At 73.4% G+C, this 228395-nt stretch carries 193 protein-coding genes, 3 tRNA genes, 1 other RNA gene and 2 pseudogenes (2 of these 199 running past the window's edge); 114 read left to right on the top strand and 85 right to left on the bottom strand.

From position 1 onward, the window contains the following. Nucleotides 1–377 carry the 3' portion of a hypothetical protein gene (locus KF840_16740; GenBank protein ID MBX3026554.1) on the top strand. Its footprint begins 2236 nt before the window's first position, so only the last 377 of its 2613 coding nucleotides appear in the window; the start codon falls outside the window, past its left edge; it ends in the stop codon at nucleotides 375–377. Here KF840_16740 and KF840_16735 read toward each other — a convergent pair. From KF840_16735 to larA, 4 genes are all read right to left on the bottom strand, one after another. After that, nucleotides 338–583, bottom strand: coding sequence for a hypothetical protein (locus KF840_16735; GenBank protein MBX3026553.1), 246 nt, complete (start codon nucleotides 581–583; stop codon nucleotides 338–340). The genes KF840_16740 and KF840_16735 overlap by 40 nt on opposite strands. Nucleotides 584–986: 403 nt before the next feature. After that, on the bottom strand, nucleotides 987–1391 hold the full coding sequence (locus KF840_16730; protein ID MBX3026552.1) for a type II toxin-antitoxin system VapC family toxin: 405 nt from the start codon (nucleotides 1389–1391) through the stop codon (nucleotides 987–989). Next, nucleotides 1388–1648, bottom strand: coding sequence for a type II toxin-antitoxin system prevent-host-death family antitoxin (locus KF840_16725; protein ID MBX3026551.1), 261 nt, complete (start codon nucleotides 1646–1648; stop codon nucleotides 1388–1390). The genes KF840_16730 and KF840_16725 overlap by 4 nt, the downstream gene beginning before the upstream one ends. An 80-nt stretch (nucleotides 1649–1728) precedes the next feature. After that, on the bottom strand, nucleotides 1729–3042 hold the full coding sequence (larA, locus tag KF840_16720) for a nickel-dependent lactate racemase (GenBank protein MBX3026550.1): 1314 nt from the start codon (nucleotides 3040–3042) through the stop codon (nucleotides 1729–1731). Between the two features lie 106 nt (nucleotides 3043–3148). On the opposite strand from larA, the gene KF840_16715 reads away from it, so the two are divergent. From KF840_16715 to KF840_16695, 5 genes are all read left to right on the top strand, one after another. Further along, on the top strand, nucleotides 3149–5149 hold the full coding sequence (locus KF840_16715) for a molybdopterin-dependent oxidoreductase (GenBank protein ID MBX3026549.1): 2001 nt from the start codon (nucleotides 3149–3151) through the stop codon (nucleotides 5147–5149). Nucleotides 5150–5277: 128 nt separating this feature from the next. Continuing rightward, nucleotides 5278–6441 carry an amidohydrolase family protein gene (locus KF840_16710; GenBank protein MBX3026548.1) on the top strand — a complete coding sequence of 388 codons (1164 nt, stop codon included), beginning with the start codon at nucleotides 5278–5280 and terminating at the stop codon, nucleotides 6439–6441. A 153-nt stretch (nucleotides 6442–6594) separates the two neighbouring features. Next, entirely contained in the window at nucleotides 6595–7146 is a 552-nt protein-coding gene (locus tag KF840_16705; GenBank protein ID MBX3026547.1) for a YIP1 family protein, read from the top strand. Next, the gene (locus KF840_16700) at nucleotides 7143–8231 is read left to right on the top strand and encodes a hypothetical protein (GenBank protein ID MBX3026546.1); all 1089 of its coding nucleotides are present in this window, start codon (nucleotides 7143–7145) and stop codon (nucleotides 8229–8231) included. Before KF840_16705 ends, KF840_16700 begins: the two co-directional genes overlap by 4 nt. Before the next feature lie 60 nt (nucleotides 8232–8291). Beyond that, entirely contained in the window at nucleotides 8292–9212 is a 921-nt protein-coding gene (locus KF840_16695; protein ID MBX3026545.1) for a hypothetical protein, read from the top strand. A gap of 21 nt (nucleotides 9213–9233) precedes the next feature. Here the strand turns inward: KF840_16695 and KF840_16690 are convergent, their stop codons facing one another. After that, entirely contained in the window at nucleotides 9234–10106 is an 873-nt protein-coding gene (locus tag KF840_16690) for a ferritin-like domain-containing protein (GenBank protein ID MBX3026544.1), read from the bottom strand. 163 nt (nucleotides 10107–10269) lie between these two features. On the opposite strand from KF840_16690, the gene KF840_16685 reads away from it, so the two are divergent. Next, nucleotides 10270–11541 carry an acetyl-CoA hydrolase/transferase family protein gene (locus KF840_16685; GenBank protein MBX3026543.1) on the top strand — a complete coding sequence of 424 codons (1272 nt, stop codon included), beginning with the start codon at nucleotides 10270–10272 and terminating at the stop codon, nucleotides 11539–11541. A gap of 29 nt (nucleotides 11542–11570) precedes the next feature. On the opposite strand, the gene KF840_16680 is transcribed toward KF840_16685, so the two are convergent. Genes KF840_16680 through KF840_16670 form a run of 3 tightly spaced genes read right to left on the bottom strand, consistent with a single transcriptional unit; the run spans nucleotide 11571 to nucleotide 14014 of the window. Then, nucleotides 11571–12467, bottom strand: a complete 897-nt coding sequence (locus KF840_16680) for an alpha/beta hydrolase (GenBank protein ID MBX3026542.1) — start codon at nucleotides 12465–12467, stop codon at nucleotides 11571–11573. Between the two features lie 31 nt (nucleotides 12468–12498). Then, nucleotides 12499–12825, bottom strand: a complete 327-nt coding sequence (locus KF840_16675) for a DUF3303 family protein (protein MBX3026541.1) — start codon at nucleotides 12823–12825, stop codon at nucleotides 12499–12501. 10 nt (nucleotides 12826–12835) lie between these two features. Continuing rightward, a complete protein-coding gene (locus KF840_16670) occupies nucleotides 12836–14014 on the bottom strand; it encodes an alpha/beta fold hydrolase (GenBank protein ID MBX3026540.1) in 1179 nt (392 codons plus the stop codon). Nucleotides 14015–14041: 27 nt separating this feature from the next. Here KF840_16670 and KF840_16665 point away from each other — a divergent pair, with 27 nt between their 5' ends. Further along, nucleotides 14042–14938, top strand: a complete 897-nt coding sequence (locus KF840_16665) for an inositol monophosphatase (protein ID MBX3026539.1) — start codon at nucleotides 14042–14044, stop codon at nucleotides 14936–14938. A gap of 29 nt (nucleotides 14939–14967) precedes the next feature. On the opposite strand, the gene KF840_16660 is transcribed toward KF840_16665, so the two are convergent. From KF840_16660 to KF840_16650, 3 genes are all read right to left on the bottom strand, one after another. Then, nucleotides 14968–15570: a lysoplasmalogenase gene (locus KF840_16660; protein ID MBX3026538.1), complete on the bottom strand. Its 603-nt coding sequence runs from the start codon at nucleotides 15568–15570 to the stop codon at nucleotides 14968–14970. A 69-nt stretch (nucleotides 15571–15639) separates the two neighbouring features. Then, nucleotides 15640–16521 carry a DUF2236 domain-containing protein gene (locus KF840_16655; protein ID MBX3026537.1) on the bottom strand — a complete coding sequence of 294 codons (882 nt, stop codon included), beginning with the start codon at nucleotides 16519–16521 and terminating at the stop codon, nucleotides 15640–15642. After that, nucleotides 16518–16790, bottom strand: coding sequence for a hypothetical protein (locus KF840_16650; GenBank protein MBX3026536.1), 273 nt, complete (start codon nucleotides 16788–16790; stop codon nucleotides 16518–16520). Before KF840_16650 ends, KF840_16655 begins: the two co-directional genes overlap by 4 nt. A 238-nt stretch (nucleotides 16791–17028) precedes the next feature. Here KF840_16650 and KF840_16645 point away from each other — a divergent pair, with 238 nt between their 5' ends. From KF840_16645 to mprF, 4 genes are all read left to right on the top strand, one after another. Further along, nucleotides 17029–18342, top strand: coding sequence for a hypothetical protein (locus KF840_16645; GenBank protein ID MBX3026535.1), 1314 nt, complete (start codon nucleotides 17029–17031; stop codon nucleotides 18340–18342). 172 nt (nucleotides 18343–18514) lie between these two features. Beyond that, complete coding sequence (locus KF840_16640) at nucleotides 18515–19681, top strand: hypothetical protein (GenBank protein ID MBX3026534.1); 1167 nt, start codon at nucleotides 18515–18517, stop codon at nucleotides 19679–19681. A gap of 68 nt (nucleotides 19682–19749) precedes the next feature. Further along, complete coding sequence (locus KF840_16635; protein ID MBX3026533.1) at nucleotides 19750–20052, top strand: helix-turn-helix transcriptional regulator; 303 nt, start codon at nucleotides 19750–19752, stop codon at nucleotides 20050–20052. Nucleotides 20053–20128: 76 nt separating this feature from the next. Further along, a complete protein-coding gene (gene mprF / locus KF840_16630; protein ID MBX3026532.1) occupies nucleotides 20129–22684 on the top strand; it encodes a bifunctional lysylphosphatidylglycerol flippase/synthetase MprF in 2556 nt (851 codons plus the stop codon). Nucleotides 22685–22691: 7 nt separating this feature from the next. On the opposite strand, the gene KF840_16625 is transcribed toward mprF, so the two are convergent. Further along, the gene (locus KF840_16625) at nucleotides 22692–24044 is read right to left on the bottom strand and encodes a virulence factor family protein (GenBank protein MBX3026531.1); all 1353 of its coding nucleotides are present in this window, start codon (nucleotides 24042–24044) and stop codon (nucleotides 22692–22694) included. 203 nt (nucleotides 24045–24247) lie between these two features. Here KF840_16625 and KF840_16620 point away from each other — a divergent pair, with 203 nt between their 5' ends. Then, nucleotides 24248–24475, top strand: a complete 228-nt coding sequence (locus KF840_16620) for an AbrB/MazE/SpoVT family DNA-binding domain-containing protein (protein ID MBX3026530.1) — start codon at nucleotides 24248–24250, stop codon at nucleotides 24473–24475. Further along, nucleotides 24468–24881, top strand: a complete 414-nt coding sequence (locus tag KF840_16615; GenBank protein MBX3026529.1) for a PIN domain-containing protein — start codon at nucleotides 24468–24470, stop codon at nucleotides 24879–24881. The genes KF840_16620 and KF840_16615 overlap by 8 nt, the downstream gene beginning before the upstream one ends. A 325-nt stretch (nucleotides 24882–25206) precedes the next feature. Here the strand turns inward: KF840_16615 and KF840_16610 are convergent, their stop codons facing one another. Together KF840_16610 and KF840_16605 are read right to left on the bottom strand one after the other, a co-directional pair. Continuing rightward, the gene (locus KF840_16610; GenBank protein ID MBX3026528.1) at nucleotides 25207–25791 is read right to left on the bottom strand and encodes a hypothetical protein; all 585 of its coding nucleotides are present in this window, start codon (nucleotides 25789–25791) and stop codon (nucleotides 25207–25209) included. A gap of 174 nt (nucleotides 25792–25965) precedes the next feature. Next, complete coding sequence (locus KF840_16605; protein ID MBX3026527.1) at nucleotides 25966–26874, bottom strand: restriction endonuclease; 909 nt, start codon at nucleotides 26872–26874, stop codon at nucleotides 25966–25968. Here KF840_16605 and KF840_16600 point away from each other — a divergent pair. Next, nucleotides 26873–27319, top strand: a pseudogene (locus KF840_16600) (tyrosine-type recombinase/integrase). The gene KF840_16605 and the pseudogene KF840_16600 sit on opposite strands and share 2 nt — an antisense overlap. Before the next feature lie 115 nt (nucleotides 27320–27434). Here KF840_16600 and KF840_16595 read toward each other — a convergent pair. The 6 genes from KF840_16595 to KF840_16570 form a co-directional block, all read right to left on the bottom strand. Beyond that, nucleotides 27435–27507 (bottom strand) — tRNA-Phe (locus KF840_16595). 100 nt (nucleotides 27508–27607) lie between these two features. After that, complete coding sequence (locus KF840_16590) at nucleotides 27608–29719, bottom strand: hypothetical protein (protein ID MBX3026526.1); 2112 nt, start codon at nucleotides 29717–29719, stop codon at nucleotides 27608–27610. Nucleotides 29720–29734: 15 nt separating this feature from the next. Further along, complete coding sequence (locus KF840_16585; protein MBX3026525.1) at nucleotides 29735–30478, bottom strand: glycosyltransferase; 744 nt, start codon at nucleotides 30476–30478, stop codon at nucleotides 29735–29737. Nucleotides 30479–30767: 289 nt separating this feature from the next. After that, the gene (gene gshB, locus KF840_16580; protein MBX3026524.1) at nucleotides 30768–31733 is read right to left on the bottom strand and encodes a glutathione synthase; all 966 of its coding nucleotides are present in this window, start codon (nucleotides 31731–31733) and stop codon (nucleotides 30768–30770) included. Nucleotides 31734–31777: 44 nt separating this feature from the next. After that, nucleotides 31778–32494, bottom strand: a complete 717-nt coding sequence (locus tag KF840_16575; protein MBX3026523.1) for a 16S rRNA (uracil(1498)-N(3))-methyltransferase — start codon at nucleotides 32492–32494, stop codon at nucleotides 31778–31780. Beyond that, the gene (locus tag KF840_16570) at nucleotides 32491–33348 is read right to left on the bottom strand and encodes a 50S ribosomal protein L11 methyltransferase (GenBank protein ID MBX3026522.1); all 858 of its coding nucleotides are present in this window, start codon (nucleotides 33346–33348) and stop codon (nucleotides 32491–32493) included. The genes KF840_16575 and KF840_16570 overlap by 4 nt, the downstream gene beginning before the upstream one ends. A 217-nt stretch (nucleotides 33349–33565) precedes the next feature. On the opposite strand from KF840_16570, the gene KF840_16565 reads away from it, so the two are divergent. The 7 genes from KF840_16565 (at nucleotide 33566) to rnpB (ending at nucleotide 39704) form a co-directional block, all read left to right on the top strand. Continuing rightward, complete coding sequence (locus KF840_16565; GenBank protein MBX3026521.1) at nucleotides 33566–34282, top strand: glycerophosphodiester phosphodiesterase; 717 nt, start codon at nucleotides 33566–33568, stop codon at nucleotides 34280–34282. 155 nt (nucleotides 34283–34437) lie between these two features. Continuing rightward, entirely contained in the window at nucleotides 34438–34635 is a 198-nt protein-coding gene (gene rpsU / locus KF840_16560; protein ID MBX3026520.1) for a 30S ribosomal protein S21, read from the top strand. 42 nt (nucleotides 34636–34677) lie between these two features. Then, on the top strand, nucleotides 34678–35193 hold the full coding sequence (locus tag KF840_16555) for a CvpA family protein (GenBank protein ID MBX3026519.1): 516 nt from the start codon (nucleotides 34678–34680) through the stop codon (nucleotides 35191–35193). Nucleotides 35194–36761: 1568 nt separating this feature from the next. Beyond that, entirely contained in the window at nucleotides 36762–38477 is a 1716-nt protein-coding gene (rpoD, locus tag KF840_16550) for an RNA polymerase sigma factor RpoD (GenBank protein MBX3026518.1), read from the top strand. Next, nucleotides 38468–38542, top strand: a tRNA-Ile gene (locus tag KF840_16545). Before rpoD ends, KF840_16545 begins: the two co-directional genes overlap by 10 nt. Before the next feature lie 26 nt (nucleotides 38543–38568). Beyond that, entirely contained in the window at nucleotides 38569–39303 is a 735-nt protein-coding gene (locus KF840_16540) for a hypothetical protein (protein MBX3026517.1), read from the top strand. A 56-nt stretch (nucleotides 39304–39359) separates the two neighbouring features. Beyond that, nucleotides 39360–39704: RNase P RNA component class A (gene rnpB / locus KF840_16535), an RNA gene on the top strand. Nucleotides 39705–39752: 48 nt separating this feature from the next. On the opposite strand, the gene KF840_16530 is transcribed toward rnpB, so the two are convergent. Both KF840_16530 and KF840_16525 read right to left on the bottom strand, forming a co-directional pair. After that, the gene (locus KF840_16530) at nucleotides 39753–41489 is read right to left on the bottom strand and encodes a sulfatase (GenBank protein ID MBX3026516.1); all 1737 of its coding nucleotides are present in this window, start codon (nucleotides 41487–41489) and stop codon (nucleotides 39753–39755) included. Between the two features lie 247 nt (nucleotides 41490–41736). Further along, nucleotides 41737–42711, bottom strand: coding sequence for a hypothetical protein (locus KF840_16525; GenBank protein ID MBX3026515.1), 975 nt, complete (start codon nucleotides 42709–42711; stop codon nucleotides 41737–41739). Nucleotides 42712–43221: 510 nt separating this feature from the next. On the opposite strand from KF840_16525, the gene KF840_16520 reads away from it, so the two are divergent. The 21 genes from KF840_16520 (at nucleotide 43222) to KF840_16420 (ending at nucleotide 65487) form a co-directional block, all read left to right on the top strand. Then, complete coding sequence (locus KF840_16520) at nucleotides 43222–43677, top strand: division/cell wall cluster transcriptional repressor MraZ (protein ID MBX3026514.1); 456 nt, start codon at nucleotides 43222–43224, stop codon at nucleotides 43675–43677. 7 nt (nucleotides 43678–43684) lie between these two features. Continuing rightward, nucleotides 43685–44050 (top strand): cell division protein FtsL, encoded by a 366-nt coding sequence (locus KF840_16515; GenBank protein ID MBX3026513.1) that lies wholly within the window; start codon nucleotides 43685–43687, stop codon nucleotides 44048–44050. Continuing rightward, a complete protein-coding gene (locus KF840_16510; GenBank protein ID MBX3026512.1) occupies nucleotides 44047–46014 on the top strand; it encodes a PASTA domain-containing protein in 1968 nt (655 codons plus the stop codon). The genes KF840_16515 and KF840_16510 overlap by 4 nt, the downstream gene beginning before the upstream one ends. A 40-nt stretch (nucleotides 46015–46054) precedes the next feature. After that, entirely contained in the window at nucleotides 46055–47479 is a 1425-nt protein-coding gene (gene murF / locus KF840_16505) for a UDP-N-acetylmuramoyl-tripeptide--D-alanyl-D-alanine ligase (protein ID MBX3026511.1), read from the top strand. Further along, the gene (mraY, locus tag KF840_16500; protein ID MBX3026510.1) at nucleotides 47479–48555 is read left to right on the top strand and encodes a phospho-N-acetylmuramoyl-pentapeptide-transferase; all 1077 of its coding nucleotides are present in this window, start codon (nucleotides 47479–47481) and stop codon (nucleotides 48553–48555) included. The genes murF and mraY overlap by 1 nt, the downstream gene beginning before the upstream one ends. Then, nucleotides 48552–49883: a UDP-N-acetylmuramoyl-L-alanine--D-glutamate ligase gene (gene murD, locus KF840_16495; GenBank protein ID MBX3026509.1), complete on the top strand. Its 1332-nt coding sequence runs from the start codon at nucleotides 48552–48554 to the stop codon at nucleotides 49881–49883. Before mraY ends, murD begins: the two co-directional genes overlap by 4 nt. Continuing rightward, nucleotides 49880–51019, top strand: coding sequence for a putative lipid II flippase FtsW (ftsW, locus tag KF840_16490; protein MBX3026508.1), 1140 nt, complete (start codon nucleotides 49880–49882; stop codon nucleotides 51017–51019). Before murD ends, ftsW begins: the two co-directional genes overlap by 4 nt. Nucleotides 51020–51027: 8 nt before the next feature. After that, on the top strand, nucleotides 51028–52101 hold the full coding sequence (murG, locus tag KF840_16485) for an undecaprenyldiphospho-muramoylpentapeptide beta-N-acetylglucosaminyltransferase (protein MBX3026507.1): 1074 nt from the start codon (nucleotides 51028–51030) through the stop codon (nucleotides 52099–52101). 5 nt (nucleotides 52102–52106) lie between these two features. Then, entirely contained in the window at nucleotides 52107–53507 is a 1401-nt protein-coding gene (locus tag KF840_16480) for a UDP-N-acetylmuramate--L-alanine ligase (GenBank protein ID MBX3026506.1), read from the top strand. 8 nt (nucleotides 53508–53515) lie between these two features. Beyond that, the gene (murB, locus tag KF840_16475; GenBank protein MBX3026505.1) at nucleotides 53516–54433 is read left to right on the top strand and encodes a UDP-N-acetylmuramate dehydrogenase; all 918 of its coding nucleotides are present in this window, start codon (nucleotides 53516–53518) and stop codon (nucleotides 54431–54433) included. Continuing rightward, a complete protein-coding gene (locus KF840_16470; protein MBX3026504.1) occupies nucleotides 54430–55284 on the top strand; it encodes an FtsQ-type POTRA domain-containing protein in 855 nt (284 codons plus the stop codon). The genes murB and KF840_16470 overlap by 4 nt, the downstream gene beginning before the upstream one ends. Nucleotides 55285–55288: 4 nt before the next feature. Next, a complete protein-coding gene (ftsA, locus tag KF840_16465) occupies nucleotides 55289–56518 on the top strand; it encodes a cell division protein FtsA (GenBank protein ID MBX3026503.1) in 1230 nt (409 codons plus the stop codon). A 61-nt stretch (nucleotides 56519–56579) separates the two neighbouring features. Continuing rightward, complete coding sequence (gene ftsZ, locus KF840_16460; GenBank protein ID MBX3026502.1) at nucleotides 56580–57845, top strand: cell division protein FtsZ; 1266 nt, start codon at nucleotides 56580–56582, stop codon at nucleotides 57843–57845. Nucleotides 57846–58099: 254 nt separating this feature from the next. Continuing rightward, nucleotides 58100–58306: a hypothetical protein gene (locus KF840_16455; GenBank protein MBX3026501.1), complete on the top strand. Its 207-nt coding sequence runs from the start codon at nucleotides 58100–58102 to the stop codon at nucleotides 58304–58306. After that, nucleotides 58307–58846, top strand: coding sequence for a MerR family transcriptional regulator (locus KF840_16450; GenBank protein MBX3026500.1), 540 nt, complete (start codon nucleotides 58307–58309; stop codon nucleotides 58844–58846). It abuts the gene before it with no gap. Between the two features lie 60 nt (nucleotides 58847–58906). Next, entirely contained in the window at nucleotides 58907–59311 is a 405-nt protein-coding gene (locus KF840_16445; protein ID MBX3026499.1) for a VOC family protein, read from the top strand. A gap of 265 nt (nucleotides 59312–59576) precedes the next feature. Next, on the top strand, nucleotides 59577–60395 hold the full coding sequence (locus KF840_16440) for a hypothetical protein (protein MBX3026498.1): 819 nt from the start codon (nucleotides 59577–59579) through the stop codon (nucleotides 60393–60395). Nucleotides 60396–60442: 47 nt separating this feature from the next. Further along, nucleotides 60443–61261 (top strand): TIGR03619 family F420-dependent LLM class oxidoreductase, encoded by an 819-nt coding sequence (locus KF840_16435; GenBank protein MBX3026497.1) that lies wholly within the window; start codon nucleotides 60443–60445, stop codon nucleotides 61259–61261. Between the two features lie 94 nt (nucleotides 61262–61355). Beyond that, a complete protein-coding gene (locus KF840_16430; protein MBX3026496.1) occupies nucleotides 61356–63098 on the top strand; it encodes a radical SAM protein in 1743 nt (580 codons plus the stop codon). A 181-nt stretch (nucleotides 63099–63279) separates the two neighbouring features. Continuing rightward, entirely contained in the window at nucleotides 63280–64557 is a 1278-nt protein-coding gene (locus KF840_16425) for an IS1380 family transposase (protein ID MBX3026495.1), read from the top strand. A gap of 546 nt (nucleotides 64558–65103) precedes the next feature. Then, nucleotides 65104–65487 (top strand): holo-ACP synthase, encoded by a 384-nt coding sequence (locus KF840_16420; protein MBX3026494.1) that lies wholly within the window; start codon nucleotides 65104–65106, stop codon nucleotides 65485–65487. A gap of 33 nt (nucleotides 65488–65520) precedes the next feature. Here the strand turns inward: KF840_16420 and KF840_16415 are convergent, their stop codons facing one another. Then, nucleotides 65521–65766, bottom strand: coding sequence for a hypothetical protein (locus KF840_16415; GenBank protein MBX3026493.1), 246 nt, complete (start codon nucleotides 65764–65766; stop codon nucleotides 65521–65523). 40 nt (nucleotides 65767–65806) lie between these two features. On the opposite strand from KF840_16415, the gene KF840_16410 reads away from it, so the two are divergent. Continuing rightward, complete coding sequence (locus KF840_16410) at nucleotides 65807–66196, top strand: hypothetical protein (GenBank protein ID MBX3026492.1); 390 nt, start codon at nucleotides 65807–65809, stop codon at nucleotides 66194–66196. Between the two features lie 24 nt (nucleotides 66197–66220). On the opposite strand, the gene KF840_16405 is transcribed toward KF840_16410, so the two are convergent. Both KF840_16405 and KF840_16400 read right to left on the bottom strand, forming a co-directional pair. Then, nucleotides 66221–67324 carry an AAA family ATPase gene (locus KF840_16405; protein MBX3026491.1) on the bottom strand — a complete coding sequence of 368 codons (1104 nt, stop codon included), beginning with the start codon at nucleotides 67322–67324 and terminating at the stop codon, nucleotides 66221–66223. Next, a complete protein-coding gene (locus KF840_16400; GenBank protein MBX3026490.1) occupies nucleotides 67314–68231 on the bottom strand; it encodes an AAA family ATPase in 918 nt (305 codons plus the stop codon). The genes KF840_16405 and KF840_16400 overlap by 11 nt, the downstream gene beginning before the upstream one ends. A gap of 127 nt (nucleotides 68232–68358) precedes the next feature. Here KF840_16400 and glpK point away from each other — a divergent pair, with 127 nt between their 5' ends. The 3 genes from glpK to KF840_16385 all read left to right on the top strand — a co-directional run bounded on the left by glpK (nucleotide 68359) and on the right by KF840_16385 (nucleotide 72368). Next, a complete protein-coding gene (gene glpK / locus KF840_16395; GenBank protein MBX3026489.1) occupies nucleotides 68359–69840 on the top strand; it encodes a glycerol kinase GlpK in 1482 nt (493 codons plus the stop codon). Nucleotides 69841–69933: 93 nt separating this feature from the next. Further along, nucleotides 69934–71373 carry a sugar ABC transporter ATP-binding protein gene (locus KF840_16390; protein MBX3026488.1) on the top strand — a complete coding sequence of 480 codons (1440 nt, stop codon included), beginning with the start codon at nucleotides 69934–69936 and terminating at the stop codon, nucleotides 71371–71373. A gap of 26 nt (nucleotides 71374–71399) precedes the next feature. Further along, nucleotides 71400–72368 (top strand): ABC transporter permease, encoded by a 969-nt coding sequence (locus KF840_16385; protein ID MBX3026487.1) that lies wholly within the window; start codon nucleotides 71400–71402, stop codon nucleotides 72366–72368. Nucleotides 72369–72407: 39 nt separating this feature from the next. Here KF840_16385 and KF840_16380 read toward each other — a convergent pair whose 3' ends face one another. Together KF840_16380 and KF840_16375 are read right to left on the bottom strand one after the other, a co-directional pair. Next, the gene (locus KF840_16380) at nucleotides 72408–72947 is read right to left on the bottom strand and encodes a transposase (GenBank protein MBX3026486.1); all 540 of its coding nucleotides are present in this window, start codon (nucleotides 72945–72947) and stop codon (nucleotides 72408–72410) included. A 222-nt stretch (nucleotides 72948–73169) separates the two neighbouring features. Further along, nucleotides 73170–74696, bottom strand: coding sequence for a wax ester/triacylglycerol synthase family O-acyltransferase (locus KF840_16375; protein ID MBX3026485.1), 1527 nt, complete (start codon nucleotides 74694–74696; stop codon nucleotides 73170–73172). A 263-nt stretch (nucleotides 74697–74959) separates the two neighbouring features. Here KF840_16375 and KF840_16370 point away from each other — a divergent pair, with 263 nt between their 5' ends. Next, entirely contained in the window at nucleotides 74960–75706 is a 747-nt protein-coding gene (locus tag KF840_16370; protein MBX3026484.1) for a hypothetical protein, read from the top strand. Here the strand turns inward: KF840_16370 and KF840_16365 are convergent. Together KF840_16365 and KF840_16360 are read right to left on the bottom strand one after the other, a co-directional pair. Next, complete coding sequence (locus KF840_16365) at nucleotides 75693–78017, bottom strand: PAS domain-containing protein (protein MBX3026483.1); 2325 nt, start codon at nucleotides 78015–78017, stop codon at nucleotides 75693–75695. The two genes, KF840_16370 and KF840_16365, sit on opposite strands and share 14 nt — an antisense overlap. Nucleotides 78018–78369: 352 nt before the next feature. Next, nucleotides 78370–78732, bottom strand: coding sequence for a GxxExxY protein (locus KF840_16360; GenBank protein ID MBX3026482.1), 363 nt, complete (start codon nucleotides 78730–78732; stop codon nucleotides 78370–78372). Nucleotides 78733–78769: 37 nt separating this feature from the next. Here KF840_16360 and KF840_16355 point away from each other — a divergent pair, with 37 nt between their 5' ends. After that, the gene (locus tag KF840_16355; protein MBX3026481.1) at nucleotides 78770–79738 is read left to right on the top strand and encodes a substrate-binding domain-containing protein; all 969 of its coding nucleotides are present in this window, start codon (nucleotides 78770–78772) and stop codon (nucleotides 79736–79738) included. A 51-nt stretch (nucleotides 79739–79789) separates the two neighbouring features. Here KF840_16355 and KF840_16350 read toward each other — a convergent pair whose 3' ends face one another. Continuing rightward, nucleotides 79790–80794: a hypothetical protein gene (locus KF840_16350; GenBank protein MBX3026480.1), complete on the bottom strand. Its 1005-nt coding sequence runs from the start codon at nucleotides 80792–80794 to the stop codon at nucleotides 79790–79792. Between the two features lie 101 nt (nucleotides 80795–80895). On the opposite strand from KF840_16350, the gene KF840_16345 reads away from it, so the two are divergent. From KF840_16345 to hisD, 7 genes are all read left to right on the top strand, one after another. Beyond that, a complete protein-coding gene (locus KF840_16345; protein ID MBX3026479.1) occupies nucleotides 80896–81606 on the top strand; it encodes a response regulator transcription factor in 711 nt (236 codons plus the stop codon). After that, entirely contained in the window at nucleotides 81603–83105 is a 1503-nt protein-coding gene (locus KF840_16340) for a M20 family peptidase (protein ID MBX3026478.1), read from the top strand. The genes KF840_16345 and KF840_16340 overlap by 4 nt, the downstream gene beginning before the upstream one ends. Nucleotides 83106–83210: 105 nt before the next feature. Next, a complete protein-coding gene (gene rpmE / locus KF840_16335) occupies nucleotides 83211–83420 on the top strand; it encodes a 50S ribosomal protein L31 (protein ID MBX3026477.1) in 210 nt (69 codons plus the stop codon). Between the two features lie 91 nt (nucleotides 83421–83511). Continuing rightward, a complete protein-coding gene (gene prfA, locus KF840_16330; GenBank protein MBX3026476.1) occupies nucleotides 83512–84582 on the top strand; it encodes a peptide chain release factor 1 in 1071 nt (356 codons plus the stop codon). After that, nucleotides 84579–85460 carry a peptide chain release factor N(5)-glutamine methyltransferase gene (prmC, locus tag KF840_16325; GenBank protein ID MBX3026475.1) on the top strand — a complete coding sequence of 294 codons (882 nt, stop codon included), beginning with the start codon at nucleotides 84579–84581 and terminating at the stop codon, nucleotides 85458–85460. The genes prfA and prmC overlap by 4 nt, the downstream gene beginning before the upstream one ends. Beyond that, a complete protein-coding gene (gene murA, locus KF840_16320; protein MBX3026474.1) occupies nucleotides 85460–86722 on the top strand; it encodes a UDP-N-acetylglucosamine 1-carboxyvinyltransferase in 1263 nt (420 codons plus the stop codon). The genes prmC and murA overlap by 1 nt, the downstream gene beginning before the upstream one ends. Before the next feature lie 28 nt (nucleotides 86723–86750). After that, nucleotides 86751–88058, top strand: coding sequence for a histidinol dehydrogenase (gene hisD / locus KF840_16315; protein MBX3026473.1), 1308 nt, complete (start codon nucleotides 86751–86753; stop codon nucleotides 88056–88058). A gap of 54 nt (nucleotides 88059–88112) precedes the next feature. On the opposite strand, the gene KF840_16310 is transcribed toward hisD, so the two are convergent. Further along, on the bottom strand, nucleotides 88113–88943 hold the full coding sequence (locus tag KF840_16310) for an SDR family oxidoreductase (GenBank protein MBX3026472.1): 831 nt from the start codon (nucleotides 88941–88943) through the stop codon (nucleotides 88113–88115). A 139-nt stretch (nucleotides 88944–89082) separates the two neighbouring features. Between KF840_16310 and hisB the strand changes: the two genes are divergently transcribed. From hisB to hisF, 4 genes are all read left to right on the top strand, one after another. After that, nucleotides 89083–89676: an imidazoleglycerol-phosphate dehydratase HisB gene (gene hisB / locus KF840_16305; GenBank protein MBX3026471.1), complete on the top strand. Its 594-nt coding sequence runs from the start codon at nucleotides 89083–89085 to the stop codon at nucleotides 89674–89676. 94 nt (nucleotides 89677–89770) lie between these two features. Beyond that, nucleotides 89771–90394, top strand: a complete 624-nt coding sequence (gene hisH, locus KF840_16300; GenBank protein ID MBX3026470.1) for an imidazole glycerol phosphate synthase subunit HisH — start codon at nucleotides 89771–89773, stop codon at nucleotides 90392–90394. Beyond that, on the top strand, nucleotides 90388–91113 hold the full coding sequence (gene hisA / locus KF840_16295; GenBank protein MBX3026469.1) for a 1-(5-phosphoribosyl)-5-[(5-phosphoribosylamino)methylideneamino]imidazole-4-carboxamide isomerase: 726 nt from the start codon (nucleotides 90388–90390) through the stop codon (nucleotides 91111–91113). Before hisH ends, hisA begins: the two co-directional genes overlap by 7 nt. An 81-nt stretch (nucleotides 91114–91194) precedes the next feature. Continuing rightward, entirely contained in the window at nucleotides 91195–91959 is a 765-nt protein-coding gene (gene hisF / locus KF840_16290) for an imidazole glycerol phosphate synthase subunit HisF (protein MBX3026468.1), read from the top strand. Nucleotides 91960–92014: 55 nt separating this feature from the next. Here the strand turns inward: hisF and KF840_16285 are convergent, their stop codons facing one another. Together KF840_16285 and KF840_16280 are read right to left on the bottom strand one after the other, a co-directional pair. Continuing rightward, nucleotides 92015–93079, bottom strand: a complete 1065-nt coding sequence (locus tag KF840_16285; protein ID MBX3026467.1) for a hypothetical protein — start codon at nucleotides 93077–93079, stop codon at nucleotides 92015–92017. 2 nt (nucleotides 93080–93081) lie between these two features. Beyond that, on the bottom strand, nucleotides 93082–93732 hold the full coding sequence (locus tag KF840_16280; protein ID MBX3026466.1) for a TetR/AcrR family transcriptional regulator: 651 nt from the start codon (nucleotides 93730–93732) through the stop codon (nucleotides 93082–93084). 235 nt (nucleotides 93733–93967) lie between these two features. Between KF840_16280 and KF840_16275 the strand changes: the two genes are divergently transcribed. Both KF840_16275 and KF840_16270 read left to right on the top strand, forming a co-directional pair. After that, nucleotides 93968–94603, top strand: a complete 636-nt coding sequence (locus KF840_16275) for a hypothetical protein (protein ID MBX3026465.1) — start codon at nucleotides 93968–93970, stop codon at nucleotides 94601–94603. A 133-nt stretch (nucleotides 94604–94736) separates the two neighbouring features. Continuing rightward, on the top strand, nucleotides 94737–96425 hold the full coding sequence (locus KF840_16270) for a hypothetical protein (GenBank protein MBX3026464.1): 1689 nt from the start codon (nucleotides 94737–94739) through the stop codon (nucleotides 96423–96425). Nucleotides 96426–96438: 13 nt separating this feature from the next. Here KF840_16270 and trxB read toward each other — a convergent pair whose 3' ends face one another. Then, nucleotides 96439–97380, bottom strand: coding sequence for a thioredoxin-disulfide reductase (gene trxB / locus KF840_16265; protein ID MBX3026463.1), 942 nt, complete (start codon nucleotides 97378–97380; stop codon nucleotides 96439–96441). Between the two features lie 14 nt (nucleotides 97381–97394). On the opposite strand from trxB, the gene moaC reads away from it, so the two are divergent. From moaC to KF840_16235, 6 genes are all read left to right on the top strand, one after another. Beyond that, on the top strand, nucleotides 97395–97952 hold the full coding sequence (moaC, locus tag KF840_16260; protein MBX3026462.1) for a cyclic pyranopterin monophosphate synthase MoaC: 558 nt from the start codon (nucleotides 97395–97397) through the stop codon (nucleotides 97950–97952). 27 nt (nucleotides 97953–97979) lie between these two features. Continuing rightward, on the top strand, nucleotides 97980–99158 hold the full coding sequence (locus KF840_16255; GenBank protein ID MBX3026461.1) for a class I SAM-dependent rRNA methyltransferase: 1179 nt from the start codon (nucleotides 97980–97982) through the stop codon (nucleotides 99156–99158). A gap of 97 nt (nucleotides 99159–99255) precedes the next feature. Beyond that, complete coding sequence (locus tag KF840_16250; protein ID MBX3026460.1) at nucleotides 99256–99561, top strand: DUF2845 domain-containing protein; 306 nt, start codon at nucleotides 99256–99258, stop codon at nucleotides 99559–99561. Between the two features lie 103 nt (nucleotides 99562–99664). Beyond that, a complete protein-coding gene (gene radC / locus KF840_16245; protein ID MBX3026459.1) occupies nucleotides 99665–100354 on the top strand; it encodes a DNA repair protein RadC in 690 nt (229 codons plus the stop codon). 84 nt (nucleotides 100355–100438) lie between these two features. Next, entirely contained in the window at nucleotides 100439–100951 is a 513-nt protein-coding gene (locus KF840_16240; GenBank protein MBX3026458.1) for an N-acetyltransferase, read from the top strand. Nucleotides 100952–100992: 41 nt separating this feature from the next. Further along, entirely contained in the window at nucleotides 100993–101562 is a 570-nt protein-coding gene (locus tag KF840_16235; GenBank protein MBX3026457.1) for a DedA family protein, read from the top strand. 20 nt (nucleotides 101563–101582) lie between these two features. Here KF840_16235 and KF840_16230 read toward each other — a convergent pair whose 3' ends face one another. Beyond that, complete coding sequence (locus tag KF840_16230) at nucleotides 101583–103643, bottom strand: transglycosylase SLT domain-containing protein (protein ID MBX3026456.1); 2061 nt, start codon at nucleotides 103641–103643, stop codon at nucleotides 101583–101585. 73 nt (nucleotides 103644–103716) lie between these two features. Between KF840_16230 and maf the strand changes: the two genes are divergently transcribed. The 8 genes from maf (at nucleotide 103717) to KF840_16190 (ending at nucleotide 110642) form a co-directional block, all read left to right on the top strand. Then, nucleotides 103717–104325 carry a septum formation protein Maf gene (gene maf, locus KF840_16225; GenBank protein MBX3026455.1) on the top strand — a complete coding sequence of 203 codons (609 nt, stop codon included), beginning with the start codon at nucleotides 103717–103719 and terminating at the stop codon, nucleotides 104323–104325. Next, nucleotides 104322–104981, top strand: coding sequence for a YggS family pyridoxal phosphate-dependent enzyme (locus KF840_16220; protein ID MBX3026454.1), 660 nt, complete (start codon nucleotides 104322–104324; stop codon nucleotides 104979–104981). The genes maf and KF840_16220 overlap by 4 nt, the downstream gene beginning before the upstream one ends. Before the next feature lie 32 nt (nucleotides 104982–105013). Next, the gene (locus tag KF840_16215; GenBank protein ID MBX3026453.1) at nucleotides 105014–105862 is read left to right on the top strand and encodes a pyrroline-5-carboxylate reductase; all 849 of its coding nucleotides are present in this window, start codon (nucleotides 105014–105016) and stop codon (nucleotides 105860–105862) included. Between the two features lie 73 nt (nucleotides 105863–105935). Then, nucleotides 105936–106232 (top strand): YggT family protein, encoded by a 297-nt coding sequence (locus KF840_16210; protein MBX3026452.1) that lies wholly within the window; start codon nucleotides 105936–105938, stop codon nucleotides 106230–106232. After that, nucleotides 106229–106558: a DUF167 domain-containing protein gene (locus KF840_16205; protein MBX3026451.1), complete on the top strand. Its 330-nt coding sequence runs from the start codon at nucleotides 106229–106231 to the stop codon at nucleotides 106556–106558. Before KF840_16210 ends, KF840_16205 begins: the two co-directional genes overlap by 4 nt. Before the next feature lie 26 nt (nucleotides 106559–106584). After that, nucleotides 106585–106911: a zinc ribbon domain-containing protein gene (locus tag KF840_16200; GenBank protein ID MBX3026450.1), complete on the top strand. Its 327-nt coding sequence runs from the start codon at nucleotides 106585–106587 to the stop codon at nucleotides 106909–106911. Nucleotides 106912–107022: 111 nt separating this feature from the next. Next, nucleotides 107023–109038, top strand: coding sequence for a hydantoinase/oxoprolinase family protein (locus KF840_16195; GenBank protein MBX3026449.1), 2016 nt, complete (start codon nucleotides 107023–107025; stop codon nucleotides 109036–109038). Nucleotides 109039–109043: 5 nt separating this feature from the next. Then, nucleotides 109044–110642, top strand: a complete 1599-nt coding sequence (locus KF840_16190; GenBank protein ID MBX3026448.1) for a hydantoinase B/oxoprolinase family protein — start codon at nucleotides 109044–109046, stop codon at nucleotides 110640–110642. 160 nt (nucleotides 110643–110802) lie between these two features. On the opposite strand, the gene KF840_16185 is transcribed toward KF840_16190, so the two are convergent. Next, nucleotides 110803–112557: a hypothetical protein gene (locus KF840_16185; protein MBX3026447.1), complete on the bottom strand. Its 1755-nt coding sequence runs from the start codon at nucleotides 112555–112557 to the stop codon at nucleotides 110803–110805. 270 nt (nucleotides 112558–112827) lie between these two features. Next, a complete protein-coding gene (locus KF840_16180) occupies nucleotides 112828–113307 on the bottom strand; it encodes a hypothetical protein (protein MBX3026446.1) in 480 nt (159 codons plus the stop codon). A gap of 114 nt (nucleotides 113308–113421) precedes the next feature. Between KF840_16180 and KF840_16175 the strand changes: the two genes are divergently transcribed. Continuing rightward, nucleotides 113422–116730: a heparinase II/III family protein gene (locus tag KF840_16175; protein MBX3026445.1), complete on the top strand. Its 3309-nt coding sequence runs from the start codon at nucleotides 113422–113424 to the stop codon at nucleotides 116728–116730. A gap of 88 nt (nucleotides 116731–116818) precedes the next feature. Beyond that, a tRNA-Val gene (locus KF840_16170) sits at nucleotides 116819–116892 on the top strand. 319 nt (nucleotides 116893–117211) lie between these two features. Here KF840_16170 and KF840_16165 read toward each other — a convergent pair. Together KF840_16165 and KF840_16160 are read right to left on the bottom strand one after the other, a co-directional pair. Further along, nucleotides 117212–117601, bottom strand: a complete 390-nt coding sequence (locus tag KF840_16165; protein MBX3026444.1) for a type II toxin-antitoxin system VapC family toxin — start codon at nucleotides 117599–117601, stop codon at nucleotides 117212–117214. A gap of 27 nt (nucleotides 117602–117628) precedes the next feature. Beyond that, on the bottom strand, nucleotides 117629–117901 hold the full coding sequence (locus KF840_16160) for a type II toxin-antitoxin system prevent-host-death family antitoxin (protein MBX3026443.1): 273 nt from the start codon (nucleotides 117899–117901) through the stop codon (nucleotides 117629–117631). 148 nt (nucleotides 117902–118049) lie between these two features. On the opposite strand from KF840_16160, the pseudogene KF840_16155 reads away from it, so the two are divergent. Then, a pseudogene (locus KF840_16155) lies at nucleotides 118050–119059 on the top strand (IS630 family transposase). Between the two features lie 450 nt (nucleotides 119060–119509). On the opposite strand, the gene KF840_16150 reads toward KF840_16155, so the two are convergent. From KF840_16150 to rfbF, 6 genes are all read right to left on the bottom strand, one after another. Continuing rightward, nucleotides 119510–119980 carry a hypothetical protein gene (locus KF840_16150; GenBank protein MBX3026442.1) on the bottom strand — a complete coding sequence of 157 codons (471 nt, stop codon included), beginning with the start codon at nucleotides 119978–119980 and terminating at the stop codon, nucleotides 119510–119512. Between the two features lie 187 nt (nucleotides 119981–120167). Further along, the gene (locus KF840_16145; GenBank protein ID MBX3026441.1) at nucleotides 120168–121361 is read right to left on the bottom strand and encodes a hypothetical protein; all 1194 of its coding nucleotides are present in this window, start codon (nucleotides 121359–121361) and stop codon (nucleotides 120168–120170) included. Then, the gene (locus KF840_16140) at nucleotides 121358–123103 is read right to left on the bottom strand and encodes a tryptophan 7-halogenase (protein MBX3026440.1); all 1746 of its coding nucleotides are present in this window, start codon (nucleotides 123101–123103) and stop codon (nucleotides 121358–121360) included. Before KF840_16140 ends, KF840_16145 begins: the two co-directional genes overlap by 4 nt. An 11-nt stretch (nucleotides 123104–123114) precedes the next feature. Continuing rightward, on the bottom strand, nucleotides 123115–124569 hold the full coding sequence (locus KF840_16135; GenBank protein ID MBX3026439.1) for a hypothetical protein: 1455 nt from the start codon (nucleotides 124567–124569) through the stop codon (nucleotides 123115–123117). Next, nucleotides 124566–125945, bottom strand: coding sequence for an FAD-binding oxidoreductase (locus tag KF840_16130; GenBank protein MBX3026438.1), 1380 nt, complete (start codon nucleotides 125943–125945; stop codon nucleotides 124566–124568). The genes KF840_16135 and KF840_16130 overlap by 4 nt, the downstream gene beginning before the upstream one ends. A gap of 67 nt (nucleotides 125946–126012) precedes the next feature. Next, entirely contained in the window at nucleotides 126013–126792 is a 780-nt protein-coding gene (rfbF, locus tag KF840_16125) for a glucose-1-phosphate cytidylyltransferase (protein ID MBX3026437.1), read from the bottom strand. 164 nt (nucleotides 126793–126956) lie between these two features. On the opposite strand from rfbF, the gene KF840_16120 reads away from it, so the two are divergent. The 6 genes from KF840_16120 to KF840_16095 all read left to right on the top strand — a co-directional run bounded on the left by KF840_16120 (nucleotide 126957) and on the right by KF840_16095 (nucleotide 134229). Next, nucleotides 126957–128090, top strand: coding sequence for a phytanoyl-CoA dioxygenase family protein (locus KF840_16120; GenBank protein MBX3026436.1), 1134 nt, complete (start codon nucleotides 126957–126959; stop codon nucleotides 128088–128090). Then, entirely contained in the window at nucleotides 128087–128848 is a 762-nt protein-coding gene (locus tag KF840_16115) for a phytanoyl-CoA dioxygenase family protein (GenBank protein ID MBX3026435.1), read from the top strand. Before KF840_16120 ends, KF840_16115 begins: the two co-directional genes overlap by 4 nt. Before the next feature lie 91 nt (nucleotides 128849–128939). Next, nucleotides 128940–130580, top strand: a complete 1641-nt coding sequence (locus KF840_16110; GenBank protein ID MBX3026434.1) for an SUMF1/EgtB/PvdO family nonheme iron enzyme — start codon at nucleotides 128940–128942, stop codon at nucleotides 130578–130580. Then, the gene (locus KF840_16105) at nucleotides 130577–132541 is read left to right on the top strand and encodes a radical SAM protein (protein MBX3026433.1); all 1965 of its coding nucleotides are present in this window, start codon (nucleotides 130577–130579) and stop codon (nucleotides 132539–132541) included. The genes KF840_16110 and KF840_16105 overlap by 4 nt, the downstream gene beginning before the upstream one ends. 18 nt (nucleotides 132542–132559) lie before the next feature. After that, nucleotides 132560–133447, top strand: a complete 888-nt coding sequence (locus KF840_16100; GenBank protein MBX3026432.1) for a glycosyltransferase — start codon at nucleotides 132560–132562, stop codon at nucleotides 133445–133447. After that, nucleotides 133444–134229: a phytanoyl-CoA dioxygenase family protein gene (locus KF840_16095; protein ID MBX3026431.1), complete on the top strand. Its 786-nt coding sequence runs from the start codon at nucleotides 133444–133446 to the stop codon at nucleotides 134227–134229. The genes KF840_16100 and KF840_16095 overlap by 4 nt, the downstream gene beginning before the upstream one ends. 16 nt (nucleotides 134230–134245) lie before the next feature. Here KF840_16095 and KF840_16090 read toward each other — a convergent pair whose 3' ends face one another. The 6 genes from KF840_16090 to KF840_16065 are packed head-to-tail and all read right to left on the bottom strand — an operon-like array spanning nucleotide 134246 to nucleotide 141442. After that, complete coding sequence (locus KF840_16090) at nucleotides 134246–135460, bottom strand: methyltransferase domain-containing protein (GenBank protein MBX3026430.1); 1215 nt, start codon at nucleotides 135458–135460, stop codon at nucleotides 134246–134248. A gap of 9 nt (nucleotides 135461–135469) precedes the next feature. Beyond that, complete coding sequence (gene rfbH / locus KF840_16085; protein ID MBX3026429.1) at nucleotides 135470–136801, bottom strand: lipopolysaccharide biosynthesis protein RfbH; 1332 nt, start codon at nucleotides 136799–136801, stop codon at nucleotides 135470–135472. A gap of 3 nt (nucleotides 136802–136804) precedes the next feature. Further along, nucleotides 136805–138142, bottom strand: a complete 1338-nt coding sequence (locus KF840_16080) for a nucleotide sugar dehydrogenase (protein MBX3026428.1) — start codon at nucleotides 138140–138142, stop codon at nucleotides 136805–136807. Then, nucleotides 138139–139224, bottom strand: a complete 1086-nt coding sequence (locus tag KF840_16075) for an NAD-dependent epimerase/dehydratase family protein (protein ID MBX3026427.1) — start codon at nucleotides 139222–139224, stop codon at nucleotides 138139–138141. The genes KF840_16080 and KF840_16075 overlap by 4 nt, the downstream gene beginning before the upstream one ends. After that, nucleotides 139221–140495, bottom strand: a complete 1275-nt coding sequence (locus KF840_16070; GenBank protein ID MBX3026426.1) for a class I SAM-dependent methyltransferase — start codon at nucleotides 140493–140495, stop codon at nucleotides 139221–139223. The genes KF840_16075 and KF840_16070 overlap by 4 nt, the downstream gene beginning before the upstream one ends. Next, the gene (locus KF840_16065) at nucleotides 140492–141442 is read right to left on the bottom strand and encodes an NAD(P)-dependent oxidoreductase (protein MBX3026425.1); all 951 of its coding nucleotides are present in this window, start codon (nucleotides 141440–141442) and stop codon (nucleotides 140492–140494) included. The genes KF840_16070 and KF840_16065 overlap by 4 nt, the downstream gene beginning before the upstream one ends. A 44-nt stretch (nucleotides 141443–141486) precedes the next feature. On the opposite strand from KF840_16065, the gene KF840_16060 reads away from it, so the two are divergent. Together KF840_16060 and KF840_16055 are read left to right on the top strand one after the other, a co-directional pair. Further along, the gene (locus tag KF840_16060; GenBank protein MBX3026424.1) at nucleotides 141487–142203 is read left to right on the top strand and encodes a hypothetical protein; all 717 of its coding nucleotides are present in this window, start codon (nucleotides 141487–141489) and stop codon (nucleotides 142201–142203) included. A 217-nt stretch (nucleotides 142204–142420) separates the two neighbouring features. After that, nucleotides 142421–144346, top strand: coding sequence for a hypothetical protein (locus tag KF840_16055; protein ID MBX3026423.1), 1926 nt, complete (start codon nucleotides 142421–142423; stop codon nucleotides 144344–144346). A 21-nt stretch (nucleotides 144347–144367) separates the two neighbouring features. Here the strand turns inward: KF840_16055 and KF840_16050 are convergent, their stop codons facing one another. Beyond that, a complete protein-coding gene (locus KF840_16050) occupies nucleotides 144368–146179 on the bottom strand; it encodes a radical SAM protein (GenBank protein MBX3026422.1) in 1812 nt (603 codons plus the stop codon). Between the two features lie 244 nt (nucleotides 146180–146423). Here KF840_16050 and KF840_16045 point away from each other — a divergent pair, with 244 nt between their 5' ends. From KF840_16045 to KF840_16020, 6 genes are all read left to right on the top strand, one after another. After that, nucleotides 146424–148082 (top strand): hypothetical protein, encoded by a 1659-nt coding sequence (locus KF840_16045; GenBank protein ID MBX3026421.1) that lies wholly within the window; start codon nucleotides 146424–146426, stop codon nucleotides 148080–148082. Nucleotides 148083–148209: 127 nt separating this feature from the next. After that, entirely contained in the window at nucleotides 148210–150552 is a 2343-nt protein-coding gene (locus KF840_16040; protein MBX3026420.1) for a radical SAM protein, read from the top strand. 7 nt (nucleotides 150553–150559) lie between these two features. Then, nucleotides 150560–151339 carry a cupin-like domain-containing protein gene (locus KF840_16035; protein ID MBX3026419.1) on the top strand — a complete coding sequence of 260 codons (780 nt, stop codon included), beginning with the start codon at nucleotides 150560–150562 and terminating at the stop codon, nucleotides 151337–151339. Nucleotides 151340–151372: 33 nt separating this feature from the next. Continuing rightward, nucleotides 151373–152137, top strand: coding sequence for a cupin-like domain-containing protein (locus tag KF840_16030; protein ID MBX3026418.1), 765 nt, complete (start codon nucleotides 151373–151375; stop codon nucleotides 152135–152137). 115 nt (nucleotides 152138–152252) lie between these two features. Then, nucleotides 152253–153002: a phytanoyl-CoA dioxygenase family protein gene (locus tag KF840_16025; protein MBX3026417.1), complete on the top strand. Its 750-nt coding sequence runs from the start codon at nucleotides 152253–152255 to the stop codon at nucleotides 153000–153002. A 23-nt stretch (nucleotides 153003–153025) separates the two neighbouring features. Continuing rightward, nucleotides 153026–154297 carry an aromatic ring-hydroxylating dioxygenase subunit alpha gene (locus KF840_16020; protein MBX3026416.1) on the top strand — a complete coding sequence of 424 codons (1272 nt, stop codon included), beginning with the start codon at nucleotides 153026–153028 and terminating at the stop codon, nucleotides 154295–154297. A 7-nt stretch (nucleotides 154298–154304) separates the two neighbouring features. Here KF840_16020 and KF840_16015 read toward each other — a convergent pair whose 3' ends face one another. After that, nucleotides 154305–155429 carry a phytanoyl-CoA dioxygenase family protein gene (locus tag KF840_16015; GenBank protein MBX3026415.1) on the bottom strand — a complete coding sequence of 375 codons (1125 nt, stop codon included), beginning with the start codon at nucleotides 155427–155429 and terminating at the stop codon, nucleotides 154305–154307. Between the two features lie 33 nt (nucleotides 155430–155462). Continuing rightward, nucleotides 155463–156338, bottom strand: a complete 876-nt coding sequence (locus KF840_16010) for a hypothetical protein (protein MBX3026414.1) — start codon at nucleotides 156336–156338, stop codon at nucleotides 155463–155465. Nucleotides 156339–156516: 178 nt separating this feature from the next. Between KF840_16010 and KF840_16005 the strand changes: the two genes are divergently transcribed. After that, entirely contained in the window at nucleotides 156517–157386 is an 870-nt protein-coding gene (locus tag KF840_16005; protein ID MBX3026413.1) for a phytanoyl-CoA dioxygenase family protein, read from the top strand. A gap of 68 nt (nucleotides 157387–157454) precedes the next feature. Here the strand turns inward: KF840_16005 and KF840_16000 are convergent, their stop codons facing one another. The 4 genes from KF840_16000 to KF840_15985 form a co-directional block, all read right to left on the bottom strand. After that, the gene (locus tag KF840_16000; protein ID MBX3026412.1) at nucleotides 157455–158729 is read right to left on the bottom strand and encodes a glycosyltransferase family 9 protein; all 1275 of its coding nucleotides are present in this window, start codon (nucleotides 158727–158729) and stop codon (nucleotides 157455–157457) included. 79 nt (nucleotides 158730–158808) lie between these two features. Continuing rightward, complete coding sequence (locus KF840_15995; GenBank protein MBX3026411.1) at nucleotides 158809–160389, bottom strand: B12-binding domain-containing radical SAM protein; 1581 nt, start codon at nucleotides 160387–160389, stop codon at nucleotides 158809–158811. A 396-nt stretch (nucleotides 160390–160785) separates the two neighbouring features. After that, a complete protein-coding gene (locus KF840_15990) occupies nucleotides 160786–161343 on the bottom strand; it encodes an SgcJ/EcaC family oxidoreductase (protein ID MBX3026410.1) in 558 nt (185 codons plus the stop codon). Between the two features lie 107 nt (nucleotides 161344–161450). Continuing rightward, a complete protein-coding gene (locus KF840_15985) occupies nucleotides 161451–162626 on the bottom strand; it encodes a hypothetical protein (protein MBX3026409.1) in 1176 nt (391 codons plus the stop codon). Nucleotides 162627–162812: 186 nt separating this feature from the next. Between KF840_15985 and KF840_15980 the strand changes: the two genes are divergently transcribed. The 4 genes from KF840_15980 to idi all read left to right on the top strand — a co-directional run bounded on the left by KF840_15980 (nucleotide 162813) and on the right by idi (nucleotide 166252). Further along, nucleotides 162813–163574, top strand: coding sequence for a polyprenol monophosphomannose synthase (locus tag KF840_15980; GenBank protein MBX3026408.1), 762 nt, complete (start codon nucleotides 162813–162815; stop codon nucleotides 163572–163574). 233 nt (nucleotides 163575–163807) lie between these two features. After that, nucleotides 163808–164653 carry a UbiA family prenyltransferase gene (locus KF840_15975; GenBank protein MBX3026407.1) on the top strand — a complete coding sequence of 282 codons (846 nt, stop codon included), beginning with the start codon at nucleotides 163808–163810 and terminating at the stop codon, nucleotides 164651–164653. Then, on the top strand, nucleotides 164650–165672 hold the full coding sequence (locus KF840_15970; protein MBX3026406.1) for a radical SAM protein: 1023 nt from the start codon (nucleotides 164650–164652) through the stop codon (nucleotides 165670–165672). The genes KF840_15975 and KF840_15970 overlap by 4 nt, the downstream gene beginning before the upstream one ends. A gap of 22 nt (nucleotides 165673–165694) precedes the next feature. Beyond that, nucleotides 165695–166252 (top strand): isopentenyl-diphosphate Delta-isomerase, encoded by a 558-nt coding sequence (gene idi, locus KF840_15965; GenBank protein ID MBX3026405.1) that lies wholly within the window; start codon nucleotides 165695–165697, stop codon nucleotides 166250–166252. A 31-nt stretch (nucleotides 166253–166283) separates the two neighbouring features. Here idi and KF840_15960 read toward each other — a convergent pair whose 3' ends face one another. The 4 genes from KF840_15960 to ilvC all read right to left on the bottom strand — a co-directional run bounded on the left by KF840_15960 (nucleotide 166284) and on the right by ilvC (nucleotide 170494). After that, nucleotides 166284–167006, bottom strand: a complete 723-nt coding sequence (locus KF840_15960) for a YebC/PmpR family DNA-binding transcriptional regulator (GenBank protein ID MBX3026404.1) — start codon at nucleotides 167004–167006, stop codon at nucleotides 166284–166286. 67 nt (nucleotides 167007–167073) lie between these two features. After that, nucleotides 167074–167838, bottom strand: a complete 765-nt coding sequence (locus tag KF840_15955; protein MBX3026403.1) for a 1-acyl-sn-glycerol-3-phosphate acyltransferase — start codon at nucleotides 167836–167838, stop codon at nucleotides 167074–167076. A gap of 655 nt (nucleotides 167839–168493) precedes the next feature. Next, complete coding sequence (locus KF840_15950; protein ID MBX3026402.1) at nucleotides 168494–169441, bottom strand: hypothetical protein; 948 nt, start codon at nucleotides 169439–169441, stop codon at nucleotides 168494–168496. 42 nt (nucleotides 169442–169483) lie between these two features. Continuing rightward, nucleotides 169484–170494 carry a ketol-acid reductoisomerase gene (ilvC, locus tag KF840_15945; GenBank protein ID MBX3026401.1) on the bottom strand — a complete coding sequence of 337 codons (1011 nt, stop codon included), beginning with the start codon at nucleotides 170492–170494 and terminating at the stop codon, nucleotides 169484–169486. Between the two features lie 135 nt (nucleotides 170495–170629). Here ilvC and KF840_15940 point away from each other — a divergent pair, with 135 nt between their 5' ends. Continuing rightward, complete coding sequence (locus KF840_15940) at nucleotides 170630–171445, top strand: SDR family oxidoreductase (protein MBX3026400.1); 816 nt, start codon at nucleotides 170630–170632, stop codon at nucleotides 171443–171445. A gap of 18 nt (nucleotides 171446–171463) precedes the next feature. On the opposite strand, the gene KF840_15935 is transcribed toward KF840_15940, so the two are convergent. Genes KF840_15935 through KF840_15925 form a run of 3 tightly spaced genes read right to left on the bottom strand, consistent with a single transcriptional unit; the run spans nucleotide 171464 to nucleotide 178480 of the window. Continuing rightward, nucleotides 171464–173326: a hypothetical protein gene (locus tag KF840_15935; GenBank protein ID MBX3026399.1), complete on the bottom strand. Its 1863-nt coding sequence runs from the start codon at nucleotides 173324–173326 to the stop codon at nucleotides 171464–171466. Continuing rightward, the gene (locus tag KF840_15930; GenBank protein ID MBX3026398.1) at nucleotides 173323–176001 is read right to left on the bottom strand and encodes a glycosyltransferase family 39 protein; all 2679 of its coding nucleotides are present in this window, start codon (nucleotides 175999–176001) and stop codon (nucleotides 173323–173325) included. The genes KF840_15935 and KF840_15930 overlap by 4 nt, the downstream gene beginning before the upstream one ends. Beyond that, nucleotides 175994–178480: a glycosyltransferase family 39 protein gene (locus KF840_15925; GenBank protein ID MBX3026397.1), complete on the bottom strand. Its 2487-nt coding sequence runs from the start codon at nucleotides 178478–178480 to the stop codon at nucleotides 175994–175996. The genes KF840_15930 and KF840_15925 overlap by 8 nt, the downstream gene beginning before the upstream one ends. 188 nt (nucleotides 178481–178668) lie before the next feature. On the opposite strand from KF840_15925, the gene KF840_15920 reads away from it, so the two are divergent. The 4 genes from KF840_15920 to KF840_15905 all read left to right on the top strand — a co-directional run bounded on the left by KF840_15920 (nucleotide 178669) and on the right by KF840_15905 (nucleotide 186160). Beyond that, entirely contained in the window at nucleotides 178669–179634 is a 966-nt protein-coding gene (locus KF840_15920; protein MBX3026396.1) for a glycosyltransferase family 2 protein, read from the top strand. Nucleotides 179635–179896: 262 nt separating this feature from the next. Further along, complete coding sequence (locus KF840_15915) at nucleotides 179897–184174, top strand: glycosyltransferase family 39 protein (protein ID MBX3026395.1); 4278 nt, start codon at nucleotides 179897–179899, stop codon at nucleotides 184172–184174. Between the two features lie 112 nt (nucleotides 184175–184286). Continuing rightward, nucleotides 184287–185171, top strand: coding sequence for an LLM class flavin-dependent oxidoreductase (locus tag KF840_15910; protein ID MBX3026394.1), 885 nt, complete (start codon nucleotides 184287–184289; stop codon nucleotides 185169–185171). A 62-nt stretch (nucleotides 185172–185233) separates the two neighbouring features. Next, on the top strand, nucleotides 185234–186160 hold the full coding sequence (locus tag KF840_15905) for an LLM class flavin-dependent oxidoreductase (GenBank protein ID MBX3026393.1): 927 nt from the start codon (nucleotides 185234–185236) through the stop codon (nucleotides 186158–186160). Between the two features lie 20 nt (nucleotides 186161–186180). Here KF840_15905 and KF840_15900 read toward each other — a convergent pair whose 3' ends face one another. After that, the gene (locus KF840_15900; protein MBX3026392.1) at nucleotides 186181–187047 is read right to left on the bottom strand and encodes a lytic murein transglycosylase; all 867 of its coding nucleotides are present in this window, start codon (nucleotides 187045–187047) and stop codon (nucleotides 186181–186183) included. A gap of 116 nt (nucleotides 187048–187163) precedes the next feature. Here KF840_15900 and KF840_15895 point away from each other — a divergent pair, with 116 nt between their 5' ends. From KF840_15895 to KF840_15885, 3 genes are all read left to right on the top strand, one after another. Further along, a complete protein-coding gene (locus KF840_15895; protein MBX3026391.1) occupies nucleotides 187164–187976 on the top strand; it encodes a thioesterase family protein in 813 nt (270 codons plus the stop codon). Between the two features lie 111 nt (nucleotides 187977–188087). After that, complete coding sequence (locus KF840_15890; protein ID MBX3026390.1) at nucleotides 188088–188354, top strand: acyl carrier protein; 267 nt, start codon at nucleotides 188088–188090, stop codon at nucleotides 188352–188354. Continuing rightward, nucleotides 188351–189493, top strand: a complete 1143-nt coding sequence (locus KF840_15885; protein MBX3026389.1) for an acyl-CoA dehydrogenase family protein — start codon at nucleotides 188351–188353, stop codon at nucleotides 189491–189493. The genes KF840_15890 and KF840_15885 overlap by 4 nt, the downstream gene beginning before the upstream one ends. Nucleotides 189494–189526: 33 nt before the next feature. Here the strand turns inward: KF840_15885 and KF840_15880 are convergent, their stop codons facing one another. Further along, on the bottom strand, nucleotides 189527–192280 hold the full coding sequence (locus KF840_15880; GenBank protein ID MBX3026388.1) for a glycosyltransferase family 39 protein: 2754 nt from the start codon (nucleotides 192278–192280) through the stop codon (nucleotides 189527–189529). Between the two features lie 156 nt (nucleotides 192281–192436). Here KF840_15880 and KF840_15875 point away from each other — a divergent pair, with 156 nt between their 5' ends. Then, nucleotides 192437–195619, top strand: coding sequence for an NHL repeat-containing protein (locus KF840_15875; protein MBX3026387.1), 3183 nt, complete (start codon nucleotides 192437–192439; stop codon nucleotides 195617–195619). A 20-nt stretch (nucleotides 195620–195639) separates the two neighbouring features. On the opposite strand, the gene KF840_15870 is transcribed toward KF840_15875, so the two are convergent. Next, complete coding sequence (locus KF840_15870; GenBank protein MBX3026386.1) at nucleotides 195640–196857, bottom strand: hypothetical protein; 1218 nt, start codon at nucleotides 196855–196857, stop codon at nucleotides 195640–195642. Nucleotides 196858–197078: 221 nt separating this feature from the next. On the opposite strand from KF840_15870, the gene KF840_15865 reads away from it, so the two are divergent. Continuing rightward, on the top strand, nucleotides 197079–198149 hold the full coding sequence (locus KF840_15865) for a LamG domain-containing protein (GenBank protein ID MBX3026385.1): 1071 nt from the start codon (nucleotides 197079–197081) through the stop codon (nucleotides 198147–198149). Nucleotides 198150–198203: 54 nt separating this feature from the next. Here KF840_15865 and KF840_15860 read toward each other — a convergent pair whose 3' ends face one another. The 3 genes from KF840_15860 to KF840_15850 are packed head-to-tail and all read right to left on the bottom strand — an operon-like array spanning nucleotide 198204 to nucleotide 203771. Beyond that, complete coding sequence (locus KF840_15860) at nucleotides 198204–199193, bottom strand: glycosyltransferase family 2 protein (protein ID MBX3026384.1); 990 nt, start codon at nucleotides 199191–199193, stop codon at nucleotides 198204–198206. Continuing rightward, nucleotides 199190–202579, bottom strand: a complete 3390-nt coding sequence (locus KF840_15855) for a glycosyltransferase family 39 protein (protein ID MBX3026383.1) — start codon at nucleotides 202577–202579, stop codon at nucleotides 199190–199192. Before KF840_15855 ends, KF840_15860 begins: the two co-directional genes overlap by 4 nt. Before the next feature lie 16 nt (nucleotides 202580–202595). Beyond that, complete coding sequence (locus tag KF840_15850) at nucleotides 202596–203771, bottom strand: glycosyltransferase (GenBank protein ID MBX3026382.1); 1176 nt, start codon at nucleotides 203769–203771, stop codon at nucleotides 202596–202598. Nucleotides 203772–203929: 158 nt separating this feature from the next. Here KF840_15850 and KF840_15845 point away from each other — a divergent pair, with 158 nt between their 5' ends. Next, nucleotides 203930–204418 (top strand): peroxiredoxin, encoded by a 489-nt coding sequence (locus KF840_15845; protein MBX3026381.1) that lies wholly within the window; start codon nucleotides 203930–203932, stop codon nucleotides 204416–204418. Between the two features lie 12 nt (nucleotides 204419–204430). On the opposite strand, the gene KF840_15840 is transcribed toward KF840_15845, so the two are convergent. Continuing rightward, nucleotides 204431–204976: a peroxiredoxin gene (locus KF840_15840; protein MBX3026380.1), complete on the bottom strand. Its 546-nt coding sequence runs from the start codon at nucleotides 204974–204976 to the stop codon at nucleotides 204431–204433. A gap of 85 nt (nucleotides 204977–205061) precedes the next feature. Here KF840_15840 and KF840_15835 point away from each other — a divergent pair, with 85 nt between their 5' ends. Next, on the top strand, nucleotides 205062–206198 hold the full coding sequence (locus tag KF840_15835; protein MBX3026379.1) for a glycosyltransferase family 4 protein: 1137 nt from the start codon (nucleotides 205062–205064) through the stop codon (nucleotides 206196–206198). 364 nt (nucleotides 206199–206562) lie between these two features. Then, on the top strand, nucleotides 206563–208875 hold the full coding sequence (locus KF840_15830; GenBank protein MBX3026378.1) for a hypothetical protein: 2313 nt from the start codon (nucleotides 206563–206565) through the stop codon (nucleotides 208873–208875). A 6-nt stretch (nucleotides 208876–208881) separates the two neighbouring features. On the opposite strand, the gene KF840_15825 is transcribed toward KF840_15830, so the two are convergent. Continuing rightward, on the bottom strand, nucleotides 208882–210390 hold the full coding sequence (locus KF840_15825; protein MBX3026377.1) for a hypothetical protein: 1509 nt from the start codon (nucleotides 210388–210390) through the stop codon (nucleotides 208882–208884). Continuing rightward, entirely contained in the window at nucleotides 210387–211184 is a 798-nt protein-coding gene (locus KF840_15820; protein ID MBX3026376.1) for a crotonase/enoyl-CoA hydratase family protein, read from the bottom strand. Before KF840_15820 ends, KF840_15825 begins: the two co-directional genes overlap by 4 nt. Nucleotides 211185–211429: 245 nt before the next feature. On the opposite strand from KF840_15820, the gene KF840_15815 reads away from it, so the two are divergent. Continuing rightward, complete coding sequence (locus KF840_15815; GenBank protein MBX3026375.1) at nucleotides 211430–211588, top strand: hypothetical protein; 159 nt, start codon at nucleotides 211430–211432, stop codon at nucleotides 211586–211588. A 53-nt stretch (nucleotides 211589–211641) separates the two neighbouring features. Here the strand turns inward: KF840_15815 and KF840_15810 are convergent, their stop codons facing one another. The 4 genes from KF840_15810 to KF840_15795 form a co-directional block, all read right to left on the bottom strand. Beyond that, on the bottom strand, nucleotides 211642–216561 hold the full coding sequence (locus KF840_15810; protein MBX3026374.1) for a glycosyltransferase family 39 protein: 4920 nt from the start codon (nucleotides 216559–216561) through the stop codon (nucleotides 211642–211644). Between the two features lie 275 nt (nucleotides 216562–216836). Continuing rightward, on the bottom strand, nucleotides 216837–217730 hold the full coding sequence (locus KF840_15805; protein ID MBX3026373.1) for a pyridoxamine 5'-phosphate oxidase family protein: 894 nt from the start codon (nucleotides 217728–217730) through the stop codon (nucleotides 216837–216839). 68 nt (nucleotides 217731–217798) lie between these two features. Further along, on the bottom strand, nucleotides 217799–219034 hold the full coding sequence (locus KF840_15800; GenBank protein ID MBX3026372.1) for an adenylate/guanylate cyclase domain-containing protein: 1236 nt from the start codon (nucleotides 219032–219034) through the stop codon (nucleotides 217799–217801). 96 nt (nucleotides 219035–219130) lie between these two features. Next, a complete protein-coding gene (locus KF840_15795) occupies nucleotides 219131–219982 on the bottom strand; it encodes an LLM class F420-dependent oxidoreductase (protein ID MBX3026371.1) in 852 nt (283 codons plus the stop codon). Nucleotides 219983–220176: 194 nt separating this feature from the next. Here KF840_15795 and KF840_15790 point away from each other — a divergent pair, with 194 nt between their 5' ends. Further along, on the top strand, nucleotides 220177–220614 hold the full coding sequence (locus KF840_15790; protein ID MBX3026370.1) for a hypothetical protein: 438 nt from the start codon (nucleotides 220177–220179) through the stop codon (nucleotides 220612–220614). Nucleotides 220615–220694: 80 nt separating this feature from the next. After that, complete coding sequence (locus KF840_15785) at nucleotides 220695–221084, top strand: hypothetical protein (GenBank protein MBX3026369.1); 390 nt, start codon at nucleotides 220695–220697, stop codon at nucleotides 221082–221084. On the opposite strand, the gene KF840_15780 is transcribed toward KF840_15785, so the two are convergent. The 7 genes from KF840_15780 to KF840_15750 all read right to left on the bottom strand — a co-directional run. Further along, the gene (locus KF840_15780) at nucleotides 221030–224431 is read right to left on the bottom strand and encodes an AAA family ATPase (protein ID MBX3026368.1); all 3402 of its coding nucleotides are present in this window, start codon (nucleotides 224429–224431) and stop codon (nucleotides 221030–221032) included. The genes KF840_15785 and KF840_15780 overlap by 55 nt on opposite strands. 113 nt (nucleotides 224432–224544) lie before the next feature. Beyond that, nucleotides 224545–225252: a hypothetical protein gene (locus KF840_15775; protein ID MBX3026367.1), complete on the bottom strand. Its 708-nt coding sequence runs from the start codon at nucleotides 225250–225252 to the stop codon at nucleotides 224545–224547. A 169-nt stretch (nucleotides 225253–225421) separates the two neighbouring features. After that, the gene (locus KF840_15770; protein MBX3026366.1) at nucleotides 225422–225847 is read right to left on the bottom strand and encodes a type II toxin-antitoxin system VapC family toxin; all 426 of its coding nucleotides are present in this window, start codon (nucleotides 225845–225847) and stop codon (nucleotides 225422–225424) included. Further along, nucleotides 225844–226134 (bottom strand): type II toxin-antitoxin system prevent-host-death family antitoxin, encoded by a 291-nt coding sequence (locus KF840_15765; GenBank protein ID MBX3026365.1) that lies wholly within the window; start codon nucleotides 226132–226134, stop codon nucleotides 225844–225846. The genes KF840_15770 and KF840_15765 overlap by 4 nt, the downstream gene beginning before the upstream one ends. A gap of 91 nt (nucleotides 226135–226225) precedes the next feature. Further along, entirely contained in the window at nucleotides 226226–226966 is a 741-nt protein-coding gene (locus tag KF840_15760) for a class I SAM-dependent methyltransferase (GenBank protein ID MBX3026364.1), read from the bottom strand. Beyond that, nucleotides 226963–228108: a glycosyltransferase family 4 protein gene (locus tag KF840_15755; GenBank protein MBX3026363.1), complete on the bottom strand. Its 1146-nt coding sequence runs from the start codon at nucleotides 228106–228108 to the stop codon at nucleotides 226963–226965. The genes KF840_15760 and KF840_15755 overlap by 4 nt, the downstream gene beginning before the upstream one ends. Before the next feature lie 76 nt (nucleotides 228109–228184). Then, a protein-coding gene (locus KF840_15750) for a hypothetical protein (protein ID MBX3026362.1) crosses the window boundary here: on the bottom strand, nucleotides 228185–228395 show its final stretch. The gene runs 1928 nt beyond the window's last position; the window shows 211 of its 2139 coding nt (coding positions 1929–2139); its start codon lies beyond the right edge, outside the window — the gene reads right to left on this strand; it ends in the stop codon at nucleotides 228185–228187.

The raw sequence follows: 228395 nt of genomic DNA, 5'->3' as shown, positions 1-228395 counted from the left end.
GCGTCTGGTCGGACGACTTCAACCGCGTGACCCTCGAGTCCGACTGCGCCACCTACGCGGCGCCCGGCATCGTCGAGCTGCGCTTCACCGTCACCGAGACGCAGCGCCCGGGCGGCATCTTCGACCCCTGCCTCGACCTCTACGCCTACCAGGGCGACCGCTTGGTGCGCACCATCCGCGAGGAGGGCTGCGGCGACCCGTTCCTCGCGCCCAACGCGCCGCAGCGCGACGAGGCGGCGCTGCGCTACCAGCTCAAAGCCTTCTGGGACCTGAAGGACAGCGCCGGCGCCACCGTGCCGGCCGGCGAGTACGAGATCCGCGGGAGGTTCTACCTGTACTACGATCCGGTGGTGTCGATCCGCGTCACCGTCGAGTGACGAATCAACCGCCGAGGCGCCACGCGGGGCGCCTTGGCGGTTGCCGCCTCAAGGTACGGCTCTGTCCTGGCAAGTCTGGCGCTCGCCGGCGACGCCGCGGCGCTGACGCCGGCGGACACGTGCGAGTCGTCGAAGCTGAAGGAGGCCGGCAAGTACGGGTTCTGCCGGCTGAAGGCGGAATCGAAGGCGGTCACGACCGCGAGCACGCCGGACTATTCGAAGTGCGACGCGAAGTACGGCCGCAAGTGGCCGGCGATCGAGAGCGGCGGCGGCGGCATGTGCCCGTCGAACGGCGACCAGGCGTGCATCGCCCAGTGGCGGGCTGAGGAGTTCCGGGCGACATTCCCTCGGTGGCGGGGCGGTGCACGCCTACGCGCACACGCCAGTACGATTCCGTACCCGTACTCGTACACGTACACGTACACGTACACGTACTCGTCCGTCGTGTACGTGTACGGGTACGAGTACGGGTACGTGTACGAGTACGTGTACGAGTACGAGTACGAGTACGAGGGTGCGCGCCGTATTGCCACGTGCGCGCGGCGAGCTGACGGCAGGCGACGAACCGCGTTGGGGGCGCCGCTTCCGCGGCGCCTGCCAGGATCGCCCTCAGCGGCCGAGGACGGTCCAGCCGAGCGACCGCGCCGCCTGCGCCTGGCGGAGGTCGTAGGTCAGGAACGGCAGCGCGGCGCCTCCGGCGCGCTCGGCGGCGGCCAGGTGCAACGCATCGAGCGTGCGCACCTGCAGCGTCTCGGCCAGCTCGCCGGCTCGATGGCAGGTCGTGTCGTCGAGCTCGACGACGTGGCAACGCGACCAGTCGGCGGCGAAGACCTTCTTCATGCGCGCCCGCTCGCCACCCGAGAGCAACTTCGCCAGATTGCGCACCACCTCCACCCAGGTGTGCCGCGCCGTCACCCACGAGGGGTCGGCGAGCAACATGCGCTCGCAGGCGTCGCTCTCCTCTTCGCTGACGTAGCGCTTGAGCCAGGCGCTGGTGTCGACGTACAGGCTCACTCCCCGCGGTCCTCGGCCAGCACGTCGTCCGTTCGCACGGCCGCCTTGGCGCGGCGGACGTGACCCGCGCGGGTGCGCGACGCGGGCGCGGCAATCCAGCCCTGAGCGAGGCCCTCGTCGAGCCGGACGGCGCCCGGGACAGGCCCGAGGATCGCCTTGGGCAGGCCGCGATCGGTGACCCGAATCGTCTCGCCACGCGCGGCGCGTTCGAGATAGGCGGAGAGGTTCTGCTTGAGCTCGCGCACGCCGACGTCCATGTGGACACATTATTACCGCGTGGTGGACACTGCAATCACGGCCAGCACCTCCCGGCGCGCGCGAGCCGGGCGGGCCCCGGTCAGGCCGCGTCGTCCAGCCACGCCGTGCCGAGCGCGAGCTTGCGGCCGCGCACAGTCGGCAGCACGTAGGGGCCCTCGGGCAGCACGGCGACGTGCGGGCGCGGGCCGTAGCGGGCGCGGCAGTGGGCGAGGGCGTCCTCAACCGTCGGCGCCAGCTCGGCGAGCAGGTTGGTGCGCGGCAGGCGGGCGAGGCCGTGGCTGACGACGATCACCTCCGCCTTGCGGCGCACCTGGCAGAGGTGCTGCAGCATCCACTGATCGATGGTGAAGAAGCCGGGGCTGGTGATGCGCGCCATGTAGTGGTCCGGCGACGGGGTCTCCGCCAGCAGGCGCTGGAACTCGGCGCTGCCGATGCCCTCGTCGATGGCCGCCGCGAGGATGATGGTGCCGCCGCGGCGGACGACGTTGAGCGCCGCCACCATGCCCTTGATCGACTGGTAGTACGTGTCGTCGAGCGGGAAGCCGGCGGCCGAGGTGATGACCACGTCGGCGGGGCGGTCGAGCTCGGCGCGCACGTGCGCCTCGACGGCGGCGACGCCGGCGGCGTGCGCCTGCTCGAGGTCGCCGGCGTAGACGCCGGTGAGGCGGCGGGCGCGGTCGATGGTCACGTCGCACATGAAGTCGACCCCGACCCGGCGGGCGATGCCGACCAGCTCGGCGTGAAAGGGATTGTCCTCGATCAGCCCCGGGCCGATGTGCTCCTCGAGCATCGCCGCGCCGTGCAGGCGGCGCATGGTGTCGACGCCGGCGCAGCCGGGCGCCACCGCCTTGCGGCCGCCGGAGTAGCCGGCCATCAGGTGCGGCTCGATCAGGCCGGTGATGACCTTCAGCTCGGCGTCGACGTAGCCGCGGTCGATCCACAGATCGGTGCCGCGCCCCGTGCGGCCGAGATGCACGTGCTGGGCGGCGTCGCGCGCCGCGTGGTTGCGGATGCGGTAGCGGGCGACGATCTCGGGGCTGGTCATCGCCGCCAGCTCGTCCGGCGTGTTGGCGCGGTGCAGGCCGGTGGCGACGAGGATCTCGATGCGCTCCGGCGCCAGCCCGCCGGCTGCCAGCGCCGCCAGGATCGGCGGCAGGACGACGCCGTACGGGATCGGTCGCGTCTTGTCGGAGATGACGACCACCGCGTCGCGCTTGCCCCGCGCCAGCGCGCGCAGCGGCGCGCTGCCGATCGGCGCCGCGATGGCGGCCGCCACCGCCGCCGCCGGGTCGGGCAGCGGCGCCCCCTTCTGCGGCTCGAGGACGCTGACGTCTACGTCGTCGGGCAGATCAACCAGAAGGCCCGTTCGTCCGTAATCCAGGCGAATCTGCATGGTCGGCATCTACCACGGAGGCGCACGGAGGTCTCGCCGGCCTGCCGCGGTCACACGTTCATCGACGGCGCTTGCGGGCGCGCGCCGACCGCACTAGCAGTCGCGCATGGCGGTGCTCGACTCGGTCTGTCCGCTCGACTGTCCCGACACCTGCAGCCTGAGCGTCACGGTCGAGGACGGTCGGCTGACCCGCGTCGACGGGTCGCATCGCAATCCGCTCACCGACGGCTTCATCTGCGCCAAGGTGCGGCGCTACGACGAGCGGGTCTACTCGCCGCTGCGCGTGCTCCATCCGCAGCGCCGGATCGGCGCCAAGGGCGAGGGGCGCTTCGCGCGCATCGGCTGGGACGAGGCGATCGCGCTCGTCGCCGAGCGCCTGCGCGCCGTCGCGGCGGCGCACGGGGCCGAGGCGATCCTGCCCTACCACTATGGCGGCTCCAACGGCCTGCTCGGCGACAACGGCGCCGACGCCCGCTTCTTCGCCCGCCTCGGCGCCTCGCACCTGCTGACCAGTCTGTGCGCGATGCCGACCGGCGCCGCGCACCGCGCCATGTACGGCGCCATGCCCGGCGTCCCGCCGGCCGACTACGCGCTGGCGCGCTGCATCATCCTGTGGGGCGTCAACCCGTCCGCCACCTCGATCCACCTCGTCCCGCACGTGCGCGCCGCCCAGGCGGCGGGCGCCTTCGTCGCGGTGATCGACCCGCGGCGCACGCCGCTGGCCCGCACCGCCAGCCTGCACCTGGCGCCGCGGCCGGGGACTGACGTGGTGCTGGCGCTGGCGATGATCGACGCGCTGGCGCGGCGCGGCCTCGCCGATCCCGCGCAGGTGACGGGGCTCGACGAGCTGGCGCGGGCCGCCGCGGAGTGGCCGCTGGCGCGCGCCGCCGCGGAGTGCGACGTCCCGGCCGCCGACATCGCGCGCCTGATCGACGCCTACGCCGCCGCCTCGCCGGCCGTGGTGCGCTGCGGCTGGGGCCTGGAGCGCAACCACAACGGCGGCCAGGCGGCGCGCGCCGTCCTCGCGCTGCCGGCGGTGGCGGGCAAGTTCGGCGTCCGCGGCGGCGGCATGACGATGAGCCTCAGCCGCGCGCACCCGATCGACCACGCGCGCCTGCAGCGTCTCGACCTGGCGCCGGCGCCGCGGCGCGAGATCAACATGGTGCAGCTCGGCCGGGTGCTCACCGAGCCGCTCGCGCCGCCGATCAAGGCGCTGTTCGTCTACAACGCCAACCCGGTGGCGATGACGCCGGACCAGAACCGCGTCATCGCCGGCCTGCGGCGCGAGGACCTGTTCACGGTCGTGCACGAGCAGGTGATGACCGATACGGCGCGCTATGCGGACGTGCTGCTGCCGGCGACGACCATCTTCGAGCAGACCGAGCTGCACCGCGCCTACGGCCACTACGTGACCCAGTATTCGGAGCCGGTGATCGCGCCGCTCGGCGAGTCGCTCACCAACCCGCAGCTCTTCGCCCGCCTCGGCCGCGCCCTCGGCTTCGAGGCGGCGGCGGCCGCCGAGGAGGAGGCGCTGCTCGCCGATGCGCTGTCGCCCGCCGCGCTGGCGGCGCTGCGCCGCGATCGCGCGCTGCCGGTGCGCTTCGGCGACAGCGGCGACGTGGTGCAGTTCGGCACGGTGTTCCCGGCCACGCCGAGCGGCCGGGTGGAGCTCTGCCCGCCGGCGCTCGGTCCCGTCGCCTATCGACCGGTGCGCGACGACGGCCGGCTGGTGCTGCTGAGCCCGGCCTCCGACCGCACCATCAACTCGATCTTCGGCGAGCAGGCGGCGCGGCCGGCGGTGCTGTCGATGCACCCCGAGGATGCGCGCGCCCGCGGCCTGCGCGACGGCCAGCCGGTGCGCGTCGTCAACGAGCTCGGCGAGGTGCACGTGCCGCTGCGCCTCAGCGCCGACCTGCGCCGCGGCATCGTCACCCTCGCCAAGGGCCTGTGGCGCGCGAGCACGCTCAACGGCGCCACCGCGACGGCGCTCGTTCCGGATGCCCTGACCGACATCGGCGGCGGCGCCTGTTTCAACGACGCGCGGGTCGAGGTCGAGGCTCTGGAGGCCGCCGCTGCCGCGCGGCCCTCGCAGCCCGGCTCGAGATAGCCTCGGGCCAGGCGCCGCCGGTCGCGCCCTGGACGTCGCCGGTCGGGCGCCGGCGCGGGCGGCGGGTGCGATTCCGTTTGGCGTCCGCCCCGCGGTGGCGCTAGCGTCGCCGGCGGGAGGCGCCCGCCATGACCTATGCCGGAGATCGCGTCATCCACGATGCCGACGCGCACGTGATGGAGACGCCCGACTGGTTCGAACCCTACGCCGATCCGGCGATCCGCTCGCGCATGAGCCGCGTCTACGTCGGCACCGTCAAGCCCGGCGAGGACAGCTTCATCGAGCGCTGGCGCGCCCGCCATCGCGATCCGGCCGATCGCGCCGCCGCCGAGGCCGAGGTGATGCTGCGCAAGAACTGGAGCGCCATCGGCTCCTTCCTGCGCGAGGATCGCAGCCGCGCCCTCGACCTGCTCGGCTTCCGCAGCCAACTGGTGTTCAACACCTTCTTCAACAAGTACCTGGTCGACGTCGAGCACGGCGGCGATCTCGATCTGTGCTACGGCGTCGCCCGCGCCCACAACCGCGCCATGGCCGACTTCTGCGCCGTCGACCGCCGCCTGCTGGCGGTCGGCTACGTGCCGCTCGCCGACTTCGCGCGCGCCCGCGCCATGGCCGAGGAAGCGGTGCGCCTGGGCTGCCGGGCGTTGATGATCCCCTCCGCCTGCCCGCCCGGGCACTCGCCGAGCCACACCGGCCTCTTCCCGGTGTGGGCGGTGGCGCAGGAGGCCGGCGTGCCGATCGTCTTCCACGTCGGCGGCGGCGGCCGGCTGCTCGACCCCAACTACTTCGCCAACGGCCTGCCGCCGGTGAGTGACTTCCACGGCGGCGCCGAGAACTTCCGCTCCGTCGACTACATGGCGATTCCGTATCCGCCCATGCAGACGCTGGCGACGATGATCTTCGATCGCGTCCTCGACCACTTCCCGCGCCTGCGCATCGGCGTCATCGAGCAGGGCGCGGTATGGCTGCCGAGCTGGATGCGGCAGATGGAATCGGCGGTCGAGGCGTTCGCGAAGTCGGAGGAACGGCTGCGCCTGCTGGCGCTGCGGCCGAGCGAGTACGTGCGGCGCCAGATCCGGGTCACCCCCTATCCGAGCGAACCCGTCGGCTGGATCGTCGAGCAGGCCGGCGAAGAGGTCTGCATGTTCTCCTCCGACTACCCGCACGTCGAGGGCGGTCGCCATCCCATCCGCCGCTTCGACGCCTCGCTCGGCGCCTGTGGCGAGCGGGTGCGCCAGCGCTTCTACTGCGACAACTTCCTCGACCTCATGGGCGCCGCCGCGGCGGTTTGAGCAGCGACCGGCGCCGCCGCCGCAGCCCCGGCAGCGGCGGCGCGGCGATGCAGCAAAACGCGTCGTCACGACGTTTGCATGAGACCGGAATCCCAGTCTTTCTAAAGCCTGGCGGCCTCTGCTAGGCCGTGACAGCGGGGGCGGGGACAAACTGTGGCATCGATGCTCGAGCGAGTGAGTCGCGCGGCCAGGCTCGACCCGAGTCTCTACGAGGAGGTCGAGGCCGATCCGTCGAGCATGGGGCAGGCGACGGCGGTGGTGGTGCTGGCCAGCATCGCCGGCGGCATCGGCACCGCCGGCATCGAAGGCCAGCCCGGATTCGTGCTCGGCCTGATCGTCAACCTCGTCGGCTGGTACATCTGGGCCTTCCTCACCTACATCATCGGCACCCGCCTGCTGCCGCAGCCCGCCACCGAGGCCGACATGGGGCAGTTGCTGCGCACCCTCGGCTTCGCCGCCGCGCCCGGCCTGCTGCGCGGGCTGGGATTCCTCCCCGGGATCGGCGCCCCGATCATGATCGCGGCGGCGGCGTGGGGGCTGGCGGCGATGATCGTCGCCGTGCGCCAGGCGCTCGACTACGACAGCACCTGGCGGGCGGTGCTGGTGTGCCTCATCGGCTGGTTCGTCCAGATCCTCATCATCATGATCCCCTTCTTCGTGATCGGCTCGTTCAGCGCCTCGGCCGGCCAGGCGCCCGCGGCATGACGGTGCGCACCGGTCGCCGATCGCCGTCGCGCCGCGCGCTGCTCATCCTGTTGGCGACCATCGCGGCCGGGCGGGCGGTCGCCGACGACAACCTCGGCGAGCGCATCGTCCGCGGCCGCGTCTACAACCTCGACCGCGGCGACGCGGTGCCGATCCCTTCGGCGACCGTCGCGTTCCGCAACCTGCAGGGCAGCGGTCCGGACGCCAGCGGGTTGGCGGTCACCGACGTGAACGGCAGCTTCGCCTTCGCCGTCCAGCTCCGCAGCCGCGACATGGTCCGCCTCACCGCCAGCGCGCCGGGCTTCGAGAGCTTCACCACCAGCCAGCGCGCCGACCAACTGGTGGGCCGCAACCCGGCGATCGAGATCGGCCTCGGCGCGCCGTCGCCGGGGCGGCATCGCGTCCGCGGCCACCTGGTGATGGGCGACGGCTGCGCGCTGCCGGCCACCAACGTTCAGGTGCGCCTGCGCCGCTCCGGGCAGACGGCGCGCAGCAACGCCAACGGCGACTTCCATTTCGACGGCATCGCCGACGGCGACTACATCCTGCGCGTCGGCCGCCTCGATCTCGAGCTGCCGGTGACGGTCGCCGGCGAGGACCAGGAAGTGCGCTTCTGCCTCGACTGCCCGGACCTGCCGACCCTGTCCCCGGAGTCGGGGCCTCCGGGGAGCACGCTGCGCGTGCAGACGCCGCAGTGTGGCGCCCTGCGGCCACCGCAACTGCTCACGGTGTACTTCGACGACACCCTGGTCGGTTCCGCCAATTCCGGCGCGCTCGGCACCTTCGCCGTCGACGTCACCGTGCCGCTGCTCGCCACCGAGGGACCGCACCGCATTCGCGTCTTCACCGAACCATCGGCGGAGATCGCCTCGACCCAGTTCGTGGTCACCGAATCGTGCCCCGGCGACTGCGATCGCGACGGCGAGGTGACCATCGACGAGCTGCTGCGCGGCGTCGGCCTGGCGCTGGGCACGAGCGTGCTGCCGTGCCCCGCCTACGGCAACGGGCCGGTCACCATCGACCAGTTGGTCGCCGCCGTCGCGCGGGCGCTCACCGGCTGCGAGCGGGAAGGCAGCGAGAGCTGAACGCCGCGCGCCGGACCGCTCCGGCGCATCAAATCGACGCCGAGCCGCATCCTCGACAGCATGTTCCGCCCGCTCGTCCTAGTCCTCGTCGCCGCGCTCGCGATGCCGGCACACGCGGCGTGCGTCGGCGACTGCGACGGCGACGACCGCGTCGCCATCAACGAGCTGATCCTCGGCGTCGGCGTCGCGCTCGGCAGCGAATCCGTCGCCGCCTGTCCGGCGCTGGACGCCAACGGAGACGGGGTGGTGGCGATCAGCGAGCTGGTCACCGGCGTCAACAACGCCCTCGACGGCTGCCGCGCCGCGGCCTCGCCGACGCCGCGGCCAGCGACTCGCACCGTCACCGCGTCGCGCACCGCGACCGCGACGCCGACCGTGACCGCGACCCCGGCCAGCGGGCCGGCCATCCTCTTCTTCGGCCTCACCAACGCCGACGATTCGTATCAGCCGCCGACCGACACCGATCCGGACGGCGTGCCGATCTATCGGCGGTCGTACGGGTTCGGCTTCTCGCTGGTGGTCGAGGCGAAGCCCGGCCCCAGCGGGCAGGCGCTGGGGGTCGACACCTTCGTCGACGGCGGCGTGCCCGACCTGCAGGTGCAGGCGACGCGACCGCTGGGCAATGGCAGCGCCGCGGTGTGCGACGGGGCGGCGCCGACGTTCGGCGGCGTGCCGGGCATCGATCCGCCGCGTCTCGACGATCCGCAGGCGATCGCCGACCCGCTCAACGACCTGGGCTGCCGTTTCATCGACGGCCTGGGCAAACCGGGCGCCCGCACCTGCGATCTCGGCTGCATACGCTTCGAGAGCGGCGACTACGGCTGCCGATTCAACGAAGCCGGCGAGCGGCAGTTCTGCGCCCCGGTGTCGGCGCCGCTGACCTTCCCGAGCGGCGACACCCTGGTCACCGCCCGGGTGCGTGACCGGGCCGGCAACCTGGGCGCGCCGGCGCGGCTGATCGTGCGCATCACGCCGCCGTGAGGCGGCGCGCCGTCGCCCGCATCACGGCACGACGCGCGCCAGGGCGCGCGCCAGCTTGGGGACGAACGTCGGCCGCAGCAGGCGCGGATCGTACGCCGCCAGACGCCGGTCGTTCTCGCTCAGGCAGACGGTGAGGAACTGGCGCGGCGAGCTGACGACGTCGAGCGAGTCCTTGACGCCCATCATGAAGTCGTCCTCGGGCTCGGCGCCGCCGCTGCCGCCGCGCGCCGTGCCGATGGCCGTCTTCACCCGTCCCCAGACCTGCGCCGTCATCGCCGCCGCGCAGCGCGCCATGTGCGTCAGCTTGCCGGCGCCGCCCTCGCGCGCCCGGCAGTAGGCGATCCAGTTGGCGAAGAAGAGGATGTGCCGCGCCTCCTCCTGGACGATCGGCGCCACCGCGGTGAGCAGCGCCGGCGGGAAGATGCCGGAATCGCCGGCGAGCTTGTAGAGGCCGAAGGCGAAGAAGGAGTCGAAGCACTCGCCGTAGCCGACGCGCATGAAGTCCCACAGCGGGTCGTCGGACAGGCGCTCCTCGCGCGTCGCCGGGCGCGGGATCTCGTAGTGGCGCAGCATGTGGTCGAGCAGCGCGGAGTGGCGGCCCTCCTCGTACCCGTTGAGCGCGATCGCCTCGCGCAGGTGCGGATCGGGCTCGTGCGGCACCAGCGCCTGCACCTTGCGGGCGACGTCGTGCTCGGTCGACACCGCCTCGTTCCAGAACGGCATCGAGCGCAGGCGTTTGAGGGTGACCTCGTCGACGTCCGGCCACGCCACCTGCGCCGGGTCGTACGGATCGTGCGTCTCGATGAACACCCGGCAGAACAGCGCCTTGTGCTCGTCGGAACCGACGGTGACGGTGGGCAGCGGCGTGCTGAGATCCTCGACAGCGGCGGTCATGGATCGCCAGTTAGCGGAAATGAACCAGCCCGAAAAGTGCGGTCGCGGATTGGGCGTGATCTCCGGGCCTGCATCGCGGTGCCGGGCGGCTGGCGAGAAGACCCTGGAGCTGGCCGGCGTTTGCGGCTGGTGCGGCGCGCGCCGCCTGCTAGGCTCTCGGCCCATGCGCATCGTTCCCGTCGCCGACGCCGTCTCGCACATCCGCTCCGGCGATCACGTCTTCGTCCACGGCGCCGCGGCGGTGCCGAACGCGCTCCTCGCCGGCCTGGTGGCGCGCGCCGCCGAGTTGCGCGACGTCACCATGACCCACCTGCATCTCGAGGGCGCGGCGCCGCACCTCGCCGCCGACATGGCCGGGCACTTCCGTCACCGGGCGCTGTTCATCGGCGCCAACGCCCGTGGCGCCGTCGCCGAGGGGCGGGCGGAGTACGTGCCGGTGTTCCTCTCCGACATCCCCTACCTGATGCAGCGCGGCGCGGTGCAGGTCGACGTCGCGCTGCTCAACGTCTCGCCGCCGGACCGGCACGGCTTCTGCTCGCTCGGCACCTCGGTGGACGTCGCCCAGGCGGCGGTGCGCGCCGCCCGCCTGGTGATCGCGCAGCTCAATCCGGCGGTGCCGCGCACGCTCGGCGACAGTTTCATCCCGGTGGCGCGCATCGACTACGGCGTCGAGGTGCACGCGCCGCCGGCGGCGGTGCCGCTGCCGAAGATCGGCGAAGTGGAACGGGCGATCGCGGCCCGCATCGCGGCGCTGGTGCCCGATCGGGCGACGATCCAGATGGGCATCGGCGCCATCCCGACCGCCGTCGCCCTGGCGCTCACCAACCACCGCGACCTCGGCATCCACAGCGAGATGATCACCGACGTGGTGGTCGAGCTGGTCGAGCGCGGCGTCGTCACCGGCGCCTACAAGGAGGTGGACCGCGGCAAGATCGTCTCCGCCTTCCTCACCGGCACGCAGCGGCTGTACGACTTCGTCGACGACAACGCGTCGGTCGAGATGCGGCCGGCGGACTACACCAACGACAGCGCCGTCATCCGTCGCTTCCGCCGCATGACCGCGATCAACTCGGCGGTCGAGGTCGACCTCACCGGTCAGGTGTGCGCCGATTCGATCGGCCACCAGCTCCTGAGCGGCGTCGGTGGCCAGATGGACTTCATCCGCGGCGCCGCGCTGGCCGAGGAGGGGCGGGCGATCATCGCCCTGCCGTCCACCGCCGCCGGCGGCGCGTGCTCGCGCATCGTCTCCACCCTGCGCCCCGGCGCCGGCGTCGTCACGACGCGCGCCCACGTCGAGACCATCGTCACCGAGCACGGCGTCGCCCACCTGGTCGGGCGCAGCATCCCCGAACGGGCCCGCGCCCTCATCGGCCTCGCCGACCCGCGCTTCCGCGAGTCATTGGCGCGCGAAGCGGCGGAGCTCCGGCTGGTGTGAGCGGGCTGGCGCGGGTCCGGCGTTCGGCCTCACGCCAGGCGTTGGCGCAGGAACTCCCGCACCGCTTCGATCAGCGCGATGGCGCGGGCGTCGGGGGCGATGCGGTCGAACCCGTGCACCCCGCCGTCGACGATCTCCAGACGGTGCGGGGCGCCGGCGGCGGCGAGGCGTTCGGCGAAGCGGGTCGCCTGCGAGGCCGGCACCAGGAGATCGCGCGTGCCCTGGAGGACGAAGATCGGCGGCAGGGCGGGATGCACGTGCTCGATCGGCGAGGCCTCGCGCCAGCGCTCGGGCGCGGCGTCGGGTTCGCTGCCGACGAAGTCGCGGACGATGCGGGCGACGCCGGCGCGCTGCTCGGCGCGATCGAGGGCGATGAGGTCGGTCGGCGGGTAGAGCGAGGTCACGGCGCGCAGGCGGGCGCCGTCGGTGCGCATGCGCGGGCCGGCGTAGGCCGGGTGGGTCTGCGACGTCGCCAGCAGCAGCGCCAGGTGGCCGCCGGCGGAATCGCCCCACAGGCCGATGCGGGTCGGATCGGCGCCGAGTTGGTCGGCGTGCGCCACCGCCCAGTCGACCGCATCGAGGCAGTCCTGGAACGAATCGGGAAAGGTGGTCTGGGGCGCCAGCCGGTAGTCGATCGAGACCACCGCCAGCCCGGCGCTGGCGAGGTAGGCCGCCCACTTGGTGAGGCCCATCTCGAAGCGGCCGCCGCGCGCCCAGCCGCCGCCGTGGATCATCACCACCAGCGGGTGGCGGGCGCCGCCGGCGGGACGGTAGGCGTCGAGCAGCAGCGGTCCGCTCGCCGTCGTCTTGTAGGGGATGCCGGGCGTCTTCTCGTAGGCGGCGCGATCGACCGGCAGCGGAAAGCCGATCCGGCTGGGGTCGGCGCCGCCCATCCATTCCGGCAGCATCATCGGGGATTCAGCCATGGCGATTCTCCGGCGGTCGGCGGCGCGCTGCTCAGGCGCCGCGCTTGGCGCGCGGGCGGCGGCTGACCAGCCGCACCTTCGGCTGCACGCCGATCTGGGTCAGCGCCGACATGACGTCGCTCACCGGGTGGAAGGTCATGGTCAGCGACGTGCCGTAGTGCAGCGCGAAGGCATTGAGCGCCTCGACGTCCTCGGCGTCGATCACGGCGACGCCGCGGAAGGCCGGCTCGCGCTCCTTCCACACCCACTCGCCGACGAAGCGGAAGCCGTCGGGTTGGGCGCCGTCCCATTCCAGGCGTTTGGCGGCGACGGTGGCCAGCGCGTCCCAGGCGAAGGCGTATTCGGCGACGAAGAGCATGGACGGATCCTCAGTGACGGGCGGCGCGCCGGCTGCGGCGCGGTCCGCGGGTGGCGCGGCGGGCGCCCTGGGGCGCCGCCGGTTGGCGGGCGCGGCGCGGTCGCGCGGTCGAGCGCGCCGCCAGCCACAGGGCGGTCGGCCGCCAGACGTGGCGCGGGGCACCGTGGCCGGCGAGGACGCCCATGTGGCCGCCGGGCACCAGGCGGTAGGTGACGTCGCGGCTGCCGACGGCGTCGACCTGGGCGCGCACCGCCGCGGCGGGCGCGATCTGATCCGTCTTGCCGGCGAATGCCAGCAGGTTGGCGTCGATGCGGCGCAGGTCGGCGACGCGGTCGCCGAAGCGCATGGTGCCGCGCGCCAGCCGGTTGTGCTGCATGAAGTCGCGCACGAACTGCCGGAACGCGCCCTGCGGGTAGTCGATGAACTGGCCCACCCACTGGTTCATGGCGTCGAACCCGTTCATGTACTCGCGGTCCCAGAGGTTCATGAACAGGTCGGCGTAGCGGGTCATGTTCTTGGCCGGCGTCAGCAGCCGAAAGACGGTGCTCGAGAGGCTGCCGGGGACGTTGCCGATGCGCCGCGCCAGGAAGTCGACCTGGCCGCCGGCCATCTTGGTCGCCCAGGCGAAGAGGCCCATCTTGCCGGCGTCGAGCGGCGCGCCGATGGTCACCACGTTGCGCACGCCGCGGTCGGCGGTGGTGGCGAGATACATCAGCGCGAAGAGGCCGCCCATGCAGTAGCCGAGCAGCGACAGCTCGCTGCTGCCGGCGACCTCGCGGGTGCGGGCGACGGCGGTCGGGATCCAGTCGAGCACGTAGTCGTCGAGCGTCACCAGCGCGTCGGCGCGATCCGGCTCGCCGAAGTCGACCAGGAAGACGTCGAATCCCTGGTCGAGCAGGAACTTGATCAGGCTGCGCTCCGGCATCAGGTCGAAGATGAACGGCTTCACCATCAGCGGCGGAATGCAGAGCACCGGCAGGTCGTGCCTCGGGCGGATGCTGCGGTCGGCATGGTGGTAGCGGCGGAGCTGCAGCTTGTCGCGCTGGTAGACGACGTCGTAGGGGGTCCGCCCGACGATGTCCGACGGGTCGCGGATCAGCCAGTCGATGCCGTTGAGGAAGCGCAGCAGGGCGCGCCGCGCCTCCACTTCCGCGAGGTGCTCGCCGCGCGCCAGCAGGGTGTCGAACATCGCCGGCGCAGCCTAGTCGAGCCGGGGGTGCAGGGGCAACGGAACGCCGGGATCGACGGCGCGCTCGGCCGCGCCCGCGGCGTCGGCTTCCGCTGCCGGGCGTTCGCCGCTACCGTGCGCCGCATGTCCGAGCTCGTCGAGTACCTGTCGCTCGCCGAGGACCTGGTCGCCGCCGGCGCCGCGCATCTGCGCCAGGCGGTGGGGCGGCCGCAGCGGATCGAGCACAAGGGCGCGGTCGATCTCGTGACCGAGACCGACCGCGCGGTGGAGGCGCTGATCGTCGAGCGCCTGCGCCGCGAGCTGCCCGATCACCTGGTCGTCGGCGAGGAGGCCTCGGCGGCGCGGACGCCGGCGCCGCCGCCGGCCGACCGCTGGGTCTGGTATCTCGACCCGCTCGACGGCACCACCAACTTCGCGCACCGTCATCCGCACTTCGCGCTGTCGCTGGGCCTGCTGCGCGGCGGCGAGGGGCAGGTGGCGGTGGTCGCCGATCCCTTGCGCGGCGAGACCTTCACCGCGGTGCGCGGCGGCGGCGCGCGCTGCAACGGCCAGCCGATCCGGGTCTCCGCCACCGCCGCGCTCGACCAGGCGCTGCTCGCCACCGGCACGCCCTACGACCGCCGCGAACGCGCCGATCTGTATCTCGCCGCCATCCGCGACTTCATGCTGCGCTGCCAGGGCATCCGCCGCGCCGGATCGGCGGCGCTCGACCTGTGCTGGGTGGCCTGCGGCCGGCTCGACGGCTACTGGGAGTGGCGCCTCGGGCCGTGGGACGTGGCGGCCGGCGCCCTCGTCGTGCGCGAGGCGGGTGGGGCGGTCAGCGACTTCGGCGGCGCCGCGCACCGCGTCGTCGGCAGCGAGACGCTGGCCAGCAACGGCGCCCTGCACGAGGCGATGCTCGCGGTGCTCGCCCCGCACCGCTGAGCCGCCGCGGCGCCGCCTCCCGCGGCGGCTCAGGAACGCAGGGCGTGGACCAGCAGCGCCTGGCCGACGTGGTAGGTGACGATGATCGCCAGCCGGGCGCCGGCGAACGGCGCGACGAAGCGGTTCCAGGCGATCATCGAATCGGAGAGCATGAACAGCAGGGCGCCGACCACGGCGAGCGGCAGACCGGCGGCGATCGCCGAGCCGGTCATGACGGCGATGACGATCATGTAGGCGGCGACCGCGATGCGCAGCGGCGCCGAGGGCACGGCGCCGACGATGCGCAGGCCGAGCGGCGCGCTCGCCCCGAGCACCAGCGCGCTCCAGATCACCCGCCAACCGAGCGGCGCATGGAAGGCGTCGATGTACGCGAGGTGGCCGACCAGGAAGGCGGCCAGCCCGGCGACGAACAGGTTGGCCGGCAACATCAGATAGACGTCGCCGAGCAGCGAGAAGGCGAGCGCCGCCAGCAACGCCCAGCTCGGCGCGTCGCCCATCGCCGCCCACAGCAGCAGCAGCGCCAGCGCCGCCGGCTTGGCGATCCACTCCAGCGCCTGGTGCTGCTGCGCGACGGCGATCCAGTCGACCACCGCCGCGGCGACGAAGGCGAGGAAGATCAGGTCGGCGAGCATGGCGGGCGACCCTGGCACACCGACCAGTGGAAGCAAAGCGCGGCGCCGCCGGCGCGGCCGCCGCGCCGTTCAGGCGACCGCGGCGGAGCGCCGCGCCTGCGGGAAGTGGCGCAGCAGCGACGGCAGCCACGGCACGCCGGCGCGCAGGGCGAGGGCGGTGGCGTCGAGGGCGCGCTCGCGCAGCGGACCCCAGGAATAGCCGTAGCGCTCGCGGATCACCTCCGGCAGGAGTCCGACGGTGAACAGGCGGGTGGTGGCGGCGAGCTGGCGCAGCCCGGGCGGCAGCGGCGGGCTCAGCAGCGAGGCGGCGATGGCGCGGCTGTCGCGGCTGACGGCGAGGGTCGGGCCGCGCAGCATGCCGCGCAGGTAGGCGCGGAAGGCGGCGTAGGTCGGCGGCACCGCCGCGTCGGGGATGCCGAACAGACGCGCCGTCAGCCGCGACTCGTCGTAGAACCGCCGCCGCTCGGCGGGGCTGAGCGGGCCGAGGAAGCGGTCGTGGGCGGCGAGGGCGCTGTCCACCAGGGTCGCGTGCACCCACAACAGCAACGCCGGATCGTTGGCATCGTAGGGCGTGCCGGCGCGGAACGGCCCGCAGGCGCGCTCGAGCCGTCCGTGGACGCGGGCGTGCGCCCGCTCGATGCCGCGCACCGCGCTCAGCGCCTCGGCGGCGCTGCCGAAGACGATGGTCAGGGTCAGTTGCAGGGTGCGCACCAGGCGCTGCAGCGGCTCGCGCTCGAAGCGGCTGTGGGCGGCGACGCCGGCGGCGACCAGCGGATGGGCGACCTGGAGGAGCAGCGCCCGGCCGCCGCCGAGCAGCAGGACGGCCTCGCGATTGACGCGCCGGGTGATGCTGTCGGGCGCGAACAGCCCGGCGCTCGGATCGATGCGCCGTCGGCCGGTGGCGGCGCGCAGGCGCGCCAGGCCGGCGCGGTCGATCGCGGGCGGGCTCACTGGCCGTCGAACGAGGTCGGGTTGCGGCCGTAGCAGGGGTTGCGGCGACGGCGCTTGTGGTCGTCGACGAACAGCCACTCGTTGATGACGTTGAAGTTGCCGCACAGCTCGTCGAGGCAGCGCGCCGTCGACCCGTACCAGTCGATGCCGATCGGCAGGTCGCAGTCGAACGGACTGCGGGGCCGGTTCACGTCGACCTCGCGCTCCCCACCCAACGCCGGTGTCGCGGCGAGCAGCGCCAGCATCGCCATCACCTGCCACGAGCGCATGCGGCATTGTGCAAATCCCGCGCGTCGCAATGCAAGGGAGTGACGCCCGCTCCCGCCCCGCGGCGTCGCCGCGGCAAGGCGTGCGCCCCGGGACCCGCGGGGAGCGGCCCCGCGTCGGCATCGCGCAGCGCTTTGACCCTTCGCGGCGATTCGACTAGACAAAACTGCCTTTGTTGGGGATGGTTTTCGTACGGCAACCATCCTCATTCTCTAACTGGGCGAAAAAAGGAGGGAAGAAATGATGCAACGCTACCTGGGGTGGCGGGCGGCGACGCTCGCCATGGGCTGTACACTGGCCGCGCTGCTGGCGACCGCGCCGGCGCGGGCGCAGGAGTGCGTCGGTGACTGCAACGGCGACGGCATGGTCGCCATCAACGAGCTGATCATCGGCGTCAACATCGCGCTCGGCAGCCAGCCGATCACCGCCTGCGAATCGTACGACGTCAACGGTGACGGCATGGTCACCATCAACGAGCTGATCACCGCCGTGAACAACGCGCTCAATGGCTGTCCAGCGGTCAACACGCCGACCAACACGGTCCCGGTGGACACGCCGACCAACACCGTGCCGCCGATCGACACGCCGACCCACACGCCGACTCTGCCGGCGGGCACGGCCACGGCGACCATCACCAACACGCCGGAACAGGAAAGCACCCCGACGCCGACGGCGACCGAGGCCCCGAACAACAATCTCGGCGCCCACGTGTGCGACCTGGGTCAGGGCAGCCAGCTCTTCCTGCAGACCGCGGCGCTGCCGCTGGCGCTGCCGGCCACCGGCACCTTCGAGATCGACTGCGGCGCGCCCGGCGCCGACGGCACGGCCGAGTGCTTCTGCACGCTGCAGCAGTTCGATCCGGTCATCATCCCGTCGATCGGCGACGTCTGCGTCAACCCGGCCAGCGGTTGCGAGGCGGGGAGCATCGACTGCGACGGCGGCACCGCGCTCGACGTCGACCTGAACGCCAACCACAACATCGGCACCTGCACCAGCAACGCCGACTGCGCCGAGAGCTGCGACGCGCACTGCGCCTCGCTGGGCGCCGGCTTCGCGCGCCAGAACTACGGCTGCGAGGGCTACTGCCAGGGCGGCAGCGCCGACGAGATGGAGTGCAACCGCGACAGCGAGTGCCCGGGCGGTCAGTGCCCGGGCGGCGAGCCGGTGGCGCACTTCGACACCTGCAACTGCGTCTGCTCCGGCACCCGGATCGGCGATGCCAGCGCCGCCGGCGGCCTGTCGTGCAACCTCGGCACCCAGATCAACGTCGAGTTGCCGACCAACGGCGTCTGCGGCGATCCGGCGACCATCCAACTGGCGCCGGTGTGCGGCGCGGTGAGCAGCGAGACCTCGACGGGCGTCATCATCAGGGCCAACAACAGCCCCACCGCCACGCTTCCGGCCACCGGGCCGGAGTCCGTCAACGGCGCGCCGGTGAGCTGCGAGAGCTTCAAGGCCGGCAACATCACCGGCTTGAAGCTGGTCGGCCAGCTCGGGTTCTTCGACTCGACGCTGGGCGACATCCGCAGCCGCAACACCTTCGTCTGTCAGTGACCTGAAGCGGAGGGGCCGTGCCGCCCAGCGCGGTCCCTCCGTTGCGTTCGCCGCGAATGGATCCGGGGGCTCGGGCGGTCGCCCGAGCCCCCACTTTTTTTCCTCCCAGGCCGGCGCCTGCTTGCTAGGGTAGGCACAGGCGACTCGCCAACCCATCAGCGGAGGGGATCCCATGGACACTCGAAGCGGCTTCACCGCGGCCCTGTTCCTCGCAACCATCCTGCTCGCCACGTCCGGCGGGCGCGCCGGCGCGCAGTGCGTCGGCGACTGCAACGGCGACGGCCAGGTGGCGATCAACGAGCTCATCATCGGCGTGAACATCGCGCTCGGCGAGCAGCCGGTGAGCGCCTGTCCGGCGTTCGCCAACGGTCAGGGCGAGGTGACGATCGCGCAGCTCATCCTCGGCGTGAACAACGCCCTCAACGGCTGTCCCGAGCTTCCGACGCCCACCGCCACGCCCTCGGCGACGCCGACCGAGACCCCCGAGGCCGGCAACTGCACCCTGGGCGGCGACAGCAGCCTCCAGCTCTACTTCGGGGCCGCGGACAACCCCATCGCGCTGACCCTGACGGGATCGATCAACGTCGATTGCGACGTGCCGGAGAATGCCGCCAGCGGCGAGTGCGCCTGCACGGTCGGCACGATCGAGCCCATCTCGATTCCGGCCATCGGTTTCGTCTGCGTCGCGCCGCGGAGCGAGCCGTGCCCGAGCGCCGTCGTCGAGTGCGACGGCGGCGCTCCGCTCGGGCTCGAGCTGCGCTCGTCCGGCAACATCGGCTCCTGCGGCGGCAACGATGCGTGCGCGGCGGAGTGCGCGACCGCGTGCGCGCCCCGCGTCGCCTCGCTCTCCGGCTGCACCGGCTACTGTTCGCTGACCGACGACGTCTCCTGCTCGAACGACGCCGACTGCCTGCCCGACAAGGGGGCCTGCAACGGGCCCGATCCGGTCGGCGCCAACTTCGACATCTGCCAGTGCAGTTGCCTGGATCCCGCCGCCGGCGCCGCGGGCCGCCCGGGCGAGATGCAGTGCAACCTGGGCGCCGCCCTGACCGTCGAGCGCGCCGCGCCGTGCGACGGCACCGACATCACGATCAATCTCGGCAGCGCCTGCGTGCCGCTGACCACCGCCACGGCATCGACCCTGATCACCACGGCCAACTTCAACGCCTCGGCCACGGTGCCGAAGAACGGCACGCCGGCGAGCAGCAGCGGGGCGCCGGTGACGTGCTCGGCGCTGAGCAGCAGGGACCTGGCGGGGCTCAAGGCGCGCGGCGCGATCAACCTGTTCGGCTCGGCGCTCGGCGACCTCGCCGTCCTGCTGGGCGCCGACTGCCAGTAGACACTCCGCTGCCGGGCACGGAGAGGCCGCCCGTGCTTCTCCGTGCCCGGTGGTGTAACCGGACGGCCATGGGTCGCGGTCAGCGCTGGAACCCGGTCAATCTGCGCAATCTGCGCCTCGCCTTCGGGCTGAGCCCGGAGGGCTTCGCCGCGCGCGTCGGCGCGGTCTCGGCGAGCACGGTCCGCCGCTGGGAGAGCGGCCGCCACGTGCCGACGATCCACCACCTGGAGGCGATCGCCGACGCCTTCGACATCGACCTGGCGGTCTTCTTCGAGCCCGCCAACCCCGGCCGGGCGCCGCGCGCGAAGGCCAAGCGCGACCGCCCGTTGCCCGGCCAGATCGAGCTGCTGCCCTCCGCCGAGCGGCGCTGAGCGCGGGACGATCGGCGCCGCGCGCTGGCGGCGGCGCACGCCCGCGGCTATGAGTAGGCGTTACCTCCGAGCCGCCATGCGCACCGCCCGGCTGCGGCGATTGACGCCGCTCCTCGTCCTCGCCCTCTTCGCCGGCGCCATCTGGCTGCTGCACCGCGAGCTGGCCGCCTACCACTACGAGGACGTGCGGCGGGCCCTGCGCGCCCTGACCCGGCGGCAGATCGAGATCGCCCTCGGGCTGACCGCGATCAGTTACCTCCTGCTCACCGGCTACGACGCGCTCGCCCTGCGCTACCTGGGGCGTCCGCTGTCCTACCGGCGAACCGCGCTGGCGTCGTTTCTCGGCTACGCGTTCGCCCACAACATCGGCTTCTCGGTGCTCGGTGGCGCCGCGCCGCGCTACCGCCTCTATGCCTCATGGGGGCTGCCGCCGGGCGAGATCAGCCTGCTCATCGGCTTCACCGCCGCCACCTTCTGGGTCGGCGTCTGCGCCGTTACCGGCACCGCGCTGCTGGTCGATCCCGTCACCTTCGCCGCCCACCTGCACCTGCCGGCGTCGATCGGCCACAGCGTCGGCGCGGCGCTGCTCGGGGTCGTCGCCGTCGCGTTGGTCGTGCCGTGGTTCTGGCGCCGGCCGCTCACCATCCGCGGCTGGACGGTGCCGCCGCCGCGGCCGGGCATCGCCGCGGCGCAGGTGGTGGTCGGCGCCGTCGATTGGCTGGTCGCCGCGGCGGTGCTCTGGGTGCTGCTGCCGCACGGCATGCCGATCAGCTTTTCCCACTTCGCGGCGCTCTTCGTGGTCGCCCAGGTGGCGGGCGTCAGCAGCCACGTTCCGGGCGGGCTCGGCGTCTTCGAAACCGTGATCCTGCTGGCGTTGACGCCGCACGGCCATTCGCCGGCGCTGGTCGGGGCGCTGCTCGTCTATCGCGTCGTCTACTACGTGCTGCCGCTGGCGCTCGCGACCCTGTTGCTGGTCGCCTTCGAGATCCGCCAGCGCGGCGCCCGTCTCGCCGCCGCCGGCGCCGTCGCCGGGCGCTGGGTATCGGAGATGGCGCCGCGGGTGATGGCGCTGGCGGTCTTCGCCGCCGGCGCCGTGCTGCTCTTCTCCGGCGCCGGCCGGCGGCACGCGAACCGGCTCGACCTGCTGCGCGAGGTGTTGCCGCTGTCGGTGCTCGAGGCCTCGCACTTCCTCGCCAGCCTCATCGGCCTCGGCCTGATCCTGCTCGCCAGCGGGCTGCAACGGCGGCTCGACGCCGCCTACCACCTCGCCGTCGTGCTGCTGACCGCCGGTGCGGTGCTCGCCCTGCTCAAGGGGCTCGATTACGAGGAGTCGCTGCTGCTGCTGGCGATGCTCGGCGTGCTGGTGCCGTGCCGCGGCGAGTTCGATCGTCACGCCTCGCTCATCGGCGAGCGCTTCACCGTCGGCTGGGGCGTCGCGGTGACGGTGGTGCTGGTGGCCGCGGCGTGGTTCGGCTTCTTCGTCCACAAGCACACCGAGTACTCGCGCGAGCTGTGGTGGGAGTTCAGTTTCTTCGGCGATGCGCCGCGCTTCCTGCGCGCCGGCGTCGGGGTCGGCGTCGTCGCCGCCGCCCTTGCCGTGTGGCATCTCCTGAGCCCGTCGCGGCTGCGGCCGGCGCCGCCCGACGCCGACAGCCTGGCGGCGGCGCGCGCCGTCGTCGCCCGCTCGCCGGTGGCGGCGAGCCACCTGGCGCTGCTCGGCGACAAGTCGTTCCTGTTCAACGCCGATCGCAGCGCCTTCCTCATGTACGCGGTCTCGGGCCGGAGTTGCGTCGCCATGGGCGATCCGGTCGGCACGACGGACAACCGCCGCGAGCTGATCTGGGATTTCCTCGAGCTCTGCGACCGTCACGACACCTGGCCGGTGTTCTACGAGGCGAGCGCGGCGGCGCTGCCGCACTACCTCGAGGCGGGACTGTCGCCGCTCAAGTTCGGCGAGGAAGCCCTGGTCTCGCTGCCCGCGTTCTCGCTCGAGGGCAGCGCCCGCAAGCAGCAGCGCTACGTCCTGCGCTCCAGCGAGCGCGAGGGCGCGGAGTTCGAGGTGCGGCCGCCGGACGGGGTGCCGGAGCTGATCCCGCAGCTCCGCGCGGTCTCCGACACCTGGCTGCGCGAGAAGCGGACGCGCGAGAAGGGCTTCTCGCTCGGCAATTTCGACCCCGGCTACCTGGCGCAGTGCCCGCTCGCGGTGGTGCGCTGGCGCGGCGAGATCGTCGCCTTCGCCAACCTCTGGTGCGCCGCCGAGCGCGCCGAAGTGTCGCCCGATCTCATGCGCTACCTGCGGGCCGCGCCGCCCAGCGTCATGGAGTATCTCTTCCTCAAGATCCTGCTGTGGGCGAAGGACGAGGGGTACGCCTGGATGAACCTCGGCATGGCGCCGCTCGCCGGCCTCGAGGCGCGCAGCGCCGCGCCGCTGTGGAACCGGGTCGGCGCCCTCGCCTTCCGCTACGGCGAGCAGTTCTACAACTTCCAGGGCCTGCGCCAGTTCAAGAGCAAGTTCGACCCCGAGTGGCGGCCCAAGTACCTGGTCTACTCCGGCGGCCTGGTGCTGCCGCGCGTGCTCGCCAACGTCGCCAGCCTGGTGTCGAGCGGCCTGCGCGGGGTGGTGGCGAAGTAGGCGTCGCCTACTCGGCGCGGCGCCTCGCGCCGTCGAGGATGCGGCGCGCCAGCGCCTGGTAGTCGCCGTCGAAGTGGTGGCCGCCCTCGGTCTTGATGATCTCCACCGACGCCAGGGCGGGATCGCGGCAGAGGGTGTCCTCCTCCTCGTCGCCGTAGAAGCACTGCACCTTCGCCGCGGCGATGCGCCGCACCTCGGGCAGCACGGCGGGGGCGTCGGCCGGCGGCGCGCCGCCGAACCAGCCGGTGACGGAGAATTCGAAGGCGGCGCGCGGCTCGACGCCGAGCAGCGACACCTGCACGACCCGCGCCCGCGCCGCCTCGGGCAGGCGGTTGTAGGCGAAGGGCAGGATGTCGGCGCCGAAGGAGTAGCCGATCAGCGCGACGCGCGGCGTCTGCCAGCGCGTGGCGTAGGCGTCGATGATGCGGCCGAGATCGCGCCCGACCTCGTCCGGCGTGCGGGCGCGCCAGAAGTAGCGCAGGCTGTCGATGCCGACCACCGGCACGCCGGCCGCGGCGAGCGTCTCGCCCAGTTGCTTGTCGATGTCGCGCCAGCCGCCGTCGCCGGAATAGATGATCGCCATCAACCCTTTGGGCTTCGCCACCGGGATCTCGACCAGCGGCAGCTCGGCGAGCGCCGACGGCGCGACGGCGCTGGCGGTGGCGAGGCCGGCGCGCACGCCGGCGAGCAGCCGCTCGGCGGGGCTGCCGTCGCCGCTGCCGGGCGTCGCCAGCGGCTGCAGCGCCGCCGGCAGGGCGTCGCGGCGGGAGACCAGCCACCAACCCGGGAGACTGGGCGCGACGCCGTAGGTGAACCCGCCGCCCGGCGCGGGCGAGGTCGGCGCGCCTTCGCACAGCGGCACCGTGGTGCGGAGCGCGGGCGTCGGATCGATGCTCACCGCGCCGGCCACCGTCGCCGCCGGCGTCTGCGCCAGCGCGGCATAGGCGAGGGCGCCGCCGGCGCCGATGCCGGCCAGGATCGGCGTGCGGTAGACCGGGAACTCGAGGTCGCGCTGGTAGCGCTTGCTCAGGTCCTCGACCTCGGAGATCAGGTAGTGGCAGCCGTCGTCGCTCGCCGCCAGGCCGCGCTGGTACTGCGGCAGGTCGACGCCGATGACCGCCACCCCCTCGGCGGCGAGGGCGCGCGCGTCGGCATCGAGCGCCGCGTTCCAGCCGTCGGCGTCGGAGAACAGGAACACCAGGCCGGCGGCGCCGCCATTGGTGGGAGCGTATGCCTGCACGTGGCCGAAGCGTCCCTCGTCGCGCTGCGACACCGGCGCCGCGCCGCGCTGGCAGGCGGCGAGGACGAGCAGCCCGAGCAGCGAGCCGACCCCCAGCGTTGGTGACCGGTGGAGACGCACGCCAGCACACAGACCAAGCGGCGGCTCAGAAGGCAAAGGGGCAGCGCGAGCACGCCAAGCGGTGAACGCGCCGGCATGGGCCGCGTGTTCGGGCGCGCCGGCGGGAATCCGGACGGTGGTCGCGGAACGATCAGCGTGTCTCACGTCGTGCATCACCATAGCGCATCTTGTGAGCGTGCCGTTTACATGATACTTGGACTCGTGTGCGTACCAAGGTTACGACGCGCGGACAGGTATCCATTCCCGCGCCCATTCGAAGGCAACTGAACATCAAGGCGGAGACCACGTTGGAGTGGATCGTCGAGGGCGCCACGGCGCGCGTGATCCCGCTCCCGGACGATCCGCTGGCCGCCTTTCGCGGCTCGGGACGAGGAGGGACGGTCAAGCAGCTCCTCGGCGACCGGCGCCGCGATCGGGCCCGCGATGCCTAGTCGAGGTCCGAGCTACGTGCTCGACACCTCGGCGATCCTGGCGCTGCGCGACGACGAGGCGGGCGCCGAGCGGGTGCATCGGATCGTCGATGCGGTGCGCAAACGGCGAGCCAGCGCGTACGTGTCGTTCATGACGCGCATGGAGCTGCTCTACCGCATTGCGGCGAGTGAAGGGGACGAGGCTGCCGCGTCGGCATTGCGGCTGCTCGATGCCCTACCCCTCCACTGGGTGAGCTGCGAGCCGGCGATCCTCGTCGAAGCGGCCCGCATCAAGCAGCGGGGCGGCCTGTCGGTCGCCGACGCCTGGATCGCCGCCACCGCCGTCCTGCGCCAGGCCGTCCTGGTTCACAAGGACCCGGAGTTCGCGGCGGTCGCCGGCCTGACACAGGAACACATCGGGCTGTAGGGTTCGACATCGCCCCGCCGGCGCGGGGATCTTCAGGATTGGCGCTCCCGCCGGGGCCGACGCGCCGCCGCCTCGCGCGCCCGAAGTTCAACCTCCGGATTTCGCCGGGAGAGAAGGTGGGCAGGGGCAGAATCGAACTGCCGACACAGGGATTTTCAGTGTGTGAGCTGGGTGTTCCCAAGAATTCCTCGAAACCCTGAACAGTTCTTCTTTCAAGGGCTTCGGCCGGACGACACCCGAGGTGCGTTCCCGCCGTTTCCTCATGCGCCCCGGTTTTTCCGGGCGAGATTTCACCGGAATTACACCGGGTGCCGGCCACTCCGCACTACTCCGGTTTGGAGCTGGGTGTCTCTTGTGCCGACGGACTCTTCACAAACCCGTTGGCGATGTCGCGCTCCAACTGGTCGCGGGCCGACTCCCCCCACAGGTGCCGATCCTTGTCGCGCAGCTTGGTCAGTCCCTCGGCCTCTACGGACCGGACGGCACCAACGAACCGCCGATAGTCCGCGGCCAGGGTCGGTGAGTACGTGCGACTTGCCAGCTTCGAGAAGTCCTCCTTCCCCAAGCCCCTCAGGGCTTCACAGGCGCGGACATCAAAGACGGTGAATTCGTCCGGCCAGAGCACCGTGAGAATCGCGGACGCGAGCGGCAACCAAAACCCCCACGTCTCCATGATGCAGGCCAACTTGTCCGATGCGTCGGCGAGGTCGCGTGTCAGCTTGCGGACGATCGCCTCCAAGTCCCCGTGCTCCTTGTGCTTGTCGAGCAGTCGGCGCGCGACCTTGGACTTGGAGCGGTTCGACTTCCAGATGATGATTGAGAAGAAGTCGAAGGCGCTGAGCTGCCTGTCGGCCTGAAAGCGCCGGCGCACGTCGACGAACAGGTACTCTTCCAGCCAATAGAACTTCAGGCCGCTCGGGGAGGTTGGGCCTTCAGTGCTCACGGCTACGGCCTTGGTCCGGCTGGAGTGGGTCCCTTATCTGCCATCACTCACTGCACTCCCTTGCCCGTCGATTCAGGCTGTCATCTCGTCACAGAGCGGATCGGCATGAACCAGAAGGCCCGGAGGATTATCGCAGAATCGCTATTCCTCGCTGAAGAAGTCCGAGTCGATGCGCTTCAGGTCGAATGACCGGACGGGGGAGACGCCGACATTGTGGTCGACCATTAGGGAGGCCAGCGTTGGCCCGTCGACGAGGACAACGCGGCTGTCGATTCTGAGCGCAAATTCCTGAGCCTCGCGGGTGAATGTCGACGTGGTCAGCAGAATACCCTTCCGCGCCCGCTGCCCTTGCAGTGCCCCGGCGAACTTCTGGACCTCCGGTCGACCAACCGGATTCTCCCACCGCTTCGCCTGGACGTAGATCACGTCGAGGCCGAGGCGATCCTCCTTGATGATCCCATCGATGCCTTCGTCGCCGCTTCCACCGATGACCTTCCCCGCTTCCGAGAGGGTCCCTCCGTAGCCCATTGCGACCAGCACTCGGATCACTAGGCGCTCGAAGAAGGCCGGCGTGGCCTTCTTCACTTGATCCAGCACCTCGGTTTCGAGTTCGGCGCGGAGCCGCTGATAGGCCCCTTCAAGTGCTTCCTCCGGGGTCGCCGTCGTCGTGTCCTCGTCATCGTCTGTGGCTTCGGGCTTTTCGCGGCGAATCGCACGGAACGCGACATACTCGGGGAACTGCTGCAGGAACTTCATGTCGATCCGAGATGGCTTCTGGGCTAGCACGTCGATCCCACGTTGAGAGATGCGTGCAACCCCGCGACGGACTGGCTCAACGAGGCCAGCCTTCTGCAAGAACGTCTTCGCCCACGCAACCCGATTGGTGATGATCGGTTGCGTTCCGCTCGGTAAGGGTTGGGCGCGTTCTTCGGGCGTGAGCCGAAACTCGTCCGAGATGGCAGCCACAAGTTCACGAAGGGCGTGCTCCTGACCGTCGCCGAGACGGCGAAGTACCGGAAGCATTAGCGCCTGAAAGTCAGGGATCGCCATGGATCGCACGCACCGCTCTAGAGAGTCACCAACCAACCCCGGATGCTCGGCCGCGGTGACGCTTACAGAAGCACGTCAGGGGGAGCAAGGTGACGCTGGGCTACGGCCGCGACGCCGATTGACAGTGGAGTTCCTGCGGCCTCTTCTGGGTTCGCTCGATAGCGAGACGCCCTGGCTGTTTCCGTCGGCGGCGGCGAAGGCGGGCCGCACCGTGACGATTCGGAAGGCGTTCCGGCGGGTAGTGGAAGCGGCCGGACTCGATCCCGAACAGGTCACACCCCACTGCCTGCGCCACACGGCAATCACCCACTTGGTGCAAGCCGGCGTGGACCTGCCGACGGTGGCGCGCATCTCTGGGCACCGGACGCTGCGGATGGTCGCCCAGTACGCGCACGCCAACGGCGATCACATTCAAGCTGCGATGGACAAGCTCCAGCGGCGAATCGCGTACCGTTTGCCGGCAGAGCCAACGCTGTCGGTCAGGACGCGATTACACCAGAACTACACCAGCCCCGTGGTAGAGGCCGACGCCGCGCAGCGCAAGTTGCTGAAGAAGAAGGTGGGCAGGGGCAGAATCGAACTGCCGACACAGGGATTTTCAGTCCCTTGCTCTACCAACTGAGCTACCTGCCCGCGCGGCGGGGTGAGTCCGCGTAGTTACCCGGGGGGCTCGGGTCGGTCAAGACACGGTGCAGGGGGCTGGGCGCCGGCGAATGGTTGGCGGCGGCGGCGATCACTCGCGGCGCAGCGCCGCGCCGCGGCAGTCGAAGGCGGTCCAGTTGGGCGTCGCGATGAAGCGGTCGCAGCCCTGTAGCGCCTCCGTCATCGCCAGGTGCGCGGTGTCGAACAACCAGAGGCTGCGCGGATACCCGGCCACCGCGTCCACCAGCTCGGCGCTCGGCTGATCCACCGCGACGCTGCGCAGGTTGGCGGCGTGGCGGCAGTATTTCTCGGTGCCGAGCGGGCAGATCGGGGGCATGCGGAAGGTGTCGCTGCCCTCGGCGGCGCGGCCGGTCAGCATGGCGTGGACGGTGCCCTCAGCCCAGGTGGGGACGATGACGACCACGTCCGCGTCGCGGGCGTGCCGCGCCAGCTCCGGCGGCCAATCGGCGGTGAGCTGGAGGACGGTCGTGGTGCCGGACCAACTGAGGGCAGCCAACGCGGCCAGCGCCGTCGCGCCCCAGGCGCGCAGCGAGCGCGCGGCGGCGGTGAGCATCAGCGCCAGCGCGCCGGCCAGGACCCAGGCCAAGACGATCTGCAGCCCCAGGGCGTGGCGGTCGCGAATGCCGTGCCCGCCGCTCAGCAGCGCCGCCAGCGGCAGGAACGCCAGGCCGACGACGATCGCCTGCTGGAGCAGGGCGCGCGGTCGGCGCTGCCACCAGAGCCAGCCGCCCATCCCCAACAGCGCCAGCCCGACGCAGAGGGCGCTCCACCACTGCCCCGCCGGAGGCGTTGCCATCACCAGCGGCGTCGCCTGGGCGGCGCTGGCCAGAGCGTGCGCCAGCGTGTCGAGCGCGCCGGCGAGCTCGAACGTGCCGCTCTTGGCGCGCGCTTCGCCGACGCCGGCGAGGATGCGCGGCACCAGGGCGGCGGCGACGACGGCGAGGGCGCCGCCGACGCGGAGGCGATCGCGGCGCGCCAGTCCGGCGAGCCAGGGCGCGGCCGCGGCGAGCGGCCACAGGAGGTAGCTGGTCCACAGCGCGGCGATGGCGGCGAGCGCCACGGCGACGCCGCGCGACGGACGCGTCCGCGGCCCGCGCACCGCCGCCAGCAGCAGACACAGCACGAGGGCGATCAGGGCATAGGCGCGCGCGATCGCCGCCAGGCGCAGATACGCCGGGGCGCTCACCACCAGGGCGGCGAAGCACAGACCGGCCACCCGGCCGGCGAGGCCGACGCCCGCCCGGTAGGCGGCGACGGCGGTCAGCGGGATGAGGGCGATGGACAGCAGCCGCGCCGCCAGGAAGCCGTCGAAGAGCCGCAGCCAGGCGGCGAAGAGCGTCGCCGCGCCCGGTGGATTGAAGGGCTCGCCGCCCGGCGCCCACGAGACCAGGAAGCTGAAATCCTCGCCGCGGGCGGCGAGGGTGACGACCTCGTCGATCTCGGCGGCCATCTGGCTCGCGATGCGCAGCGCGACGGCGACCCCGGCGGCGGCGATCGCGACCAGCAGCGCGGCATCGAGCGCCGGCGGTACCAGCGCTCGCAGGTCCGCGCCGCCGGCGCGCCACGGCCAGGCGGCGATGACGATGCCGCACAGCAGGGCGCCGACGACGACGGCCGCCTCGGCGGCTGACGCCCGCGGCGTCCGATCGGCGCCGCGATCCTGCATCGCCAACGCCGCCTCGATCGCCGCCCGCATCGCGCGGTCGCGGTCCTCCGGGCGCGCGAAGGCCGCCTCCGCGCCGCAGGCGAGGAGCAGGCCGCGCAGCGCGGTGTCGTCGAAGAGCGCGCCGACCTGGGCGTTGGCGAGGCCGCGGTCGGCGTCGCTCAGGCGCACGGCCATCTGCGACGTGTAGAGCTGGCCGCCGGTCGCGTGCAGCGCCAGGGCGAAGGTGCCGATCTCGGCTCGGCTGGTGAGCAGCAGGGTGACGACGCCGCCCTGCGCTCGCACGTCGGCGACGGTGAAGGTCGGGAACGCGGCGACCGCGGCGGCGCGCACGGCGTCGACGTCGCACGGCGTCGCGGCGGCCGCCGGCACGGGGGTGGAGAGGACTCCGGCGGCGAACAGGAGGGAGAGGAGCGCGCGCCGCAACGGCGCCAGGGGCGCATCAGCGATGCGCTCGGCGCGTGGGGCGTCGATGAGGCGATGCCGACGCCGCGTCCGGTGCGATTCCCGGTCCCGCATCGATTCAGGCGCGCGTCACCGCCGCCGCCCCCGGGCGAGCCGGATCGTCTCGCGGACGGTCGCCCAGATCGGCATCTTGCTGGTGCTCCGCTTGCGATCGTAGCGCAGCTCGATCGGGACCTCGCTGACGCGCGCGCCGACCGCGTCGAGGGCGAGCAGCACGTCGACCATGCAGCCGAAGCCGTCGACCGCGACCAGCGTGCCGCCGCGCGCCGCCGCCGCCCGGCGCAGGGCCGACGCCCGGTAGGCGCGGAAGCCGCCGGTCGCGTCGCGCACGCCACGCACCGGCGCCAGGAGCGCCAGCAACAGCGAGGCGCCGCGCGACAGGATGCGGCGGCGCCAGGGAATGCCGACCAGGCGGGCGCCGCGCCGGAAGCGCGAGGCGATGACCACGTCGGCGCCGGCGTCGATGCCGTCCAGCAGGCGCGGGATGAGCGCCGGCGGGTGGCTGTCGTCGGCGTCCATCACCACCACCACCGCGTCATCGGGCGCGTCCGCGAGCACGTAGCGCAGGCCGTCGCGCAGCGCGCTGCCGAGCCCCTGGTTCTGCGGGTGGCGCACGAGCTGCAGGTCCAGGCCCGTGCCGTGGCGCCGCGCCACCTCGGCGGTGCCGTCGCTGCTGCCGTCGTCGACCACGACGACGCGCGCGCGGCGCGGCAGCGCCGCCAGCACGCGCGCCAGCTCCGGCAGCAGCGCCGGCAGGCTCTCCGCCTCGTTGAACGCCGGCAGGAGGACGTGCAGAGACCCCGAAGCAGTCACCGCCGCCCGCTATCCCAGGCGCGATGCGTAGGGCAAGCCGATGCGGGGCGCCGATGCGGCGGCTCGGTACTGTCCTAACCTCGATACGACAAAAGACCTTCACCACGGAGGCACGGAGACACGGAGGGTGCAGCGTCGGAATGGCGGGTGGGTGCGATCCTTATGGCCATTGCTGATGGCGTTGCGGATCTCGACCGAACCCCCTCTTGTCCAGGTGACTCCGTGTCTCCGTGCCTCCGTGGTGAAATGTTTTCGTCACGTGGGCTCAGATCAGCACACTACCGGCGCCTCAGCGCAGCGCGGCGACGCGCTGCTCGACGAAGTCGATGACCGGCCGTTCCAGGGCGACGCCGTCGAGGGCGTTGATCTCCTGGATGCCGGTCGGGCTGGTGACGTTCACCTCGGTGAGCCAGTCGCCGATGACGTCGAGGCCGACGAACCACAGGCCGTCCTCGCGCAGGCGCGGCGCCAGGCGGGCGCAGATGGCGCGATCGCGCGCGCTGAGCGGCGCCCGCACGGTGGCGCCGCCGACGTGGATGTTGCCGCGCGTCTCGTCTTCGCGCGGCACCCGCAGCACGGCGCCGAGCGGCTCGCCGTCGAGCACGATGATGCGTTTGTCGCCCTGGCGGATCTCCGGCAGGTAGCGCTGGGCCATGATCTGCCGCCGGCCGTCGAGCGTCGCCGCCTCGAGGATGGCATTGAGGTTGCGATCGCCGGCGCGCAGGTGGAAGACGCCGGCGCCGCCGGCGCCGTCGAGCGGCTTGACGATCATCTCGCCGCCGAGCTCGGCCATGAACGCCTTCAGGCGCTGGTGGTCGCTGCTGACCAGGCTGTCGGGGATGACGTCGGGGAAGTGCAGGGCGTAGAGCTTCTCGTTGGCGTCGCGCAGGCCGCGCGGCGCGTTGATCACCAGCGTCCGGCGCGGGTCGACCAGCGACAGCGCGTGGGTGGCGAAGAAGAAGGCGAGGTCGAACGGCGGATCCTTGCGCATGAACACGGCGTCGAAGGCGTCCAACCGCTGCACCCGCTCTTCGTACAGATGGTGGTGCGCCGGGTCGTCGACGGTCGGCCGCCGCACCTCGAGGCGGCGCGCGCGCGCGTGCGGCACGGTGCGCTCGATGAAGAGGTCGTCGAGCTGCAGGTACCAGACCTCGTGTCCGCGCCGACCGGACTCGAGCATGAACATGAACGTGGTGTCCTTGTCGGGCAGGATCCGCTCGATCGGATCCATGACGAAGGCGAAGCGCAACGGCATGGGCGAGTCCTACCACAGTGGCGCGCGGCGGCGCACCGCGGCGGTCACAGGTCGCCCCACCGCGCCTGGCAGAGGGCGACGGCGGCGATGGCGGCGGTTTCGGCGCGCAGAATGCGCCGGCCGAGGCCGATCAGGAGGGCTCCGGACGCGCGCGCCGTCGCCAGCTCCGGCTCGGAGAAGCCGCCCTCGGCGCCGACGATGAGCGTGATCGGTGGCGCGGCCTCGACGGCGGCGAGCGCGACGGTGGCGCCGTGTTCGGCGAGCAGGAGGCGCGTCGCGTCGCCTGTCAGCACGGTCGCGAGCGGACACGGCGCGGCCACCGCCGGCACGCGCGAGCGGCCGCACTGCTTGGCGGCGCTGCGCGCCACCTGCTGCCAGCGCGTCCGCCGCGCCGCGGAGGGCTGCGCCAGGGTGTGGGTGCTGGCGAAGGGCTGGATCCGGGTGACCCCGAGCTCGGTCGCCTTCTCGATCACCCAGTCGAGCTTGTCGGCCTTGAGCAGGCCGATCGCCAGGGTGAGGTCGAGCGCCGACTCGCCGTCGTCGAGCGGGTTCACGGCGGTGACGCGCACCGCGACCTGGTCGCGCCGGACGGCCTGCACCTCGCCGATGCAACTGTGGCCGCGTTCGTCGGAGAGCGCCACCGCCTCGCCCACGGCCAGGCGGCGGACGCGGGCATGGCGAGCCTCGTCGCCGGCCAGGGTGACGACGTCGCCGACCGCGGCCGGCGCGGCGATGGCGAAGCGCGGCAGGTGCGCGGTCACGCCGGCTTCCGGTAGGCGAGCGCCACCCAGCCCTCGTCGCTCCACTCGCCGTCGGCGACCAGCCCGGCGGCGCCCCAGGCGTCGCGCACCGCCCCGGCCTCCGCCGCGAGGATGCCGGCGCCGATGGCGACGCCGCCGGGCGCCAGCCGGCCGGCGATGGCCGGCGCCAGCTCCACCAGCAGGCCGGCGAGGAGATTGGCGAGGACGACGTCGAAGGGGCCGGGCGCGGCCGCGAGCGCGCCGCCGAGGCGCAGGTCGTGGACGCCGTTCACCGCCGCGTTCTCGGCGGCGATCGCGCAGGCGTCGGGGTCGGTGTCGATCGCCCAGATCGGGCCGGCGCCGAGCTTGCGCGCCGCGATGGCGAGGATGCCGGAACCGGTGCCGAGATCGAGCACGCGCGCCGCCGGGCGGTCGCGCAGCGCCGGCTCCAGCAGCACCAGGCAGCCGCGGGTGCTGGCGTGCTGGCCGGTGCCGAAGGCCATGCCGGGGTCGAGCACGATCGGAACGCGTCCCGCCGGCACCTGGTCGATCCACGGCGGATGCACGAACAGCCGCTCGCCGATCGCCAACGGCGGGAAGTGGCCCTTCCAGTTCTCCGCCCAGCCGCAGTCGGTGACCGTGGCGGTCTCGACCCGCGGCCGCGGCAGCGCCGGCTCGCTCTCGACGAGCCCGTCGAGAAAGCGGTCGAGCTCCGCCAGCGGCGGCGCATCGGCGAAGTGCGCGGTGATGCGCGTCGCCTCTCCGCGCTCCTCGGTCTCCAACCCCGGCGCACCGAGGTCGAGGAGCACGCTCTCGATGGCGTCGGCGAACGGCCGGGCGGCGGTGACCGTGATCGCGGTCCAGGTGCCGGACATGGACGCTTGGTAACACAGATGACCGCGGATCCCCGCCACCCCGCCCGCCGACGGACACGGATCCCGCCGCCCCCCAGGGAACCTCCGCCCCGCTCGCCTTGCAGGCCGATCTGGACCGGGATCGCCATCGGGATCCGGAGAAGCGGCGCTGCGCGTCTGTGTTCATCGGCGGGCGGGGTGGCGGGGATCCGTGGTCATCTGTGTTATCAGGGCGGGCGTGTCCTACCTGCGCATCGCCCACCGCGGCGCCGCCGGGACGCGGCCGGAGCTGACCCGGCCGGCGTTCGAGCGGGCGCTGGAGATCGGCGTCGACATGATCGAGCTCGACGTCCAGCTCACCCGGGACGGGCGGTTGGTGGTGTTGCACGACCGCCAGCTCGGGCGCACGCTGGCGGGCGAGGGGCCGGTGCGCGAGCGCACGCTCGCCGAGCTGCAGGCGCTGGATGCCGGGTCGTGGTTCGATGCCCGCTGGGCGGGGGCGAGCGTGCCGTCGCTCGACGAGGTGCTCGCGTGGACCGCCGGGCGCGCCGAGCTCAACGTCGAGATCAAGAGCCCGCCCGCCGATTGGACGGCGACCGCCGAGGCGCTGCTCGTCCTGCTCAGCGCCGCCGGCCGCCTCGAGCGCACGATCATCTCCTCCTTCCAGATGGGCGCCCTGGCGGAGGTGCGGGCGCGCTCGCGCGCCGCCCGCATCGGCGTGCTGTGGCAGACGACGGACTTCGACCCCATGTGGATCGAGGCGCAGTCGCTGGAAGCGATCGCGGTGCACCCGCTGTGGAGCCTGGTCGACGAGGCGCTGATCGCCGAGGCGCGACGCCAGAACCGCCAGGTCATGGTCTGGACCGTCAACGATCCGGACGCCATGGCGGAGCTGATCCGGATCGGGGTGTCGGGAATCATCAGCGACTTCCCGGAGCGCCTGCCGCGCCGGTGACGCGTTGCGGCGCTCCCGCTCCACTGCGGCGCGATGGGCCGGGGCGGCTTGACACCATCCGCCCATCGAATAAGTAACCTGGGTTAGGCTGCGTTCCGGCGCAGGGCGCGTCGGCGCGGCCCGGCAGCGCGAATCGAGGAGGAGCTCTTCACTACATGGCAGGCGTCCGAGTCAAAGAGAACGAACCCATCGAGGTCGCGATCCGCCGCTTCAAGAAGCAGTGCGAGAAGGCCGGCATTCTCTCCGAGCTGCGCAAGCGCGAGCACTTCGAGAAACCGAGCGTGCGCAAGAAGAAGAAGATGCTGGCGGCGAAGAAGCGCTACCTGCGCCGCCTGGCACGGGCCGGAGGCTAAGGCCCCGGGGATGCGACGAGCAGGAGCCGAGAGGCGGTCGCCGTGAACGCCATCGACATCGGACTGGTCGTCGTGCTCCTGCTCTGCGCGCTGCGCGGCTCCTGGCGCGGGCTCTTCCGCGAGAGCTTCGGCTTCGCGGCGCTGATCGGTGGTCTGCTGGCCGCGCTGCGCTGCGCCGAGCCGGCCGCCGCCTGGCTGGGCACCGTGGCGCCGGTGGCCGACGTGAACCCGACCGCGGTGCTGGGCGCCGCGTTCGTCGGCGTGTTCCTGGTCGCCAGCACGATCATCAACCTCGTCGGCGTCGCCACCGACCAGGTGCTCGGGCGCGGCGCGCTGCGCATTCCGAGCCGGATCGTGGGCGCGCTCTTCGCCGCCGCCAAGGGCGCGGCGGTCATCGCCTGCGGGCTGCTGTTCCTGCAGCTCTTCCCGGTCGTGAAGGGGCTCGATCGCCTGATCCTCGATTCCCGCCTGGCGCGGCCGCTGGTCTCGGCGGCGGAGAAGGCGCTCCGTTCGGAGTGGCACGGCGGAGCCGCCCCCGGGGCGGACCGCCCGGCCTGAGCGACGATGGCGCGCCGGATCCCTGACGAGACACTCCAGGCCATCCGGGACGGGATCAGCATCGTCGAGGTCATCTCCGCCTACGTCAATCTGAAGCGGCAGGGGCGCAACCACATCGGGTTGTGCCCGTTCCACGGCGAGAAGACGCCGTCGTTCACGGTCAGCGACGAGCGCGGCCTCTACCACTGCTTCGGCTGCGGCGAGAGCGGCACCGTCTTCACCTTCGTCATGAAGATGGAGCGCCTCGAGTTCCTCGACGCGGTGACGCAACTCGCGGCGCGCGCCGGCGTGACGCTGCCGGCGGCCGACGCCGACGATCCGGCGGCGCGCCGGCGCGAGGCGCTCTACGCCGCCAATGCGCACGCCGAGCGGTTCTTCCGCGAGGCGCTGGCGGCCGGCGCCGGCGCCGGCGCGCGCCGCTACCTGGCGCAGCGCGGGCTGCAGGCGGCGATCATCGAGCGCTACGGCATCGGCTTCGCGCCGGCGACGAGCAGCGCCCTGCTCGGCTATCTCGAGCGCCGCGGCGTGTCGCGCGCGCACGGCCTGGAGGCGGGCCTGCTCGGGCGCAGCGACGACGGCCGCTTCTACGATCGCTTCCGCGGCCGGGTGATGTTCCCGATCCGCGACCGCCGCGGCCGCACCATCGCCTTCGGCGGCCGCGCCCTCGGTGACGAGCAACCGAAGTACCTCAACTCCCCGGAGACGCCGCTCTTCCACAAGGGCGAGGGGCTCTACGGCATTGCCGAGGCGCGCGACGCGATCCGCGGCCAGGCGCGCGCCGTGGTCGTCGAGGGCTACATGGACGCGCTGCTGCTGGCGCAGGAGGGCGTGCCGTACGCGGTCGCCACCCTCGGCACGGCGCTGACCGCCAAGCAGCTCACGATGCTGCGGCCGCTCGGTGGCGAGGAGATGGCGGTGTTCTTCTTCTTCGACGGCGATCGCGCCGGACGGCAGGCGGCGGTGCGCGCCTTCGCCATCTGCGCCGAGGCCGGCGTCTGGGGACGCGCCGCGTTCCTTCCCGAGGGCTTCGATCCCGACAGCTACATCCGCCAGCATGGCCTCGAGGCGACGCTGGCGCTGCTCGACCAGGCGCCGTCGCTGGTCGACTTCTACTTCGATACGCTGCTGCCGCCGGGCGCCACGCTGCCGCAACGCAGCAAGGTGGCCGACGCGGTGCAGGGCATCCTGGCGCGGGTGACCGACGACGTGCAGCTCGCGGTGCTGGCGCGCCAGGCGGCGGCGCGGCTCGGACTGAGCGAGGACGTGTTCCGTGGCGCTCGCCGCGCGGCCGCGGCGGCGTCGACCGCCGCGGCCGCGCCGCCCGCATCGCCGCCGCGCTGGCCGGCCGAGGAGCGGTTGCTGATCGAGCTGATGGCGACCGATCGGGTCGCCGCCGAGCTGGTGGCGGACCGCGGCACGTTGGCGCACGTCCGCACGCCGGAGCTGGCGGCGGCGGGCGACCTGCTGGTGCAGGCGTGGGCCCGTGGCCGCCGCCTGGGCGAAGTGATCGAGGATCTGCCGCCGGCGCTGGCCCAGCAATTGGCGGCGGTGGCCCTGGAGCAGGGACGATTGGGGGACGCGGCGGAGCGCCTGCGCGCCGCCGAGGATTGCGCGCGGCGCATCGAGGAGCGCGCGGCGCGCGCCGAGCGCCAGGCGCTGGCGTCGGCGCTGCGTTCGGCCGAGTCGCGCGGCGACGAGACGTGGCGCAGCGCGCTGGCCGACCTGAACAGCGTCGTGCGGCGGCGGGAAGGAGGAGCGGGGTGAGCAAACGGGCGACGCGCGATGTGGGGGGTCGCGATCGGGGGGCGGGGGCCGCGCCGGCGCCGCCGCTGGACGATCGGCCGCCGGCCGTCGATCTGACGCCGGGCACCACCACGGAGGACGTGGCGGAGATCTTCGGCCGCTCGCTGTGGCACGGGCCGGCGGCGGTCAAGATCGCGGAGGTCGAGCCGAGCGCCGATCCGGTGCGGCTCTACCTGCGCGAGATGGGCAAGGTGGCGCTGCTGACGCGCGAGGGCGAGGTGGACATCGCCCGGCGCATCGAGGAGGCGCAGCGCGCGCTGCTCGCCGAGGTGCTGCGCGATCCGATCGCCCGCGGCTATCTCGTCGGACTGGGCGACCGGCTGGAGAGCGAGGAGATCCGGCTGCGCGACGTCCTGCGCGACATCGACGAGGAGAGCGACACCGTCGAGCAGGACGAGGAGCGGCTGCGCGCCGAGGCGCTGGCGCACTTCGCGGTCGTGCGCAAGCTGGTGCGCGAGTACGAGCGCGCCGAGCGCGGCGGCAGCGAGAAGGCGCGGGTCGCGAAGCTCGAGCACCTGCGCGCCGCCGTCGAGCGGCTGTCCCTGCACGACCGGCAGATCGACAAGGCGATCGGCGAGATGAAGCGCGCGCTCGTCGAGGTGGACGGCGACGGCGGCCGGCGGGCGCCGCGCCTGGCGCGGCTGCCGCGCGCGGCGTCCGGCGACGCGCCGGCGGTCGACGCGGCGGCGCTGCGCGCCGCGGTCGAGCGCGTCGTCGCCGCCGAGCGCGTCGTGCGCGCCGGCAAGAAGGAGCTGATCGAGGCCAACCTCCGCCTCGTCGTCAGCATCGCCAAGAAGTACACCAATCGCGGCCTGCCGCTGCTCGACCTCGTCCAGGAGGGCAACATCGGCCTGATGCGCGCCGTCGACAAGTTCGAGTACCAGCGCGGCTACAAGTTCTCGACCTACGCGACGTGGTGGATCCGCCAGGCGATGGCGCGCGCCATCGCCGACCAGTCGCGCACCATTCGCATCCCGGTGCACATGATCGAGACCATCAACAAACTGCTGCGCACCTCGCGCCTGCTGGTGCAGGAGCTCGGGCGCGAGCCGACCACCGAGGAGCTGGCGACGCACCTCGAGATGGCGCCCGACAAGGTGCGCAGCGTGCTCAAGGTGGTGCGGCAGCCGGTGTCGCTGGAGACGCCGGTGGGGGAGGAGGAGGACTCGACGCTCGGCGATTTCATCGAGGACACGCAGGCAGTGCGGCCGGTCGACGCCGTGATGGGGATCCGCCTGCGCGAGCAGACGCGGCAGGCGCTGGCGGCGCTGACGCCGCGCGAGGAGCAGGTGCTGCGCCTGCGCTTCGGCCTGGGCGAGAAGACCGATTACACGCTGGAGGAGGTCGGACAGCGCTTCGAGGTGACGCGCGAGCGCATCCGGCAGATCGAAGCCAAGGCGCTGCGCAAGTTGCGGCGCCCGACACGGCCGTTGGCGGGCCTGCGACGGCCGGCGCAACCCGAGGAACCCGCGGGCCCATAGCTCAGTCTGGTCAGAGCCGCCGGCTCATAACCGGTAGGTCCCAGGTTCGAATCCTGGTGGGCCCACTTCAATGCAAGGAGATGATGGCAACGTGAACGACTCGACACAGGTATCCGACATCGACCGCCTGGCGCAGTTGCAGGATCTCGACCGCAAGCTCAAGGAGCGCCGCGACCGCATGACGATGCTCGCCGGCGAGGCCGACGGCTTCGAGCTCGAGCTGCAGCGCAAGCGCCAGGCCGTGGCGACGCTGACCGCCGAACGCGACAGCCTCGAACAGCGGCGCGCCGAGATGGACCGCCAGCTCGAGCTGAGCGGCGCCAAGATCCGCGACAACCGCATGCGCATGAACCGCATCCGCAATTCCACCGAGCTGCTGGCGCTGCAGCGCGAGATCGACCTCAGCAAGGAGGCGAACGCGCAGACCGAGGACGAGCTGCTGCGCGTGATGGAGACGCTCGAGAGCCTCGCCGCGCAGCTCGCGGCGGCGCAGGAGGCGCTGCAGGCGATCGAGGCGCAGGCCGCCGACGCGGTCGCCGAGCGGCGCGCCGAGGCCGACGCGCTGCGTCAGGAAGTGGAAGCGGAGATCGGCGCCCGCGACGTGCTCGCCAGCGGCATGGATCCGCAGCTCCGCAGCAAGTACGAGCAGATCTTCGACCGCCGCGGCGGCAACGCCGTGGTGGCGGCGGTGGACGGCATCTGCACCGGCTGCCGGATGCGCGTGCCGCCGCAGTTCTACAACGAGCTGCTGAAGTTCCGCGACATCCGTCAGTGCCCGAACTGTCACCGCATCCTGTTCTGGCGCGCGCCGGCCGAGGAGGCGTAGCGCGCGCCGGCGGGGCTTGTCAGCGCCCCCGTGGCTTTCTAGTCTCCATCGCGGCTGGAGAGGATCGGGCAGTCGCTCGTCCCGGATCGGGGCGGGAGGAAAGTCCGGACTCCGTAGGGCAGGGTGGCCGCTAACGGCGGCCCTGAGCGATCAGGGGAAAGTGCCACAGAGAGGAGACGGCCCCGTCCGCGGGGAGTCGGTGAAACGATCGGCGACGATCCGCGACGTCGGTGACGGCGTCGCGCGGCAAACCCCACCCGGAGCAAGACCAACGAGAGGTTGCGTGGCCCGCGCTCGACCTCAGGTGCGTCGCTAGAGCCGGCGGGCAACCGCCGGCCCAGAGGAATGACTGCCGCCCCGGCGACGGGGAACAGAATCCGGCTTACAGATCCTCTCCAGCCCCTTCGCCACGCTGTCGGGAGGCGCCGGTGGGCGCCGTCCGCAGCGGACTACTCCACATAGCCGAGCGCGCGCAGGCGTTCCCGGGTCGCGTCGCTCAGGTCCGCGGTGTCGGCGCCCTGGGCGCTGTTCTCGCTCGCCCCGCGCCGCCAGTATTCGACGGCGTACTGCTGCAGCACCGCCCCGGCGCCCGACTCCTCGGCCAGGACATCGGTGGCTTCCGCGGCGTCGCGTTCGAGATTGTAGAGCACCGCGGAGGCCGGTGATTGCCGGTCGGTGATCAACTTGTGGTCGCCGAAGCGGACGGCGAGCTTGTCGCCGCATTGCACGTACACCGGACGCGACCCCCGGCGGCTCTCGAGCCCCAGCCCGGGCAGCAGGTCGCCCTCCATGTCCGCCGGGCGGTGCAGCCCGGCGAGCGCCAGCAGGGTGGGCGCGACATCGACGGCCGAGACCACCTGGTCGACCCGGCCCTTCTGCGCGACTCCCGGGGCGCGCACGATGAGCGGCACGCGGCTCACGCCGTCGTACGGGGTGAGCGCGCACCCGTGTCCGAACGCGCCGTGTCCCCACAGCGCCTCGCCGTGATCGGCGGTGACGACGACGATGGTGTCATCGGCCAGACCCAGGGTCGCGAGCTCCTCGAGCAGGCCGTTGACCAGCCCGTCGACCTTCGCGATCAGACGGTCGTAGTGCGCGATGACGCGACCCCGACCGGCGGGACCGGGATCGGGAAACGGCTCGTACCAGGGGAGGTCCTTGGGCCACACCGGACAGCGGTCGTGGGCGTCGTAGGTGTGAACGAAGAGGAAGAACGGGTTGTTCCCCTGCCGGCGCAACCACTCGCGCGCCTTGCCGAAGGTCAGCGAGCCGTCGAAACGCTTCGGGTCGCAGCCCTGGGTGGAGGCGGCCGGCTGCTGGAACATGAAGTAGGTGTTGAAGCCGACCGGGAAGGCCCATTTGTCGGAGAGGAAACCGCCCCCGGTGAAGGCGGCGGTGACGTATCCCGCGTCGCGGAAGAGCTCCGGGAGCGGCTTGGGGCGCGGGCGGGAGGGATCGGCCTCGTAGCCGGCGGCGACCGCAGGGGAGGGGAGCGACGCGGGGTAGAGGCCGTAGAGCAGCGAGGCGTGCGAGGGATAGGTCCAGAGCGAGGCGCTGTACGACCGCGCATACCAGACATTGTCGCGCGCCAGCGCGTCGAGCGTCGGGGTGCGCGCCGCCGCATAGCCGTAGACGCCGAGGTGGTCGGCGCGCAGCGTGTCGATCGAGATCAGCAGCACCGACATCGCCCGACGCGGCGGCCGCGGCAGCAGGGTCGGATTCCCCCACGCCGCGTTCGCGAGCTGCTCCGGCCGCCCGGTGACCACTTCCTTTTCGAAGAGCAGCGAGGCGCCGCCGAGATCGAGGTCGGCGAGGTCGACGTCGCCGTTGACCCAGCCGGCGCTGGAGAGCTCGCGCGCGTACACGACCCGCCCCGACTCCTCGCCGCGGCGCAGGGAAATGGTGAACCGTATCCGCGTCGGCTCGTCGGTCGGCAGCAGCCCGATGGAAAAACGCAGCAGGGGCTTCGCCGGCACGGTCTCGAGCGGAACGGCGATGCGGGGCCGCCACGGTGGCATGACGCGCTTCGACTCGCCGTCGATCACGCGCACGCCGCCGTTGAACGGCTTTCCCTGATCGACGAGAAAGACCGGCCGCTCGGCGGGGGGCGTGTTGCGGCCGACGAGCAGCGCCGCAGCCACCAGCAGGGCGGCCGCCCCCGCCCAGACGCAGTGGATGGCTCGCATGAGAACACTCTTCACCTGCGATGGATTGCGCCGCCAAGTCAACTCGTCTGCGCGCGCTCGGGCCCCGGCGCCGGGACTCCGTCGCCCGCGCGGCGACGGCGACCGCCGACACGGGCGGTCGCGGACTGAATGAGGGAAGGAGAGGCCGCGGCTGGCGCGCGGGCACCCGGCAACCGCCAGCGGTCATCCGGCGCGCGACCCGCGAAGGCGACCGCGGACGGATGACCGCTGACCGGCGGCGGGCCGTTCACGCCAGCCAGAAGATCAGATCGGTGGTGAGGCGCCAGTCGAAGAGGCCCTTCTGCGACGTGACCGGCTGTTCGTACGCGATGCCCCAGTCGATGCCGCCGCGGCGCCCCCACAACTCGAGGTTGTCGGTGAAGCGCCAGCGGCCGCCGAAGCCCATGGTCACGATGTTCTCGCCCCCCGCCTCGCTCGATCCGAGGTTGAAGAAGTCGAAGCCCTCCTGGGTGAGCGGGATGCGGTCGCCGCCCTTCATCACGTTCTTCCAGTTGAGCTCGATGGTCGGGTACGGATGGCCGAGCCCGTAGCCGGCGAAGGTGATCTCCGGGCAGCGATAGTCGAAGTGCAGCGACCAGTCGAAGAACATCGAGTCGACGTCCGACAGCGGGAAACGGAATCCGGTGTAGCCGAGGAAGTGAAAATCGTCCTTCGACCATCCGTATGACACGAACGGGTTCATTAACCCGTTGCCGCGATCGGCGAGCGCGCCGGCTTTGAACACGGAACCCTGCAGGGCCTGCGGCTCGCCCGACGGCGCCTCGTAGCGCAGGCCCAGCGACGCCAGGCCGCCGAGGTCGCTGTCGCGCCAGAAGTTCCACTTGGCGCCGAAGGCCAGGTTGGCGAATCCGCTGTCTCTGGTGACGATGCCGCCGCCGGTCGCGGTGCTCACGTCGTGGGTCGGCCGCACCCACACATAGCCGTCCTTGGTGGCGATGATCGACCAGCGATCGTTGATGGCGATGCGCAACTGCAGCGCCGCCACGTTGACGTAGCCGCCGTCGAGGCCGGTGCCCTTGGCGAAGCTGCCCGGGATCACGTGGTAGGCGTAGATCGGCCGCACGTCCGACTGCGAACGCGGGTCCTCGAAGTTGGTGGGGTCCGTGATCGGACTGATGAAGTTCAGGAACGGGTCGTCCGCGGCGCGCGCCATGCGCGCCGCGCCCAGGAGCGCCGCGCTGGCCGTGAGCAGGCCAACCATCATCCATCGCTTGCCATTCGAACCCATGAGCGATCCTCCCCTCGCGTCTGGTGCGCGCGCCAACGTGGCGCGCGCCGCTTGCACGGAGTCCCTGGCTGAGCAGACGCCGTGCCGCTGAAGCGAGGTTCAGCTCAACGGTGGGGCACGAGAGGAATGGCGTGGATCCGGGTGGACGACGCGATCCGCCCTTTCGATCAATGATTTGCGGCCGTCGCGCTCGGATTGCTCGGAGACCGGGCCGACGGCCGTACATCATGAGCGGAGGTGATCGAAGTCACCTGCGGCCCGATTCGGAGCGGACGGGGGGTGAGCATCCTTCCGACGCGTCGGAGGCCGCGGGCAGGGGATCCTTCTCAGCGGTGCGAAGCCGCACGCTCCCCGGGGATGCACCCAGCGCGGCGATGGAAGTTTTGTATTGACGGCGGACAGATGCCGCTGTATAGCCCGCTCGCGGTGGTTGAAAGTGGCGGACTGTGGTGGGGATGTGAATAAATTGGTGGGAGTCGTCGCGTGTTTCGCGGCACATTCGAACAGACGATCGATGGCAAAGGGCGGGTGAACATCCCAGCGCGGTTCCGCGACGTGCTGCGCGAGCTCGGCGATGACCGCATCTTCATCACCAATTTCCGCGTCGGCGAGAGCCGCTGCCTGGAGGCGCGGCCGTACGGTGAGTGGATGAAGCTCGAGGCGCGCATCGCCGGACGGAGCGATCTCTCTCCCGCCGCCATGGCCTACTTCGACGACTTCTACCTCCCCGGCGCCCACGAATGTCAGATCGACGGTCAGGGGCGGCTTCTGGTGCCGCCGGTGCTGCGCGCCTACGCCGGGCTGGTGAAGGACGTCGTCTTCGCCGGCGCGCGCGGCAAATTCCGCGTCTGGGATCAGGCGAAGTGGCAGCCGGTGCACCAGTCCGGCGAGCTCATCGCCGTGGCCAATCCCGGCGTGCTCAGCGAGTTGGGGTTGTGAGACGATGATGCCCACGGCCGCCGCGCGCCCGGCTGGCGTGCTCGTCTCGCCGCTGTCGCAGAGCCCGAACCGTCCCGCCAACGTGCGCGCGTCGGTGAGCGCGGAGGCGCGGCGGCTGATCGTCTGGTGCGTGGCGTTGGGCGCATGCGCGGTGTGTCTCTTACTCGGCTACGTGCGGGTGCGGTTGATGGTGGTGGAGGCCGGGTACCGACTGTCGGTGACGCGGCAGCTCGTGGTGGCGTTGGAGCGTGAGGGGCGGGACCTCGAGGTCAGGGCTGCCGCGGCCGACAGTGTGGCGCGTCTGGAGGCGTTGGCGACCACCCGGTTGCACATGCGCCGGCCGGAGCGCGCGGAGGAGGGGATACTGCCGTGACCGGCCGCTCGATGCGCCAGCGCATCGCGGCGGTCGCGGTGCTGTTCGCGGTGCTGTTCAGCGCGCTCGCCATGCGCGTCGTGCAGCTCACGACGGTGCAGGCCGATGCGCTCAAACAGCGCGCCGATCGCCAGCACCACAAGAGCGTGCGGACGACGGCGTCCCGCGGCTCGATCGTCGATCGCTTCGGCGAGCCGCTGGCCCTGAGCCGCGATTCGGCCTCGGTGTACCTGCGGCCGCGCGAGTTCCAGCCAGAGGACGTGAACACCGTGGCGCGCCTCCTCGACATCCCGCGCGACGCGGTGCTGCAGCGCGCCAATGCCTCGGCGCCGTTCGTCTGGCTGCGCCGCCAGGTGCCGATCGAGCAGTGGAGCAAGGTGGACGATCTCAAGCTGCGCGGGATCGGCAGCGAGCCGACCCGGCAGCGGGTGTACCCGCACGGGCCGCTGGCCGCGCACGTGCTCGGGTTCACGAACGTCGACGGCCAGGGCCTGGAGGGCATCGAGCGTGCCTTCGATGCGGAGTTGCGGGGTGGGGTGCAGGCCCTGGTCGTCGGTCACGACGCGTGGGGGCGACAGTTCGAGTTGGGTGATGGGGTGGGGTCGTCGCTCCCGCGCGCCGGCGCTCACGTCGAGCTGACCATCGACGTCGCCCTGCAGCGCGTCGCCGAGGAGGCGCTCGAGCGCGCCGTGCAGCAGTTCCAGGCGCGCGCCGGCACGCTGGTGGCGCTCGATCCCAACACCGGCGAGATCCTGGCGATGGCGAACGTGCCGCGCTTCGATCCCAATCACGTGCGCGGCGTCGGGCCCGACGTCTACCGCAACCGCGCCGTCACCGACGTCTACGAGCCCGGCTCGACCTTCAAGGCCTTCCTCGCCGCCGCCGCGATCGAGGAGCAGGTGGTGCGCCCCGAGGAGCGCATCAACTGCGAGGGCGGCCGCTACACGGTCGGCAACCGCACCATCCGCGACGCGCACCCGCACGGCGTGCTCAACTTCGCCGACGTCATCGCCCAGTCGAGCAACATCGGCTGCGCCAAGGTCGCCGAGCGGCTCGGCAGCGAGCGCTTCGGCAAGGTGGTGCGCGGCCTCGGCTTCGGCCTGCCGACCGGCGTCGACCTGCCCGGGGAGACCAGCGGCCTGCTCCGCCCGGTGGAGAAGTGGGGCCGCATCCATCTCGTCACCACCGCCTTCGGCCAGGGCATCGCCGTGACGCCGCTGCAGATGGCGCGCGGCTTCGCCGCCATCGCCAACGGCGGCGACGTGCTGCGGCCGTACATCGTGAAACGCATCACCGACGATGCCGGCACCGTGCGCTACGCCGCGACGCCGCATCTCGAACGCCGCATCATGTCGCGTCGCACCGCCCAGGTGGTCACCGACCTGCTGGTCGGCGTCACCGAGCGCGGCACCGGCAAGCAGGCGCGGATCGACGGGTTCCGCGTCGCCGGCAAGACCGGCACGGCGCAGAAGGTCGATCCGGGCACCGGCCGCTACCACCCGCGCGACCGCATGTCTTCGTTCGTCGGCTTCGTCCCGGCCGAGAACCCCGCCCTGGTGATCCTCGCCGTCATCGACACGCCGCGCACCGCCACCTACGGCGGGGTCGTCGCCGCGCCGGTCTTCCGCGCCGTCGCCGAGTACGGCCTGGCGCGCCGGCGCATCCTGCCGACGCTCGAGCCGCAGGAGCAGCCGGTGCCGCTGCCGCCGCCGCTGCGCCGCGCCGCCGCCACCGAGCCGGTGCCCGAGGCCGAGACCGAGGAGGTGGTGGCGGAGATCGCCGCGCCCGGCGGCGTGCCGAGCTTCCTCGGCCTGCCGATGCGCGACGCCCTGGTGCGCGCCCAGGCCGACGGCTGGACGGTGCGCGTCGAGGGCTCGGGCTACGTCGCCAGACAGACGCCGCTTCCCGGCGCGGTCGCCGCCGACCGCACGCTGACGCTGTATTTCTCCTCCAGCGCCTCGTGACGCCATGGCCATGGCGGCGCGCGCGGGCGAGGCATCCCTCATGACCTGGACGGGCGAGGAGATCGCGCGCGCCGTCGGCGCCGCCGCGCCGGCGCCCGCCTGCACGGCGCGCGCGGTGTGCACCGACACGCGCGCGCTCGCCGCCGACTGCCTGTACGTGGCGCTGCGCGGCCCGACGCACGACGGCCACGCCTTCGCCGCCGCGGCGCTCGCCGGCGGCGCGGTCGCGGTGCTGGTGGATCACGTGCCCGAGGGCGTCGAGCCGGCGCGCGCCATCGTCGTCGCCGACACGCTGCGCGCCCTCGGCGATCTCGCCGCCTGGACGCGCCGCCGCTGGGGCGGCCGCGTCGTCGCGATCACCGGCAGCAACGGCAAGACGACCACCAAGGAGATGCTGGCCGCGGTCTTCGAGCAGGCCTGGCCGGGCCGGGTGCTCAAGACCCACGGCAACGAGAACAACCTGATCGGCGTGCCGCTGACGCTCGTCCGCCTGACCGGCGACGAGGCCGCGGCGGTGATCGAGATGGGCATGAACGCCTTCGGCGAGATCGCCCGCCTGACCGAGATCGCCGTCCCCGACGTCGGCGTGATCACCAACGTCGGCCCGGCGCACCTCGAGGGGGTGGGCAGTGTCGACGGCGTCGCCCGCGCCAAGGGCGAGCTCTTCGCCGGCATGCCGGCGGCGGGCGCCATCGCCGTCAACATGGACGACGCGCGCGTCGCCGCCGCGGCGGCGCGCTTCGCCGGCCGCCGCCGCATCGAGTTCGGCAGCGGCCGCCTCGTCCGCGCCGAGGCGATCGACGACGCCGACCTTGCCGGCTGCGCCTTCACCCTCTGCATCGGCGACGCGCGCGCCCCCGTGCGCCTGCGCGCCGCCGGTCGCCACAACGTCCAGAACGCCCTCGCCGCCGCGGCGGCGGCGCACGCCCTGGGCCTCGACGCCGCCGTCATCGCCGCCGGGCTCGCCGCCGCCGAGCCGCCGCGCATGCGCATGCAGGTGGTGCCGCTGGCGAACGGGGTGACGGTCATCAACGACGCCTACAACGCCAATCCCGGCAGCACCGCGGCGGCGCTCGACGCCGTCGGCCGCCTGCCCGGACGCGCCATCGCCGCGCTCGGCGAGATGCGCGAGCTCGGGCCGCGCAGCGCCGAGCTGCACGCCGCGGTCGGCGCCCATGCGGTGGCCGCGGGCGTCGCCTGGGTGCTCGCCGTCGGGCCCGGCGCCGAGCCGATCGCCGAGGGCGCCCGCCGCGCCGGCGGGGCCCTGGTCGACGTGTGCGCCGACGCCGCCGCCGCCGCGGCGCTGATCGGCGCCCGCTGGCAGCCCGGCGACACCGTGCTGGTCAAGGGGTCCCGGGGCGGCGACGCCGAGCCGGGCGTGCGCCGCTACGGCGCCCGCATGGCGGAGGTGGTGGCCCTGCTCGAAGCCGCCGCTGGCGGGCGCGGCGCCGCCGGAGCGAGCTGATGCTCTACGCCCTGCTGTACCCGCTGCACACCACGTTCTCCGGCCTGAACGTGCTGCGCTACATCACCTTCCGCGCCGTGGTGGCGGCGCTGACGGCGTTCGTCGTCTCGTTTCTCTTCGGGCCCTGGCTGATCCGCACGCTGACCGCCGCCAAGATCGGCCAGCAGATCCGCCCCGAGGGCCCCGAGCGCCACCAGACCAAGGCCGGCACCCCGACGATGGGCGGCGTGCTCATCCTGTCGTCGCTCATCCTCGCCACGCTGCTGCTGGCCGATCTCACCAACCAGTACGTGTGGCTGGTCCTCCTGGTCACCGTCAGCTTCGCCGCCATCGGCTTCGTCGACGACTGGCGCAAGCTCACCGGCCGCAACTCCAAGGGCCTGCCGGGCGCGACCCGCCTGCGCTGGGAGCTCGCGATCGGGCTGGCGGCCGGCGCCTTCCTCTACTTCGTGCCGCACTTCGACACCGCGCTCTACTTCCCGTTCGTCAAGAACGTCCACGTCGATCTCGGGATCCTCTACATCCCGTTCGCCGCCGTGCTGCTGGTCGGCGCCTCGAACGCGGTCAACCTCACCGACGGGCTCGACGGCCTGGCCATCGGCCCGGTGATGACCACCGCGTTCACGTACGGCATCTTCGCCTACGCGACCGGCAACGCGAAGCTCGCCGAGTACCTGCAGGTGCCGTACATCACCGGCACCGGCGAGCTGGCGATCTTCTGCTCGGCGCTGGTGTGCGCCGGCCTCGGGTTCCTGTGGTTCAACGCCTATCCGGCGATGATGTTCATGGGCGACGTCGGCGCGCTGCCGCTCGGCGCCGCGCTCGGCATCCTGGCGCTGCTCACCAAGCAGGAGCTGGTGCTGGTCATCGCCGGCGGCGTCTTCGTCGTCGAGGCGCTGTCGGTCATCCTGCAGGTCGCGTCGTTCAAGCTGCGGCGCAAGCGCATCTTCCGCATGGCGCCGATCCACCATCATTTCGAGCTGCTGGGCTGGCCGGAGCCGCAGATCATCGTCCGCGCCTGGATCCTCTCGATCCTCTGCGCGGTGGTGGCGCTCAGCACCCTGAAGCTGCGATGAGCGAGCTGGCGGGCACGCACGCGTTGGTGATCGGCGCCGGCCGCGCCGGCCGCAGTTGCGCCCGCCTGCTGGCGGCGCGCGGGGCCCGCGTCCGCGTCGTCGAGCGCGCGGCGACGGCGGCGCGCGACCCGGCGTGGCCCGACGCGGTGGAGCTGGTCGTCGGTCCGGAGGACCTCGCCGCGCTCGCCGGCATCACGCTGGTGGTGCCGAGCCCCGGCGTGGCGCGCGATCACCTGCTCCTCGCCGCCGCGGCGGCGCGCGGCCTGCCGGTGTGGAGCGAGATCGAGCTCGCCGCCCGCTTCCTGTCCTGTCCGGTGCTGGCGATCACCGGCACCAACGGCAAGAGCACGACGACGACCCTGCTCGGCGCCATGCTGCAGGCGGCCGGGCAGCGCGTGTTCATCGGCGGCAATCTCGGCACGCCGCTCGCCGACGCGGCACTCGATCCGCGTCCGTGGGACGCCGCGGTCGCCGAGGTGTCGAGCTTCCAGCTCGAGTGGGTGCCGAGCTTCGCGCCGCGCGTCGGCGTGCTGCTGAACCTGACCCCGGATCACCAGGACCGCTATCCGAACCCCGCCGACTACGGCGCCGCCAAGGCCAACCTGCTGCGCCACCAGAGCGGGGCCGACGTCGCGGTGCTCAATCGCGACGATCCCTGGGTCTGGGAGCAGCGCCACCACACCCGCGCCACCGTCCTCTCGTTCGGCCGCGAGCCGGTGGAGTTCGGCACCTACCTCGACGGCGACGCGGCGGTGGCGCGCAACGCCGGTCCGCCGCAGCGCTACGACCTCAGAAGCAGTCCGCTCGCCGGCGCCCACAACCGCGAGAACCTGCTGGCGGCGATTACCGCCGCCACCGCCTGGGGCACGCCGCCCGAGGCCATCCGCGCCGCGATCCGCGCCACCACGGCGCTGCCGCACCGCCTCGAGCTGGTCGCCGAGCGCGGCGGCGTGCGCTGGTACGACGACTCCAAGGCGACCAACGTCGGCGCGGTCGAGAAGTCGCTCGACAGCTTCCCCGGCGGCATCGTCCTGCTGCTCGGCGGCTACGACAAGGGCGGCGACTTCGCGGCGCTGCGGCCGCGCATCGCGGCCCGGGTCGCGCGCACCATCTGCTTCGGCCAGGCCGGGCCGGCCATCGCCGCGCAACTGGGCGGCGACCTGTCGCCGCTGGTCGTGCCCGATCTCGCGGCGGCCGTGCGCCACGCCGCCGCGGCGCGCCCCGGGCAGGTGGTGGTCCTGGCGCCGGGCTGCGCCAGCTTCGACGAATTCCGCGACTACGCGGAGCGCGGCGCGCGCTTCCGCGCCCTGGTGGAGGAACTGCCGTGAATCGTCTGCGACCGATCAGCCGTCTGCAGGAGCGCGTCGTCATGCCGCGCCTGACCCGCCCCGACGTGTGGCTGCTCGCCGCGGTTGCCGGCCTGCTCGGGCTCGGCGTCGTCATGGTGCTCAACGTCAGCTACTTCCAGGCCGGCAACCGCTACGGCGATCCCTACCTCTTCTTCCGCAAGCACCTGGTCTCGGTCGGCGGCGGCGTGCTGGTGATGCTGCTGGTCTCGCGCCTCCGCCTCGAGCTGCTCGAGCGCTGGGCGGCGGTGATGCTGCCGCTCTGCATGCTGGCGCTGCTGCTGGTGCTGACGCCGGGCATCGGCGTCGAACGCGGCGGCGCGCGGCGCTGGATCGCGCTCGGCGGCTTCAGCCTGCAGCCGTCGGAGTTCGTCAAGCTCGGCGTGGTGCTCTTCCTGGCGCGCTGGATCAGCCAGCACCGCGAGCGCATGGGCAGCTTCGTCAACGGCATCGTGCCGGCGCTGCTGTGCGTCGGCATCTGCTGCGCCCTCATCATGGGACAGCCGGACTTCGGCACCACCGTCATCCTCGGCGCCCTGGCGCTGCTCATGCTGTACGTCGGCGGGGCGCGGCCGCTGCACATCGGCGGCCTGGTCGGCCTCGGGGCGATCGGCATGATCGCGGCGGTGCAGGTGGCCCCGTACCGCATGCGCCGCCTGCTCGCCTTCATGGACCCCTTCGAGCACGCCCAGGACAGCGCCTTCCAACTGGTGCAGTCGCTGATCGCCGTCGGCTCCGGCGGCGTCGCCGGCGTCGGCCTCGGCCAGAGCAAGCAGAAGATGGCGTTCCTGCCCGAGGCGCACACCGATTTCATCTTCGCCCTGGTCGGCGAGGAGCTCGGCCTGATCGGCGCGCTGGTGGTGCTGGCGCTGTTCGCGGTGGTCGCCGTGCGCGGCTTCCGGGTCGCCGCGCGCCACCCCGATTCCTTCGCCAGTCTGCTCGCTTTTGGCCTGACCGCGGTGCTAATTCTCAGCGCGGTGGTCAACATAGGGGTGGTGTTGGGCTTGCTGCCGACCAAGGGCTTGCCGCTGCCGTTCCTCAGCTACGGCGGCTCGGCGATCCTGGTGACGATGATCGAGGTCGGCATGCTCGCGTCGCTGTCGCGCATGACGGGTTGAGGATGCGGATGATCGTGGCGGGGGGTGGCACAGGCGGGCATCTGTTCCCGGGGCTCGCGGTGGCCGAGCAGTGGGCGGGCGGCGAGCCCGAGTCCGTGCTGTTCGTCGGCAGCGCGCACGGCATCGAGGCGCGCGTCATCCCGCGCACCCGCTTCGCCTTCCAGGCCCTGAACATCCGCGGCCTGCGCGGCCGCGGCTGGCGCGGCGCGCTCGGCCTCGCCGTGCACCTGCCGGCGGCCGTGGCGGCGGGCACCCGCATCCTCCATCGCTTCCGCGCCGACGTCGTCCTCGGCGTCGGTGGCTACGCCTCGTTCCCGCTCGTCGCCGCCGCCTGGCTGCGGCGCGTGCCGTCGGTGCTGCTGGAGCAGAACGCGCGTCCGGGGCTCGCCAACCGCGCCCTCGGCCGCATCGCCAGCCGCGTCTGCACCACCTTCGCCGCCGCCAACGCCTACTTCCCGGCCGGCAAGGTGGTGGTCACCGGCAACCCGGTGCGCGCCTTTCCGGCGGCCGCGCCGGCGCCGCGCCAGGGCTTCACGCTGCTGGCCTTCGGCGGCAGCCAGGGGGCGCACCGGCTCAACCGCGCCCTGGCCGACGCGGCGGCGGCGCTGTTCGCGGCGATTCCCGACCTGCGCATCCTGCACCAGACCGGCGCCGCCGATCGCGAGGCCATCGCCGCCCGCTACGCGGCGCTCGGCGTCGCCGCCGAGGCGGTGGCGTTCATCGACGACATGGGCGCCGCGTACCAGGGCGCCGACCTGGTGGTCTGCCGCGCCGGCGCGACCACCGTCGCCGAGCTCACGGTGCTCGGCAAGCCGGCGATCCTGGTGCCCTACCCGTTCGCCGCCGACGACCATCAGCGCGCCAACGCCGCGGTGGTCGCCGACGCCGGCGCGGGCGTCCTGCTGCTCGACGCCGACTGCACCGGCGAGCGGCTGGGCGCGGCGGTGATCGAGCTGGCGCGCGATCGGGCGCGCCTGCGGGCGATGGCGGAGGCGGCGCGGCGGCTCGGGGTGCCCGATGCCGCGGCGCGCGTCGTGGCGACCTGCCGCGAGGTGGTGGCGGGAGGAGGCGGAGGCGGATGACCAAGTTGTTCAGGGAACCGCGGCGGATCCATTTCGTCGGCATCGGCGGCGTCGGCATGAGCGGCATCGCCGAGGTGCTGCTCACCCTCGGCCATCGGGTGAGCGGCTCCGACATGACGGAGAGCGACGCGACCCGTCGCCTGACGGCGCGCGGCGCCGCCGTCACCCTCGGCCACCGCGCCGAGGCGGTGACCCCCGACGTCGACGTCGTCGTCATCTCCTCGGCGGTGAAGTACGCGAACCCCGAGGTGATCCAGGCGCGGGCGCTGAAGATCCCGGTCATCCCGCGCGCCGAGATGCTGGCCGAGCTGATGCGCCTCAAGTACGGCATCGCCGTCGCCGGCACGCACGGCAAGACCACCACGACGTCGCTGATCGCCGCCATCCTCGCCCGCGGCGGCCTCGACCCGACGACGGTGATCGGCGGCAAGGTGCACGGCATGGGCACCAATGCCCGCCTCGGCCAGGGCGAGCTGCTGGTCGCCGAGGCGGACGAGAGCGACGGCACCTTCCTCATGCTGTCGCCGGTGGTCGCGGTGGTGACCAACATCGACCCCGAGCACCTCGACTACTACGGCGACATGGATCGCGCCCGCGCCGCCTACCTGGAGTTCATGAACCGGGTGCCGTTCTACGGCGTCAGCGTGCTCTGCCTGGACAGCGTCAACGTCCGTTCGCTGCTGCCGCAGGTGCGCAAGCGGGTCATCACCTACGGCACCACCGACGACTGCGAGTACGTCGCCCGCGATCTCTGCGTCATCGGCATGGAGACCATGTGCGAGGTGGCGCGCAACGGCCAGGTGCTCGGCACCCTGCGCCTGCGGCTGCCCGGGCGTCACCATGCGCTCAACGCGGTGGCGGCGATCGCCGTCGCCGAGCAGCTCGGCGTGCCGTTCGAGACCGCCGTCGAGGCGCTCGGCGAGTTCGGCGGCATCCACCGCCGCTTCGAGCTCTGCGGCGAGTCCGGCGGCGTCATGGTGATCAGCGACTACGGCCACCACCCGGCCGAGATCCGCGCCACCCTGGCGGCGGCGCGCGAGGGCTTCGGCCGGCGCCTGGTGGTGGTCTTCCAGCCGCACCGCTTCACCCGCACCCGCGATCTCTTCGGCGAGTTCCTCGACGCCTTCGACGACGCCGATCACCTCGTCCTCACCGACATCTACGGCGCCGGCGAGGAGCCGGTGGACGGGCTGAACGGCGAGGTGCTGTTCTGGGCGCTCAAGCGCCGCGGCCACCTCGAGGTGTCGTACGTGCCGAAGCGCGAGGACCTGGTGGCCGAGCTGCGGCCGCTGCTGCAGGTCGGCGACATGGTGGTGGTGCTCGGCGCCGGCAACATCCACGGCATCGCCGAGGAGCTGGTGCACAGCCTGGTCGGCGCCCAGGCGACGACATGGACGGTGCAATAGGAGCGGCCGTGCGCGAGTGGCTGCAGCAGCGCTTCGGCCCGCGGGTTCGCTACGCGGAGCCGCTGAGCCGGCACACCTCGTTCCGCATCGGCGGGCCGGCCGATGCGTGGGTCGAGGTGGGCAGCGCCGAGGAGATCCTGGCGCTGCAGCGCCGCGGCCGCGCCGAGGGCATTCCGGTATCGGTGCTCGGCATCGGCACCAACGTCCTAGTCGCCGACCGCGGCGTGCGCGGCATCGTCCTCAAGCTCGGCCGCGCCCTCGGCGTCTTCGACTGGCGCCAGACCGGCGACCGCTGGCAGGTGCGCGCCGGCGCCGCGGCGCCGTTCAAGAAGCTGGTGATGGAGGCCGCGGCGCGCGGCCTCACCGGCCTCGAGTTCGCGGAAGGCATCCCGGGCTCGCTCGGCGGCGGCCTGCTGATGAACGCCGGCGCCTTCGGCGGCGAGATCAGCCAGTGCGTGAGCGCCATCGAGGTGGTCGATCCCGCGCACGGCGTGCGCGAGCTGCCGCGCGCCGCGCTGCGCTTCGGCTATCGCCGCTTCGACCTGCCGCCGGACCACATCGTCACCCGCATCGACTTCGCGCTCACCGCCGGCGATCCCGAGGCGATCCGCGCCGCCATGGCGTCGGCCAAGCGCAAGCGGGACAGCAAGCAGCCGCTCGGCTTTCCCAACGCCGGCTCGGTGTTCAAGAACCCGCCGGGCGAATTCGCCGGGCGCCTGATCGAGGCCGCCGGCCTGAAGGGCCGGCGGGTCGGCGGCGCCATGATCTCGGAGCGGCACGCCAACTTCATCGTCAACGTCGGCGACGCCACCGCCGCCGACGTCAAGGCGCTGATCGACGAGGTGACGGACACGGTGTGGCGGGCGCGCGCCATCCGCCTGGTGCCGGAGATCAAGCTGATCGGCGACTGGGAGGGGCGCGAATGACGGCCTGGCTGGCGCGCTGGCGGTGGGTCGGTCTGGGCGTCTGCGCCGCGCTCGGGCTGGCGGCGCTGGGGTGGATGGCGCGCCGGCCGCTGGTCGAGCGCCTGCGGCATCACCCGTACTTCGTCGTCAACCAGGTCGCCATCCACGGCGTCGGCCCGGCGCTGACCCCGGCCGACGTGACCGCCTGGCTCGGCCTCGGCGACACCACGACGGTGTGGGAGGCGACGCCGGCGGCGGTGCGCGAGCGCCTCGAGGCGCACCCCTTCATCGCCGCCGCGGCGGTGAAGCGGATCTTCCCCGGCCGCCTCGAGATCGTCGTCCACGAGCGCCGCCCGAAGGCGATCGCGGTGCTCGGCGACCTGTTCTACGTCGACCGCGGCGGCGCCACCTTCGGGCCGCTGCGTCCCACGGATCCGCGCAACCTGCCGGTGATCACCGGGCTCGACGCCGACGCGCCCGCCGGCACGCGCAACTGGATGCTGCGCCGGGCCCTGCGTCTGCTGCGCCGCTGCGAGCCCACGGCCGATGCCGTGGCGACCGACGCGGCGCGCCGCCGCGACGGCCGGGCGGCGTGCGTCGGCTCGATCTCGGAGGTGCACGTCGATCCCGAGGACGGCATCATCGTCTTCCCGGCGCGGCCGCGCGTGTCGCTGGTGCTCGGGTGGGGGAGCTGGCACACCAAGCTCGAGCGCGCCGACCGCGCCTTGCGCGGCTGGCAGGGCCCGAGCGAGCAACTGGCGCGGCTCGACCTGCGCTTCCGCAACCAGGTGGTCGCCACCCTGCGCCAGGCCGAGGCGGCGCCGCCGCCGGCGCCGCGCGTCCCCAAGCGCGGCCGCCGGCTGAAAGCGTGATCCCATGGCGAAGAAGCCGGAGCTACTGGTCGGACTGGACGTCGGGACGTCGCGCGTCGCGGCGGTGGTCGCCGAGCTGGCGCCGGGCGGCGGCCTGAGCGTCCTCGGCTGCGGCACCGCGCCCTGCGAAGGCCTGCGCCGCGGCGTGGTGGTCAACATGGAGGCGACCGTGCAGGCGATCGCCAGCGCGGTGAAGGAAGCCGAGCTGCGCGCCGGCTGCGAGATCCACAGCGTCTACGCCACGGTCGGCGGCAGTCACATCAAGGGCTTCAACAGCCACGGCGTGGTGGCGATCAAGAGCGGCGAAGTGGCGCCCGGCGACGTCGAGCGGGTGCTCGACGCGGCGCGCGCCGTCGCCCTGCCCACCGACCAGGACATCCTGCACGTGCTGCCGCAGGAGTTCGTGGTCGACGGCCAGGACGGCATCAAGGAGCCGGTCGGCATGTCCGGCGTCCGCCTCGAGGCCCGGGTGCACATCATCAGCACGCCGATCGCCGCGGCGCAGAACGTCATCAAGTGCTGCCAGCGCGCCGGCCTGCACGTCGTCGACCTGGTCTTCGCGCCGCTCGCCGCCGCCGAGTCGGTGCTGTCGCCCGAGGAGAAGGAGCTCGGCGTCGCCGTGGTCGAGATCGGCGCCGGCACCACCGGGCTCCTCGCCTTCGCCGGCGGCGCGGCCAAGCACACCGCGGTGCTCGCGGTGGGCGGCAACCACGTGTCGAGCGACATCGCCGCCGGGCTGCGCACGCCGTTCCGCGACGCCGAGCTGCTCAAGCGCCGCTTCGGCGCCGCGCTGGCGTCGGCGGTGCCCGCCGAGGACATGGTGGAGGTGCCGACGGTCGGCGGGCGGGCGCCGCGCGAGCTGTCGCGCCGCATCCTCGCCGAGATCGTCGAGCCGCGGCTGGACGAGATCTTCGCCCTGGTGCAGCGCCAGCTCATCCGCTGCGGGCTCGACACCGCGTTGGCCTCGGGCATCGTCCTCACCGGCGGCAGCGTGATGATGGACGGCGTGGTGGCGCTCGCCGAGCGCGTCTTCCAGTTGCCGGTGCGGGTCGGCGCGCCGTACGTCGGCGAAGGCGTCGACGACACGCTCGCCAGCCCCGACTACGCCGCCGTGGTCGGCCTCGCGTGCTACGGCGCCCAACCGCGCAGCCACCTCCCGGGGCTCGTCGACGACGGCCGCGTCTTCAATCGCGTGCGCCGTCGCGTGGTTGAGTGGTTCCGAGAGTTGATGTGATTCTAAAAATTCGTTATGGAGCCCGTGCTACACGAGCATGGGTGGATGAGGGAGGTTGAGGATGATCGAGCTCGTCGGCAGTGAAGGCCCCGGCGCCTGCATCAAGGTCATCGGCATGGGCGGCGGCGGCGGCAACGCGGTCAACACCATGATCGCGTCCGGTCTGCGCGGGGTCGAGTTCATCGTCGGCAACACCGACGCCCAGGCGCTCACCAACAACCTCGCGCCGGTGAAGATCCAGCTCGGCAAGGGGCTCGGCGCCGGCGCCCGGCCCGACGTCGGACGCGCCGCCGCGGAGGAGCACGCCGACGCGATCCGCGAGCAGCTCGCCGGCGCCGACATGGTGTTCATCACCGCCGGCATGGGCGGCGGCACCGGCACCGGCGGCGCGCCGGTGGTCGGGCGCATCGCCCGCGAGCTCGGCGCGCTCTCGGTGGGCGTCGTCACCAAGCCGTTCGGCTTCGAGGGCAAGCGCCGCGCCGCGCAGGCCGAGGACGGCATCAAGCTGCTGCAGGAGTCGGTCGACACCCTGATCGTCATCCCCAACGAGCGCCTGCTGGCGACCGTGGCGCGGCAGACCTCGCTGCTCGACGCCTTCCGCAGCGCCGACGACGTGCTGCTGCAGGCGGTGCGCGGCATCTCCGACCTGGTCACCGTGCACGGCCTGATCAACCTCGACTTCGCCGACGTGCGCACGATCATGTCGGAGATGGGCATGGCGATCATGGGCTGCGGCGTCGCCCGCGGCGAGGGCCGCGCGGTCGAGGCGGCGCAGCGCGCCATCTCCAGCCCGCTGCTCGAGGACATGAGCATCCGCGGCGCCCGCGGCGTGCTGATCAACATCACCGGCAGCGCCGACCTCGCGCTGCACGAGATCAACGACGCCTCCTCGCTCATCCAGGAAGAGGCGCACGAGGACGCCAACATCATCTTCGGCGCGGTGATCGACGAGAGCATGGGCGACGAGCTGCGCATCACCGTCATCGCCACCGGCTTCGGCCTCGAGGCGGCGGTGGCCGCGCCGCTCCCCGAACCGGCCGCGGCGACGACGCCGGCGCCGGTGGTCAGCATCGCCGGCAGCCGTCCGGTGGCGCAGGTCGCGGGCCGCGCCTTCGGGCCGGAGTCGATCCGCCGCGTCGGCGCGCTGGACCGCCCGGTGCGCCGCGTCGGCCGCGTCGTCGACGAGGGCGGCGAGCCGCACATCCAGGCCTGCGAGGACGACGCCACCGTTCCCGACGCGCCGTCCGAGTTCACCATCGATCCCCTCGGCGACGAGGACACCGAGCACGATTACGAATCGCCGGCGTTCCTGCGCCGCGCCAAGTGAGCGCCGCTCCGGCGCTCGACGATTTCAGACAAGCCCTCCAAACGAAGGGAGACGCCCGCTCACACGGGGGCGTCTCCTCCCTCCTGCGCTTCGGGAGTCGGGCGCGCCGCTGATGCCCGGCCGCGCTGTTGACGCCGGCCGTCGGTCTCCACTCGGCTGCCGCACGTCGCGGGAGCCTGCGCTTGACCCGTCTACTGGTGCACAGTCTACGGTCGGCGCCGTGCCCAATGGCGGGCACCCAGACGGAGGAGATCATGGAACAGCACAACGCGGTCGGGGTCGATGACTGGTGCGCGATGTTGCGCGAGGTCGGTCTTTCCGAAGCCGACATGAAGCGCTGGCACGCCATCTTCGAGGCCCGACATCCGGACGGCCATCAGCACTTTCTGGAGTGGCTCGGACTCGCCCCCGAGAACATCCAGCGCGTGCGTCGCGACAGTCGCGGCGGCGCGGGCGCCTGAGTGGGCGCATATCGCATCTCGCAGTTGGCGCGGTCGTTCGGACTGTCGCGCAGCACCCTGCTGTACTACGACCGTATCGGGTTGTTGTCGCCGGCGGCGCGCACGCCCTCCGGATACCGCGCCTACGGCGAGCGCGATCGGGACCGCCTGGAACGCATCCGCCGCTACCGCGAGGCGGGATTCTCGGTCAGCGACATCCGCCTGCTGTTGCGGCCGGCGCGAACGCCTCCGGCGCGCATCCTGGAGCGCCGCCTGCAGGAGATCGACGAGGAGATCGTGCGCCTCCGCGCACAGCAGCGCCTGTTGGCCGGCATGGTGCACCGCCTGTCGAGCCGCCGCCGCGCGACCTCGGTCGATCGCGCCGGCTGGGTCGCCATGCTGCGCGGCGCCGGGCTCGACGAGGCGGGTATGCGGCGCTGGCACGCGGAGTTCGAGCTGCGGGCGCCGAGAGCGCATCACCAATTCCTGCGCGAGCTGGGCATCGAGGATCGCGAGCTTCGGGCCATACGCGCCTGGGCGAGGAGCGGGGGCCGCCGCTGACGCTCGTCGAGGGCGCGGCCGCGTCGACCAGCGCCCGGCTGCGTGGTAGGCAACGCCGCCATGGCGAGCATCGATCTGCTGGCGGTCCATCACGTCGCGTTGCGCGTCGCGGATCTCGCCGCCGCGCTGGCGTTCTATCGCCAGCTCGGGTTCGAACCGACGGCGTGCGACGAGGCGCGCCGCGTCGCGCTGCTGCGCAACGCCGCGGGTATCGAGCTGGCGCTGATCGCCGACGCCGACGACAGCAACGACGGCAAGAACATCCTCATGGATGCCGCGGCGCGGTATCCGGGCTACACGCGCTTGGCGTTTCGCGTCGCATCGGTCGGCGACGCGGTGAAGCGGCTGCGCGAGCACCGCATCCCGATCGCCGAGGGGCCGCTGAAGGTCGGCGCGCGCACCACCGTCGCCATCCGCGACCCGGATCGCAACGTCGTCGAATTGGTGGAGATCGACGCCGCGTGAGCCGCGAGCGTATCGGGCTCCGACGCCGCGGGCTTCTCCGTCGCCGCGCCCGCACCGCGGGGTTTCCCCAATTGCGCCAGCGCTGCCGCCTTTGCCAATAACGGGCGGCAGCGCCGTGCGATGGGAAGATCCCGTGCCTTCGCCTGATCCGCGGACATCGCGTGCCGCGCCACCGGTCACGACCGGCGCGGCGGACGGCGCCTCGCGTCCAACAGGCGCCGCCGGAGCCTCGACGCGGTCGCTTGTCGCGATGCTGGTGGCGGTGATGACCGCGTCCGCGCCGGCGGGCGCGCTGACGGCGACGCCGACGGCGACGCGCACGCCGTGCGACAGCAGCGGCGCGCGGCTCGATCTGCGCCTCGCGGCCGATCCGCCGGCGCCGGCGGTCGGCGACGTGGTCGATCTCGATCTCGAGGTCGGCCGCCCCAACGGCGGTCTGGCCGGGCTGCCGATGTATTCGCTCTCCGGCGCGGCGCCCGTCTTCGCGGCCGAGCTGCTCGAGCACGCCTATCCCTACGCGGGGCACGCCCGCTACCGCCTGACGGCACTGCAGGCCGGACGCGCCACCCTGCAGGCGTCGATCCACTACGAGACCTCCCACTTCTGCTTCGGCGGTCCCACCTTCTTCTTTCGCTCCAGCAGCTCGGAGCCGCTGGTGATCGAGGTCAGCGCCGCCAGTGGTGCGACGCCGACGCCGACGGCAACGCCGAGCGCGATGTCGACCGGGCACGCGACGCCGTCCTCCACCGCGACCGTCACGGCGACGCCGACCGCCACCACCACCGGTTCGCCGCCGCCGACCGCCGCGGCCGCGCCGACCGACACTCCCGCGCCGACCCCAGGCGACACCGCGAGCGCTGCGCCGTCCGCCACTCCAGGCACGTGCGTCGGCGATTGCAGCGGCGACGGGGTGGTCAGCATCGACGAGCTGATTCACGGCATCGCGATCGCCCTCGGCTCCTCGCCGCTGGCGACCTGCCCCGCGCTCGACCGCGGTGGCGACGGCGCGGTGACCATCGAGGACCTGGTAGCCGCGCTGCGCAGCGCCCTCGACGGCTGTCCGGCGTCGCGTCCCGCGTTCTGACGTCGACGACGACAACAGGCGCCCGTCGGCGCCACAGGAGCAATCGCATGCAGCTCGACATCACCGTGCGCAACATGGGGCCGGAATCCACGGCCGAGATGATCCGCCACTGCGCTCGGCTGGCGGAGGATGCCGGCGTGGACGCGCTGTGGGTCGCCGATCACATCGCCATTCCGCCGGACGACGCCGAGGGCTCGAACGGCCGCTATCTCGATCCGCTGGCGACCCTGGCCTTCCTCGCGGCGGCGACGACGCGCATCGGACTCGGCGTCGGCGTGCTGGTGCTGCCGTATCGCCCTCCGCTCCCGACCGCGAAGTGGCTGGCGACGATCCAGGAGCTCTCCGATGGCCGCCTGCTGTTCGGGGCCGGCGTCGGCTGGATGGCGCCGGAGTTCCGCGCCGTCGGCGTCGATCGGCGCCGCCGCGGCGCCATCGCGGACGAGACGCTGGCGATCCTCGCTCGCTGCTTCGCCGCCGACGAGGTCGAGCTCAACGGCCAACGCTTCCTCTTCCGGCCGCGGCCGGCGCGGCCGCCGATCCTCGTCGGTGGCGCGCCGCCGCACGCGCTGCGCCGCGCCGCCCGCTACGGCGATGGCTGGATGCCCATGGGGATGCCGCCGGACGAGCTGGGCCCGCACGTCGCCGCGCTCCGCCGCCTGATGGCCGAGGCCGGCAAGCCCGAGCCGCAGGTCGCGGTGCTGACGCGGCTCCCCGTCGACGATCCGCCGGCGGCCCGCGCCGTGCTCGAGGCCTACGCCGCCGCCGGCGCGACCCGCCTGATCCATGGCGCGCGGTACCGCGATACAACGGAGTACCACCGCCACGTGAACGCCCTCGCCACGTTGCGCGCCGGACTGGGCACATGAGCGCCGCCGGTGGAGCGCCGCACCCCGCGCGCCCCGCTGCGCGCCGGCCGCACCCCCTTGTGACGGTCGCCGGGCCCCGGTAGCCTCGCTCCGCGTGTCGCAGCTCGCCCTCTCCGACGCGCGTGCCCGGCAGCGCCGCGCCGCCGAGGAGACGCGCTTCGCCAAGAAACAGGACGCGCCCCGGCGCGTCTGCCTCGCCTATGCCAACCGCTATCCGGTGGCGATGGGCAACCTCGGCTTCCAGGTGGTCTACGAGCTGTTCGATCGCGCCGCGGGTGTCGTCTGCGAGCGCGCCTTCCTCCCCGACGAGGACGAAGTGGTCGGGCGCGGCGCACTGCGCACCCTGGAGAGCGGGCGGCGCGTCGCCGACTGCGACCTCCTGGCCTTCTCGATCGCGTTCGAGACCGACTATCTCAATCTGATCCGCATGCTCGAGCTCGCCGGCCTGCCGCCGCGGCGCGACGCGCGCGGCCCCGAGCATCCGCTGGTGATCGCCGGCGGACCGGCGATCTTCCTCAACCCCGAGCCGATCGCCGACTTCGTCGACTGCTTCCTGGTCGGCGAGGGCGAGGAGATGGTGCCCGAGTTCGTCGCCACCTGGAGCGGCAGCGACGCCGCCGACCGCGGCGCCCTGCTGGCCGCGATCGCGGAGCGCGTGGCCGGCGCCTACGTCCCGGCGCACTTCGCGCCGCGCCACGACGGCGAGGCCCTCGTCGCGCTCGAGCACGACGGCCCCGGGCCGGGGCGCGTGCAGCGGCGCCTGATCTGGGATCTCAACCGCTTCGCCACGACCACGCGGGTGCTCAGTGACGAGGCGGTGTTCGGCGACATGGTGCTGGTCGAAGCCAGCCGCGGCTGCCAGTGGGGCTGCCGTTTCTGCGCCGCCGGCTACATGTACCGGCCGATCCGCAGCCGCGATCCGGAACACCTGGCCGCCGAGGTCGCCGCCGGGCTCGACGCGCGCCGCACCGTCGGGCTGGTCGGCGCCGAGATGGCGAGCGTGCCCGGCGTCGACCGCCTCGCCGAGCTCGCGGCGGCGCGCGACGGGCGCCTGTCGCCGTCGTCGCTCAAGGCGGACTGCGTGACGCCGCGCCTCGCCGCCGCCCTCGCCGCCGGCGGCGCCCGCAGCGTCACGGTCGCGCCCGAGGCCGGATCGGAGCGCATGCGCCGGGTGATCAACAAGAATCTCAGCGAAGCGGACATCCTGCGCGCCGCCGACCTGATGGCGGGCGAGGGCGTCCAGCAGCTCAAGCTCTACTTCATGATCGGCCTGCCCACCGAGAGCGAGGACGACGTGCTCGCCATCGCCGGGCTCGCCGAACGCATCCGCGCCCGGCTCACCGACGGCGCCCGCCGGCGCCGCGTCGGCAGCGTCACCATCTCACTCAACGCCTTCGTCCCCAAGCCGTGGACGCCGTTCCAGTGGGATCCGATGGAGTCGATCGCCAGCCTGCGCGGCAAGGGGCAACGCCTGCGTCAGGCGGCGCGGCGCATTCCCAACCTGACGCTCGACATCGAATCGCCGCGCGCCGCCTATCTGCAGACCATCCTGTCGCGCGGCGATCGCCGCGTCGCCCGCTTCCTCGAGGCGACGCACGCCGCCGACGGCGACTGGTGGCGGGTCATCCGCGCCTGGCAGCGCGACGGCCTCGACGGCGCCCCGCACCCCGATGCCTACGTGCACCGCGCCTACGGCGAGGACGAGCTGTTGCCGTGGGACTTCATCGACCACCGCATCGCCAAGTCCTACCTCTGGGTCGAGCGCCGCAAGGCGTTCGCGGCGCGGCAGACCGCGCCGTGCGATACGAGCACGTGTCGGAGTTGCGCGGCGTGCTGAGGGCAGGTTGTTAGCCCGGATTATTCACGGTTACTAAAGTAGAAAGCCACCGTGCACCTCTGAAATCTGCTACAGACAAGGGCTGCGAGACTCTTGATCGAAGCAGAGAGGAGGAGCGGCGGTGGCTACAGAGTGTCGTAGCGGATCGGGATTCCAATTCCAATTCGCACCGAAGCTGGCGGTGGCATTCGATGGGGGTGAGATCACCAGTGATGCGGGCTTGGTGCTGCTGCGGGAATTCGATGAGCGGGTCGGGGTGACGGCAGCATTGCCGACGTTGATCGCCGACCCGCGCGACACGCGGTTCACCGAGCACGAATTGCTGACGCTGCTGCGTCAGCGGCTGTATCAAATTGCCGCCGGCTACGAGGACGCCAACGACGCGACGGCGCTGCGGCGCGATCCGACGCTGTGCACGGTGGCGGCGCGCGGCCTGACCGCGTTGGCGTCGCAGCCGACGCTGTCGCGCTTGGAGAACGGGGTCGCGTGGGAGTCGATCCGGCTGCTGGAGACGCAGGGCACCGAATGGCTGTGTCGCTATGAACCGCGCGGTCCGCGCGACGAGATCATCCTGGATGTAGATTCCACCGAGGATCCGACCCACGGCCAGCAGCCCTTCACGTTCTTCAATCAGCACTACGGCGGCTACATGTATCACCCCGTGCTGATTTTCGACGGGCGCAGCGGGCTGCTGCTGGGCTCGCGGCTGCGGCCCGGCAACGCCATGGGGAGCCGCCAGGTGATCCCGCTGCTGCGCCCGTTGCTGGCGCGGCTGCGCGGCCACTTCGGTCCCGCCCAGCCGCTGGCGCTGCGCGCCGATGGGGAGTTCGCCAAGCCCGATCTGCTCGCGTATGCCGAGCGCCACGGGCTGCGTTACGCGATCGGCTTTGCCCGCAACTCCAGACTGCAGACCCTGGTGCAGCCGCTGTGCGAGAAGGCCGAAGCGCTCTGGGAACGGCGCGGGGCGCGCGTGCGGCTGTATGCCAGCTTTTCCTACCAAGCCCACAGTTGGCACCGCCCGCGCCGCGTGGTGGCCAAGATCGAACGCACCGCCGAGGGACGGAATCTGCGCTTCGTGGTGACCAACCGCCGCGGCCGGGCTCAGCAAATCTTCCACTGGTACGAGCAACGCGGGCAGGCCGAGAACTACATCAAGGAACTCAAGAACGATCTGGCCGCCGATCGGCTGTCGTGTGCGGCCTATCGCGCCAATGCCTTCCGGCTCCAACTGCATGCGTACGCGTACAACCTGGCAGTGCTCTTCCGCCGCCGCGTGCTCGTCGGGACCGAGCTGGCCCGCAGCACGATGGCCACGCTGCGCGGGCGTCTGTTCAAAGTGGGCGCCCGCGTTCACCGCTCGGTGCGCCGGGTGTGGTTCCACCTCGCCAGCGGGTGGCCGGGGCAGGCGCTGTTTGAGCGCGTCCTCACCCACATGGCCCCCCTCGGCGCGCCGGGATAGCCGCACGCCCCCGCCTCCCCCTCGCTGCAACCTCGCTCGCCGCGGCGCCCCGATCGGGGCGCACGGCGGTGCTATGTCCGTGCGCGGGTCGTCCGCGCGCTTCTTTGATCTCATCGCGTCTCTCGGGATCATCCGCGGTCTACCTACGACCCGCACTTGCCGCTCACTGACCCGCTACACCCCGCTCGCCGCTCTGCCGCACCTCATCTGGCGCCCTTTACGCCTCGAACACTGGCCGCGCCGTCGAAAGTGTGAATAATCCGGGTTAGGTTGTTGGGTTGCCAGTCAGAGAGATCGCGTTGCGTTGGACCCTCAGACCGAACACCTACCCTTGATGAGACAGAAAACGCCTCACCACGGAGGCACGGAGACACGGAGGGCTCGGTGCCATCGCGAAGGCGCGGGCCTCTGCTCACTCCATTTCCAATGAACGTTGGGAGGACCACTGGGCGGGCTTCGAGATCAGTACTCTCCGTGTCTCCGTGCCTCCGTGGTGAAAGTCTTTTGTCGCATCAAGGCTAACAACCCAACAACGAACAACCTGCCATGATCGTCGCCATCGGCACCGACGCCATCGAGGTCGAGCGCGTGCAGCGCGCGGTCGACCACCCGCGCTGGGGTCCGCGTTTTCGCGCGCGCGTCTTCACCGCCAGCGAGATCGCCTACTGCACCGGGCGGCGGCGCCACGGCGAGAGCTTCGCCGCCCGCTTCGCCGCCAAGGAGGCGGTGATGAAGGCGCTCGGCACCGGCTATGCCAAGGGGGTGTGGTGGCGCGACATCGAGGTGGTGCGCGAGCGCGGCGCGCCGTGCCTGGTCCTCCGCGGCGGCGCCGCGGCCCGCGCCGCCGCGCTCGGCATCACCCGCTGGCACCTCTCGCTGACCCACACCGCGGGCCAGGCGCTGGCCCACGTGGTCGCGGAAGCGGCGTGAGCCGTTCGGCCGGGGTCGCGCGCCCCCGCCGGCTCATTCGCTCGCGGCGCTCGTCCGCTTCGGCAGCACCAGCAGCAGCGCCACCGCCCAGATGCCGAAGACGAAGCCGAGGGTCGTCCACAGGTTCTTGGAGTAGCCGTTGTTGTGGGCGAACAGGCGGCAGAGGATGGCGTCGATGACGTGGACGAGGATGGTGGTGCGGAGCAGGGTCGCGGCGGTGATGTCGGGACTGATCAAGCGAAGCCCGGTCACGTAGCCGAGCACGACGTCCCAGGACACCGGTTGCGCCTCTGCCGGCCCGGTACTATACGACGCCGCGATGTCCTCCAAGCCCTCGCCGCGCAGTCAGGCCCAGTCGATGCTCGCCAGCCTGGTCGGCCGCGGCGAGGAGGTGTTCGGCGTCTTCCTCGAGGAGCTGGGCAAGAACCCGAAGGTGCGCCAGCAGCTCGGCAAGACGCTGGAGCGGGCCGTCGATGCCAAGCGCGCCGTCGACAAGAACATGCAGGCGGTGCTCTCGGCGCTGAACGTGCCGTCGCGCGCCGATTTCCACCGCGTGCTGACCAAGATCGAGGCGCTGCAGGGCAGCGTCGTCAATCTCAGCATGAAGGTGGACCGGCTGATCGCCGCGCAGGAGACGGCCAGGCAGCACGCCCCGTCGCAGCACCAGCCGGCGGCGAGGAAGACGCCGCGCCCGCGCAAGCGGGCGTGATCGCGGGGCCGCGCCCGGCGCGGCTCACGACAGTCGCGCGGCGAGCGCGGAGAGGGCGTCGAGCGACGCCGGCGCCTCTTCCAGCACCGGCACGATCGCCAGCAGCGGCGTCGCGCTGGCGCGGCCGAGCGCGCGCAGGGCGTCGTCGTCGCGGCGGGCGAGGGCGGCGAAGTCGTGGTAGTTGGCGCGCAGTTTCTCGCGCAGCGGCGGCGCCGCCCAGGCGCCGGCGGTGGCGGCGAGCGGCGGAAAGCGGTGGACGCGGTTGGCGATGACGCCGGCGACCGGATAGCCGCCGGCGCGCAGCTCGGCGTCGAAGTCGAGGCTGGCGGCGACGGTGTTCGGCTCCGGCGAGGTGACGATCGCGAAGCTGGTGTCGGCGGCGTGCAGCGCGTCGCGGATGGCGGCGGCACGGGCGCGGAAGCCGTCGACGAGCTGCTCGAAGCTGCCGGCGAAGTCCGCCAGCTCGCTCAACAGGTGCAGCCCGGTCCAGCGCTCGAGCGCGCGCAGCACGGCGGCGAGCGTGGCGCGCGCCAGGCCGGACTCCTGGCTGCCGCCGAGGATGGACGCCGGCGACTTCAGGAAATGCACCGCCTGCGAGGCGAGCAGCTCGCTCATGCGCAGCGGCGCGCTCAGCAGCTCGCGCACGTCGGCGCTGGGCGGCGTGTCGACGACGATCAGCGCGTAGCGGTCCAGCCCGAGCAGCTCGTGCAGCTTCTCCATCGCCATGTATTCGCTCGAGCCGCCGAGCTCGCTCGACAGCTCCTGGTACAGGCGGTTGGCGAGGATGCGCTCGGCCAGCTCCGGGGTCGGCGCGACGCGGGCGATCAGGTGATCGAAGGTGCGCTTGGTGTCGAGCGCCATGGCGTCGAGCGGGGCCGCGGCGCCGGCCAGCGGCACCCGGCGCGGCTCGCTGGCGAGGGCGTCGAGACCGAGCGCGTCCTTGAGGCGACGCGACGGATCGACCGTGATCACCGCGGTCGGCCGGCCGCGCCGCGCCGCCGCGAGGGCCAGCGTCGCGGCCGTGGTGGTCTTGCCGACCCCGCCGGTGCCGACGCAGACGATCAGCCGCTGCGCCAGCAGCCGGGCGAGCCCGGCCGCGTCGGCGCGCAGCGCCCCTTCACGCGCCATCGGCGTCCTCCGCGAGCGGCGCCAGCGCGCGGCCGAACGCCGCCAGCGCGGCGGCGTCGATCGCCGCCGCCGGCCGCTCCGGCAGCGCGATCGGCGCCGTGCCGGTCTCGCGCCGTAGCCGCGCCAGGTGCTGCTCGGCCTCGCGCCGGGCGGCGATGGCCAGCCGCGCCGCCGCGACCAGCGGGTCGTCCGCGGCGCGGGCCGCGATCGCCGCCGCCTCGGCGGCGTTGAAACGCTTCCGCCAGACGCGATTGAGCACCGGCGCGGCGAGCGCGACGCCGAGCGGCGCCAGCGCGCGCCGCGTCTCGAGCAGCTCGGCGACCGCCATCTCGTCGGGGATCGCCACCAGCACGACGCGGGTGCGGCGCGCGTCCTCGAGCAGCGCCTGCAGGCGGCCGATGCTGGACGCGATCGGTCCCGCCGGCACCAGCCGCCCGAGCTGCCGCGGCGTGCGCAGCCAGCGCACCGCGTGGCCGCTGGCGGGGCCGTCGACGATCACCGCATCGTAGGCGGCGCGGCGGCTGAAACGCCCCGGCTCGGTCCAGTGCAGGAGATGCTCGAGGACGACGAACTCGATCACCCCCGGCGCCGCCGCCGCCACCGCCTGGAAGGTCGCGCTGGCGAAGAGCCGGCGGGCCAGGAAGGGCAGCCGCAGCAGGCGGCGGAAGTACGATTCGACCAGCGCCCGCTGCTCGATGCGCACCGCCGACAGCGTGCCCTCGATCACCAGCGGCTCGGCGGTGAGCTCCCCGGTGCCGAAGGCCGCCGCCAGACTGCGGTCCGCCGCCGTCTCGACCAGCAGCACCCGTTGCCCGCGCGCCGCCAGACGCACCGCCAACGCCGCCGCCACCGTGGTCTTGCCGACGCCCCCCTTGCCGGTGACGAAGCGGAGTTGGGCGGCGGGCATCGGCGGATTCTACGAGCCGCGCGGCTCCGTTCAAGGGCCGGCGGCAACGGCCGCTTGGTGCCCGCGCCGCCGCGTTTGAAAGGCCGGTACCACCGCCGTATGGTGCTCGCCGCTTCCGGGGGACGCCATGCCGCGCCGCTTCATCCTCGCCATCGACCAGGGCACCACGGGCAGCACCGCCATCGTCTTCGACGAAGCGGGGGCGGTGCGCGGCCGCGCCTACGGCGAGCTCACCCAGCACTTTCCCAAGCCGGGCTGGGTCGAGCACGACCCGCTGGAGATCTGGAGCGTCAGCCTCAGGGTCATGCGCCAGGCGCTGCGCGCCGCCAGGGTGAAGGCGGCGGACCTGGCGGCGCTCGGCATCACCAACCAGCGCGAGACGACGGTGCTGTGGGACCGCAAGACCGGCACGCCGGTGCACCGCGCCATCGTCTGGCAGGACCGGCGGACCGCCGATGCCTGCGCGCGGCTGAAGGCCGACGGCGCCGAGGCGATGGTGCGCGCCAAGACCGGGCTGGTGGTCGACGCCTACTTCTCCGGCACCAAGCTGCGCTGGCTGTTCGACCACGTGCGCCGCCTGCGCGGCCGCGACCTCGCCTTCGGCACCATCGACAGTTGGCTGATCTGGCAGCTCACCGGCGGGCGGGTGCACGTCACCGACCACACCAACGCCTCGCGCACGCTGCTCTACGACATCCACCGCCGCGACTGGGATCCCGAGCTGCTCGACCTGCTCGGCGTGCCCGCCGCCGTGCTGCCGCGCCTGGTCGCGTCGAGCGGCGTCGTCGCCACCAGCGACCCCGGCGTGCTCGGCGCCGAGGTGCCGATCGCCGGCATCGCCGGCGATCAGCAGGCGGCGCTCTTCGGCCAGGCGTGCTTCCGCCCCGGCATGGTGAAGAACACCTACGGCACCGGCTGCTTCATCCTCATGTTCACCGGCGACACCGCGGTCGCCTCGCGGAAGGGGCTGCTCACCACCGTCGCCTGCGGCGTCGACGGCCGCCCCGCCTACGCCCTCGAGGGCTCGGTGTTCATCGCCGGCGCCGCCGTGCAGTGGCTGCGCGACGGCCTCGGCCTGCTGAAGACGGCGCGCGAGAGCGAGCGCCTGGCGACCAGCGTCGACTCGACCCTCGGCGTCTACGTGGTGCCGGCGTTCGTCGGCCTGGGGACGCCCTACTGGGACGCGGCGGCGCGCGGCGCCATCGTCGGCCTGACGCGCGGCGTGCAACGCGCCCACATCGTGCGCGCGACGCTCGAGGCGCTCGCCTACCAGACCCGCGACGTCGTCGACACCATGGCGGCGGAGTCCGGCAAGCCGCTCGCCGGCCTGCGCGTCGACGGCGGCGCCGCGGCCAACGACTTCCTCATGCAGTTCCAGGCCGACCTGCTGTCGGCGACCGTCGATCGGCCGCGCATCATCGAGACCACCGCGCTCGGCGCCGCGCTGCTCGCCGGCCGCGGCGTCGGCCTGTGGCCGAACGCCGAGAAGCTCGAGCGCGCCCGCAAACGCGATCGCCTGTTCAAGCCCCGCCTGCGCCCGGAGCGGCGCGAGGCGCTGTACAAGGGATGGACCCGCGCCGTCGCGGCGGTACGGGCGCTGGGGAGTTGACGAAGAAGCTTCACCGCAGAGGCGCAGAGACGCTGAGTCATGCGATGATCCGAGATCTCCGCGCCTCCGCGCCTCTGCGGTGAAAATTCTTCGATGCTCACCGCGGCTGGAATCACCGTCCGCTTCGGCGGCACGACCGCGCTCGACGCGGTCGACTTCGAGCTCCGGGCGGGCGAGATCCACGCGCTGGTCGGCGAGAACGGCGCCGGCAAGTCGACGCTGCTGCGGGTGATCGCCGGCGCCCGGCGCGCCGATGAGGGCGCCCTGGCGCTGGCGCCGCGGGCGCGGGTGGCGTGGGCGCCGCAGGATCCCGAGCTGCCGCCCGACTGCACGGCGGCGGAGTGGATCTTCCTCGGCGCCGAGCTGCGCGGGCGGTGCGGCTGGCTGCGCCGCGACGCGATGCGCGCCGGCGCGGCGGCGGCGCTGGCGACGATCGGCAGCGCGATCCCGCCGACCGCGCGCTGCGGCGATCTCCCCGCCAGCCAGCGCAAGCAGGTGCAACTGGCGCGGGCGCTGGGCGGCGCGGACCGCCAGGCCCGCGATTCCATCCTCCTCCTCGACGAGCCGACCGCCGTGCTCGGCGCCGAGGACGCCGCCCGCCTGTTCGCCGCCGTGCGCGCGGCGCGCGCGGCCGGCGCCGGCGTGGTCTACGTCAGCCATCGCCTGGACGAAGTGCTGGCGCTCGCCGATCGCGTCACCGTGCTGCGCGACGGCCGCCGCGTCGCCACCGCGCCGGCGAGCGAGGTCGACGCCGGGCGCCTGGTGCAGATGATGGTCGGGCGCGACATCGACGCCGCGCCGGCGGCCGCTCGCCAACGCGGCGCGGTGGTGCTCGCCGTCGCCGGCCTCTGCGCCGGCCGCCTGCGCGACGTCAGCCTGCGCGTGCACGCCGGCGAGATCGTCGGCGTCGCCGGACTGCTCGGCGCCGGGCGCAGCGCCCTGCTCGAGTGCGTCGCCGGCATCCGCGCGCGCACCGCCGGCACGATGACCTGCGCCGTGCCGCCGGTGCTGCTCGGCGAGGATCGCGCCCGCACCGGCCTGGTGCCGACGTTCGGCCTGCGCGAGAACGTCTTCCTGCCGGCGGCGGCGTGGCGACTCGACCACGCCGGTGAACGGCAGGCGACGCGCGACTGGATGGCCCGCCTGGCGATTCGCGCCGCCGGTCCCGAGGCGCCGATCGCCTCGCTCTCCGGCGGCAACCAGCAGAAGGCGCTGCTGGCCCGCGCCCTGCGCCGCGGCCGCGGCCTGCTGCTGCTCGACGAGCCGACCGCCGGCGTCGACGTCGGCGCCAAGGCCGACATCCACACTCAGGTGCGCGGCCTCGCCGCCGCCGGCGCCGCCGTCCTGCTGGCCTCGAGCGACCTCCCCGAGCTGCTGCGCCTGTGCGACCGCATCGTCGCCCTCTACGCCGGCGAAGCGGTGGGTGAATTCGACGCGCGAGGATGCGGCGAGGCCGTGGTGGTGGCCGCGATCACTGGTCAGAAGGCTTCACCGCAGCGACGCAGCGGCGCGGAGGCTTCGGTCCGACCATGAGCCCGCCGCGGCTCCGCGTCTCTGCGGTGCAAGGTCTTCGCGTGGTGCCCGGCTGGTCGGCGGCGATCATCCTCGTCGCCGAGTTCCTCGTCTTCACCGCCATCCTCTGGCGGCCGGGGGCGGCGCACACCTTCGCCAACGCCGAGAACGTCGCCCTGATCTTCAAGTACTCGGGCATCTACGGCATCAGCGCCATCGGCGCGGCGATGATCATCGGCGCCGGCGGCATCGACCTGGCCCCGGGCGCGGTGATGGCGTTGGCGTCGGTGGTGACCGGCGCGCTGTTCGTCGAGGCGCAGTGGCCGCTGCCGGCGGCGACGGCGGCCGGGCTGAGCGTCGGGGTGCTGAGCGGCGCCCTGGCGGCGGCGCTGGTGGTCGGCGCCCGGCTGCCGCCGTTCATCGCCACGCTCGGCACCATGGGCATCGCGCGCGGCCTCGCGTTCCTGATCACCGAGGGCCGGTTCTACGACCTGTCGCGCTGGCTCGCCGCCGGCACGGCGCCGCTCGGCATTCCGCTCGCCGCCTGGCCGGGGACGCTGATGATCGTCCTCGCCGTCGTCTTCCAGGCGCTGATGACGCGCACCGCGCTCGGCCGTCACATCCTGGCGACCGGCGGCAACGAGACCGCCGCCCGCTACGCCGGCGTGCGCGTCGATCGCGTCAAGGTCTTCGTCTACGTCACCGGCGGCGCCCTCGCCGCCGTGTCGGGCGTCGTGCTCGCGGTGGTGCAGGGGCAGGGCAAGGCGGACCTGGCGAGCGGCTACGAGCTCGACATCATCGCCGCCGCCGTGGTCGGCGGCGCGTCGTTGTCGGGCGGCCGCGCCTCGGTGGTCGGCGCCGTCCTCGGCGCGCTGATCTTCGGCGTCCTGCGCAACGCCCTGGCGCAGATCCCCGGCGGCACCTTCGCCGACCGCCTCATCCTCGGCGTCGCCGTCCTGGTGATCGTGGTGATGGACCGGGTGGCCAACCGCGGCGGCGCGCGGTCTCGCGAGTGACCGACCGACGGCCACCCGAGCGGGCCGTGGACATGATCGTCACGCTGCGCCAGCGCCGTGGTAGGCTGAGCTGAAGAGCCATTGCTCGGGCCTCCGCGCCAGGCCGGCCAGTACCGGATTGTACTCCACATACTCGACGGCGGTGCGGAAGTGCTCGTCGTCGCGGATGAACCGGTCCCAGTAGTCAGGATGCCAGATTCGACCCCTCTGGCGGGTGCGGGCACGGATGCGATGGGCGGTGAACGACTTCCACGAGTGCACGGTTCGGGAGAGTGCGTGGCCGGCGAGTATCGTGGCGACCACGTGCACGTGATTCGGCATGACCACCCATGCGTGCAGGCGGTATCGGATGCCATCGAAGTACCGCCAGGCATCGATCACTTCGCGCGCCACCTCGGGGCGCTGCAGAATGCAGTTGCCGCGCCCGCGATCGAGGACCGACTGCGCTCGCCGACGGTCGTGCTGAACGTGGCGGGGCAGCGCATCGGCGAGCCGATAGGTGATCGCCTGCGCTGTGTCGGCGGCGTCGAAATGCGGCAGGTATCCTCGCTCGTGCCAGCCTCGATGGCGCTCCGGCATGCCCGAGAGGTGCTGCAATTCGGGCTCACGGCGCAATGCGTGCGCCGCATGCATGCATCTGGGACCGCGGGCGTCTCGCCCGTAGGGCAGCGCCGGCGGAGGCAGGCGGGAGGGCGGGCGGCGCCGCTTGCAAGGGGCGCGCTGCCGCTGCGGGCGAGACGCCCGCGGTCCCAGGGGGGGTGTTCGCAGCGCCGGCGGAGGCGAGCGGAAGGGCGCCGGCGGTCAGCGCCGCGCTGCCCGGCTGGGGCGGCGCTTGCGGGGCGGCGGCGGATGGCGGCGTGGGGCGCGCGCCGTCCGCCGCGGCGGCCGGGCCGCGGACGGCGCCGCGGCGCGGGCGGTCGCGCCGGCGGCGTCGGCGAGCAGGCGCAGCTCGTGCTCGACGTCGCCGACCACGTCGTGCAGGTCGGGGACCGCGTCCCAATCGGCGTTGAAGCCCCAGTAGAGGCCGCCGTCGTAGCTGAACAGCGCGATGCCGAGGCCCTGGTTCTCGAACAGCGGCACCAGCGGGTAGACCTCGCGCAGCGGCGAGCCGAGGAAGTAGACGCGGAACGGCGGCCCCGGCACGTTGGTCACGACCATGTTGTAGGAGCGCGACTGCGCGCCCAGGCGGGCCATCTGGATGAACAGCGAGGCGAAGGTGTGGTCGCTGATCTCCTCCAGGAGCTGGGCTCCCTGCGCCTGGCGCGAGCCCTTCAGGCGCTGCGTCGTCTCGATCACGGCGCGCAGCCGCTGGCGCGGATCGCGCTCGCCGAGCGGCAGCCGGGTCATGAGGAACGAGACCCGGTTGCCGAGCGCGCCCTGCTGGTCGGCGGCGCGGACGTTGACCGGCACCATGACGCGGAAGTCGAGCGCCGCGACCCGCTCGCCGCGGGCGCGCAGGAAGCGGCGCATGGCGCCGGCGACGATCGCCAGCACGACGTCGTTCAGGGTGCCGCCGAGGGCGTGCTTGACCGCCTTGACGGTCTCGAGGTCGAGGCGGGTCCAGTCGAAGCGGCGGTGCGGGCCGATGTCGCCGTTGAGCGGCGTCGGCGACGCCGGCGTCAGCCCGGCGGTGACCGCTTCGGCCAGGCCGCTGGCTGCCCGGACGGCGCCGCGCAGGCTCTCGAGCGGCGCCCGCGCCAGCTCGCGCGCCGCATCGATTGCCAGCAGCGGCGCCGCGGCCCGCCGCCGCGCCTCGTCGAGCAGCAGCCGCGCCGGCGACGGCGCCGGCCGCGGCACCCAGTGCGCGGGCGCCGCGGCGGGCGTCTCGGCGAGCGGCGACATCATCGACGCCATCAGGTCGACGCCGGAGACGCCGTCGATCATGCAGTGGTGCGCCTTGCTGATGATGGCGACGCGGTCGCCCTCGACCCCCTCGACGAACCAGATCTCCCACAGCGGTTTGCCGCGGTCGAGCTGGGTCGACATGATCCGCCCGGCGAGGCGCTTGAGCTGGCGCACGTCGCCCGGCGCCGGGAGGGCGGTGAAGCGGATGTGGTAGTGGAGGTTGAAGCGCTCGTCGTCGATCCACACCGGGCTGTCGAACAGCGGCACGAAGGCGAGCTTCTGGCGGAAGCGCGGGTTGTGCGCCGCGCTTGCCTCGCAGGCGGCCATGATCCGCGGCTGGTCGAGGCCGCCGCCGTGGGCGCCGCGCAGCGGTTTGGCATCGAAGAGGCCGACCGAGCCGACGTGCATGTGCGAGACGGCGCTCTCGATCGCCAGGAACGAGCCGTCGAGCGCCGAGAGCCGATCGTAGTGGGAATAGGACATGGCGCCTCCCGTCGCCGAGGGATCCATCAAGCGTGCCAGGCGGCGCCGCGCCGCGCCGGGACGGGGTGGCGCGCGTTCGTTCCGAGGACCGGGAAGCGGGGCCGGTGCTGGCCGCGCCGGCGCGGCGGGGGCCGGAAGGCGACCGCGCAGCCCCGCCGCGCCGCCGCTGGCGAGCGCGGCGGCGAATCGCCTGGACCCATCGGCGGCGCGCGGGTAGACCTGGAACCCGAGGCACTCGGCGCGGCGGGCGGAGGAGACGAGCGATGGCGATGCGAATCGGTGGGCGATGGGTCGGCGCCTGGGCGCTGCTGGCGGGGGCGGTGCTGCTGCCGGCCGGCGCGCGGGCGGCCACGCCGCGGCTCGCGGTGCTCGGTGACACGGGGCTGCGCGGCGGCACGGTGTCCGTCGTCATCCGCCTCTCCGGCGACGACGGGGCGGCGGTCAGCGCCTCGCTCGACATCGACTTTCCCACCGATCTCGTCGCCTTCCAGCCGCCGGTGAAGACCACCTGCGCCATCGCGCCGCGCCTCGCGGCGACGCACGCGCTCGGCGGCAGATTGCCGCGCGAGGGCAGGGTCACGGTGGAGATCTATCGCCGCACCGGACCGTCGGCGCCGCCGCCGCTCGGCGACGGCGATCTCGCCACCTGCGACTTCCAGATCCTGGCCGACGCCATGGACTCGCCGGCGCCGCTCACCATCGCCTTCTCCCTGCTGGGCGACGCCACCGGCCACGAGCTGCCGGTGACGCCCGTGGACGGCGCGATCGTCATCAGCGACGCCCCCAACCAGCCGACGCCGTCGCCGACGCCGACGGCCGCGCCGCGCCGCTGCGTCGCCGACTGCAGCGGCGACGGCGTGGTGGCGGTGAACGAGGTGATCCTCGCCGTCAACATCGCCCTCGGTAATCTGCCGCTCGCCCAGTGTCCGACGGCCGATGCCAACGGCGACGGCGCGGTGACCATCGGCGAGCTGATCGAGGCGGTGAACGACGTGATCAGCGGCTGCTGACCGCGGCCGCAGCCGGCGCGGCCCGCTGCCCGCGCAGCACCGCGTCGAGCGCGCTGCCGAGCTCGTCGACGGTGTTCGGCTTGAGGATCAGCGCCCGCACGCCGGCCTCGCGCACCGCCGCCTCGTCGCCGGCGCGCACGTAGCCGGTGGTCATCAGGACCGGCAGGTCGGGGCGAAGCGCCAGCAGCTCGCGGGCGAGGCGGATCCCGGACATGCCGGGCATCGAGAGATCGGTGACGACGGCGTCGCACAGGTCGGGGTTGGCCCGCAGGTCGCGCAGCGCCTGGGTGGGGTCGCGGTAGCCGCTCACCTGGTAGCCGAGCTTGCCGAGGACGCGGCTGATCAGGACCACCAGCATCTCGTCGTCGTCGACGTACAACACCCGCTCGCCGGCGCCGCGCGCCGCCGGTGCCGGGCGGGGGGCGGCGGCGGCGCGCTCGCGGGCCGCCGCAGGGAGGTAGATGCGGAACGTCGTGCCCTGGCCGGGCGCCGTGTCGACGGCGATCGCGCCGCCACAGCCGGCGACGATGCCGTGGACGACCGAGAGCCCGAGGCCGGTGCCGCCGCCCGGGCCCTTGGTGGTGTAGAACGGGTCGAAGATGCGCTCGACGACGGCCGGCGCCATGCCGTGGCCGGTGTCGCGCGCCTGCAGGCGCACGTAGCGCCCGGGCGGCAGGCCGAGGGCGCGATCGGCGTGGGCGTCGTCGAGCGCGACGGCGTCGAGGCGAAACTCGATGCGGCCGCCGGCCGGCCCGATCGCGTCGGCGGCGTTGGTGGCGAGATTGACGACCACCTCGTGCACCTGGGTCGAATCGGCGACGACCGGCGGCAGCCCCGGCTCGGCGTGGCTGGACACCTCCACCAGCGGCGGCAGGATCGAGCGCACGAGCTGGATCGCCTCGCCGACCACGGCGCCGACGTCGATGCGCTCGCGCCGCGGCGCCTCGGCGCGGCTGAAGGCGACGATCTGCCGCACCAGGTCGGCGGCGCGCGTCCCGGCGCGGGCGATCTGCGCCAGGCTCTCCTGGGCCGGATGGTGGGGCGGCAGATCGGCGGCGGCGAGCCGGGCGTTGCCGTTGATCGCCAGCAGGATGTTGTTGAAGTCGTGGGCGATGCCGCCGGACAGGGTGCCGAGCGCCTCCAGCTTCTGCGAGCGCAGGCGCGACTCCTCGGCGCGTTTGGCCTCGGTGATGTCGCGCACCGTGCCGATCATCCGCCGCGGCCGCCCCTCGCCATCGCACTCGGTGCGCCCGAGGTTGTGCAGCCAGCGGACCTCGCCGTCCGGGCGGACGATGCGGAATTCGGCCTGGAACGACGAGCGCGCCGCCACGGCGCCCTGAATGGCGTCGGTGACCCGCTCCGCGTCGTCGGGGTGGAGCAGGCGGGCGAAGGCGGCGAAGTCGCCGGCGAAGTTGTCGACGCCGGTGATGGCGAAGCACATCGAGGACCAGAACACCGCGTTGGAGTCGACGTTCCACTCCCACACCCCGGTCCGGGTCGCCTCCAGGGCCAGGGTCAGGCGCTCCTCGCCCTCGCGCAACGCCTGCTCGAGGCGGATGCGGTCGGTGACGTCGACCACGTAGCCGGACCACAACAGGCTGCCGTCCGCCTCGCGGGTCGGCATCGACCAGGTCTCGAGCCAGCGCACGCCGCGCTCGGGATGGTGGATGCGGTACCGCACGTGCCAGGGCTTCATCGTCCGGCCCGATTCGATCAGACTGTCGCTGACCGCGGGCGCGTCCTCGGGGTCGATCAGCGCCAGGAGCGGCGCGGCATCGTGGACGACCAGCGCCGGGTCGATGCCGTAGATCTCGCGGAAGCGCGGGCTGTTGTACGGCATGTCGCCAGTGCCGTCGGGGCGCAGCCGGAAGGTGCTGAGGAGGCCGGGCATCGATGCCGCGACGCCGGCCACCTGCGCGCGCAGGGCCGCCTCCTCGCGCAACGCCAATTCGGCTCGCCAGCGAGCCCGCTGCAGCGCCTCGGTGAGGGCGCAGACGAGGAGCGACCCGCCGACCAGCACCAGCCAGCGCAATTCGTCGCCCGGGCGTTCGAGCGCCAGGTCGCGCAGCGGAACGAGGAAGAACCAGCGCGTGACGACGGCGACGAGCGCGGTGGCGAACAGGCCGGGCGCGAGCCCGCCGACATAGGCGGACAGCATCACCGGGATCAGGAAGAGGTTGAGCGCCGGATTGTGGGCGAAGCTGCCGCCCAGCACCGCCCGCAGGCCGACGATGGCGCCACTGCCGAGCAGCGCGAGCAGATAACCGGCCAGTTGCCGTCGCCCCGTCAGTCGCCGTGTCGCTTGCCTCACCACGTCGATCCCGCGAAGGCCCCGATAGCACGATCGCCGGGCTCGGCCTACGGGGATTCTGCTAGCGGATTTTGAGGCAACGCGTGTCTCGCCCGGCGCCGGCCCGAGACACCGATGGACGCCGATGGCCACCGATGAACACGGAGGGCGCGCTCACATCACCATGCGCTTACCACCTGGCCGCCGATCACGAGCGGCCCGACTGATCGTCATGGTGCATCCAATGATCCTGCTGGTCAGCGCATCAGTGTCCATCGGTGGCCATCCGTTCTGAGGCAACGCGTGTCTCGCCCGGCGCCGGCCCGAGACACCGATGGACGCCGATGGCCACCGATGAACACGGAGGGCGCGCTCACATCACCATGCGTTTGATGCCCAGGCGGGGCGTTCCGAAGTTCAGAAGCAGGCCGACTCGCAGGCGCGCCGCCTTCAGATAGTTGAGGAGTTGTGCGTGGTGCGCGGGCTCGATGGCGCGCAGGGCCTTCACCTCGACGATCACCTGGCCGCCGATCACGAGGTCAGCCCGGTACTCCCCGACGACGACGCCGTCGTACACGACCGTGAATCGACGCTCCGGCTCGACCAGCAGGCCGGTCTTGGACAACGAATGCCCCAGCGCGCGCCGATAGACACTCTCGAGAAACCCGCACCCGAGCTCCCGACTGATCGTCATGGCGCATCCAATGATCCTGCTGGTCAGCGCATCAGTGTCCATCGGTGGCCATCCGTGTCTATCTGTGTTTCGTTAATCCGTGCCCAACAACCGACCGCTGCTCGTCACCATTCTCCTCGTCGTCCTCCTCGCCGGCTGTTCGCGGCCGGCGGAGGGGCCGCGGGCGCGGCGCTTCGCGTTCATTCCCAAGGCGTTGCACATCCCGGTGTTCGAGTACGCGCGGATCGGCGCCGAGCGGGAGGCGAAGAAGCTCGGGGTCGAGATCCTGTGGCGCGGGCCGGAGAGCACGGACGAGATCCGGCAGAAGGAGATCCTCGAGTCGTTCATCGCCCAGCGGGTCGACGGCATCGCCATCTCGTGCCTGAACGGCGATCTGCTGACCGACGCCATCGACCGCGCCGTCGCCGATGGCATCCCGGTGGTGACCTGGGACTCGGACGCGCCGAAGAGCCGGCGGCAGGCGTTCTACGGCGTCGACGACGTCGAGGGCGGCCGCGCCCTCGGCGAGGGGTTGGCGGCGCTGCTCGGCGGCCGCGGCCGGGTGGCGATCATCACCGCCCTCGGCGCCGACAACCTGCAGAAGCGCCTGGCCGGGGCGCGGGCCGCGCTGGCGGCCCACCCGGAGATCACGGTGGTGGAGGAGTTCGACGTCAAGGACGACGCGGTGCGCGTCGCCGAGATCATCGCCTCCGCGACCCAGCGCTACCCCGACCTCGACGGCTGGCTGTCGGTCGGCGGCTGGCCGGTGTTCGTCCGCAACGCCCTCGACCCGGTGGACCCGGCGAGGACCAGGGTGGTCGCCTTCGACACCATCCCTCCGGCCCCCGACCTGCTGCGCGCCGGCAAGGTGCAACTGCTGGTGGGGCAGAAGTACTTCGGCTGGGGCGAGGAATCGGTGAAGCTGCTCGCGCAGCTCGCCGACGGCCACCCGCCGTCACGGGTCCTCAACTACTCCGGCATCGACGTCGTCACCCGCGACACCCTCGATGCCTATCTGGCGCAGTGGCGCCAGTGGGAGACACCGATGGACGCCGATGGCCACAGATGAACGCCGACGGGTCGAAAGTGGACGCGACCCGTCGGCGTTCATCTGTGGCCATCAGCGTCCATCGGTGGATCTGACCCGGGCGAGCAGCGCCTCGTCGGTGTCGTCGACGTCGCTGAACACCCACCACGCTTCCGGGTAGACGAGCTCGCCGCCGGGCGGGATGGTGGTGAGGGGGCTGAGGTTCTCGACCTCGAGGAACTCGGCGCTGGAGTAGATCTCGATGGTGGCGCCGCCGTCGGGGTACGGCCCGGCCGGGTCGTGGGGAAAGCGCTTCACGTAGACCGTGCGGCCGAGGCGATAGGCGGCCCAGCCCTGGGCGGAGTCGACGCCGATCTTGCTCTCGTCGGCGCGGCGACCGGCGGCGTTCGCCGCCGGCGGCGGCGCCACGCGCGCCTGGTCCACGGACACCAGCCGGTCGCCGAAGTGGTAGCGCGGATCGGCCATCGCGGCGTAGCTCCACAGGATCAGCTTGCGGGTGGCGTCGAAGGCGTCGAGCGGGCCGACGTCCAGCGGCACCACGGCGCGGCCGCCCGGGCGCATCACCGACAGGCTCCAGGCCGCGTAGGTGAGCGGCGCGCTGCCGATGTTGCGCAGGCGCGAGCGGACGCGCAGGCAGGGCTCGCCGGCCGCCGCCGTCAGCTCGACGATCTTCTGGATGCCCGCCGCCGGCTGCGGCGGGCCGGTGACGCGCACCGTATCGCCGGCGATCTCCACCTGGCACGGGCTGTTGTCCGGAACGTAGGTCGTGTCCCGCCGCTCGGGCGCGATCCACAGCCGCCAGCCGCCGCGGAACATCCAGGTCGGCTCGTCGCGGCCGCCGGCCTCGGCGTCGCGGACGTGGAACAGGTTCTCGCCGCCGGCGGCGCGCAGGTCGATGACCCGCGGTCCGACGGCGGTGACGACGCGGGCGACGATGCGCCCGTTGTCGATGCGGATGGTGTCGGGCCAGCCGCGGTAGTCCTCGCGCGTGATCGTCACGGTGGTGTCGGCGCCGACCGCCGCGCTCGCCGTCGCGACCAGCAGGGCCAGGGCGGCGAAGCGGCCGGTGCGCGCCATGGGGCCGCTTACACCGCCGACGCGGTGTCGTCCACGCCGACGCGGCGCGCGTTTTCCCCGCCGGGCTGCCGGTGGTATAGGCCACGCCGCTGGCTGTGGGCATGACGGTCAGATCTGGGGACACGCAGGCCGCCGAGGGGGAAGCGCCGACGCTGTTCGTGGTCGACGGCGACGCCGCCGTGCGCGCCGCGCTCGCCCGCGCCGCGGCGTCGGTCGAGCTGCGCGCCGAGGGCTTTCGCGACGGCGCCGCGGCGCTCGCCGGCATCGACCGCGAGCGCGCCGGGTGCCTGGTGCTCGATCTGCGCCTGCCGGACGGCGACGGCTTCGCGCTCATCGACGCGCTGCGCGAGCGCGGCGTCGTGCTGCCGGTCATCATGGCGACCGCCTTCGCCGATGTGCCGACCGCGGTGCGGGCGCTGCGCGCCGGCGTCTACGACTTCTTCGAGAAGCCGGTGTCGGCGCAGGCGCTGCTCGAGCGCGTCCAGGCGGCGATCGTCGAGGACGCCGCCGAGCGCGAGAGCGGGCAGCGCCTGCTCGACTTCGCCGGTCGCCTGGCGCGGCTGACGCCGCGCGAGCGCGAGGTGCTGGCGCTGGTGATCGCCGGCGGCTCGAGCCGCAGCATCGCCGGCGTCCTGGCGCTCAGCCCCAAGACCGTGGAGACGCATCGCGCCAAGCTGATGGCGAAGACCGGCGTCTCGTCGCTCGCCGAGCTGATCCGCCTCGGCCTGCTGGTGCGGCTGCAGGCCGGCAGCCTTGCCGGCGATCCCTTGGCGGCGTATGGCACGCCGCCGCAAGGGGGATCGCGCCGTTGAGACGACTGTTGGCGGTGCTCGCCGCCGGGATCGCCGTCCTGGCCGCGGTGCTGGTGGTACGCACCCTGGGCGTGCGCTCGAAGCAGGTGGCCGTCGCCCCGGTGGCGCCGCTGGCGATCGATGCCGCGGCGGCGGCCGAACGCCTCGCCGGGGCGCTGCGGCTGCGCACCGTCTCGCACCAGGATCCGGCCGACTTCGACGGCGGCCAGTTCCGTGCCCTGCACGACTACCTGGCGCGACAGTTCCCGCGCGTACACCAGACGCTGCGGCGCGAGGCGGTCAACGACTACAGCCTGCTCTACACCTGGCCGGGCGGCGGCGACGGCAGGCCGGCGCTGCTGCTGGCGCACCTCGACGTCGTGCCGGTGGATCCGAGCAGCGAGGCGAGCTGGGTGCATCCGCCGTTCGCGGGCGCCATCGCCGACGGCTACGTCTGGGGCCGCGGCGCGGTGGACGACAAGGGCAGCGCCCTCGCCATCCTCGAGGCGATCGAGCATCTGCTGGCCGCCGGCTACCAGCCGCCGCGCACCGTGATGCTGGCGTTCGGCCACGACGAGGAGCTGCTCGGCGAGCAGGGCGCGCAGGCGATGGCGGCGCTGCTGAAGGCGCGCGGCGTCAGCCCCGAATTCGTGCTCGACGAGGGCGGCTCCATCCTCGAGGGCCTGTTCCCCGGCGTCGCCAGCCCGGTGGCCTCGGTCGGCATGGCGGAGAAGGGCTACGTGAGCGTCGAGCTGACGGTCGACGGCAGCGGCGGCCATTCCTCGATCCCGCCGCGCCGCACCGCCGTCGGCCAGCTCAGCGCCGCCATCGACCGCCTCGAGGAGCAGCGCATGCCGGCCAACATCGACGCCGCCATGCGCCGCAGCTTCGAGTACATCGGCCCGGAGATGATCCCGCCGATGCGCCTGGTGTTCGCCAACCTGTGGCTGTTCCGGCCGCTGGTGGAATGGCAGATGGCGCAGGCGCCGCGCACCGACGCCATTCTCCGCACCACCACCGCGCCGACCATGTTCCACGCCGGGGTGAAGGAGAACCAGCTCCCCACCTCGGCCCGCGCCGTCGTCAACTTCCGCATCCTGCCCGGCGACACCATCGACGACGTGCTGGCGCACGTCGGCCGCGTCGTCGCCGACCCGCAGGTGCAGGTGCGCGTGCTCGGCCGGGCCGACGACCCGTCGCCGGTGTCGGACGTCGACGCGCCGGCGTTCGCCTACCTCAACCGGACCATCCGGTCGGTGAATCCCGACGCCGTCGTCGCTCCGTTCCTGGTGCTCGGCGCCACCGACGCCCGCTTCTACAGCGGCCTCACCCCCAACGTGTACCGCTTTCTCCCCATGCGCACCCGTCCCGATGACGTGCCGCGCTTCCACGGCCTGAACGAGCGCATCGGCATCGACAACTACGTCGGCATGATCCGCTTCTACGCCGAGCTCCTGGGCAACCTCCACGCCCTGGAGGGCCGCGCTCCCGCGCCGCCGCCCGACGCGGCGTCGGAGTAGGGGCGCCACCTCGCGAACCGCCCCGGCGCGGCGGCGCGGCCCTCCGCACCCCGGTTGCGGGGGCGGATGGCCGGTGCTAGCAAGGCGGGTCTACGGGAGAGTGCAATGCAGGAAGGCATCCACCCCACCTACGAAAAGGCCATGGTCGTCTGCGCCTGTGGCAACACCTTCGAGACGCGGTCGACGAAGAAGGAGCTGCACGTCGACATCTGCTCGGCCTGCCATCCCTTCTTCACCGGCAAGCAGAAGCTGCTCGATACCGCCGGCCGGGTCGAGCGCTTCCGGCGCAAGTACGGCCTGAAGGACAAGCAGTAGCGCGCGCGGGCCGGATTCGGGCCCGCGTCGCCGCACCGAATCGCAGGGCGTCGGGGATCTCCCCGGCGCCCTTTTTCGTGCTCGGGCGCCGATGCTGGACAAGCTGGAAGACGTCGAACGCCGCTACGTCGATCTCGAGGAGCGGCTCATCGATCCGTCCCTGGCGGGAGGGGGCAAGGACTTCGCCCGCCTCGCCAAGGAGCGGGCCGAGCTCGAGCCGATCGTCGCCGCCTACCGCGAGTGGAAGGCGGTCACGCACGACATCGAGGGGCACCGGCAGCTCCTCGAATCGGGCGACGCCGACCTCCGCGAGCTGGTCAAGGCCGAGCTGCCCGAGCTGCGCACCCGCGCCGAGGCGTTGCAGCAACGGCTCACCGTCCTCCTGCTGCCCCGGGATCCCAACGACGAGCGCAACGTCGTGCTCGAGATCCGCGCCGGCACCGGCGGCGACGAGGCGAGCCTGTTCGCCGCCGACCTGTTCCGCATGTACAGCCGCTATGCCGAGCGCCAGGGCTGGAAGGTCGAGGTGCTGAGCGCCAACGCCACCGGCCTCGGCGGCTTCAAGGAAGTGATCGCGCTGATCGCGGGGCAGGGCGCCTACAGCCGGCTCAAGTTCGAGGGCGGCGTGCACCGCGTGCAGCGGGTGCCGGCGACCGAGGCGTCGGGCCGCATCCACACCTCGGCGGTGACCGTGGCGGTGCTGCCGGAGGCCGAGGACGTCGAGGTGGACATCGACGAGGCGCGCGAGCTGCGCATCGACGTCTACCGCTCGTCGGGGCCCGGCGGGCAGAGCGTGAACACCACCGACTCCGCGGTGCGCGTCACCCACCTGCCGACCGGCCTCGTCGTCGCCTGCCAGGACGAGAAGTCGCAGCACAAGAACAAGGCGAAGGCGCTGAAGATCCTGCGCGCCCGTCTGCTCGAGCGGGCGCAGGCCGAGCAGGCGGCGGCGGTGGCGGAGAGCCGGCGCGGCATGGTCGGCAGCGGCGACCGCTCGGAGCGGGTGCGGACCTACAACTTCCCGCAGGGCCGGGTCACCGATCACCGCATCAACCTCACCCTCTACAGCCTCGACAAGGTCATCGACGGCGACATCCAGCCGCTGATCGACGGCCTGATCACCCACCACCAGGCGGAGCAACTGCAGGCGGCGGGCGAATGACCGCCGCCGCGCTGTTGCGCGCGGCCAGCGAGCGGCTGGCCGCCGCCGGCATCGAGACGGCGCGGCTCGACGCCGAGGTCCTGCTGGCGCACGCCCTGGGGATCGGGCGCGCGGCGCTGTACGCGCGGCTGCGGGAGCCGGCCGACGGGGCGGGATTCGAGGCGTTGCTCGCGCGCCGCCTGCGCCGCGAGCCGATCGCGTACATCGTCGGCGAGCAGGAGCTCTGGTCGCTGCCGTTCCTCGTCACGCCCGACGTGCTGATTCCGCGCCCGGAAACCGAGCTGCTCATCGCCACCGGCCTGCGCTGGATCGCCGCGCTCCCGCGCGGCCGTGCTCCCGCGACCGCGCTCGACCTCGGCACCGGATCGGGCTGCATCGCCGTCGCGCTCGCCCACGAGTTGCCCGCGCTCGTCCTGGCCGCCGTCGACCTCTCGCCGGCGGCGCTCGCGGTGGCGCGGCGCAATGCGCAACGCCACGGCGTCGCCGAACGCATCCGCTTCCTCGCCGGCGACCTCTACGAGCCGTTGTCGGCCGGCGCCACCTTCGATCTCATCGTCAGCAACCCGCCGTACCTGGCGCCCGGCGACGCCGCCTCGCCGGAGACCGCCTGCGAGCCGCCGACCGCTCTGTTCGCCGGCGCCGACGGCCTCGACGTCATCCGCCGCGTCGTCGCCGGCGCGCCGTCCCGCCTGGCGCCGGCGGGCGCGCTGCTGGTCGAGATCGGCGCCGGCCAGGCGGCGGCGGCGCAGGCGCTGGCCGCCGCGGCGGGGCTGGCGGCGCGCGTCGCGCCGGACCTGGCTGGCATTCCGCGCCTGCTCGTTGCACAACACCCCGGGAGCGCGGGCGAGCCCGCGCCCGAGATGGGCAGGGGAGGCTGATGGACACGATCCTGGTGCGCGGCGGGCGGCGGCTGCAGGGCGAGGTGCCGGTGGCGGGGGCGAAGAACGCGGCGCTGCCGATCCTCTTCGCCACCCTCCTCAGCGACGAGCCGTGCGTCCTGCGCAACCTGCCCGACGTGGTCGACGTACGCACGACGCTGCGCCTGCTCGAGGATCTCGGCGCCACGGTGGAGCGGCTCCCCGGCGGCGCCCGCATCTGCGCCGCCGGCGTGCACCGGCACGAGGCGCTGTACGAGCTGGTGAAGACGATGCGCGCCTCCTTCCTGGTGCTCGGGCCGCTGCTGGCGCGCTTCGGCCGGGCGCGGGTGTCGCTGCCCGGCGGCTGCGCGATCGGCGGCCGGCCGGTGAACCTGCACATCCACGGCTTGCGCGAGCTCGGGGCGGTGATCGACATCGCGCACGGCTACGCGGCGGCGACGGTGGACCGCTTCCGCGGCGCCCGCATCCATCTCGACCTGCCGTCGGTCGGCGCCACCGAGCACCTGATGATGGTGGCAGCGCTCGCCGCGGGCGAGACGATCATCGAGAATGCCGCCTGCGAGCCGGAGATCGCCGATCTCGGCGCGGCCTTGAACGCCATGGGCGCGCGGGTGCAGGGGGCGGGCGAGCCGGTGATCCGCATCGACGGCGTGCCGCGCCTGCGTGGCATGGACTTCTCGGTCGTGCCCGACCGCATCGAGGCCGGGACCTTCCTGATGGCGGCGGCGATGACCGGCGGCGACGTCTTCGTCCGCGGCGCCCGCGCCGATCACCTGCAGGCGGTCGTCTGCAAGCTGCGCGAGGCGGGCCTCGCCATCGACGAGGACGCGGCCGGCCTGCGGGCGCGGGTGGCGCAGCGGCTGCGCGGCGTCGACGTGAAGACGGCGGCGTACCCCGGTTTCCCGACCGATCTGCAGGCGCAGATGATGGCCGTGGCCGCGGTCGCCGAGGGCGCCAGCGTCATCACCGAGACGATCTTCGAGAACCGCTTCATGCACGCCCAGGAGCTGGCGCGCCTGGGGGCCGACATCACCATCGAGGGGGCCAACGCGGTGGTGCGCGGCGTCGCCGGGCTGAGCGGCGCGCCGGTGATGGCCACCGATCTGCGCGCCAGCGTCTCGCTCATCCTCGCCGGCCTCGCCGCCGAGAACACGACCGAGGTGCGCCGCGTCTACCACCTCGACCGCGGCTACGAGCACATCGAGGCCAAGCTGTCGGCGCTCGGCGCCGACATCGAGCGGGTGAAGGGGGCGAAGGGCTGAGCGCGCCAATGGACGGGGATGGCCAGCGATGAGCACCGAGACCATACGCATTCTGCGCAGCGGGGCGCCGGGGTTCCGCCGCGCCTTCGCGGCGCTGCGGGCCACGCACGCGGCCGATCAGCAGCGCGCCGAACGGGCCGCCGCCGGGATCGTCGCGGCGGTGCGGCGGCGCGGCGACGCGGCGCTGATCGCGTATACGAAGCAGTTCGACGGAGTGGCGCTGACGCCGCGCACGCTGCGGGTGCCGGAGCGCGATCTCGTCGCCGCCGAGGCGACGCTGCCGGCGAAGGTCCGCAGCGCCCTGAAGCTGGCGGCGCGGCGCATCCGCGCCTTCCACGCCCGGCAGCGGCAGGCGTCGTGGCGCTATCGCGATGCCGCCGGTCTCGTGCTCGGCCAGAACATCACGCCGCTGCGCCGCGTCGGCGTCTACGTGCCGGGTGGCCACGCCGCCTACCCCTCGTCGGTGCTGATGAACGTCATCCCGGCGCGCGTCGCCGGCGTCGAGGACGTCGTCATGGTCTCGCCCGCGGGGCGCGACGGGCATGCGCCGGCGGTGCTGGCGGCGGCGCGCATCGCCGGCGCCACGGCGGTCTATCGGGTCGGCGGCGCCCAGGCGGTGGCGGCGCTGGCCTACGGCACCCAGAGCATCGCCGCGGTCGACAAGATCGTCGGTCCGGGCAACGCCTACGTGCAGGCGGCGAAGCGGCAGGTGTACGGACAGGTCGACATCGACTCGACCGCTGGGCCGAGCGAGGTGCTGGTGATCGCCGACGCGGCCGCCGATCCGCGCTACGTCGCCGCCGATCTGCTCGCCCAGGCCGAGCACGGCAGCGGCGACGAGAGCGCGCTGCTGCTGACGCCGTCGCCGCGCCTCGCCGCCGCCGTGCAGCGCGCCATCGCCGTCCAGCTCCAGGCGCTGCCGCGCCGGGTCGCGATCGCGCGCATCCTGCGCCGCCGCGGCGCCCTGATCGTCACCCGCGATCTCGACGAGGCGGTGGCGCTCGCCGAGGCGGTCGCGCCCGAGCACCTCGAGCTGCTGGTGCGCGATCCCGGGGCGCTCACCCGCCGGCTGCGCAACGCCGGCGCGATCTTCGAGGGGCCGTGGGCGCCGGCGCCGCTCGGCGACTACCTCGCCGGCCCCAACCACGTGCTGCCGACCGGCGGCAGCGCGCGCTTCTTCTCGCCGCTCGGCACCTACCACTTCGTCAAGCGCACCAGCGTCGTGCGCGGCAGCGCCGCCGCCATGCGCCGCCTCGGCCCGGCCGTCGAGACCCTCGCCGCCCTCGAAGGCTACCAGGCGCACGCGGCGGCGATCCGCGCCCGGCTGGAGGACTGAGAAGACGCCGCACGGAGTCGCTGCGCCGCGGCTGCGGGCGCGGGCTGCTGGGCGTCAGTCGCGCATGCGGTCGAGCAGCGGGCTGAACCAGCGCAGGAGGCGGGAGTGGAGGCGCGGCAGGTGGCGGCGGGTGAAGTCGAGGGCGCGCGCGTCCCAGGAGGTGAAGACCAGGAAGCGCTCGCCTTCGATCGCCTCGCAGGTGAGCTGGGCGACGCGCTCGGGCGACACGGTGCGGCGGTCGAAGCGCTGGCGGAAGTCGACCAGCCGCGGGTGGTCCGGCCGCACGCCCAGGATCACCGCCGAGTGCTTCATCGGCGTGTCGACGGCGCCGGGGCAGACGACGCTGACCCCGATGCCGTGCTGGCGCAGGTCGTAGCGCAGCACCTCCGACAACCCGACGATCGCGAACTTGCTGGTGCTGTACGCCGCGTGCCAGGGCAGGGCGACGAGCCCGGCGAGCGAGGCGACGTTGACCAGGTAGCCGCGGCGGGCGCGGATCATCGGCGGCAGGAAGCGCTCGATGACGTGGATCGTGCCCCACAGGTTGACGCCGAGGACGCGCTGCCAGTCGGCGTGGGTCATGTCCTCGATGACGCCGAAGACGCCGACGCCGGCGACGTTGAGCACCAGGTCCATCGCGCCATGCTCGGCGGTCCAGGCGTCGGCGAGCGCGCTCACCGCCTCGATGTCGGTGACGTCGAGCGGGCGCGCCTCGACCACGGCGCCGTGCCGCTCCGCCAGGTGGCGCGTCTGCTCGAGCCCGGCGGCGTCGATGTCGACCAGGAACGGGAGCAGGCCGCGATCGGCCATCGCCAGCGCCATCGCTCGCCCGATGCCGCTCGCCGCGCCGGTGATCAGCACCCGCAGCCCAGGCTCCAGTCGCATCGCAGGCGTTGTACTGGAAATCGCGCCGCACACAACGGCGATGTGGGCCGGCGGCCGGCGAACGGACGATCGGCGAGACGGGTCGCCTTGACTTCGCCCCCTCTACCAACGAGTTTCGCCCCCCTGGGAGGAGCCTGCGATGCCCAAAGCGCGCACGGCGCGCGTGGCGCGCAAGACCAAGGAGACCGACATCGCGGTCGCGGTGACGGTCGACGGCACCGGCAGCGCATCGGTGGACACGGGCGTGCCCTTCCTCGACCACATGCTCGATGCCTTCGCGCGCCACGGCTTCTTCGATCTGACGGTGCGGGCGCGAGGCGACCTGGCGGTCGATCAGCACCACACGGTCGAGGACGTCGGCCTGGCGCTCGGACAGGCTTTCAAGGATGCGCTCGGCGGCAAGGCCGGCATCCGCCGCTTCGGCGAGGCGGCGTGCCCGCTCGACGAGGCGCTGGTGCGGGTGACCGTCGACCTCGGCGGCCGGCCGTTCCTGGTCTACAACGTCGACATCAAGCGCGCCCGCGTCGGCCAGTTCGACACCGAGCTGGTGCACGACTTCCTGCTGGCGCTGGTCAACCAGCTCGGCATGAACCTGCACGTCGACATGGTGCGCGGCCGCAACGCCCACCACATCATCGAAGCCACGTTCAAGGCCTTCGCCCGCGCCATGGACCATGCGACGAGCGTGGACCCGCGGGTGCGGGGGGTCCTGTCGACCAAGGGCAGTCTCTGAGCGAGGATTCCACGCGAAGCTACGACGGGGCGGCGAAGCGCCGAGTCTCCCATCGGCGCTGCGCGTCGTCGCGCCTTCGCATGGCAGGTCTGCAATGATCGCGATCATCGACTACGGCATGGGCAATCTGCGCTCGGTGCAGAAGGGGCTCGAGCGCGTCGGCGCGCCGGCGATGGTGACCCGCGACGCGGCCGCGATCGAGGGCGCGGCGGGGGTGGTGCTGCCTGGGGTGGGCGCCTTCGGGGCCTGCATGGAGAACCTGCGCGGCTATGGGCTCGTCGACGCGGTGCGGCGGGTGGTCGAGCGCGGCACGCCGTTCCTCGGCATCTGCCTGGGGATGCAACTGCTGTTCGACGAGAGCGAGGAATTCGGGCCGGTGCGGGGCCTGGGCCTGCTGCGCGGGCGGGTGGTGCGCTTCCGCGAGCGCGACGATCCCGAGCTCCGCATCCCGCACATGGGATGGAACCAGATCCAGGCCCGGCAGGAGACGCCGGTGCTGCGCGGCATCGCCGACGGATCGGCGGTGTACTTCGTGCACTCCTACTACGTCGAGCCGGCGGATCCATCGGTGATCGCCACCACCACCGACTACGGCGGCGACTTCGTCTCGGCGGTGGCGCGCGACCGTCTCTTCGCCTGCCAGTTCCACCCGGAGAAGAGCCAGCGCGTCGGGCTGGCGATCCTGCGCAACTTCGCCGACACGGTGGCGGCGTGCTGATCATTCCCGCCATCGACCTGAAGGGCGGCCGCTGCGTGCGCCTGCTGCGCGGCGACTTCGCCGCCGAGACCGTGTACGGCGACGATCCGCTGGCCATGGGCCGGCGCTGGGTGGACGCCGGCGCGCGCTATCTCCACGTCGTCGATCTCGACGGCGCCGTCAGCGGCACGCCGGTCAACGGCGAGGCGATCGCCGCCCTGTGCACGCTGCCGGTGCCGGTGCAGGTCGGCGGCGGCATCCGCACCGTCGAGCGCGCCGGCGCGCTGCTCGGTCTCGGCGCCGACCGCGTCATCTTCGGCACCGCGGCGCTGGAGACGCCGGCGGTGGTCGAGGAGGCGTGCCGCCGCTTCCCCGGCCGCGTCGCGCTCGGCATCGACGCCCGCGCCGGCAAGGTGGCGGTGAAGGGCTGGCTGGAGACCAGCGACGTCAGCGCCGCCGATCTGGCGCGCCGCTTCGCCGGCCTCGGCGCCGCCTGCGTCATCTACACCGACATCGAGCGCGACGGCACGCAGCAGGGGGTCAACATCGCCGCCACCCGCGCCCTCGCCGAGGCCGCCGGCATTCCGGTCATCGCCTCGGGCGGCATCGGCTCGCTGGACGACATCGAGGCGCTGCTGCCGTGCGAGCCCGCCGGCGTGGTGGCGGTGATCGTCGGCCGCGCGCTCTACACCGGCGCGGTGAAGCTCGAGGACGCACTGCGCATCAGTGGACAAGGATGACGCCTTCACCGCCGAGACGCCGAGGCGCGGAGACGGCAGGATCTCTCCGCGCCTCGGCGTCTCGGCGGTGAAGGCTCAATTATGCTGACCAGACGCATCATTCCCTGCCTCGACGTGAAGGACGGCCGCGTCGTCAAGGGCGTCAACTTCGTCGGCCTGCGCGACGCCGGCGACCCGGTCGAGGTGGCGCAGCGCTACGACGACGAGGGCGCCGACGAGCTGACCTTTCTCGACATCACCGCCTCGCACGAACGGCGCGCCATCATCCTCGACGTCGTCGCGCGCACCGCGGAGACGGTGTTCATGCCGCTCACCGTCGGCGGCGGGGTGCGCGAGATCGCCGACATCCGGGCGCTGCTCAACGCCGGCGCCGACAAGGTGTCGATCAACACCGCGGCGGTGCAGCGGCCGGCGTTCGTGGCCGAGGCCTGCGAGCGCTTCGGCGCCCAGTGCATCGTCGTCGCCGTCGACGCCAAGCAGGTGCCGGCCGCCACCGACCGCTGGGAGGTCTACATCCACGGCGGCCGCACGCCCACCGGGCTCGACGCGGTCGAGTGGGCGCGGCGCATGGAACAGTACGGCGCCGGCGAGATCCTGCTCACCAGCATGGACCGCGATGGCACCAAGGCCGGCTACGACATCCGGCTGACACGAGCCATCGCCGACGCCGTGCGCGTCCCGGTCATCGCCTCGGGCGGCGTCGGCACCCTCGAGCACATCCGCGAGGGCCTCACCGCCGGCGGCGCCAGCGCCGCGCTGGCGGCGTCGATCTTCCACTACCGCGAGCACACCATCGCGCAGTGCAAGCAGTACCTGGCCGAGCACGGCGTCCCGGTCAGGCTCTGAGGGGGCTCCCGCAGCGGCGCCGCGCGCGCCGCGCCGCCGCGGGGACGAATGCCGCTCAGTGCGCGATCGGCAGGCCGACCGTGCCGTGGATCATGCCGAGGCGGCGGTAGTCGCTCTCGGTGCGTTCGGTGATGAGGCCGAGACGCTTCAGGTTCGGGATCACGGTGTGCATGTAGATCTCGCTGTTGAGCGCCGGCCACTCGGGCATCCCGTGCAGCATCTGCACCGTGTTGTCGGGATCGAGACCGTACTTGGGGCCGAAGACCCGCAGCATGTCGAGCTGCTGGTTGGCGTTCAGGCACTCGAGGATGGAGAAGGCGAAATCCTCCATCTCCGCCATCTCCTCCGGCGTCGACTCCTTCACCAGGCGGCGCATGGTGAGGATGCCGAAGGCGGCGTGGCGCGCCTCGTCCACCTGGACGCGGCGGATGATGTCGTGCAGCAGGGGGTTGGTGGTGGCGCGGGCGATCTGGTCGAAGATGCCGACCGCCATGCCCTCGAACAGGCACTGCATGCCGAGGGTCTTGGTCTTCCAGGTCGGCGCCGCCAGCAGCCGGTCGAGCAGGACCTTGAGCGTCGGGTCGATGGGCTGCAGGGCGCCCATCTTGCGCTGCAGGAACTTGGCGAGGACCTCGGTGTGGCGCACCTCGTCGATCACCTGCGCGCCGGCGGCGAACTTCGCGTCCATCGTCGGGCAGGCGTTGGTGAGCTGGCCGCAGAGCTGCAGCGCCGCCTGCTCGCCGTGCAGGAGCTGCGAGAGCAGGTGCGTGAACTCGTCCCAGGCCGCCTCCTGACAGGTCGCCTCGTCGGCGCCCATCTCGGTGAGGATCGACGGCAGCAGCAGCGCGCCGGTGCGCGGCAGGAACCACTCGTGGCGCGGGAAGGGCTGGCTCCAGTCGATGTCCGCCTCGGCGTTCCACTGGCCCTTCTTGCTCTTCTCGTAGAGGTCGCGCAGCTCCTCGATCTCGTTGCCGTACTCCCAGGTCCACTGCAGGTCGAGCGGGACGTCGACGTCGATCTGGCGGCGCAGGCCCTCGATCCGGGTCTCGTCGACGAACTCGACGACCTCGAAGTCGCCCAGCATGCGCCGCTGTTCGGCGAGAATCTTGTCGGTCGGCATGGTCAGTCCTCCTCGTGCGCCGCGCGCGGCGCCACCAGTCCGTGATGGAGCAGGGCTTTGATCTCGTCCTTGCGCCGCCGCACCTCGGCGGGCGTGGTGATCGGGCGGCCGAGGAGCTCGGCGCCGAAGTCGCCGGACGCGAAGTGGTAGATGAGCAGGCCGATCAGGCTCTGCACGGTGTGCGGGATGCTGGCGGCGCGCAGCGCGCCGCTGCTCATGCCTTCGCGCAGGAGCTGGGTCGCGGCGCCGATGACCCGGTGCAGCGTCTCGTTGACCGCCCGCTCCTCCTCGAAGGCGCCGCTCAGCTCGTCGTCCTCGAACAGCGAGCGCAGCAGCAGGCGGGCGTAGGCTTCGTGCGCCCCCAGCAGGTCGGCGATGGTGTCGATCCAGCGGTCGAGCCGCTGCACCGGCGAGCCGCCGGCCGCCAGCGCCGTCGTCAGCGCCGCCTCCATGACCCGCAGGATGCGGTCCGCGGTCGCCGCGTAGAGCTGCGCCTTGGTGGGGAAGTGGTGGAACAACGACGACTTGCTGAGCCCCACCGCCTCGGCGATCTCGCTCATGCCGACCGCGGCGTAGCCGCGGCGCGCGAAGAGCGCTTCGGCGGCGTCGAGGATCTTGTCGCGTGCCGAGATGTCCGCCGTTTGTGCGCGCATGAGCCGACCGACCGATCGGTCGAACCCTACCGACCGAGCGGTCGGTCGTCAAGACATTTGTCAGCGCCGCGCCTGCGCTTGCTCAGATCGGCTCCGCCTCGGCCGCTTGCGGAGCGTGGGATCGGAGCGGGAAAGGGCCGGGGGTGAGGGGCCGCGGACGCTGTGCGCCGGGGAGCCGGCGTTCGGCGGCTCGCACGGCTGGCTTCTCCCGCGCATGGGGGCTACGGTCGGCCGCGTGTTCCGCTCGCTCGTCGCTGCCATCGCGCTGCTCGCCGTCGCCGCCGCGGGGCGCGCCCAGCTTTGTCCGGCCGACTGCGACGACGACGCCGTGGTCGCGGTCAACGAGCTGATCACCTGCGTCGGCATCGTGCTCGCCGACGGTCCGACGACGGCCTGTCCGGCCTGCGATGGCGATGCCGACGGCGTCGTCGTGATCAACGAGCTGATCGCTGGCGTCAACAGCGCCCTGGCGGGCTGCGCCGGCGGCGATCTGCCCGACCTGGCGCCGATCTCGGCCCGCTCGGTGGCGATGAATCCGGCGTGCATCACCGATACCAGCGAGATCGACCTGCAGCTCGAGGTGTGCATCGCCAATCAGGGCACGGCCGACAGCGGTCCGTTCGACGTCGTCGTGCTGGGCGAGCCGTTCGGTCGCGTCGGCGGCCTCGCCGCCGGCGCCCAGACCTGCCTGCGCGGGCCGTTCGTTCCGTTCGCCATCGACGTCGACGTGGATGCGGCGGCCGAGGTGGCGGAGAGCGACGAGCTCGACAACTTCGACAGCTTCTACATCCCCCGGCCCAGCCCACCGCCGCTCTGCCTGCCGACCGAGACCCCGGTGCCTGGCGCGGGGTCGGCCGGTCCGGGCGCGTAGCTCCACCGTCCGCCGGGCAGCGGCCCGACCAGCCATCCGGCCAGGATGGGGCCGTGCACGGTCGCATGCGATTTTCTTTGACCCCGAGCGACGGGGGCGGCTACAAAGACAGTTCCCGTTCTGGAGGTCATCCGTGGTCGCACGTGCCGTCTCGCGCGGCGCCCTGGCGTTGCTGGGGACAATCCTGCTGGTGTCGCTCGCGACGCGCGCTCCCGCGCAGTGCGTCGGCGACTGCGCTGGCGATGGCGAGGTGACGATCAGCGACCTCATCCTCGGGGTGAACATCGCCCTCGGGAACCAGCCGGTGAGCGCCTGCCCGGCGTTTGCCAATGGCGGCGACCAGGTCACCATCGCCCAGCTCATCCAGGGCGTGAACAATGCCCTCTCCGGGTGTCCGCCGCCGGCCACCGCCACCGCCACCCACACCGCGATCGCCGCCACCGCGACCAGCACCGCCACCGTCCCGGCGGCCACCGCGACGCACACCCTGGCCACCACCCCGATCGCCACCGCCACCGCGACCGGCACCGCCATCCCGACCGGCACCGCCAGCGCCACCGTGACCGTCACGCCGACGCACACCGGGGTGCCGACCGGGACCGCGACGGCGACGCTCACCGAGCTGCCGGCGACGCCGACCCAGACGGCGATCCCCAGCGGAACCGCCACCGCCACCCTGACGCCGACGCACACCGGGGTCCCGACCGGCACGGCGACGGCGGAGGCGACGCCCACCGCGATGCCGACCGACACCGCGACCGCATCGTTCACGCCGACGCCGACCCCCACGAGGGTGCCGTCGGGCGAGCCGATCGCCGGGCGCGCCGCCTTCATCTCGACCGGGTTGGGCAGCCTGCAGAGTCTGGTCGCCGCCGTCGCCATCGCCGCCACCAACACGGGCGGCGTGCTCGCCTCCGCCGAGGCGATCGGGCCTCCCATCGTGGCGCGCGAGTGCCCGATCAACGGCGCCACCACGCAATCGTGCGGCGAGTCGGGAGCGGGAGAGGACAAGACGCTCCACCTCGTGCTCGGCGCCGACAACTGCGTCGTCCCCGGTCCGCTGGGCGGCCGCAGCGAGCTCGCCGGGTCGATCACCATCGACAGCACGCCGGACGGGGCGAACGAGTGCAGCCCACCGCGATTCGCCGGCGGCGCCTACGACGTTCCCGACCTGATGGCGGTCCTGCACGATGCCAGCAACGACATCGTGCTCACGGCGTCGGGCGACCTCGACGGCACCCTGAATCTGACCGGCGCCAGCGCCTGTCTCGCCGCCGCGTTCTCCTTCTCCGTCAACGGCACGCTATCGACCATGCTGCCCGACGGCACCGCCATCAAGGTGCAGTTCCTCGACACCGCGGTGACGATGGACCACATCACCTACAGCGCCGACTGCGTGCCGCTGAAGTACTCGCTGACGTTCACCGGCGACGCGGTCTTCACCCCGATGCAGGAGGCGCTGCTCGAGGTCTCGGCGCCGTTGATCAGCGGCGTGGCCACGGACGACGGCTTCGCCGTCACGTTCACCGACTTCGTCCTCACCCAGGACGCCACGACCTCGCCGGTGGCGGTGACGATGGCCGGCACCCTGGCGTCGCCGTGCTTCGGGGGCGAGCTGCGGCTCGACACCCCGACGCCGCTCGCGGTCGTGGCCGGCGAGCTCTGTCCGAGCGCGGGCGAGATCGCCGTCACCGGCTCCGACGACGCCCGCTCGACGGTCGGCTACGGCATCGGCGGCGTCACCGTCACGCCCGAGGAGGGAACGGCCACGAGCTATCCGAGCTGTCTGGCGCCGGCGCTGTCGATGTGCGCGCCCGCCTGAGCCGGCGCCCGCCTCAGCCGGCGTGCTTCTCCGCTTCCAGCCAGCGTTCGGCGTCGATGGCCGCCATGCAGCCGGTGCCGGCGGCGGTGACCGCCTGGCGGTAGACGCTGTCCTGCACGTCGCCGCAGGCGAACACCCCCGGCACGCTGGTGTAGGTGCTGCGGCCGACGGTGCGGATGTAGCCGGTCTCGTCGAGGTCGAGCTGCCCCCGGAACAGCGCCGTGTTCGGCTGGTGGCCGATGGCGACGAAGACGCCGTCGCAGGGCAGGCCGCGCCGCGTCCCGCCGTCGCTGGGCTCGAGGGTGACGCCGGTGACGCCGGTGCCGTGCGGCTCGCCGTGGATCTCGGCGATGCGCGTGTTCCACTCGAACCGGATCTTCGGGTTCCGCATCGCCCGCTCGGCCATGATCTTGGAGGCGCGCAGCGTGTCGCGCCGGTGCACGACGTGCACCAGCGAGGCGAACTTGGTGAGGAAGATCGCCTCCTCCATCGCCGTGTCGCCGCCGCCGACCACGACCACGATCTTGTCCTTGAAGAAGAAGCCGTCGCAGGTGGCGCAGGCCGAGACGCCGTAGCCCATCAGGCGCTGTTCGGATTCGATCCCGAGCAGCTTGGCGGAGGCGCCGGTGGCGATGATCAGGGCGTCGCAGGTGAGGCGGTCCTTGCCGAGGGTGAGGGTGAACGGCCGCTGCGACAGGTTCACGGCGGTGACGTCGCCGAACAGCATCGTCGTGCCGAAGCGCTCCGCCTGGGCCTTGAACAGCTCCATCATCTCCGGTCCCTGCAGGCCCTTGGGGAACCCGGGATAGTTCTCCACCTCGGTCGTTATGGTAAGTTGCCCCCCCGGTTGCATGCCTTCGACCACCACCGGCGCCAGCTCGGCGCGCGCCGCGTAGAGCGCCGCCGTGAGCCCGGCGGGACCGGAACCGAGGATGACCAGGTGATGATGCGACATGGGACGCGAAGCTAATGGGCGCCGCTCGGGGGCGCAAGCCGCGCGCGGCCGGCCTGACCCACATCGACGCCCGCGGCCGGGCGCGCATGGTCGACGTCGGCGCCAAGCCGGTGAGCGAACGCATCGCGGTCGCCAGCGCCACCCTGCGCATGCAGCCGGCGACCCTGCGCCGCATCGAACGCGGCGGCATCGCCAAGGGCGAGGTGCTGGCGGTGGCGCGCATCGCCGGCATCATGGCCGCCAAGCGCACCGCGGAGCTCATCCCGCTCTGCCATCCCCTGCCGGTCGAGGTGGCGAGCATCGACTTCGCCCCCGGCCGCGGCGGCCGCCTGCGCATCGCCGCCACGGTCAAGGTCAGCGGCAAGACCGGGGTCGAGATGGAGGCGCTCGCCGCCGTCAGCGTCGCCGCGCTCACCGTCTACGACATGTGCAAGGCGATCGACCGCGGCATGGTGATCACCGACCTCGGCATCGACGAGAAGTCGGGGGGCCGATCGGGGACGTGGACGCGACCGCGGTCGGCCGCCAGCCCACGGCGATCGGCGGCGCGCGCCCGGCGCCGCTCCGTCTGAGCGCGGACGGCTGACGGCTGCGCTGGCATGTCGACCCCGCCGATCCTGTTGCTGCGCTCCGGCAAGGACCGTCCCCTCCGCCTCGGTCATCCGTGGGTGTACTCGGGGGCGATCCGCGACCTCGATCCGGGGCTGGCGCCGGGCACGATCGTGCGCCTGCGCGCCGCCGACGGGGCGCCGCTCGGCGTCGGCTACGTGAACCCCGGCTGCACCATCGCGGTGCGGCTGCTCAGTCGGCGCGACGAGCCGATCGACGACGCCTTCCTGCGCCGCCGCGTCGGCGCCGCCGTGGCGCTGCGCCGCCGCGTCGTCGCCGCCGACACCGACGCCTACCGCCTCATCAACGGCGAGGGCGACGGCCTGCCCGGCATCCTCGTCGATCGCTACGCCGGCTCGCTGGTGGTGCAGATCCTCACCGCCGGCGCCGAGCGGTTGCGGCCGCTGCTGGTCGCCGCCCTGGTCGAGCACCTGCGACCGCGCACCATCGTCGAGCGCAGCGAGGGCGCGGTGCGCGCCGCCGAGGGCCTGGCGCCGGCGACCGGGGTGCTCGCCGGCGATCCGCCGCAGGAGGAGATCGTGCGCGAGAACGGGCTGCGCTTCACCGTCGTCCCCGGCGCCGGGCAGAAGACCGGTCACTTCTGCGACCAGCGCCGCAACCGCGCCCGCGTCCGCCAGCTCGCCGAGGGCGCCACGGTGCTCGATGCCTTCGCCTATCACGGCGGCTTCGCCGTCCACGCCGGCGCCGGCGGCGCGGCGCGCGTCGTCGCCGTCGACAGCTCCGGCGCCGCCATCGCCACCGCCGAGCGGCAGTGGGCGCTGAACCACCTGCCGCTCGAGCGCGCCGCGTTCGTCGCCGCCGACGTCGGCCGCTTCCTGCGCGAGAGCGACGACGCCTTCGATCTCCTGGTCCTCGATCCGCCGGCGCTGGTGAAGCAGCGCCGGGACGTCAGCCGCGGCGCCCGCGCCTACAAGGACCTCAACCTCTGGGCGATGCGGCGCGCCCGGCCCGGCGCCTTGCTGTGCACGTTCACCTGCTCGCAACACGTCGACGCCGCGCTCTTCCGCAAGATCGTCGCCGGCGCCGCCGCGGACGCCGGCCGCGCCGTCTCGCTTCTCGCCCACCTCGGCCCCGGTCCGGATCACCCGGTGGCGCTCGCCCACCCGGAGGGCGAGTACCTGCACGGCCTGCTGCTGCAGGTCGCGTAGGCCCGACCAGTGACGGACCGCGGCGGCGCGGGCGCGACCTTTGCGATTGTTCGCGACGGGCCGGCGACTATACTGCGCGTCGGTCATGGAGGATCGCATGTCGAAGTGGGTCGTCGCCGCCGCCGTGTTGCTCGCCGTTCCCGCCGCCGCCCAACCGATGCGCTGCGCCGGCCAGCTCATCGAGCCGGGCGTCGCCATGCAGGCGGTGCTCGAGCTGTGCGGCCAGCCGGCCATCCGCCGCGAGTGGACCGAGGTGGTGCCGGCCGGGGACGACGACGAGGGCATGATGGACGCCGCCCGCATCCCGATGGCGGAGTGGGTCTACGACAACGGCGGCGATCCCGACCTGTTCGCCAGCAAGGTCCTGTTCCGCAACGGCGTCGTCTCGGAGGTCAAGAACTGACCGCGGCGCGCTGGCTGCGGTCGGGCAGCGCCCGCCTCGACCGGCGGCGTCTACTCACTGCGACTATCGACGCCGCGTCGGGCGCGCGCTACAGCGCGCCCGCATGCCCGACCAACTCGCCGTCAAGCTGTGGGCGCGGGCCGACCGGCCGCGCGAGAAGCTGCTCGATCACGGCGCCGCCGCCCTGTCGGTCGCCGAGTTGCTCGCCGTGGTGCTGCGCAGCGGCAGCGAGGGCGAGACGGTGCTCGATCAGGCGCGCGCCGTGCTCGAGACGGCGGGCAACAGCCTGCACGGGCTGGCGCGCCTGGGCATGGCGGAGCTGTGCGCGCTGAATGGCATCGGCCCCGCCAAGGCCTCGCAACTGCTGGCGGTGGTCGAGCTGTGCAAGCGCTTCGGCGAGGTGGAGTTCCCGCCCGGCGAGTCCTTCCGCTCCAGCCGGGACATCTACGCCCACTTCCGCACCCGCCTCGCCGACCAGCGCCACGAGCAGTTCTACGCCGTGCTGCTCGACACCAAGCACCGCAAGATCCGCGACGTCTGCGTCTCCCAGGGCTCGCTGACCGCCAGCATCGTCCACCCGCGCGAGGTGTTTCTGCCGGTGATCCGCGACTCGGCCGCGGCGGTGATCTTCGTCCACAATCATCCCAGCGGCGATCCGACGCCGAGCCGCGAGGACGTCGACATCACCCGCCGACTGCGCGAGGTCGGCGAGCTGATGGGCGTCCGCGTCCTCGACCACATCGTCATCGGCCGCGGCCGTTACGTCAGCTTCGTCGACGACGGCTACTGGTGAGCGGCGAGGCGGTGCCGCCGGCCGGGGATGGCTGATGACGATCACCTGGGATGGGCGCGGGGGCTGGGCGACACGGTGCGATTGATGCGCATCCGCCCCGAAACGGCCGCCGACCACGCCGCCGTCTCGACCGTCACCCGCGCCGCGTTCGGCCAGGCGGCGGAGGCCGAGCTGGTGGCGCGGCTGCGCGCTGCCGGCGCGGCCGTCGTCTCGCTGGTCGCCGAGGAGACGCGCGCCGGCGTCGTCGGCCACATCCTGTTCAGCCCGGTACGGCTCGACCCTGAACCGCCGGCGCCGCCGCGCTGGCTGGGCCTGGCGCCGCTGGCGGTGCTGCCGCCGCGCCAGCGGCAGGGCGTCGGCTCGGCGCTGGTACGCGCCGGCCTCGAGGCCGCCCGGGCGGCGGGCGCCACCGCCGTCGTCGTGCTCGGCCACCCCGACTACTATCCGCGCTTCGGCTTCGCGCCGGCGTCGCGCGTCGGCCTGCGCTGCGTCTACGGTGCGCCCGACGAGGCGTTCATGGCGCTGGCACTGGTGCCGGGCGGGTTCGGCGGCCAGCGCGGTCTGGTGCGCTACGCGCCGGCGTTCGACGTCCTCTGAGCGCATGGCATCGGGCGGGAATCCGGAGTAGACGCGCCGCGGTGCTCGATGAACTGATCAGCCGCTACGGCTACCTGGCGATCCTCCTCGGCACCTTCCTCGAGGGCGAGACGATCCTGGTGCTCGGCGGCCTGGCGGCGCACAAGGGGCTGCTGTCGCTGCCCGGCGTCATGGCCTGCGGTTTCCTCGGATCGCTCGCCAGCGACCAGCTCTTCTTCTTCATCGGCCGGCGGCGCGGCGCCGCCTTCGTCGCCCGCCGCCCCCGCCTGCAGGCCGGCCTGGGGCGCGTCCGCGGCGTGGTCGAGCGCCACGCCACGCTCCTCGCGCTGAGCTTCCGGTTCCTCTACGGGCTGCGCAACGTCACGCCGCTGGCGCTCGGCATGAGCCGCGTCCCGGCGCTGCGCTTCGCCCTGCTGAACGCGGTCGGCGCCGCCGCCTGGGCGATCGCGGTGGCGGCGCTCGGCTGGTGGGTCGGCCGCGCCGCCCGCCAGGTGATCGGCCACCTCGAGCACTACGAGCTGCGCGCCGCCGCGGCGATCATCGCCATCGGCCTGGGCCTGTGGGCGTGGCGCCGCTGGGTGCGCGACGCGCCGGGGAAGGGGACGGGCTGAGGCGCGGCGGACCCGCCGTGTCAGTCCTCCGCGTAGAGCTGCTGGTAGCGCCGGTAGTTCCCCATCACCTTCTTCACGTAGTCGCGCGTCTCCCGGTAGGTGATGCTCTCGACGAGCTCGTCGGCGGGCAGGGCGCCGAATCGCTCCTGCCAGCGCCCCACGGCGTCGACGCCGGCGTTGTAGGCGGCGGTGGCCGTCAGGGGATCGCCGCCGTACCGGCGCATGAGGTCGGCGAGGTGGGCGACGCCGATCGCGATGTTGACGTCGGGATCGTACAGGTGATCGGCCGGCGACGGCTGGCCGCGCTCGCGCGCCACCTGCTCGGCCGTGCTGGGCAGCAACTGCATCAGGCCGCGCGCGTCGGCTGGCGAGCGCGCCGCGGGATCGAAGAGGCTCTCCTGGCGCATCAGCGCGATGGCGAGCAGCGGGTCGATGCCCTCCGCCTGCGCCGCGCGCGCGACCTGCGGCCAGAAGGCGAGCGGGTACTGCACCCGCGGCGTCGCCAGGCCGCGCGCGCCGGTCAGGCGGATGGCGTCGCGGTAGCCGCCAGCCGCCTGGTAGGCGGCCGGCAGCGCGCTCGCCACCGTCGGCAGGGCGCCGCCGTCGCGCTCGACCGCCTGCATCTCGCGGCGCGCCGCCGCCAGCGATCCGGCGGCCTGCAGCTCGCGCGCCTTCTGCCAGTGATAGGAATCGGCGCCGGCCGGCGGGTCGCCGATGACCTCCGGCGGCGGCGGCGCGATGTCGATGCGGCGCGCCGCCGGCGCGCCGCGCAGCCGTTCCTCGGCCCAGTAGGCGTAGTAGCTCGCCGGCGCGGCCGCCAGCAGGGCGCGGTAGCCGCGCGTCGCGGCGTCGCCCTGGCCGGCTCGCTCGAGGCTGCGGGCCCGCCAGTAGTGGGCGTCCGGCGCGTCGGCGGGGCTGCTGCCCTGCGCCGCGGCCGCGAATCCCTCGGCCGCCTCGGCCCAGCGCCCCTCCTGGTACGCGATCCAGCCGATGCGCCAGCGTGCCTCGCGCGCCTGCCGGGATCCGGGCGCGGCGGCGATCAGGCGGCGATAGGCGGCGACCGCGTCGACCGGGCGGCCGGCGCCCTGGGCGATGCGGCCGAGCGCGTACATCGCTTCGGGGACGCCGGCACCCCGGGGGTAGCGGGCGAGATAGGCGCGGAAGGCGCTTGCCGCCTCGTCGTTGCGGTCGCGGTTCCACAACAGCGTCGCCTTGCGGAGCTGCGCGTCGCTCGCCGCGTCGGACTGGGGGTAGCGCTCGACGATCAGGGTCAGGGTGGCGATGCCGGCGTCGAAGTCGCCGCCGCCGTGCTCGGCATCGGCGCGCGCCCGCAGCACCCGCGGATCGGGGCCACCGGCGAGGATCGCGTCCGCGGTCTGGCGCGCCGCCGGGTAGTCGCGCTCGCGCAGCAGCAGCTCGAGCTCCGACTGGAGCGCCGGGCCGCGCGGCGCCAGCTCGGGATGGCGCGCGCGCAGCGCCAGCAGTTGCGCCTTCGCCGCGCGCGCCGACGGCGAGCCGGGGCGCAGCCGGCGCGCGGCGTCGAGCTGCGCCGCGGCCTCGGCGGCGTTGCCGTCGCGCTCGTCGAGCATCCCGAGCGCCAGCGCGGCGCCGGCGCGCACGTCGACGTCGTCGCTGCCGCGGGCGGCCAGCAGGGCGGCGGCGCCGCCGGGATCGCCGCGCGCCGCCAGCAGTCGCCCGCGTTCGAGCTGCGCCTGTGGGACCAGCACGCTGCGCGGCTCGCTGCGGATCAGCTCGCTCCATGCCGCTTCGGCGGCGGCGGCATCGCCGCCGCGCGCCGCCGCGCGCGCGATGCCGGCGAGCACGTAGTCGGCGAGCTCGGGGTACACCGGCCGCAGGGCCTCGAACCGGCGCCGGGCGGTGGCCCCGTCGCCGGCGCGCAGGTCGGCCTGCGCCTGGGCGAAGAGCGCCTGCTTGGCGGCCGCGGTGTCCGGGACGCCGACGGTCGGCGCCGGCGCGGCGCTCGTCGTCGCCGGCCGCGCCGGGCGCGGCGCCTGCGCGACCGCGCCGCCCCCGCACCCCGTCACCCCCACCACCAGCGCCGCCAGCAGCATCGATCGCATGCGGCGACGCTACCGTGCGTGTTGCGCGCGGTCCATCCGCCGGCGGCGCGCCCGCGTTGACAACCCACCCGGCATGGGCGAGCAGACGCGGATGCTCGTCCTCGGGTCCGCCTCGCCGCGCCGCGCCGCGCTGCTGCGCGAGATGGGGGTGGCGTTCACGGTCTGCGCCAGCGACGTGCCGGAGACGCCGGCGCCGGGGGAATCGCCGGCGGACTTCGCCATCCGCGCCGCCGCCGACAAGGGGGCCGCGGTGTCGCGCCTGCGGCCGGGCGCCTGGGTGCTCGCCGCCGACACGGTGGTGGCGGTCGGCGGCGACATCCTCGGCAAGCCGCGCGACGAGGCCGAGGCGCGCCGCATGCTGCGCCGGCTGGCGGACTGCGAGCACGAGGTGCTCACCGGCGTCGCCCTGTTCGCGCCCGGCGGCGCCTGCGTCGAGCGCTTCGCCGTCCGCACGCGGGTCGGCTTTCGCGCCCTGAGCGACGACGAGATCGCCGCCTACGTCGCCACCGGGGAACCGGCCGACAAGGCCGGCGCCTACGCGATCCAGGGCGGCGCGGCGCCGTTCGTGCGCCGCGTCGAGGGCTCGTACAGCAACGTCGTCGGCCTGCCGGTCGACGAGGTGCGGGCGCTGCTGGCGCGGCACGGCGCGGTCCCGGCGGCGGCGATGACGAGCGGGTCGTGAGCGACATCGCCGCCAACGTCCGCGCCGTGCGGGCGCGCATCGCCCGCGCCGCCGAGCGCGCCGGCCGCGATCCGGCGTCGGTGCGATTGATCGCGGTCAGCAAGACCAAGCCGGCGGCCGCGGTGCGCGCCGCCATCGCCGCCGGGGTCACGGACATCGGCGAGAACTACGTCCAGGAGGCGGAGGCCAAGCGCGCCGCGGTGGGCGACGGCGCCGCCTGGCACCTGATCGGGCACCTGCAGCGCAACAAGGCGGGGCGCGCCGCGGCGCTCTTCGATTGCATCCACACGGTCGACAGCGCGGCGCTCGGGGCGGCGCTGTCGCGCCAGGCGCAGGCCCTGGGGCGGACCGTGCGGCTGCTCGTCGAGGTCCGCCTCGGCGGCGAGGCGACCAAGAGCGGCGTCGAGCCGGCGGCGGTGCCGGCGCTGCTCGACGCGTTGCGCCTGCCCGGCCTCGCGGTGGAGGGGCTGATGAGCGTGCCGCCGCCGGGCGATCCCGAGCAGGCGCGGCCGCACTTCCGCGCCCTGCGCGCGCTGCGCGACCGCCTCGCGCTGCGCGAGCTGTCGATGGGCATGAGCGAGGACTTCGAGGTCGCGATCGAGGAGGGTGCGACGCTGGTGCGCGTCGGCCGCGCCATCTTCGGCGCGCGTGGATGAGCCGCGCCGGGGCGCGGAGAAGGGGAGATCCGATGGGTGGACGTTCGGCGACGGCGAAACCGGTGCGACCGGCGGTGCGGATCGGCTTCATCGGCGGCGGCAACATGGCCACCGCGATGATCAGGGGGTTCGTCGCCGCCGGGCTGTACCGGGCCGACGAGATCGTAGTCTCCGACGTCGACGCGGCGAAGCGCGCGGCGCTGGCGCGGCGCCTGCGGGTCGGGGTCGCAGCGGACAACGCCAGCGTGGCGCGCGCCGCGCCGGTGCTGGTGCTGGCGGTCAAACCGCAGATCATGGCCGACGTCCTCGCCGAGCTGCGGCCGTGCCTGACGCGGCGTCACCTCGTGGTGTCGATCGCCGCCGGCTGGCCGACGGCGCGGCTGGAGCGCGGCCTCGGCGACGCGGTGCGCGTCCTGCGGGTGATGCCCAACACGCCGGCGCTGCTCGGCAAGGGCATGGCGGTGGCGGTGCGCGGCCGGCGCGCGACGGCGGCCGACGAGCGCCTGGTGCTGCGGCTGCTGCGCACCGTCGGCCGCGCCCGCGCCGTCGCCGACGAGCGCCTGCTCGACGCCGTCACGGGGCTGAGTGGCAGCGGCCCGGCGTACGTCTACCTGTTCGCCGAGGCGCTGATCGCCGGCGGCATCGCGGCCGGGCTCGGCGCCGAGGCCGCGCACGAGCTGGCGCTGCAGACCATCGCCGGCGCCGCGGCCATGCTGCAGGAGAGCGGCGACTCGCCGGCGGCGCTGCGCGCCGCGGTGACCTCGCCGAACGGGACGACGCTCGCCGGCCTGACCGAGATGGAACGCCTGGGATTCAGCGCCGCCGTGCAGGCCGGGGTCGTCGCCGCCACCCGCCGCGCCGAGGCGCTGGGACGGGAGTGACCGCCCGCCGCGGAGGGCCGCCGCGGCGGCTTGCGCCCCCATCGGCCCGCCGGTAGGGTCCGCCGCAGCCGCGATGTTCCTCTTCGCCAACTTCTTCGTCGCCGTCGCCGGGGTGCTCAACCTCGTGCTCACCCTCTACCTCTGGATCATCATCGCCCGGGCGCTGCTGTCGTGGGTGAACCCGGACCCGCGCAACCCGATCGTGCGCTTCCTCCACAACGCCACCGAGCCGGTCCTCTACCCGGTGCGACGGGCGCTGCCGTACATGGGCGGCATCGACCTCTCGCCGCTGGTGGTGATCGCGGTCATCTACTTCCTGCAGATCTTCCTCGTCGGCAGTCTGCACGACCTCGCCGTTCGCATGGGATGAGCCCCGTGCTCACCGTCGGGCGCGCCGAGGTGCGCCTGGCGCTGCGCGTGCAGCCGCGGGCGGCGCGCGACCGCGTCGTCGGTCGGCACGGGGAGGCGGTGAAGGTGCAGGTCTCCGCGCCGCCGGTCGAAGGAGCGGCCAACGCGGCCGTCGTCGCGCTCGTCGCCGGATGGCTGGATGTGCCGCGGCGGGCGGTGCGGGTGGTGCAGGGCGAGCGCGGCCGCGACAAGGTGGTGGCGATCGCCGCCGCCGATCCGGCGGCGCTGGCGCGACGCATCGCGGCGCGGCTCGCGGGGTGCGTTGACACCCCGGAGGCCCCTGATTAGCTTCGCGCCGGCCGCCAGGAGGACGCATGCCGATCTACGAGTACCGGTGCGAGAAATGCGGGGATTTCGAGGTCACCCAGCGGATCACCGAGGATCCGCTGAAGAAGTGCCCGACCTGCAGGCGCAAGGTCCGCAAGCTGATCTCCAACACCTCGTTCCAGCTCAAGGGGTCGGGGTGGTACATCACCGACTACGCGCGCAAGGGCGCGGGCGGCAAGGATGCCGGCGGCGAGTCGAGCGGCAAGGCGGAGAGCGGCGCCGGCAGCGAGACCAAGAGCGAAGCCAAGAGCGAGGCGAAGAGCCCAGCCAAGAGCGAGAGCAAGGCGAAGAAGGCGAGCGCCAAGGCGGCGTGAGGCGCGCGCGCTGACTGCGAGTCGACGGCCGTCGGGGGCATCCCCGGCGGCCGTCGTGCGTTGGTGGGAGGCGCGCGTGGCATCGCGCGGCCATCCGGGTTACAGAGCCGCATGCCGCGGCAACGGCGCCGACGCGACGACGCCCCCGTGCTGATCGGCATCGACACCGGCGGGACGTTCACCGATTTCGTCTGTCTCGCTGCCGACGGCCTCCGCGTCCACAAGCGGCCCTCGACGCCCGACGACCCGGCGCGCGCCGTCATCGAGGGGCTCGCCGAGATCATGCCGGCCGGCACGCGCGCCCGCATCACCTACGGCTCGACGGTGGCCACCAACGCGGTGCTGGAGCGCCGCGGGGCGCGCGTGGCGCTGTTGACCACCGCCGGCTTCGAGGACGTGCTGGAGATCGGTCGGCAAGCGCGCCCCGAGCTCTACGCGCTCGAGCCGCGGCGCACGCCGCCGCTGGTCGAGCGCCGCCGGCGGCTCGGCGTGCCGGAGCGCGTCGCCGCCGACGGCGCCGTCCTGCGGCCGCTGAGCGAGGCCGCCGTGCGGCGCGCCGTCGCCGCGGTGCGGCGCAGCGGCGCCGAGTCGGTGGCGGTCGCCCTGCTGCACGCCTACGCCAACGGCAGCCACGAGCGACGGCTCGGCCGCGCCCTGCGCGCCGCCGGGGTCGAGACCACGCTCGCGCACGCGCTGGTCGGCGAGTACCGCGAGTACGAACGCGTCAGCACCGCGGCGCTGAACGCCTACGTCGCGCCGGTGATGCGCCGCCACCTGCGCCAGTTGGCGCGCGGCGTCGGCGGCGCTCGCGTGCGCGTGCTGCAATCCAACGGCGGCGCCCTCTCGCTCGCCACCGCCGGCCGCGAGGCGGTGCGCACGCTGCTCTCCGGTCCGGCGGGCGGCGCCATCGGGGCGCTCGCCGCGGCGCGGCGGGCGGGCATCGCGCGCGTCATCGCCATCGACATGGGCGGCACCTCGACCGACGTCAGCCTGCTCGACGGCGCCGCGCGTCTGCGCAGCGAGTGGACGATCGGCGACCTGCCGGTGACGGTGCCGGCGATCGACATCCACACCGTCGGCGCCGGCGGCGGGTCGCTGGCGTTCCGCGACGTCGGCGGCGCCCTCGCGGTCGGACCGCGGAGCGCCGGCGCGGATCCGGGCCCGGCCTGCTACGGCCGCGGCGAGCACGCGACCGTGACCGACGCCGATCTGCTGCTCGGCCGTCTCGTTCCCGAGGCGTTCCTCGGCGGCCGCATGCGGCTCGACGTCGGGCGCGCCCGCCGCGCCATGCAGGTCCTGGCGCGCCAGCTCGGCAGCCGCGTCGAGGCCGCCGCCGAGGATGTGGTGCGCGTGGTCAACGCCGCCATGGAGCGCGCCATTCGCCGCATCTCGGTCGAGCGCGGCCACGACCCGCGCGACTACGCGCTGGTCGCCTTCGGCGGCGCCGCCGGCATGCACGCCTGCGAGCTCGCCGAGGCGCTCGGCATGCGCCAGGTGCTGGTGCCGCGCCATCCCGGCGCGCTGTCGGCGTGGGGGGCGCTCGCTGCCGACATCCGCCGCGACTACGTGCAGACGGTGCGCCTGATCGCGCCCGCCGCGGCGCGGCTGCGACAGCGGCTGCGGCCACTCGCGGCGCGCGCCCGCCGCGCGCTGCGCGCCGAGGGGGGCGGCGGGCGGGCGGTCCTCGCCGCGTCGCTCGACGTGCGCTACCGCGGCCAGTCGCACGAGCTGTCGGTGCCGTTGACGGCGGGCTACCGCGCCGCCTTCCACGCCGCGCACCAGGCGCGCTACGGCTATGCCGACCGCGAGCGCGAGGTGGAGGTGGTCAACCTGCGGCTCGCGGCCCGCGTCGCCGGCCGCGTCCGCACGCCGCCGGCGCCGCGCGCCGCCGCCGGCCCTCCGCTGCCGCACCGCGTGCGCTGGCGCGGCCGCTGGCTGGCGGGGCGGCGCGTCGAGCGCGATGCGGTGCCGGCGCGCGGCGCGCTCGCCGGACCGCTGATCGTCACCGAGCTCAGCGCCACGACGTTCGTCGCGCCCGGTTGGACGGCGCGCCGGCTGGCCGCGGGCGATCTGCTCCTCGAACGCGCCGCGCGTCGGTCGCGCCGTGGCGGGAGGTCGCCGGCGTGACCGCGCTGTCCCCCGCCGACCTGCAGATCGCCCATCATCGCCTCGCCGCCATCGCCGAGGAGATGGGGGTGGTCCTCTGCCGCAGCGCGTTCTCGCCCAACATCAAGGAGCGGCGCGACTACTCGTGCGCGGTGTTCGACGCCGCCGGCGCGCTGGTGGCGCAGGCGGCGCACATCCCGGTGCACCTCGGGTCGACGCCGCTGTCGGTGCGCGCCGCCATCGCGCAGCGGCCGATGCGCGACGGCGACGTCGTGGTGCTGAACGATCCCTATGCCGGCGGCACGCACCTGCCCGACGTCACCGTCGTCGCCCCGGTGTACGTGCGCGGCCGCCGCGCGGGCTACGTCGCCAACCGCGCGCACCACGCGGACATCGGCGGCATGAGCCCCGGGTCGATGCCGCTCGCCTCCGAAATCTACCAGGAGGGGCTGCGCCTGCCGCCGGTGTACCTGGCGCGCGCCGGCGCCATCGACGACGACGTGCTGCGGCTGTTTCTGGCCAATGCGCGCGTTGCCGCCGAGCGGCGCGGCGATCTGCTGGCACAGGTGGCGGCGCTGCGGGTCGGGGCGGAGCGGCTCGGCGAGCTGGTGACCCGGACGGGAGCCGCTGGCGCGCGCCGCGCCATGGCGGCGTTGCAGGAGTACTCGGAGCGGGTGACGCGCGCGGCGCTGCGCGCGTTGCCGCGCGGCACGTGGCGGGCTCGCGACCGGCTCGACGACGACGGGCTGGGGGCGCGCGACATTCCGATCGTCGTCACGGTGCGCCTGGGCGGCGGCCGCGCGCTGGTCGACTTCGCCGGCTCGGGCGCCCAGGTGCGCGGCGGGGTGAACGCCAATTACGCGGTCACGCTGGCGGCGGTCTACTACGTCTTCCGCACCCTGATCGCGCGCGACGTGCCGACCAATGCCGGCTTCATGCGGCCGATCGCCGTGCGCGCGCCGGAGGGTAGCATCGTCAACGCCACCTTCCCGGCCGCGGTCGCCGGCGGCAACGTCGAGACCTCGCAGCGCATCGTCGACGTCCTCTTCGCCGCCCTGGCGCGCGCGTTGCCGCAGCGCATCCCCGCCGCCAGCGGCGGGACGATGAACAATCTCGCCTTCGGCGGCACCTGGCGCCCTCGCGGCGCGCCGGCGGCGCGCCAGTTCTCCTACTACGAGACGATCGGCGGCGGCGCCGGCGCGGGGCCGCGCGGAGCGGGCTGCGACGCGGTGCACACGCACATGACGAACACGCTCAACACGCCGATCGAGGCGCTCGAGGCCGAGCTGCCGGTGCGCGTGGTGCGCTACGCGATCCGCCGCCGGTCCGGCGGGCGCGGCCGCCACCGCGGCGGCGACGGCATCGTGCGCGAGCTCGAGTTCCTCGCCCCGGCGCAGGTGACGCTGCTCGGCGAGCGCCGGCGCGCCCGACCGCCAGGGGGTGCGGGTGGCGCGGCGGGTGCCGCCGGGCGCGACGAGCTGGCGCGCGGCGCGGCGGTCCGCGCCCTGCCGGCCAAGGGAGCGGTGGCGGTGCAGCCCGGCGACCGCATCCGCGTCTCCACGCCGGGCGGCGGCGGCTGGGGCGCCCCGCGGCGCCGCCGCCGGGTCCGCGGCGAGAGCAGCTAGTGTCCCGAGTTGGAAGTTCGTTGCCTATTTCGGCAAGCAATCGGCGCCCCTGGCAAGGCGTCCCGACGCAGGAATATCGGGAATATTCCAAGGAGGCGTAACGCTGCGAGGGACGTCGAGGGCCGACAAGATGCTTGAGCCTATCTCGGACGACGGTGCACTAGTCTCGCGCCGGCGCCTGCGCGAGCTGCTGCTGGGCGAGGTCGCGCACCCCGTGGTCGCCGAGGCGCTCGGCGAGCGCCGCCGCGTCCTCGAGCAGCCGGGTGGCGAGCGCCGGCTGCTGCGCCAGGCGGGCGGCGCCCGCCGCGTTGATGGCGGCGATCGCGAAATCGCGGTTGCGCGTCGTGTCCGGCGCGTTCAGGTAGGCGCCGTAGTGCGCCAGGGCGCAGCGGGCGTCGCCGCGTTGCAGGCACAGGCCGGCGAGGTTGAGGTGCGCCGCGGTGAGTCCGGGATCGATCCGCACCGCGTCGCGCAGCGCGATCTCCGCCTCGTCGGTGGCGCCGGCGCGGGCCAGCAGCACGCCCGCGTTGACGAGCCCCGGGGCATCCAGGCCGACCCGCTCGCGCACCGTTCGCAGGTGCGCCAGGGCGTCGTCGTAGCGCCCCGCGGCGACCAGCAGCGATCCATGGAGACGGAGGGCGGCGGCATTGGCGGCGCGCGGTTCGAGCCACGGCGCGAGCGCCTGCATGGCCCGCTCCGGCTCGGCGTGCTCGGCGAGCCACTCGGCCCGCCGCACGGCGACCCGGCTGTCGCGCGGCGCCAGACGTTCCGCGAGGTCGAGGCGCGCGGGATCGGCGCCCTCGCGGGTGAGCGCCTGCTGCAGGGCGTCGAGCGCGGCGAGTCCGAGCAGCGTCATTGCCAGCGCCGCGGCCAGCGCCGGACGTGCGGATCGCGGCGGCGCGGGCAGCGGCGGCGGCGGCGGATCGAGCAGGACGGCGGCGGTGGCCGGGTCGCGCAGCTTCCACAGCGCGCCGTCGAGCACGAAGTGGTGCAGATTCACGAGCGCGATGACGATGAGCGTGCTCTCGCGGAGGTCGGCGCCGAAGAGGCCGCTGGCGATCCACGGGCCGGCGGAGAAGAGGGCGATGCCGCCCAGCACCAGCGCCGTCCCCACCCGCCACGGCCGCCAGGCGCCGGCGGCGGTCTCGCGCCGCTCCACCCAGGTGGTCAGCCACAGGTACTGCGCGCAGTGCATGAACGCGAGCGCGCCGCTGCTGTAGTAGAGGGGGGACACGCCGCGGCCGCCCGCCACCTGCAGCAGCCAGGGGGCGATGAACCACAGGGTCTGCGACGACAGCAGCACGGCGGGCGGCAGGATGGCGCGCCAGCCGCCGCGTTCGCCCATGCGCCCGAGCGCGAGGCTGCCGGTGACCAGCGACACCAGGGCGAGCGCGAGGGCGATTGGATCGAGCGCCGCCGCCGGCAGGTCGAGCGACCAGATGTACGGGTCGCTGCTCGCTCGCGACTGCACGGTCAGCAGCCAGACCGCGTATGAGGCCGTGAAGGCGATGCGCAGGAGGCGGCGCTCCGGCGCGACGCCGGCGCGGCGCGTGAACAGCATCAACAGGCCGAAGTTCTGGCCGGTGTAATGCCAGGGGCTCCACACCAGGTAGAGCGTGAAGACCGCGGGGATGAGCGCCGGCCAGCGCCAGAGGGCGAGCGCCGTCGCCCCCAGGGCCAGCCCCAGATGAACCGTGTAGCGCCGGTACGCCGCCCGTCGCCCGGGATTCGCCCAGGCGCGACGCACGGTCGCCATGTAGTGCGGGTGATTGCAGACCAGGGTGAGCAACGAGAAGGCGAAGGCGACATCGAGCGCGTTGCCGCCGGCGGCCCAGCCGGTGACCGCGAGCAGCGGCAACGACCAGCCGCCGCAGCCGATCAGGAGGTCGACGGCCGGGGTCCAGAGCCACGCCACCCGCGCCGGGTGCGCGCCGGCAATGACTGAAGCACGTCCACCCATCGTCGCCGCGCAGCTTATGCCGCGCCGGCGATCGAACAAGCGCGAATTCGATCACCGGCGCGCGGCAGCGAGCTGCGGACGGCGACTCATCTCACCACCGCCCCGCGACGTCCCGCCGCGGTCCGCAGCTCGCTGCCGCGCGCCGAGGGCTCCCTCCCCGGCGGCGCCCGGTGGCGCGCCGGCGCGGGGAGGGAGGTTCGCCCTGGGGGGGCTTGTCGGCGCGCCTCAGGCGGCGCGCGTGCGCGAGGTGAGCTTGCGCTCCAAGAGGGCCACCCGCTTGTTCAGCAGGGCGACGTCGTGGGCGGAGGCGACGTCGAGCCGCCCGGCCACCGCCCGCACCATGCGCCGGGCGCCTGTCCCGAATGCCTCGAGCCACTTCTCGCTCTCGCGTTCGATCGTGCGGACGGCGCGACCGCCGCGCTTCTCGGCGCGGGCGACCACCGCTTCGACGCGATCGACGACGGCCTCGCGGCGCCGCTCGACGCCGCGCAGCGCCTTGCGGCCGCGCGCCCGCAGCTCGCTGGCGGCCTCGTCGAGCTGGCTGCCCAGGTCCCGCACCGCCTTGCGCGGGCCCGGCGGCAACATGCCCAGCGTCGCCTTGTAGCCCTCGTGGAGCGCCTTCTCGGCCTCCGCCTGCACCCGGCGCACGCCCTTGGGCAGCGCCGTCAGCACCGTGCCGCGCTTCGTCGTTCGCTTGCTGGCCATCGCAGTCCCTCCTCTGCCTCTTCGCTAACACACTGCGTCATGAATGCAATGCGGTGCGTCAAGATTGTCGTTCGCGCGCTGGCAACGCCGCGTACCCCGCGATAGGTCGAGCGCATGGCGGGACGGCGGCGGCGTGTCGGCCAGGCCCTGTGGCTGGCGTTGGTGGTGGCGACGGCGGGGATGGGCGTCCGGCCGACGCCGCCGGCCGCGGCGTCGTGGCTGCCGCCCGGCGTCGACCTGACGCGGCCGCGCATCCTCTTCCGGGCCGCGGATCTGCCGGTCATCCAGGCGCGTCTCGACCGCGAGCCGTACGCGACCCTGCTGCGCGAGGTGGTGCGCCGCAGCCGCGATGCGGACGGGGTGGCGCTCGACGACCACGCCATCGGCTCCGAGCGTCTCAAGGCGCGCGCCGCCAAGAGCCTGGCGTTTCTCTACGCGATCGATCGCACGCTGGCGGCTGGGCAGGTCCGGCCCTTCGCGACCGTCGCGGACCGGCGGGCGGTCGGCCAGCGCGCCCACGAGCTGCTGGCCGCGATGTACAACCGCTCCCGCTTGGCGGTGCCGCCGCCCCTCGGCGGCTGGGATCGCGACATCAGCACGTCGGAGGAGCTGCTGCAGTACGCGACGGCGTACGATCTCCTGCTCGGCGCCGGGTACGATTTTGGTGCCGCGGCGCCGTTGATCGAGGAACGGATCGCCGATCTGGCCTCCGAGCTCTACGAGAACTTCGCGCATCCCGAGACGGCGAACAACTTCGCGCTGCTGCACCAGAACAACCACCGGGCCAAGAGCGGCGCCGCGCTGGTGATCGCTGCCCTTGCCGTGGCGGAGTATGCCGCCCCGCCCGGCGGCGATCCGAGGCAGGTGCGCGATGCCGCGCGATGGCTGGCCTACGGGCTCGACCAGGCCGATCTCATCATGCGCTACGGCCTGGTGACGGGCGACGGCGCCTATGCCGAGGGGCCGTTCTACTTCCGCTATGCCTCGCAGAACCTGCTGCCGTTCTGGCGTGCCTGGGACCGACTGGTCGACGGCGGGAGCTGGTTGGTCGAGGGCATCGAGGTGCCGAGCTACTGGCGTCATCCGCTGCTGGCGCGCAGCCTGCGCTGGGCGCTCGACATGACGCTGCCCGACGGTTCGCTCGCGCCCGTGGACGACGGCAACCCGTATCGCTGCTACTACTTCGGCGCGGCGCCCAGCGTCGACGCGGCGGCCGCCGCGTGGCGCTGGGCGAACTGTCCGGCGCCCTTCGACAGCGACGGCAACGTCACGCTGGCGCCCGACGCGATCGTCACCTACGACGACGCGCACCTGACGCCGGCGCCGCCGGCGGGCTCGCCGACGGCGTTCTACGTCGAGGGCGGCAACGCGATCTTCCGCAGCGACTGGCTGGCGAGCGCGGTGGTGGCGATCGTCCAGGCCGAGCACGACACGGCGTCGGAGTTCGGGCGCGATCGCGACGGCCGCGGCCTCGCCCCGGAGTCGCACGAGCATGCCGAGCCGGGATCGTTCCTCCTCCACGCCTACGGCGAGCGCCTGGCGCTCGATCCCGGCTACTTCTCCTTCACCGACCGCGGCCTGGTCGCCAAGCCGCAGGACCACAACGTGATTCTGGTCGACGGAGCCGGTCCGGTCGACTACCTCGCCGCGTCGACCCAGTGGCTCAACGCCCCGTTCGGCCGGCCGCCGGCCGACGGACAGGCGACGCTCTCGCGGACCCTCGACACCGATGGGCTCGACGCCGCGCGCGTGACGGCGCGCTACGGTCAGCCGGCCGCCGCCAGCGCGCTGATCGATCGGCATGTGTTCTTCGGGGCCGACCGGTACCTGGTCTTCGCCGACGCGGTGACGGCGCCGGCGCCGCGTACCTACACCTGGCTTCTGCACGGCAACGGCGGCGGCGACAGCGGCGGCGAGTTCGCCGCCACGGCCACCGGCGGGCGCTGGACGCGCCCGGGAGCCAGTCTGGATGTCGGCTTCGCGTTCGATGCCGGCGCGCCGGCGCTCGACACCACCAGCGGCCCGCACGAGGAGGCGAACGGGGCGCGTCGCACGCACACCGTGCTCCGCGCCAGCGCCACCGGCGCCGCGGTGCGCGGCGTCGAGATCGCGTATCCGTCGCCCGGCGGCAGCGCGCCGCCGCAGCTCGCCTCGCTGTCGGTGGCGAACGGCGCCGGTCTGACGCTGCGCGATGATGCGAGCGACCGGCGCGTCGTCGCGGCGACCCGGTCGGCCGACGGCTCGGAGCTCGCGTTGTTCCCGCCCGACGGCGACCACGCCCTGCGCACGGACGGCGACGTCGTGCTGCTCGACGTGGCCGGTGACGGGGGGCTGCGCCTGGCCTGGAGCGCGGGCGCGCGGCGGCTCGCCTACGATGGCGGGGCGGCGCTGGCCTGCGACGATCGCGGCGATCTCGGTCTCACGGCGCTGTCCCCCGGCCGCGTCGAAGTGATCGCCGACTGCGCGGACCCGCTCGTCGTCGTGCGCGGACTGCCGTTCGTGCCGCACGCCGCCGACGGAGCCTGCGCGCTCTCGCAGCGCGGCGAGGAAACGCGCCTGCTGCTGGGGCGCGAGCGGCGCATCGTGCTGCGGGCCGACACCGACCATTCGCGTCCGGCCGCCGATCCCGGCGAGGAGCGCACGGTCGCGCCGCCGCAGGTGGTGCGTCTCGACGGCCGCGGGAGCTGCGACGCCGACGGCGATCGGCTGTCGCCGCGCTGGGAGCTGGTATCGGCGCCGGCCGGCAGCGCCTGGTGGCTCGCCGGCGCGGAGACCTGGACGCCGCAGCTCTTCGTCGATCGGGTCGGCCCCTACCGCGTCCGGCTCACCGTCAGCGACGCGCGCGGCGACACCAGCCGCCCCGCCGAGGTGTTGGTCGTGGGCGGCGATCCCGACGAGGACGGAATGGACAACGACCTCGACGGCTGGATCGACGCCGACGACGCGGACGGCGATACGGCCAACCGGGCGCCGAGCGTCGTCGTGCCGTTGCCGATCGAGCTCGGCGGATCACCGCTCACCATCGACCTGGGCGCGACGTTCAGCGACCCCGACGGCGACGCGTTGGTCTTCCGCGCCGCGGTGGCCGGCGATGCGCTGCAGGCCACGGTCGCCGCCGGCCACCTCACGCTGACTCCCGTCACGCCCGGGAGTGCGCGCGTCATCGTCTCCGCCGCCGACGGCCGAGGCGGCCGCGCCTTCGCCGGCGCGACGATCGAGGTCGCGCCCCCGTGTGTCGGCGACTGCGACCGCGACGGTGTCGTCTCGATCGACGAGCTGACCCTGGCGCTGCGCGCCGCGCTCGGCGCCGGCCCGCTCGCTTCGTGCCGCAGCGCCGACGCCGACGGCGATGGCCGGGTCACCATCGACGAGCTCCTCGCCGCCGTCCGCCGCGCTCTCCTCGGCTGCCAAACCGCCGCCTGATGTCCCCCCGACCCGTCACGAGCGCGCCCCGACCTTGCCTCGCCCAGCACTGCGTGGTAGCGGCGGAGGTTCTCGACTCCCCCGGTCCGGTCGCATAGCTCAGTTGGTTAGAGCGCCTGCCTCACATGCAGGAGGTCCCTGGTTCGAGTCCAGGTGCGACCATTCCGGATGTCCAATGGCGGCGGTGATTTAGGCGGCTTCCCGCCGGACCCGGGAAACGGTGCTTCCGGGCGTTTGTAGCCCAACTGTAGCCAATCTCTACCGCCGCGCGCAGTTTGGTGTGTGATTCGGCGTCGAGAATTGACCCCGTGAGCGGGGGTATCGGCGTCCAAATCGACCTTGGCTGGACCTCGCGATCGTACGTGCTCCGTGTCGTCCCCGTGCTCACGACCTTGCGCACGGCATTGCGCGCGATCCGCCACTCGCGGGCGATCTCGCGGATCCTCCGGCCCTTTAGGAAGTACTCGCGTCGAACGCTGGCTCAGGCCGGGGCGACGACGATCAGCCCGATGCGTTCGGCAGCCGCGCGCATCCGGCTGTCGTAGGTGATGACGGCTTCGAGCTCGCGGGCCAGCAGTCGGGCGGTGGCGAGATGGATCGCGTCGAGGGACCGGACCACCGCCGGATCGATGAGGGCCGCCGCGTCGAGCAGGTCGTCGTCGAGGCGGACGATCTCGATGCGTTCCAGCACGCTGCGGGCCTTGGCGAGCGCCCGTGGCCCGAAGTGGCGGACCGCGCGCGGCACCTCCGTGCGGACGAGCTGGCAGGCGATGCGCTGGGGGCGGGTGGCCAGGTAGCGTCGGAGGGCAGGTGTCTCGGATTCGCGGATCACCAGCTTCACCAACGCCGAGGAGTCGAGAAAGACCACGATCGGCGGTCCTACGGGCGCCTGTCGTCGTCAGCGCTCGGCGCGCCGCAGGCGCGCCAGACGCCTGGACGGGAGCTCGACGCCCGGGGACGGCTTCCGCGGCATCGGGAGATCGAGCAGATCGCCGGCCGCCGGCGTGAGGCGTCCCGCAGCGCGGAGCTGATCGAGGAGGCTGTGCTGTGGTGGGGTGAGTAGCGCGACGGGGCGACCGCGTTCCGTCACTTCGATCGACTCACCGCGTCGTACGCGGCGCAGGACGGCGCTGGCATGCTGCTGCAGGGCGCGGATTCCGATGCGTTCCATGTACGTCAACGTAGCACATGGCAATGTGGCGGCGCGATGCGCGAGATTGCGAGCGCAGCGGAGCGACGACCACTGTAGCCAAACTGTAGCCTATTGAGTATCGTAAAATATAGTGACATTGAGCGGCGGATGTGATACACGACGATCCATGGGAAATCCGGCGGGGGTGAAGCGGGATTTTGATGAGTTGGAACGGCGGCGACTGGAGGCCGCGCGGTTACTGAAGGCCGGGGTGAAACCGGCCGAGGTGGCGCGGCGGGTGGGCGTCCATCGCCAGTCGGTGAGTCGCTGGGTGCAGCAGTTGGCGACCCACGGGCGGGCCGGGCTGAAGAAGGCGGGGCGCGCGGGGCGCCCACCGCGCCTGACCGCCTCGCAACGCCGCCAGCTCGAACGCGCCCTGCAGCGCGGCCCGGAAGCGCTCGGATACCCCACCGGGTTGTGGACCACCGGGCGCGTCGCGGAGCTGATCGAGCAGGAGTTCGCGGAGCGCTTCCATCCCGGCCACGTCTGGCGCTTGCTCCGGCAGCTCGGGTGGAGCTGCCAGCGGCCGACCGGGCGCGCCCTGGAGCGCGACGAAGCCCGTATCCGCTGGTGGAAACGCGAGCACTGGCCCGCCCTTAAAAAAAAGCCCGCCGCGAGCGGCGCACCATCGTCTTCATCGATGAAAGCGGACTCAGTGAGCGCCCGCACCGCTGTCGGACATGGGCGCCGCGGGGGCAGACCCCGGTCCTCCAGTATCACTTCCACTGGAAGACGCTCTCGGCGATCGCGGGCGTAACGTGGTGGCAGTTCTACTTCCGGCTGTACCCCGGCACGATCAAGAGTCCGGAGATCGTCGACTTCTTGGGCCGTCTCCAACGGGCCCTCCCCGGCAAGCTGCTCATCATCTGGGATGGGCTGCGGCAGCACCGCAGTCGACTGGTGAAGGACTTCATCGCTCGCCAGCGCGGCGCGATTCACCTGGAGTACCTGCCCGCCTACGCGCCGGAGCTGAACCCCGTGGAATACATCTGGGGGTACTGGAAGAAGCATGAGCTGCCCAACTTCTGTCCGAAGGACTTCTCGCAGCTCACCACCGTGGCGCGCCGCGCCTTGCGCCGAATGCAGCGCCGCCCCACGCTGGTGACCGCCTTCTGGCAGCAAGCGGAGCTGTTCTAGATCCCGTCACTATATTCTGCGAGACTCAATAACTCGCGGTCAACGACGAAAAATGGCGGACGTCGGCGGAATCAGCGACGCCGCGATTTGCTCGTGAAATCGACGACATAGGGCGACAGCGGATGTCGGCGGATTTGCCCCTGGGCGGTCTCACATGCAGGAGGTCCCTGGTTCGAGTCCAGGTGCGACCATTCCGGACGCGCGAGAAGCTCGCAACGGTGAGCATCTCCCTTCCGGCGACGGTGCGGCAGCGGATGGAGGCCATCGACCAGGTCGACGCCCTGCTGCTCAAGGGCTGGATTCAGGCCCTGCTGTGCCGGTGACCGCCGGTTGGTGGACGGCGCGGCGGGCGCTGCGGGCGCATGCGGTGAGCGGGTAGCGTCAGCGGCTTGCGCCAACCGAGCGTGCGCGGCCAGTTGCTGATGCGCGGCGCCGCGTCCGCCCGAGCGTTCACTGCAGGGGGTCGTGGAGCCGTGGGATGACGACGCCTCGGCGCAACTCCTCGCGGCAGGCGTCGCTGAAGTCGCGCAAGGGATCCAGCAGCGTTCCGCTGCGCACTTCGCCCACGACCTCGGCGATCGGTCGGTTCGGGCCGGCGTACGTCTCCATGATCAACCGCACGACGTTGTCCGCCTGCTCGACGAGCGCCGGCGACGAGAGGATCCGCATGCGGCTCACGAGGGCATAGACGCGGACGAGCGCCGCCACCTCGATGTCGTGGCGTTGCAGGGCGTCGGAGTAACAGCGCGATGCTTCGTTGATGAAATCCTTGTAGAGGTCCTCGCGGCGGGCGATGTCGTGCGCCAGTTGCTGGGCGCGGAACTGAAAGCGCTGCGCCAGCCAGGTGGCCGTCAGCGACGTGAGGCCGCCGATCGTCGATCCGGCCAACGCGGCGAACGCCGTGATGTACGCTGTCTCCATTCGAGGCGGGGCACTCCTGGCGCGGTCTGCGCGCCAGGCGTCCCTCTAGCGTCAGGCGGGCGCGCGTGGCAACCGCACGTTCGCGGTCGCCGGCGATCACGCGGCTTCACGTCCACCGTGGTCGACCAGCAGGAGATGTGGCCGCTCGCGCGCGCGTCAGGCGGCGACGTTCTCGTCTTCGGCGGCGTCAGTTGAGCTCCATGTAGAGCGCCAGGGTCGGGCCGCGCAGGCCGATGGCGACGAGGTCGGCGCGGTGGGTGGGGGCGCGCAGCAGCGGGCGCAGGGCGGCGGCGCGCTGCGGCGAGGCGAGGGCCGCCAGCAGGCGTTCCGCGGCGGCGCCGGCCAGATAGTGCTCGCGGACGTTGACGTCCCACTTGGCGTCGCGGCGCGGGCCGCGGTTCCAGACGTCGAGCGTCGCCAGCGCGCCGCCGCCGGCGAGGGCGAGCAGCGGATGGTCGGACGGCAGCGGCGCCGGGAACCCGGCGCCCCCGGCGCCGGTGGGCCGACCGAGCAGGTAGGCTTTGACGGTGTGCAGGCCGTCGCCGTCGAGCACCAGCCCGAGCATGTGCAGATCCGCGAGCGGGACGGGCGCGCAGTCGGGGGCGAACCGCGCCAGCGCGGCGAGCGCGGCCTGGCGCCGGACGGGCGACGCGTCCTCGAGGCGCAGATACATCTTCACCCGCCAGGCGTCGCCGCGGCTCTCCAGGCCGACCGGCAGCGGCGATGGGGGCAGCGATGCCAGCGCCGCGAGCAGTGGGTCGGCGTGCCGCATGCCGAGATCGGCGAGGAGCCGCGCGGTGCCGCGCAGCACGTCACGATACGCCGCCGCGGCCGCGGCGCCCTCGGGCAGGCGATGGGGGAAGACGACGACCCGGGCCGACGGCTCGACCGCGCCGCTGAGCAGCACCGACGGCTCGAGGCTCACCGGTCCGCGGTAGAGCGCGAGGATCCGTTCGAGGTGCGGCGTCGCCGCCAGCGCCATGGCGCTGCCGGTGACGTCCCGGAACGCCGCCGCGTGCGCCCGCCAGCGCGCGAGCAGCGGCGCCTCGCTGATCGGCAGCAGCTCGTCGGGGACCGCGGCGCCGAAGCCGCAGCGCGCGCGCGCCTGGCAGGCCGCGCAGCGACCGAGCGGCGGCGCCGCCGGCTCGGCGCTGGGGAAGCCCGACCATTCGGAGCCGAACAGACACAGCGGCACGCCGCGGAACGCCGGGGGATGTCCGCCGCCCGCGCGGCAGGCGCGCACGAAGCGCACCAGCGCCGGCTTCAGCGGACCCCAACCGGGCGGCGGCGACGTGACCTCGACGCGGGCGGGCGCGCCGCCGGGGCGAGCCAGCCACGCCGCCAACTGCTCGCCCGGCAGGCGCAGGACGCCGTCGCTCATGAGGTCGCGGCGGTGCTCCTCGTGGCCGGCGCGGCGTCCTCGAGCGCGCCGAGCGAGTAGAGCATGCGCAGCGTCCGGTGCAGCACCTCGCGGCGCTCGAGCTTCCTGGCGCCGAAGCGGACGCGCCCCTCGGGGAGCGCGGCGGTCAGCTCGCGCACGCTGCGCGAGCCGTCGAGGTGGCGCAGGATGTCGCTCAGCCAGTCCGGCGCGTAGACGTGGCGCGGGAAGCGGCCGCTGTCCGGCGTCGCGAATTCCAAGCGACGCATCGGGACCATGCGCCCGAAGCCGTGGATCGGGATGACCGTTTCGGTGATCGTCGGCGCCTGCACCAGCGCCGGCCGCGCCTCGTCGTCGAGCGAGCGGCCGCCGAAGTCGCCGGGATCGCTCCAGGCGATCGGCGCGTCCTCGGAATTGCCCATGTCGAAGATGCGGCGCATGGCGACCTGGCCGAAGTGCTGCGTCGCCTCGTGAAAGACGTAGGTGTTGACGCCGAAGCCGAAGGTCAGGGCCATGAACGCCTCGCGGTCGGTGATGTTCGCCGGCAGCATCTCGCGCTGGATGAGGTCGCGGGCGGTGCGCCAATACTCGCTGCGATCGCCATTGAAGCGGTAGAAGACGTAGAGCATGGCGGCGAAAGCGCCGTAGTAGGTGCGGATGTGCTGCTCGTAGCCGCCGAGCACGACCTCCTCGGTCGCCCCGACGGCGCGCTCGTCGAGCAGGGTGCCGATCGCGTAGGCGGCGAGCTGGGCGCCGGTCGCCGCCATGAAGACGCCGAAGGTGAAGAGCGGATCGAGGAAGCCGGCGGCGTCGCCGACCAGCACGTAGCCGGGGCCCCACAGCCGGGTGTGCAGGTAGTTGAAGTCGCGCTCGACCATCACCCGCGCCGGGGCGTGCGGCTGATCGACGAGCGTCCCGTTGCGCAGCCACGCGGCGATCTCCGGCACGTCCTGCAGTTGGGCGCGGTAGTACGCCTCCAGGTCGTCCCGGTTGCGCTTCTTGAAGGTCTCGGCGGGCGTGACGTAGCCGACCGAGACCAGGCCCTCGCGGATCGGGATGTACCAGACCCAGCCCTCGGGCGCGCTCACCACCGCGATCGCGGCGGGATTCCAGCCGACGCAGTAGCTGGGGTCGATCTCGGCGTTCTCCCAGTAGCCGAAGACGGCGAGGTTGCGGATCACCGGATCGAAGATGCGCTCGCCGATGCGGTGCGCGACGACGCCGGCGCGGCCGCTGGCGTCGACCAGATAGCGCGCGTCGAGCTGCCGGCTCTCGCCGTCGCGCTCGATGCGCACGCCGGTGGCCCGCCCGTTCTCGAACAGGACGTCGCGGACGGCGGCGGGCTGAAGGATCTCGACGCCGAGCTCGCGCGCGTGCTCGAGGAGCAGGCGGTCGAAGTCGGCGCGCTCGACGTGGAAGGTGTAGTCCTTGATGCCGTCGAAGTGCGGCCGCCGCCCGGTCGATTCGGCGAAGAGGAACGGCCACGGCCGCCGGTCGGTGCCCCAGACGTAGGTGGCGCCGGCCTTCTTCAGGAAGCTCGCCTGCTCGACTTTCTCGAGCACGCCGGCGTCCTGCAGGATGCGGTTCACCTCGAGCACCAGCGACTCGCCGATGTGGTAGCGCGGGAAGGCATCCCGCTCGACCAGCGCCACGCGCATCCCCGGCGTGTACTTGCGCAGCATGGCGGCGCACAGCGAGCCGGCGGGGCCGCCGCCGATGACGATGACGTCGTAGCGTTCGCTCATCTCTTCATCCCTCAACGCGCCTGGAAGTAGAGCACCCCGCCGCCGCGCCCCAGACTGGCCCACGTCGGCCACGGACTGAACTGCTCACCCGACAACCACGCCGGCCGGCTGCCGTCCCGGCCGCCGAGCTGGCGCCAGAACGACTCTACAAAATGGCCGTACGCCTGGTAGTGGGTCGGCACCGGAAAATCCCACTTCACCCACGCGGCGCGGCCGGCGACGTGCTCCTGCACCGCGAGCCCCCATCCCGGGTTGAACGGCGCCAGCGCGCCGAGCCCGTCGGGCAGCAGACCGGTCTCGCCGCGTCCATCCCACGTGCGATGGCGATAGAGCTTGAGCGCCGGCGGCCGTCCGGCGGCGAGCGCGATGCCCACCAGCACCGGCGGGTCGCCGGCCGCCGGCACGTCGGCGGGCGATCCGCCGGCGATGGCGACGGCGGCGGCGGCGAAGCGCAGGGCCGCTTCGTTCGGCTCGGGATGGGCGTAGACCTGCAGCCGCGCGCCGGCGGCATCCAATTCGACCCCGATCGACAGTCCGAGCGTCGCCGGCTGGGTGTCCGCGGCGCTCGCCAGCCAGGCGTCGAGGACGCCCTGCGCGGGCGGCGTCAGCCAGTGGGCGGCGAGTCGCTGCGCCGCGGCGGCGCGGCCGCGATGGATCTCGCGCCGCTCGGCGTCGCTGCGCGCCAGCGGATAGTAGCTGACGAAGCGCAGGCGATCCGGCCGCGGCGCGCCGGCCGGCAGGCGCAGCGAGAATTCCAGCCCGAGGGCGCCGTCCGCGGCGCGATCGCCGCACGCGGCGTGGAGCAGCGCGTAGGCATCGAGGGCCGCGGCGATCGGCACGGCGGCTTCGGCCGCCAGCAGGCGCAGGGCGGCGAGCTCGGCGCTGGCGGCGTCGGCGTGGCGCAGCGGCTCGAGGACGTCGGTCGCATCGTCGCGGTCGTGCGCCGCGGCGCAGCCGCGGGCGCGCCCGCAGCGGGCGCACGCCCCGGCGCGCGGCGGCTCGCGCAGCGCCGGCCATGGCGGCGGCAGGGGCGGGCGCATGCGCAGGTCGAGACAGTCGGGGAGCCCGGCGCAGGCGGCGCGCCCGCCGCGCTCGATCGCGGCCCGGTACTGCCGCGTCGCCCAGTCGCGCCAGGGGGCGAGCGCGTCGCCGCGCAGCGCGTCGGTCCAGCCGCCGTCCGCCGGCAGCGGCGCGTCCGGCGTCGCGACGTAGCCGGCGGCGAGGCGATCGCGGAGCGCCAGCAGCGCGCCGCGCAGCCGCAGCCGCGCCGGCTCCGACAACCCGGCGCCGCAGCGGTACCCCAGGCGCGTCGCGCCGGCGGCGAAGAACGCCGCACCGCCGTTCGGCACCACGGCGATCTCCACCGCCGTGCCCTCGACGTCCATCAGCAGGGTATCGGCGGCGAGCGCGCGGCTGGCGGGCGCCTGCTGCTGGAGGAACGCCAGCGCGGGGTGCAGCTCGCTCATGACGACCACGCGGCGCGCCGCACCAGCGCCGCGCAGGGGTCGTCCCGCTCCCGTCGGACCATGACGTCCCGCCACAGGCGGCCCGGCCGGTAGGGAACGGCGCCGAGCGCGCTCAGGGGCTCCACCGCGGTGGCCATGATTTCGCGTACGGCATCGGCCGTGGTTTCGCCACCGGAGAGCATCGCCTGCACGCCGATCGCCACCACGTGCGGTCCCGGATAGATGCCGAGGCGGCGGTGGCCGAGCCCGAGGTCGCCGAGCGCCGCGAACAGGTCGGTCAGGATGCGCAGCGACGGCGCGAGCTGGTCGCCCCAGTTGACCGTCACCTCGATGCCGAGGAAGCCCGCCGTGCCGGTGCGCTGCTGGTGGCTGCCCGGCGGCAGCGAGTAGCGGAGATCGTCATCGGGCGGCTCGCCGCGGCGGCCGGCCGGCGACTCCACCCAGGCCCGGGCCTCGCCGGCGCCGAGTCGGCGCGCCGCGCTGGCGCAGCGATCGTCGGCCACCTGCGGCGAGTCCGCGGCCCAGCAGCGGAGAAACCACTCGGTCGCCCGTGGCGCTTCACGGCCGCCCGCCACCGTCTCCAGACGCAGGCTGTCGACGACGCCCTGGTCGAGCTCCCGCCGCGCGCCTTCGAGCTGGCCGACGAGCTGGTCGGCGCCGCCGCACGGCGCCGCCCACCAGCGCGCCGCGAGATACGGTGCCGGCGCCAGCGCCAGCAACACTTCGGTGATCACCCCGTGCTCGCCCTGCGAGGCGAGGAAGAGGCCGGTCGCATCCGGCATCCCGTGCGCCGCGCCGCCGTGGCCGAGGCGCCAGGAGGCGCCGGTTCTCAGCACGCTGCCGGCGCGCGACACGACGGTGAGCCCGATCACCTGATCGAGCGGCTGGACGCGGCCCATCCCCAGACCGGTCGTGCAGCCGACCGCCGCCAGCGAGCCGAGCGAGGTGCCACCGTCGCTGTCCGGGTAGGCGAGCAGGCAGAGGCCGTGCGCCCGCGCCAGGCGATCGGCCTCGCGGATCGCGATGCCGGCGCCGAAATAGCCGACCCGCTCGCGCGCGTCGACGCGGCAGGGCGCGCGCAGCCCCAGGGTGTCGATGCCGACCGCGATGGTCGCCCGATGCGGTTCCCAGAACGTGGTCAGCGCCGCGATCGGCCAGGCGCTGGCGCCGACCGCGGCGAGCTCCGCGACGGCGCGGCGGCACTCCTCGGTGGTCCGCGGCCGCAGCAGATAGCGCGGCGCGGGGTCGCTGCCGGGGTTGAGGCCGCGCCCGCGCAGCGCCGCCGCGGCGGGCGCGCCCTCGAGGACGCGATCCGCGCCGAGGGCGTCGCGCAGACGAGCGAGCGCGCGCTCCCAGGGCGATGCGCCGACCCCCATGTCGCTCACCGCGCTCCGGCGGCTTCGGCGGCCGGCGTCGCCGGAGCGCGGGATGGCGGGAGCGGCTTCAACCGGCCCACACCTTCCACGGCGCCCGCCCGGTTTCCCATTCCCGCTCGAGGGTCTTCTTGTCCTTCCAGGTGTCGAGGCACTGCCAGTAGCCGGTGTGCTCGTAGGCGGCGAGCTGGCCCTCCGCCGACAGCGACTGCAGCGGCTCGTGCTCCCACATCACGGGTCCGCTGATGGCGTCGAGAGCGGACGGGTGGAGGACGTAGAACCCGCCGTTGATCCATCCCTGATCGTGGTCGGGCACCGGCTTCTCGCGCACGCGCACGACGCGTCCATCGACGATGTCCGGAATGCCGAAACGGGGCAGGGGGCGGACCGCGGTCATGGTCGCCCGCAGGCCGTGCGCGCGATGGAAGCGGACGAGGCGGGCGACGTCGATGTCGGCGACGCCGTCGCCGTAGGTCATGCAGAACGCGTCGTCGCCGGCGATCCACGGCCGGATGCGCGCCAGGCGCTCGCCGGTGGTGGCGCCGAGGCCGGTGTCGACCAGCGTCACCCGCCAGTCGTCGCGCGGCGCCGAGTGGTACTCGATGGCGCCCGACGCGGTGTGCACGGTGACGTCGGAATTGTAGAGGCGGTAGTCGCGGAAGTAGTCGCGCACCACGTTGCCGAGACGGCCGAGGCAGATGACGAAGTCGCGGATCCCGTGCGCGGCGTAGATCTGCATGATGTGCCAGAGGATCGGCTGGTCACCGATCGGGATCATCGGCTTCGGGCAACTGCGGGTCTCCTCCCACAATCGCGCGCCCTCCCCCCCGGCGAGGATCACGGCCTTCATCGGTCGCCGATTGCTAACCGATCGAACCCGGTCGGGCAATCGAAACCATCGCGGCCGCGTGCCGCGCTCTTCGTGACCTCGGCGTCGCAGAGGCCGCCGTCCCCGCCGCCCCGCGGCACTTCGCCCGTGGCATGTCGGTACCCGCTTCGCTAAGGTTCCGGCGCATGGGGGACTACGCCGTCAGCGAGGCCGCGCGCGAGGCGTATCGCCGGGACGGCTATTTCGTCACCCCACCGGTCTTCGGCGAGGCCGAGCTGGCGCCCGTGCGGGCGGCGATCTTGCGCGCCTGGGCCGCCCGCCAGGGCGAGCGCGCCCGCCAGGAAGAGGCGCGCTGGGACCGCCTGCGCCCCGAGCTGCCGCGGCTGCACCGAGTCGACGACGCGGCGGCCGCCTTCTGCCGCTCGCCGGTGTTCGCGGCGATCGCCGCCGCGCTGCTCGGGACCGACGCCGACGTGATGTGGAACCAGGCGCACATCAAGGCGCCGGACGAAGCGGGCCTGACCCGCTTTCCCTGGCACCAGGACGGCGCCTACGCCGAGATGGAGCACCCCGACACCTACAGTTGCTGGACCGCCCTCACGCCCTGCGACGCCGACAATGGGGCGATGATCATGGCGCCCGGCAGCCAGACTGGCCTGCGCCCGCACGCCTGGGACGACGAGCTGAAATACCTCGCCTGCGCCGCGCCGCCCGCGCCCGAGACCCGCCAGCTCGCGCTCGGGCTCGGGCAGGTGGTCGTCTTCGGCGCCCGCACCGCGCACGCCAGTCCGCCCAACCGGAGCGCCGCGCCGCGCATCGGCTACAGCCTGTCCTTCAGCCTCCCCGAGGCGCGCCTGCTGCCGAGCCGGACGCCGTTCGGCGACCAGATCCCGCTCCTCCGCGGCGGCCGGCTGATCGACGCGGTGATGCGCGACGGCGCCCTCGGCGTCGATGCCGAGGCGCGCGCCGCCAGCGCCCGCGTGCTGGACGGCATGCGGCGCCGGCTGCCGGGCCAGGCGGCGCTGATCGATGCCGCCTGGCGCGCCTTCCGCGACGCCGTCGACGCCGGCGACGCGGCGCGCGAAGCGCGCTGTCTCGGCCGCCTCTTCGCCATCGGCGAGGACGACGTCAGCATCAACGGCGACCTGATCCGGGCCCGCACCGATGCCGAGGCGATCGTGCGCGAGTACGCGCACCTGGGCGCCGAGATCACCGCCAGCCAGCGCCGCCAGCTCCTGCTGCGCGCGCTCGAGCTCGACCCCGACCACGCCGCGGCGCGCGCCGAGCTGGCCCGCCTCGACGCCGGAGGCGCCGCATGACGACGCCGTTCGCGATCACCCCCGAGCAGCGCGCCACGTTCGCGCGCGAGGGCTACCTCGTCCTCGAGCGCGTGCTGCCGGCGGAGGTCCTCGAGGCGCTGCGCGTCGAGGCCGCCGACGCGCTCGCCTGGCACGAGGCCGAGATCGCGGCGCAGCGCACGGTCGACCGCCTGAACTACGTCGGCGAGCACTACTTCATTCCCGGCCGCTCGCGCGCCCGCCCGAACCTGGCGCGCTACCTGCGCAGCGACGTCATGCTCGAGCTCTGCCGCTCGCTGGTCGGCCCCGAGGCCTACCTCTTCATCGAGCTGTTCATCCTCAAGCTGCCCCACAACCGGGTGCCGTTCGGCTGGCACCAGGACCACGGCTACATCGACGCCTACGGCTACGGCCAGTACCCGCCCAACCTCAGCGTCTGGGCGGCGCTGGACGACATGACGGCCGCCAACGGCGCGCTGGAGATGCTGTCGTTCGCCCGCCGCCGCTTCGACACCGTGCCGCCGCACCGGCCGGACGAGCACGGCAACTTCGTCGCCGACTTCGGGGTCGACGCCGGCGAGATCGTCGCCGTCCCCGCCGGCAGCCTGATCGTGATGTCCGGGCTGCTGCCGCATCGCAGCGGCCTGAACCACAGCGAGGGGATCCGCCGCGCCTACCTCTGCCAGTTCTCGCCGCGGCCGGTGGTGGATGATCGCGGCGAGCCGATCCAGATGGCGGAGCCAGTGCTGCGCGACGGCGCGCCGGTGTCCCGCCAGTGAGGAAATTTCATTGACAAATCGGCAAGGTGGCTGATAGCCGTCGAGCCCTGGGGGGACGCCGAAAACCATGAACATACGGTGGCTTGAGCGGATGGAGCACGGCCTCGCCGAAGGCCGGAAGCTGCAGCGCGCGGTCATCCTCATGCCGGTCGGTCAGGGGATGGACAACCGGGACACCTGGTGCCCGGCGGCGTCGTTCACCCGCGCCAACATGTCGCATCCCGACGTCGTCCGCCTGATCGAACAGGCCTTCGTGCCGGTGCGCTTCTCGATGCACATCAGCGGCCCCGCGGTGGATGACGCGGCGCGCGAGTTCGTGATGAAGCAGCCGGGGAGCGGGCCCTTCGACACCTACCCGCCGGACGTGTTCGTCGTCTCCCCGGAGGCCGAGGTCCTGCAGCGGTTCCCCTTCGACTCGACGACCGACGAGATCTTCTCCGCCCTGCGCGACGTGCTCGACCGCCGTCCCGATCTGGTGCCGGAGGGCGGGGCCGCGCTGCCCGAGCCGACCGACCCGGTGGAGATCGCGCTGCGGGCGATGGAATCCCGCTACAACCGCAATACCCCGGATCGCACCTGGTGGCGCAACCACATTCCGCTGCTCTTCCGTCCGGAAGACGACGGCGTGCCGAGCGAGCCGCCGCCCGACCCGGAGAAGGCGGGGCTGGTGCCCGAGCTCGAGGACTGGTTGCTCGAGCACGAGGAGACGCATCGCGCCCTGGCGCCGTTGGCGCGGGTGCTGCTCGGCGGGGCGCGGGCGCATGCCGGCGACATGGAGGGCGCGCGCGCCGCCTGGCAGTCGGTGCTCGATCGCTACCCGGATTCCGGTCTGTGCCACCGCGCCAAGTACAACCTCGTCGAGCCGCACGCGTTTCCCAGCCTGCCGCTGAACGACACGGTGGGGGCGCGGCGGCCGTCGGCGGTCGAAGCCGGCATCGTCGTGCCCGATCCGCGGCGCCGCGAGGAGAACCTGCGGCGGATCCGCGACGACGCGCGCTACGTCGCGTGGCGTCCCGAGCTGCCGTTCGTGCGCATCGAGGCCGGGACGTTCACCATGGGCGGCTCGCCGGCGGTGCAGGCCCGCGAGCTGCCGAACCGCCGGGTGACGATCTCGAAGCCCTTCTACATCTCCGCCTTCCCGATCACCCGCGCCCTCTGGAAGGCGGTCTATCCCGACGCCTATCCGGGTAGGGAGTGCGAGGGCTTGGCGGCGGAGTTGCCGGCGGTGCAGCTCTCGTGGGCGGAGATCGTCGACTTCTGCGCCGCGCTGTCGAAGCTGGACGGACGGACCTACCGACTGCCCACCGAGGCCGAGTGGGAGTACGCGGCGCGCGGCGGGCTGGAGGGCATGCAGTACCCGTGGGGCAGCGAGGACGCGGATCCGACGCGCTGCAACTACGTCAACCTGCACCCGGTTCCGGTCGCCTCCTACGCCCCCAACGGCTACGGCCTGTTCGACTGCGTCGGCAACAGCTTCGAATGGTGCGCCGACTACTACGCCAAGGACGCCTATGCGCGGACGCCGGCCGAGGTGACCGATCCGGTCGGTCCGTCGCAGGAGATCGCGGCCCAGCTCAGTCCCACCGGCGAGGCCGGGCGGGTCGCCCGCGGCGGCGGCTTCCTCGGCAACGAGATGTGCTACATCAACTGCCGCAACAGTTGGCGCATCGGCTGGCCGGAACAGTACCGTTGGTGCAACCTCAGCGCCCGCCTGGTCGTGGACGTCGCGTGACCGCCGCGCACGAGCCCCCCGTGCCGACCATCGCCTCCGGCGCCCCGGACGACGATCGCGCGATCGCCGAACGGGTCATTGCCGAACGGGTCATTGCCGAACGGATCATTGCCGAACGGGTCATTGCCGAAGGGATCCTCGGGCGCAGCTTTCCGCGCCGCCGCATCGACCGCATTCTGCTCGTCAACCCACCCGACGCCGACCCGCGGCTGTTCAGCGTCGCCACCGCCAAGCGCGGCCGCTACCACAACTATCCGCCGTACGGGCTCACCGTGCTCGCCGCCCATCTGCAGCGCGGCGGCGTCGAGGCGCGCATCCTCAACCTCAATCACGAGGTGCTGGTCGCCGCCGCGGCGTGCGACGACGAGGCGGCGTTCGATCTCGACGCGACCTGGCAGGCGGCGCTCGATCGCGCCCTGGCGGAATTCGATCCCGACCTGATCGGCGTCACCTGCATGTTCACGATGACGCACGTGTCGCTGCGCAACGTGTGCGCCCATGCCGCCGCCGCCGGACGGCCGGTGGCGATCGGCGGCGTGCACGTGACCAACGACGTCGAGCGCGTGCTCGACGACGTGCCGGCGGCCAGCTTCGCGTTCCTGCGCGAGGCCGACACCGCCCTGCCGCTGTTCTGCCGCGTCGTCGCCGGCGCGGCGCCGATCGAGGCGCTGCGCCAGGTGATCGTGCGCGACGGGGCGGCCCGGGCGCGCTTCCTCGAGGAGAGCCGGCCGACGGTCGAGGAGCTCGACGTCACGCCGGCGTTCGACCTGACCGAGATCCGCCGCCTGTCGGAATTCGGGGTGATCGGCATCTTCCACGCCTTCGTCGAGGCGAGCACGCCGACCGCCACCTGCCTCTCGAACCGCGGCTGCCGCGCCCGCTGCACGTTCTGCAGCGTGCCCAACTTCAACGGCCGGGTCGTGCGCCAGCGGCCGGTCGACTCGGTGCTCGACGAGCTCGAGGCGCTGCGCGACCGGGGCGTGCGCCACATCGTCTGGCTGGACGACGACCTGCTGAAGGATCACCGCCGCGCCATGGCGCTGTTCCAGGGCATGGCGCGCCGCCGCCTCGGCCTGACCTGGGACGCCACCAACGGCCTGATCGCCGCCTCGTGCAACGACGAGCTGGTCGACGCGATGGTCGCCAGCGGCTGCGTCGCGGTGAACCTCGGCATGGAGTCCGGCAACCCGACGATCCTCACCCGCATCCGCAAGCCGGGCACGGTCGAGATCTTCCTCCGCGCCGCCGAGGTGTTCCGCCGCTACCCGGCGATCCACACGCGGGTGCTGCTGATGATCGGCTTCCCGGGCGAGACGCTGGGCATGATCGAGGACACGCTCAACGTCGCCCTCGCCATGGATCTCGACTGGTACGCGATCACCCCGCTGCAACCGCTGCCGAACACGCCGATCTACGACGCGATGGTGGCGCAGGGCCTGATCGCGCCGGTGGGCGGCCTGCTCACCTACATGAGCGGCGGCTTCGGCAAGCTCGACAAGATCGACGAGTCCGGCGGCGCGGTCGTCAAGGGGTTCCGGCACGCCTTCGACGAGATCCCGCACGACGCGGTGCCGACGCAGGACCAGATCCACGACATCTGGTTCTACATGAACTACCACCTCAACTATCACCGCCTGTTCCACGAGGAGCGGCCGGTGAAGATCGGCCTGATGCTGCGCCAGCTCGCGACCCTGTCCGACAAGCTGTCGCCGGACAACGCGCTGGCGCTGTACTTCATCGGCTATCTGCAGTGGAAGCGCGACGGCGCGGTCGACCCGCGGATCGTCTTCCGCCTGCGCCGGCAACTGGAGACCTCCGCCTACTGGCGGACGCGCTTCGCGACCTTCGGCATGACGGCCGACGACATCGCCCGCGGGCACTTCCCGAACGCGCACGTGCCCCGCCTGCGCATCGGCGCCGACGCGCCGGCGGACGCGTACCCCGACCGCAAGGCGAGCTGAGCCACCCCGGCGGTGCCGATGGCACGGCCCCAACTCGCCATCGCGATCCCCTCGTTGAGCCGCGCCCGCATGCTGGACGCGGTGCTGCACGAGATGGTGCCGGTGTGCGACGCCCTCGGCATTCCCGTGTGCGTCAGCGACAATGGGTCGGGCGACGACACGCCCGACGTGTGCGCCGCCTGGGCGCGCCGCTACGCCGGCTTCCGCCACCAGCGCCATCCGCGGACGGTGCCCTTCGGGCACAGCGTCATGTCGGCGATGGCGATGAGCGACGCCGAGTACACCTGGCTGTCGGGCGACGACGACTACCTCGTGCCGGCGGGCATCCACGCCGTCGTCCGCACCCTCTCGGCGCGCCGCCCCGACGCCCTGGTGGTGCGCACGATCGAGGTCCCGCGGCCCGATTTCGTCGCCCTCGATGCGCCGATCGGTCCCCAGCTCGCGCCAGTGCTGGCGCAGGCGCCGGCCGCCAGCGGCGTGCGCGAGTACCGCGACGCCGGCGAGTTCTTCGCCGCCCGGCACATCATCCTGCCGGCGCCGACGGTGATCTATCCGACCGATCGCACGCTGGCGACCGACTACGCGCGCTACCTCGATACCCACCACGCGCACATCGGCGCGCTCTTCGACGCCCTCGCCGCCGAGCAGGCGCGCACCGGCGGGGTGGCGGTGGTCGAGCTGAGCGAGCTCTGCTCGGTCTCGCTCACCACCCATCACGCCCAGGGCAAGGACCAGTGGAGCGAGCTGTTCCGCTTCCTGGCGGTCGAGGGCTTCCCGCGGTGGTTCTCCCTGCTGCCGCCGCTCTACGCCCCGCACATTCCGATCGCCGAGGCGCACCACCGCCACATCTTCCGCGCCGTGCTCGATCCCGACGGGGACCGCCCGGCGAGGGGATCGGGTTCGTGACCGCGGCGATCGCGCCGGGCGCCGACCAGTGGGCGCGGCAGTTCGCCGACGAGGGCTACTTCGTCGTCGAGCGCGCCATCGGCGGCGCCTTGCTGGAGGGCCTGCGCGCCGACGCCGACCGCGCCGTCGCCGAGGAGCGCGGGCGCCTCGAGCGCGGCGAGGACCTGCACGTGCCGGTGAGCCGGCTGGACGACCGCTACGTCGTCTCCGGCTTCGTGCGCCGCAGCGCCCACATGCGCGAGCTGGCGTTCGGCGAGCTGATGGCGTCGATCTGTCGCGCCGCCCTCGGCGACGAGGCCTACTTCTACTCCGAGACCTTCGTCTGCAAGGCGCCGCACAACGAGCACGGCTGGATCTGGCACCAGGATTCCAGCTACCTCGACTACGTCGGCTGCGGGCACTACCCGCCGAACCTGAGCGTCTGGGTGGCGCTCGACGAGATGACGACGCGCAACGGGGCGCTGCGCGTCCTGCCGTTCTCGGTGCTCGACGTCCGCCAGGTCGTCCCGCACGACTTCGCGCAACCGTGGACGAGCGAGGACGTGGTCGACTTCGGCGGCCGCGAGGGCCTGCTGCTGACCGTCCCCGCCGGCTCGATGGTCGTCATGGACGGGGCGCTGCCGCATGCCAGCGATACCAACCGCTCGGACCGCCCGCGCCGCGCCATCCTGATCCAGTACTCGCGGCAACCGGTGCTCAAGGACGGCAGGCCGGTGCAACTGGCCGTCCCCTTCGTCCAGGGCGGCGTCCGCCGCGTGCCGCAGCCCAACGAGATCGGCTGAGCCGCCCGCCGTCCGGTCATCCCGCGGCGCCGGCCGGGTCGCCGGCGCACTGCACCTCGGCGCGCAGCCCGAGCGACGCGCACATCGTCGCCACCTCGCCGGCGTAGGTCGGATTCGCGACCAGCACCGTGCGCACGCCGGCGTCGCGCGCCGCCTCGGGGGCGACGACGCGATGGCCGGCGCCGGGCAGGAAGCCGCCCTGCTTGCGCGGGTGGATGTCGACGACGAGATCGAGCAGCGTCCGCTCGGGATCGACCAGGAGCGCGAACAGGGCCCCCTTGCCGGCCGCCCCCCACAGCGCGACCGGTCCCCGCGCCCGCGCCTGTCGCAGGCGTTCGCGATGCCGCGGCGCGAAGCGCGCGGCGAGCGCGGCGAGGCGCGGCGCGGCGCCGCGCGGGGTCGGCGGCGCCGGCGCGGCGGCGCGCTCCGTCCCCGGCGGCGCGGTGGCGAACGCCAGCAGGTACTCGTCGTCGAAGGCGCGCTCGACGCGGATCCGTTGGTAGCCGGCGCGGCGCAGCGCCGCGGCCACCGCCGCGTCGGTGGCCATGGCGCAGTGCTCGTAGCAGAAGTCGTGGAGCAGCCCGCGCGCGAGGGTGTGGTCGACGTCCGGCGTCTCGAGGACGAGCTCGAACGGACCGGGAACGTGCTCGCGGAAGGATGCCAGGAAGCGCACCGGATCCGGGATGTGCTCGAAGACGTGGCGGGCGGCGACGACGTCGACCGAGCCCTCGAGCGCCGCGGCGCCGGCCGCGTCCAGGGGCGCCGCGCGCACCGCCACCCGCGCCGGCAGGGTCGCTTCGGCGGCGCGAAACGCCGGGTCGAAGCCCTGGGCGCGGATGACGCGATCGCCCAGCCGCTCGACCAGGTGGGCGAGGAAGAGCCCCTGGCCGGCGCCGACGTCGACCAGCGAGAAGCGGTCGCGCGGCGCCAGGCGGGCGGCGATGCGGTCGCTGACGTCGTCGAGATGACGGCGGTAGCGCGGCGACCGCGTCGCGTCGAGGAAATAGTCCTGGCCGTATGGCACGCCGGCGAAGGCACGGTTGAAGACCATGCCGCACGCCGGACATTCCACCAGCTCGAGCCGGCCGGCCGGCGCCTGGCGCGCCTCGGCTTCGCTGGCGGCGAGGACGTTGAGCAGGCGGGGAATCGCCGGGTGGACGAACGCCGGCGGACCGTCGATGCGCGCCGCGCAGCAGGGACAGGGGGCGCCGGCGCCGGAGCGGTCCGTCATCACCGGGGATCAGCCGCGGCGGCGCCCGCCGAGGAACTCGCGCAGCGCCTGCTGCATGTAGGCGAGGCGCTCGTCGTCGATGCCCGGATAGACGCCGATGAGGAAGGTCGCGGTGGCGATGACGTCGCTGTTGGCGAGCGATCCGGCCACCCGGTGCGGCCGATCGTCCCAGGCCGGCTGGTGCAGCAGGTTGCCGGCGAAGAGCGAGCGGGTGGCGATGCGGCGCCCCTCGAGGAAGGCGACGAAGTCGTTCTTGGTGAACGGCGCCTCGGGACGGACGGTGATCGGGAAGGCGAACCAGCTCGGAGCGGCGCGCGACTCGTGGCGCGGCAGCACGAGCACGTCGGCGAACGGTTCCAGCGCCGCCAGCAGGCCGTCGAAGTTGCGCCGCCGCCGCGCCACGAACGACGGCACGCGCCGCAACTGCGCCAGCCCGATCGCCGCCTGCAGGTCGGTCGCTTTCAGATTGTAGCCGAGGTGGCTGTAGATGTACTTGTGATCGTACCCCGCCGGCAGCCGCCCGAGCTGCCAGGCGAAGCGCTTGCCGCAGGTGTCGTCCTTGCCCGGTTCGCACCAGCAGTCGCGGCCCCAGTCGCGGAACGACTCGACGATCCGCTGGCGCGCCGGGTCGTGGCACAGCACGGCGCCGCCCTCGCCGGTGGTCATCTGGTGCGCCGGGTAGAACGAGAGCGTGCCGAAGTCGCCGAACGTCCCCGCCATGCGTCCGTCGAGGGTCGCGCCGAGCCCGTCGCAGGTGTCCTCGATCAGGAAGAGGCCGTGCCGGTCGGCGAGCGCCCTGTAGGCCACGGCGTCGAAGGGATTGCCCAGCATGTGCGCCGTCATGATGGCGCGGGTGCGCGGGCCGATGGCGCGCGCGATGCGTTCGGGGTCGGGGTTGTAGGTGCCGAGCTCGACGTCGACGAACACCGGAACGCAGCCGAGCTGGGCGATCGGGTTGACGGTGGTGGGGAAGCCCGCCGCCGGCGTGATCACCTCGTCGCCCGGCCGCAGCGGCCGCTCGAGCCTGGGCGACGTGCACGCCGCGAGCGCCAGCAGGTTGGCCGAGGAGCCCGAGTTGACGAACACCGCGCCGCGCGCCCCGGTGTAGGCGGCCAACGCGCGTTCGAATTCCGCCGCGTAGGGGCCGGCGGTGATCCAGGCGTCGAGCGCGCTGCGCACCAGCGTCTCGATCTCGGAGCCGTCGAAGACCCGGCCGGAGTACGGGATGTGGGTCTCGCCGGGGACGAACGGGGCGGGGGCGTGCTCGAGCGCGTAGAGGGCGCGGACGCGCTCGATGATCTCGTCGCGCAGGACGGCGCTGCGGGAGCGCGGGGTGGTCATCGGCTACGCCTCCGGCTCGGGAAGGTGCGTCCCGACCCCGAGATAGGTCACCGACGGCGCCCGCGTCGCGGCGCGGAGCGCCCCGCGCGCGTCCGCGAACAGCAGCGGCGTCGCCCGCCGGGCGAGCAGCGCCGGCAGCGCCTCCAGGTAGCGCGGCCACGGCGTCACCAGGACCACCGCGTCGGCGGCGTCGAACGCCGCCTCGAACGCGCCGTCGACCAGGTCCGCGACCCCGAGCTCGGCGAGCCGCGCCCGGCTCGCCCCGTCGTCCACCGCCGGGTCGTGGGCGCGCACCGCGGCGCCGCGCGCCGCCAGCTCGCGCAGGATGGGCAGCGCGATCGAATCGCGCATGTCGTCCGTCTCCGGCTTGAAGGCGAGCCCGAGCACCAGGACGGAGCGGCCGCTGAGACCACCGAGCGCCCGGTCGATGCGGGCGACGAACCACGCGGGTTGGCTCCGGTTGATGTGCAGGGCCGCGTCGAGCATCGGCGTCGCGAGCTGCTCGCCGCGGGCGAAGGCGGTGAGCGCGGCGAGATCCTTCGCCAGACAACTGCCGCCGAAGCCGGGGCCGGGGAGCAGGTAGTCCGCGATGCCCGCCCGCGACGGGGCGCTCAGCCGGCGGTCGAGGTGCAGGGCATCGAAGACGTCCATCGCCTCGACGCCCTCGATGCGCGCCGCCAGCCGCGTCAGCTCGTTGGCGAACGAGACGCAGGTGCTGAGCAGCGCGTTGTTGGCGGTCTTGATCAGCTCGGCGGTGCGGATGCCGGTATCGAAGAAGGTGGTCGCCAGTCCCGCGAACAGCGCCCGCGCCAGCGCCGCGGCGGCGGGGTCGTCGGCGCCGACGACGATGCGATCCGGCTGCCGGGCGTCGCTCAGGGCGCTGCCCTCGCGCAGGAACTCGGGCAGGAAGCCGACCGGGCAGGGGGCGTCGGCGAGCAGGCGCTGGGTGGTGCCGGGCAGCACGGTGCTGCGCAGGAAGATCGCGCGCCAGCGCAGGGCGGCGCCGGCGCGCGCGGCGACGCGGCGCAGGCCGTTCACCGCCGCTTGCAGCGCCGCCAGGTCGTAGTGGCCGTCGGCGCCGGAGGGCGTCGGCACGGCGATCAGGACGACGTCGGCGTCGGCCGTGTCCTCCTCGCGCCCGGTCACCATCCAGCGGCCGCTGCGCGCGGCGGCCCGCAGGGCCGCGTCGGCGCCGGGCTCGAAGAACGGCATGGCACCCGCCCGCAGCCGGGCGACGCGGTCGGAATCGACGTCGACCAGCGTCAGCTCGTGGCCGAGCTCGACCAGCACCAGCGCGCTGATCACGCCGACCCGGCCGGCGCCGATGACGGCGACCTTCATGCCTCCTCGCTCGCCGGCGACGGTGGACAGGCGGCCAGCCAGCGCGCGTAGCGCGCCAGCCCGTCCTCCAACGCCACGCGCGGCATCGAACCGCCGAGCGCGCGCAGCTTCGCCAGATCGGGACAGCGCCGCCGCGGCGCGTCGGTCAGGTAGTCCGGATCGCTGCTCGGGCGCAGGCGGACGCGGCCGGTGGTGCCGGTGACGGCGCGGATCCGCTCGGCCAGCTCGCGCATCGAGATCTCCTCGCGGTCGTCGCCGACGTTGTACGCCTCGCCGTCGGCGCCGCGGGTCATCACCCGCAACAGCGAGACGATGAAATCGGTCACGTAGCAGAAGCTGCGGCGCGGCGTGCCGTCGGAATGGAGCACGAGGTCCTCGCCGCGCCGCGCCGCGTCGAGCAGGCTGGGCACGACGCGGCCGTCGTCGTGCCACAGCCCCGGCCCGTAGACGTTGAACGGGCGGACGATGCGCGTCGGCGTGCCGTGCGCGCGGTGGTAGGTCACCGCCAGCGTCTCGGCGACCCGCTTCGACTCGTCGTAGCAGGCGCGCGGGCCGGTCGCCGAGACCCGGCCGGGGTAGGTCTCCGGCGTCGGCACGTGCGCCGGGTCGGGATCGCCGTAGACCTCGCTGGTGCTGAGCAGGATGAAGGCGTCGAGCGGCTGGCGCAGCGTCCGCAGCAGCGTCCAGGTGCCGAGCACGTTGACCTCGAGGGTGCGCAGCGGCAGCCGCCGGTAGGCCACCGGCGAGGCGATCGAGGCGCCGTGCACGATGAAGTCGAAGGGCTCCGCCAGCTCCAGCGTCGACACGTCGCCCTCGCGCAGCTCGACGTGCGGATGCGCCGCGAGATGGGCGAGGCGGACGCGGCGCGCGGTGGTGAAGTTGTCGATCACGACGACGCGCGGCGCGGCGCGCCCGCCCGCCGCGTCGGCGCGCGCCGCCAGGACGTCGACGAGATACGCCATCAGGAACCCGGCGCCGCCGGTGATCAGCACCCGCTTGCCGTCCATCCGGCGCAGGTCCTCCTCGGCGCGGGCGGCGATCTCGCGCACATCCTCGCCGATGACGTCGAGCCCGGCGGTCATGCGCGCGCCCGCTCCAGCGGCGGCGGCTCGACGAAGCGCGGGGTCGGAATGGGGACCAGGAAGCGGCCGCCGCGGCGGCGGAACGCCGCCTGCTGCGCCAGGATCTCGTCGAGAAAGTTCCAGGCGAGCACCAGCAGCACGTCGGGCGGATCGTCGGCGATGCGCTCCGCCGGCACGATGGGGATTCCCGTGCCAGGCGTGAAGCGGCCCTGCTTGAGGGGGTTGCGATCGGCCACGTACGCGATGTCGGTGGCGCCGAGCCCGCAGTAGGCGAGCAGGGTCATGCCCTTGGCCGGCGCGCCGTAGGCGGCGACCCGCCCGCCGTCCGCCCGCACCGACGCGATCCGCTCCCGCAGCGCCTCGCGCAGCGCCTCCACGCGCTGGCGGAAGGCGGCGTAGGTGGCGGCCGCGAACAGACCGCGGCGCTCCTCGTCCGCCAGCGCCCGCGCCACGGCGGCGGTCGTCGGCCGCGGGCCGGCGGCGTGCTGTCCCCAGACGCGCAGCGAGCCGCCGTGGACGGGCAGCGCCTCGACGTCGAACACCTGCAGACCGCAGGCGCGGTACAGCTCGACGATCGCGCGCACGCTGAATTCCGAGAGGTGCTCGTGGTAGATGGTGTCGAACTCGTTGTGCGCGATCAGGTCGGCGGCGTGCGGCACCTCGACGATGAACACGCCGTCGGCGGCGAGCAGCTCGCGCACGCCGCCCACGAAGCCGTGCAGGTCGTCGATGTGGTTGAAGGTGTTGGTGGTGGTGATCGCCGCGGCGGGACCGCGCCGCGCCCGCAGCGCCCGCGCCAGCGCGCCGTCGAAATACTCGCCGACGACCTCGAGCCCGGCGGCGCGCGCCCGCGCGATGAGGTTGCGCGCCGGGTCGATGCCGAGCACGCGCAGCCCGCGCGCCGCGCACGCGGCCAGCAGCACGCCCTCGTTGCAGCCGATGTCGACCAGGTAGCCGTCGGCCGGCAGCCGCGCCCCGTCGACCAGCCGATCGGCGAGCGCGGCGAAATGCCGGCGCAGGCCGTCGGCCGCCGCCGGCGTGTACAGGTAGTGGCGGAAGAACTCCGCCGGCACGCGGTTCGGCACCTGGATCAGGGCGCAGTCGAGGCAGACGTGGGCGCGCAGCGGGAACGCCGGCTCCGGCTGGTCGCGCTCGTCGGCGGCGACGTAGCGGTTGGCGATCGGCTGCAGGCCGAGATCGAGGAAGTCGATCATCCGCCCGCCCAGGCAGGCGCGACAGCGGTCGGCCCCGAGCTCCGCGGCGGCGTTCACGCGTCAACCATAGACGGGCGGTGCGCGCGCCACCACTCGATAGTGTCGGCCAGGCCGTCGTCGAGGTCGATCCGGGGCCGGAAGCCGACCGTCGCGGCGAGACGGGCGGTGCAGGGCACGATCCGCGGCGGCTCGGCCCCCAGCGCCTCGGGCTCGGGGAAGGCGAGCAGGTCGGCGCGGCCCAGGCGCTCGCCGATGCGCAGGGCGAGGGCGCGGACGCTGATGCCGGTCTCGGTGCCGACGTGGACGGTGCCGCCGAGCGGCGACCGCGCCAGGGCGAGCAGGGCGTCGGCGACGTCGCGGACGTGCAGGAAGGCCCGCACCTGGGCGCCGCGGGCGACGGCGCAGGGGCGGCCGGCGAGCAACGGCGCGATGATCGACGGCACCAGGGCCCAGTCGGGCTGCCCCGGTCCGTAGAGATTGAACAGCCGCGCCCACGCGAACGAGGCGCCGCGGGCGGCGGCGTAGGTGTCGGCGATGCGGTGCAGGGCGTCCTTGCACACCGCGTAGAGGCTGCGCGGGGCGACGGCGAGCGTCTCGTCCATGTCGCCCGCGCTCGCCGCCAGCTCGAGGTGCGAGCCGGCGAAGACGATGCGCTGGCAGGCGCCGTCGAGCAGGCCCTCGAGCAGGGCGAGCGAGCCCTGGACGCAGGCCAGGTTGGCCGGGGTGTCGCGATAGTCGGGGCCGATCGACCAGGCGAGGTGCAGGGCCGCGTCGGCTGCCGCCTCGCGTGCGGCGCGGCGCATCGCCGCCGCATCGGCGAGGTCCGCCTCGACCAGGCGGAGGTCGCCCGACAGGCCGGCGAGACGCGCCGCGCCGGCGCGCGATCGCACCAGCGCGATGACCTGGTGGCCGCTGGCGAGCGCCGCCCGGACCACCTGCGAACCGACGAATCCGGACGCGCCGGTGACGAGCAGCCGCAGCCGCTGTTCCGCTTCACCAACCATTGCGCTTCGGTGTAGAGAGACCAGCCAGCTTTGACGCGAATCTCATGAACCGCGCAACCCCCTCGGCCGGCGTCCTCGACGTCGAGTGGATCGCCATGCAGGCCGGCCTGAAGCCCGGGAACCGCGTCTCGATCGCCGCCGACCGGGCCGGCGAGGTCGAAACCCGGGCGCGCCGGCACGGTCTCGCCATCGCCCGCGGGCCGGATCGCGTCGAGTTTCCCGGCCGCCCGCCGGTCGCGATCCTCTACCTGGCGCGGGACGCGGACTACGCCCGCGCCATGGCGGCGGCCGAGGCGCCGCTGCTGCCGCCCGACAATCAGGGGCTCGACCGCGACCGGGAGGTGGATCTGCACACCCGCTTCGGCGCCCTGCTCGGGTTTCCCGCCTGCTGCGTGGCGGAGTTCTGCGCCCGGCTGCGCCGCGGCATCACCAGCCGTCCGGACGGCAGCTACGGCCACGAGGACTTCGTCGCCGCCGAGCACGCGGCGCGGGCCTCGCGCCAGTTCCTCGGCCGCCTGAACGATCTCTCGCCGGATCGCCGGGCGCGGCTGGTGACCTTCTACCCGTGCCGCTACGACTGCGCCGCGGCATCGGCCTACGCGGCCGGCGTGTTCGCCGCCGCCGAGGCCGTCGATGCCGCCGCGGCGGCGGCCCTGCGGACGGCGCTGCTGGGCGAGATGCGCATCGCCGCCGACGGCGCGCGCGGCGGCGCCCCCGTCCCCGGCGTCGACGCGCTGACCATCGACTTCGCGACATTCTGACGCCCCCCGGCGGGCTCAGGAAGCGTGGAGGGCCGCGCTCCCGCGCGGCCGCCGCAGGGCGCGGCAATCCAAGCGTCTTCGGCGCCGGTCGCCATGCACCAGCGTCGCACGGCCGCGCGGGAGCGCGGCCCCCCCGCATCGCATCGCGGCGGCGGCGGGGCAGACCCATGCGCATTGCGGTTGCTCCAAGAAATCCGCTCCGACTATCTTTCGGGTGGTGGGCATCCCGCACGGCGATCACGGCGACGAGCGCCGGCGGGTTTCCCCGCTGGCGCGGGACGAGTCACGGCCGCGCTTCGGCGGCTTCGAGGCGCTGGCCGTCCTGGCCGTGCTGGCGCCGCAGATCGCGCTCGGCGGCTGGCTGCTGATCGTCCCCGACCACGTCGCCTTCACGACCTCGCAGTTGGCGGTGCTGGCGCACGTCGCGCTCAGCCTGGTCGTCCTGCCGCTCGCCGTCGTCTGGAGCCTGCGCCACATCCGGCGCTTCCGTCGCTACGCCCGCCCCTCGGCGCCGGCGGGCGTGGTGCGCTGGGCCCTGGTGGGAACGGTGCTGCTCGCCTTCGCCTCCGGCATCCCGGCCATCTGGAGCAGCCAGGGCATGGCGGTGGCGGACGGTCACGCGGTGCTGGGCGCGGCGGTGGCGGCGATGGTCGCGCTGCACCTGTTGATCGAGCGCCGTTGGCGTCTCGGGCTGGCGGTGATCGGCGCCATCGCCCTCTCGTGCGCGCTGTTGGTGGGGGCGCGCCTCGTCATCCCGCGCGACCTGCTGGAGCCGGCGTCGCCGCCGTTCACCTACGACGTGCGACCGGTCAGCCTCTACGACGAGGCGGCCTGGTGCGGCTCCTGCCACGTCGAGAACTACCACGAGTGGCGCCGCTCGACGCACGGGCACGCCATGGACATGCCGGTGTTCCGCAGCGATCTCGAGCACCGCACCGACAGCCAGGGCGTCGACCTGGTGCTGGTCGGCAAGGCGGCGCGCGAAGCGCCCGGCTCGCCGTTCCTGCACCAGTTGCCGCCCATTCCCGACCAGTGCCCGATGTGCCACGCGCCGACCAGCTTCTTCGGCGAGGACGCGGGCTCGCCGCTGCAGGCGGGCGTGCCGACCAGCGACGGCGTCACCTGCAGCTTCTGCCACACGCTGCGCGGCATCAACGACGCGCATCCGGAGGCGGACCAGAAGGTGCGCGATTTCATCGCCCGCGCCCAACGCGGCGAGGTGCCGCTCAGCGACGCGATCTCGCCGGAGATGTTCCAGTGGCCGCCGTTCTACGTCTCCGCCCCCGAGACGGTGCGGCGCTACATCGGCCAGAACGCGGCCAACCCGATCGCCCGCCTCGTCGGCGACTACCTGATCCGCTGGCGGCCGGCGATGCACCGCCGCGACTACCACTCGCCGTTCCTCGACACCTCGCAGGCCTGCCAGGGCTGCCACGGGGTGTCCTTCGACGCGCCCGAGACGCCGCACAAGACGTACCCCGACTGGGAGGCGAGCCCGTACAACTCGCCGGATGCGAGTCAGCGGGTCGAGTGCCAGGACTGCCACATGGTGCGGGAGGCCACCGGGCGCCCGGTGCGCGAGCCGGGACGGTTGGTGCCCTGGGGGCCGGTGCGCGGGCAGCGGCGCTCGCACCTCTTCCTCGGCGGCAATGCCGCCGCCAACGTGCTGTTCGACGACCACGACGCGGCGGCGCGGCAGCGCGAGCTGGCGCGCCGGGCGCTGCGTCTGGAGCTCGACGCGGCGCGGATCGACGGCGATCGGGTGCGGGCGCGGGTGACGCTGACCAACGTCGGCGTCGGCCACGGCTTCCCCGGCATGGAAACCGTGCAGCGGTACGCGTTCCTACGCGTCGCGGCGTTCGACGCCGCCGGCGCGCTGATCGCCGAGGGGCCGCAGCCGACCGCGGAGTGGAAGGAGGGGGAGCAGCCGAGCCCGGTGCTCTTCCGCTTCGTCGACCAGCACACCCTGCGCGTCCACGGCGACACCACGGTGCCGGCGAAGGAGTCGCGGACCTATGACGCCTACGTGGACCTGCCGCCCGGCTCGCCGCCGGTGGCACGGGTCGAGGTCCGGCTGGGGCAGAATTTCGATCCCGAGCCGTTCCTCGCCGTCAGCGGCGCCGTCGATCTGGCGGCGAAGTGAGGCGCGCGCCGGCGGCGCCGCTCAGCGCCCGTCCGCCTCGGGGGCGTCGGACAGCGCCCGCAGCTCGCCGGTGCCGTAGAGCTCGGCGTAGCCGCGGCGCACGCCGAAGCAGCGGCGCGCCTCGGCGCAGCTCGCGCAGGCCTCGCCGCGGACGAACTCGCCGCCGCCGGCGTGCTCCGGCAGCGCCAGCGCCGAAACGGCGGCGCGCTGGCTCGCCGGGATGACGCAGAGCGGCAGGCCGCACATCGACTCGAAGCCGCTGACCGCCACCCCGGCGGCGCGGGCGCGCGCCAGCCCGGCGACCAGCGACGGCATGACGTCGGAGAAGCGCGGGATCAGCGCCGTCGTCCGCGGCACCACGTCGGTGTGCGAGCCGACGAACGAGAAGACGATCCCCGCCGTCGGCCAGCGCCGCGCCACCAGCTCGACGACGTTCGGGAAGTCGTCGCGGTTGGCCTGGCAGAAGACGAAGTTGAGGCGGACGCGGACGGTGGTCTGCACGAGCGCATCGACGCCGCGCAGGGTCGCCGCGAAGGTGCCGGGGGCGCCGGTGACCGCGTCCGAGATCGCGGCCGTCGCGCCGTGCAGGGAGATCATGGCGCCGTCCAGCCCGGCCTCGGCCAGCGTCGCGGCGAGGTCCGACTCGCCGAGCCGGGTGGCGTTGCTCTGCAGCTCGACCGAGCGCGCGCCCCCGCCCTTGGCCAGGCGCACGTAGTCGGGCAGGCGCGGGTTCAGCGTCGGCTCGCCGCCCGAGAGGATGACCACCGCGCCCTCGCGCGCCGCCGTCTCGATCGCCTCGCGCACCGCCGCCTCGCGCGCCGGCGGCAGGTGCGTCGACACGAAGCAGAACTCGCAGGCCTGGTTGCAGTGGAAGTTCACCCGCACCGTGTACTCGACCGCCGGCGCGTCGCCGCCGCGAAACTCGTCGCGGCTGACCAGCTCGCGCGCCACCTGCTCCTCCACCGTCGAGACCACGGTGAGCCGGCGGCGCAGCCGTTGCTCGCGCACCGGATGCAGGACCGCCGGTTCGGCCGCCGCCCGCGGCAGGCCGGGGCAGCGGTCGTTGACCAGGCACTCGGCGCACGCCGCCACGCGTCCGTACTCGGCGCGCGTCGCGTTGCCGCGGTTGAGCGCGAACAGGTGCGCGACGCGCTCCGGCCGTTCGAAGACGCAGGGCGCGACGTAGGTGGTGGGATCGAGGCGCAGGGGGAGCGCGACGCGACGCGCTTCGTCGGCGACGGCGGTGATGGCGCCGGCCACCTCGGCCAGCGGCGCGCACTCGTCGGCGAGCGGCGCCTGCAGCGGCGCGATCAGGATCAGCCCGGCGACCGGCAGGCCCTCGGCGACGATCCGACTGGGGATCGCGGCGGCGTGCGCCAGCGTGCGGCGGACGATCGGCGTCGTCACCTCGACGCCGACGCCGGCATCGGCGAGGGCGCGGATGCCGCGCAGCGCCGCCGCGAAGCCGCCCGGCTCGCGGGTGATGGCATCCGCCTCGTCGCCCCACGCCACCAGTTGCACGCGCGCCGCGGCGAGGCCGGCGCCGGCCAGGGCGGCGGCGCCCGCCGGGTCGATCAGGGTCGCGTTGGTCTCCAGCACGACCCGGCCGCTTCCCTCGGCGGCGTGGCGCACCAACGCCGCCAGGTCGCTGCGCATGGCCGGCTCGCCGCCGGTGAGCACGATCTCGCGCGTCTGCGGTCCCCGCGCCGCCGCGATCCGCCGCCGCACGGCGGCGGGGCTGATGAAATCGGGACGCTCGGCCGGCCGTCGCGCGTTGCAGAACCAGCAGTTCTGGTTGCAGGTCTCGTTGGTGATGACGCGCTGAACGTGCATGGGCGGGCGAGCGGGCGGAGCCGCGGATGTCCCCGTTCCAGACCCGCCGCGGTGCCCGCCGTCTGCGCTGGCTTGTGGCGTTGGTTATAGGCTATCGCAACTCGGTAGGCGACCACGAAGTCCGGCTCGACCGCGCGCCGCGGCGACGTCCCCGAGGGGCCTGGCGGTCCGCGGCGACGGTCGCCGGGGCCCGCGGCGCGGCGGGCGGCGGGGCGCGCCGGCCGACAGCCCGAACCCGTCCAGCATGCCCCCGCCCATGATCGTCTCCGCCGGCGCGACCGTGGCGCTGGTCGCCGCCCTCCTGGCGAGCTGGCGCCGCCCCGCTCCCGACCTCCTCCGCCATCCGGCGGTGCGCGCCGCGGCGCTGCTGTTCGCGATCGCGGTGGTGGCGCGCGGGGTCGCGGTGCGGCCGACGCTGGTGCACGCCGACGTCGTCGCGCCGATGCTGGTCGACTGCGTCCTGCAGTTCCCCGATCCCTGCACGAACCGCGGCCAGACCTACGGCCAGTACGGTTTCTGGGCGCTCGGCGGACTGACCCGCCTGCTCGGCCACGACCTCGACGCGGTGTTCCGCGCCATGCAGATCGTCGGCGCGCTCGACGTCGCGCTGCTGGCGCTGCTCGCCTACCGCCTGTCCGGCTCGCCCTACGGCGCGCTGCTCGCGGTGGCCGTCACCGGCACCCATCCGGCCCTCATGCGGGTCGCGGCGTCGGAGGACATGCACACCATCGCGCTCGGCCTCGGCCTGCTGGCGTTCATCGTCATGGACGTGTTCGCGGCGACCCGGCGGACGGCGCCGCTGGTCGCGGCGGTGCTCGCCCTGTCGCTGCTGGCGCACACCCGCCAGACCTTCTACGTATTCGCCCCCTGCGCCTTCCTGCTCGGCCTGGCGCGCGGCGGCCGCGGCCTGCTCGGCGACGCGCGCTTCTGGGCCGCCGGCGTGGCGGCGGCGGCGGTGCTCGCCGCCCGCGTGCTCGCCGGCCAGGGCGCGGAGAGCGTCCTCGGCAACATGGCCGCCATCCTCTCCCAGCCGGTGCTGCTGCCCGAGATGCTCGGCGGCCACGCGCTGTTCGACGTCGGGCGCTTCGGTCCGCTGCCGATCCTCACCGTCGCGGCGCTGCTCTGGGCGTGCCTGACGCGCGGCCTGCCGCGCGCGATGGCGCTGGTCTTCGCCATCAACTTCGTCGTCACCTATCCGTGCGGCATGCCGTCGCCGGGCGTCGAGCTGGCGCAGCGCCTCTCCGCCATCGCCCTCGCCATGGTGCTGGTCGCCATGGCCGGCGCGGCGTTCCTCGAGCGCTGGGTGGCGCCGGCGCGGCGGGCCCGGGTGGGCATCGCCGCCGCCGCCATCCTGTTCGCGCTGCCGCCGTTCTTCTCCGCGTGGGGCATGTTGCGCTCCCTCTCGCCGGCGCACCGGGAGTACCTCGCCGTCGAAGCCGCGGCGCCGGCGCTGCCGCCGGAGCTGACGCTGGTCAAGCTGCCCACCGCCGACGGGGCGCTGTCGGGCTATGCGCGCTACGCCGGACTGCTGCGGCGGTCCGGCAAGCGGGTGCAGGTGGCGCCGCTGGCGCATCTGGCGAGCAGCCCGCCGCCGTGGTTCGTCCTCGAGGACATCGAGTGCTGGACCTATACGTTCGAGGATCTCACCGGCGGCAAACACGCGCCGAGCCAGGACGCGGCGCGCGCGATTCGCTGGGACCGGGTGATCTTCGGGCGCCAGCGCTCGCCCCTGCGGCCGCCGGATGGGCCGCGTCCGGAATGCCGGCCGTTCGTGGGCGACGAGACCGCCATCGGTCCGCCGGCCGTCATCGTCGATCCCGCCGACGATCCGCCCTTCCTCTTCTACTCGGCGGCGGCGGTGCCGATCCGCTTCCACCGGCTCGAATCGGTGCCCGGCGGGTGACGCGCGACGCCGCCGCGGTCGCGCCGCCGGCACGCTCCGGGGCGGCGGCCGGCGCCGCCGCTGCGGCCTTGAACAACCACGACGGCGCCTTCAAGATGACCGCCGTGACGAGCCCGGGGCGAGGCCGATGACGGCGCGCGCGGTCACCGCGGAGCAGGGCGAGCCGCGGGCCGGGCGTCCGCTGCGCATCGCCATGGTGAGCAGCTTCGGCAGCCGCGATGGCGGCTACTTCTCCGACGTGCTGCTCGGCCTGTTGTGCAGCGACGCGCGCGCCCTCGGGCATGAGTCGCGGATGCTGCGCGTCTACTACGACGGCGGCGACCGCGTCCGCGACGCCGAGGTCTCGGCGCGGGTGACGCGCTGGCTGGTCGACGAGGCGATCGACCTGGTGGTCGCCGATCGCGTGCTCGACACGGCCGCGTTCGCGGCATGGAAGGCGGGCGGCCCGGACCGCCGCATGCTGCTCCTGCCGCCGCCCGAGGGCATGGCGAGCGTCGCGCCCGGCGATGCCGCCATCGCCTACCGCCCCTACGAACGCCGCCGGCCGGGCGGCGAGATGGGTGACGAGGTGCGGCGCGCCTTCGCCATGTGGCTGGCGACCGGTCTGGCGCCGCCGGCCGAGGTCGACATCCCCGGCCTGTCGGCGGTGCGCGACGGCCTGCCGGAGCCGGCGTCGCGCTCGCTGGTGGAGGCTGCCGGCGGCCCGCGCCTCGACTACCGCCCGGTGCTCGACGTCGAGGTGATCGCCGCCGGCGATGCCGCGGCGGTGCGCGCCGCCCCGTACGCGGTGTTCGGCAACGGCGGCTGCCCCTACAGCCGCGACGTCAGCCAGGCCGCGCCGTACCGCGACCTGCCGCTGCCGCGCGGCGGCGAGGTGCTGCGCAAGGGCTGCGCCTTCTGCACCATGGGCGGCGACTACGACAAGCGCTCCGACGCCGACACCGTCGAGTCGGTGCTCCGCCAGGCCGCCTATCTCGCCGCGCACCTGCCGGCGCCGCACGCCTTCGTGCTCACCGATCAGCACCCGCTGCGCTATCTGCCGCTGTTGCTGGAGGAGGCGGAGCGGCGCGGCCTGCGCGATCTCACCTGGCTGCTGGAGACGCGCGCCGACTGGCTGGTCGAGCACCGCGAGGCGCTGGCGCGCAGCATCGCCATCGCGGCGCGCACCGGGACGCGGCTCGAGCTCTACCTGGTCGGCTTCGAGTCGTTCTCGGACGACGATCTCGAGCTCTTCAACAAGGGCGTCGACCATACCGTGCTGCTCGCCGCCGCCGCGCTGGTGCGCGAGCTGGTGCACGCCCACCCGGCGCACTTCGGCTACACGCGCGAGCGCGGTCACAGCCTGATCCTCTTCCATCCCTGGACGACGCCGGCGCGCCTGCTGGCGTCGGGCGAGGCGCTGCGCGCCCACGGGCTGTCGGACTTCTTCCACGACATCACCCGCAATCGTCTGCGCCTCTACCCGCGCCTGCCGATCTACGCCCTGGCGACCGCGCAGGGGTTGGCGGCCGACGCCTGGGAGGCCGCGGCGGTGGCGGACACGGCGCGCGGCAAGGGCTACAGCGTCGACATCGCCTGGCGCTTCGCCGATGCGCGCGCCGCCGTCGCCTACGAGCTGTGCCGCCACCTGCGCCGCGCGCTCGGCGATCAGACCGAGATCAGCCAGTTGCTCGCCGTCGCCCGCTGGCTGGCGCCGATCGACGCCGCGGCGGCGCCGACCCCGGAGGCGGCCACCGGTTGGCTCGCGGCGGCCCTGGACGGGCTGGCGACGCGGGTCGAGGCGCTGTTGCACGGCTCCTGCGGCGCGCGGGCGGCGGCGGTCTTCTTCGCCGGCGCCTGCAACAACGGCTGTCCCGGCTGCGAGAATCGCGACCGCTTCCTGGCCGACGACGCGGCGGCGCTGCAGGCCCGCGTCGACGCGGCGCGCGCCGCCGACCTGCCGGTGATGCTGGCGGGGCGCGAGCCGACGCTGCATCCCGACTTCGCGGCGCTGGTGCGGCGCGCGCGCGGCGCCGACGGGCGGCGGGTCGGCGTCACCAGCAACGGTCGCCGCTTCGCCTACCCGCGTTTCACCCGCGAAGCGGTCGAGGCGGGATTGTCGGACGCGTCGGTGAAGCTGTTCGCCGCCGGCGCCGCGGCGGCGGACGCGATCGCCCGCGTCGACGGCGCGCACGCGCAGGCGCTGCGCGGCATCGCCAACCTGGTGCGCGCCGGGGTGCGGGTCGAGCTGCGGGCGCCGTTGTACGGGGCGGCGCTCGCCACGCTGCCGGAGCTGGCGGCGCTGGCGCGCGCGCACGGCGTCGGCGGCATCCGGGTCGAGGTGCCGCTCGACGGGCTCGGCCTCGGCGCCATCGACGCCGCCGCGGCGGCGTTGGACGGGCTGGCCGCCGCCTGCCGCGCCGCCGACGTCCGCCTCACCGCCGCGCCGCTGCCGAGCGGCATGCGCGGCTTCGACCGGATGCCGGTGTGAGGCCGCGATGCGCGCCGTCGACATCCCGCGCGTCGAACCGCTGGCGCCGGCGCGCTTCGAGCGCGAGTACCGGCGGACGCGCCGTCCGGTGGTGGTGCGCGGGCTGGTGCCGGAGGCGGAGCTGCGGCGCTGGTCGTTCGCGGCGCTGGCGGCGGAGTTCCGCGAGCTGACGGTGCCGGCGATCGTCACCCGCGGCGGCACCGTGGTCGCCGATCCGCGGCACGGCGTCGGCACAGAGCCGCGCCCGCTGCGCGAGCTGCTGCAGCAGCTCGGCGGCGGCGGCGTCCCGTCGCTGTACATGATGGCGCGCGCCGACGAGCTGCCGCCGGCGTGGCGCGAGCGCGTCTCCACGCCGATCTACTGCGCCGGCGCGCCGTGGCTGTCGCACAAGCTGTGGATCTCGCCCGCCGGCACGGTGACGATGACCCACCGCGACGCCGCCGACAATTTCCACGTCCAGCTCCTGGGCGCGAAGCGCTTCACGCTCTTCGATGCCCGCGACAGCGGATGCCTGTATCCGAACAGTCTGTTCTCCGGCGTGCCCAACGGCTGCCGGGTCGACATCGAGGCGCCGGACCTGGCGCGCTTTCCGCGCTTCCGCGAGGCGCAGCCGCGGCAGGCGGAGCTGGCGCCGGGGGACGCGATCTACATTCCGCGCGGCGCCTGGCACCACGTGCGCACGGTCGCCGACAGCTTCTCGACCAACTTCTGGTGGGCGCGCGGGGGGCGCCTGCCGCTGGTGCTGGCGGCCGATCTGTTCAAGCGGCTGCGGCGGGTCAATCGCTGAGGGGCGGCGGGCGGCGTGCGCGCGCTCACGGCAGTGCCCCGCATCGCGCCGCCCTCGGCGGCGGAGTTCGAGGCGGAATTCGTCCGCCGCTCGCGGCCGGTGATCCTGCGCGGCGCCATCGCCGACTGGCCGGCGATGGCCAAGTGGTCGCTTGAATACTTCGCGCGCCAGCTCGGCGATCGCGAGCTGCCGGTGATCCGGGAGAAGGGCCGCTCGCACTACGACGTCGGCGGCGGGCTCCACTACGAGCGCATCCGCTTCGCCGACTACTGCGCCCTGCTCGCCGACGAGCGGCCGCACGACCTCTACCTGTCGGTGCGGGTGCGCGAGCTGCTGCCGGAGCTGTTCGCCGACATCCGGCATCCGGTGTACGCGGCGAACGCGCCGTGGGCGCGCTCGCGCTTCTGGCTCGGCGCGCCCGACACCAAGGGGCCGCTGCACCGCGATCTGCCCGAGAACCTGTTCGCGCAGATCCGCGGCCGCAAGCGCTTCCTGCTGCTCGAACGGCGGCTGACCGGTCTCGTGTACCGCCACCCGTTCTACTCCGGGGTGCCCAACTACAGCCCGGTGGACGCCGAAGCGCCGGATCTGGCGCGCTTCCCGCGCTTCGCCGAGGCGCCGCTGTGGGCGGCCGAGCTCGAGCCCGGCGACCTGCTCTACATCCCCAGCCTGTGGTGGCACCAGGCGCGCTCGCTGACGACGTCGATCGGCATCAACCTGTGGTGGGTGCGCGGCCCCAAGGTCGCGGTGGCGCGCCTGGCCGAGCTCTACATGCGGCTGCGCGGGCTGCGATTGTGAGCGCCGGCGGCGCGCGGCGTTCGTCGTTGCGCCTCGCCGCGGCGGCGACTATCGTCGGCTTCCCGGCGTCGGCGGGACGGGGGCGGATGGCGGCGCCAGGATCGGGGAACGCATCATGCGGGTAGACGACAGCGGGCTGATCAGCGATCGGCAGCGGCGCGAGCTCGACGAGCGGGGATTCTTCTTCACCGACGTCCTGTTCACCGCCGACGAGCTCGAGCCGGTGCGCCAGGACTGCCTGCGCTACTACCGCGAGTCGATCGAGGAGATCCCCGAGAGCAATCCCGGGCAGCGCGCCCGGCAGCGGTTGCGGCCGTTCCTGCCGGCGCCGCAGAAGCGCAGCGACGCCGTGGCGCGCTTCCAGCGCCACCCGGTGTTCCAGGCGCTGGCCAGGGCGATCGTCGGGCCGGATGTCGACCAGACCTGGAGCCAGGGCTGCCTGAAGCTGCCCGACGTCGATGCCCAGACCGAGTTTCCCTTCCACCAGGACAGCAAGTTCGCCGAGATCGATCGGCTGGACACCGGCTTCTCCTGCTTCCTGGCCCTCGGGCCGCTGTCGCCGGAGAACGGCACGCTGCTGTTCGCCGCCGGCACCCACGGCACGGCGTTGCCGCACACCTGGGATCCGCGCCTGGAATGGTGGTCGTGCTCGGTCGACGGCCTGGAGGTGGTGCCGGGCACGCTGCGGCCCGGCGCGATGGTCGTCTACCGCCTGATGACCCCGCACGGCAGCCCGCCGAACCTGAGCGCCGAGATGCGGGAGGCGTTCCTCATCACCTTCAACGTCCCCGGCGTGCGTCTGCTCGAAACCGGCGAGCTGTTCGGCGATCAGCGACCGCTGCTGCGCGGCGGCGCGCTGGTCTGACGGCGGCGGCGGGCGAGCCGGCAATGACGCGGCCGATCATCGTCGACGGCGGACTGCAGGCGCGGCTCGGGTCCGGGAACCTCTCGACCGAGCGCTACGTCTCCCCGGCCTACCATCGCCTCGAGCTCGAGCGGCTGTGGCCGCGGGTCTGGCACGTCGCCGGTCGCGCCACCGACCTGCAGAACCCGGGCGATTACTTCACCTACGAATTCGGCCCCGAGTCGGTGCTGTGCGTGCGTCAGGACGACGGCAGCGTGCGCGCCTTCCACAACATCTGCGTGCACCGCGGCCGGCGGCTGCGCGATCCCGGATCGGGCACGGTGCAGCGCTTCCGCTGTGCCTATCACCACTGGGAGTACGGGCGCGACGGCCGTCTCGAGCGCCTGCCGGAGCCCGACCTGTTCCCGCAGCTCGCGGGTCGATTCGAGCAGTGCCACCTCGTTCCGGTGGCGTGCGAGGAGCTCGCGACCTACGTCTGGGTCCACTTCGGCGGCGGCAGGCCATCGCTGCGCGAATTCCTCGGGCCGATGGCCGAGCGCCTGCTCGCCTACGATCTCGACGCCTGCCGCCTCATCTCCGACCAGAGCGCCGAGGTGGCGTGCAACTGGAAGGTGGCGGTCGACAACGCCAACGAGGGCTACCACGTGTCGCACCTGCACGAGCAGTTGCGCCCGATCTACGACGAGTCGCAGATTCAATTGGAGATCCTCGGCGACCACAACATCGGCTCGGCGCCGTTCGGGATTCCCAGCCCGCTGCTCGAGGACCGCGAGGCGATCAGCGACATGCTGCGCGGTCTCATGCAGGAAGCGGGGCTGGATCCGGCGGCCTACCAGGGGTCGGCGGTCGGGGTGCGGGCGGCGATCGCGCAGCACCTGCGCGGGCGGGCGCCGGCGGAGTTCGACTTCTCGCGCCTCGCCGATCCGCAGTTGACCGACTTCTTCGCCTTGTTCGTGTTTCCCAACCTGTCGTTCGCCTTCACCGGCCTGAGCCACGTCTTCTGGCGCATGCGGCCGCATCCGACCGATCCCGGCCGATCGTACTTCGACCAGCAGATGTCGATCCGCGTCCCGAAGGGACAACCGGCGCCGCCGCGTCCGCCGCTGCGCCAGTTCAAGGCCGGCGAGGAGTCGCTCGGCGCGGTGCCGGATCAGGACGTGCACAACTTCGCGCGCGTGCAGCAGGGGCTCCAGTCGCGGGCCCTCTCCGAGGTGATCCTCGGCGAGAAGGAATTCCTGGTGCGCCACTTCCACGCGGTGCTGGATCGCTACCTGAGCGAGCCGCCGCCGCGCTGAGCGCCGGTCAGCGTTCCGCGCCGGCGTCCCGTTCCAGCGCCGCCAGCTCGCGCCGGGCCTCCTCGTCGCCCGGATCGAGCTCGAGCAGGCGGCCGAGGAGGAGGCGGCGCGCCGTCAGGTCGCGCGTCCCCAGATCGCGCAGCTCGCGCCGCAGCTCGTCGGGCACGCCGCGCGAGCGCAGCAGGTCGCCGAGCACGATCGCCTCGTCGGGGGCGCTGCAGATGAGCTCGGTCAGCGCCCGCTCGGCGCCCGTCGCGTCGCCGGCGAGCAGGGCGTCGCGATAGGCGGCGAATCGCGCCTCGATGAGGTCCGCGATCTCGGGCATGCGCCCGGTGAGCTCCTCCAGCGTGCGGCGGCCGGGTCCGGGGCGCGCCGGGTCGCGCGCCAGCTCCGCCATGACGTCGTCGATTGCCCGGCCGTCGCGGACGATCGGCACCCGGTCGCCGTAGGTCTCGCCGGTGGCGATCAGCCGGGTGCCGGTGTGCGCGTACGACAGGCTGTAGCCGATGCGCGGCGCGCCGGTGGTGTTCGGCCCGCTGGCGTGCGGCCACAGGTTGTCGAACAGCAGGAACTCGCCGAGCGCCATCTCGAGCACCTCGGCCTCGTCGTCGGCGACCTCGCAGACGTAGTAGGCGAGCTCGGGGTTCCAGGTGTGCGGCCGCAGGCGGCGATCGTCCGCGCGCGTCACGCCGACGATGGCGCCGTTCTCGGCGGTGGTCGGCGTCAGGGCGATCCAGCAGGAGTAGCCGCCGGTCGGTTCCACCGGGGCGTAGAAGCCGTCCTGGTGCCAGGGATAGCGGCCGAGCGCGTGGCCGCCCGGGCCCTTGCAGTGCGCCTGGTTCCACAGCATGTCGACGTTCGGTCCGATGATCCGCTGCGCCAGGGCGATCAGCACCGGGTGACGGACGAAGGCGCCGAGGGTGGGGCTCAGGCGGTGCAGGCGCGGCAGTTCGGGTCGATGCGTGGCGAAGCCGTCACGGGCGCCGGAGCGGCGTTCGGCCCACAGCGCCTCGATCTCGGCGCGGATCGGGCCCAGCGTCTCGGCGTCGAAGGCGGGAATGCCGCGCGCCCATCCCTTGGCGCGGAAGTGGCGGTCGATGGGGTCGATCCAGTCGCGGGAAGAATCGGGCATGGCGCGCGCCACGCTAGCTGCCGGTCCTGGCGCTCACAAGAAGAAGGCGAGCAGGCGCACCTCGATGCTCCGTCGCGGCCAGGTCGCCGTGCACGTGGGGTCGCGGAAGCCGGCGTGCGGGACCCGCCAGGCGCCGCGGCGCTGGGAGTCGTAGTTGGTGAACAGCAGGACCTCGTCGGGTCGCATGTCGGCGTAGTAGTACCAGCGATGCTCGGGCCGGAACTGGAAGGCGGAGATCTCGGGGAAGGTCGGACGTTCGGGATCCCCGGGCAGCACCTCCGGAATCTCCTCCGGGGCCGGAATGCGATCGACGCTGAGGATGTTGTAGGTCACGCCCTCGTCGTCGGCGACGCTCGTCGCGTCGCACAGGCCGAGCGGCCAGTCCTGCGGCGCGCCGCTGAACGAGCGCCAGGCGTTGACGATGGCGAAGCGGCGGAACGGCCGATCGGCCAGACCGTTCCAGGCCAGGGCGCGGCGCGCCATGCACTCGGCGAACGCCGGCGTGTAATCGACGTGCACGTCGTTCGCCGGCGGATGCGCCTCGTCGTCGGAGGGCGTCGAGCAGCGCGCCATCCAGGCGAACGAGATCACACGGTCCGCGCCGGTGACCTCGCGCAGGAGCTGCTCCATCTCGGGCAGATACCGGCGGTCGATCTGCTCGCGATCGGCGAAATCGGTGCGCGTCGCGTGCGGCAGCAGGGTGAAGCCGATGCGGTCGAGGGAGGCCGCCATGCCCAGCGGCCGCGCGTCGCGCACGAACACCTCGCGCGGGGCGTAGTCGCTGAGGTTGATCTGTTCGCGGGGGCTCACGTAACGCCGATTGAAGCGCGACGTGGGCAGGATGTAATACACGACGCCGTTGATGCCGGTCGCGGGGAAGCTCGCTGGGCTCGTCGGGTCGCTTTGCATGGGCGGTGGGATGGCGGAATCGGTCCGTGTGCGGGTCGTCAGTGAGCGAGTAGATAACAGAACGCCTGCTGAAGACCAGTTCCCTTCGGAGCGCGGGGGCGGCGTCGCGCGGCGCGGCCCCGTTCCCGATCTTGACAGGGGACGAACGGCGGTCGGATAACAGCCGCCGAGGTCGCGTATGCAGGTTCCGCAGTTCAGAGACTCCGCCGCGCGCGAGACCTTCGAGCGCACCGGGTACGTGGTGGTGCCGCGCCTGCTGGCGGACGACATTCCGCAGTTGCAGGCCGTCTACGAGGAGATGCTGAGCGGCATGCCGGCGACGGATCCGTACTTCCAGATCGCAATGACCGGCACCAACTGCGTCGGCAGCCCCGAGCTGCGCCGGCACGTCTGCGCCGAGGTGGCCCGCATCGTCGCTCCGCGCCTGGATGCCGTGCTGGACGACTACCGCTTCGTCGGCGCGGGGTTTCGCGTCAAACAAGTGGGGGCCGACTCCCGCCTGCCGCAGCACCAGGATCCCACGATGGTCGACGAGGACCGGTTCTGGTCGATCAACATCATCGCGCCGATCATCGACACGACCGTCGAGAACGGGGCCCTGCAGGTCGTTCCCGGCAGCCATCGCATCATGCCCAAGGTGCGGAGTCTCGATCTCGACGACCGTGCCGAGACCTACGATCTGCACGAAGTGATCGAGCCGCTGGTACGCACCGTGCCGCTGCGCGCCGGCGATGCGATCTTCTACTACAACGCGCTGCTGCACGGCTCGGGACCCAACATGAGCACGGCCCCGCGCCCGTTGGTGATCGGCACGCTCATGTCGCGGGAATCGCCGATGACGGTGTACTTCCGCAAGCCGGGACAGCCGCGCACGGTCGAGCGCTACGAGGTGCCCGACGATTACTTCAACCGCATGGAGCATTTCGATCGGGACCACCGCCTGCGCCCGCAGATCGGTCGTCGCATCGACGATGCGGAGGACACCTACGCCCTGTCGCGCGACGACATGATCGCGGCATTCCGCGCCTTGGCGGCGGAGTTGTCCTGACGCCGGCGGCGCGGCGGCGCCGAGGCGGACGGCAAGGCAGGCTCCCGGTTCCGCCCGGACGCGCGCGCTCAGCCGGCGCGTGACGCGGCAAGCGATTCCGGCCGCGCGGCGGCGCGCTGCTCCCGCGCCGCCAGGGCGGCGCGGACGGCGGCGTGGACCTCGTCGACGCCGATGGCCTGCATGCAGAGGTTGTTGGTGCAGGGCGAGATGCGGTGGTTGTACGGGTTGGTGCAGGGGCTGCACGCGAGCCCGGCCCAGAGCACGCGCGCCTGCCCGCGCACCGGGCCGAACTGGCTCGGCGCCGCCGGGCCGAAGAGGACGATGTTCTCGATGTCGGTCATCGACGCGAAGTGCCCGGGACCGCTGTCGTTGGTCACCAGGACGTCGGCGAGCGCGTAGAGGGTCAGCACGTCGCGCATCGTCGTGCGGCCGGCGAGGTTGACCAGGCGCGGCGAGTCGATCGATCGGCAGAGCGCCGCGGCGGCGGCTTCCTCCACCGCGGCGCCGGTGAGCACGACGGTCGCCGTCGGGTGCTCGGCGACGATGCGGCGCGCCAGCTCGGCGAAACGGTCCAGCGGCCAGCGGCGCAGCGGGATCATGTCGCCGGCGTTGGGATTGAGCAGGACGAGCGGCGGGCGCACGGGATGGCCGGCGGCGGCGTCGAGCAGCGCCTGCAGGCGCGCGCGGTCGGCCGGCGTCGGGACGAAGCGGGGCGCCGGGTCGGCGGCGGGCGCGATCGCGAGCTTGAGCAGCGGCAGATCGTCGGGATCGGCGGCGAGCGCGGCGATCAGGGCGCTGTAGGTCTGCGCCGTGTGCAGGAACGGGTTGTAGACGACCCGGTGCGTCATCAGGTCGCCGCGGTAGGACGCTTCGTCGTTGAAGCGGTGCAGGCCGACGCGGCGGCGGGCGCCCATCAGGTAGGCGAGGATGGCCGAGGCGCGCGACAGGAACTCCATGTCGACGACGGTGTCGATCGCCGCCTGCCGGGCGCGGCGGATGGCCTGCCAGGCGTCGCGCACGAAGGTGAGGAAGCCCTCGTTGCGGATGACCAGCACGTTCTCCGGCGGCACCACGTCCATGGCGTCGAGAATCGGGCGGTTGTCGGCGAGGACGCAGAAGTAGAGGTTCTCGCGTCCGACCAGCGCCGTCGCCCGGCGGATCGCGTCGTAGGCCAGCACCGTGGCGCCCTGCTCGATCAGCTTCACCAGCAGGATGCGGCGCGGCGGCTCGCGGGCGGCGCGCCGCGCCGCCGCGCCCTCGGTCAGCCGGCGGTGCAGCGTCAGCAGGCCGCACAACGGCCTGCCCAGGTAGCGTTCGAGCCGCCAGATGGCTTCGCTGGTCACGATCGCGGTCCTGCGCGCCGCGCCATCTAGCACCCGCCGCGCGCCGGCAACAACACGCGGCGGTGCCTCATGGCGGGGCTCAGTACGGGTGCGCGGCGGTCGGCGATGGGAACTGCTCGCCCTTCAGGCGCCGTTGGACGCGGCGCTTCATCTCGACCAGCGATTTGTCGAGCCGCGACTCCTGCTTCTCGGTCCACACCGCGAGGCACAGGCGCAGGACGCGCTGTGGGCGCAGCAGCCAGGAGAGCAGGAAGAACCAGGCGAACCCGGCGGCGCGGACGCGGTTCAGGCCGGCGCTGGAGAGGTGGACGGAGAAGCTCTCCGCTCCCGCCGAGGTGCCGGGCATGTTCTCCGCCGCGCTCGCCAGGCGGCGGTAGTAGTCGTCGTCGAGCGGATTCGGCAGCACGCCGGTCGCCTGCAGCTCGCGGAACAGCTCCGAGCCCGGGTAGGGCCGGAAGGGCGCGATCGAGATGTCGTGCACGCCGATCACGGCGAGCCGGGCGAGAAAGCCGAAGCTGCGCAGCAGGTCGCCGTAGGTCTCGCCGGGGAAGCCGAAGATGAAGTTCGCTTTGACGTTGCAGCCGGCGCGCACCGCGGCGCGCATCGAGCGCTGCATGCGGTCGAGGCGCACCTTCTTCTTGATCCGCTGCAGCGTCCGCGGGTTGCCGCTCTCCGGCGCGTAGGTGATGTTGGTGCATCCCGAGGCGACCAGCAGCGGCAGCACGTCGGCGTCGAGCGCCTCCGAGCGGGTGCCGGTCGGCAACTGCCAGGTGATCCGCAGGTCGGCCGCCAGGAGGCGCTGGCAGAACTCGATCAGCCAGCTCTTCCTGATGATCGCGGTCAGGTCCTGGAAGTCGAAGTTGGTGGCCCGGTAGGTGGCGACGTAGTGGCCGATCTCCGCCACCACGTCGGCGGGATCGCGCGCCACCCAGCGCGTCGTCCACATGGTCGGGCTGGAGCAGAAGGTGCACTGGTAGGGACAGCCGCGGGTGGCGTTCATCGGCACGTTGCGGCCGCGGTCGACGCCCCAGCCGTGGCCGCCGGCGAGATAGTTCTCCAGCGGCACCAGCTCCCAGGCCGGCCAGGGCAGGGCGTCGACGTCGCGCACCCGGGCCATGCCGGCGCTGCGCCGGATCGGACCGCCGGCGCGCCCGCGCTCGCGGTAGTAGACCCCGGCGACCGATTCCAGCGGCCGCCGGCCCTCGAGGTGTTCGAACAGCTCGCAGGCGGAGCGGTCGCCCTCGCCGACCAGCACGTAGTCGAGCCCCGGCGCCGCCGCGAGCGCGCCCACCGGCTCGGCGGTGAAGTGCTCGCCGCCGGCGATCAGCACGCTGTCCGGGAAGCGGGCGCGCACCTTGGCGATGAGCGCCCGCGTGACCAGCCAGTCCTGCGAGAACATCAGGCTGAAGCCGATGACGTCGCTGCCGGCGATGCGCTCGAGGATCTCGTCGTCAGAGAGGCCGCGGCGCAGGGTGCGCGCCCAGCCCTCGATGGGGGTGAAGCGGTCGATCGCCTCGCCGGTCGGATCGACGATCCGCACCGCGTGCCCGGCGCGCTGCAGGGCCGCGGCCACGTAGGCCAGGCCGAGGGGCGGCACGGCCGGCGCCGCCGAGACGAAGGTATGGAAGGTCTGCGGGCAGCGGATCAGGGTGCACTTCATCGCGGGGTCCAGGGCGGCGTCAGCTCACGACCCGGTCCGTCGCCGCCGGGGCGCCGACCGTCGGCAACGCCCGTGCCCGGTCCACGTCCGCCGCGTGCTGTGCGGGCCGTAGCGCGGCGAGTGGGGCGTCGCGCTGGACGCCCGTTCGCAAAATCGACGGGATGTGCCGCACTCCCGAATACGACCGCATCGCTCTACGCGCCCCCGCCCGCGTCGGCGAAACGCCGAGTCGAGCAACACGAGGTCTATTCCATCGCCCCGCCGAGAGAGTCAACGGAATTCGCGGCCGGCGGCGTCCGCTTGGGCGCCGCGGCGCCGGCGCTCCCGGCGAGCGGGTCCCGGCGACGACGAGCCGCGTCGCCGGGACCTGCCGACTGCGTCGCCCCCTGGGTTGGCTCAGCTCTTCTCGGCCGGCGTCGGCGCGTCGGCGGGCGGGGTCGGCGGATTGGCCGGCGCCTGCGGACCCGGCGTCGGATTCTTCTCGGCCGCCGGCCTGGTGTCGACGACGTAGGTGCGCAGGTCCTCGAAGTACCACTTGTCGCCCTTCAGGACCATGAGCGCGACGGCGTGATAGGCGCCGCCCCGCTCCTCGCCCGACACCGAGACGGCGCAGTCGACGAGCGCGCGGTCGTCGCCGATCGGGCGGACGTTCTCGACCACGTGCGTCAGCTTGGCGCCCGTCATGTTGGGGGCCGGGCCGCCCATCGCCTTCTGCACGCTGGCGACGATTGCCGCCCTGCCCTTGACGATGCCGCCGCCCGCGGCCGGCAGCAGGGTGGCGTCCTCGGCCATCAGCTCGCCGACGCACTTGGCGTCGTTGTTGGCGACGCACTTGTCGAGCTGGGCGAACGTCTGCTTGACGCCCTCGTCCGCCTTCGACGCCGCCGAGCTCTCGACGGCCACCAGCGCGCTGCATGCCGCCAGCGCGGCGATCAGGACCTTCGTCTTCGTCATCGTCTGCCTCCCCCGGCGTTTCGAGCCTGCGAGATGTGGGCCGCGTGCGACCCCAGTCCCTTTTGACGAGCGCGGCGCGCCACTGCAACCGCCGCTGGCGCCCCGCGCTACGGGGCGCCGCGGTGGTCGGCCGCGTAGGGCGCATGCCAGTCGTCGCCGTCGACGACGACGCCGCCAAACCGGGCGCGCAGCACGCGGCCGGCGAGGCGCCGGGCGCGCGTCGCGACCTCGGGATCGGGGCCGCCGGCGGCGAGGACGTCCGCGGCGGCGACCCGCGCGCCGTCCTCGAGGCGACCGTCGACGGCGAGCGCGAGGCGATTGCCGCGCTGGTCGACGACCTGCAGGCGGCCGGCGAGCGGACGCCAGCGCGCGGCGAAGCCGGGCTCGGCGCGTTCCACCGCCTGCAGGATGCGACCGCCGAGCGCGACGCTGGCCGCGCAGCCGAGATCGCACGGGGCGTGCGACAGCAGCGCCAGCCCCGGCTGCAGCCACTGGACCAGTGGCGATGCCGGCGCGTGCGGCACGCCCGGCAACAGCGCCCAGGCCAGGGTCGTGTCGTTCTGCCCGACGATGCGCGCGAAGCGCGCCGCGCAGCAGCGCGGGTAGCCGAGCAGCTCGCCCATCCGCCGCACCGCCGCCGCGGTGTCGGCATCGTCCCCGCCGCGGCGCAGCAGCGCCTCCAGGCTGCGCACGTCGCGCAGCGCCTCCGCCTCGCGGGCGACGAACAGGGTCGCCACCGCCGACTCCGCCGCGCCGCCCGCCGGCGGGGCGACGAGCTCGCTGCGCAGACCGCGCTCCTCGGCGGTCCGCCGCAGCGGTTCCACCAGCCCGCCCGGCAGGGAGTCGAGCTTCACGACCGTTCGCAAGCCGGCCGCGAGCGCCGTCAGCTCGACGTCCCACGGCCGCAGCGAGATGCCGGTCGGCTGCGCCGCGTAGTCCGAGCGCGGCAGCGGCGGTCCGTGCAGCGCGCGGCGTTCGAGCCGCAGATCGATCCCGGCGCGCGCCAGGACCTCGCCCCAGGCGGCGAAGGCGACCTCGAGCGGGTCGGCGCCAGCGGCATCCACGTCCGCCAGCGCCAGCCGCCGGAAGAGGTGGAAGACCTCGCTCAGCGAATGCGGATCGCCGTCGCCGAGGCGCTCGAGCGGCGCCAGGCCGACGCCGTGGTTGGCGATCGCCGGCCGCTCGCCGCCGTCGCGCAGCGGGATCAGGCGCAGGCGCAGCCGCGCCGCCGCGCGCCCGACCACGACGAACAATTGGTGGGCGGGGGGCTCGCCGGCCGTCACCGCCGGCGCTCCGCCGGGGCACGCATCGCGACCGGCATGGCGGCGGACGCTACTCCAACGGCGGCGAGCCGGCAACGCGCGCGCGGTCCGCGCCGCGCCGCTGTCTTGCGGCCGGCGAGCGCGCCGTGGTAGCGGCCGCGCGGCGCGCCGCTGCGCGCCGGGAAATCGTCCGTGGCTCCCGCTCCCATGCGCCTGGTCGTCGTCCTGCCCACCTACAACGAGGCGGCGGGGCTGGCTGACATCGCGCGCGCGCTGCTCGGGTTGGCGATCCCCGGCGTCGACGTCCGGCTGCTGATCGTCGACGACGACTCGCCGGACGGCACCGGGGGCCTGGCGGATGCGCTCGCCGCCCGGTCGGCCGGCCGCGTCGCGGTCCTGCACCGCCGCGGCCGGCGCGGATTGGGCAGCGCCTACATCGAGGGCTTCGCGCGCGCCATCGAGGACGGCGCCGAGCTGATCGCCCAGATGGACGCCGATCTCTCGCACGACCCGGCGGTCCTGGCGGCGATGGTGAGCGCGATCGCCGACCGCGACGTGGTCATCGGGTCGCGCTACATGCCCGGCGGCGCCGTCGACACCAGTTGGAACCGGGTGCGCAAGCTGATCAGCCGCATCGCCAACCGCGTCGTCGTCCCCGTCCTGCTCAGCCTGCCGCTGACCGATGCCACCAGCGGCTACCGCCTGTGGCGACGCGATGCCCTGGTGCGCATCGCGCCGGCGACCAGCGTCCGCTCCAGCGGCTACGGGTTCCAGGTGGAAATGGGCTTCCTGGCGCACCACCTGGGCTGCCGCATCGCCGAGGTGCCGATCCTGTTCCGCGAGCGCGGCTCGGGGCGGTCGAAGATGGACCTCTGGGTGGCCCTGGCCGCCGTGCGCGACATCGTCGTCATCCGCTTCCGCCAGCGGCCGGCGCTGCCGGCCCGCGGGGGCGACGCCCGGCCCGTCTAGTGCACCGTCGTTGAGATAGGGTTAGGCAGGTTGCCGGTCATCGGCGGTCCTCGCGAGGAACGCCGACACAGGAATATCGCGAATATTCCAAGGAGGCGTGACGCTGCGAGGGACGTCGAGGGCCGGCAAGATGCTTGAGCCTATCTCGACGACGGTGCACTAGTCAGAGCCAGTGGCGATCCGATAGGCCAATTCTTCTGGAAAAGCCTCGCGACATGCGCGATTCTCGCCCGGTGGAATCCCAGTCTGCGCTTCGCTGGACCACCTGGGGCCGGGCCGGGCGCGCCCTTCGCGCGTCCGGCTGGTGGTACTTCTCCCTGCTGCCGCTGACCAGCCTGGTCGGCGAGGCGGACGGCGTGGACATCGGGCGCCTGCTGGCGGGGGTGGCGGTCGCGGCCCTCTGCCTGGCGTACGCCTATGGCTTCAACGGCATCGCCGACCGCGGCATGGATCGCGACGCGGGCAAGAACGCGCTCGCCGGCCTGGTCGAGCTGCCGCGCGAGGCGGCGGTGCTGGTCGGCGCCTGCGCCGCCGGCGCCCTGCTGATCGCCGCGGCGCTGTCGCCGGTGGCGCTGGTCGCGACCGGCGTGTCGCTGGTGGCGGCGACGCTCTACAGCGCCCGCCTGCGCCTCAAGCGCCTGCCGATCGTCGGCACGCTGGTCAACATGCTGATCTTCGCGCCGCTGCCCTTCGTCGGGGCGCGCCATCTGCCGTCGCCGGAGATGCTGGTGCTCGCCTACTGCTTCTGCGTCCTCGTCACCCAGAACCAACTGCTGCACGAGATCGCCGACCGGCACGAGGACGCGAGCGGCGGCGTGCGCACCACCGCGGTGGTGGTCGGCGCGGCGGGGCTGCGGGCGATCGCCGTCCTGCTCGGGCCGGTGGCGGCGTTGCTGCTCTGGCGCATGCCGGCGGCGCCGCTGACGGCGCTCGCCGCGACCCTCGGGCTGAGCGCCGGCGCCGCCATGATCGCCCTCGGCGACATGGAGCGCGCCGCGCAGTGGCGGGTGGCGCACCGCTGGTATTCGTTGGGCATCGGCGCGCTGCTGTTCGCGCTCGTCGCCCGGGGGGCCGCATGACCTGGCGGGTGTCGACGCGCATGGCCGGGCGTTCGGCCCGCCTGGCGCTGGCGATGGCGCGCGGTCGGCAGCAGCCGTACTCGATGGTGTTCGTGCTCACCAACCGCTGCAACTTCCGCTGCGACTATTGCGACGTGCCGGCGAATGCCGGCGCCGAGATGACCAGCGACGAGTTCCGCGCCGCGATCAGCGAGCTGGCCGAGGCCGGCATGGGGCGGGCCGCCTTCGGCGGCGGCGAGGCGCTGCTGCGGCCGGACGCGGTGGACCTGATCGAGCACGCGAAAGCCCAGGGCTGCTTCACCTCGCTCAACAGCAACGGCTGGAAGACCGAGCGCTTCCTCGATCGGCTGGCCGGCTGCCTCGACATGCTGGTGGTCTCGCTCGACGGGCCCGACGACGTGCACGACGTCGTCCGCCGCCGGCCCGGATCCTACGAGCGGGTGATCCGCGTCATCCAGGAGGCGCGGCGGCGCGGCATCGCGGTGGCGACCATCTCGGTGATCGGCCCGTGGAACGAGCACCGCGTCGCCGAGATCCTCGCGCTCGCCAAGACGCACGGCTTCTGGTCGTACTTCCAGCCCGCCTATCTCGACTGCTTCGCGCACGATTCGGGTCTCCACCCGGGCATCGATCCGAAGATGCTGGCGCGCCTCGCCGACCAGCTCACCGATGCCATTCCGAACGCCCCGGTCGGCTCGTCGCCGGGGTTCTTCGAGCGCCTGCGCTCGGCGCCGCGCTTCGGCGACTGCGCGCGCTGCGCCGCCGGCCGCTACTTCGCGACCGTGATGCCCGACGGCCTGGTCGTGCCCTGCCACCTGACGATGGGACAGGGCGGCTTCCTCAACGGCCGCGAGGTCGGCTTCGTGCGCGCCTTCCTCGACATGCCGCGGCCCGTCGGCCCGGGGTGCGCGATCAGCCCGTACAACGAATCCGATCTCATCTTCAGCCTCGATCCGCGCGCCGTGATCGCGGCGGTGCGCCGGGCGATGGCGTCGCTGACGCCGCTGCCGCAGGCGTGAGCCGGGGTCGGAGGCGACCGGCGTGAGCGACGCAACGCGCTGGCGCCGCCGCCGCGTCGTCCTGTGCGACGACGCCGGCACCCCGGTCGGCAGCGGCGACCTGCTGGCCGCGCACCAGGGCGGCGGCCTGCTCCACAAGGCGTTCTCGATCGTCGTCTTCCGCAACGGTGGCCGCGAGGTGCTGTTGCAGCAGCGCAGCCGGCTCAAGCCGCTGTTCGCGCTGCGCTGGGCCAATACCTGCTGCAGTCACCCGCGCCCCGGCGGCGCCGGTCTGGAGCGCGCGGCGGGCGCGCGCCTCCAGGAGGAGCTCGGGTTCACCGTCGCGCTGCGCGAGGCCGGGTCCTTCGTCTATCGCGCCACCGACCCGGACACCGGCTTCAGCGAGTACGAGCACGACACCGTGCTGGTCGGCTCGGCCGCCGGCGACGTCTTGCTGCGCCCCGACCCGGCGGAGATCGCCGACTGGCGCTGGCAACCGGTCGCGGCGCTGCAGCGCGACCTGCGCGAGCGCCCCGACGCCTACGCCCCGTGGCTGCCCGAGGTGCTGCGCCTGGCCGTCGCGTCCGCGCCGGCGCGCTGACCGCCGGCCCGGCCGCGACGCGCGGCGGCGCTCAGGCCAGCGACGAGAACACCTTCTGCACGTCGTCGTCCTGCTCGAGGGCGTCGACGAGCTCCAGGACCTCTTTCGCCTGCTCGTCGTCCAGGTTGGTCGGGTTGAGCGGCAGGTATTCCGACTCGGCGGAGATCGGCTTGATGCCGCGGTCCTCCAGCGCCTTCTGCAGGCGGCCGAAGTCGGCGAAGGCGCAGCGGACGAGGAGCTGCGGCTCGCCCTTCTCGCCGCTGCTGTCGCCCATCTCCTCGAGGCCGTGGTCGATCAGGTCGAGCTCCAGCTCCTCGGCGTCGATGCCGGTCGGGTCGAGCCGGAAGACGCCCATGCGCTTGAACTGGAAGGCGACGCTGCCAGTGGTGCCGAGGGTGCCGCCCCAGCGGCTGAAGCGGCTGCGCAGGTTGGCGACCGTGCGGGTCGGGTTGTCGGTGGCGGCCTCGACGATGACCGGGACGCCGTGCGGCGCGTAGCCCTCGTAGAGGATCTCCTCGTAGCTTGCCGCCTCGCGGCCGGCGGCGCGCTTGATCGCCGCCTCGACCTTGTCCTTCGGCATGTTGGCGGCGCGCGCGTTCTGGATGACGCGCCGCAACTGGGGGTTGTTGGCCGGTTCCGGGCCGGCCGCCTTCACCGCGATGGCGATCTCCTTGCCGATGCGGGTGAACGCCTTCGCCATGCGGTCCCAGCGGGCGAACATCGTGTGCTTGCGGGTTTCGAAAATGCGTCCCATGGCGGCTCCGCGGAGTGCTGGTGCGTCGCGAGCGATAGCACGGCCGGCGGCGGCGGTGTAGCCGGCGTCAGGCGGCCGAGGGCTCGGCGCCGCCGCGCCAGCGCCGCAGCACGTCCTCGATCTCCGCCTTCACCCGCGCCAGCAGCGCGGCGCCGTCCTCGCCGGCGCGTCGGGCGATCGGGCGGCCGAAGTGGACGCGGACGCGGGTCCCGAACGGCACCGGCAGCAGGTTGTGGCGCAGCAGGCGCCACGACTCGTCGATGGCCACCGGCATCACCGCGACGCCTGGCGCGGCGTCGAGCAGCTCGAGAAAGCCCTTGGGCTTGAACTCGCCGAGCGTGCCGTGGCGGGCCCGCGTCCCCTCCGGGTAGATGACCGCCGAGACGCCGCGCGTCCGCACCTGCTCGCCGAGCGCCCGGATCGCGCTCAGCGCCTGGCTGCGGTCGCCGCGGTCGATGAGGGCGTTGCCGCCGCGGCGCAGGTTGTACGAGATGCTCGGGATCCAGCGCGCCAGCGAGCGCTTCGAGATGTACTTGGGGAAGTTGCTGAACAGCAGGCCGCCGAAGATCGGCACGTCGAACATGCTCTGGTGGTTGGCGACGATCAGGTAGGGGGTCCAGGGACGGATCGCCGGCGAGCGCTCGACCTCGATGCGCGTGCCGCAGATGCGGAACGACCACAGCAGGCAGCGCTGCAGCGCGCCGACGACGATCTCCTGCGGGCGCTGTCCGAACAGCCGGGCGATGCGCTGCGCCGGATCGAAGACGGCGAGGAGGAGGCCGAAGACGAGCAGGAACGGGATCGTGAGCAGCCAGTCGAGCACGCGATGCATCCCATCCTTATCTCAGCGCCGCCGGCTCCGGGCAACGCGGGTGGCGCGCGGGGTAGTGTCCTGATCTGAGCCTACCTACAAAAGACTTTCACCACGGAGGCACGGAGACACGGAGCGTACTGATCTCGAAGCCCGCTCAGCGTTCATCCCCAAGTTCATCGGAGATGGAGTGAGAAGAGGCCCCGCGCCTTCGCTATGGCACCGAGCCCTCCGTGTCTCCGTGTCTCCGTGGTGAAGGTTTTTTCTCGAAAGCATTTCACCACGGAGGCACGGAGACACGGAGCGTACTGATCTCGAAGCCCGCTCAGCGTTCATCCCCAAGTTCATCGGAAATGGAGTGAGAAGAGGCCCCGCGCCTTCGCTATGGCACCGAGCCCTCCGTGTCTCCGTGTCTCCGTGGTGAAGGTTTTTTCTCGAAAGCACTTCACCATGGAGGCACGGAGACACGGAGAGTACTGATCTCGAAGCCCGGTCAGCGTTCATCCCCGAGTTCATCGGAAATGGAGTGAGAATAGGCCCCGCGCCTTCGCTATGGCACCGAGCCCTCCGTGTCTCCGTGCCTCCGTGGTGAGGTTTTTCTCTCGAAAGCCAGGCGCGCCCGCCGCCTGATGGCGCCGATCCGAGCGCACTGCCTCGAGTGACCGCGGCGCCGGCCTCAGCGGCGGGCGGAGCGCGGTCGGCCCGCCGCGCTCGCCGCCGCGACCTCGGCGGCGATCAGCGCCAAGACGCCGGGGCTGGCGAGCAGCGGCAGCAGCGCCGCGACGGCGCGGGCGGCGATCCAGTCGGCGTGCGCGTCGAGGCGCAGCAGCTCGCCGAGGCGGCGGTTCTTCACCTCGGCGAAGAGGTCGTCCCAGGCGATGCGCGCGGCGCGCCGGCCGAGCTCGGCCAGGCGGTCGTTGGCGGCGGCGTGGCGCAGCAGCGTGGCGAGCGAGGCGCCCGTCTTGCCCGCCGCCAGCGCCGCGTAGCCGCCGATCGGCGCCGCGAGGAGCTGGCGGGCGACGGCGCGGGCGAAGTCGAGCACGGCGCGCTGGTTGGCGCGGTCGACCGCGAAGGCGATCGCCTGCGCCTGCAGCATCGGCATGAAGAGGCCGATGAAGCCCTTGATCTGGTCCTCGAGGGCGCGCACCGCGAGGGCGCCGAAGAGCGGGTTGGCCCGGCGCTGGAACGACACCAGGGCGGTGAAGATGAGGTCGGTGAAGAGGCCGCGGACCAGCTCGCGCTCCATCAGCGCGGCGAGGAGCTCGCGCCCGCCGCCGCCGAGCTCCAGCCCGGCGTCGATGGCGGTTTCGATCTCCGCCAGGAATCCCTCGTCGAGCAGGTCGGCGAGCGCCTCGCGCCGTCCGGCGAGCCGGCGGGCGCTGCGCCGCGCCCCGGCGATCGCCCGTTCGGTGAGCGCCGGGCGATCGACGATCCGCAGGTCCCACTGGTCGATCAGCTCGCGCACCGCGACGGGATCGATCACCTGGCCGACGCGCTGGCGCGCCAGCGCGCGCAGCGCGTCGGCGATCGTTGCCGTCAGCGCGCGGCGAAACGCCGGCGCCGCGAAGCGGCGGCGCCAGTACTGCTCCTGCGCCGCTGCCGGCGTCGCGCGTGTGCTGGCCATGTCTCGGATGCGCGCGGTCCGCGGCGCGACGGCCCGGCCGCCTCAGTCCCGGCCCGCCGCGTCGCCGATGCGGAAGAGGCGGCGCGTCCGGTCCTCCCACTCGCTCATCGGCAGCGCCTTCTGCATCTCGCGCGCCATGCGGATGATCTCGAGCTTGCCCTCGCGGTCGCTGGACCACTCGCGGGCGAAGGCGCCGGAGCGGATCTCCTCGACCGTCGCCCGCATCTTCTCCTTCAGCAGCGGGTCGAGATCGAAGTAGCGGATGCTGCGGCTGATGGTGCCGTACTGGCTGGTGTGCGAGTGCAGCTCGTGCTGCCGCAGGGCGCCCATCTCGCGCATCTTGAGGAAGCTGTAGGCGAGCTCGCCGGAGAGGTAGAGCTCCATCAGCACCGCCTCGGGCGGGTACCCGGCCTCGACCAGGGTGTCGATGGCGCACAGCATCACCCGGCCGAAGGCGGGGCCGAAGGCCTGCTCGCTGAACAGGTCGAGCGTCGCTTCGTCGACGAAGCTCATCTCCAGGCAGCCGGCGCGCGTCGAGCCGACGGCGCGCGCCAGGCCGAGGAGGCGGGCGCGGGCCTGACCGGTGGCGTCCTGGTGCACGCCGATGAAGCTCGGGAAGCCCTCGCCCGACACGTAGCCGTCGCGCACGCCGGCGCCGATCATGCGCGGCGCGATCATCACCACGTCGATCGTCGGCGGCGGGGCGATGAGGCCGAAGCCGACGTTGTAGCCGTGGGCGAAGTCGAGCAGCATGCCCGGCCGCAGGCCGGGGGCGACGTCGCGCGCGTAGACCTCCGGCATGACCTCGTCGGGGGTGAGCAGGAAGAGCGCGTCGGCGCGCGCCACCGCGTCGGCGATCGGCAGCACCGCGAAGCCGTCGCGGCGCGCCGCCGCGGCGTAGTCGTCGTCGATGTTGCCGACGATCACCTCCAGCCCGGAGTCGCGCAGGTTGCGCGCCTGGGCGCTGCCCTGGTTGCCGTAGCCGAGGATGGCGACGGGCAGGGCGCGCACCGCGGCCAGGTCGGCGTCCTCGTCGTGGTAGATGGTCGTCATCGCGCCCTCCCGCCGCCGGCGCTCGCTTGACGCCGCGACGCGCCGTTCCCTACACGGGCTGGACGCGCCGCGCTACCGTCGGCGGACCGCCGGCGGCGCCATGGCCGCGGCCGCGTCGGCGTCAGGGGAGGCAGGATGCGCAGATTGGAATCGGTGGCAGGGCTCAACGCCGTGGTGACCGGGGCCTCGAGCGGCATCGGCCGCGCGCTGGCGCTGCGCCTGGCGCGCGGCGGGGCGCGGCTGGCGCTGGTCGCCCGCCGCGCCGACCGGCTCGAGGCGCTGGCGCGGGAGGTCGCGGCGCTCGGCGCCGAGGCGCTGGTGGTGCCGTGCGACGTCGCCGATCGCGCCGACAGCCTGGCGGCGGCCGACCGCGTGCTGCAGCGCTTCGGCAGCGTCGAGCTGCTGGTCAACAACGCCGGCTACGGCCACCACCGGCGCTTCCTCGACTGGGAGCTCGACGACATCGAGCGCATGATGCGCGTCAACTACTTCGGCGCCGTCTACTGGACGAAGGCGCTGCTGCCGCAGATGGTGGCGCGCCAGCGCGGCTGGCTGGTGTTCGTCGCCTCGGTGGCGGGCAAGCTCGGGGTGCCGGAGGAGAGCGCCTACGCGGCCTCGAAGTTCGCCATGGTCGGCCTCGCCGAGACCGTGTCGTACGAGGTCGAGGACGCCGGCGTGCACGTGCTGACGGTGTGTCCGGGCGCCATCCGCACCGAGTTCTTCGACGACGAGGCGCTGCGCCGCATGCCGCCGGTGGCGCGGCGCTCGATGGCGGAGGTCGAGCCGCTGGTCGAGGCGATCATGCAGGCGCTCGCCCGCGGCCGCCACGAGCTCACCTTCCCGCGCTTCATCGCCGCCGGCTACCTGGTGCGGGCGCTGGCGCCGGGCGTCATGCGCCGCAACACCAAGCGGCAGACCTTGGAGGCGCTGGCGAAGGAGGGACGCGGCTGAGCCGGGCGCGGCGCCGGGTCAGGGGGCGGCGCAGGCCTCCGGCACGACCGACTCCCATGCCGGCATCCGGCCGTCGACGGTGAGCGCGGTGGCGGCGATCGGGACGCCGGGCCCGGCGACGGTGGTGACCCGGATGACGTCGCCCGGCGCGACGTCGACCGCGACGTCGACGCCCTCGATGCGCTGGCGCGCCGTGTCGACGCGCACCGCGCGCTCGCCGTCGGCGATGCGGGCGCGTGCCGCGGCGCCGGTCCAGCGGCCGCTCCAGACGTGGGTCGACGGCTCCCAGCACTGGAAGTCGGCGAAGCCGACGCCCATCTGGTGCAGGGTGGGGACGACGCCGCGCCGTTCGACCGCGCCGCAGCGGGCGCAGTAGGTCCAGCCGTGCGGCGGCGCCGTCCAGTCGCCGGCCGGGACGTCGACGCTGAAGGCGCGGCCGAAGGCGCGCACGCGGTCGGCGCCGACGCGCGCCGCGTAGAAGGCGCGCAGCGGCAGCGCCTCGGCGGCGAAGGCGTAGCGCGCGCCGCTCGCCGGCGGCAGCCAGCTCTCGACCGTCAGCGGGCGATCGCCGGCGCCGACCTGCGCCCGCGGCCCGGCGAAGTAGCTCACCTGGCGCATCACGATCACCGGCTGGTCGAGCGGCAGCGAGTCGACCAGCTCGCTGCGCTCCCAGTCGAACAGCCAGCGCGATTCCGGCGGCCAGAAGTCGTCGGAGAAGTAGAGCCGCGCCGACCACAGCCCGACCGCGCCGGCGAGCAGCGCCACCGCCGCCGGCCGCCAGGCGCGGCGCGGCACCAGGTCGTCGCAGGCGGCGGCGGCGGCGAGGGCGATGAACGGGAACGCCATCATCATCCGGTGCGTGCTCGGCGCGCCCCAGGCGAGGATGGTCGGCACCAGGCCGAGGGCGAAGCCGCCGCCGAGGAAGGCGGCGCGCCGCCAGCCGCTGAGCGCGCCGGCGGCGGCGAGCAGCAGCAGCAGGATCGGGTGCCGCGCCCCGGTGCGCACCGTCAGCCAGCCGTCCTGCGCCACCGGCGCGACGAGGGCGTCGATGGTCTCGCGGCCGCGCTGCCACATCTCCGCCAGGGGCATGGCGGTGAGCGCCGACGGCCGCAGGCCCTGGCCGACGTACACCGACTCGGGATTGGCGGCTGGGTAGGGCAGGTAGGGCACGACGCCGACGACCAGCACCGCCAGACACCAGAGCCGGCGCCGGCCGCTGGCCAGCGCGGCGGCGAGCAGCGGCATCGGCAGCATGGCGCGCGTGCACCAGTAGCCGTAGAGCATCCAGGCCAGCGCGAAGGCGCCGATCAGCGCCTCCGGCCAGCCGCCGCGCCGCCAGATCAGCGCCGCCAGCGCGGCCAGCAGCAGCAGTTGCTGGAAGGTGAGCTCGCCGCCCTGCATGACGCGGCTGTAGAAGAGCGCCCACGGCAGCACCGCGAGCAGCGCCGCGCCGCCGAGGCTGGCGACGGTCGACAGCCGCATCGCCCGCGCCGCGGCGAACGCCGCCGGCACGCAGAGCACGCCGCCGACGAGGCTGTAGAGGCGGATCGTCCAGCGGCCGATGCCGAGCAGCGGCACCAGCGTCGCCTGGAAGAGGATGTGCATCAGCGCCGGCACGGAAATGGCGCTCTCGGCGAGCAGGTGGCCGTCGTGCAGCCGGGCGAGCGCCGAGGCCAGCACCTTGGGCTCGTCCTCGTTGAGGCCGCGCGGGTAGTCGTCGAGGTGCGCCAGGCGCAGCAGGAGCGCGGCGGCGGTGAGCGCCGCCAGGGCCAGCAGCGTGGCGCGCGCTTCGCGGCGCAGCAGCCACCACAGCGCCAGGGCCGCGCCGGCGGCGATGGCGAGCGCCAGCCCGATCGCCACGGCGTCGGCCGCGCCGGTCATTGGTTGGTCGCGTAGGCCAGGGGGCGGGTGCGCCAGATGGCGCGCGTCGCCTCGACCGCCAGGGCCGGCGTGACGCGCTCGAACTGCAGGGTGTCGCGGAAGCTCTTGATCATGAACCACGCCTGCGGATCGCCGCCGCTGCCGGTGACGCGCAGCTCGAGCGGCTGGCCGGGCGTGATCCGCTCGGCCGGCACCGACAGCAGGTAGTAGCCGGTGCTGCCGGCGGCGCTGCCCTTGGGAATGTAGACCAGGGTGGCGCCGTCGCCGCTCCAGCCGTGCACGTCGCGGTCGCGATGGCTGCGGAAGGTCAGCGTCGGCCGGCCGTCGATCGCCAGCGCGAAGTCGCCCTCCTCGTCCGAGGTCGAGCCGGTGAAGGCGAAGACGGCCGGCCCGGCGGCGGGCGGCGGCGCGGTGCGCCAACTGACGCTGCTGTGATGGTCGACCCGGGCCCGCCACGACGGCGAGCCGCCGCGATAGTCGGGATAGCTCGCCTCCGGCGGCCCCTGGCCGCTGCCGGCGAAGCCCTCGACGAGCTGCACGTCGTCGCGCGCCGCCGGCGGCGCCTGCATGGCCGCGATCGGCAGTTGCGCGACGGTGACGAGATCCTCCATGTCGCGGCCGTCGGCGTCGACGATGCGGGCGCTGAAGCCCCAGTTGCCGATGTCCTCGCAGCTCTGCACCAGCAGCCCGTTGTCGCCGGCGTGCAGCGCGATGTCGCGCTGCCGCGGCTCGCGTCCCATCATCATCGGGAAGGCGGTGAGCGGGCGGCCGTTGAGCCAGACGCGCAGCGTGTCGTTGAGCGAGCCGCTCAGCTCGAGCACCGCGGCGCGGTCGGTGGGGGAGCGGACGGTGGTGGCGGCGTAGGCGCAGACGCGCTCGGGATTGCCCGGGTTGCGCGGGTCGGCGCCGACGAAGTCGCGGTTGAGATCGACGCCGGCGAGCTGGGCCGGCGCCGGCTGCCAGGTGATCGGCGCGCCGTTCAGGCCGGGGTAGCTGCGCGGCGCGAGGTCGCGGGGATTCACCGGATCGCGTTCGCCGCCGCGGCCGTCGTCGTTGGGGAAGAGGCCGAGGATCAACCAGTTGTTGAGGTAGCGCTTGCGGGCCCCGATCTCGGCGATGACGAACGCCAGCTTGCCGCCCGGCGCCTCGATGAGCCGCTTCACGTTCACGTCGGCGAACAGGTCGACGTCGTCGGGGTGCAGCGCCGCCAGCACGCGCTGCGACGGGTCGCGGCGCGTGAAGTCCTCCGGCCTGATGATCAGGTAGCCGGAGTCGCGCCGCGCCGCCCAGTCGCGCGGGTCGATCGGGCGGTAGAACTGGGCGAACACCTGCGGCTGGTTGGAATCGGTGGCGCTGAGCAGCAGCAGGTCGTAGTTGCCGCGCTCGCGCTCCATGTACTGGATCGCGTCGCGGTAGCCGAACTGGAAGGCCCCCGGGGTGAGCGCGGCGTAGGTCGGGTAGTCGACGAAGTAGGCGTGCAGGTAGCGGGCGACCTCGCTGCCGAGCAGGCCGAGGCCGGCCAGCGCCGCCGCCCCCTGCAGGGCGATCCCCCAGCGCCGCCGCGGCGCCAGGAAGCGCAGGGCGCGCAGCGCCGCCGCGAAGCCGGTGCCCGCCAGCAGGCAGAGGATCGGCGCGCCGATGATGCCGCGCGTGGCGCTCGGGATCTCGTTCATCAGGCTCGGCGCCACCGGGTAGAGCGCCAGCCACCACAGCAGCAGCTTGCTGGCGCGATCGCGCCGCAGCAGCGCCACGCCGGCGCCGAGCAGGACGAAGGGGACGAAGAACGGGTAGAGCTCGCCGAAGTCGCGCACCGCGTGGCGGAAGATCGGATCGCCCTCGTCGACCAGGAAGCGCGGCGAGAAGAACTGCGCGTAGTTGCGGCCGAAGCGCTGCGCCTGTTCGCGCCACGGCTGCTGCGGGTCGAGGAAGGTGGTGCGGCGGAAGTACTGCGTGCCGGTGCGCGTCTGGGCGGAGAAGAACACCGCCGCCGGGGCGAGCACGGCGGCGGCGACCGCCAGGGCGACCAGGAACTGCCGCCAGCCGCGCAGCAGCTCGGGCAGGAAGAGGAGGCCGAAGCCGAAGAGGAACGCCGGCACGAAGAAGGCGGCCGGCGCGTAGGCGTAGACGCCGAGCGCATAGACGGCGAGGGCGGCCGGCAGGGTGCGCCGCCCCTGGGTGAAGCGCACCAGCAGGGTGCACCCGCCGACGGCGATCAGCGGAAAGGCGATCAGCTCGAAGGCGATGCGGCTGAAGTGCAGGTGCCACGGCGCGACGGCGAGAAAGAGCGCCGCCCACAGGCCGACCCAGTAGCCGAACAGCGCCCGGCCGAGGAAGAACAGCGCCAGCACCGTCGCGATGCCGAACAGCGCCGCCGTCAGGCGGATGCTGAAGGCGCTCAGCCCGAGCAGCTTCACCGGCAGGATGGCGCCGTAGATGAAGAGCGGGTTCTTGTACGCGGTGCCGAACGACCAGACGTACAGCGGCCAGCGGCCGCCGTTCTCGTCGATGCCGGCGGCGCCGAGGGCGTAGGCGTTGTAGCCGTTGCCGGCCTCGTCGCAGTAGAGCCCGGCCGGCACGTCGTCGAGCCGCCAGACGCGCAGCCCGGCCGCCAGCAGCACGACCGCGAGCAGCAGGCCGGCGCGCCAGGCGCGGGCGCGGAGGCGGGCGTTACTCATGGCCGTCCCCCGGCGGCGGGAAGGGGCAGTCGGCGGCCGGCGCGGCGAGGCGGTACAGGGGCATCAGCTCCTGGCGGTTCTGGCTGTCGGGGCCGCTCCAGCGCAGGCTGATGGAGGGGCTGACGAGCGAGAACTGGCCCTCGACCACCAGGTCGTGCGGGCCGGCGGCGAGCGTCGAGGGGGTGAAGCCGTGGCCGTCGCGGCGCTGGCCGTCGATGAGCAGCGTCGCCATGCCGCCGTACGTGTCGAGCGCGAAGCGGTACTCGCCGCCGGTGGCGATGGTGATCGGCGCGGTGATGCGCACCGACATGCGCGTCGGCATCAGGCGCGGGATCTGCTGCATCAGCGCGTCGGGCCAGACGCTGCGATCGATGAACGGCACCACCGCGCGCTGGCGCGCGACGACCTCGTTCGCGTCCTTGCGCAGGACGAAGTCGGCGACGGCGCCGTTGCAGGCGGTCGCCGCCAGGCGTTGCCGGAGGTCGGCGGGCATCGCCGGCACGTGCGCGTAGGCGACGTCGCCGCCCATCTCGAGCGGGTCGCGGTCGATGCGGAAGTCGACGTCCGGCAGCAGCCAGTGCAGGTAGGCGGCGACGTCGTCGGTGTTGCGCTCGACGAACAGCACGAACAGCGTCGGCCCCGGCTCGTCCGGCCAGGCGCGCAGCGCGGTGTCGACGTCGGACAGGAGCGCGCCCGGCACCGCGCCGCCGAGCAGCCAGATGCCGTCGTGGTTCTTGATGGCGTTGGTGTAGAGCGGCGCGACGCCGAGCACGCGCTCGTCCGGCCGGCGGTGCTCGCGCACCCAGATGGTCAGGTAGGCGAGGTTGTTGCGGTGCGCGCGCCGCACCTCGGTCGACCCCCAGAAGGCGCGCAGGTGATCGGTGTTCCACCACCCCGCCCAGGCGACGGCGGCGGCCAGCAGCGCCAGCGCGAGCCGCTTCCCGTGCCGCCCCCAGGCCGCCTCCAGGGCGCCGGTCAGGCCGGCGGCGCCCATGCCGGCGAGGACGTAGACGAAGCCGGCGGAGCCGCCGACGCGGGCGACGTCGAAGTTGCCGGTGAACACCAGGGTGCCGAGGACGTGCACCGCGAAGCCGGCGGCGGTGAGCAGGAAGACGGGCCGCCGCGCGTGCGCCAGCGCGCCGGCGAGGCCGAGGACGAGCAGCGCCGCGGTGACCGGATCGACCAGCGGCCACAGCCGCATGTTGCGCACCGGCGAGCGATCGCCCTGGTGCACGAAGAGGTCGATCGCGTCGCGGACGCGGGCGACCCGCCGCTGCAGCCCCTGCTCCCAGGTGTCGTCCGGGTTGTAGTAGGCGGTGATGCCGCGCGCCCGCTCCCAGCCGTCGTAGTACTCGCGCCGGAATTCGCCCGGGATGCGGGTGATGAACAGCGGCGCGATCATGCTGGCGATGAGCAGCGCCGTCAGCAGCGGCCGGGCGAGGCGCGCCGCCAGCGGGCTCGTGCGGTCGGCGAGCGACCACCAGGCGGCGCCGACCACGGCCCAGATCGCCAGCGGCCGGTAGGCGATGTACTCGTGCAGGATGTAGCCGCCGAGGAAGCCGAGGATGACGTAGGCCGACGGCCGGCCGCGCCGGGCCGGGCCGGCGAGCAGCGCGAAGGCGACGGCGACGGCGAGCACGTTGTGGTTGTTGGGGATGCGCGACAGCACGACGTCCCAGAACGAGACCGCCAGCAGCGCGCAGCCGACGGCGGCGCCGCGCGTGCCGACGCTCAAGCGCAGCCAGGCGAAGATCGGCAGCAGCTTGAGGGCGCTGACGGCCGCGAAGGGCACCCGCACCGCGGCCTGCGACACGCCGCCGAGCCACAGGCCGAGCGCCGCCAGCCAGGTGCTGCTGAGATACTCCCAGCGCAGCCGGTAGCCGTTCAGGAAGGCCTGGCCGAAGTTGCCGACCTGCAGGTCCTCGATCTGGCTGATCGCGCCCTCGCCGGGGAACTCGCCGATGTTGCCGAGGCGGTAGATCGCCGCCACCGCCAGCAGCGCCAGGGCCAGGAGCAGCGCGCCGCGCGTCCACAGGCGCGGGCGCCGCGCCGGCCAGACGCCCCAGGCGAGGTCCGTGCCGACCGCCAGCAGGATCGTGGCGCCCAGCCATCCCGCCCACGCCTGGTCGAAGCCGTCGACCCAGCCGCGCAGCAGGGTCAGCACCGACGCCGTCCACAGCCCGATGCCGGCCACCGCCAGCAGGCCGCCGATCCAGAAGCGCGCCCGCGACGGCGGCAGCGGCGGCGGCCCCGGCGGCGGCGCCGGGTACGCGACGCCGAGCTGGCCGAGCGTGCCGAGCGCCAGGCCGAGCGCCAGCAGCCACCAGCCGCGCGTCGTCTCCTCCAGCCCCTGGAAGGCGTGCAGCGACGCCGCGATCGCCGCCGCCGCCGCCAGCGCCAGCAGCGCCCGGGCGTGGCGCAGGCCGCGTGGCGTCGGGTCGGGCGCGCGAGTCGCGGAGGTTTCGTCGGCAACGGCCACGGACGGGGATCGCAAGCGCAGCTAGCTACCACACCCCCAGCGAGCGGGCCACTCGCGGGGGCGGCGCGGCATCGGGATCGGGGCCGAGATCGCGGCCGCGCGCCGCCGCGGTCGGAAAGGCCGCGGCGGCGACCGGCGCCTGCGGGCGGTTCGCGCCGCCGCCGGCGCCCTGCTACAGGCGGTCGCCGATGAGCGACATCACGGTGGTCGCGCTCACCATCGGCGAGCCCTATCTGGAGCGCGCGCTGGCCAGCGCGGCGCGCCAGACGCTGCCGCCGGCGGCGACGGTGCTGGTGCGCGACGTCTCGCCGTTCCACCGCGCGCTCAACCAGGGCGCCGCCCAGGTGCGCACCCCGTTCTTCGTCCAGCTCGACGCCGACGTCGTGCTCGATCCCACCTGCCTGGAGACATTGCGCGGGCTGATGGACGACCGCGTCTCGATCGCCTCCGGCCTGCTGCGCGACCCGATCGTCGGCCGCACCACGGGCGTGCGCCTGTACCGCACGGCGTGCTTCGCGGAGGTGCAGATCCGCGATTCGATCTCGCCCGACATGGACTTCACCAACGACACCGCGCGGCTCGGCTGGCTCCGCCGCAGCGCCCTGTGCTGGCCGAGCGACGATCCCGCGACCTGGCACACCGTCGGCGACCACCGCCCCGACTACACGCCGCTCTACACCTTCTCCAAGTTCCGCCTCGAGGGCATCCGCGCCCGCTACCGCCGCCGCGAGGGGCGGGCGCGGCTGATGCTGCGGCGGCTGTGCCCGAGCCGTCACCCGGCGTCGCCGCTGGCGCTGATCGCCACCGCGCATGGCTTCTTCCATCGCGACGCGGCCGACCAGCTCGCGCCCTACGCGCCGACGGCGGATTTCGAGGCGCTGCAGGCGTTTCTCGCCGCGCCGGACGGTCCGCCGCTCGCCGCGCCCGACGAGGCCGGCGAGCCGCGGCTGGCGTTCCACCGCGCCTATGCCTTCGCCGTCGACTGTCGCCGGCAGGGGGCGCGGGCGGCGTTCGTCGCCGCGCTCGAACGGCTGCGGCCGCGCGGCGAGCAGGCGGCGGTGCCGCTGGCGGCGCTGTGCCACGGCGTCTTCCACGACCGCTACGTCGACGCCGAGGTCGATGCCGCCTTCGATGCCCTGAGCGAGATCCTGTGAGCGGCGCCGCCGCGCCTTGACTCACCGGGAGACATTCCCTAGCCCGGATCATTCATGAGTTCGCTGCTGCGAGCGCCGACGGCACGCCATCTCTGGCCGTGCTCGCTCCTCCCTCCTCGACGGACCGTCGAATCTGCCTGCGTCAGTCGTCGCTGCGCTTGGCCAGATCTGGCGCACCCTCGGCGCTCTCGCGACGCGAGCTCATGAACAATCCCGGCTAGCCGAGGGGCCTCTTCCCGATGCCGTGCTCGCGAGTGAGTCCGTGAGCGCCCGGACCCTCGGGCGCCGACCGACCGGCGGCGGCGCGCTGCTGCTCGGCGTGGCCGGGGTGGCCGTCGCGGCCGCCGGCCAGGCGGTGATCGACCGCCACGGCTGGGCGGCGGTGGCGGCGTTCGCGATCGCCGCCGTGCTGTTCGCGCTCGGCGCGCGGCGGGCGCGGCTCGATCCCGAGCGCGAGGAGGCGGCGCCGGGCCCCTGGTCGGCGCTGCACCTGATGCCGCTGGGGCTCGGCGTGGCGCTCTGCGTCGCCGCCGGCGTCCTCGTCTACCGCGACGCGTCGCCGACCCTGACCCACACCCTGTGGACGGTCGGCCTGGTCGCCATCGCCGGCGGCGCGGTGCTCGGCCCGTCGGCGCCGTCGCGGCTGGCGCCGTTGACGCCGGGGCAGCGCGCCGCCCTGGCCGCCATCGCCGTGCTCGCCGCGCTGGTGTTCGGCTGGGCGCTGACCGCGATCCCCGCCGAGGTGCACGGCGACGACGCCGAGGTCGGTCTCGACGCCATCCGCCTGCTCGAGAGCTTCAACCTCTTCGGCGCCGGCTGGTTCGAGCTGCCGCGCTTCCACGCCTTCCCGACCATGCTCGGGCTGCGCGTCTTCGGCGTCGGGCTGCTCGGGCTGCGCGCCACCAGCGCCATCCTCGGCGTCGCCGGCGTGCTGCTCCTGTTCGCCGTCGCGCGCCGGCTGTGGAACGCCGACGTGGCGCTGCTGGCCTCCCTGCTGCTCGTCGGCCAGCGCTTCTACATCCACCTCAGCCGCGCCGGCTACCACTACATCGACACCCCGGTGCTGGCGCTGCTGGCGGTCTGGCTGCTGCTGCAGGTGTGGCAGGACAACCGCCTCGGCGCCGCGGTGTGGTGCGGGCTGGCGCTCGGGCTCGGCATCCAGACCTACTACGCCTCGCGCCTGGTGCCGGTGCTGGTCGCCCTGACCTGGATCGCCTGGCTGCCGGAGACGCCGCGCGAGCGGCGCCTGGCGCGGCTGCTGCAACTGGCGGTCATCGGCCTCACCGCGCTGGCGGTCGCGGCGCCGATGTTCGGCTACTTCGCCCACCACTGGGCCGACTTCTGGGAGCGGACGCGCGACACCAGCATGTTCACGCCGGCGGCGCGCCACCACCTGAGCTACGGCTACCACACCGACAGTCTGGCGGTGATGCTGGCCATCCAGATGCGCGCCGCCCTGTCGCTGTTCAACCTCACCGGCGACAACTCGGTGCAATACGGCTACGGCGGCGGCCTGCTCGATCCGGTGAGCGGCGTGCTGTTCATCCTCGGCGCCGGCCTGGCGCTCGCCGGCCTGCGCGAGCGCCGCTGGCGGCTGGTGGCGCTGTGGCTGGTGCTGCCGCTGGTCGCCGGCGCCGCGCTGACGCTCGACACGCCTTTCTACCCGCGCATCAGCGGCCTGGTGCCGTTCGCCGTCCTGCTGGTCGCCCTCGCCCTCTGGCAGGCGCGGGCCCTCTTCGCCGCCGCGCTGCCGGCGCGGCGCCGCCGGGCGCTGCTCGGCCTGCTGCTCGGCGCCGCGACGGCCCTGATCCTCGCCATCAACCTGCGCACCTATTTCGTCGACTACGCGCCGCGCTACCGGCACTCGCCGGCGGTGGAGATCGCCGGCTTCGTCAACCGCCACGGGCGCGGTCGGACGACCTACATGGTCGGCGGCGCGCCCGCCTTCTTCATCCGCCACGGCACGATCAAGTTCCTCACCTACGGCGAGGACACGCGCGACATCCAGGACCTCGACGCCTTCCTGCAGGGCGGCGCCCGCCTCGATCCGTCGCGCAGCGTCTTCGTCATCATGCCGGCCGGCGTCGGGCTGCTCCCGAAGCTCGAGCAGGCGGTCGGCGCGCTGGACGTGCAGACCCATCGCCGCAAGGGCGGCGAGGTGGCGTTCCTCACCGCCGTGCCGCGCCGCGCCGGCGACGCCCTCGATCCGCCGCGGCTGCTGATGCAGGCGGCGAGCCCGGGGCCGATGGGGCAGCTCCTCGGCCGGCTCCTCGCCGCCGGCGAACGCCTGGCGATCGCCGTGCTGCTGCTCGCCGCCCTCGTCGCCCTCGGCGCGGCGGCGTGGCAGGCCTGGCGCCTGCCGCGCCCTCCCGGCGCCGCCGCGCTGCGCGAACCGCTCGCCGAACGCTGGGCGCGCTGGCGCACCTGGCTCGCCGGGCCGGACGGGCGCGAGGCGGCGAACGCGCCGCCGCGCGCCGCCGTCGCCCTCCTGCTGGCGCTGGTGCTGGCGGCGGCGCTCGGGCTGCGCACCTACCGCCTGAGCGAGCTGCCGGCGGGCTTCTTCTGCGACGAGGCCGGCAACGGCTTCAACACCGCCTGCCTGCTCTACGCCGGCCACGACGAGACCGGCGCCCGGCTGCCGCTCTACGTCTGGTCGTTCGGCACCAGCTACAAGAATCCCGTCTTCCTCTACTCCGCCATGCTGCCGATGGCGGCGCTCGGGCCGACCGAGACGGCGGTGCGCCTGACCGCGGCGTTGTGGGGCAGCGCCACCGTGCTGGCGCTCTTCTTCCTCGGCCGGGCGCTGATGGGGCCGCTCACCGGCATCGTCGCGGCGCTGCTGCTCGCCGTCTGCCCCTGGCACCTGCACTTCAGCCGCATCGGCTTCGAGCTCGTCACCTTCCCCTTCTTCTTCACCTGCGCGCTCACCGCCCTGGTGCGCTGGACGCAGGGCCGGCGCACGCTCGCCCAGGCGGCGGTGCTGCTCGGCCTCTGCCTCTACACCTACGTGCCCGCCAAGCTCTTCGTGCCGCTGTTCACCGCCGGCTTCGCGCTCCTCTATCGCCGCCCGCTGCGCGAGCGCTGGCGCGAGACGGCGCTCGCCGCGGCGCTGCTGGCGGTGACGGTGGCGCCGGTGGCGATCTTCGACCTGGCGCACCGCGATCTCGCCGGCAGCTACTTCGAGCACACCTCGCTGCTCGGCCGCGACGGTTCGCCGTGGGCGAAGGCGCGCCTGTTCGCCGCCAACTACGGCGAGTTCTTCTCCGGCGAGTTTCTGTTCCGCGACTCCAACGACCGCATCATTCGCCACAGCGTCGGCGAGCACGGCGAGCTCTATCCCTTCATGGCGCCGCTGCTCGTGCTCGGCGTCCTGGCGGCGCTGCTGCGCCGCGACCGGGCGCTGCGCCTGCCGCTGCTCTGGCTGGCGCTCTATCCCGTCGCCGCGGCGCTGATGAACGAGATCCCGAGCGCCTCGCGCGGCTTCATCGGCGCCGCCGCCTTCTGCCTGGTGGCGGCGCTCGGCGCCGGCGCGCTGCTGCGCCTGCCGGCGCTCGCCCGCCGCCGCCGGGTGGCCTGGGCCGCGCAGGGCGGACTGCTGGCGCTGCTGCTGGTCGTGCTGGTGCCGGCGGCGCGCGCCTACTGGCGACTCTACAGCGAGGTCTACCCGCAGTACTCGGCGAAGGACTACACCGGCTTCCAGTTCGGCCAGCGGCGGGTGCTCGAGGTGTTCCGCGAGCGCTACGACGACTTCGACCTCGAGCTGCTGACCACCCGGCGCAGCAACCAGCCGGAGATCTTCCTGCGCTTCTACGACGGCCTGCGGCAGGCGCCGCGTCCGGGCCAGGCGCCGCCCTTCGAGCACCGCGAGAAGATGGTCGCCAGCAGCGCCGAGGCGCGCGATCACTACGTCACGCCCGGGCGGCGCATCCTCTTCGCGGTGCTGCCCGAGGAGGTGCCGCTGTTCGCCGACCCGCAGGTGCTGGAGCGGGTGATCGCGCCCGACGGCACGGCGGCGTTCGTCCTGGTGGCGGCGACGCGGCTGAAGGACTTCGTCTCCACCTGGCGGGTCGGCGGCCTGCTGCCTGAGGACGACGCCTCGCCGCCGCCCACCTGGACGCCGGAGGAGGCGCCCGAGGAGGATCCGCCCGGCGTGCGCTGGCGCCTGCACGATCAGCTCTTCGCCGGCGTCGGCCTGAACGACTTCTTCGTCCCCAACGCCGACCACGCCTGCGCCTGGGCGGTGAACTTCGTGACCACCGACGTCGAGCGCGAGCTGCGCGTCTTCGCCGGCTTCGACGACACCGGCGAGGTGTGGGTCAACGGCGCGCGCGCGCCGCTGCAGGCGGTGGTCGATCCCGAACGCACCCTGGTCGACGCGCGCACCGGCCGCATCCACCTGAACGCCGGCCGCAACGCCATCGCCGTCCGCGCCTGCGAGGACGTCGGCGACTGGCGCTTCTACTTCCGGCTCGAGAACCTCGACGGCACGCCCGTCGAGGGCCTGACCTGGGCCTACGGCCCGGCGCGCCTGCCGCAGTGAGGAGAGGGGGCGTGGCCCGGCACGGTCGTCAACGGCTGGAGTCGTGGGGGCATGGGCCGTTCGCTGTCACGCGGTGGGCGCTCGGGGCCCGAGATCAGCAGGAGGGCGGCGCGTGCGCATCGGCATGAACCTCCCGGTGATGGTGCCGGGGCTCGATCGGCGGACGGTGCTCGAGTGGTGTCGGCGGATCGACGCCGGGCCGTTCAGCACGCTCGCGGCGGGGGAGCGCATCACCTTCCCGAACCCCGAGATCATGGTGACGCTGTCGGTGGCGGCCGCCGCCACCGAGCGGGTGAAGCTGGCCTTCACCGTCGTCGTGCTGCCGCTGCACCACAGCGCCGTGCTGCTCGCCAAGCAGGTGGCGACGCTCGACGTCCTCTCGGGCGGCCGGGTGGTGCTCGGGGTCGGGGTCGGCGCCCGCGCCGAGGACTACCGCGCCGCCGATCAGCCGTTCGACGCCCGCCGCCTGCGCCGCATGGAGCGGCAGGTGGCGCTGATGAAGCGGGTGTGGGCGGGCGAGAACGTCGTCGAGGGCGCGCTGCGACCGGTCGAGCCGCTGCCGTTGCAGCCGGGCGGCCCGGAGCTGCTGGCCGGGTCGCTGACCGCGGATTCGATCCGCCGCGCCGCCGCCTGGGCGGACGGCATCGCCGGCTTCAGCTTCGGCCCCTCGCTGGACGAGGTCGCCTTCGCCTGGGACACGGCGCGCGCGGCCTGGAGCGAGCGCGGCCGGCCGCGGCCGCCACGGCTGGTCGTCAGTTGCTGGTTCGCGCTCGGCCGCGACCCGCGCCGGCAGCTCGACACCTACCTCGAGCGCTATCTCAACTTCATGGGCGCCGACGCGGCGCGGCACCTGGCGCCGACCGTGCGCACCGATTCGCCGGCGGCGCTGCGCCGCGTGATCGCCGATCTCGCCGCCCTCGGCACCGACGAGCTGCTGCTGGTGCCGACCACCGCCGATCCCGACGAGCTCGACCGGGTGCGCGACGTCATCGGCTGATCCGGCGGCGCCTCCCAAAGCGCCGGGCGACCGGGCATGATCGGCGCGGCGAAGGGAGCGCTATGAGCGGCGTCAGGATCGGCATCGGCTTCGGCAGCGCGCGCACCGGCGTGCCCACCCCGGCGCAGATCTGCGCCTATGCCGAGCGCGCCGAGGATCTCGGCATCGACTCGATCTGGTTGTCCGACCGGGTGACCGGGACCCAGCTCGACATCGCCTGCGTGATGGCGCTGGTGGCCGCCCGCACGACGCGCATCAAGATGGGCCCCAGCGTGCTGACCCTGCCGGCGCACCACCCCGTGCACGTCGCCCGCACCTACGCCACGCTCGACCACCTGAGCGGCGGGCGGCGGCGCATCATCATGGCGGTCGGCATCGGCAACGATCCGCGCCAGTGCCTGGCCGCGGGCGTCCCGGCCGCGGAGCGCGGGGCGCGCCTGGAGGAGGGCGTCGCGGTGCTGCGCAAGCTGTGGAGCGGCGCGCGCGTCAGCCACCGCGGCCGCTTCTACGAGTTCGACGAGCTGAGCATCGAGCCGCGCCCGGTCGGCGGCCCGCTCGACGTCTGGATCGGCGGCCGCAGCGACGTCGCCCTGCGCCGCGTCGCCCGGTACGGCGACGGCTGGTTCCCCTCCTTCATCACCGCCGAGGAGTTCCGCGCCGGGATGGACACCCTGGTGGCCTACGGCGCGGAGCACGGCCGGGTCATCGACCGGCGCGAGGCCGGGACGGTGCTGCTCAGCTACGTCACCGAGGATGCGGCGCGCGCCGCCGCGGTGCGCGAGCTCGCCGCCGGCGCCTTCGGCCTGCCGGTGGAGGCGATGCGGGCGCGCTGCGCCGTCGGTTCGGCCGCGGAGTGCGTCGAGCGCCTGCGCGGGTTCATCGCCGCCGGCTGCACCAAGTTCGTGCTCTTCCCGCTCTGCCCGCCCGACGAGCTGGTGCCCCAGATCGAACGCTACGCGGCGCGGGTGCTCCCGGCCTGCGGCGGGTGAGCGCGGTCCGCGCGTCGCCGCTACTGGAGGTGTTCGGCGATGGCGAGGATGGTGTCGATGTAGGCGTCGGAATGGTTGTAGGTCCAGATCACCCGCCGCCGCTCGGCGTCGCTCAGGCCCGGGCGCCAGCCGTTGCCGCGCAGGTAGTTGGCGGTGGAGGCGATGGCGTCGTCGGGATCGTAGAGGCTGACGCGGCCGTCGCCGTTGCCGTCGACGGCGAAGCGCAGGTAGCTCGAGGGCAGGAACTGGGTCATGCCGAACGCGCCGGCGCCCGAGCCGGTGATGGCCAGCGGGTCGATGCCGGTGCGCGCCGCGATGCGGAAGGTCGCCAGCACCTCGGGGTAGAACATCCGCTCGAGCTCGCGCGCCCGCGCCCGCACCCGCTCGGCGATCGCCGGGCGCTGTCGCGCCGGGACGCCCTCGCTGTGGCGGGCGAGGTTCCAGCGCACGTTGTCGGGATCGTTGGCCATCGCCAGCTTGGCGAGCTGGGCGAGGACGCGGCGCCGGCCGGTGTTGCGCCCGCACTGCGACTCGACGTGCATGATGGCGCCGACGACGCCGGCCGGCACGCCGAAGCGCGACTCGGCGTCGCGCAGCGCGCGGTCGTGCGCCAGCCGGCAGCGGCGCGCCCGCGCCAGGCTGTCGGCGCGCAGGAAGCCGCGGTAGAGCGAGCCGTGCTCGCGCGGGTCGAGCGAGAAGGCGAGGCCGCGGAACGATTCCATCCGCGGGTCGGCGAAGGCGGCGCGCACCGCGCCCGGGTCGACCCCGTCGGCGATCAGGCGCTGCTGCAGCCGGGCCCAGGTGGGATCGAACGGGCGGTCGGCCGCCGCCGCCGCCGCCGCCGCCGCGAGGAGGAACGCCCAGGCCGCGATCACCCACGTCCGCATGCGCGCAGTCTAGAGACCGGGCGCCGGCCCTGCCAGCGAGAAGCCGGCCGTCGCGCGCGCATCCGGGAGGCGCCCCGGCTACGATTCGCGCCGCGCGTTCGGTAAGCCTGGGGGCCATGGACGCGCGCGAGTTTCTCGGCCTGGTGGCGACCCACAACCCGCACCGCTGGTATCTGCCGGTGGAGCGCAAGCTGACGGTGCGGGAGCGCTTCCTCTTCGGCGGCTGCGGGCTGGCGGCGGCGGTGACGGCGATGGAGATCACCACCGGGCGACCGCTGGTCTGGGCGACGGCGCAGTACCTGTCGTACGCGCGCCGCCCGGCGGTCCTGGACCTCGACGTGGTCGTGCCGGTCGCCGGCCGCAACACGACGCAGGCGCGGGTCATCGGCCACGTCGGCGACCAGGAGATCTTCACCGTCAACGCCGCCCTCGGCAGCCGCGACCTGGAGATCAGCGGCCAGTGGGCGCGCATGCCGAGCGTGCCGCGGCCCGAGGACTGTCCGCGTCCGCCGCAACTGCCCGACGCCGCGGGCACCATCCACGACCAGGTCGAGCTGCGCGTCGCCGTCGGCCGCTACGGCGCGCAGCGCGACGGCACCCCGAGCCCGGACGGCCGCTCGGCGCTGTGGGTGCGCCTGCCGCGCGAGCTCGACCGCTCCGCCGCCGGGCTGTGCATCGTCGCCGACTGGGTGCCCTCCGGCATCGGCCAGGCGCTCGGTCGCTGGGCCGGGGGCAACAGCCTCGACAACACCATCCGCATCCTCGACCTGGTGCCCACCGACTGGGTGCTCGCCGACATCCAGGTGCACGGCATCGCCAAGGGCTTCGGCCATGGCCGCGTCCACCTGTGGAGCGAGGACGGCCACCTGATGGCGACCGGCAACCAGTCGCTGATCGTGCGCTTCCACGACACCGGCGAACGCCGGTGACGCCGCGCCGGCGCCGCGCCTTCGGCGTCCGCGTCCGTGTTCCGGGGCTCTCATCGGTGACCCGCGGGCAGATGGACGCCTCAGCGGCCGAGTGCTATCCGGCCGCTCGGTATGGATGCGACGCCGGAGCGGAAACGGGAAGACGTCTGGAACCTGATCGCGTCGACGCTCGAGACGCTCGGCGTGCCCGCCGACCGGATCACGCCGGGCGCGAGCCTCGCCGACGACCTGGGATTGGAGTCGGTGGCCTTCGTCGAGCTGCAGGTCACGCTCGAGGACGAGCTCGGCATCGAGATCGATCCCATCCAGGTGGTCGAGCTGAACGAGCTGTCGGCGATCGTCGACTACCTCTGCGGGTTGCCTCGCGTCATCCCATGACGCTGTTCCAGGACGGGCACCACGCCTTCCGCGCCGAGGCGCGGGCGTTCGTGGAACGGGAGCTGGCGCCGCACGCCGACGACTGGGAGCGGAATAGCGAGTTGCCGCTGTCGGCGTTCCGCGCGCTGGGCGCCGCCGGGCTGCTCGGGCTGACGCAGCCGGCGCGGTACGGCGGCCGCGAGCTCGACTTCGGCTACGCGGTGGTGCTCGCCGAGGAGCTGCCGCGCTGTCGCATGGGGGGCGCCACCCTCAGCATCCTGGCGCAGGCGAGCTTCTTCAGCCCGCTGCTCAGCCGCTACGGCAGCGAGCGCCAGAAGGCGGAGTTCCTCGCGCCGGCGATCCGCGGCGAGAAGATCGGCGCCCTCGCCTCGACCGAACCGACGGGCGGCTCCGACATCAGCGGCGCCGTGCAGTGCACCGCCGTCGAGGACGGCGATTTCTGGGTGGTGAGCGGCGAGAAGATGTACATCACCAACGGGCCGATCGCCGACTTCGTCGTCGCCCTGGTCCGCAGCAAGCCCGAGGGCGGGGCGAACGGGCTGTCGCTGCTGGTCGTGCCCACCGACACGCCCGGATTCTCGGTGCGCGAGACGCTGCGCAAGCTCGGGCTGCACACCTCGCCCACCGGCTGGCTGGCGTTCGATCGCTGCCGGGTGCCGAAGGCGTTCACCATCGGCAAGCCCCATCTCGGCTACTACTACCACACGCAGAATCTGCTCGAGGAGCGTCTGATCGGCGGCGTCAGCAGCCTCGCCTTCGCCGACCTGGTGCTGCAGGACACCATCGCCTACCTGCGCCAGCGCACGGCCTACGGCCGCCCGCTGTCCCACCTGCAGACGATCCGGCACAAGATCGCCGAGATGGCGGCCGAGGTCGAGATGGCGCGCGCCTTCGTCCACGCGGTGTGCGAGAAGTTCCGCGACGGTCACATCGACGCCAAGCGCATCTGCATGATCAAGTTCCAGGTGATCGACATCGTGCAGCGCGTGGTCGAGCGCTGCATCCAGCTCTTCGGCGCCAACGGCTTCATGGAGGCCAACTGGGTCACCCGCGCCTATCGCGACATCCGCGTCCTCAGCCTCGGCGGCGGCACCTCCGAGGTGATGAAGGACCTGGTCGCCAGCCACCTGCGGCTGTAGCGAGGGGCGGGCGCCCCGGCGGGCGCGGCCGACCTACGGCGTCGGCGGCACCAGGTTGGTCGGCGGGATGAGCTGGCGCGGGCCGCCGGGCGGGGTCCAGAAGAGCTGGAAGATGCGGCGCGTCGTGTGGGCGAGCTGGGCGCTGTCGAAGGTGACCTCGAGCGGGTGCAGGCCGACCGCGAGGACGCGCTCGCTGCTGGCGCTCTGCGGCTGGTCGGGCACCACGGCCTCGACCGCGAACAGCGGCTGGCCGTCGAGCGTGGCGCGATAGGGGCCGCTGCCGATCGCGTCGAACCCGTAGGTGCCGGCGCGGTCGACCCGCAGGGCGCCGCGCCACACGGCGCGGAACGGCGTCCGCACGCGGGCGTTCGGCGCCTGCCGCTGCTCGATGACGTAGGCGTTGATCTGCGGATCGAGCATCCGCACCGTCTCGTCGCCGACCGTGTACGTCGCCGCCAGCCCCTGGCGTTCGCCGTCCGGCCGCAACTGCGCGCGCTCGACGGCCTGTCCGATGCCGTCGCCCGACATGATGAGCTGCAGGCTGCGTCCCGGGGCGTTGCGCTGTTCGAGGCGGATCGGCTGCCAGCCGCGCGGCAGCGTCAGCGTGGCGTTGGCGCCCTCCGCGCGGCCGTCGGTGACGATCGGCGGCGCGTCGCCGATGCGCAGCGTCGCCGGGCTGTTGGCGAGCAGGTGCAGGCCGAGGGCGCGGTCCGAGGGCCAGTAGATCTGCCCCGTCCAGGTGAGCTGGGCGTCGGCGGCGATCTCGGCCGGCAGGGCCGCGAAGGGATCGCTGGCGCCGGCCAGCGGGCCGCCGGGCGCGGCGGCGAGGGCGAGGCCGCTGCGCCGGCGGACGTCGTCCGGCGTCAGGTCGACGGCGCGGAAGAACAGGGCGCCGTTGGGGTGGCGGACCTCGGTGACCACGGCCTCCGGATAGAGGGAACGGATGTACTCGGCCTGCGTCTCCTGCGTCGGGCCGAGCACCAGCGTCAGCGGCGCGTCGACCGGGACGCGCAGCGGCAGGGCGTGGGCGACGTCGAGCTCGTCGTCGGCGCGGCGCGGGCGCTCGATGAGGAACAGCTCCTGGAAGAGCGCCAGGTGGTGCTCGGGCCCGAGGAGAATCGCCCGCTGGTCGGCCGGCCGCGCCTGCAGGTAGCGCGCGAGCTCGGAATTCGGATCGGCGATCTGCGACGCGAAGTCGACGAAGTAGGTCTGCCAGTTGATCGCCGCCGCGGCGGCGGCGAGGCCGGCGACGGCCGCCAGCCCGGCGACGCGCCGCCAGCCGGCGGCGGCGGTGGCGAGCAGCCAGTCGAGCGGCAGCGCGGCGAGGATGGCGATCGCCGGCAGCAGGCCGACCAGGCGCACCGTCGCCGGCGGGTCGGCGGTGACGATGCCGCCGGCGATCACCGTCACCAGCCACCAGTAGGGCACGAAGGCATCGCGGCCGCGGCGCAGCCGGCGCAGCGCCATCGCCAGGCCGAGGACGAAGAGCGCGGCGGAGACGTCGTCGAGCATGCCGCCGCCGCGGTAGCCGAGGAGGTAGCCGCCGCCGGGCAGCACGCCGAAGCCGAGCCAGGTCAGCCAGATCTGGCGCCACAGGATCTCCCAGGCGCGCCCGGCGCCGACCACCCGCCAGGCCTCGAGCACCTGGCCCATGGTCTGGCGGTTGCGGGCCATCACGGTGAACTGGTCCCAGTTGACGCCGAAGGTGAAGGCGTCGGTGGCGTAGAAGGCGTAGGGGAAGAAGAGCAGCGCCAGGCCGGCCGCCCACAGCGCCGCGCCGCGCCAGTGGCTGCGCAGCCGCGCCGGCCGCGCGATCGCCGCCAGCGCCAGCCAGCCGGCGATCAGGGGCGGCACCAGTTGGCCGGCGTTGTAGCTGAACAGGCACCAGGCGCTGGCGACGCCGGCCATCCACCAGTGCACGGCGCGGCCGCGGTTGATCGCCCGCCAGAGGTGGAACAGCGCCAGCGGCTCGAGGAAGAGGATCTGCGCGTGCGCGATGCCGAGGCGGCTGAAGTCGATGGCGGTGCGGCAGATCGCGAACAGCAGCGTCGCCAGCAGGGCGACGCGCGGCCCCGAGAGCTCGCGCGCCAGCAGGTAGGTCGCCAGCACGCCGAGGGTGCCGAACAGCGCCGACGACAGCCGCAGGGCGGTGATGTCGAGTCCGCGCAGCGGCGCGAACAGGCCCTCGAGCGACAGGCCGAGCGACGGCCAGGTGTTCCATCCCATGCGGAAGAAGTTGGGGATGCGGCCGCCGGTGTAGGCGTTGAAGAGGAACATCCCGACCCGCGGCTCGTCGCCGAAGATCGCCCGCGGCAGGATGTCGATCCACAGGACGCGCGCCAGCGCCGCCAGGACGAGCAGGGCGGCGAGCGCGGCCAGCTCGCGCCGCCGCCAGGGGATGGCGGGCGCCGCCGCCGGCGTCGCCTGCCAGCGCCGGGTCGCCAGCCCGCCGAGCGCCGCGCTGGCCAGCCACAGCAGCAGCGCCGCCACCGGCTGCTCGTTGCGCGTCGCGAGCGTCGTCGTCGCGGCGCAGGCGAGGAGCGCCAGCGCCGCGAGCCCGAGGCGCTGCGCCGTCGACACCGGCGCCGGGGCCGCGGGCGCGGGGACCGCGGGCGCGGCCGCGCGCCGCGCCGCGACCGCCGCCGCGACCACCGCCGCCAGCCCGAGGACGAGCCACGGCAGGAGGGCGTCGTGATCGCGGTGGATGGCGACCTGCGCCGCCACCGCGACGCCGATCGCCGCCGCCAGCAGCGCCTGCCGTCCGGCGCTCGCTTCCGCCGTCGCCATGCGCGGCGCCGTTATCAGAAGGCGGGCGGGAATGCATTCCTCGGCAGGCTCCCGGCCGGTCGCGCGCCGGCCGGCCGCGTCGGCGCGGGCGAGCGGCCTCGTCGCCACTGCCTCGTTCGCGCTTTCCGCGCCGCTCGGCTAGCATCCGCGCCCGCGATGAGCGGCAGGGTCGGACGGGTCGTCCTCTGGCTGCTGGCGATCGGGCTGCTGGCCCTCGCCTGGCGGGCGCAGCTCGCCTTCCAGTACGACGACCAGCGCATCCTCTGGGGCTGGCGCACGCTCGGCGCAGTGGCGGCGCTGTTCGTCTGCTGGCGGCTGGCGCTGCGCGGCGCGGTGCCGGCGCGGCCGGCGCTGGCGCGGCGGGTCGAGGTCGGGCTGGCCCTGCTCGCCCTCGGACTCGGCGTCGGCTTCCGCCTGCTGCACGGCGCCACCGTTCCGCCGGGGATGAACCACGACGCCGCGTTCAACGGCATGTACGCGCTGCACATCCTGCAGGGCGCGCCGTACACGCCGTACGTGTCGGCGGCGTGGGGACGCGAGACGCTCTTCATGTACCTCTGCACGCCGCTGGTCGCCTGGCTCGGCAACCGGCCGGAGCCGATCCAGTGGGCGGCCACCCTGGTCGGCATCGCCACCCTGCCGGTGTTCTACGCCTTCGCCCGGGCGACGGTCGGCCCGCGCGTTGCCCTGCTCGGGCTGGCGCTGCTGGCGGTGTGCGGCTGGCACGTCCTGTTCTCGCGCGTCGGCTGGCGCATGATCATGGTGCCGCCGTTCGCGATGGCGGCGCTGCTCGGCCTGTGGGCCGGGCTGGCCGGCCGGCGCTGGGGCTGGCTGCTCGCCGGGGCGGCGGCGGCGGGGGCGATCTACACCTACGATGCCGGCCGGATGGTGCCGGTCATGATCGCGGCGCTGCTCGGCCTGGCGGCGCTGGCCACGCCGCGGCGCTGGCGGCACCACCTGTTCGGCGCCCTGGTGGCGCTCTTCACCTTCCTGCTCGTCGGGGCGCCGATGCTCCACTACGCCGCCACCCATCCGCAGCAGTTCTTCGGCCGCGCCGCCAACCTCGCCGGCAGCAGCGGCGAGGGGGTGCTGGCGACCATCGGCGACGCCCTCCTGATGTTCAACTACCGCGGCAACGGCAACGACTTCTTCGTCGACGAGCCGCTGCTCGAGCCGCTGCTCGCGGCGCTGTTCGGATTCGGCGCGCTGGTGACCCTGAGCCGCTGGCGCGGCGGCGCCGAGCGTTTCCTGCTCGGCGGCTTCGCGCTGGCGCTCCTGCCGGGCATCCTCGCGGTGCCGAACGGCAATCGCTGCATCATCGCGCTGCCCTTCGTCATCCTCTTCGCGGCGATCGGTCTCGCCGCGCTGCTCGACCTGTGCGCCGCGCTGCTGCCGCCGGCGGCGGCGCGCGGGGCGGCGGCGGCGCTGACGCTGGCCGTGATCGGCATCGCCGGTATCGAGACCTATCGCGAATTTCTCGGCCCGGCGCCGCGCCGCATCATCGGTTTCAGCCCCGAGGCGACGGCGGCGGGCGAGTACCTGCGCGGCTTCGGCGAGCGCTACAGCCGCTACGTCGTCGCCGAGGACTGGCCCGACTACACGCTCACCTATCTCTCGTACAACGGCGGCGGCTCGCCGCTCGAGAGCCACTACGTCCTCGGGCGGCGGCTGGAGGACATCGAGCCGCGCATCAACCGCTACGGGCGCAAGGGGCTGGTCTTCGCCACCGACCTCAAGCCCGCCGGCCGCGCCGCCTTCGAGCGCCTGTCGCGCCTGTTCGGCGAGCACCGCAGCGAGGCGATCACCAGCCGGCGCGCCGACGGCCGGCCGGTCGGCATGGCGCTGATCGTGGAGCCGCAGCACACGGCGCACAGCGGCCTGTTCTCCGACACCTCGCGCGTGCTGGCGGTCGGCGGCGACGGCGCGGCCACCGCCATGCGCTGCTTCCCCGCCGTCGGCCAGGCCCTCGGCTACACCGTGCGCCTGCAGCTCATGCGCCTGCAGGGCGCGGGCGCCGGCGGCGAGGTGGCGCTGCTCAGCGAGTGCCCGCCGCGCCTCGGACGGGCGCCGCTGGTCCTGACGCTGGGCTTCGGCGACGGCGGGCTCGAGGCGCGCGGCCGCACGACGGCGACGGTGGTGCCCGCGTCGGCGCTCGAGGCCGGGCGCTGGTACGAGCTGGTGATCGCGCTCGGCGGCGACGGGCGCGCGACCCTCTACGTCGACGGCGGCGCGCCGACGGTCCTGCCGCTGGCGGCGCCGGCATCGCGCCTGACCGGATTCGTGGTCAACGCCGCGCCGGGCATCCGCCTGTTCGTCGACGACGTCGCCGCGGCGCCCGGTCTCCTGTCACCGGGCGAGGCGCAGTGGAGCCCGGCGCGGCAGCCGTCGGAGCTGAACACCTTCGAGGAGGACTTCGAGACGACGCCGTTCGGCGCGGTCAGCGCCGACGCGCGCTGGCGCGGCATCAGCGGGGCGGTGTCGGCGGTCGCCAGCCCGGCCGGCTCGGCGCCCGAGGCGCCGGCGCCGGCGGATGCCAACAGCGCCTTCGACGGCGGCCAGGGCAGCGGGCCGGGCGAGCTCGATCAGCCGATCGGCATCGCCGTCGGACCGGGCGGGCGCCTATTCGTCGCCGACCGCAACAACCACCGCATCCAGTCGTTCGCCCGCGACGGCAGCTTCCTGCGCGCCTGGGGGGGACCGGGAGCGGGCCCGGGCCAGTTTCGCGAGCCGCACGACGTCGCCGCCGACGACGAGTTCGTCTACGTCGCCGACCTCTGGAACCAGCGCGTCCAGGCGTTCGACCGCGACGGCCAGCCGATGTTCACCATCACCGGCGCGCCGAGCCTCTCGAGCCCGCGCGGGCTCGCCGTGCGCGACCGCCGCATCTACATCGCCGAGGCGGCCGGCGGGCGGGTCACCGTCTACGATCGCGACGGGCACCTGCTCGCCACCTACGGCGAGAGCGGCGGCAGCGGCATCGGGCACCTGGTGGAACCGGTCGACGTCGCGGTGGCGCCGAACGGCGACGTCTGGGTCGTGAACTCGGGCAACAATCGCCTCGAGCGCTTCGCCGCCGACGGTCGCGCCATCGGCAGCATCCCCGTTCCCGGCTGGAGCGGCGAGCGCCTGAAGGAGGTCTACCTGGCGATCGACGACGACGGCATCCTCTACGTCGGCGACTGGGACGCCCAGGCGGTGCGCCGCTTCCGCCCCGACGGCAGCGAGCTGGCGCCGCTCGGCACCGCCATCAAGGAGCCGTCCGGCATCGCCCTCGACGGCGATCGCCTCCTCGTCGTGTCGCGCGGCGAGGACGTGGTGCGCGTCGTGCCGCTGCGCTGAGCGCGGGGCGCCCGGTCGCGTCAGGCGGCGCGGCGCTCCGCGTCGGCGCCGCGCGCCGCGCGCGTCACCTCGACGCAGCAGATGATCACCGCGCCGAAGACCAGCAGCAGGTAGTAGCGCGGCATGTAGTGGAGGTGCGGCATCAGCAGGCCGGGCACGAGGAACGCGGTGCCGCTGAAGAGCACGAGGAAGGCCAGGATGGCCAGTCCGGTCCTCAGCGAGCGCGCGATCACCAGCGCCCAGAGCAGGGCGGGGATCGCCAGCAGCCAGAACCAGCCCACCGACCACGAGCCGTGCTGGTTCCGCACCATCTCGGCCAGGAACTGCGCGTTCAGGTCGACGCCGGTCCGCAGGCGTTCGGAGAAGGTCAGCGGCGACACGCGCAGCATCAGGCTGGTGTTGCGGCCGTCGCCGACGAAGTAGTCGAGCCACACCTGGTGGGTGTCCCAATCGAAGTGGCACCACACCTGGAGCATGTGCATCGCGTAGGCGACGACGTAGGCGGCGATCGAGGCGAGGCCGATGCCGATGGCGCGCAGGCTGACGCCGTAGGCGGCGATGAGGACGCCGGCGATCAGCGCCGCATGGTACACCACCGCGTTGATCGAGCACCACGCCATGACGAAGGTGACCACCGGCAGCCACTGCCAGCGCCGGGAGACCGCGGCGAGCCCGGCGAGGAAGTAGCACCCGAAGGCCCACGAGTCGGTGAGCGGGTACGAGAGCCACTGGTAGTACCCGGGGGCGAACATCAGGGCGGCGCCGAGCGTGATCGCCAGCGCCAGCCCCGCCTGCCACGACGCCAGCGCCACGATGAGCACCAGCGCGGCGCTCGGGATCGCCATGCCGAGCTGGATCGCCAGTTTGGCGGGCAGGCCGACCCACTCGAACGCGGCCGCGACGTAGTGGGAGAACAGCGGGTGGTGGGTGATGTGGAAGATGCCGCAGGAGCTCTCGCGCTCCGGCCCGAAGGCGGTGGTCGCCATCACCGGGGTGCCGGTGGCGAAGGCATGGATCTCGGCGTAGGCGTAGGCGTTGGGATAGTCGTCGTACTGGCCGGCGGTGTTGGCGCGATACATGGTGAGCGCGAACACGGCGATCCCGAGCGTCCAGGCGACGAGCAGCCGCAGGGCGCGCGGCATGGCGGCGCGATGCGGCGCGGGCGTTTCGGGTGGCGAGTCGAGGGCGGGCACGAGCGGGGCTGGAATGATGAGCAGTGCGATCGTCTCACGTCGCAATGGCCGCAGGCTCTACCAGCGGTCGTGCGACCGGGTCAACGGTCCGCCTCTCATCGGCGCCGCGGCCCCCGATGCGCCGCCGCCGATCACGCCGGGTGGGTGGCGGATGCAGCAATTGCGAAACGCCCGTCATCGCTCCTCCTGAGGGCGCGTGCCGGCGGCGTCTCGACCGCGCGAGGAGCGGCGGCGGACGATCCGACCGGCGGCGGGATCGAGGACGCGTGGAGCGGGTACAACTCATCGCCGTGGCGGTCATGGTGGCGGCGCTGGCGCTGTTCGGGGTCGGCTACGTCGTCGACGGCGGCAGGGTGCGGGGCGGCGATGGCGCGCTCGGCGTCGCCGCGGGCGACGGCACCCGCGCCGCGGTGGGCATCGCGAACCACGGGTCCGAGACCCGCGGCGGCAGCCGCCGCGGCGGTGCCGGCGGCCTGCTCCCCGAGGAGCGGCGCGGCAAGCGCGGTGGATCCGGTGCCGACGCCGACGGCGGCGCCGCCGAGGTGATCGCCGGGGCGCGGCGCGGCGGCGCCGCGCTCGGGCGCAGCGGCAGCGGCCGCGGCACGGATGGTGCGGATGGCGCGCTCGCCAGCGAGCTGCTGGCGGCGCGGACGGGGACGTTGCCGCGCGCCGGCGGCGGGGCGGCGGCGCCGCACCACCCGGCGCAGTCGGTGGACGAGCCGGCGCCCGACGAGGCGCGCCGCGATCCCGGCGGGGTCCTGTTGTCGATCCCGCTCCAGGGCAGCATCGATCCAGCGCAGGGCGGCGATCCGACGCAGGCCGACGGCGTGGTGGTGGACCGCGACGCCGTCGAGTTCACCGAGCAGGCGCAGTACACCCTGCCCGCCGCGGGCCACGTCGACGGCGCGATGGGCACCATCGCCTTCGACATCCAACCGCACTGGGCGGGCAGCGACGAGACCAACAACTCGCTGCTGCAGATCCGCGACGAGCACCGGTGGGAGAACAACCTGCAGATCGTGAAGAACTACAACGCGCTGCGCTTCATCATCATCGATTCGAGCGGCGTCGAGACCAACGTCAACGTCTACATCGACGGCTGGCAGCCGAACCAGGTGCACCGGGTGACGGCGACCTGGGGCGAGGCGCTGATGGCGCTCTACGTCGACGGCCAGCCGGTCGGTCAGACGACGTTGCCCAACGACCTGGTGTTCCGCGACTCGACCCCGATCCACGTCGGCTCCGACTTCCCCGGCAGCCAGTACGTCGGCGCCAACGGCCGCATCAGCAACCTGACCATCTACGGCCGCCCGCTCGCCGCCGACGAGATCCACTGACCGGGCGGCGGCGGGCGCGCGGCGACCGGCCGTCCCGCGCTGGCCCCGCGGCGCTCACTCCGCCTGGCGCGGCGGCACCGGTGGCGGCGCCGCGGCGGCGGCCGCCGGGCCGCGCGCCCGGGCGACGATGTACACCGGGCGGCCTTTGATCTCGTCGAAGATGGTCGCGATGTACTCGCCGATCAGACCCAGGAAGAGCAGTTGGCAGCCGCCGAGGAAGGTCGTCACGAGGACGATCGACGCCCATCCGGGGATGACGAAGCGGGCGAGAAAGATGTAGGCGAACACCGCGTAGGCGCCGTAGGTGAGGCTGAGCCCGCTGACGATGAGGCCGAGCAGCGAGGCGACCTTGAGGGGCACCTTGGAGAACGAGATGATGCCGGTGCGGGCGAAGCGCAGCATCTTGCCGAGCGGGTAGTTGCTCTGTCCGGCGAAGCGCGGCGGGGCATCGAACTCGATGCAGGCGTAGCGAAAGCCGACCCAGGAGACGAGCCCGCGGACGAAGCGGTCGCGTTCGCGCAGGTCGCGCTTGAACACCTCGAGCACCGGGCGCGAGAGCAGGCGGAAGTCGGACGCCATCGGCTCGATGCGGGTCGGCGACAGCATGTTGAGCATGGCGTAGAAGGCGTGCGCCGTGGCGCGCTTGAACCAGCTCACGTCGGCGATCTCGCGCCGCGCCGCCTGCACGATGTCGTAGCCCTGCTCCCAGCGCGCCACCAGCTCGGGGATCAGCGACGGCGGGTGCTGCATGTCGCAGTCGAGGCAGATCATGGCGTCGCCGTCGGCGTGATCCATGCCCGCGGTGAGCGCCGCCTGGTGGCCGAAATTGCGCGACAGGTGGATGACCGTGATCCGATCCGGATGCTGCGTCTGCAGCGCATCGAGCAGCGCCGGCGTGCCGTCGGTGGCGCCGTCGCAGACCAGGATGAGCTGCGACGCGTAGGGCAGGGTGTCGAGCACCGCGAGCGTCGCCTGCGCGAAGTGCACGATGCCCTCCTGCTCGTTGTACACGGGCGAGACGACGACCAGGCGGCCGCGTGTCATCGATGGACGGTCCACACGCGGCCCCCTTCCGGGTTGAGCAGGTACACGGCGCCGCCGGCGGCGCGGACGCGCGCCGACTTGCCGATCTTGATACGGCCGAGATCGGCGCTCGGGTCCGCCGCCATCAAGCGCGTCCCCTCCGCGTCGTAGACGTCGACGGCGCCGCCGCCCGGCAGCAGCAGCCGTTCGGGGCCGTCGAAGGCGACGCCGGGGGAGGTCGAGCTCGTCGCCAGCTCGCCCACGAACTGCGGTCGCAGCTCGCCGCGCGGGGTGCGCAGGCGCAGGGCCCGGCCGTTCGGCTGCAGCACCACCATGTCGCCCTCGGGCGTGAAGGCGAAGCTGGAGGGCGAGAAGAAGTGGCCGGGCCCGCCCTCGAAGGTGCGCACCTCCTCGACGAGCTCGCCGCTGCGGCTGAACACGGCGATCGAATCGCGGTGCGGAATGGTCGCCAGCAGGTGATCGCCCCAGAACGCGATCTGCGTCTCCCACACGAACCAGACGTGATCCCAGGAGCCGAGGCGGCGGCCGTCGGGCGCCAGCAGGATCACCTGGCGGCCGAACAGGATCGCCACCGTCCCGTCGTCGGCGACGCTCATCGTGCCGGGATCCATCTCCGGCGGCGCGCCGATGTCCCAGGAACCGATCGGCGTGCCGTCCGGCGTGTACTTCTGCAGGTACCAACGCCCCTCGACCATGGCCGCGAGATGGAGCGTGCCGTCCGGACCGATGGCGAGATCCGCCGAGCGGCTGCCCAGCTTGAGCAGCGGCTTGGCGTCCGGGTAGCCGGGATAGGTGCGCACCGGCGGCGCCGCCGCGGCGGGCAGGGCGGCGACCTGCGGGCTGGTGAAGCGATCGGGCGCCAGTGCCGCCGGCGCCGGCGCGTCCGGCCGCGACGCCGCGATGCGCAGCGGCAGGGCGCACGCCGACGGGTCCGGGATCTCGAGCGAGAGGCGGTGGACCCCGGCGAGGAGCGGCGTCCGCTCCTCGCCGGCGGTGTCGCGGTCGTCGATGCGCAGCCGCGCGCCGGCGCACGGCGGCTGCAATTCGAAGGCGTACCAACTGTCGCCGTCGAGCCAGAGGCCGCCCGCGAGCGCGGCCGCGGGGGCGGGCGGCGCGTCCTCGGCGACCACGTGCTCGGTCACGTCGGCGAGGACGTCCGGCGCCGGCGTGGCGGCGCTGCGCAGCAGCGGGGCGCGCAGGGCGATGCTGTCGGCGAGGTCGATGGTCACCACGGCGATGTGTCGCTGGTCGCGCGGGCTGACGTAGTCGGCGACCGCCGCGGCGGGATACAGCGCGCGCACCAGATCGAGCTGCCACTGGTTGGTGGGGTCGACGAAGAAGACGTAGCTGATCCGCCGCGGGTGATGGGCGGCGCGCGCCGCCTCGATCTCGGCCGGGGTGAAGACCAGCGAATACGCCGCGTCGTTGAACGTGCACGTCGGCTCCAGGGCGACGGCGAGCCAATTGCCGTCGTCGGGGACCTGCTGCACGCACCAGGGGGCGCGCACGAAGCGGTCGCCGTCGGTGAACTGCAGCAGGCTGATGAAGGGCCGCGGCAGGTTCAGGAAGACCGTGTCGCTGTCGCGCAGGGCCGGCAGCAGGAAGCGGCCGTAGTCGGCGAAGATCACCGGCTGCATCGGCAGCCGGAAGTGCGAGACGGTGTTGGTGAGGACGACGATCGCCAGGGCGACCGCCGCCAGGCCGGTGGCCAGGTCGGCGATGCGCCGGCCGGCGCCCTGGCGGATGCCGCGGATGGCGGCGGCGACGAACACCGTGCCGATGACGTGCGCCGCCGGGAACAGCATGCTCATGCGGCGCGGCGTCGCGTCGCGGCTCATGATGCCGCCGAGGAGCGACAGCGCCAGCCAGACCAGCAGCAGCCACGCCCGCGGGTCGCGCAACTGCCCCAGCAGGTAGCCGACCCCCAGCGCCAGCAGGACGACCAGCCCGACGTTCATGGTCGTGGCGTGCGGGTTCACCTGCGAGCGGATGTACCAGTGGCCGAAGCCATCGGTGGTCAGGAAGGTCATGTCGCGCACCGTGCGCATCAGGCCTTCCCCCATGGAGGCGGCCTGCTGGCGAACCAGCTCGAGCGGCGAGGCCCGCGAGAAATCGCCCTGGCGCGTCCACGCCGTGCCGCCGTAGATCTGCGCCGGGTGCCGGAACTGGTAGTTGTCGGTCAGGACGCCCAGCAGCAGCGTCAGGTGGAACCACCAGGCGACCAGCCCGAGCGCGAGAATGGGCAGCACGAACCAGAGCTTGCGCCAGGCGCCGCGGACGAACACCGCGGCGTGTCCGGCGACCGCGATGGGCAACAGGAACATCGCCAGACTGGTGGTGTAGAAGTAGCGCGATGCGGGCATGAGCAGCGCCGCGGCGAGCGCCGAGCGCAGCGAGAAGCGCGCCGCCAGCCAGTAGCAGACGTGCAGGCTGACCAGCGCCAGCACGGCCACCGGCGAGAAGAACCCGTTCTCGCTGCGCGACCAGAAGAGCTGGTCGGGCGCGGTGGCGAAGATCACCGCCGCCAGCACGGCCGGCCCGACGCCGGCGATGCGGCGCACGAACCAGTACATGAGCAGCGTCGCGACGACCCCCCACAGCACGGGGGCCATGCGCAGGGTGAAGACGGAAGAGCCGAAGAGGTGGAAGATCGCCCATTGCGGCAGCAGGTGGACGGCGCCCGGATTGGTCGTGAGGAAGGTGTAGCGGTAGTACTGCGCCACCCCCGCCAGGGTCCGGCTCTGCGCCCACGAGTCGACCATCTCGAGGTCGAGGAAGTCGGAGAGCTCGGTCAGCGCCCAGGTGCGGAACAGCAGCGCGACGAGGCCGATGGCGATGACGATGGCGCACTCGGCGGGCCAACTCGGCTGCCAGCTTCCCGCCATGCCGGCGCCGGCGTCGGCGCCGAACGGCGGGAACCCGGCCAGGCGGCGCATCGGCCGCCGCCACCCGTAGGCGGCGGCGGCGAAGACCGCGAGCAGGTAGACGTAGGCGCCGAGCGGCGTCGCGTCCATCAGCAGCAGGGCCTGGCCCCAGACCCCGAGCAGCAGCACGGCGCAGGGGGCGAGGACGGCGCGCGGCAGGCGGCGGGTGGCGACGGCCGCGCCGAGCACGATCAGCAGCACGCCGCCGGTGAGGCTGCCGGCGACCGCGGCGGGGTGGCGTTCGAGCCAGTCGCTCGCCTTCGCGCCGCCCTCGCGCAGCCACAGGAAGAGGGGATCGAACAGCCCGAGGATGCGGACGTTCGCCGCCTCCTGCGCCCGCCCGACCAGCACCGCGATCCCGTACGCGAGCAGCACGACGGCGAGGATCGCCAGCGCTCCCGGCCAGTGCCGCCGCGGGGTGTCGCGTCCGGCCGTCGTCGTCGCTGCGTCTGCTCCCGCCACCGCCACCGGCTCGCGTTCAGCCCTCGCGCCGCGGGACGGCGAGCATGCTGAGGAAGAAGGAGGAGAACACCGTCTGCGCGCCGACGATCATCAGCGTCGAGGCCTGCAGCGCCGGCCGCACGGCGTCGAGCGTCTCGCGGCCGCTGGCCAGCCAGCGCACGAGGATGGCGCCGTCGATGAGGAATCCGGCGAGGAAGATGACGCCGCCCAGCAGCAGGCCGCGTTCGAGGCTGAAGTGGCGCAGCAGCGTGCGCAGGGTGCGATCCGGGGCGTAGAGCCGGGCGGCGTGCGAATAGGCCTTGGCGAACAGGCCGGTGGTCACGATCTGGTAGCCGAGCACGGTGAGCAGGCTGCCGAGCACCATGTAGTGGACGTCGAAGGTGAGCCCGAACAGGTGCCGCGCGCCGCCGCCGAGGGCGGTGAGCGGGATCAGGCCGAGCGCCATGCAGCACAGGCCGGGCAGCACGAAGAGGTGCGTCGGCGAGAACAGCAGCATGAAGCGCAGGTGGCGCCAGCCGTCGCGGAACGAGCGCAGGTGCGGCGGCCGGCTGCGGCCGTCGCGGCGCAGGGTGATCGGGATCTCGCTGATCCGCAGGTCGGCGAGCGCCGCCTTGATGATCATCTCCGAGGCGAACTCCATGCCGAGGGTCTGCAGGTGCATGCGCCGGTAGGCGCGCTTGGTGAAGGCGCGCATGCCGCAGTGGGCGTCGGAGACGCCGGCGCGGAACAGCAGGTTGAGCAGGCCGGTGAGGATCGGGTTGCCGATCCAGCGGTGGTGCCAGGGCATGGCCCCCGGCTCGATGGTGCCGCGGATGCGGGTGCCCATGACGACGTCGCTGCCGGCGCGCAGCCCGTCGATGAAGCGCTCGAGGTCGGTGAGGTCGTAGGAGTCGTCGGCGTCGGCCATGATGATGAACGGCGCCCGCGCCTCCTCGGCGCCGCGCATCAGCGCGCTGCCGTAGCCGCGTCGGCCCTCGTGGACGACGCGCGCCCCGCAGCGGGCGGCGATCGCCGGCGAGCCGTCGCTCGAGCCGTTGTCGACCACGATCACCTCGCCGCGCAGGCCGAGGCGCTCGAGCGTCGCCACCGCCTTGGTGACGCAGGCCTCCATGGTCTCGGCCTCGTTGAGGCACGGCAGGATGACCGAGACCTCCACGGCGGGCTCCGCGGCCGACGGCAACGCCTCCATCATGGCCGCCGGACCATAGCCAAGAACCCTCGCGGAGGCCACAGAGCGGGCGCGGCGACAGGGCGCGGCGCTGGGCGCGGCGCTGGGCATTTACGCCGCCCACGTCGGAGCGCTAAGAAGCGGCCGCGGCCGTTCCGGCCGTCCAGCAGCGGGAGGACAGCATGGGATTGCTCGATGCACTGGTCGGCAACGCGGCGGGTCTCGGGGTCGGCGACCGCGCGCCGGCGTTCACGCTCGCGGATCAGGACGGCCGGTCCGTCAGCCTGGCGGACTTCGCCGGGCGCAAGAACGTCGTCGTCTACTTCTACCCCAAGGACGACACGCCGGGCTGCACCAAGGAGTCGTGCAGCTTCCGCGACCAGTACACGGCCTTCACCGACGTCGGCGCCGAGGTGATCGGGATCAGCAGCGACTCGCAGCAGTCGCACAAGCAGTTCGCCGAGAAGTACCGGCTGCCGTTCCCGCTCCTGGCGGACGTCGGGGGCGAGGTGCGCCGGCAGTTCAAGGTGCCGAAGTCGCTCGGCCTGCTGCCCGGCCGCGTCACCTTCGTGATCGACAAGCAGGGCGTCATCCGCCACGTCTTCAACTCGCAGCTCAACGCCACCAAGCACGTCGACGAGGCCATCGGCGTGCTCCGGACGCTCGGCTGAGGGCGCGACCGCTCAGGGCCGCGGCGCCGGCGTGGCGCCGCGTTCGAGCGTCGCCAGCGCGGCGGCGACCCGTCGGGCGTCGGTCGGCGGATCGACGTCGCGTTCGATCTGGCGGATGGTCAGGTGCGGGTCGATGATGAACGTCCAGCGCTTGGCGACGGTCAGCAGGGGCATCTTGGCGCCGTACCGCTCGGCGACGGCGCCGTCGGGATCGGCGAGCAGCGTGAACGAGAGCTGCTCGTCCTGGTGGAACCGGGCCTGCGCCTCCACCGTGTCGGTGCTGATGCCGAACACCTCGGCGCCGCGCTCGCGAATCGCCGCCAGGCCGTCGCGGAATCCGTCCGCCTGCTTGGTGCAGCCGGGCGTTCCCGCCCTGGGATAGAAGTACAGCACGGTCCACTGGCCGGCGCGCTGGGCGAGATCGAAGTCGGCGCCGTCCTGCGTCTTGGCGCGGAACACCGGCGCCGGGTCGCCCGGCTTCAGCTCGCCGCCGGCCGCGGCCTGCGCCGACAGCAGCAGGCAGGCCAGCGCGGTGATCGCTCGCCGGGTCGCGCGCATGGCGTCCGTTGTAGCCTGGAAGGCGGGCCGGCGGAAGGTCGCGCCGCCGTGTCGCTCGGCGGCGGGAATTGCTATCGACCGCGCGATGCGGATCCTGACCGTGACCCACTACCAACTGCCGCACTGGGGTGGGATCGAGCTGACGGCGGCGGCGCTGCACGCCCGCTATCCGCGCCTCGGGCACGAGTCGGTGTGGCTGTCGAGCGATCTGCCGGCGGCGGCGCCGAGCGCCGGCCAGGTGCGCGTGGCGGCCTCCGACCTGCCCTTCCGCGCCGCCGGCGTCGCCTATCCGCTGTGGGGGCGCGAGGCGGCGCGCGCCGTGCGCCGCTGGGTGGAGTGGTGCGACGTCGTCAATCCGCACGACTGCCTGTACCCGGGCACGCTGCTGGCGCTGCGCTGGGCGCGCCGGCTCGGCAAGCCGTTGGTGCTCACCCAACACGCGGGGCCGTGGCCGTTCTACCGCAGCCGTGTGCTGCGCGGCATCCAGCTCGGCGCCTACCACACGCTCGGCCTGGCGGTGCACCGGCGGGTCCGCCAGGCGGTGTTCATCTCGCGCGCCGTCCAGCAGTGGTTCGCGGCGCACGTCGCCTATCCGCTGCCGCCGCGCTTCATCGCCAACGGGGTCGACGCGGCGCTCTTCTCCTTCGGCGACGCCGCGGCGCGCCGCGCCGCCCGCCAGCGGCTCGACCTGCCGCTGGACCGGCGCGTCGCCCTCTACGTCGGCCGCTTCCTCTTCATGAAGGGGCTGCCGGTGCTCGAGCAGGTGGCGCGGGCGCTGCCGGAGGTCCTCTTCGTCCTCATCGGCGCCGGGCCGATCGACCCCACCGCCTGGGGGCTGCGCAACGTGCGCGTCGTGCCGGTGGTGCCGCAGGCGGCGCTGCGCGAGTGGTACCGGGCCGGCGACGTGCTGGTGCTGCCGTCCACCGGCGAGGGCTTCCCGCTCAGCGTCGCCGAGGCGATGGCCTGCGGCTGCCCGGCGATCGTGTCGCCCGAGACCTACGCGGCCTGGGCCGACGGACGGGAGCACTTCCTGGTCGCCGAGCCGCGGCCGACGGCCGATGCCGTGCGCGCCCTGCTCGCCGGTTCGACGCCGCTGCTCGCCGCCGACGCGCGCGCCGCCGTCGCCGCCTACGCCGCCGCGCACTGGAGCTGGGATCACGCCGCCGCCGCCTACGCGGCGCTGTTCGCGGCGATGGCCGGGCGCGGCGCGCCATCCGCCTAGCGCTCTGACGAGTCGCGTCGCGCGCGCCGCGGCCGCTCGCCACGTCGCCCGTCGCCTGCGCATCATCACCTCGGCGGCGAGGTCGACAGCGACTCCACATGCGAGCTGAACGCCGCGCGCGGCGCGGCGTCTAGCGCGCTGCGTCACCGCGGCGCGAGAGGCGGGGAATTCGCCACGCAGGTGACGGCGCGCTGCGCTGGCGCGATCGTCACGCGTGCGCGCACTTCAACGCGTTGCGTCACGCGCGTGACGACGGCGACGGCGAAAAGCCCAATGGCCGCCGTCGGCGCGCGGGATCGCGGGTCCTGCGCGGACGCATGGCACAGGCGGTGCACTTTCCCTGGCGCAGTTCCAACGCGCGCCCATGACCGCTCGCCGATGCCTGATCGTTCTGCTGTTCGCCTGCCTGGTCCCACGACTGGTCGTTGCCGAGGCGCGACTACAGGCGAGCGGAACGCGCGTCGACGTCGAGCAGCATCTGATGGCGCTCGAGCGCGGCGCGGTGCGCCTCGGCCCGCCGGCGGACGAGGCGCCGGTGCGCGTCGTGCTCGGCTTCGCCTGGCGCGATCGCGCCGCGCTCGAGGAGCTCGTGCGCGCGGTGCACGATCCGCGCTCGCCGCGGTACCAGCAGTTCCTCGGCGCGCGCGAGTTCGCCCGCCGCTTCGCGCCGCGCGCGGCGCAGGTGGCGGCGGCGGCGCGCTTCCTGCGCCGCCACGGCCTGCGCATCATCGAGATCGCCCCGTCGCGGCTGCAGGTGACCGCGGAGGGGCCGGCGGTCCGCGTCGCGCAGACGCTGCGCACCGGGCTGCTGCAGATCCGCGACAGCCGCGGCGTGCACACCGTCACCGCCGCCCCGCCGCAGGTGCCGGAGGAGCTGGGGGCGCAGGTGGTCGCGGTCGGCGCCGCCGCGGCGCTGGCGCCCCCCGATCCCGGCCCCGATCGGCCCGGCATCGCGGCGGCGCCCTTCGGGCCGGCGGCGATCGCGCAGCTCTACGGCTTCGACGCCCTGTACGCCGACGGCGTGCGCGGCGAGGACGCGCGGCGGGCGACGATCGCCATCGCCACCGCCTACGAGTTCGACCCGGCCGACCTGACGGCGTTCTGGCGGGCGCACGGGATCGCCCGCGACCTGTCCTCGGTGGAGCTCATTCCGGTCGCCGGCGCGCAGGCGCCGGTGGCGGCGAGCGCCGGCGATCGGATGGAGACGACGCTCGACGTCGAATGGGCCTCGGCCATGGCCCCGGGCTCGCGGGTGCTGGTGTACGCCGGCACCGACGCCATCAGCACGACGCTGCTGCGCGCCTACGACCGCATCGTCGCCGACAATCGCGCCGCCGTGCTCACCACCAGTTGGGGCCGCTGCGAGACCGATTACCCGCGCTCCTACCTGAGCCAGGTCGACGCGATCTTCCTGCGCGCCGCCGCCCAGGGCATCACCGTCATCGCCGCCTCCGGCGACGACGGCGCCTTCGCCTGCGGCGGCGGGGCGCCCGGCGTCAGCTTCCCGGCCTCGCATCCGTACGTGCTGGCGGTCGGCGGCACGGCGCTGCGCCCGCGCGGCGACGGCTTCGACGAGACGGCCTGGCCCGGCAGCGGCGGCGGCGCCAGCACCCGCTTCGCCGCGCCGCAGTGGCAGATGCACCCCAGCCCGCAGCGGCTGCTCGCCGACGTCGCCTTCAACGCCGATCTCGGCAGCGGCTACCTGATGCTCAGCGACGGCGGGTGGCTGGCCGCCGGCGGCACCAGCGTCGGGGCGCCGATCTGGGCGGCGCTGGTGGCGCTCGCCAACCAGGCGCGCGCCCGCGCGGGGCGCGGCACGCTCGGCCTGGCGGCGCCGCAGCTCTGCGAGCTGGCGCTCACCGACGCCCTGTCGCCGGCGCCGTTCGTCGACGTGGTGTCCGGCGACAACGGCGCCTTCGCCGCCGGGCCGGGGTGGGACTTCCCGACCGGCTGGGGCTCCCCGCGCGCCCGCGCCCTGGTGGATGCGCTGGCGCATTGGGCGCCGGCGGCCGACGGCCGCGGCGGCGTGGCGACGATCATCCCGCTGGCGGCGACCGCCGCCGGCGTCTCCGGCGCGGTGCGCATGCGCTTCCAGCGCCGCTGCGCCAGCACCGCCATCGACCTGCACGCGCGCGACCTGGCGCCCGGCCGCTACACGGTCTGGGTGGACGACACGCCGGTGGCCAGCTTCGACACCGACGGGCGGGGCAACGCCATTCTCGGCGTGCCGCAGGTGGACCTGCGCGGCTGCCGCGTGCAGCTCACCGACGACGCCGGCGAGGTGCGCTTCACGCTGCCCGGCGACGCGCCGCCGGACGTCGACGACGAGGAGCTGAGCGCCACCCTGAGCAACACCGGCGTCAGCCCCGGCGCGCGCGGCGCCGTCTACTACCGCGGCGGCGGCGGACGCGAGCAGCTCACCGTCGAAACGCGGCAGCTCCCGGCCGGCGTCTACGACGTCCGCCTCGGCAGCGAGACGATCGGCACGCTGAAGGTGGCCACCGCCGGCACGTCGGTGACGGCGCGCTTCGACACCCTCGGCATCACCGGCGCGACCCTCCCCGTCAGCCCGATCTGCAAGCCGCTGCTGCTGGTGCGCGGCGGCTCGGCGTACCTGCGGAGCACCGCCGACGCCCTGACGCCCGGCGAATGCGCGGGCGGCCAGCGCCGACGCTGAGCCCCGCTACGCGCCCGGCGCGCGGGTGAAGCGCCCGTCGCGCGCCACCGCGACCGCGCGGCCGACGAACTCCTCGCGGGTCATGGACTCGAGCAGCGGGCGATCGTCGGAGCGCGCCACGGTGCGCGCCCCGCTTGGCGTGTCGCAAATGGCGACGGCGTGCGTCGGGTGCTCGCGCAGGTAGACGACGGTATAGCCGACGATGGTCGCCGGGCCCTCGTAGTCGCCGTCGAGCGGCAGCGGCGGATCCGCCGCCGCGACCGCGGCGGTGACGTCCTCGAACTGGTAGCCGCGCGGGTTGGCGGCGTTGGCCAGCACCACGCATCCCTGCTTGCCGAAGATGCCGCTGAGATTGGCCACCAGCCCGGCGCGCCGGCTCGCGCCGTCCTCGCGCAGCACCTCGACCATGCGCGCCACGCCCTCGAGGCTGAAGTGGTTGTACGGACCGCCGGCGAAGGGCATCGCGCCGGTGACGGTGAGCGGGCACACGCCGTCGAGCCGCAGGTCGCGGGCGAAGGACTGGATCGCCGCCGGAAAGCAACTGTAGAGCTCGGCGGCGGCGAGATCGGTGGTCGCCAGCCCGGCGAGGGCGAGCGCCCGCTCGCCGCAGCGCACCGTGCCGAGGTGGCTGTGCAACTGCCGCTGCTGGGCGAGGACGACGACGTGGCGCGACTCGGCGGCGGCGAGCGGGAAGATCCAGCGCCCGCGGTCGAGGCCGAGCTGCGCCGCGCGCCCCGCCGCGCAGACGAGGATGGCGACGCCCTGGTTGACGTTCCACTGGGTGCAGTGGCGCTTGGTGTAGGGGAACGCCAGCATCGTGTTCTTCGCCGTCGGGTCGCGGATCTCCGCCGCCGACATGGGGTCGCGCCGCCAGGCGTGCGGGTTGGCGGCGGCGATCTCGCTGAAGTGGCTGTAGAGCGCGGCGACGCGATCGCGGTGGGTCTCGATGTCGAGGCCCTGGGCGTGGCGCAGCGCCGATTCGATGATGGCGAAGAGCTCGACCGGCAGGTGCAGGCCGCGCTGCCCCTCGAGGTCGCTGCAGAAGGGGTCGCTCGACGTGAGGAAGCGGTCGGGCGGCGGCGTGTCCTCCGCCTGCTCGGTCTCCGGCGCCGGCTGGCCGCTGATCATGCTGCGCAGGGCGCGGTACTGCGCCTCGCCGCCGGTGACGACGCCGAGCGTCTGCTCGCCGGCGGCGATCGCCCGGCACAGGTCGTTCAGCGGCGTCAGTTGCAGGACGCCGAGGTCGGAGACGATGCTGGTCGCCGTCGGGCAGCCCAGCGCCGCGGCGACCAGCCGCCCCGGGTTGCGGTACTGCCACATGCCCTGCGTCACCGCGATCGACTCGAGCTGCGTGGCCAGCGCCGGGGCGCCGCCGGCGTCGGCGACCGCGGCGCGCACGGCGCGCACCATGAGCTGGTAGGGCTCGAGGCAGCGGCTGGGATCGTCCTCGCGCTCCTGGTGGAAGCCGACGCCGACGATCACCGGCGTCGTCGGCGCCAGATCGGAGGGGCTCATTCGCCGGTGTAGACGGGCTTGCGCTTCTCGGCGAAGGCCTTCATGCCCTCGCGCGCGTCGCGGGTGCCGAAGATCGGGCTGCCCACCTCGAGCTCGCGCGCCAGCGCCTCGGCCTCGGGGACGCTCTCGTCCACCTCGCGCAGCATGCGCATCAGGGCGCGGATCGACAGCGGCCCGTTCTCGCACACCACCTGCGCCACCTTGCGCGCCTCGGCCAGCGCCTGTCCCTTGGGCACGATGCGGCCGATGAGGCCGAAGTCGAGCGCCTCCCTGGCCGTCACGTGGCGGCCGGTGAGCAGGATCTCGGCGGCCAGCGTGTAGGGGATCTGGCGGCGCAGGCGGACGCTGGAGCCGCCGAGCGGAAAGAGGCCGCGGCGCGCCTCGGTGACGCCGAACACGGCGTCCTCGGCGGCGATGCGGATGTCGGTGCCCTGCAGGATCTCGGTGCCGCCGGCGACCGCGAAGCCCTCGACCGCGGTGATGATCGGCTTGAGCGGCCGGTTGTGGCGCAGCAGCGCCTGCCAGTGGATGTCCGGCACCTCGGACATGAGGCGCATGAACTCGTCGTCGGACTCGCCGGCGCCCATCGCCTTGAGGTCGGCGCCGGCGCAGAAGACGTCGCCGCGGCCGGTCAGGATGGCGACCCGCAGCTCGCGGTCCTCGTCGAGCTGGCGCCACGCCTTGTACATGCCGGCCAGCATGCCGGGGCTGAGCGCGTTCTTCGCCTCCGGTCGATTGAGGGTGATCGTCAGCACGTGACCGTCGCGCTCGATCAGACAGTGGTCGGTGTTCATCGCAGAGCTCCTCTCGCAGGGATCCCCGGCTCGGGGCACGGGACGGCGCTGAGTAGCAGCTCGCGCCGGCATTGCTCCAGCGCCGCGCGCCCGCCGCGACCCGTGCGGCATTGCCGCTGGCGCCGGAATCCATCGCCGCGTGACGCGTCGCGTCGCGCACCCGGACGGCGAAGCGGCGACGAGACGCGCCGCCGCATCTGGCACGGCCGATGCTCGGTTTTCCTGGTCAGGAAAGGAGAATCGAGATGCTCTCCGCATATGTCGCCAGCCTGTGGCAGAGCGACCCGTTGAGCGGGGTGCTCAGCTTCGGCAGCGGAGGACTGCTCGCCTGGATGCTGCTGGCGGCCATGGTCGGCATGATGATCGCCAGCCTGCGCGAGCACGCCGACGCGCGATCGCTCTGACCGCGGCGTCGCGTCCCGGCACGGTGGTCGGTGCTGGCGGGCCCGCCGGCGCCTCACGGCGCCGGCACGCGCGCCAACCGGTTCTCGAGGTCGCTGATGACCAGCGTGTCGGTGCGCGGGTCGTAGGCGATGCCCATCGGGCGGTCGAAGGGCAGGGCGGGATCGTCGCCGCCCTGGATCTCCTTCACCACGCCGCCCTTGGCGTGGTAGGCGCGGATGAGCTGCCGGGTCGGCACGGTCACCCAGATGGTGCCGTCGGGCGCGACCGCGACGTGCGGCTCGGAGAACACCTTCTGCTCCCAGCCGTCGACCGGGAAGGCGCCGATCAGCGCCCCGTCGCGGTCGAAGATCTGCAGGCGCGCATTGCCGTTGTCGACGACGTAGACCTTGCCGGTCTTGTCCACGGCGAGGCCGACCGGTTCGGTGAACTGGCCCTGCTCCTTGCCGAGGCTGCCCCAGGCGCGATCCTCGACCCCGTCCGGGGTGAAGCGGCGCACCTTGTGGTTGCCGGTGTCGGCCAGGTAGACGGCGCCGTTCGGCCCGACGGCGATGCCGCGCGGCCCGTAGTACTTGTCGGTCCACTCGCGCAGGTACTCGCCGTCGGGCGAGAACACCTGCACGCGCTGGTTCCAGGTGTCGGCGACGTAGACGCTGCCGTCGGGGCCGACCGCGACGTCGCCGGGCTGCTTGAACTGCGCCGGCAGGTCGCCGTGCGAGCCCCATTCCTTCACGAAGCCGAAATCGGGGTCGAACTTCTGGATGCGGTCGTTGCCGAAGTCGGCGACGTAGACGTTGCCCGCGCCGTCCAGCGCCAGGCCGCGCGGCTGGCTCAGTTGCCCGGGCGCGCCCTGGACCTTGACCTCCTCGCCCTCCGGCACCGGCGGCACTTCCTGGATGGCGTTCACCGGGATGGCGCCGGCGTACTGGCCCTCGACCGCGAAGACGGTGACGCCGGGGTTGGTGTAGATCGGCTTCAGCAGGTCGTTCCATTCCTGGAAGCGCTTGAGGTTGCCGCCGCTGTAGGCGCGGCGCTCGACGCCGCCGACGTAGACCAGCGCGATGTGGTACTTGCGCAGGATCTCCGCCGCCACCTGCTTGCTGTCGGTGGTGTAGAGCCGCTTCAGGTCGTCCTTGCGCTTGTTGATGTCCGGCCAGCGCTGGGCGCGCTGGCTGACGTGGTAGTCCCAGCCGAGGACGATCGGCAGGCCGGTGTTCATCGCCACCCGCGCGTAGTCCTGGTACGACGGGCCGTACGCTTCCGCGACCACCGGGATGCCGGCGACGTTGTCGTTCAGCCACTCGTAGGCGGCGCGCTCGAGCGGCGCCTGCTCGGCGAGATAGGCGGTGCCGTCGAGGGTCGGCTCCGGCGTCGGCACGCGATCGGTGCGCACCACCGCCCAGATGCCGCTGACGGCGGTGAACGTCGCCAGCGCCAGCAGCACCACCAGGCCGAGCTGCCAGGCGCGGCGCAGCGCCGGCCGGCGGATCAGGCCGCGCCACAGCTCGGCGGTGGCGGCGGCACTGCCTGCCGCGAACAGGAACCAGGCCTCGAGGTAGAATTTGAAGATGGTGTTCATGCGATCCCAGACGAACACCATGTCGGTGCCGGCGGTGATCGCGAAGGCGAAGGCGAGCATGCTGACCGCGACCCGCTGCGTCGAGGTGAGGCCGCGCTGGATGGCCACCGAGAACGAGAGGACGGCGAGGATCGCCAGGCCGAGGCGCAGCGAGCCGCGCAGCCCGAAGGGCAGCAGGTGCGCGACCGCCGGCACCGAGGCCAGCCAGCAGGCGAGCACGGTCAGGGCGACCAGCCACATCGCCAGCCGGCGGCCGAACCCCAGCGGCTGCTCGACCGGCCGCAGGGCGCGCCGCCAGAGCGCGAACACGAAGGGGATGGCGATGAAGAGGAAGAGGCCGAAGATGTTGGCGAAGTCCCAGGCGTTGGCGAACGACTGATCCTCGAGGCCGAAGTTGCGCGGCGGCGGGCTGAAGTCGCGCCAGAACGGCAGGAACAGCAGGTAGGCGAGGCCCACCAGCAGGCCGGTCAGGATCGTCGGCGCCGGCAGCAGCACGAGGACGAACAGCCCCGCCGCGCCGGCCAGGGCTGCCGGCAGCAGGCGCGCCGCGAGCGGATCGCCGACCTGCTCGATCAGCCACGGCGGCGGTTGCGGCATCGCCAGCTTGGCGGCGACCAGGCCGGCGGCGACCAGGCCGAGGACCCCGAGCAGCGCCACCCGTCCGCGGCCGAACGACGACTGGGCCAGCGCCGTGCAGCCGAGGAGGAACGGGAAGAACAGGATGTAGGTCGGCGAGCTCCAGCCGTTGGTCACCATGATGGCGCCGAGGAGGAAGCCGAGCAGGACGACGGTGGCCAGCGGGCTGATGACCGCCGGCGCGTCGCTGCGCCGCACCCACCACACCGCCAGGGCGAGGAAGCTGAGCGAGAACGGCATCACCAGCACGTGCGCGTGCAGGTCGGCGAACAGGAAGCTCCAGAACGGGTATTCGTTGATGGTGTCCTTGATCACCCGCGAGGTCGCCCACCAGTAGTCGAAGTTGATGACGTGGCGGGCCAGCACCTCGCGCAGCCCGGCGAGGTTGCCGATGAGCACGACGAAGACCGCGCACAGCAGGCCGATGCCGCGCCGGCCGCCGATCGCCCCGCCGAGCGCGAAGGCGGCGCTGGCGGTGAGGGCGCCGAAGAGCGCGATGCCGAGGTTGAACACCAGGCCGGGGTGGATGTTGCCGACCTTGCCGAGGGCGGCGACGACGTAGTGCCCGAAGTAGGTGTAGTGCAGCGTCGAGCCCGAGAACCACGGCTCCGGCGGCGGCAGCGTCGTGGTGCGCATCAGCGCGTTGAGGAACGAGAAGTCCATCGGCTTCTCGCCCCAGAAGATCTCCGGGTTGAAGGCGCGCACCAGCAGGAACAGCAGGAAGCTGCCCCAGAAGAGCAGCTCGGTCGGCGCCCACTCGCCGCTCGGCTCGTCGCCGCGGCCGCGCCGCCAGGCGAGGGCGCCCCACAGCAGCAGCCCGCCGAGGGTCGCGGCCAGCGTGCCGCGGGTGAACGCCGCCTGGCCGGTGCTGACCAGCAGCCAGGGGATGTAGGCGAAGAGCAGGATGCCGAAGACCTTGGCCAGGCCGTAGACCCCGGGCACCGGCAGGGCGCGGCGCAGGATGGCGAAGCCGGCGACTCCGAGCAGCTCGACGATCAGCGCGAACCAGAGCAGCGCCGGCACGCTGGCGCGGATGGGGCTCGCCGGCTCGCTGGTGCCGCCGACCCGGTTGGCCTCGGCCAGCAGCAGGTCGGTGCGGGTCAGCTTCTTCGACGGCATGCCGTGCATGATCTTCTCGTACAGCTCGTCCGCCGAGAGGCGGCCGGTGTTCTCGAAGATCAGCACCTTCGGGTGGTCGTAGACGGTGATCGATTCGTCGGCGAGCTCGTCCGGCGCCTCCAGGCCGAGCAGCTCGGGGCGCGAGGCGTGGTCGTAGACCAGCGTGAAGCCGAGATCGCCGGCGAAGAGCTGGTAGAAGTAGTTGTTGGCGATCGGGTACTTCTGCGGCGCCATGGTGAGCGCGCCGTAGAGCCGCTTGGTCTGGAAGGCGATGTAGTCGGCGGCGGCGAGGCGGTTGGCGATGTCGCGCCATTTTCCGGGGGTGTCGGGCTCGTAGTACGGCAGGTCGTCGACCTTGTACTTGCCCGGGTTCTGCCCCGGCAGCGGCAGCGGAAAGCCCTCGTCCCAGTGCTGGGTGACGATCACCTTGCCCGGCGGCACGTTGCGATAGAGCCACTCCGAGGCGGTCACCACCGTGTGCGGCCGGGTGTAGATCGACAGGAACGCCAGCGCCGCCAGGCCGGTGGCGATCGCCACCCCCCACATCGCGATCCGCCCGAGCAGTGAGCGCTGGGCGGCGCGCCACAGGAACGCCGCCGCCCACAGGATCATGATCGGGTAGATCGGCAGCAGGTAGCGGACGAACTTCACGTCGAAGGAGCCGGTGATGAGGAAGAACGGCAGCACCCACGCCAGCAGCACGGCGTCGGTGGCGGAGCGTTCGCGGACCGCCCCGACCACCCGCGCCGCGGTCGCCCAGATGGCGGCGATCGCCAGCGGCGGCGTCATGCCCCACCAGAACATCTGGGTCAGGTCGTAGTAGTACTTCACCACCCCGATGTACTGGTTGGTGTACGGCAGGCGGCCGGCTTCGCGCACCATGCCGCTCTGCTCGGTGATGTCGCGGGCGTAGTTGGCGAAGTCGAGGATCGCGTACGGCTGTCCGGCGGCGAAGGCCGCGGCCAGGCAGACGACGGCGAGCAGGCCGCGGCCGGCGACCCGCAGGAAGCCGTCGCGCGGGATGCGCACCAGGCCGGCGACGGCGAGCGGCGCGAGCAGCGGCAGGGCGCTGAACTTGGTCGCGGCGGCGAAGCCGATCGCCAGGCCGGCGTAGACGTAGTCGCGCGTCCAGCCGCGCTGGACGATCCCGATCATGCAGTACAGCGCCAGGGTGACCAGGAAGGTGAGGAAGATGTCGGTGGTGCCGTAGTGCGAGTTCTGCACGTGCAGCACGCAGGCGGCGAGCAGGAAGCCGGCGAGCAGCCCGACCGAGCGGTTGTAGAGGCGGGCCCCGAGCACGGTGAGCAGCAGCACCGTCAGCGTGCCGATGACGCCGCTGACGGCGCGCCCGGTCATCATGACGCCGTCGTAGTTCGCCATCCGCGGGTCGATGTTGCTGAGCAGGCTGCTGACGGCGCGGTTGACGTAGAACGGGAACGAGCCGTAGGCGAAGAAGTGCGGGTTGAGCTGCAGCGGCTGGAACGACAGCTCCCCGACGGCGAAGGCGATGCGCCGTTCGTCGGGGTGGAAGAAGTGCTTGTCGTCGAAATCGAGCCCGACCAGCCGCACCGCGGCCGCGAAGACCAGCAGGGCGACGAGCCAGAGACGCAGCCGACTGGGTGAGCTGGGCGAGCTACTCATGGCAGGCAAGACAATTGCGTCGCCTTATACGGATCGGAGTGGCGATGCAAAGAAGCCCCGCGCACCGCGGACCCGCGCCGAGGCGCGCGAGGTCGAGAGCACCGGCGGGGCCGGACTCGACCGCCCGCTTCCGGCCGTCAGATCCCGAGCAACCGCTCCCGGTCGTCCGCGCCGAGGCGGTCGATCTCCACGAACCGTGACGCGACGACCGGGTCGCCGCCCCGCGGCGGCACCGTCGCCCGTCTCGCCGGGATCCTCGCGCACCGCGCGGCGGGCTACGGGTTGTGGGGCGAATACGCCGGTGGCCCGGCGCGCAGCGGCACGGCGCCGGGGGTGTCGCGCACCTCGTCGATGGCGACGTCGACGACGCGCTCGGCGCCGGCGTACCGTTGCGCGCGCCGTCGGTCGAAGTCCACCGTCGCGCGGCCGGTGAGCTGCAGGACGTCGCCGCTGGCAAAGTCGACGAACAGCAGCCCGGCCCGCGGCTCGCTGGTCAGGTTGCCGAGGGTCTGGAACATCGCGTTGCCGGCGTAGTCGGGCCAGGCGAGGTGGCCGGCGTCGACGACCTCGACGAAGCCCGGGTTGCCGCCGCGGTGCGAGGCGTCGAGCCCGGCGCGGGGGTGCTGCGAGGCGATGAAGAAGGTGTCGGCATGGGCGATGCGCTGCTGCTGTGCCGGCGACAGCGCCGCCGCGCGCCGCGTCGCCCCGCGGCCGGCGGCCGCCGCCGGGCGCAGCTCGCGTTGCTGGATGTACTTGGGGCAGTTGCCGAAGCACTCGTCGACGGCGAGCCGGATCGGGCCGTCGGCGGCGCTGACGACGCCGTTGATGCGCAGGCGGCGCCGCGTCGCCGGGTCGATCACCAGGACGCCGAGGGGGGCGCCGTTGCCGAGGTCGGTCGCCAGCGGATCGCCGGCGTGCGGTGTCGCCGCGATCTCGAGCGTGCGGGCGTCGGGGGCGCGCAGGAACCCCGGCTCGCCGACGACGATCGAGGCCCACGTCCGTCCCGCGGCGTCGCGGCTGGCCAGCACCGCGAAGGGCTGCTCGCCGATGAGGTCGCGCGCCCGCGCCGGGATCTCGGCGTGGATCGAATTGCCGATCCTCGCCGCCATCGCCGCGGTGCCGGCCCGCTGCTGCATGGCGCGCTCGCCGTCGTGAAATGGGCCCGCCATCGCGCCAACGATAGCAGATGCCGCCCCTGCGGGATTGGTTTCCGCATCGGCAGGGCGGGCGCTCGCCGTCAGCCGAGCGGGGCGTAGAGGTCGAGCGGCGCGGCGCCGCCGCGCGGCCACATTGGCTCGAGGGCGCGCAGCGGCACGGCGTCGCCGAGCCGGGCGCGGGTGGCGCCGGTGAGCAGGATGTCCTCGCCGCGCCGCTTGGTCTCCTCCTCGACGCGCGCGGCGAGGTTCACCGCCTCGCCGATCAGGGTGTACTCGCGGCGGGCGGGGACCCCGACGTCGCCGACCACCACCGCGCCGCTGTGCAGTCCGAGTCCGAGCCGCAGTGCCGGCGCGCCGCGCGCCGCGCGCCGGCGGTTGAGGTCGACGAGCGCGGCGCGGCAGTCGAGCGCGCAGCGCACCGCTCGGGCGGCGTGGTCGGGCTGCGCCACCGGGGCGCCGAAGTAGGCGAGCAGGCCGTCGCCGAGATACTTGTCGAGCGTGCCGCCGTGGCGGAACAGCACCTCGACCAGCACGGCGAAGACCTCGTTCAGCATCGCCACCGTCTCGGCGCCGTCGCGGCCCGACGACAGGGTGGTGAAGTCGCGCAGGTCGGCGACCAACACCGTCACCTCGCGGATCTCCCCGGCGCCGAACTCGCCGCGCTCGCCCAGCGCCTCGGCGACCTGGGGTGAGAAGTAGCGGGCCAGGCGCTCGCGGCGGAGCTGCTGGACGGCGACGTCGCTGACCAACCGCAGGCCGCGCCGGCTGACCGTCAGGCCGACGGCCGCGCCGAAGAGGATGGCAACGGTCGAGAAGGTCGCCTGCACCTGGTCGACGCCCGCCCCGATCTGCAGCGCCAGGTTGCAGCCGGCCGCCAGCAGCGCCGTGGTGTACACCTGGGCGCGCGCCAGCAGGCCGGCGGAGACGAACACCAGCAGCAGGAAGAAGGCGGTGCCGCCGGCGGCGATGACCCGGCCGTCGTCGGCAAAGCCAGCGACCACCAGGCTGGCGTGCAGGCGGCCGAGCAGGACGTAGACGAACGGCACGTCGACCAGCCCGGCGGCGTAGCCGGTCAGTCGAGCGCGCGCCGCCGACCCGCGGCCGATCCGGAAAGCCAGCGCGGCGGCAACGCCGTAGGCGCCGAGCAGGGCCAGCGACGGGCCGACGTAGGCGATGCCGCTGACGGCCCGCTGCACCTCGAAGGCGAGCGCGACCGCCAGCGCCACCAGCAACGCGACGAGCCGCCCGCCGTTGAGCAGGCGGACGTTGGCCGCCCGTTCGGCGGCGATGGCGCGCTCGACGGCCGGTGAGCGCACCGGGGACTCAGCCCGCCGCCGGATGGCCGGAGGAGGTGAAGAAGGGGAGCCGGCGCACGGCAGCCCGCGCGGCCGGGCTGGGATCCGGCCGCGCCATCAGCCAGCGGTCAGCTCGGCGACGAGCGGCGCATAGCCGTCGAGCATCGACAGCACGGCGTCGGGCGCCGCCGGCGGGACGGCGAGGATGGCGCGCGCGATGCCCATGTCGCGGTAGCGGCGCAACTGATCGCCGTCGCCGGGGGCCCAGAAGAGGGAGAGCTCGATCGTGGCGGGATCGCGCCCCGCCGCGGTCGCCTTGTCGCGCAGGGCCGCGATGGCGCCCGGCAGGTCGCGCATCGCCAGGCCGATCGGCACCCAGCCGTCGCAGTACGCGACCACCCGGTCGAGGCTCTTGCGCGAGGCGCTGCCGAGGATGATCGGCGGGTGCGGCTTCTGCACCGGCTTGGGCAGCGACCAGATCGGATCGAAGTCGACCAGCTCGCCGTGGAACTCGGCCGCCTCCTGGGTCCAGATCTGCTTCATCGCCAGCACCCGTTCGCGCAGCAGCGTCCAGCGGCGGCGGTAGTCGGTGCCGTGGTTGGCCATCTCCTCGACGTTCCAGCCGGCGCCGATGCCGAACAGCACGCGGCCGCGCGACAGGACGTCGAGCGTCGCCACCGCCTTGGCGGTGGCGATCGGGTCGCGTTCGACGACGAGGCAGATGCCGGTCGCCAGCTTGATGCGGCTGGTCGCCGCCGCCGCCGCCGTCAGGGCGAGGAACGGGTCGAAGGTCGACCAGTACTCGGGCGGCAGGTCGCCGCCGGCCGGGTACGGGGTCCGGCGGCTCGCCGGGATGTGGGTGTGCTCGGGAAACCACACCGACTCGAACCCGCGCGCCTCGCAGGCGCGGGCGAAGTCGTCGGGGCGGATGGTGTAGTCGGTCGGGAAGATGGCGACGCCGAGATCCATGCGCCGTCCGTAGCGCGCCGGCGGGTGCGAGTCACGCCGCGGCGTGGGGCGCGACAGCGTCGATCGCGATCCGCGCCGCGGTCCCGGACGCCTTCGCCCGCCGGGCGGCAGGTCACGGTGTGACCCGCCCGGTCACGCCTGGTTGGTAGGCGCCCGGTGGCGCCGGGAACCAACCACACGAGGGAGGATGGGATATGGCTCGTCTGTCGGGAATCGCCGCTACCGCCATCGCCGGCCTGCTGCTGGTCGGGCCGGGCGCGGCGATGGCCAAGGACCTCTGCATCTACGCCGGAGCGGGGGCGACGCCGTTTCTGGTGGCGCGTTCGTGGAAGCTGCCAGGGGCCGGCAAGTGTCAGCCGTTCCGCGGCACCGGCGGCACGAGCGGCGTCGCGCACGGTACCGTGTGCCGCTCCTCGGACGGCGCGATCCTGCGCTTCGGCGTCACCGTGATTCGCCAGGGGGCGCTCTTCACCGCGCCCTACACCCAGGAGATCGCCATGGGCATGGACTACCCGGACCTCACGTCCAGCGGCGCGGACATCATCGTCCTCACCTTCGGTCAGCCGTCGCTGACCAGCGCCACCGTCAGCGACCTCCACGGCGAGGCCTGCAAGGGGCCGGCGATCAACTGATCGCCGGCGGCGCGGCGGGTTCGGGGCCGCGCGCCCGGCCGGCGCGCCAGCTCGGCGTCGGGCGGGAGTCGGGGGTGGGCATGGATGAACGGTATCCGCGCTCGGCCGGCGAGGGCGCCCTCTCGCGTGCCGGGGAGTGGCGCCCGTCGCCGGCGGCGCCGCGCGTGTTCGAGCGCGACCTCGGTGTCGTCGCCGGCTGGTGGCTGCGGCTGTTCCGTTTCGCCCCCGGCGCGACGCTGGCGATAGCCGGCGTCGAGCCACACCTGCTGTTCGTGCTCGACGGCGAGCTGATCCACGGCGGACGGCGGCTGTGGCCGGGGCGATCGGCGGTCGCGGTAACGGATGCGGCCGAGGGGCCGGCGCACAGCGAGGTCGGCTGCACGCTGCTCGTCGTCTCGCCCGCGGAGGACGGCCGTCAGCCGTCGTGCCCGAGGTCCCAGGCGGTCGGTCGCAGCGGGTCGGGCACGTAGCAGCAGAAGGTGCCGGTGCGGATGGTCAGCCGCAGGTGGCTGGCGAAGTCGCCGCAATGGGTGTCGATGCGCGCCAGGGCGATGCGCACCGCCTTGGCGACCGCCACGCGGGCGCGATTGGCCGGCGCGCTGACGCGCCGCTCGCGACCGCCGAGGCCGGTGGCCTCGGCGAGCTGGGAGGCGAGCGCTTCCATTTCGGACCGGTACCGCTCGATGCGGCCGAGGTCGTGGTCGAGCTCCGCCTCGTCGAGCGCCTCCCGCAACTCGAGCAGACGGGCCCGGTAGGCCGCGCGCGCCGCGGCGTCGAGCACCGGCCCGGCGTCGCCGGCATCGCGCGCCGCCGGCGTCGCGGGGTCGGCGGCCGCGCCCTCGGCCGCGTCGACCAGGTCGAAGACGTGCACCTCGTCGCCGGGGCGGCCGAGCAGGTGGGCGATGTAGGTGAAGCCGCGCAGGTCGCGCAGGCGGGCCGGCCGGTCGCCGAGCCCGATCACCCAGTGCTCGCCCTCGCGCCGGAAGACGCAGGGCAGCGCGCCGGTGGTCGCGGCGGCGGCGCGGGGCGCCGCGCGCGGCGCCGGCTGGTGCGCGGCGGCGAGGCGCTCGATCCGTGCCCGCAGGTCGTCCATGCCGAGCCGCGCCGCGATGGCGCCGGCGGCGGCGAGCAGCGCCGTGCCCTTCGCGTGCGCCGCGGCGTCGCCCGGGCGGGCGAGCAGCATCTGCGCGTACGCGTAGCGGGTGCGCGCTTCGCACGGCGCGGCGCGGAGGCGGGCGTCGATGGCGAGCGCGGCCTCGAAGTGCGCCGCGGCCGCGTCGCCGCGGCCGACGGTGGCGGCGAGCAGGCCGAGGTAGCGGTCGACGGCGCCGCGGCAGATGACGCCGAAGCCGACGACGACGGCGCGGCCGGCGTAGGGGAGCAGGAGGTCGTAGAGCGCCGCGGCGCGGGCCTGGTCGCCGACGGCGGCGCAGGCCTCGGCCAGGTAGCTGCAGGCGGCCAGTCGCAGGTAGCCCTCGGGCAGCGCCGGCTGCCGTGGATCGAGCACCCGGACGAGGGCGGCGCGCGCCGCCTCCGGGCGCTCGAGCTCCGCCTGCAGGTAGGCGTCGACGTAGCGCCAGATCTCGACCGCCGGGTACTGGGCGACGAACGCCTGCATGCCGGCCTCCAGCTCCGCCAGGCGCCCCTGCTCGGTGCGGATGGCGAGGAGCTGCGTGCCGTAGATGAGCTGGGCGTCGGCCAGGGCGGCGCGGTTGATCGCCTCCAGGGCGGTGCCGGCATGGCCCTCGGCGGCGGCGAAGTCGCCCTCCAGCAGGGCGCGCATGGCCTCGAAGCGGGCGACGTACCAGAGCGACCAGGGCCGGCGGTGCTCGCGGGCGACACCGGCATACGTGGACAGCTCGGCGTCGACGGCGGCGCGGTCGCCGAGCTCCAGCAGGTCGACCACGCGCCAGGCGTGCTCGTCGAGCACCAGCTCGACGTTGCCGAGCCGTTCGGCGATGCGCGACAGCTCGCGACCCATCTCCAGGCGCTGCTCGATCGCGTCCGGGCCCCACAGCGCCCAGCGCGCGTCGTTGAGCACCCAGCGCAGCGTTCCCGGATCGCCGATCCGCCGCGCCATCGCCTCGGCCTCGGCGCACAGCCGGCGCCGCAGCGCGGCCGAGTCGGGCCGGGTGTACAGCGCGTACGCCAGGCGGGCGAGCACCCGCGCGCGCAGCGGGCTGTCTTCCTCGCCCAGCGCCGCGGCGGACTCCTCCAGCAGCCCGACGACGACCTGGTCGAAGGCGACGTGGGCGCGTTGTTGCCGGCCGCCCAACCCGAGCGCGGCGCGCGCCAGCCGGTGCGCGCCCTCGGCGCGCGCGAGGCCGCGCGCCGCGTCGGCGGCCCGCTCGTAGGTCGCGCGCATGCGCCCCAGGTCGCCGGTTCCCCAACAGGCGTCGCCGAGCGAGAGCAGCAACTCGCAGCGGAGGACCGCGTCGCCGGGGCGGGCGCCGTCGCGGCGCAACTCCAGGGCGCGCAGCGCGTGCTGGAAGTGCTGCACGGCATCCTCGTGGGCGAGCAGTCCGAGGGCGCGGTCGCCCGCCCGGCGGGCGAACTCCACCGCCTTGTCCACCTCGCCGCCGAGCGCGGCCTGGGCGTAGTGGTGGGCGATCGGTTCCAGGTGCGCGTCGAGGTTGGCGGCGTGCATCCGCTCCATCGCCGCCGCGACCCGGCGATGCAGGGTGGCGCGCTCGGCGCTGGGCAGGTCGTCGTGGAGGACGTCGCGCATCAGGGCGTGGGCGAAGGTGAAGCGGCCCAGGGTGTCGGCGAGCGGGCGGACGATGCCGGCGGCCTGGGCGAGATCCAGCGCCGCGCTCACCGGCGATGTTCCGACCGGCGCGTCCGCCGCGCCGCCGCCCGTCCCGATGACGTGTTCGACCAGCACGAGGTCGAACTCGCGCCCCTGCACCGCCGCCAGGGTGAGCACTCGCCGCACCGCCTCCGGCAGCGGCGCGAGACGGCGGCGTAGGGTGCCGCGCAGCTCCTCGGGAATGGCCAGGGCCCCGTCGCCGGCGCCCCCGGGGGTGCTCCACAGCCGCACCATTTCGGAGACGAACAGGGGGTTGCCATCGCTGGCCGCGTGCACGGCGCCGATGGTCGCCGGCGTCGCCCGCGCCGGCGCGGTGGCGGCGAGATAGTCGGCGACCGCATCCGCGCTCAGGCCGTGCAGGGTGACGCGATGGCCGTCGCGGACCAGGTCGGCGAAGGCCGCCGCCACCTCGGGGTCGCCGGCGGTCTCGCTCTGGCGATAGGTGCCGACGACGACGAGGCGCAGGTCGCGCAGCTCGCGGGCCAGGAAGCGCAGGAGGAGGAGCGAGGAGTGGTCGGCGGCGTGCAGATCGTCGAGCACCAGCAACAGCGGCCGCGCGGCGGCGCCGGCGCGCAGCAGCGAGGTGGTGGCGTCGAGGACGCGAAAGCGTCCCAGCTCGGCGTCGGGCGGCTCCAACGCCGGCGGATCCGGCAGCCGGCCGCGCAGCTCGGGCAGCACGTGCAACAGGTCGGGCGCGGCGGCGACGCGGCTCGTCACCAGGTCGGCGGGCAGCTCGGCCACCAGGGCGCGCAGCGCCTGCACCCAGGGCCAGTATGCCGGCGCGCCGCCGCTCTCCCAGCAGCGCCCCCAGGCGGTGGCCCAACCGTCTGCCGCGGCGCGGCGGGTCAGCTCGTCGGCGAGGCGGGTCTTGCCGATCCCCGGCTCGCCGCCGATCAGGTACAGCGCGCCCTGGCCGGCGGCCGCCGCCGCCAGCGCCCCCTCGAGCCGCGCCAGCTCGCTGGCGCGGCCGACGAACGGAGGCGGTGCGAGGGGCGCGGCGGCTTCCATGGCGGGCGCCATGTTCGGCACCCGGTCGCGGTCGTGTCAATCGCCGCCGCGGGGGATGCGAACACGGGGCGGACCCGGCGGTCCGCCCCGTCGCGTGCGCTCTCGATGGCGGTTCAGCGGGCGACGCAGACGCCGTCGACGCACTCGTCGTCGAAGCAGCACAACACCGGATCGTCCGATTCGATGTCGCAGGCCTGGCCCGGCATGGCGCAGGCGAAGTCCGCGAAGCAGAGGCCGAAGAGGCAGGAGCCCTGGCCCTCGCAGCAGTCGAGGTCGCGGCTGCAGGGCGGCCCGTACAGCTCCGGACCGATGGTGCACTGTTCGGCGCAGGTCTTGGTCGTGTCGGTGCAGATGCCGCTGCAGCAGTCGTCGCCACTCTCGCACGCCGCCTGCTCGGCGCCGCAGGGCGGGGCGCAGGTGCCGGCATTGCAGACGCCGCTGCAACACTGCGCGTCGGTGGCGCAGGCGCCGCCGTCCGCGGCGCACGGCGTGGCGCACACGCCGGCCTGGCAGAGACCGCTGCAGCAGTCGCCGGCGCCCTGGCACGGCCGTCCGCTGGCCGCGCAGCCGGTGGTGCAGCTCCCCAGGGTGTCGCCGTGGGCGAGGTGCGCTTTCAGGGCCGCCTGATCGATGGAGAGCGTCTGCGGCTTCGTCGGCTTGCCCGGCGGCCGGTGGCAGACCGTGACCTTGCCCTTGTGGCCCCCCGAATGGGCCGAGGCGCAGGCCGCCTCGGCCGAGGGCGTCGGTGCCGTCAGGGCGATGACGAGCAGTGCTGAGGGAACGATGCGCTGCAGCAGCATGGTGATCTTCCTCCCGTTCATGGTTGTGCCGTCCGCTGCCGTCCCCGGGGCTCGGCTCGTCCGCCGGGGCCGTCCTACCAACCGGAAGGCGCAACCGGCGGGGTCACATCGTGACCCGCGGGGCGGGAATGCCGCCCGCGCGATGGCGCGCCTGCTCGGCTGATCGTTCCGGCTGCGTCGGGGGGGCGGGTCAGTCCGGGAGGACCTGGAAGCCCTCGCGGTGGGCGGCGTCGCGCAGCCGCTCGTCGAAGCAGACGAGCGCGTGGGTCGAGGTCGCTCCCCGCGACCACAGCAACGCCGCCGCGAGTTGGAAGGCATCCGCGGCGCGCAGGGGGTGTACCGAGAGCAGGCGCTCGCTGCGCTCGCGGAGCGCCTCGCTCGGCAGCACCTCCGACCATGCACCCGCCAGCGCCGTGAGCACGCGGCGGGCCCGTCGCTCCGCCTGGGGGCTCAACTGTCCGTCGCGACGCCGTCGAGCCATGGCCGAGAGACATTCGGTGCGCGTCGCCCACCACACCACCAGCGAGGGGTCCGCGGTGGCGAGCGCCCGCGCCCGCGCGGTCGCCGGCTCGACGACGCACAGCGGGACGATCGCTGAGGTGTCCCAGAACGTCACCGGCCGTCCTCGCGCTCCTCGGTGACGGCCCGGCGCAGCGCGGCGCCCGGGTCCTGCGACCGCGGCAGCTTCCAGATGTCCTTGGGCAGGACGCCCGGGCCGAGACGAATCAGCCCCTGGCGTTCCAGATCGCGCAACTGCTCGTCCATCGTTCCGCTGCTGGCGGCCGGCACCAGGCGCGCGATGGGGATCCCACGCTCGGTGACCAGCACCTCCTCTCCAGCCTTGACGCGGCTCAGGTATCGACTGAGCTGCGCCTTCAATTCCGCCACCGCAGCCGTCCTCATGTGACCAGTGTAGTCAGATCCACTTGACCTGACAACGAGCGCTGAGCGCCGTTCCTCCGCGCCCGTCCGACCCTATCTCAACGACGGTGCACTAGCGCGGCCGCTCCGCCGCGACGATCAGGCACTCGCCCAGGGTGTCGGGGAGGAACGGGCGGCGCAGCGGCAGGATGAGCTGGATGCCGGCGGGGGCGCCGAAGAGCAGGCGCTGGAAGCCGACCGGCAGCAGCGGCAGGTAGGGCGGGTCCCACATGCCGTCGCCGCGCACCCAGCGGACGGTCAGGCCGCAGCGGCGGGCGATGGTCAGCCACTCGCCGCGGCTGAGCACGCTGACGTGGGTGGGGTCGCGATAGGCGAACCAGTGGCGGCCCTTGATGCGATGGCCGAGGCCGCTCGGGTTGGGGACCACGAACAGCAGCAGGCCGCCGGGCGCGAGGTGGCGGACCATCGACTCGACCACCGGCCGCGGCTGCGGCAGGTGTTCGAGCGCGTGCAGGGCGACGATGACGTCGAAGTGGCCGGCCGGCAGCGATTCCCACTCCTCGAGCACCACGGCGTCGGGCGCCGTCAGCCGGCAGGCGCCGCGCGCCTCGGCCGACGCGTCGTAGCCGTACGCCTCGAAGTGATCGCTGAGGCGGCGCAGCAGGTGGCCGGTGCCGCAGCCGAAGTCGAGCAGGCGGCCGCCCTGCGGCCGCAGGCGGCGAACCAGGCGGGCGTAGAACCAGAGGGCGATGCGGTCGCCGGCGAGGCCGTGCCGCGCGTAGTACGTCTCGGTGTAGGGCGACCTCGCCGGCGGCCGCGCCGCCGCGGCCGGTTTGCGCGGCGCCTCGCTCATGGCCGCCGCACCGCCGCGAAGAGCTCCTCGTACTGGCGCAGCGAGCGTTCGAGGTCGAAGGCGGCGACGACGTCGGCGCGCGGCCGGACGAAGCGCGCGCGGTCGCCCAGCACCTCGACCAGCGCCGCCGCCAGGCGCTGGGGATCGCGCGGCGGCACGATCAGGCCCATGCCGGTGCGGCCGACCGCTTCGCGGACGCCGGGCAGGTCGGTGGCGACGACGGGCGTGCCGGACAGCATCGCCTCGACCTGTACCATGCCGAACGCTTCCGTCGAGTTCAGACTGGTCACCGCCAGGACGTCGCAGGCGGCGAAGAAGGCCGGCATCTGCTCCATCGGCAGCAGCTCGAGGAAGGTGAGTCGGTCGCGGTGGCGGTCGAGCAGCGGCGCCAGGCGCTGCCAGTACGCCTCCTCGCCCACCGTGTCCTTGTAGGCGCCGCTGAACACGACCCGCGCCTCCGGCACCGCCGCCAGCACCGCCGGCAGGGCCTCGAGCAGATACTCCACGCCCTTCTCGGCGGCGAAGCGCGCCGCGAAGCCGATGGTCGGCCGCTGGGCGCCCCAGGCGGCGCGCAGCGCCGCGGTGTCGGCGGCGGTCGGCTCCGGCAGGTCGACGAGCGGCGCGATGGCGCGCACCGCCGCCATCGACCGCGCCAGGAACGGCGAGTGGCGGGCGTAGTCGTCGCTGCTGACGACGATCGCGTCGGCGGCGGCGGCGGCAAGCCGGTTGAGCGGCCGCAGACTCCATTCGACGGCGCGATTGAAGGCGCCCGCCGGCAGCCGCAGGTCGCACTGGTAGGTGAGCACCACCGCGCGCCGCCGCCACCGCGCCAGCCAGGCGAGCAGCGCCGCCTCGAACTGCGGCATGTGCACGTTGACGACGTCGGCGTCGGCGATCGCCGCCAGCGCCGCCGCCGGAAAGCGCGGCATGATCACGCCCTTGCTCACCTTCAGCGCCACCGGCACGCGCACCACCTGCACGCCGTCGCGCTGCTCGCGCTCCGGCAGCGCCGGCGCGAAGCGCGAGGTCAGCACCGTCACCGCGTGGCCGCGCCGCGCCAGCCCGCGCGCCAGCCGCTCGGCGTAGATCGTCAGGCCGCTGACGTGGGGGCGGTAGTAGGTGAGGGCGATGAGAACGCGCATGCGGAAGGGGTTGAGGGAACCCCAACCCTCAACCCCTCAACCCCTCAAGCCCGTCGCCCCTTCTGCCTGCGCGGGTTCATCGCCGGTACACCACCGTCCCGCCGCTCCGGAACGCCACCGGCAGCTCGGCGAACTTCGCCAGCCCGGCGGCGTGCTCGTCGCGCTCGACGTCGCCGACCAGGATGTAGCGGACGCCGTACTTGTCGAGCAGCGGCGCAACCGCCTCCAGCGACGGGCCGTTGTAGATGCGCATGACGTCGTCGCGCCGCGCCATCACCGTGTTGTCG

The sequence above is a fragment of the bacterium genome (assembly GCA_019637795.1).
Classification (GTDB): domain Bacteria; phylum Desulfobacterota; class Binatia; order HRBIN30; family CADEER01; genus JAHBUY01.
The sequence above is the reverse complement of the archived record's forward strand: the minus strand, read 5'-3'. Positions and strand labels throughout refer to the sequence as shown.

What these genes read in the sequence shown, in the direction of transcription:
- KF840_16590 (MBX3026526.1), bottom strand. Translation starts at nt 29,719, where the DNA reads ATGCGGGACCGGGAATCGCACCGGACGCGGCGTCGGCATCGCCTCATC.
- KF840_16435 (MBX3026497.1), top strand. Translation starts at nt 60,443, where the DNA reads ATGCAGCTCGACATCACCGTGCGCAACATGGGGCCGGAATCCACGGCC.
- KF840_15840 (MBX3026380.1), bottom strand. Translation starts at nt 204,976, where the DNA reads ATGCGCGCGACCCGGCGAGCGATCACCGCGCTGGCCTGCCTGCTGCTG.
- KF840_16255 (MBX3026461.1), top strand. Translation starts at nt 97,980, where the DNA reads ATGTCGACCCCGCCGATCCTGTTGCTGCGCTCCGGCAAGGACCGTCCC.
- hisB (MBX3026471.1), top strand. Translation starts at nt 89,083, where the DNA reads ATGCCCAAAGCGCGCACGGCGCGCGTGGCGCGCAAGACCAAGGAGACC.
- KF840_16605 (MBX3026527.1), bottom strand. Translation starts at nt 26,874, where the DNA reads ATGGCGATCCCTGACTTTCAGGCGCTAATGCTTCCGGTACTTCGCCGT.
- KF840_16090 (MBX3026430.1), bottom strand. Translation starts at nt 135,460, where the DNA reads ATGACGGACCGCTCCGGCGCCGGCGCCCCCTGTCCCTGCTGCGCGGCG.
- prfA (MBX3026476.1), top strand. Translation starts at nt 83,512, where the DNA reads ATGCTGGACAAGCTGGAAGACGTCGAACGCCGCTACGTCGATCTCGAG.
- KF840_15820 (MBX3026376.1), bottom strand. Translation starts at nt 211,184, where the DNA reads ATGAACACCGACCACTGTCTGATCGAGCGCGACGGTCACGTGCTGACG.
- KF840_16410 (MBX3026492.1), top strand. Translation starts at nt 65,807, where the DNA reads ATGTCCTCCAAGCCCTCGCCGCGCAGTCAGGCCCAGTCGATGCTCGCC.
- KF840_16530 (MBX3026516.1), bottom strand. Translation starts at nt 41,489, where the DNA reads ATGCGAGCCATCCACTGCGTCTGGGCGGGGGCGGCCGCCCTGCTGGTG.
- KF840_15950 (MBX3026402.1), bottom strand. Translation starts at nt 169,441, where the DNA reads ATGGCCAGCACACGCGCGACGCCGGCAGCGGCGCAGGAGCAGTACTGG.
- KF840_15765 (MBX3026365.1), bottom strand. Translation starts at nt 226,134, where the DNA reads ATGAGGACGGCTGCGGTGGCGGAATTGAAGGCGCAGCTCAGTCGATAC.
- hisF (MBX3026468.1), top strand. Translation starts at nt 91,195, where the DNA reads ATGCTGACCAGACGCATCATTCCCTGCCTCGACGTGAAGGACGGCCGC.
- KF840_16360 (MBX3026482.1), bottom strand. Translation starts at nt 78,732, where the DNA reads ATGGACACTGATGCGCTGACCAGCAGGATCATTGGATGCGCCATGACG.
- murA (MBX3026474.1), top strand. Translation starts at nt 85,460, where the DNA reads ATGGACACGATCCTGGTGCGCGGCGGGCGGCGGCTGCAGGGCGAGGTG.
- KF840_16005 (MBX3026413.1), top strand. Translation starts at nt 156,517, where the DNA reads ATGCAGGTTCCGCAGTTCAGAGACTCCGCCGCGCGCGAGACCTTCGAG.
- KF840_16135 (MBX3026439.1), bottom strand. Translation starts at nt 124,569, where the DNA reads ATGAGCGAGCTGCACCCCGCGCTGGCGTTCCTCCAGCAGCAGGCGCCC.
- KF840_16615 (MBX3026529.1), top strand. Translation starts at nt 24,468, where the DNA reads ATGCCTAGTCGAGGTCCGAGCTACGTGCTCGACACCTCGGCGATCCTG.
- KF840_15920 (MBX3026396.1), top strand. Translation starts at nt 178,669, where the DNA reads ATGAGCGACATCACGGTGGTCGCGCTCACCATCGGCGAGCCCTATCTG.
- KF840_15795 (MBX3026371.1), bottom strand. Translation starts at nt 219,982, where the DNA reads ATGGATCTCGGCGTCGCCATCTTCCCGACCGACTACACCATCCGCCCC.
- KF840_16200 (MBX3026450.1), top strand. Translation starts at nt 106,585, where the DNA reads ATGCCGATCTACGAGTACCGGTGCGAGAAATGCGGGGATTTCGAGGTC.
- KF840_16470 (MBX3026504.1), top strand. Translation starts at nt 54,430, where the DNA reads ATGACGGCCTGGCTGGCGCGCTGGCGGTGGGTCGGTCTGGGCGTCTGC.
- KF840_15775 (MBX3026367.1), bottom strand. Translation starts at nt 225,252, where the DNA reads ATGAACGGGAGGAAGATCACCATGCTGCTGCAGCGCATCGTTCCCTCA.
- murD (MBX3026509.1), top strand. Translation starts at nt 48,552, where the DNA reads ATGAGCGAGCTGGCGGGCACGCACGCGTTGGTGATCGGCGCCGGCCGC.
- KF840_16020 (MBX3026416.1), top strand. Translation starts at nt 153,026, where the DNA reads ATGACGCGGCCGATCATCGTCGACGGCGGACTGCAGGCGCGGCTCGGG.
- KF840_16050 (MBX3026422.1), bottom strand. Translation starts at nt 146,179, where the DNA reads ATGCACGTTCAGCGCGTCATCACCAACGAGACCTGCAACCAGAACTGC.
- KF840_15835 (MBX3026379.1), top strand. Translation starts at nt 205,062, where the DNA reads ATGCGGATCCTGACCGTGACCCACTACCAACTGCCGCACTGGGGTGGG.
- KF840_15880 (MBX3026388.1), bottom strand. Translation starts at nt 192,280, where the DNA reads ATGGCGACGGCGGAAGCGAGCGCCGGACGGCAGGCGCTGCTGGCGGCG.
- KF840_15850 (MBX3026382.1), bottom strand. Translation starts at nt 203,771, where the DNA reads ATGATGGAGGCGTTGCCGTCGGCCGCGGAGCCCGCCGTGGAGGTCTCG.
- KF840_16010 (MBX3026414.1), bottom strand. Translation starts at nt 156,338, where the DNA reads ATGCAAAGCGACCCGACGAGCCCAGCGAGCTTCCCCGCGACCGGCATC.
- KF840_16650 (MBX3026536.1), bottom strand. Translation starts at nt 16,790, where the DNA reads ATGCGCTCGTGGCAGGTGATGGCGATGCTGGCGCTGCTCGCCGCGACA.
- KF840_16150 (MBX3026442.1), bottom strand. Translation starts at nt 119,980, where the DNA reads ATGGAGACAGCGTACATCACGGCGTTCGCCGCGTTGGCCGGATCGACG.
- gshB (MBX3026524.1), bottom strand. Translation starts at nt 31,733, where the DNA reads ATGCCGTTGCGCTTCGCCTTCGTCATGGATCCGATCGAGCGGATCCTG.
- KF840_16040 (MBX3026420.1), top strand. Translation starts at nt 148,210, where the DNA reads ATGACGGCGCGCGCGGTCACCGCGGAGCAGGGCGAGCCGCGGGCCGGG.
- KF840_16240 (MBX3026458.1), top strand. Translation starts at nt 100,439, where the DNA reads ATGCGCATCCGCCCCGAAACGGCCGCCGACCACGCCGCCGTCTCGACC.
- KF840_16250 (MBX3026460.1), top strand. Translation starts at nt 99,256, where the DNA reads ATGTCGAAGTGGGTCGTCGCCGCCGCCGTGTTGCTCGCCGTTCCCGCC.
- rpsU (MBX3026520.1), top strand. Translation starts at nt 34,438, where the DNA reads ATGGCAGGCGTCCGAGTCAAAGAGAACGAACCCATCGAGGTCGCGATC.
- rpmE (MBX3026477.1), top strand. Translation starts at nt 83,211, where the DNA reads ATGCAGGAAGGCATCCACCCCACCTACGAAAAGGCCATGGTCGTCTGC.
- KF840_16205 (MBX3026451.1), top strand. Translation starts at nt 106,229, where the DNA reads ATGAGCCCCGTGCTCACCGTCGGGCGCGCCGAGGTGCGCCTGGCGCTG.
- KF840_16670 (MBX3026540.1), bottom strand. Translation starts at nt 14,014, where the DNA reads ATGTTCGACACCCTGCTGGCGCGCGGCGAGCACCTCGCGGAAGTGGAG.
- KF840_15815 (MBX3026375.1), top strand. Translation starts at nt 211,430, where the DNA reads ATGCTCTCCGCATATGTCGCCAGCCTGTGGCAGAGCGACCCGTTGAGC.
- murG (MBX3026507.1), top strand. Translation starts at nt 51,028, where the DNA reads ATGATCGTGGCGGGGGGTGGCACAGGCGGGCATCTGTTCCCGGGGCTC.
- KF840_15895 (MBX3026391.1), top strand. Translation starts at nt 187,164, where the DNA reads ATGGACGCGCGCGAGTTTCTCGGCCTGGTGGCGACCCACAACCCGCAC.
- KF840_16110 (MBX3026434.1), top strand. Translation starts at nt 128,940, where the DNA reads ATGGAGCACGGCCTCGCCGAAGGCCGGAAGCTGCAGCGCGCGGTCATC.
- hisH (MBX3026470.1), top strand. Translation starts at nt 89,771, where the DNA reads ATGATCGCGATCATCGACTACGGCATGGGCAATCTGCGCTCGGTGCAG.
- moaC (MBX3026462.1), top strand. Translation starts at nt 97,395, where the DNA reads ATGGGCGCCGCTCGGGGGCGCAAGCCGCGCGCGGCCGGCCTGACCCAC.
- KF840_15830 (MBX3026378.1), top strand. Translation starts at nt 206,563, where the DNA reads ATGACCGCTCGCCGATGCCTGATCGTTCTGCTGTTCGCCTGCCTGGTC.
- KF840_16405 (MBX3026491.1), bottom strand. Translation starts at nt 67,324, where the DNA reads ATGGCGCGTGAAGGGGCGCTGCGCGCCGACGCGGCCGGGCTCGCCCGG.
- KF840_15845 (MBX3026381.1), top strand. Translation starts at nt 203,930, where the DNA reads ATGGGATTGCTCGATGCACTGGTCGGCAACGCGGCGGGTCTCGGGGTC.
- KF840_15875 (MBX3026387.1), top strand. Translation starts at nt 192,437, where the DNA reads ATGAGCGGCAGGGTCGGACGGGTCGTCCTCTGGCTGCTGGCGATCGGG.
- KF840_16690 (MBX3026544.1), bottom strand. Translation starts at nt 10,106, where the DNA reads ATGACCGCCGCTGTCGAGGATCTCAGCACGCCGCTGCCCACCGTCACC.
- KF840_16115 (MBX3026435.1), top strand. Translation starts at nt 128,087, where the DNA reads ATGACGACGCCGTTCGCGATCACCCCCGAGCAGCGCGCCACGTTCGCG.
- KF840_15940 (MBX3026400.1), top strand. Translation starts at nt 170,630, where the DNA reads ATGCGCAGATTGGAATCGGTGGCAGGGCTCAACGCCGTGGTGACCGGG.
- KF840_16680 (MBX3026542.1), bottom strand. Translation starts at nt 12,467, where the DNA reads ATGGCTGAATCCCCGATGATGCTGCCGGAATGGATGGGCGGCGCCGAC.
- KF840_16645 (MBX3026535.1), top strand. Translation starts at nt 17,029, where the DNA reads ATGATGCAACGCTACCTGGGGTGGCGGGCGGCGACGCTCGCCATGGGC.
- KF840_16635 (MBX3026533.1), top strand. Translation starts at nt 19,750, where the DNA reads ATGGGTCGCGGTCAGCGCTGGAACCCGGTCAATCTGCGCAATCTGCGC.
- KF840_15935 (MBX3026399.1), bottom strand. Translation starts at nt 173,326, where the DNA reads ATGACCGGCGCGGCCGACGCCGTGGCGATCGGGCTGGCGCTCGCCATC.
- KF840_16140 (MBX3026440.1), bottom strand. Translation starts at nt 123,103, where the DNA reads ATGAGCGAACGCTACGACGTCATCGTCATCGGCGGCGGCCCCGCCGGC.
- KF840_16515 (MBX3026513.1), top strand. Translation starts at nt 43,685, where the DNA reads ATGCCCACGGCCGCCGCGCGCCCGGCTGGCGTGCTCGTCTCGCCGCTG.
- maf (MBX3026455.1), top strand. Translation starts at nt 103,717, where the DNA reads ATGGGCGAGCAGACGCGGATGCTCGTCCTCGGGTCCGCCTCGCCGCGC.
- KF840_15885 (MBX3026389.1), top strand. Translation starts at nt 188,351, where the DNA reads ATGACGCTGTTCCAGGACGGGCACCACGCCTTCCGCGCCGAGGCGCGG.
- murF (MBX3026511.1), top strand. Translation starts at nt 46,055, where the DNA reads ATGACCTGGACGGGCGAGGAGATCGCGCGCGCCGTCGGCGCCGCCGCG.
- KF840_16725 (MBX3026551.1), bottom strand. Translation starts at nt 1,648, where the DNA reads ATGGACGTCGGCGTGCGCGAGCTCAAGCAGAACCTCTCCGCCTATCTC.
- KF840_16180 (MBX3026446.1), bottom strand. Translation starts at nt 113,307, where the DNA reads ATGGCCAGCAAGCGAACGACGAAGCGCGGCACGGTGCTGACGGCGCTG.
- KF840_16370 (MBX3026484.1), top strand. Translation starts at nt 74,960, where the DNA reads ATGGCGATGCGAATCGGTGGGCGATGGGTCGGCGCCTGGGCGCTGCTG.
- mraY (MBX3026510.1), top strand. Translation starts at nt 47,479, where the DNA reads ATGCTCTACGCCCTGCTGTACCCGCTGCACACCACGTTCTCCGGCCTG.
- KF840_16065 (MBX3026425.1), bottom strand. Translation starts at nt 141,442, where the DNA reads ATGGTTGGTGAAGCGGAACAGCGGCTGCGGCTGCTCGTCACCGGCGCG.
- KF840_16380 (MBX3026486.1), bottom strand. Translation starts at nt 72,947, where the DNA reads ATGCCGGAGCGCCATCGAGGCTGGCACGAGCGAGGATACCTGCCGCAT.
- KF840_15970 (MBX3026406.1), top strand. Translation starts at nt 164,650, where the DNA reads ATGACCTGGCGGGTGTCGACGCGCATGGCCGGGCGTTCGGCCCGCCTG.
- KF840_15990 (MBX3026410.1), bottom strand. Translation starts at nt 161,343, where the DNA reads ATGACGAAGACGAAGGTCCTGATCGCCGCGCTGGCGGCATGCAGCGCG.
- ilvC (MBX3026401.1), bottom strand. Translation starts at nt 170,494, where the DNA reads ATGACGACCATCTACCACGACGAGGACGCCGACCTGGCCGCGGTGCGC.
- KF840_16100 (MBX3026432.1), top strand. Translation starts at nt 132,560, where the DNA reads ATGGCACGGCCCCAACTCGCCATCGCGATCCCCTCGTTGAGCCGCGCC.
- KF840_16145 (MBX3026441.1), bottom strand. Translation starts at nt 121,361, where the DNA reads ATGAGCGACGGCGTCCTGCGCCTGCCGGGCGAGCAGTTGGCGGCGTGG.
- KF840_15955 (MBX3026403.1), bottom strand. Translation starts at nt 167,838, where the DNA reads ATGCATCGCGTGCTCGACTGGCTGCTCACGATCCCGTTCCTGCTCGTC.
- trxB (MBX3026463.1), bottom strand. Translation starts at nt 97,380, where the DNA reads ATGTCGCATCATCACCTGGTCATCCTCGGTTCCGGTCCCGCCGGGCTC.
- KF840_16660 (MBX3026538.1), bottom strand. Translation starts at nt 15,570, where the DNA reads ATGCTCGCCGACCTGATCTTCCTCGCCTTCGTCGCCGCGGCGGTGGTC.
- KF840_15785 (MBX3026369.1), top strand. Translation starts at nt 220,695, where the DNA reads ATGGATGAACGGTATCCGCGCTCGGCCGGCGAGGGCGCCCTCTCGCGT.
- KF840_16525 (MBX3026515.1), bottom strand. Translation starts at nt 42,711, where the DNA reads ATGGTTGGCCTGCTCACGGCCAGCGCGGCGCTCCTGGGCGCGGCGCGC.
- KF840_16710 (MBX3026548.1), top strand. Translation starts at nt 5,278, where the DNA reads ATGACCTATGCCGGAGATCGCGTCATCCACGATGCCGACGCGCACGTG.
- KF840_16455 (MBX3026501.1), top strand. Translation starts at nt 58,100, where the DNA reads ATGGAACAGCACAACGCGGTCGGGGTCGATGACTGGTGCGCGATGTTG.
- KF840_16215 (MBX3026453.1), top strand. Translation starts at nt 105,014, where the DNA reads ATGGGTGGACGTTCGGCGACGGCGAAACCGGTGCGACCGGCGGTGCGG.
- KF840_16375 (MBX3026485.1), bottom strand. Translation starts at nt 74,696, where the DNA reads ATGTCCTATTCCCACTACGATCGGCTCTCGGCGCTCGACGGCTCGTTC.
- KF840_16195 (MBX3026449.1), top strand. Translation starts at nt 107,023, where the DNA reads ATGCCGCGGCAACGGCGCCGACGCGACGACGCCCCCGTGCTGATCGGC.
- KF840_16345 (MBX3026479.1), top strand. Translation starts at nt 80,896, where the DNA reads ATGACGGTCAGATCTGGGGACACGCAGGCCGCCGAGGGGGAAGCGCCG.
- KF840_16210 (MBX3026452.1), top strand. Translation starts at nt 105,936, where the DNA reads ATGTTCCTCTTCGCCAACTTCTTCGTCGCCGTCGCCGGGGTGCTCAAC.
- KF840_15780 (MBX3026368.1), bottom strand. Translation starts at nt 224,431, where the DNA reads ATGGAAGCCGCCGCGCCCCTCGCACCGCCTCCGTTCGTCGGCCGCGCC.
- rfbH (MBX3026429.1), bottom strand. Translation starts at nt 136,801, where the DNA reads ATGACCACCCCGCGCTCCCGCAGCGCCGTCCTGCGCGACGAGATCATC.
- KF840_16075 (MBX3026427.1), bottom strand. Translation starts at nt 139,224, where the DNA reads ATGACCGCCGGGCTCGACGTCATCGGCGAGGATGTGCGCGAGATCGCC.
- KF840_15825 (MBX3026377.1), bottom strand. Translation starts at nt 210,390, where the DNA reads ATGAGCCCCTCCGATCTGGCGCCGACGACGCCGGTGATCGTCGGCGTC.
- KF840_16285 (MBX3026467.1), bottom strand. Translation starts at nt 93,079, where the DNA reads ATGCCGACCGACAAGATTCTCGCCGAACAGCGGCGCATGCTGGGCGAC.
- mprF (MBX3026532.1), top strand. Translation starts at nt 20,129, where the DNA reads ATGCGCACCGCCCGGCTGCGGCGATTGACGCCGCTCCTCGTCCTCGCC.
- KF840_15790 (MBX3026370.1), top strand. Translation starts at nt 220,177, where the DNA reads ATGGCTCGTCTGTCGGGAATCGCCGCTACCGCCATCGCCGGCCTGCTG.
- larA (MBX3026550.1), bottom strand. Translation starts at nt 3,042, where the DNA reads ATGCAGATTCGCCTGGATTACGGACGAACGGGCCTTCTGGTTGATCTG.
- KF840_16130 (MBX3026438.1), bottom strand. Translation starts at nt 125,945, where the DNA reads ATGGGGGTCGGCGCATCGCCCTGGGAGCGCGCGCTCGCTCGTCTGCGC.
- KF840_16280 (MBX3026466.1), bottom strand. Translation starts at nt 93,732, where the DNA reads ATGCGCGCACAAACGGCGGACATCTCGGCACGCGACAAGATCCTCGAC.
- KF840_16120 (MBX3026436.1), top strand. Translation starts at nt 126,957, where the DNA reads ATGGGGGACTACGCCGTCAGCGAGGCCGCGCGCGAGGCGTATCGCCGG.
- KF840_16685 (MBX3026543.1), top strand. Translation starts at nt 10,270, where the DNA reads ATGCGCATCGTTCCCGTCGCCGACGCCGTCTCGCACATCCGCTCCGGC.
- KF840_16390 (MBX3026488.1), top strand. Translation starts at nt 69,934, where the DNA reads ATGCTCACCGCGGCTGGAATCACCGTCCGCTTCGGCGGCACGACCGCG.
- KF840_15810 (MBX3026374.1), bottom strand. Translation starts at nt 216,561, where the DNA reads ATGAGTAGCTCGCCCAGCTCACCCAGTCGGCTGCGTCTCTGGCTCGTC.
- KF840_16175 (MBX3026445.1), top strand. Translation starts at nt 113,422, where the DNA reads ATGGCGGGACGGCGGCGGCGTGTCGGCCAGGCCCTGTGGCTGGCGTTG.
- KF840_16310 (MBX3026472.1), bottom strand. Translation starts at nt 88,943, where the DNA reads ATGCGACTGGAGCCTGGGCTGCGGGTGCTGATCACCGGCGCGGCGAGC.
- KF840_15755 (MBX3026363.1), bottom strand. Translation starts at nt 228,108, where the DNA reads ATGCGCGTTCTCATCGCCCTCACCTACTACCGCCCCCACGTCAGCGGC.
- KF840_16230 (MBX3026456.1), bottom strand. Translation starts at nt 103,643, where the DNA reads ATGCGATCGATGCTGCTGGCGGCGCTGGTGGTGGGGGTGACGGGGTGC.
- KF840_16675 (MBX3026541.1), bottom strand. Translation starts at nt 12,825, where the DNA reads ATGCTCTTCGTCGCCGAATACGCCTTCGCCTGGGACGCGCTGGCCACC.
- KF840_16440 (MBX3026498.1), top strand. Translation starts at nt 59,577, where the DNA reads ATGACCGCGTCCGCGCCGGCGGGCGCGCTGACGGCGACGCCGACGGCG.
- KF840_15960 (MBX3026404.1), bottom strand. Translation starts at nt 167,006, where the DNA reads ATGGGACGCATTTTCGAAACCCGCAAGCACACGATGTTCGCCCGCTGG.
- KF840_16080 (MBX3026428.1), bottom strand. Translation starts at nt 138,142, where the DNA reads ATGAAGGTCGCCGTCATCGGCGCCGGCCGGGTCGGCGTGATCAGCGCG.
- glpK (MBX3026489.1), top strand. Translation starts at nt 68,359, where the DNA reads ATGCCGCGCCGCTTCATCCTCGCCATCGACCAGGGCACCACGGGCAGC.
- KF840_15890 (MBX3026390.1), top strand. Translation starts at nt 188,088, where the DNA reads ATGGATGCGACGCCGGAGCGGAAACGGGAAGACGTCTGGAACCTGATC.
- ftsZ (MBX3026502.1), top strand. Translation starts at nt 56,580, where the DNA reads ATGATCGAGCTCGTCGGCAGTGAAGGCCCCGGCGCCTGCATCAAGGTC.
- hisD (MBX3026473.1), top strand. Translation starts at nt 86,751, where the DNA reads ATGAGCACCGAGACCATACGCATTCTGCGCAGCGGGGCGCCGGGGTTC.
- KF840_15860 (MBX3026384.1), bottom strand. Translation starts at nt 199,193, where the DNA reads ATGACACGCGGCCGCCTGGTCGTCGTCTCGCCCGTGTACAACGAGCAG.
- KF840_16035 (MBX3026419.1), top strand. Translation starts at nt 150,560, where the DNA reads ATGCGCGCCGTCGACATCCCGCGCGTCGAACCGCTGGCGCCGGCGCGC.
- KF840_16420 (MBX3026494.1), top strand. Translation starts at nt 65,104, where the DNA reads ATGATCGTCGCCATCGGCACCGACGCCATCGAGGTCGAGCGCGTGCAG.
- KF840_16570 (MBX3026522.1), bottom strand. Translation starts at nt 33,348, where the DNA reads ATGTCCGGCACCTGGACCGCGATCACGGTCACCGCCGCCCGGCCGTTC.
- KF840_16400 (MBX3026490.1), bottom strand. Translation starts at nt 68,231, where the DNA reads ATGCCCGCCGCCCAACTCCGCTTCGTCACCGGCAAGGGGGGCGTCGGC.
- KF840_16025 (MBX3026417.1), top strand. Translation starts at nt 152,253, where the DNA reads ATGCGGGTAGACGACAGCGGGCTGATCAGCGATCGGCAGCGGCGCGAG.
- KF840_16695 (MBX3026545.1), top strand. Translation starts at nt 8,292, where the DNA reads ATGTTCCGCCCGCTCGTCCTAGTCCTCGTCGCCGCGCTCGCGATGCCG.
- KF840_15930 (MBX3026398.1), bottom strand. Translation starts at nt 176,001, where the DNA reads ATGAGTAACGCCCGCCTCCGCGCCCGCGCCTGGCGCGCCGGCCTGCTG.
- KF840_16640 (MBX3026534.1), top strand. Translation starts at nt 18,515, where the DNA reads ATGGACACTCGAAGCGGCTTCACCGCGGCCCTGTTCCTCGCAACCATC.
- KF840_15760 (MBX3026364.1), bottom strand. Translation starts at nt 226,966, where the DNA reads ATGAGCGAGGCGCCGCGCAAACCGGCCGCGGCGGCGCGGCCGCCGGCG.
- KF840_16445 (MBX3026499.1), top strand. Translation starts at nt 58,907, where the DNA reads ATGGCGAGCATCGATCTGCTGGCGGTCCATCACGTCGCGTTGCGCGTC.
- prmC (MBX3026475.1), top strand. Translation starts at nt 84,579, where the DNA reads ATGACCGCCGCCGCGCTGTTGCGCGCGGCCAGCGAGCGGCTGGCCGCC.
- KF840_15900 (MBX3026392.1), bottom strand. Translation starts at nt 187,047, where the DNA reads ATGCGGACGTGGGTGATCGCGGCCTGGGCGTTCCTCCTCGCGGCGGCG.
- KF840_15805 (MBX3026373.1), bottom strand. Translation starts at nt 217,730, where the DNA reads ATGGCGGGCCCATTTCACGACGGCGAGCGCGCCATGCAGCAGCGGGCC.
- KF840_15905 (MBX3026393.1), top strand. Translation starts at nt 185,234, where the DNA reads ATGAGCGGCGTCAGGATCGGCATCGGCTTCGGCAGCGCGCGCACCGGC.
- KF840_16350 (MBX3026480.1), bottom strand. Translation starts at nt 80,794, where the DNA reads ATGGCGCGCACCGGCCGCTTCGCCGCCCTGGCCCTGCTGGTCGCGACG.
- KF840_16060 (MBX3026424.1), top strand. Translation starts at nt 141,487, where the DNA reads ATGAACCGCGCAACCCCCTCGGCCGGCGTCCTCGACGTCGAGTGGATC.
- KF840_16715 (MBX3026549.1), top strand. Translation starts at nt 3,149, where the DNA reads ATGGCGGTGCTCGACTCGGTCTGTCCGCTCGACTGTCCCGACACCTGC.
- radC (MBX3026459.1), top strand. Translation starts at nt 99,665, where the DNA reads ATGCCCGACCAACTCGCCGTCAAGCTGTGGGCGCGGGCCGACCGGCCG.
- KF840_15980 (MBX3026408.1), top strand. Translation starts at nt 162,813, where the DNA reads ATGCGCCTGGTCGTCGTCCTGCCCACCTACAACGAGGCGGCGGGGCTG.
- KF840_16700 (MBX3026546.1), top strand. Translation starts at nt 7,143, where the DNA reads ATGACGGTGCGCACCGGTCGCCGATCGCCGTCGCGCCGCGCGCTGCTC.
- KF840_15995 (MBX3026411.1), bottom strand. Translation starts at nt 160,389, where the DNA reads ATGAAGTGCACCCTGATCCGCTGCCCGCAGACCTTCCATACCTTCGTC.
- KF840_16015 (MBX3026415.1), bottom strand. Translation starts at nt 155,429, where the DNA reads ATGCCCGATTCTTCCCGCGACTGGATCGACCCCATCGACCGCCACTTC.
- KF840_16160 (MBX3026443.1), bottom strand. Translation starts at nt 117,901, where the DNA reads ATGGAACGCATCGGAATCCGCGCCCTGCAGCAGCATGCCAGCGCCGTC.
- ftsA (MBX3026503.1), top strand. Translation starts at nt 55,289, where the DNA reads ATGGCGAAGAAGCCGGAGCTACTGGTCGGACTGGACGTCGGGACGTCG.
- KF840_16045 (MBX3026421.1), top strand. Translation starts at nt 146,424, where the DNA reads ATGCCCCCGCCCATGATCGTCTCCGCCGGCGCGACCGTGGCGCTGGTC.
- rfbF (MBX3026437.1), bottom strand. Translation starts at nt 126,792, where the DNA reads ATGAAGGCCGTGATCCTCGCCGGGGGGGAGGGCGCGCGATTGTGGGAG.